The organism is Pseudomonas putida (assembly GCF_002025705.1).
Taxonomy (GTDB): Bacteria; Pseudomonadota; Gammaproteobacteria; order Pseudomonadales; family Pseudomonadaceae; genus Aquipseudomonas; species Aquipseudomonas putida_J.
On the sequence record NZ_CP018846.1, the window covers coordinates 2186502 to 2415075 of the forward strand.

Below are 228574 nucleotides of genomic sequence, written 5' to 3' on the forward strand. Positions count from 1 at the left end.
CCAGTAGCTGGCGTCGAATTCGGCGCACAAGGCGCGCACGCCTTCGCGGATGGCATTGAGTTCATCGCTGTCGTACGTATGCATGCGGGTGTTCCCTGTCTGGTATCAGTCGAAAAGCACGTCGGCGCTTTGCGCCACGCCGTCGGCATTGCCGGCCCACAGCTGGGCCTGGCCTGGCGCGCTGATGCGCCCGGCCACCTCGAATGGCGTTGGCACGGTCAGCGGGCGCACGCCGCGGTAGGCGAAATGGCGCACCTGCCTGCCTGGGTTGGCGCGGATGAACGCACGCAGGTTCAAGGTGGCGATCATCGGGCCGTGCACCACCAGGCCGGCGTAGCCTTCGGTGTCGGTGACGTAGGGGAAGTCGTAGTGGATGCGGTGGCCGTTGAAGGTCACGGCGGAGTAACGGAACAGCAGGGTCGGCGTCGGCGTTACCGCTTCGCGCCAGTCGGCCAGTGCATCGGCCGGAGCGCTGTCGAGCCTGGGCGGGTTGGGCTCGCGGTAGACGATGTCCTGCTCTTCACGCACGCACAACTCACCGTGCTGCGAGTAGTCGTGGCGCACGGTCACGAACAGCAGGGCACCGGTGCGACCGTGCTTTTCCTCGATGTGTAGGATGGTCGACAGGCGGTGTGCCTCGGCACCGACCTTGAGCGGGGCGATGAACTCGACCCGCCCGCCGGCCCACATGCGGTTGCGGTTGTCGGCTGGGGGCAGGAAGCCGCCGCGTGCCGGGTGGCCGTCAGCGCCCAGTTGCGCTTCGGCCAGCGGCTCCTGGAAGAAGCACCACATCCATAGCGGTGGCAGGGGTTGGCCGACGGCGGGGGCGGTCTCGCCGAAGGTGGCGGCGATGCGCTTGATCAGGTTGCGGCTGAGCTCATCGACGGCCTCTTCCGTGCGGCCGATCCAGGCGCTGTAGTCGATGGGCGGGTGGGGAGCAGTCATAACCATGGGCCTCTGCATTTGTTGTTATGGGCCGATCATGCGAGGCGCCCGGCATTCTGTGAATTTGCATTTGTGTAAGGCAGCGTTCATGTATGCTGAACGCCATGTTTTTGCCTGCACTGGCCACAACCGGAGCCTCACATGCATTTCGACCTGGCAGACCTGCGGCTTTTCATCCATATCGGCGAGTCGCCGAGCCTGACCCAGGGTGCGCGTCGGGCGTTCCTTTCGCCCGCTGCGGCCAGTGCGCGGGTCAAGGCGCTGGAAGCCCAGCTCGACACGCGTCTGCTTTACCGTGACAGCCGCGGCGTGGAGCTGACTCCGGCGGGGCACAAGCTGCTGATGCATGCCCGCCTGATCATGCGTCAGGTCGACTACCTGAAAGCCGAGTTCACCCAGTTCGGCACCGACCTGGCCGGGCATATCCGCATCTTCGCCAACACCACCGCGGTCACCGAGTTCCTGCCCGAAGTGCTGGCCGGCTTCATGGCCAAGCGCCCGGGGGTGACTGTCGACCTGCAGGAGCGCCTGTCGCGGGACATCGTGCGCGGTGTGCTCGATGGCAGCAGCGACATGGGCATCATCGCGGGGCCCGTGGAGGCCAGCGGTCTGCAGGTGATGCACTTCAGCACCGACCGCCTGGTGCTGATCGTGCCGACCGGCCATGAGCTGGCTGGCCGCAAGACGGTGACCTTGAAGCAGACCCTGGACTTCCAGCATATCGGCCTGCACGACGGCAGCACCTTGTTGAGCTTCCTGCGTGACCATGTGGAACGCATGGGCCTGAACCTGTCGCTGCGCATTCAGCTGTCGAGCTTCGAGGCGATCTGCCGGCTGGTGGAGGCGGGGGTGGGCATCGGCATCATCCCCGAGTCGGCGGCGCTGCGGCACAGCCAGACCATGGAGCTGGTCACCATCAGCCTGGATGAGCCATGGGCGGTGCGCGAGCGGAGCATTCTGGTACGTGAACTGGAGGCGTTACCGGGGACCGTGCGGGCGTTGATTGCGACGTTGATGCCTGGAGCTTGATACTGACAGGGCGAGTTTCGCTGAAAGCAGTACTTACATTTTCACAGATGAGCGTAGCGAATCAGGGTGCTACTGTTCGGTGCAACTATTGCACTCTATACTCTTCCTATGCCTACGATCCATCGGCTGTCTGACTGTTCGATTTGCATGTACGCGAATGATCATGCGCCACCTCATTTTCATGTAAGGTTCAATGATGGTCGCCAGGCACTGATAGCGATTGAGGATCTGTCACTGCTGACGGGCTTTGGCGGCTCGGCGGTTTCAAGGCGGGAGCTGTGTGAAGCGATTGAATGGGCCTCGCAGAACAGACCTCAACTGCTTGCCAAATGGAAGGAGTTGAATCAATGACCAACAGGCATTTCCAGCTGAAAGATATTGCGGTTTTCGCCCCCAGTTCCTTGCTGCTGACTTTCGCGGACGGTGAACAGCTTCCGGTGAAACTGGACGAGATCATCGCCAGGCATCCGACCTTGCACAGGCTCTCGAATCCCGCCGTTTTTGCAACCGCAGCCATAGGGGAGTGGAAGGACACTGTCATCTGGGCCAACGACGACAATCTGGAACTGGCTGCCGACAACCTCCGTGCGCGGGCTGTGGAACAGGCTGGCGAGTGCTCGCACGAGCATCTCTGGAACTGGATGGCAAAACACGGGATGACGTTGGACCGAGCAGCGCAAGAGCTAGGCTTGAGTCGTCGAATGCTGGCCTACTACCGAAGTGGAGAGAAGCCCATTCCAAGGACGGTAGCGCTTGCGATGAAGGGTTGGGATGCGTTGTATGCGGGAAAGGCCAAGTCCAGAAAAGGGAGCGAACGCGTGACTATCCATCGTCACGCGGAAAAAGTATCTCCCGTCAAAACTGCTTCATCATGAAAGCCCCAGGGTAGGCGCGGCGTCCTTGCACCATAGGCGTGCGCCCTGCGGGCCGGCGCAAGCGTGCAAGGGAGTGCCTGCTGGAAGGCGAATCCAGCTCAAAGGTTGCAGGCTGAACTGCGCACCGTCCAGGCTGCCTTGCAAAAGCAGGCATTCAAGGCCGCGCGGGTTGTCCAGGTGAACAGCGGCGCCGGGTTGCAGGTGCTTGATACACACCTGTTCGTAGGCGTTCGAAAACAGCACCTGGTCGCCCTGCGCCGATACCGTTGCGACCAGCTGCTGGTCATCGTCGGGGTGAAACTGCTGCAGGCGGACGAAGATCGTGCAACCCTCGCTGGACTTCGGCGTGTGGGCGCTGCCTGGCGGGTTGCGCACATAACTGCCAGCCGGGTAATGGCCGCGCTCATCCTCGAAGACGCCTTCCAGTACCACAAATTCTTCGCCGCCAGGGTGCTGGTGGGCGCTGAAATGGCTGCCGGGGGCATAACGCACCAGGCTGGTGGCGCGGGCCTTTTCGCCACCGATGCGAAACAGCGGGCGGCGCTCGACGCCAGGCAGCGGGCTGGCCAGCCAGGGCAGGTCGGCACCGTGCATGATGGCGGGCAGGGTCAGGTCGGCGTTCAGGCGGTCCGGGAGCATGGCGGTTTTCCTGGGGTTGCAGGGTTGGCTGTAGCGGCCCGCCCATGATCAGCTGTTGTTAGATAACGATAAAGGCTCTAAAACAACTGACAAACAAGAATTTCCACCTCAGAGGTGTCAACACCATGAGTGCCCGCACTACAACCATCGCCGGCCACGGTAAACAATCCTGGCTCTGGCCCGCCCTGTTCAGCCTTGTGGCCTTCGCCGCCAACTCGATCTTCTGCCGCCTGGCCCTGCGCGACGGGGCGATCGATGCCGAGTCGTTCACTGTGCTGCGCCTGGCCAGCGGGGCGGTGTTTCTGTTGCTGCTGATGCGCCTGCGCAAGCCGGGCATGGCATTGGGCGGCAGCTGGAAGGGCGGCCTGGCGTTGTACCTCTATGCGTACCTGTTCTCCGTGGCCTACCTGCAACTGGGCGCCGGTGTCGGCGCCCTGGTGCTGTTTGGTGCCGTGCAGATCACCATGTTCGCCTTCGCCTGGCTCAAGGGCGAACGCCTGAGTGCGCGCACCTTGCTGGGCATGCTGATCGCTTTCGCCGGCCTGGTCCTGCTGCTGTTGCCCGGTGCTGAGGCGCCACCGCTGCTCAGTGCCCTGGTGATGGCGGCTTCGGGTGTGGCCTGGGGTGTCTATTCACTGCTGGGCAAAGGCTCGCCCAACCCCCTGGCCGACACGGCCGGTAATTTCGTCCGCAGCCTGCCGCTGCTGCTGGTACTGGGCATTGTCATGCTGGCGTTGGCGCGTATGCATCTCAGCCTGGCGGGGGTGCTATATGCCCTGGCCTCCGGTGTGCTGGCCTCCGGTGCAGGCTATGCGGTGTGGTACGGAGTGGTGAAGCAGGTCAGTGCCCAACAGGCGGCGACGATGCAGCTCAGTGTGCCGGTCATCGCCGCGCTGGGTGGTGTGCTGCTTATCGGCGAAGCGATGTCGCTGCGCCTGCTGCTCGCCTCGCTGGTGGTGCTGGGTGGCGTGGCGCTGGCGCTGCTGCCGGCCAGGCCACGTTAGAAGAAGCTGCGCTGGGCCTTGAGGGTAACCATGCTTTCGCAATAGGTGTTGATCCCGGCATAAGCGTCGCAGCCGCTGCCGCTGAGGTCGGAGTTGCTGTAGATCAGGTTGAGGTCGATGCCCAGCCATGGCCGTGACAGCTCCAGCGACCAGTCGGAGAACCCGCTGATCTGGCTGCCGTCGCCGATGGTGAAGGGGGTGCCCAGGCGGTGGTGGGCGAGCTTGACGGTCAGGTCGACATCGAACAGCGGTAGCTGGCCGAAGTCGGCGAACAGAGTGCCGGTGCGGTTGCCCGGGTTGTCGCGCCAGGCGCCGCCAAAGCGGCTGCCGAGCACCGAAATGCCGCCGTACAGGGCGTAGCTGTCGGGGCCGGCGATGTTCGGCTGGCTGTAGTGGATCAGCCCCACTTCATAGCCCAGGGTGCTGTCGAAGTGGTGCTTGTAGCCGGTATAACTGTCCAGGCGCAGGGTGGAATCGGGCGTGACGCCCATGCTCGGTGCGTACTGGCCGAGGTACCAGCCGCTGGGGTGGCTGAGGTCGAGGCCGCCGTGGAAGGCGCCCACCGCGCTCGGCGAGATCAACCCCTGGGCCATGCTGCGCGAGGGTGTGGTGCCGAGCTTGAAGTCGAAATCGCCCAGTTGGCGCTGGATCTGTTGCGCGTGCAATGCCGGGCTCGAGAGGAGTGCCGCAGTCAGCAACAGAAGGGGCCTGATCATGGTCACCGTCCTGGAAGGCTTGCTCTTGAGCGGCCAAGCATACCGTTGCCGAGTGCACCTCGGCCAGCCGTCCGTGCCTGTGCGTGGCAGGCGCGGACGACCGGCCGGGGTGCAAACCCTCAACCCAGCTCGCGTTTGAGCTGCTCGCGATCCAGTGCGCCGTCCCAGCGGGCGACGAACAATGTGGCGACGCCGTTGCCAATCACGTTGATCAGCGCGCCGCCTTCGGAGATGAAGCGATAGATGCCCAGCACCAGGACCAGCCCGGCAGCGGGGATGACATCCAGCGAGCCGAGTGTGGCCGCCAGGGTGATGAAGGCGCCGCCGGTGACGCTGGCTGCGCCCTTGGAGGTCAGCAGCAGGATCAGTAGCAAGGTCACCTGGTGGTAGAGCGACACATCGATATCCAGTGCCTGGGCGATGAAGATCGCCAGCACGGTCATGTTGATGCAGCTGCCGTCGAGGTTGAAGCAGTAGCCGGACGGCACCACCAGGCCCACCGTGGATTTTTCGCAGCCGAGTTTTTCCAGCTTGCCCATCAGCCGCGGCAGCGCCGACTCGGAAGATGAGGTGCCAAGCACCAGTACCAACTCTTCGCGGATGTACTTGAGGAACTTCCACAGGCTGAAGCCGGCCAGTCGGGCGACCAGGTTCAGCACCACGAAGACGAACACCAGCCCGGTCAGGTAGTAGCACAGCAGCAGGTGCCCATAAGCCCCCAGCGACTGCACGCCGTACTTGCCAACGGTGAATGCCATGCCGCCGAACGCCCCCAGCGGCGCCACGTACATGACGATCTTGAGCATGCGGAAGAACGCCTTGGCAACCAGGTCGATGGTGCCGAGCAACGGTTTGCCGACATCGCCGAGCAGTTGCAGGCCGAAGGCGAACAGCACGGAGATGAACAGCACCTGAAGGATGTCGCCCTCGCTGAAGGCGCCGAACACCGTGCTCGGCACGATGTGGGTCAGGAAGCCGACCACGCTCTGGTCGTGGGCCGCCTTGCTGTAGCCGGCGATTGCGCTGGCGTCGAGGGTGGCCGGGTCGATGTGCATGCCCACGCCCGGCTTGAGCAGGTTGACACCGATCAGGCCGATGACCAGGGCGATGGTGGTCAGCACCTCGAAGTACACCAGCGCCTTGAAGCCGATGCGGCCGATGCGCTTGAGGCTCTGCATGCCGGCGATGCCGCTGACCACCGTGCAGAAGATGATCGGTGCGATGAGCATCTTGATCAGTTTGATGAAGGTATCGCCCAACGGCTTCATCTGCTCGCCCAGCCCAGGGCTGAAATGGCCGAGCAGGATACCCAGGGCGATGGCGGCCAGCACTTGCACGTACAGGTGCTGGTACAACGGTTTGCGGCGGATGGCCGGCAGGTCGTTTGTCGAGCTGATTGTTGTTGTCATGGTGCTCTGCCTTTTGTAATTGTTTGCGCGGGGCTTTTGTGGGAGCGGCCTTGCGTCGCGAAAGGGGTGCGCAGCGCCCCCAGGAATTCCAGCTTCGCAGCAGAGGTTGCCGGGGCCGCCATGCGGCCCTTTCGCGACGCAAGGCCGCTCCCACAAAGACTGCGTCAGCTAGGAAACCAGGTTGATCGGCTGCCCCTTGGCGAACGCTTCGATATTGGCCAGCAGCACCTGCTTGAGGCGCGCCACGCTGCTCTGGCTGGCCCAGGCCACATGCGGGGTGAGCAGCAGGTTGGGCAGCCCGGCCTGCAGCAGTGGGTGATCGGCACGCGGCGGCTCGCCGTCCAGCACATCCAGTGCGGCACCGCCCAGGTGGCCATCGAGCAAGGCGGCGAGCAGGGCGTGTTCATCCACCAGCGGCCCGCGGGCGGTATTGATCAGCAAGGCGCCGGGCTTCATCCGGGCCAGCTGCGCAGCGCCGATCAGCTGGCGGGTGCGCGGCGTCAGCGGGCAGTGCAGGGTGATGGCATCGGCCTGTTGCAGCAGGTGGTCGAAGGCCACATAGCCCTCGCGCACGGTGCTGGCGCCCTGGTGCTCGGCGAACAGCACGTTCATCCCCAGCGCCTTGGCCAGGCGTGCGACGCGGCTGCCGATGTCACCGCGGCCGACGATGCCCAGGGTCATGCCCTGGATATCGTTGATCGGCGCCTGGTGCACGCAGAAGTGGCTGGAGGTTGGCCAGGCGCTCACCGCCGCCTGGCGATAGGCGAACAGGTGCCGGCGCAGGGCGAACAGCGAGGCGATCACCGACTCGGCCACGCTCACGGCTGAATACGCCGGCACGTTGCACACGCTGATGCCCAGGTCACGGCAGGCCGCCAGGTCGATGCAGTCGTAGCCGGTCGCGGCCACACAGATCAGCTTCAGCGCCGGCAGGCGCTCCAGTTCGCTGCGCTGCAGGCTCACCTTGTTGGTGATCGCCACCTGGGCGTCGGCCAGGGCGTCGAGCACTTCTGCGCTCGTGGTGCTAGGGCGTACGTCATAGCGGCTGGCCTGGGCCGGGCGATTCAAGGGCGCAGGCAGGCTCGCACCGTCGAGAAAAACGATGTTCATGGGGTACCTCTGCAGGGCTGTCAGGCGGGAAGGTGTTCGGCGATCTCGATCAGGTTCAGGTCCGGGTCGCGCACATACACCGAGCGGATCGGGCCGGTAGCGCCAGTGCGCTGCACCGGGCCTTCGACGATCGGCCATTGCGCCTCGTGCAACCGGGCGATCACGGCTTGCAGGGGGATGCTGGCGATGAAGCACAGGTCTAGCGCGCCCGGCACCGGCAGATGGGCCTTGGGCTCGAACTCATGGCCGCGCACATGCACGTTGATCTTCTGCCTGCCGAAGCGAAACGCCAGGCGGCCGGCGCCGAAGGTTTCCCGTTGCATGCCCAGCACGCGGGTATAGAAGTCGCAGCAGGCGTCGACGTCGCAGGTGGTCAGTACCAGGTGGTCCAGGTGGTCGATCATTGGGTGGCCTCCGTGAGGGTCGAGACGACTTGCCTGCTCAGGGTCTGCACGTGTTGCGGGATCGGGTGCAAGTCCAGGCGCTTGCCGGCCTTGAGCACCTGGCTCGGCGTGGCGTGGCCGACCAGGCCGGGCAGGCGCGCCGACGCGGCCAGTACCTGGTCCAGGTCTACTGCGGTGTCATAGCCCATCAGGGTCAGCATGTGCAACAGGTCTTCGGTGCAGACGTTGCCGCTGGCCCCGGGCGCATACGGGCAACCGCCAAGGCCGCCGAGTGAGGCGTCGAAGCGGTCGACCCCGGCTTGCAGTGCCGCCAGGGTATTGGCCAGGGCCATGCCGCGGGTGTCGTGGAAGTGCAGGGTGACCTGCAACTGGGGAAAGCGCGCCAGCACGCGCGCACTCAACTGCTGCACCTGTGACGGGAAGGCCATGCCCGTGGTGTCGCACAGGGTCACCCCGCGCACGCCCAGTTGTGCGAAACGGTCAATCCAGCCGAGCACTTCGTCTTCCTTGACGTCACCTTGCATCGGGCAGCCGAACACCGTGGACAGCGAAACGTTCACCGCGACGCGGCTGTTGCCGATCACCTCGATCACTTCGCGCAGCTGGGCGAACGACTGCTCGCGGGTCATGCGCAGGTTGGAGCGGTTGTGCGGTTCGCTGACCGACATCACCAGGTTGGCCTCGTCGATGCCACAGCCCAAGGCGCGTTCCGCGCCACGCACATTGGGCACCAGCACGGTGTATTCCACACCGGGCTGGCGGCGGATGCCGTGCATGACCGCTTCGGCATCGCGCAGCGCCGGGATCGCCTTGGGCGAAGTGAACGAGGTGACCTCGATCTTGGCGAAGCCGCAGCGGCTCAGGGCATCGACCATGGCGATCTTGTCGGCGGTGTCGATGAACGTGGCTTCGTTCTGGAAGCCGTCGCGGGTGGCGACTTCCTGCAGGTACAGGCGTTTCATGCGCTGTGCTCCTTGTTCAGATGATGCCGCGGCTGCGCCACAGCTCGCGGGTGGTGGCGTCGATGCCATGGGCTTCGAGTACGCGATCGGTGTGTTCACCGAGTGTTGGTGCCGGGCTGCGGACCTGGCCAGGTGTGGCCTGCAACTTGGGCACGATGCCGGGCAGGGTCACCGGCGTGCCGTCGCCGAGCCGGGCCTCGAGCAGCATGCCGCGGGCCTGGTAGTGCGGGTCGTTGGCGATGTCCTGGGCGTCGTAGATCTTGCCGGCGGGGATGCGCGCATCGTTCAGCGCCGCCAGCACGTCATCGAGCGGGCGCTCGGCCGTCCAAGCCGAGATGGCTGCGTCGATGCGCGCCACGTGCAGCACGCGGCCGTCGTTGTGCGCGAGCGCCGGGTCATTGGCCAGGTCGAGGCGGTCGATCTTTTCCATCAGGCGGCGGTAGATGCTGTCGCCGTTGCCGGCGATCAGCGCGTACTTGCCGTCCTGGCAGCGGTAGGCGTTGGTCGGTGCGATGCCCGGCAGGCTGCTGCCGGCCGGCTGGCGTACAGTCTGGAACACCGAGTATTCGGGCAGCAGGCTTTCCATCATGTTGAACACCGACTCGTACAGCGCCACATCCACCTGCTGGCCCTGGCCGCCATGCTGCTCGCGGTGGCGCAGGGCCAGGAGCACGCCGATCACGCCGTGCAAGGCCGACAGCGAATCACCGAGGGACACGCCGACCCGCACCGGTGTGCGCCCAGGCTCCCCGGACAGGTGGCGCAGGCCGCCCATGGCTTCGCCGATCACACCAAAACCTGGGCGGTCGCGGTAGGGGCCGGTCTGGCCGTAGCCGGACACTCGCAACATCACCAGCTTCGGGTTGAGGGCGTGCAGTTCGTCCCAGCCCAGGCCCCAGTTTTCCAGGGTGCCGGGGCGGAAGTTTTCGATGAGCACGTCGGCCTCTGCAATCAACTGCCTGGCCACCTCGCGCGCTTCGGGCTGGCGCAGGTCGAGGGTGACCGATTGCTTGTTGCGCGACTGTGCGGCCCACCACACCGACGTGCCGCCGTGCAGCAGGCGCCATTTGCGCAGGGGGTCGCCCGTGGCGGGCGGTTCGATCTTGATCACTTCGGCGCCGAACTCGGCGAGCATCTTCGCAGCGAATGGCCCGGCGATCAGCTGGCCCATCTCGACTACCTTGATGCCTTGCAACGGCAGGGTCATGGCGTTGTCCGCTCTTGTGGTTGGTATGTGCCGATAGTCCTCGTCTGGCGGGCCGATGAAAATTGGCGAATTCTCCAGTACCCTTTCCCAAATCGAAAGGCTGGGAGTGCGCCATGAACCTGTTGCATGTGGACTTGCTGTCGTTGCGCCTGCTGTTGCTGGTGGCCGATACGCGCAACCTGACCCAGGCGGCGCGGTTGGCCAATATGTCGCTGTCGGCCGCCAGCAAGCGCCTGGCCGAGCTTGAACGGCAGACCGAATGCGCGCTGCTCGAACGCTTGCCCCGCGGCGTCGAACTCACGGCGGCGGGGCTTGGCATTGCCGAACATGCCCGGCACATCCTCGATGGGGTCAACCGCATGGCCTGCGATGCCAATGACTTTGCCGCAGGTGTGCGCGGCCATGTGCGGCTCACGGCCAATACCTCGGCCGTGATCCAGTTCCTGCCGCAGGACCTGGCCCATTACCTGGCCAGCAACCCCCATGTGCGCATCGGTATGGACGAAGCCCTCAGTGATGACATCGTGCAGGCGCTGCAGCACGGCACGGCGGATATCGGCATCTTCGCCGACAACGTGGCCGCCGAGGGCATTCACAAGCGCTGTTACCGCCGCGACCAGTTGGTGCTGCTGGTGCCGAGCGGGCATGCCCTGGCCGGCCATGGGCGGATTCGCCTGGCCCAGGCGCTGGATTACGAGTTCGTGGCGTTGAACCAGGGCAGTTCACTGCTGCGCCGGGTCAGCGAGGCGGCGCTGGCCGATGGCAAGCTGCTCAAGGTGCGGATTCAGGTCAGCAGCTTCGATGGTATCTGCCGGATGATCGAGGCGGGGCTGGGGATTGGCGTGCTGCCACTGGCGTCGGTGCGAGCGGAGCTGCTGGGGCAGCAGTTGCAGGCCATCGTGCTGGAGGACCAGTGGGCGCTGCGTACGCTGTATGTCGGGGTGGCCGAGCAGGCGAGCCTTTCGCCTGAGGCAACCCGGTTGTTCGAATACCTGGGCTCGCTCGACGGGGGCGATCAGCCTTTGATGGCGGGTTGAGCGTCGGCGGTCTCGGTGACCACCTGCTGGCGGGTGGAGCGTTCGATAACACGTTTGCGCAGTTCGTATTCGTCCAGCGACAGGCTTTGGCGCTGGATCGACTCGAGTTGCAACTGGCGGGTTTCCTCGGCGGTGTAGGGGCGCAGTTCGGGGTGGCTGGCGCAACCGGTGAGCACGGCGATGGCGGTGGCGGTGAGGGCAGCGAGCAGCAGGCGGGCCGTGGTGTTCATCGGGGGAAGCTCCAGGATTCGGGTGATGAGAATCGATGGAGCTAGGTTATTGATTGCTGGCGATGGGTAGAAATTGGTGTTGTCGATAGTGACTATCGAGGCTTCTACAAGTTATCAGTCCGTGGCTACACGGTGGGTAGGTGCGAAGTGAATTTCAGCGGCCACCTGAACAAGGAATGGTTAGTTGAGCACCTGCATAGTTGCGCTACGCTGGAAAAACATTGCCGTGGCGTATTACCTGCCCGCATGAGTGCAAGTATGCGCACCATGCTCGTCTGAAACATGGCATCCGTCAGTTCAGGCCTACCCCGAGGGGCAGTGTATGAGTGGACGTTTACTGGAACCCGTCGATCGCATTACCGAAGTGATGTTCGGCCTGTTGATGGCCACGACCTTCACCGGTTCGCTGAGCGTGGCCACGGCCGGGCGGGAAGATGCCCGCCTGATGCTGATCGCGGCCTTTGGCTGCAACCTGGCCTGGGGCCTGGCCGATGCGGTGATTTACCTGCTGCGCACCTGGACCGAGCGGACCCGCAGCCGCACCTTGCTGGCCCGGCTGCTCGCCGACGAGAACGGGCGCGAGGGGCGCCAGCTGATTGCCGACGCGCTACCGGCACGCATTGGCGAGGTGGTGGATGAACACGGCCTGGAATTGCTCAGGGTCCACCTGCTGCGCAACGGCCGGCAACCGATGCCCGCGCGCCTTGGCCTGCAGGACTTCAAGGCGGCACTGGCGACCTTCTTGCTGGTGGTGCTGGCGACCTTCCCGCTGGTCATCCCGTTCCTGTTGATCGCACACACCGGCACCGCCATTCGGGTTTCCAACCTTGTCGCCCTGGCGATGCTGTTCCTGGCCGGCTGGCTGTTGGCGCGCTACTCCGGCGGCCGCGGGGTGCTGACTGGCGTGGCCATGACGCTGGTCGGGGTCGCGCTGATTCTGGCCATCATTGCCTTGGGTGGCTGATGCAGGGTCAGTATTTGATGTCTCTGGCGCGCTCGCGCCCTTGCTGTTTGGTATGGCGTTTGTCCTGCCGGCAACCGGCATTGCTTTTCTGGTCGGCGTGGCGGCAGTCCTGTTTGGTCTGGCGTGCACCCTGACGGGTTTCCTGGCGCACTTCGCGTGCTGCCTGGCGCCGTTCGGCGCGGTCGGTAACCGCCGCCCAGCCCTGTAACGTGGTGGCGCACAACAGCACAGCCACGCAAAAACGGAAAGCGCTTGAAGTTGCCATTACCAAGCCTCCTGCTGGGTTGGTTCATAGCCGAAAAATGCTCGGGGCTATTAAGTACAGTTCCGTTTCGATTGGCGACCTAGATTTAAAGGCAGTAAGCCCCGTTGCCATTAGTGCGTTGAAATCCAATGTACGAGAGTGGTTGAAAATGGTGCCTTTGCTACCCTTATCGCACGGCAGCGACTGGCCGGTTGTGCAACTCACTCTTTCACGCGGTATGGCCAGATGGGGAACTGCGATGCGCATGCCATTGTTATGCGTCTTGTCGGTGGTGTTGTGCCTTGACGCTGCAGCCAGCATGGCGCTGGCCGAGGACCTGCCAGCACCCGACCCGGCGCCTGCCGAAGCCAGGCAGGCAGTGTTCAACCAGGAACAGCTCGACCAGATGCTCGCGCCGATCGCCTTGTATCCAGACCCGCTGCTGGCTCAGGTGCTGATGGCGTCGACCTACCCGGGTGAGGTGACCGAGGCTGTGGCCTGGTCCAAGGCCAATCCCAAGGCCCAGGGCGATGATGCGGTCAAACAGGTGGCCAAGCAGACCTGGGACCCGAGCGTGCAGTCGCTGGTGGCGTTCCCGCAGGTGCTGGTGGTGCTCGGCCAGGACCCGGTCTGGGTCCAGCGGCTGGGCGACGCCTTCCTGGCGCAACCCGATGACGTGATGGCGGGCGTCCAGCGGCTGCGCCATCAGGCACAGGCGGCCGGCAACCTGACCAGCAACCAGTACCAGAACGTCACGGTGCAGGCTGCGCCCGCAGCGGCGCCTGCCCCGGCCCCGGCCAGCTCGGGCGGGGCGCAGAGCGCGCCAGCCAGCAGTTCGTCGACCAGCACCATCATCATCCAGCCGGCCGACCCGCAGGTGGTGTACGTGCCTACCTACAACCCGACCACCACCTATGGCACCTGGGCCTATCCTGCCTCGCCGCCGGTGTACTACCCGCCGTCGCCGATGTACTACGCGGGCACCGCACTGATGGCCGGGCTGGCCTTCGGCGCTGGCGTGGCGATCATCGACTCGGTGTGGGGTGATTGCGACTGGAACAACGGCGATGTCGATATCGACGTCAACCGCTACAACAACATCAACCGCAACAACCGCATCACCAACAACCAGAACAAGTGGCAGCACAACCCCGCCCACCGTGATGGCGTGCCCTACCGCGACAACCGCAGCCGCCAGCAATTCGGCCGCCAGCTTGACGGGGCCAACCAGCGCGCGGCGTTCCGCGGCGACGATACCCAGCGTGCCCAGGCCCGTGATCGCGCCCGCAGCTCGATGGACCGCGCAGGCATCGAGCGCCCGGCTACCAGCAACCGCGAAGCCCGTGACAGTGCACGCCAGGCCCGCGCCGAGGGCGGCGTGGGCAACCGCATGCAAGGCGCCAACAACAACGCGCGCCCTGCCGACCGCCGTGCGGAGCCACGCACGACGCGTGACAACACCCGCGATCACCAGCAGGCGCGCAACCAGGTCAACCAGCGGCGCCAGGGTGAAGGCCAGGCCCGTCAGGCCGTACAGAACCGCACCGGTAACACGGCAGGCCGGGCACGCAACAACGCCTTCGACGGTGTGCGCTCGCCGTCGCGTACCACGGCGCAGGCCAACCGCGGCCGTACCAGTCAGTCGTTTGCCCAGCGGCCCGGCACCTCGCGGGCGGCCGGGCATCAGATTTCCCGCCCCAGTGCGCCGGCGCGTCGCGGTGGTGGAGGTGGCCGTCGATGAACAACAAGACAACCATTGCGGCGTTGCTGATGGGCCTGGGCATGGCCTGGAGCAACCTGGCCGCCGCGCAGGAAGCATTCCCGACGCCGGAGCAGGCGGTCGAGTCGTTCGTCCAGGCGCTGGGCGTCGAGCACGCCGACGAAGCGCGCCTGGCGCAGTTGCTCGGTGATGACTGGCGCACCTACATTCCACGCGAAGGCGTGCAGCGCAGCGACGTCGATGCTTTCCTCGAGCAGTACAAGGCCGGGCATCAGATCGACAAGCAGGGCGACAGCAAGGCCATCCTCGCCGTGGGCCCCGAACACTGGACCTTGCCCATTCCGCTGACCAAGGCCGCCAGCGGCTGGCGCTTCGACCTCAAGGCCGGCAGTGCCGAAATTCGCGCCCGGCGCATCGGCCGCAACGAACTGGCCGCCTTGCAGTCGGTGCTCGCCTATCACGACGCGCAGATGGACTACGCCTCGCAGGACCGCAACGGCAACGGCGCCCTGGAGTATGCCCAGCAGATCTTCAGCACCCCCGGCAAGCACGACGGCTTGTTCTGGGAGGACGAAGAGGGCGGTGAGATCAGCCCGTTGGGGCCGCTGTTCGGCAAGGACGTGGTGGGGGACGCCTGGTACGGCTACCACTTCCGCATCCTCGATGCCCAGGGCCCGTCAGCACCGGGCGGCGCCTACAGCTACCTGATCGGCAACCAGATGAGCCGCGGTTTCGCCCTGATTGCCTGGCCGGCGAAGTATGACGACACCGGCGTGATGAGCTTCATGATCAGCCATGATGGGCAGGTGTTCGAGAAGGACCTGGGGCCGCAGAGCGACAAGATTGCCAAAGCCATGAAGCGCTTCGACCCGGACGACAGCTGGAAGGAGGTAGACGTCAACGCCAGCGAATGAGGGCGGGGCAGCGCACCGGCAGCGCCGGACTGGGTTGAAACTACCCAGTGTTGTTCCGCTTTGGTGCGCGCCCGCCTCAAAACAGGTCTCCAAGCACAGGTTTGCGTCGCTTGATTGGTCTATTGGTGTGCAGACTGAACAGGGATGGTTGTGCCGATTGCCCGCAAATTTACCGGTTACAGCGATTGGCAAAAGCGGCCCGCATATTGCTCCCTGCTGTCGCAACGACAACCCGGAGCACCGTGCCATGAGCTCACCTACCGAATTCCCGCTATGCGAAGCCCCAGTGTCATCGCGCAAGGGGCTGCTGCCCATCGCGATGGTGCTGTTCAGCTTTACCTTCTTCACCGGCACCATGTTTGCCGGCGGCAAGCTGGGCATGGCCTTCAACTTCGTCGACATGCTGTGGGTGGCCGCCATCGGCAATACGCTGCTGGCGCTGTATGCCGCAGCCTTGGCCTTCATCGCTTCGCGCAGCGGGTTGAATACCGTGCTGATGGGGCGCTTCTGTTTCGGCGAGGCGGGTAGCCGGCTTTCCGACTTCATCCTGGGTTTCGCCGAACTGGGCTGGTACGCCTGGGGCACCGCGACCGTGGCGATCGTGCTGGTCAAGCTGCTGGGCCTGGCGGGCGGTTTCACGGTGCCGTTGATGGTGCTGTTCGGCCTGGGCTTCAGCATCACCGCGATCATCGGTTTCAAGGGCCTGGACCTGCTGTCGCGGGTGTCGGTGCCGCTGATGTTCGCGCTGCTGCTGGTATCGATGTACATCGCCACCGGCGATGCCGGCGGCTTTGCCGGCCTGGCAGCGGTGGTACCGCATGAAACCATGACCTTCTCGGCAGCGGTGACCATGGTCTTTGGCACCTTCGCCAGCGGCGCCACCCAGGCGACCAACTGGACCCGGCTGTCGCGCAGCGGGCGGGTGGCGGTAATGGCCAGCATCGTCGCTTTCTTGCTCGGCAACGGCCTGATGGTGGTGGCCGGGGCCTGGTGCGCGATGGTCTATCAGCAGGCCGACATCGTCGAAGTGATGATGCTGCAAGGGCTGTCGTTTGCGGCGGTGGTGATGCTCTGCCTGAACCTCTGGACCATCCAGGGGCCGACCATCTACAACGTGTCGGCAGCCGCCTGCCACTTGCTGCGCAGCGAGCGTCGCCGCACCGCCACGCTGGTCGCGGCAGCGGTGGGCATCGTGCTGGCGATCGGCGGCATGTATGAAATGCTGATTCCGTTCCTGGTGCTGCTGGGTTCGATCATTCCGCCGGTGGGCGGGGTGATCATGGCCGATTTCTGGTACCGCCACCGTGGCAAGTACCCGGCGCTGGCTTCGGTGCAACTGCCGCGCTACAACTTCATGGGGCTGGGGGCCTACGCGCTGGGTGCAGTGCTGGCCTACGCCTCGCCGTGGGTCGCGCCGCTGGTGGGCATTGGTGCCTCGGCCCTGTGCTACATCATCATGCTTGAACTGCGTGGCCGCGGCCGGGCGCTGGGCCAGGCGGGCACCGAGCCGTGAGCCTGGCGCTGGAAGAGATATTGCACCTGCCGGGCCTGCAGGAGATGACCGTGCGTGCCGGTGCGCGCAACCTGCAGCGGCGGGTGCGCTGGCCGTACGTAGCGGAAAACGAAGGTATCGCCGAGTGGGTGATGGGGGGCGAGCTGGTGTTCGTCACCGGGATCAACCACCCCCGTGGCGAGGCCAACTTGCTGAGCCTGGTCGAAGACGGCGAGGCGGTGGGGATTGCCGGGATGGTGATCCTTACCGGCGGCGCCTTCATCCAGGCCATTCCGCTGGCAGTGATCGCCCGCGCCGAGCAACTGGGCCTGCCGTTGATCGAGCAGCCCTATGCCCTGAAGATGGTGGTGGTCACCCACCTGATCGGCACCGCCCTGGTACAGATGAACCAGGTACGCCGGTCACGCAACGACATCCTCGGCCAGTTGCTCAGCGGCGACTATCCAAGCCTGGCCATCGCCCGCCAGCGCGCAGCGCACCTTGAGCTGGCACTGGATGAGCCGCGTCGCGTGGTGGCGCTGCGCCTGCTGCACGTCGAGCAGTTGTTCGAGCGCCATGGCCTGGCCCAGGGCGAGCGCCTCTGGCAAGCTATCCGGCAGGCCCTGGAGGACCAGCTCGAAGCCTGGTGCCGCAAACGGCCGGGGACGGTGACGGCGCAGTTGCCGGGCGACCTGCAGGTGTTGCTGCTGGCGGATGCCGCCGACCTGCCGGCAACCCTGGCCGCGCTGCATCGGCAGTTGAGCGCGGCCGTCGGGGAGCTGGCCCTGTACATGGGCCTGTCGAGCCTGGCCGGCGACTGTGCGCACTACCGCCAAGCGCTCAGCGAGGCGCGCCAGGCCCTTGAGGTGGCGCAGCACCTGCACCCGGCCAACGGCTTCTGCGATTTCAGCGAACTGGGTGTATTGCGCCTGCTGCAAGGCATCGTCGACCGCTCGCTGATCGACGACTTCGTCGCCCAGACCCTCGGCCCGCTGATCACCCCCGGGCGCAAACAGCCGCATGTGCTGGTACACACCCTCGACGCCCTGCTCAAGGAAAACGGCAACGGGCTCAAGGCAGCCCAGCGCCTGGGCCTGCATCGCAACACCATCAACCAACGTATCCAACGCATCGAACAACTGAGCGGGCAATCCCTCGACGACCCGCTGTTTCGCATGAACGCTTCCGTCGCCATGCTGGTATGGCGCATGAACGAAGACCAAGGTAAGGGGTAACGCCATGAACATCATCAACGCCCGCCTGCGTGGCAAAAGCGGCCTGTTCCGCATCGAGCTGGAAGGCGAGCGCATCGCTGCCATCACGTCACAGGCCGACGTGGCCGCCCCGGGCCATCCGGATGACCTGGATGCCCAGCAGAACCTGGTGGTGGCGCCCTTCGTCGAGCCGCACATCCACCTGGACGCCACCCTCACGGCGGGCGAGCCGAAGTGGAACATGAGCGGCACCTTGTTCGAAGGCATCGAACGCTGGGCCGAGCGCAAGGAAATCACCACCCACGACGACATCAAGACCCGCGCCACCAAGACCATCGGCATGCTGGTCGACCATGGCATCCAGCACGTGCGCACCCATGTCGACGTCACCGACCCCAAGCTCACCGCGCTCAAGGCCATGGTCGAAGTGCGCGAGGAGGTGCGCCATCTGGTCGACCTGCAGATCGTCGCCTTCCCCCAGGAAGGCATCGAGTCCTACGCCAATGGGCGGGCACTGATGACCGAAGCGGTGGCCATGGGCGCCGATGTGGTCGGCGGCATCCCGCATTTCGAAAACACCCGCGACCAGGGCGTGTCGTCGATCAAGTTCCTGATGGACCTGGCCGAGCGCACCGGCTGCCTGGTGGACGTGCATTGCGATGAAACCGACGACCCGCAGTCGCGCTTCCTCGAAGTACTGGCCGAAGAGGCGCGGGTGCGTGGCATGGGTGCGCGGGTCACGGCCAGCCACACCGTGGCCATGGGTTCCTACGATAACGCCTACTGCTACAAGCTGTTCCGCCTGCTGAAGATGTCGGGGATCAACTTCGTCTCGTGCCCCACCGAAAGCATCCACCTGCAAGGGCGCTACGATGGTTACCCCAAGCGCCGCGGCTTGACCCGTGTGGCCGAGATCGACCGTGCCGGGATGAACGTGTGCTTTGGCCAGGATTCCATCGTCGACCCGTGGTACCCGCTGGGCAACGGCAACATCCTGCGCATTCTCGAGGCCGGGCTGCACATCTGCCACATGCTCGGCTACGAAGACCTGCAGCGCAGCCTGGACCTGATCACCGACAACAGCGCCCGCACCCTCAACCTCGGCGAGCGCTATGGCATCGAAGTCGGGCGGCCGGCCAACCTGCTGCTGCTGTCGGCACCGGATGACTACGAAATGGTCCGCAGCCAGGGCCATGCGCTGGTCTCGGTGCGCAACGGCAAGGTGCTGATGCGCCGTACGCCGGCGCAGGTCGAGCGCTTTGCCTGACAACGCAGGCAAGTGGTAACGGAACCCGCGCGTCATGGCGCGCGGGTCTTGTCCAGACGCAAGCTAAGCGATTGTTAAGGTCGCCCCTCCCAAGAACAATCATCAGCGTCGGCGAAGTACTACTGCCGAGCGACCTGCCTGGATCCCCGAATATGCCTGCTAGATCTTCTGTACAGTCGCCGGCGGTGGTGACCGTGGGTATGCTGCAGGGCGGCAGCGCGCCGAACATCGTGCCGGAAAGCGTCGACATGGCCGGCACCATCCGCACCTACGACCCTGGCGTGCGCGCGCAGGTGGCCGCAGATGTGAAGCTGACCTCCGAGAAAATCGCCGAGAGCGCCGGGGCTACGGCCAAGGTGTCGATCGTGCCGGCCTACGATGTGACGATGAACGACGCGCAACTGGCCGCACGCATGGCGCCGGTGCTCGGCCGCGCGGCCCATGGCAAGGTCGCGACATCGCCGCTGGTGGGGGCGTCGGAGGACTTCTCGTTCTTTGCCGGGCAGGTGCCGGCGTTGTACTTCTACCTCGGGGTCACGCCGCAAGGGCAGGACCCGGCCAAGGCCGCGCCCAACCACAACCCGCGCTTCTTCGTGGATGAAAGCGCGCTGATCGTGGGGGCGCGGGCGTTGTCGGGCGTGATCGTGGACTTCCTGACGCAGCAGGCTGGCAAGCAGTAGCTGACGAAGGCTACGGCCAGCCTCTCTGGCTCATCAGAAGCCTTCCAGCACGATCTTGCCGCGCGCCTTGCCGCTTTCGATCATGGCGTGGGCGCGCTTGAGGTGCTCGGCGTTGATGGTGCCGTAATGCTCGCCCAGGGTCGTCTTCAGCACGCCCTCATCAACCAGCTGCGCCACGCGATCGAGCAGTTGGTGTTGCTTGACCATGTCCTCGGTCTTGTACAGCGAACGCGTGAACATGAGCTCCCAGTGCAGCGAAAGCGACTTGCGCTTGAGCGGCATGACATCCAACTGCGCCGGGTCGTCGATCAATGCCAGCTTGCCTTGTGGGCGCAGTACTTCCACCAGTTGTGCCAGGTAGCTGTCGGTGTGGGTCAGGCTGATCACGTAGTCGACCGAATCCAGCTTGAGCGCTTCCAGCTGAAGCGGGAGCGATTCGGTGTGGTCGATGACGTGGTGGGCACCCAGTTGCTGGACCCAGGCCTGGGTTTCGGGGCGCGAGGCGGTGCCGATGACTGTCAGCCGGGTGAGCTTGCTGGCGAGCTGGACCAGGATCGAGCCCACGCCGCCGGCGGCACCGACCACCAGCAGGCGCTGGCCCTGGCCGCCGTTTTCCTCGATGCCCAGGCGGTCGAACAGCAGTTCCCAGGCGGTGATGGACGTGAGGGGCAGGGCGGCGGCGCTGGCGTTGTCCAGGTTGCGGGGCTTGTGCCCGACGATGCGCTCGTCCACCACGTGGAACTCGCTGTAGCTGCCGGGGCGGTCGATGGCCCCGGCGTAGAACACTTCATCACCGGGACGGAACAACGTCACCTGGTCGCCAACCTCGCGCACGATACCGACGGCGTCCCAACCCAGCACCTGGGGTTGCTCACCCCCGCGGCTGGCGCGGATCTTGGTATCGACCGGGTTGACGGCGATGGCCCTGACTTCGACCAGCAGGTCCCGCGGGCCGGGTTTCGGCTTGGGCAGTTCTGCGTCGTACAGCGACTGTGGGTCGTGGATCGGCAAACCGGGTTGGGTGTAAACGACAGCCTTCATTGGCGCTACCTCTTGGGCATTCGAAAAGTGGGTTCAGGCTATTCCTTTCGTTTCAAACGATAAACAGCCCAAATGGCGCAACACTTTCACTGCAGCAGTGAAAAAGCCATGAACCGTCGCTTCATGGCTCTGTTCCTCGAGTGCTGATCAGCTTGCGCTGTAGCGCGGTGCGAGCTGGTTGCTGGACAACTGGCCGAACAGGGCCTGCCGGCTGGCCTGGTAGTGGTCGAAGGCTTGCAGGTCGTGCACCGACGGCAGCGAGATCAGCACACCGTTGTCGAAGTCCTGCAGTGCGCCGTCCACCAGGTCCTGGGCGGACATCACGATGCCGGGGTCGAGGTTCTCCACTGGCAAGCCGCCGATCTGCCAGAAGTCGGTGGCAGTGGCACCGGGTAATACCGCCTGGACCTGCACGCCTTGCTCTGCCAGCTCCTTGTTCAGTGACTGGGTAAACGCCGTGACATAGGCCTTGCTGGCACCGTACACGCCGTTGAGCAGTTCCGGCGCCAGGCTGACCACGGACGAAATGTTGATCACCGCCCCCTGCCGACGAGCGACGAAACCAGGCACTGCCGCGTAGGTGAGGCGGGTGAGGGCCGTGACGTTGAGGCTGATCATCTCGGCCATGCGCTCGACGTCGCTCTCCAGCAGGGTGGTGTGGGTACCGATGCCGGCGTTGTTCACCAGCAGGCTGATGCTGGCGTCCTCGCGCAGCTTGCGCTCCACCTTGGCCAGGTCCTCGGCATTACCCAGGTCGGCCGGGAACACTTCGACGTTCTGCCGGGTTTCGCTGGTGAGCCGGCCGGCGAGCGCGTTCAGGCGTTCCCGATTGCGAGCCACCAGCACCAGGTCATAGCCGCGGCGGGCCAGGCGCTCTGCGTAGATCGCTCCGATACCGGTTGAAGCGCCCGTGATGAGCGCGGTGCCTTTGAATTGCTGCGTCATGGTGATGCTCCGTTGCTTGGGTGTGGAGCCATGATGCAGAAAGTGTTTTGTGGCTTAAATGACGTATATGGTAAGTTTTCAGGACATAAGGCGCAGGAGGGTTCACGATGCATCGGGTCGGCTATCTGATTACTGAAGGCTTCCAGATCATGTCTCTGGCGACGCAGACCGTGTTCGAGTTCGCCAACATCTCGGCGGGCGAAACGGTGTACAGGGTCCAGAACTTCTCCATCGAGGGCGGGATGGTGCGCTCCTCCCTGGGCATGCATATCGAGACGCTGCCACTGGGCGCGCCCGGCCTTGCGGACACCTGGATGGTCACCGGCACGCTGACGCCACTGACACCACCAAGTGAGGCCGTGCTGGCCAGCGTGCGCGGTTTCGTCGATGGCGCACGCCGGACCGCTGGCCTGTGCACCGGCGGCTTCATGCTGGCCCAGGCCGGCGTGCTGGATGGCCGGCGCGCCACCACTCACTGGGCTTACGCCGCGAAGCTGCGCGAGCTGTTCCCTCAGGTGGCAGTGGAGGAAGACCGGATATTCATCGTCGATGGCTCGATCTGGACCTCCGCCGGCATGACCGCTGCCCTGGACATGGCCCTGGGCATGGTGGAAAAGGACCTGGGCGCCGAGCTGGCCAGGTCAGTGGCGCACAAGATGGTCATGCACCAGCGCCGCTCCGGTGGGCAATCCCAGCATTCCGAATTGCTGTCGCTGTCGCCCAAGTCGGACCGTATCCAGCACGCGCTGGATTACGCCCGCCAGCACCTCAGCCGGCCGCTGAGCGTGGAGGAGCTTGCCGACGTGGTGCACCTGAGCCCTCGGCAATTCACTCGTGTATTTACCGCAGAAACCGGCCAATCACCGGCCAAAGCTGTGGAGAGCCTGCGCCTGGAGGCTGCCCGGGTGATGATCGAGCAGAGCCGGCACAGCCTGGACACAGTGGCCCGGGAGACTGGCTTTCGCGACCGGCGGCATATGCGCGAGGTGTTCATGCGTGGGTTTGGTGTGCCACCGCAGGCGGTGCGCAGGGACGCACGACGCGTAGTGGCTGGCTGAAGCGCTGGCTGAAGACGAGATGCCGGGCTGCAAGTCAGCTGCAGGCGCCCAATCGCTGCTCCTTGCTTCGCTTCACCACCCTCAGGCTCACCTAAGTTTTCATCCGTAACCTCCGCAGCGAAATCCCCTGACGGGACTGGAGGAGGTAACAGCCGATGAATACTGCCAGTAAAGGTTGGCTCAACAAGGTACCAGAAGTGACGCTGTCCTTCTGGATCATCAAGATCATGTCCACCACGGTCGGCGAGACCTTCGCCGACTTTCTCGCCGTCGACGTCGGCTGGGGCCTTGCCATTACCAGTGCAGTGATGGCAGTGCTGCTGGCTGGCGCGTTGGCCCTGCAAATGCGCAAGCGCAACTGCGAGCCTTGGATCTACTGGCTCTGCGTGGTGCTGGTGAGCATTCTGGGCACCCAGATTACCGACATCCTGACTGACGAACTGGGCATCAGCCTGTACGCCAGCACGGCGTTTTTCTCTGCACTTCTGGTCGCCAATTTCGCGGTCTGGTACGCGGTCGAACGCAACCTGTCCATTCGCGAGATCGTCACCGCACGGCGCGAAGGCTTCTATTGGGCCACCGTCCTGTGCACCTTTGCCCTGGGTACTGCCGGGGGGGACCTGGCGACCGAGGCGCTTGGCCTTGGCTTCAGTCTCGGTTGCGTCATCTTTGCCGCGTTGATCGGTGCCTGCCTGCTCGCCTGGCGCCTGGGTGCCAGCACGGTGCTGGTGTTCTGGGTGGCCTACATCCTGACGCGCCCGCTCGGGGCTTCCCTGGGTGACCTGCTGACCCAATCCCGTGATTACGGTGGTCTCGGCATGGGGGCGACCTGGACCAGTGCGATCTTCCTGTGCGTCATTTTCATTTTGGTCTGCGCTGCCCAGTTTGCTGCCGGCCAATCCAAGCGACTTACCTCTTGATAGCGAGGCAGTACCCATGATCTCCAACGCTCTGATCAGAACCCTGGCCATCGCCTGTGTCGCCAGCGCAGTACTGGTTACCCAAGGCTGTTCCAAACAGGATGAACCGGCACAGGCCGCAGGCATCCATGCCCCGACCAAGCTTGGCGACCTCAGCGCATTCCGGGCCATTGCCGTGGATGTTGCCGCCAAGGTCGATGCCCAGGACCTGCCAGCTGCCAAGGCGCGTATCAAGGACCTGGAAAAGAGCTGGGACGACGCCGAGGCCGGGATCAAACCGCGTGCCGCCAGCGACTGGCATGTGCTGGACAAGGCCATCGACCACGCACTGGATGCGCTGCGGGCCAGCCAGCCACAGCAAGGCGAATGCAAGGCAGCAATGGCCGACCTGCTGAAGGCGTTCGACAGCCTGCAAGGGCAGGGCTGAGGCCAGGAGCGGCAATACCCTATCGGTCGCCGGCTGCTCGGGCTATTGTTGCCTCCACAGGTTCACAGCGGGGAAGCCCATGCGGGTACTACTGGTCGAAGATGACAGCATGATCGCCCAGGCGTTGCAGGACGCACTGAGCGCTGCGGGGTACGCGGTGGATTGGGTTGCTGACGGCCTGGCGGCCGAAGCGGCACTGCGTACCCAGCCCTACGACCAGGTACTGCTCGACCTCGGGCTGCCCGGGCAGGACGGCTTGCAGGTGCTGCAACGCCTGCGTGCCGCCGACAACCCGGTGCCGCTGCTGATCATCACCGCACGCTCGGGGCTCGATGACCGGGTGTGCGGGCTGGATGGCGGGGCGGATGACTTTCTGCAAAAACCCTTCGAGATGGCCGAACTGCTGGCCAGGATGCGTGCGGTCATGCGCCGCAAGGGCGGGCGCGCGGCCCCGGAACTGGGCAACGGTACGCTAAGCCTGGACCCGGTCAGCAAATGCGCGCGCGTGCTCGATCAACAACCCGTGCAGCTGTCCAACCGCGAGTTTGCCTTGCTCCAGGCGTTGCTGGTGCGCCCTGGCGCCATCCTCTCGCGCAGCGAACTGGAGGACCGGATCTACGGTTGGGGCAACGAGGTTGAAAGCAACGCCGTGGAATTCATCATCCATGCGCTGCGCCGCAAGCTGGGCAAGGACGTGATCCGCAATATCAGGGGGCTGGGATGGATGGTCTCAAAAAGCGCCTGAACCAGTCGCTGCAACTGCGCCTGTCGGTGGCGCTGTCGGTTGCGATCCTGTTGGTGGCGACCGTGAGCGGGACCTTCAGCTACATCACGGCCTACGATGAAGCGCTCGACCTGCAAGACAACAGCCTGCACCAGGTTGCCGCGCTTTACCTGCGTCAGGGCCTGGCGTTCCATTATTCGGGCAACGCGCAGCCCGCGGCCGCAGACGATGAAGAAACCCGTATCGTCATTCAGTACCTGGCCGATGGCCAGTCGGTCAGCCATGCCGACGACAGCCAGTTGCCGTTGCCCATTCCCGGCTCGGTGGCGGATGGCTTGTCGACGGTACGGGTGGGCAATGAACCCTTCCGCGTGCTGGTCAGTACCGATGCGGCCGGCAGGCGCTTTGCCGTGGCGCAGGAAATCGACAGCCGTAATCGCGATGCGCGCAAAAGTGCATGGCGTGCGTTGCTGCCCTTTGCCATCCTCTTTCCGATATTGCTGCTGGTGGTGGCCAACCTGATCCGCGAGCTGTTCAGGCCGGTCTCGACCTTGGCGGCAATGCTCGATACCCGCGACGACCAGGACCTGCGCCCGGTCGATGAGCGCCTGCTGGCAACTGAAATACGCCCGTTCGTACAGGCGATCAACCGGCTGCTCGGCCGGGTTGCGCGCACCCTTGAAGGGCAGAAGCGCTTTGTCGCCGATGCCGCCCATGAGCTGCGTACCCCGCTGACCGCGCTGTCACTGCAGGCGGAGGGCCTTGAGCACGAAGCCATGTCGGAGCGTGCAAAGCTGCAAGTGGCCAAGCTGCGCCGCGGTATCGGCAGGAGTCGCAAGCTGGTCGAGCAGCTGTTGGCATTGGCCAGCGCGCAACTGGCCGATGGGTTGCCAGGTTCGGTGTCACTGCATGAAACCTGCCGCCTGGTGTTGGAGGACTTGATGCCACTGGCAGAGCAGAAGCAGCTCGATATCGGCCTGGAAGGTGACGATGCGCAGCTGCCGATGCAGGAAGTCGAACTGCGCACCGCGATCAAGAACCTGGTCGAGAACGCCATCCGCCACGCACCAGTCGGTGGGCATGTAGACCTGCAAGCGCAGCAGGGCGCCGAATGGATTGAAGTGAGTGTGCGTGATGATGGCCCTGGCGTTGCTCCGCACGATTGGGAGCGGGTATTCGACCCTTTCTATCGGGGTGATCAGCAGGTCGGGGAAGGCTCCGGCCTGGGGCTGTCGATCGTGCGTACGATCGTCCAGCGTTCTGGCGGGGAAGTGACGGCGGGTTATGCCGATGAAGCCGCGCAGGTGGGCTGGCGCGTGTGCTTGCGTTGGCAGGTGGCGGTAGATTGAGCCCTGGGCACGGCCAGCGTGGTTCAGAAATCCACGGTTGCAGAGAACAGCAGCGAGCGTGGCGCCCCTTGCGAGAACGCCCCGTAAGATGCCACGCCTGACCAGTAAGCTGTGTCGAAAAGGTTCTGCACGGTGGCGCGGAATGTGGTGGGATGGTCGCCAATACGGGTGCTATAGCGCGCCCCGGCGTCAACTCTTACCCAGCTGTCGAGCTTTTGCGCGTTGCTCTGGTTGACGTATTGCTCGCCGGTGTAGATCAGCCCACTGGTCAGTGTCAGGCCCTCGATCCACGGCGTGTCCCATTCGCCCCAAAGGTTGGCTTGAACCTTTGGTACACCCACGGCGGTGTTGCCTTTGTTTGCGGCCACACGGGTGCGGGTCAGCCGCGCATCGAGCAGGGTCACGCCCGCCAGCAGGCGAAATTCCCGGGAGACTTCACCCAGCAGGCTGAGCTCGACGCCACGGTTGCGTTGTTCACCCTGCACGGCAAAGGACCCGCCCGCCAGCTCGCCGGAAGGCTTGGTGATCTGGAACAGCGCGAGCGTCGACATGAAGGTGCCGTAGTCCACTTTCAGCCCCACTTCGTGCTGGCGCGACACGTAGGGCGCGAAGACCTCACCGGCATTACTGGCGGCAGCGGGGGCAACATCGCCTTTGCTCAACCCTTCGAGGTAGCTGTAGTAGACCGACAGGTTTTCCAGGGGCTTGAACAGCACGCCGAACAGCGGTGTGGTCATGCTCTGATCGTAGTGGCTGGTGACGCCGTTGTAGTTGCTCGATTCGATGCGCTGTTGGCGCAGCCCCAGGGTGATCTGCAGGCGCTCTGCGAACAAGGAGACGGTATCGGCAAGCGCTGCGCCAGAGAGTTCGCTTGCGGAAACCTTGGGGGTGTCTGGTTGGGCAATGGCGGGTTGGGGGCGATCGACCGGGTGATAGATGTTCGAGAGCACGGGCGTTCCAGAGTTTATCCCGCGGCCCAGCTCGTCACGGTACCGGCTGACCTGGAGCGCGGCGCTGTGTGCGACCGGCCCGGTATCGAAGCGTAAACGGGCACCGGTATCTACCGTGTAGCGCTGCACTTCGAATTTGTAGTAGCCAGGGAGCGACGACGTATTGCCAGCGCTGTCGATGATGGTCGGGGTCTGGTCGGACAAGCGGGTTACCCGGGACTTGCCGCCGCCAGCATGGGCAAACAGCGTGAGCTGGTCGTTGATTGCGTAGTCACCACTGAGCAGCGCGGAGCGGTCATGGGTTTTCGACTGCCCCCAGTCCTGGCTCACGTTGGTGCGGCCATTTGCAGCCGAGGGTATCGGCACACCCTCGGCTATCAGAAAAGGCCGCGAAGCCGCGATGAAGGTTTCCTGCTGATCAATCAGGTCGAGGCTGGCACGCAAGCGGTCGCCTTGGTAATCGAATGAAAGTGCGCCGATGCCGAATTCACGATTTTGCTCATCGATCGCCGTGTCGCCCTGCTGAAGGGTGCCGTTAAAGCGCACTCCGAAGCGTCGTTCCTCTCCAGCGCGGCGGCTGATGTCGACGTGGCTGCCGAACTGCGAATCGAGCGCATAGCTTGTGGTAAGGCGGGTCAGGTCGTCATCGAGGGAGCGTTTGGGCACGACGTTGATCACGCCGCCCACGGTGCTATTGGGCGACATGCCGTAGAGCAGGGTGGCAGGGCCTTTGACGACTTCGATGCGTTCTGCGTAGTCGGTAAAGACCCGGTAATTCGATGCCACCCCGTAAACGCCATCGAAGGCGAGCTCGCCCAGGTTGCCCTCGCCAAGCGGAAAGCCGCGGATGAAAAACGAGTCGACAATGCCGCCCGCCTGCCCCGTGGAGCGCACGGACGAATCCCGTTCAAGCAGGTCGCCCACGGTGGTGGCTTGCTGATCCCGGATCATGGATGACGTGTAGCTGCTGATGCTCAACGGGGTGTCCATGACATCCCGGTTGCCCAGCAGTCCGAGCCGCCCGCCCACCGCTGTCTGGCCGCCGGAGTAGAGGGGCGGCAAGGTTTCAGTGCTTGCGAGCGGGGCCAGGCCTTTGATGTCGGTGTCCTCCAGGGTTACCTGGCGCAAGGCCAGGGTGTAGCTGCCGTCGTCCCGCCGCAGCATGACCAGGTTACTGTCGCCCAACAGGCGTTTCGCGGCTTCCTGCGAGGTGCACGACGCGACCAGGCCAGGGCTGAAAAGGCCTTCGGTAATTGCCGGCTGGAACGACAAGGCAATGCCGCTATCCATGGCGAAACGCGACAGCGTGGCGCCCATCGGGCCTGGTGGAATGTCGTAGGCGCGAACCACCCCATTGTCGAGCAGCGCAGGCACTTCGGCACTAGCGGGCGGGCAGCAGGACGCCAGCAGTACCAGGCTCAGCAGCGCGCTGCGAGCTACCGGCTGGAGTGGACGAGCCGGACGCAGGATACGCGCGACAAGCATGTATGACGGGCCTCGTTGACGACGATGCAAGGGGGGCTTGCCTGATAGCCAGCCGAGCGCGAAAAAAGTATCACCGGCGGGCAGCTTTATTTTCATCAGCCTGGAGAAAGCGTGATCCAGTAGCCGCCCAGATGGCCGGAAACCTTGATCCCGTACGTCTGCGTGAGCATGTTCAGGGTGCGCGAGGTTTCGCTTATGGGGTAGGCGCCGGATACGCGCAGCTCGGCGATGGCCGGGTCGCAGCGGACAAAGCCCCTGCGGTAACGCGCCAGTTCGGCGGCGAAGTCTGCCAGGCGCATCTTGTCTGCCATCAGCATGCCCTGGGTCCAGGCGCCGACATTTCGGTCGATGAGCGACACCTTGGCAAAGGTATGCGCCGAGAAGTCCGTGCGCTGGCCTGCATTGATTACCAGCGGCGGCGTCTGGTGGTTGTCGGCAAGCACGACTTTGACCGCACCTTCCAGTACGGCGAGGTGAGTGCGCGATTCATGCTCACGAACAGCGAATTTCGTCCCCAGTGCCTGCATGCTGCCTTGGGCTGTGGCGACCAGAAACGGGCGGGGCTGCGAGGACGGGTCGACGGCTGTTTGCACCATGATCTCGCCTGTGCGCAAGCGTATGAGACGCTGCCCGCCATCGAACAGCACGTCGATGGCTGTATCGGTGTTTAGGGTGACCCTGGAGCCATCGGCCAGCGTCAGCTCACGCCGTTCGCCAACCAAGCTGCGGTAGTCGGCGGTCCATTGCTGCCTTCGACTCAGTTGCCACCCGCTCCAGCCGGCTGGAACAACCGCCAGCAACAAGGCCAATTTGATCATGGCGGCGCGGCGTTCAGGGCTGTGCGGGCGATCCAGCACGGACATCGCCAGCGCCTGAGGCAAGCCACCCATGCGGCTCTGCAGCATCTGCGCACGCGCCCAGGCTTGCTGCCGTTCGGGGCTGCTGGTCTTCCACTGTTCCCATTCGGCCCGTTCGTTGTCGTCAAGCTCGCGCTCGCTCCAGCGCACCAGCCATTCAGCGGCTTCCTCGAGCGCTTGCGGGGCAGGTGCGGCGCCTTTGTCCAATACGGACACTTACTCCACCAGCAGCAGGCACTGCATGAAGGCTTGCTTCATGTAGCGCTTCACAGTGATCAACGATACACCCAGTTGTTCGGCGATATCCTCGTACTTGAGGCCGCTGATCTGCGACAGGAGGAAGGCGCGCCTGACCAATGGCGCAAGCGAGTCGAGCATCGCGTCGATCTGGTGCAGGGTTTCCAGTACCACGAAACGTAACTCAGGGGAGGGCACTTCCTGCACAGGCAAGCGCGCCAAGGCATCGAGATAGGCGCGTTCAAGTGCCTTGCGCTGATACCAGTTGATGAGAATGCCCTTCGCCACGCAACTGAGGTAGGCACGAGGCTGCTCGATCTGGGTCACTTTCGAGGCAAGCACACGGGTGAAGGTGTCCTGGGCAAGGTCCGCTGCATCCATGGCATTGCCGAGTTTCTTCTTGAGCGTTTCGTACAGCCAGCCATGGTGGCCGCTGTATAACGCTTCGATCACGCGCAGGTGAGTGTGGCTATCGGCGGGCAGGGTTTCGCTCATGGCTGCAGCTTTGTTGTAATTGAGAAGTATTAACAATGGTAGTGTGATCGTGCTTGCCAGGCAAGAGCGACGCACCAGCAGCCCGGCAAAGAAAAATGGCGAGGGGGGTGATACTTTTTCGAGGTTCGGCTGGCAATAGGAGTGATTAGCATTTTCCTCTCTCGAAAAGGATCCTCACGCCATGCCCGTTGTCAGTCGTCCCTGCGGTCGCAGCGCTCTTACGCTTGCCCTGCACAGCACCCTGCTGAACTTTGCCCTGGTCGCAGGCAGCGCCACTGCCTGGGCTGCGAGCCCTGAGCAGCCAGAAGCTGCAGCGCAGAGCGCCGGCAGCAGCCCCGATGCGCTGGTCCTCGACAACACCAATGTCGACGCCAGCTATCACGGCCCGGCGCTACCGGACGCTTTTGCCGGTGAGCAAGTAGCGCGGGGGGCACGCCTGGGGATGATGGGCAACAAAGACATCATGGATACCCCCTTCAGTGTGACCAGCTACACCGCCAAGACCCTCGCTGACCTGCAGACGGTCACCGTTGCCGATGCCCTGGAGCGTGACCCGTCGGTGCGCTCTACCGGGCAGACAGGGGGCATCGTCGATTCGTTCTTCATCCGTGGCTTCCCGGTCGGCGAGGGTAACCTGGGTGAGCTGGCCTTCGATGGCGTTTACGGTGTGGCGCCCAACTACCGGGTGTTCACCGAGTACGCCGAGCGCGTCGAAGTACTCAAGGGCCCCGGTGCTCTGGCCTATGGGATCTCACCGAACAGTGGTGTAGGGGGCGTGATCAACATCGTGCCGAAGCGCCCGCTGGAAGAAGACCTGACCCGCTTCACCGCCAGTTATGCGATGGACACACAGGTAGGCGGCCACCTCGATGTAAGCCGGCGCTTTGGTGACGAGAAACAGTTTGGCGTGCGCTTCAATGGCAACCTGCAAGGCGGCGATACCGCCGTCGACAACCAGCGTCGCGACCTGGGGATTGCCGCCATTGCCCTGGATTACCGCGGCGAGCGCCTGCGCCTGAACCTGGATTTCATCAGCCAGAAAGAAAGCTATGAAGCGGCGTCGCGGCCATTCACGATCGCACCGGGTGTCGAGGTTCCGTCTGCCCCTAACGGGCGAACCAACCTGCCGCAGGACTGGGGCTGGTCTGACACCAAGGAGCAGTCGGCGTTGCTCGGTGGTGAATATGACCTCAGTGATGCGCTCACGGTGTTTGCTCACGCAGGTGGCGGCAAGGCAGACGTCAAGCGGATGTCCGACCAGGTACCGCGAATCCTCAATGATGCAGGTGATACCAGCAACATTCCCGGTTACTACAAGTTCAACGTGGATCGTTCCACGGCGGATGTGGGCATCCGTGGTGTGTTCGCCACCGGGCCGGTCAACCACACCACGACGGTGATGGCGACCCAGTACAAGGACGAGCTGTCCCGCGGGATCAACAACGGTAGCGAGATTCGCTCCAACATTTATCACCCGGTGGATGTGCCCAAGCAGTACATCAATGCGCCGAAGGTGCTGCGTATCTCCGAGTCGGACCTGTCCGGTGTGGCGCTGAGCGACACCTTGTCCATGCTCGATGACCGCTTCCAGCTCACCCTGGGCGTGCGCCGGCAGAACATCGAATCGCGAAACTACAGCTCCACAGGCGCGGTCAGCTCCAAGTATGACGACAGCGCGACCACCCCTCTGGTCGGGGTGGTGGTCAAGCCTTGGGACAACGTATCGCTCTACTACAACTACGTCGAAGGCCTGAGCAAAGGCGACATCGCGCCCGGCACCGCAGCCAACGCGGGCCAGGCCTTTGCGCCGTACAAGTCCAAGCAGCACGAGGTCGGTGTCAAATACGAGCTGGGTACCTTCATGACCACCCTGGCACTGTTCCAGATTGAAAAACCGAGCGGGGAAGTCGGTGCGGACAACGTGTTCTCCGTACAGGCAGAGCAGCGTAACCGCGGCGTTGAGCTGAGCATGTTCGGTGAGGTCGCGCCAGGCACCCGATTGATGGGTGGTGTGACGCTGCTTGATGGTGAACTGACCGACTCTGCTACTGCGGCCAACCGTGGCAACAAGCCTGTCGGCGTGCCGGATGTGCAGGCGAACCTGTGGGCCGAGTGGGATACCCCATGGCTCGAAGGCTTCACCCTGACCGGCGGAGCCATCTATACCGACAGCCAGTACGTCAACCAGGCCAACACGCAGGAATTGAGTTCCTGGACGCGTGTCGATGCCGGCGCACGCTATGCGACGAAAATCGATGGCCGACCCACCACATTCCGCGCCACCGTGCAGAACGTGTTTGATCGCGAGTACTGGTCTGGCGTGGCTTCGTACGGCGCCTTCTCACCGGGGTACCCACGTACCTTGCAGTTGTCGGCAACTGTCGATTTTTGAACCTGTCAGGAAGTTCAGGTTGAGGCGAAGAGGCAGTGAGGTACGAGGCCGTAGTCTGGCCGGGCTGGACAAAAACGTCTCTGGACTCAACCGAAGGTACTGCACGTGAAAAAAGTAATTGAAGGCATGGTATTGGCCACGCTGTTGACCGCTTCGCTGACGGCTTTGGCCGAAGGCGGTGGCGACACGGTAGCGGCGCACATGGATGCGGCGCGCCAGCGTTCGATGGAGCACCTGCGCCAGGTGGTCAAGGCGCGCGCCGCTGACCCCATGCAGGTCGAGCAGCAGCCTCAGCTCAAGGCAGACCCTGCCCAGGCGCGGGGCTGATGCTTGCCGGGAGTCGCCAGGGGCGCACAGCCCCTGGCAGTTTCAGTGGCCCAGTTCATGCCCTTTGATGGTAATGATGCAACCGGGGTTGGCATCGCTGACCTCCAGTGCCAGTTCATGCAGCCGCGCCACTGCGGCGACCATGCTCAGTCCCAGCCCGTTGCCGACCGTGTGGCGACTGCTCTCGGAGCGGTAAAGCCGGCGGAACACTGCCTCACGCTCTGCTTCCGGAATGCCCGGCCCCTGGTCGGCCACGGTCAGTGCCACGGTTCGGTTGGCATTGCTGACCTCGACCGTAATGACAGAGTGATCCGGCGAGAACTTGATGGCGTTGTCCAGCAGGTTGCAGGTGGCATCGAACAACAACTGTGGGTCGCCTGAAATCATCGCCGGGCCCTTGCCGGCGACCAGGCGCACGCTGATGCCGCGCTCCTCCGCCAGCGGCTCGAAGAACTCCACGGCGTCTTCGCCGATGCGGTTGAGATCCACCGGTGCGAAGTGGCTGCGGCGCACGCTGTCTTCGATTTCCGAAATGCGCAACAGTGCGCGGAACGTTGACAACAAGCCTTTGGCGTCGGCCAGGGCCGAATCGATCACCTGCGCATGTTCCCGTTCATCCAGCCCGCGCCGCTGGGCCCGCTCCAGGCCGGCGATCAGGCGCGTCAGCGGGGTGCGCAGGTCGTGGGCAATGTCGTCGCACACGCCCTTGACCTCGCTCATCAGGCGCTCGAGTTCATCGAGCATGCCATTGACCACGGTGGCGATCCGGTCGATGTCGTCCAGGCTGCCCTTGATCGGCAGGCGCCGGCTCAGGTCGCCTTCGACGATGCGTTTGATGGCCGCGCTGAGCGAGTTCAGGCGCAGGCGCGTGGCGTTGCCCAGCCACACCGCGCCGAACAGCCCGACCAGCAACAGCAGGGCCCCGCCAGATGCCAGCGCCTGCACCAGCAGCTCGTCGAATTCGTGGATGTCGTAGACGTCCTGGGCGACTACCAGGACGTTGCCGTCGCTCAGCGCATGCTTGATGAAGCGGATGGGGCGATGGCCACCGGTGGGCTTGTCCCAGCGAAACTCGTCGGGCTTGTCGAAGGCCGGCGCTGCCGGCATGGCTTGCAGCGCACCAGCAAGCACCTTGCCGTCGGCGCTGAACAGCGTGTGTGGCACGCGGCCCTCACGGTCCTGTTCGGCATGCCGGGTCATCTCCTGCAGGCGCACTTCTGGCGACTGAGCGCTGCGGCTTTCGATTTGCCGATGCAGGTTGGCGTCGACTTCCTGCTTGAGGTAGATCGCGGTCTTCCAGTAGGTGTAGCCGAACAGCCCGAGAAACGAGGCGCCGAACAGCAGCAGAAACAGTAGGCCAGTGCGAAAACCACTGGTACGCGGGATTTCGCTAAGACGCACGGAGGACATAGCCCGCCCCCCGGATGGTGTGCAGCAGGGCCGATTCGCCCTCACTTTCGAGTTTTTTGCGCAGGCGGCCGATGTGCACTTCGATGACGTTGGTACGCTCATCGTAGGCGTAGTCCCAGACCGCCTCGAACAGCATGGTGCGGGTCACCACCTGGTCGGCATGCTCGGCCAGGTAATGCAGAAGCGCATACTCCCTGGGCAACAGGTTGATCTTGCGCTCGCCCCGCTGCACCGTGCGCCGCACCTGGTCGATGACCAGGTCGCCCACTTTCAGCTCATGGCTCTGCTGTACCGGCCGCGGCGCCTGCCCGCGGCGGATCAGGGCGTCGAGCCGGGCGGTCAGTTCGATGAACTCGAACGGCTTGGTCAGGTAGTCGTCGCCACCAGCCTGCAAGCCCCGCACGCGTTCGTCGAGGGTGCCGAGGGCGCTGAGCACCAGCACCGGCGTGGTGTTGCCGGCCGCGCGGATGGAGGTCAGCACGCCCAGGCCATCGACCTGCGGCAGCATGCGGTCGAGGACGATGAGGTCGAACGGGCTGCTGATGGCCTTGAGGATGCCCTCGCGGCCATCGTGGGCCAGGGTCACCTCGAAACCGTGGTCTTGCAGGGCTGCCTCGATTTCCCGGGCAGTTGCCATGTCGTCTTCGACGACCAGTACGTGCGTCATGAGTGCCTCGCTGTGGGCGGTTGCGCTGTATCACGGAGGTTTCACAACCTCGCGGGCATAGTGTGGCGCTTTGCGGTGAACAGCCAGGTCGCCGCTAGTTAAACTAAAGTTTATCGGGTTCAGGGAGCGCGCCATATGCGAATACTGCTGGTGGAGGATGATGCGGTGGCTGCCGCCTACCTGCAACGCGGGCTGGCCGAGGCCGGGCATGTCGCGGACATCGCCGAAGACGGGGCGCTGGGGCTGGACATGGCCCTGGAGGGGATCTACGACGCGGCCATCATCGACCGCAAGTTGCCCCTGCTGGACGGCCTGGCGCTGGTGCGCAGCCTGCGTAGCGAAGGCATCACCATTCCGCTGCTGATGTGCAGTGCCCTGGCCAGCACCGAACACCGCGTCGAAGGCCTGCGCGCCGGTTGCGACGACTACCTGGTGAAGCCCTATGCCTTTGTCGAGGTGCTGGCGCGCCTGAACGCGCTGCTACGCAGTGCCGGCCTTGCCAGTGCCACCGGCGAGCTGCTGAACGTACCCGGCCTGCAGCTGGACTGCCGGACCCGCCAGGCCAGCCGGGGCGGCCGGGTGATCCAGCTGCAGTACCGCGAGACCCTGCTGCTGGCCAAGCTGATGCGCCACAGCGGCGAAGTGGTGACCCGCGACATGCTCCTTGAAAGCGCCTGGGACTACCACTTCGACCCTAAAGACAACGTCATCGACAAACACATCTACCGGCTGCGGCGCAAACTCGACGAGGGCTTCGAGCAGTCCCTGATCACCACCATTCCCGGGTCGGGATATCTGCTCGAACCGCAAGGCTAGCGCTACCTAACATTTAGTTTATTTTCCGGCGAATGGGCTGCCAGGGAAGCCTGCGTATCGTCGACCCCAATTCTGGACGCCTGTCCATTCGAGGGTTTGATGGAGACGCTTTGCCATGGCTTTCCCGTTGCGGGCCAACCGCCCGTTTTTCGCATGCATGCGTGGCCTTTGCTGTTGTGCCGTGCTGTCACTGGCGGGCTGCTCGTTCGTGCCCGCCTACCACACGCCCGAGGTGCCGAACGCCTCGGCCTGGCAGGCCGCTGACGCACCCGCCGCCGCCGTGCGAGGCGGCGCGTGGTGGCGCGAGTTTCATGATGAAGCGCTGAACGCGCTGGTCGAGCGTGGCCTGCGCGGCAACTACACCTTGGCTGCCGCCATCGCAAGGGTCGATCAGGCGCGTGGCAATGCCGCCGTCGCGGGGGCAGGGCAGTACCCGCAGGTGACGCTGGATGGCAACTACCAGCGGCAGAACAACTACTCGACCACCGCCAAGCGCAGCCTGTCGCTGGGTGCGACCTACGAGATCGACTTCTGGGGCCAGCACAAGGCGACGGCGGATTCGGCGGATGAACTGGCCACTGCCAGCGCCTTCGATGCCCAGACGGTGCACATGACCCTGGCTGCGAGCATCGCCGACAGCTATTTCCAGGTGCGCTCGCTGGACCGGCGGATCGCGCTGGCCCAGCGCATCGTCAGCGATGCCCAGCAGTTGCTGGAGCTGGTGCAGGTACAGGCCAACCTGGGTTCCGCCTCGGACCTTGAAGTCGCTCAGCAACGCAATGTGTTGCAGACCTACCAGGGCAGCGTGCCGGCGTTGCAGCAACAACGTGACCAGGCCCTCTATCAGCTTGCCGTGCTGGTGGGCACGACCCCGCAAGGGTTCGCCCTGGCGCCGGCCCACGAGGCGGCTGGCGAAGTACCGGCCCCGGCCCTTGGCCTGCCGCTCGACCTGCTTGGCCAGCGGCCGGATATCCAGGCGGCCGAAGCGCGCCTGAAATCCGCCAACTTCGATATCGGCGCGGCCCGGGCAGCGTTTTTGCCCAATGTCTCGCTGAATTTGCTGGGCGGTTTCGACACCCTCGGCGGCGGCAGCATCTGGAGTGCCGTAGGTGCTATCAGCCAGCCGCTGTTCAGCGGCGGCCTGCTCACCGGCCAGTTGAACGTGACCAAGGCCCACGCGCAGGAGCTGCTGGCCAGTTACCGCGAGCTGTGGATCGAAGCCTTGCAGGACGTGCAGACCCAGATCAGCGCATCCCAGCAGTCGGCCAAGAGCTATTCGCTCAATGCCGGGGCCCTGGCGTCGGCCCGTGAGGCGTCGCGCCTGGCGCAGGTGCGCTATCGCCTGGGCGCCACCGACTTCCAGACCCTGCTGATCGCCGAGCGCACCCAGTACCAGGCCGAGGACGCCTTGCTGCAGATCGACCTGCAGCACGTCCAGGCCGCCGTTGGCCTGTTCCGGGCGCTCGGTGGCGACTTCGACCCTTCAGTGACGAAACAGATGGCCAGCCACGCCCCAGCGGCGCCGCTGCACACGGAGACAACACGATGATGTTCACCACCCAACCGCGCCGCCTGGGCCTGGCCGTCGCCGGCATCGGCCTGCTGGCCATCGGTTACCTGCGCTACGACGGCGCAGCGCCGGTCAAGGCTGTACAGGCGCCGCCCGTGCCGGTGCAGATCGCCCAGGTAACCGGGCAGGACATGCCGGTGTGGTTGGCGTCCATCGGCAATGTGCAACCGCTCAACCGGGTGAATGTGCGCGTGCGCGCCGACGGCGAGCTGACCGCTGTGCGCTTCGAGGAAGGCCAGATGGTCGAGGCCAATGCCGTGCTGGCGACCATCGATACTCGCGCCTACAAGGCGCAGCTCGCCCAGGCCCAGGCGGTGGTTGCCCGTGACCAGGCACAGATCGGCAACCTCAAGGTCAGCCTCGACCGCGCCAGCAAGCTGGCCCAGGCCAAGGCCGGCCCGACCCAGGATGTCGACACCTACAAGGCGCAACTGGCCGCGCAGCAGGCCAGCCTGCAAGCCGACCAGGCCGCCCTCGACAGTGCGCAGCTACAGCTGTCGTTCACCGAGGTGCGCGCGCCGTTCGCCGGGCGCACCGGCCAGCGCCAGCTCGATGTCGGCTCGATCATCCATGGCAGCGAGGCCACCGGCCTGGTTACCCTGACGCAGATGAACCCGATTTCAGTGTCGTTTGCGGTTTCCCAGGATGAGCTGCCCGGCATCCTCCAGCAGCAGGCGCAGGCACCGCTGCAGGTGGTGGCGATGAGTGCCGATGGCCAGCGCGAAATTGCCCGCGGCAAGCTCACCTTCATCGACAGCCAGGTGGCGGCGGCCAGCGGCCAGGTGCAGCTCAAGGCGCAGTTCGACAACGCCAGCCAACAGCTCTGGCCCGGCCAGCTGGTGAGTGCACGGGTGCTGGTCGATACCCGGCAGAATGTCACCGCGGTGCCGGCCAGTGCCGTGCAGATGGGCCGTGAAGGCAACTACGTGTACGTGGTCGACGACCAGCAGCAAGTGCAAGTACGCAAGGTCGATGCCGCGCCGCTGGTGGTGGCCGGCGAGCAGTGGATTCGTGAGGGCTTGAAAGTTGGCGAGAAGGTTATCGCCAACGGCCAGTCCCGCGTGGCCCCTGGGGTGAAGGTGATGGATGCCCGGCAGGATGTGGCTGCCACGGAGGCGCAACGATGAAGTTCCTGCTTGGGCTGGTCAGCCGCCGCGTGGGCTTGAGCGTGCTGGCGTTGGCCGTGTTGCTGCTGGGTACCGCCGCTTACTTCCGCCTGCCGGTGGCGGCCTTGCCGACGGTCGATTTCCCCACCATCCAGGTCACTGCCGTGCTTTCGGGGGCCAACGCCGAAACCATGGCCAGCTCGGTCGCGACGCCGCTGGAGCGGGCGTTTGCGACGGTGCCACAGGTGACGTCCATGTCGTCGAGCAATGCCGCCGGCAAGACCCAGATCGTCCTGCAATTCGACCTGGACCGCGACATCGACGGTGCCGCCCAGGATGTGCAGGCGGCCATCAACACAGCGTCGGCCAGCCTGCCGACGACCATGACCACGCCACCGCGGCTGAACAAGGTCAACCCGTCCGAAGCCACCGTGCTGTCGATTGCCGTAACTTCGCCAGTGCGCACGCTGCCTGAGCTCGACCGCTACGTGGACAACTACATCGCCCAGCAGCTGTCGCAGGTGCCCGGGGTCGGGATGATCGACTTCCATGGCGAGCAGAAGCCTGCCGTGCGCGTGCGCATCGACCCCGACCGGCTTGCCGCGCGGGGCCTGACCCTGGAGGACGTGCGCTCGATCATCGGCGTCAGCACCATCGACCAGCCCAAGGGCAGCCTCGACGGCCCATTGCACTCGATCAGCCTGGGCGCCACTGACCAGATGCTGGACGTGCAGCAGTACCGCGACCAGGTGGTTGCCTACCGCAGCGGCATGCCCATTCGCCTTGGCGACCTGGGCGAGGTGGTGCTGGCAGCCGAAGATACCCAGCAATCTGCGGTGCTCGATGGCCAGCCCACGGTCATCGCCGACATTCACAAGCAACCCGGCTATAACGTGATCAGCACCATCGAGCAGATCCAGGCGCGCCTGCCAGGCCTGATGGCCCAGCTGCCCGCCGACGTCCAGGTGCACATCGCCGGCGACCGCACCCAGACCATCCAGGCCTCGGTGGCAGACGTGCAATTCACGTTGCTGCTGACCATTGCCCTGGTGGTGCTGGTGATCTTCCTGTTCCTGCGCAGCGCCGTCGCCACGCTGATACCGGCCATGACCATCCCGCTGTCGCTGGCCGCGACCTTCGCGGTGATGTACCTGCTCGGCTACAGCCTGGACAACCTGTCGATCATGGGCCTGGCCATTGCGGTGGGCTTCGTGGTCGATGATGCGATCGTGATGATGGAAAACATCGTTCGCCACCTGGAAATGGGCAAGTCGCGCCTGCAGGCGGCCCTGGACGGCCTGGCGGAAGTGGCGATGACCATCGTTTCGATGACCGTGTCATTGATTGCGGTGTTCCTGCCGGTGCTGCTCATGAGCGGCATGGTCGGCCGGTTGATGCGTGAGTTTGCGGTCACCGTGAGCGTGGCCGTGGCGGTGTCCTGCGTGATTTCGCTGGCCGTGACGCCGATGCTTTGTGCCTGGCTGCTCAAGCCGCATGCCGGGCATGCCCCCCAGGGGCGTTTCGCCCGGGGCAGCGAGGCCTGCTTCGAGGCGATCCAGCGTGGCTATGAGGTTTCCCTCGACTGGGTGCTGGGCCATCAGCGGCTTGCATTGGCAGCGATGCTGGCCACGGTGCTGGCCACCGGCTTGCTGTTCACCAGCATCCCCAAGGGCTTTTTCCCCGAGCAGGACACCGGCCTGATCACCGCCATCGCCGAAGCGGCGCCGGACAGCTCGCCAGCCAGCATGCGCGAGCAGGTCGGCCAGTTGGCGGCCATCGTTGGCCAGGACCCGGCGGTGGACAAGGTCTATTACTGGGTCGGGCCCAACCCGACCATCAGCCAGGCACGCATGGTGATCGGCCTCAAACCGTTCGAGGCGCGCAGCGCTTCGGCCCGGCAGGTCATCAACCGCTTGCAGGCGCCGCTGGCGCAGGTGCCGGGCATCCGCCTGTTCATGCAGCCGAACCAGGACATCCAGTTTGGCGGCAAGGTCAGCAAGACCCAGTATCAGTACACCCTGCAGGATGCCAACTCGAACGAGCTCGACCAATGGGCCGGCAAGCTGCTGGGCGAGCTGCAGAAGCTGCCGCAATTGCAGCATGTCAGCTCGGACCAGCAGCAGGGCATCGCCCAGGCCACCCTGGTGATCGACCGCTCCGCCGCGGCGCGCCTGGGCGTCGAGGTGCAGGCCATCGACAATGTGCTGTACGACGCCTTTGGCCAGCGCCAGGTGGCGACGATGTTCACCCAGCTCGACCAGAACCACGTGATCCTCGAACTCGACCCGCGTTGGCAAGAGTCCCTGGCAACCCTGGAACACCTGTACGTGCGCGCTGCCAGCGGTGAACTGGTACCGCTGAACATGCTGGCCAAGGTCGAGCGTGAGCTGGTGCCGGTGGTGATCAACCATCAGGGCGTGTTCCCGTCCATTACCCTGTCGTTCGACCTGGCCCCCGGCATGGCGCTCAGCGATGCCGTGGCGGCGGTGGAGCAGGTGTCGGCCAGGCTCGGCATGCCCGATACCGTGCAGGGCAGCTTCCAGGGTTCGGCACAGGTCTTCCAGGATGCGATGAAGTCGCAGCCCTGGCTGATCCTGGCGGCGATCCTGACGGTGTATGTGATCCTGGCGCTGCTATACGAGAACGCCATTCACCCGCTGACCATCATCTCCACCTTGCCGTCGGCAGGCTTTGGCGCGTTGGTGGCGCTGTGGCTCAGCGGGCTGGACCTGTCGATCCTGGCGATGATCGGCATCATCCTGCTGATCGGTATCGTCAAGAAGAACGCGATCATGATCGTCGACTTCACCCTCGATGCACGCAGCCGCGGGCTGACGCCGGCCGAGGCGGTGCGGGCCGCGTGCCTGCTGCGCCTGCGGCCGATCCTGATGACCTCGCTGGCGGCGCTGCTGGGTGCGGTGCCCCTGGCCTTCGGCCACGGTGCCGGGGCGGAGCTGCGCCAGCCGCTGGGCATCGCCATTGTGGGGGGGCTGCTGGTGTCGCTGGTGCTGACCCTGTACTCGACGCCGACCATCTACCTGTGGTTCGAGCGCTGGCAGGCCCGGCGCGAAGCACGGGCGGGGCAGGGCGAACTCGCCTAACGCTCCAGCAACTGCCCCACCAGCCATTGCCCGGCGGGCCCCAGCGCCCGCTGGCGTGACCAGGCCACATCCATGGCCACCCGCCGTGGGTAGCCGGCCATGGGCAACTCCACCAGGCCACTGCCGAAGCGCGCCACCAGCGCCTTGGGCAGTTCGGCCCAGCCGAAGCCGCGCACGGCGAACTCGAGCAAGGTCAGGTAGTCCGGTGCCGACCAGGCCTGGCCGTGGCCATGGGGCAGGCTCGGGGCGTAGGTCTTGATGTACAGCTGGCGTTCGTGTTCCAGGTGTTCCGGCTGCAACGCCGGCAGCTTCGCCAACGGGTGTTCGCGGCTGGCATAGAGGCAGAATTCTGCCTGCTCGGGCAGGCGTGCCACGCTGACATCCGCCGGGTAACTGCCCTGCGCCGCGAGGATGCCGATATGCGCCAGGCCTTGCTGCACCAGGTCGATCACGTCGGCGTCCTCGGAGGGGCCGCAGCGCAGTTCGGTGTGCGGGTAATGCTCGGCGAAACGGCCCATCGCCGCGCCCTGGAAGGTCACGCTGTAACTGTCGGACATCACCACTGACACCAGCGGTTCGACCTGGTCAGCCAGGCGCACGGCCAATGCATCCAGCCTGGCGCTGGCATCGAGGATCGCCTCGACGTGGTTCAGCACCTGATGGCCGGCCGCATTGAGCGTGGGGTGACGGCCGGCGCGGTCGAACAGCGGGCAGCCGATGTCGGCCTCGAAGTTGGCAATGGCGATGCTGATGGTCGACTGGCTCTTGCGCAGCTTGCGCGCGGCGGCGGAGAACGAACCGAGGGCGGCGGCTTCGACGAAGGCGACGAGAGCTTCGGGGGAGTAGCGCATGGGTATCGATTAAAACCATGGAAGGTGTCCCAGGAGTATCGATCCCGTCAAAGTGGCAAGCAAGCATGAATCGTAGATGGCGGATTTCTGCACGGCGCAAGAGTCTGCTCTATGGGTTGCTGGTAGCGAAGGCTTGGCTGGTGGCGCACTCGATAAGCCAGTCGATCAAAACCTGTAACCTTTTGGGCATCGGGTCGTGATGGGGGTAGACCAGGAAGTAACCGTAGTTGGAGGCATCCAGAAAGTCCCCGAACGGCAGCACCAGCTCACCTTGCGCAATCCGCTCTCTGACCAGTTGTTCCCGGCCGATAGCAATGCCGGCGTGACTCAGCGCCGCGAGCGTGCAAAGGTCTGAACGGTCAAATGTGAGGAACCGGCGCGGGAGTTTGAGGCCGGCACCTGTGCTGTTGGCCCAGAGCTGCCATTCTGCATCGAATGCGGCGTTGTCCCAGGCCGCAACGTCATGCAATGCGGTGCACTGCTCCACCTGTCGCAGGTCACCTGCCAATGCATGGGTTTCTGCGTAACGGGGAGAGCACACTGGGGCGATCCGCTCGTTCATCAAGTGGATACTCTGCAACCCGGGATGATGCCCATCCGAGTAACACAGGACCAGGTCGATCTTTCGTGTCCGGTAATCGATGCTCTCGTTACCGACCCTGATATCCAGCTGGATATCAGGGTAGCGGGCGGTGAACTGTGCCAGCCGCGGCACCAGCCAGCACTGTGCTACGGACGGGCGTACATACAAGGTCAGCTGGCCAGCGATCTCAGCGTGGGCGCGCTCCTGCACGGCCTCGCTGAGTTCATCCATGGTCCGCTGCATGACCGTGAACAAGCGCTCACCGTCTTCGGTAAGGCGGACCTTGCGCGGCATGCGGTGAAACAGCTTGTATGCCAGCTCATCTTCCAGGCGGTTGATGCGATGGCTCACTGCACTGGCCGTCAGGCACAGCTCATCTGCTGCGCGAGAGAAGCTCAGGTGTCGTGCGGCCACCAGGAAAACATGCAGGCTGCCCAAGTGCGAGCCGTTGAGTTTCACCGTGGTACCGCTGCCTTGGCTGTTCATTGACCCATCCTTCTGCGCAGTTCATCTACTGCTGTTACACCGTAGCTGGAAGGCTTCGCCCTTTCGCCAGGTATGCGTTGAACTCATCGTCCGGCACCATGCTGCCACCTGTACCCCAGACGAGGTGGGTAGCCTGCTGCAGTTGGGCCGCGGAGTAGCCCAGGCGAGCCAGATAGTCGCTTGCCTGTAGCACCCGAGCCATCCCGGGTACGCCGGCCAGCGCAGAGGGCTCCAGCTTGACCTTGTCCTGTTCGAAGGCAACCACCATCAGGCGGTACAGCTCTTCGTCGGTCACGGTGTAGTAGCCGTCAATCAGCCGCTGCATGGCTTTGCCGACGAACCCGGACGGGCGTCCGACTGCCAGGCCGTCGGCGGCGGTGATGTTGTCGATACCGAAGTCTTGCACGCTGGTTTCGTCGTGCAGGCCGGTGTACACGCCCAGCAGCATGCAGGGCGAGTGGGTGGGCTCGGCGAAAACGCAGTGCACTGCATCACCGAAAACCAGCTTCAAGCCGAAGGCGACGCCGCCAGGGCCGCCGCCAACACCACAGGGCAGGTAGACAAACAGTGGGTGATCGGCGTCCACCTTGATGCCGGCCTGGTCGAATTGCCGGGCCAGGCGCTCGGCGGCCACGGCATAGCCCAGAAAGAGTTGCGGGGAGTTCTCGTCGTCAACGAAATAGCAGCTGGGGTCGGACGCTGCCTGCTGGCGGCCCTGCTCGACGGCAACGCTGTAGTCCGAGGCGTGTTCAACCACCGTTACGCCGTTGGCGCGCAGCTTGTCCTTTTTCCACTGCCTGGCGTCGGATGACATGTGCACGCTCACCTGGAAGCCCAGCTTCGCGCTCATGATGCCGATCGACAAGCCCAGGTTACCGGTCGAACCCACGGCGATCTTGTACTGGCTGAAGAACGCGCGCGCCTGCTCGCTGGCCAGTACGGCGTAATCATCGCAGGGCGTGATCAGGCCGGCTGCCAACGCCAGATCCTCGGCGTGCTTGAGCACCTCATGTATGCCGCCACGGGCCTTGATGGAGCCTGAAATGGGCAGGTCGCTGTCTGCCTTGAGCCACAGGCTACCAGCGTTCTGCAATGATCCTTCTTCGACAAGCAGCTGGCGAAGCTGCGGCAGTGGGGCGATATGGGACTCGATAACCCCGCCGCTGGCTGCCGTTTCGGGGAACACGGTGGCGAGGTAGGGCGCGAACCTCTGCAGCCGCTGGCTCGTGGCCTGCACATCTTCAGCGGTCAGGCCCACGTCGCTCAGTGCTGCTGACGCCTTGGCGATACCAGGGTTGAACCAGCTGGTTTCCTTCAGGGCGACCAGGTCGGCAATGATTGGGTGGCTTTGTTGCCAGGCTTGCAAGGTTTTTCCGTGAATCATGATTTCACCTGTAGCGCAGTCTTTGCACAGTAGATCAGACAATTTTCGAAAGCAGCAGGGTCAGGCACAAGGCGATCACCGAGGCCAGCACGGTAGCTGCGGTAAATTTCTTCAGCGCATCGCTCAGCGAAAGGCCGAGGTATTCCTTCACAACCCAGAACGCCGAATCGGTAATGTGCGTCCAGCCAATGGCCCCGGCACCGATGGCGATCACCAGGATTTCCCGGTTGTATTCGGGGTGCTGGCCAAGCATCGGCATTACCATGCCCGCTGCGCTGATCATGGCCACCGTGGCCGAACCGACCGCAAAGTGCATGATCCCGGCGATCAGCCAAGCGAGGATGATCGGGTTGAGCTGGGTCTGGTTGAGCACGTCAGCCAGTGCCTTGCCGATGCCGCTACCCACCAGCATGTCGTTGAAGGCGCCACCGGCACCGATGATCAGCAAGATGCCGGCCAGGGGCGGGAAGCAGCGCTGGGTCAGGTTGAGCAATTGCGCCATGTCCAGGCCGCGACGCAGGCCCAGCGCCCAGTAGGCGAACACGACCGACAGCGCCAGGGCGATCAGCGGGTTGCCAATAAAGGCCACCCATTCGTAGAGCGGGGTGCCTTTGGCCAGCACGGTGACTGCCAAGGTCTTCGCGACCATGAGCAGCAGCGGCAGCAGCACCGTGGCGAGCGTGATGCCGAAGGGTGGTAGCGGTTGGTCGTCGGCCTGGGCCTCGCTGCGTGCGGCAAGGAAAGCCTGTTGCGCGGGTGTCGCGTCGCGGTTGCAGGCAAAGCGTACCCAGATCGGGCCGGCGATGATGGCAGTGGGCAGACCAACGATCAGGCCGTAGAGGATGACAGTGCCGATATCGGCATTGAGCATGCCGGTAATTGCCGTGGCAGCCGGGTGCGGTGGCAGGATGCAGTGCACCACCATCAGCGAGGTAGCCAGCGGCACGCCGAGGTACAGCATGCTGATACGGGTTTGCCGGGCGACCACGTAAATCAGCGGAATCAGCAACACGAAGCCGACTTCGAAGAACACCGGGATGCCGGCAATGAAGCCCACCAGCATCATTGCCCATGACGCGTTGCGTTCGCCCAGCAGGTTCAATAGCGTGGTGGCGATGCGTTTTGCTCCGCCCGATTCTTCGAGCAGTTTGCCCAGGATGCTGCCCAGGCCGATGATGCCGGCGAGAAAGCCGAGCGTGCTGCCCATGCCCTTTTCGAAAGCAGCAACCATGGCCGTAGGCGGCATGCCGGTGCCGATGCCTACCACCAGGCTTGCAGCCAGCAGGGCGAGGAAGGGGTGGACCTTGAGCTTGCTGATCATCACCACGATCAGGAGTATCGCGGTGCCCAGGACGATTAACGAGAACGTTGGAGTCATCTTGTAGTTATCTCTGTCGCTGATCGCTTCCGTGCGAGCTTCTTGTTGGTTTCCAACCATTAGATTTCAGCGATTTGATCGACTCAAACGATCACTTTTCAAGGCATGGGTGAACTCATGTCACCCATGGCATTGGGTTGGCATTCAGAGTTGGGGGCGATTCAGTACGAGAATGCTGAAGATCGTCACTCTGGCGAAGAAGTCCGCCGGATTGTGGAACAGCACTTGCTCCACCTGAGTTTCGCAGCATCGCTTGCTGTTCCGTATCGAACCAGTCATCCCTTGTCAGCTCTCCCGCGAGCAGGCTTCGGAGTTGATGGGCGATGGCCAAGGCCTTGATGGAGGGCGCAGAGATAGGCATGGGGGCTGCGAAAGGCCAGGTCTGAGAACGCATTACGGCTACCAGGTGTTCGTCGACAGTTGTGCAGTGCCTGTGAAATCGAGCGCGGCGCATCGCGGCTAAAGCCGCTCCTACATTTGTTGCAACGTACCGAACCTGTTTATGCCATGGTTGCCTGCCCTGGTGCATGCCCTGAGCCTTGCAGGCAGGCTGGAAACCATGGCCTGTCAGGCATGGCCACGTTGCAACAAATGTAGGAGCGAATTTATTCGCGATGCGCCGCGCGGGCGGCGCTCGGTCTCACAGCCGCTGTCTATTTAACGTCGAACACCTTTAGGCCATCACGCCCTCAATCCGGCGATAACGACCCACCGCTGCACATCACTGACTCAGCGGCACGCCACTGAGCTTCTGCAGCTCGTCGAAGTCGATGTCTGCGCAGATCTCTACCACTTTCAGGCCATCGGCGGTCACTTCCAGCACGGCCAGGTCAGTGTAGATACGGCTGACGCAACCGATGCCGGTCAGCGGGTAGGTGCACTCGGGCACCAGCTTGCTTTCGCCAGACTTGGTCAGGTGGTCCATCATCACGAACACCTGGCGGGCGCCTGTGGCAAGGTCCATCGCGCCGCCTACGGCAGGGATCGAACCTTCGGCACCGGTGTGCCAGTTGGCCAGGTCGCCCTTGACCGACACCTGGAAGGCGCCCAGTACGGCGATGTCCAGGTGGCCGCCACGCATCATCGAGAACGAGTCGGCGTGGTGGAAGAAGGCTCCCCCGGTAAGCAGGGTCACGTGCTGCTTGCCAGCGTTGATCAGGTCATCGTCTTCCTCGCCCGGTGCCGGGCTTGGGCCCATGCCCAGCAGGCCGTTTTCGCTGTGCAGGAACACTTCCTTGTCACCCAGGTAGTTGGCCACCAGGGTCGGTGCGCCGATGCCCAGGTTGACGTACGCGCCTTCCTGGATGTCTGCGGCCACGCGCTGGGCCATCTCGGTGCGGGAAAGCTTTTTGGTGATGGTCATGGCAGGCCTCAGACAGCGTTGGCGATCGAAGAAGCGGCAGCGCCGGAGACGGCAACCACACGCTGGACGAAAATACCCGGGGTGATGATGTGTTCCGGGTCCAGTTCACCGAGCTCGACGATCTGGTCGACCTGGGCGATGGCGGTCTTGGCGGCCATGGCCATGATCGGGCCGAAGTTGCGGGCGGCCTTGCGGTAGGTCAGGTTGCCCCAGCGGTCGCCCTTGTGCGCCTTGATCAGCGCGAAGTCGGCGTGCAGCGGCATTTCCAGTACGTACTGGCGGCCGTCGATTTCACGGGTTTCCTTGCCTTCGGCCAGCAGCGTGCCGTAGCCGGTCGGCGAGAAGAACGCACCGATCCCTGAGCCCGCTGCGCGGATACGCTCGGCCAGGTTGCCTTGCGGCACGACTTCCAGTTCGATCTTGCCGGCCCGGTACAGTTCGTCGAACACGTATGAGTCAGACTGGCGCGGGAAGGAGCAGATTACCTTGCGCACGCTGCCCGCCATCAACAGAGCGGCCAGGCCGATCTCGCCGTTGCCGGCGTTGTTGCTGATGATGGTCAGGTCGCGGGCACCGGTGGCGATCAGGCCATCAATGAGTTCAGAAGGCATGCCGGCAGTGCCGAAACCGCCGACCATGATGGTCGAGCCGTCGGTAATCCCTTCCACCGCGCTGGCGATGGACTCAAACGTTTTATTGATCACAGCGAGCTCCTGGTTCTTCCTGGAGTATGGATTGTCGACCTGGCCGCGTGCGGACGCGGTGGGGCCATTCAGCGCTTGGAGTTGTGTGCTGATTTGCCTATAGCGTGCCGCAAGACAGGGCAACAGTAGAGAGGGCGGAGTGGAATTTGTGCGATTACCGAACTGTTGTGCGATTTATGAGCGGCTCAGGTCACCTGCGTTCACTCGGATGCAAACGACGGTCGTTCCGCGAACCATGCCACCGCCAGCGCCTTGAACGCCTCGGCCGAAGGCGTCAGCGGATAGCGCTGGTCATGCGCCAGCACGATGCTATGGGTTGGCAGTTTTTCCTCGGTCGGCCGGCAGACCAGCGCTTGGCCATCATAGCTACGGTCACCAAATGGCCGGGTATAGATCAGCGCCACGCCAAACCCGTTGGCGACGAGGCTACGCTGCAACTCGAAGGTGCGCACACGGTGCACGACGGCGGGTGAAAGGTCGTAGAAGCTGAACAGGTCCAGCACATGCTGCCAGCTGTGGGCCTGGTCGGTGACGACCAGCGTGTATTCGGCCAGGGCTTTGAGACTGACACGCGGCTCCTTGGCCAACGGGTGATCGGCCGCCAGCAATACCTGAGCGGTCAGTTGGCAAAGCTGAGTGCATTGGGTGTTCGGCGGCAAACCCAGGTCGTAGGTGATCGCCAGCTCTATCGCCCCCTCACTGAGCCGCTTGCCAACATAGTCGAAGCTGCCATCGCGCATGTCGACAGTGACCCTTGGGCAGGACTCCTGCATGCGTCGCACGATTTGTGGCAGGCAATAGGGCGCCAGGTCTTCGAAACATCCGACCACCAGTTCCCCGACGCACTCGCCTGCATTGGCATTGATCTCGGCAAAGGTCTGAGCCTCTGCCAGCACGCGACGGGCCTGGACCATGACAGTGCGGCCGAATGGCGTCAGCGAGATGCCGAGGCCACGTTGGCGGATGAAGATCGATTGACCCAGCACCTCTTCAAGTTCGGTGATGGCCGTCGAAATGGAGGGTTGTGAAACATGAAGCTCCATGGCGGCAGTCGTCAGGTTTCCGTGCTTGGCCGCTGCGAGCGCATAGCGAAGTTGACGCAGTGTGAACTTCATAGCTTTTTCCGTTGTGATGCATCAGGACTTATTATTTTCTCCTTTTTTGAGGTTGTGAAATATTTCTCCCGCGCAGTGCTCTCCATGGCAAGGCTCGTCAGCCAGTCTGGCGTTCCTCCTTGGGCCGGATGCCCTCGAATACTGCAATCAATGTTCTTGTTTGGGAGCGTCACAATGACAATTACAAAGGCTCTGCTGACCACGACACTTTCTTTCGGGCTGCTGGCGGCCGCGGGCGTCAGCCAGGCGGCCAGCTGGTGCGAGTCTGGCAAACCGGTGAAATTCGCCGGTTTGAACTGGGAAAGCGGGATGCTGCTCACTGACGTGATGCAGTTCGTGCTGAAAAATGGTTATGGCTGCGAGACCGATAGCCTGCCGGGCAACTCCATCTCCATGGAAAACGCCCTGAGCAGCAACGATATCCAGGTATTTGCCGAAGAGTGGGTGGGGCGCAGCGAGGTCTGGAACAAGGCTGAGGCTGCCGGCAAGGTGGTCGGCGTCGGCTCGCCGGTGGATGGCGCGGTCGAAGGCTGGTATGTGCCGCGTTATGTGATCGAAGGCGATGCCAGGCGCAAACTCGAAGCCAAGGCACCGAACCTCAAGAGCATCGCCGATCTGGGGCAGTACGCCCAGGTGTTCAAGGACCCGGAAGAGCCGGACAAGGGGCGCTTCTACAATTGCCCGGCCGGCTGGACCTGTGAGCTGGACAACAGCGAAATGCTCAAGCGCTACGGTCTGGAAAACACCTACACCAACTTCCGCCCGGGCACCGGCCCGGCGCTGGATGCCGCCGTACTATCGAGCTACAAGCGTGGCGAGCCGATCCTGTTCTACTACTGGTCGCCGACACCGCTGATGGGCCAGGCCGACCTGGTCAAGCTGGACGAGCCAGGCGTGGATAAATCCCTGACCATCAAAGTGGGGCTGTCGAAGGCCTTCCACGAGCAGGCGCCGGAACTCGTGGCCGTGCTGGAAAAGATCAATCTGCCGATCGATCTGCTGAACCAGAACCTGGCGCGCATGAGCAAGGAGCGTATCGAGTCGCCGGAACTGGCCAGGTTGTTCCTCAAGGAGCACCCCGAAGTCTGGCACAGCTGGGTCAGCGAAGACGCAGCCAGAAAAGTAGACGCGGCACTCTGAACGTGCGGGCGCGTTCGGCTCCTGCCGGGCACGCCGCACCACAGTCCGCTTCATGCACTTGCTCGAGAGAATTCCATGTTTCCCAAAAACTTCACGTTCTCCATTGCCGACTGGGTCAATGGCTGGGTCGATGCGCTCGTAACCAACTACGGTGACGTGTTCCGGCACATCTCCGACACCCTGTTGTGGGCCATCGTCAACCTCGAAGGCCTGCTGCGCGCTACCCCCTGGTGGCTGATGCTGGCCATCGTCGCGGCTGTTGCCTGGCATGCCACTCGCAAGGCTTTGACCACGGCCGTGATCGTCGGCTTGCTGTTCCTGGTCGGTGCGGTAGGCCTCTGGGACAAGCTGATGCAAACCCTGGCGCTGATGCTGGTGGCAACGCTGATATCGGTCCTGGTCGGCATTCCGCTGGGTATCCTGTCGGCACGCAACGATCGCCTGCGGGCGGTGTTGATGCCGCTGCTCGACATCATGCAGACCATGCCCAGCTTCGTGTACCTGATCCCGGTACTGATGCTGTTCGGCCTGGGCAAGGTGCCGGCGATCTTTGCCACTGTCATCTATGCCGCCCCGCCGCTGATTCGCCTGACCGACCTGGGCATTCGCCAGGTGGACGGTGAGGTCATGGAGGCTATCAATGCCTTTGGTGCCAACCGCCTGCAGCAACTGTTCGGCGTGCAGCTGCCACTGGCGTTGCCGAGCATCATGGCGGGTATCAACCAGACCACCATGATGGCCCTGTCGATGGTGGTGATCGCCTCGATGATTGGTGCCCGGGGCTTGGGTGAAGACGTGCTGGTCGGCATCCAGACCCTGAATGTGGGCCGTGGCCTCGAAGCGGGCCTGGCCATTGTGATTCTGGCGGTTGTGATCGACCGCATTACCCAAGCCTATGGCCGGTCACGGCATGGGGTGGGCAAATGAGCGCCAAGCAGATGATGAACAAGATCGAAGTGAAGCATGTCTTCAAGATATTCGGTGCTCGCGCCGAAGATGCCCTGAAACTGATCCAGCAGAAAAAAACCAAGGATCAGGTGCTGGCCGAAACCGGCTGTGTGGTCGGGGTCAACGACCTGTCGTTGTCCATCGGCAGCGGTGAGATCTTCGTGATCATGGGGCTGTCAGGCTCGGGCAAGTCGACCCTGGTGCGCCACTTCAACCGCCTGATCGACCCGACCAGCGGCCAGATCCTGGTCGATGGCGAGGACATCCTGCAATACGACATGCAAGCCCTGCGCGAATTTCGCCGGCGCAAGATCAGCATGGTGTTCCAGAGCTTCGGCCTGTTGCCGCACCGCACCGTGCTGGACAACGTCGCCTATGGCCTGAAGGTCCGTGGCGAGAACAAGGCCATGTGCACCGAGCGTGCCTTGCACTGGATCAACACCGTGGGCCTCAAGGGCTACGAAAAGTCGTACCCGCACCAGTTGTCGGGCGGCATGCGCCAGCGCGTCGGCCTGGCCCGTGCCTTGGCGGCCGACACCGACATCATCCTGATGGACGAAGCCTTCAGTGCACTCGACCCGCTGATTCGCGCCGAAATGCAGGACCAGTTGCTGGAACTGCAGAAGACCCTGCACAAGACCATCGTCTTCATCACCCACGACCTCGATGAAGCGGTGCGTATCGGTAACCGCATTGCCATTCTCAAGGACGGTCGCCTGATCCAGGTCGGCACACCGAAGGAAATCCTCTACCAGCCCGCGGACGAATACGTCGATCGTTTCGTGCAGCGCCGCGTAGCTTCGCTTTAAGGAACCGCGAATATGTCGTTTGCCGAAAAAATCATCATCGACGAGGCGCCCGTTCGCTGGCAGGACGTGGTGGCCGTGGCGCGGCATGGGGCGAAGCTTGAGCTGGCCCCATCGGCCTGGGCGCGGATCGAGAACGCTCAGGCGATTGTCCAGCGCATCGTGTCCAGCGGTGAACGCGCCTATGGCGTCAACACCGGGCTTGGTGCCCTGTGCAATGTCTCGTTGCAGGACGAACAGCTCAGCCAGTTGTCGCACAACACCTTGCTCAGCCATGCCTGTGGCGTGGGTACAGCGCTGTCAGACGAACAGACCCGGGCGATCATGTGCGCGGCGATCATCAACTTCTGCCAGGGCCGTTCCGGCCTTCAGCGCAAGGTGGTCGAGGCGCTGCTGACCCTGCTCAACCAGCACATTACCCCGCAGGTTCCGAAGCAGGGGTCGGTGGGCTACCTGACCCACATGGCACATATCAGCATCAGCTTGCTGGGCGTTGGCCAGGTCAGCTATCGGGGCCAGATCGTGCCGGCGCGGCAAGCCCTGGACGAGGTCGGCCTGGCACCGGTGAAACTGGGTGCCAAGGATGGCCTGTGCCTGGTCAACGGTACCCCGTGCATGACCGGCCTGAGTTGCCTGTCGCTGGACGACGCTACCCGGTTGAGCCAATGGGCGGACGTTATCGGCGCCATGAGCTTCGAGGCGCTGCGTGGCCAACTTGATGCCTTCGACCCTGAAATCATCGCGATGAAACCGCACCCCGGCATGCAGCGTGTGGGCAGCAACTTGCGTCGCCTGCTCGCTGGCAGCGAAGTGATCGCCAGCAGCCACGGCATTCGCACCCAGGACGCCCTCAGCATTCGCTCGATACCGCAGGTTCACGGCGCCGCGCGCGATCAGTTGGCGCATGCGGCGCGGCAGATCGAAACCGAACTCAACTCCACCACCGACAACCCGATGTTGCTGGGTACGCCCGAGTCGTATCGGGTGGTGTCCCAGGCGAATCCGCACGGCCAGTCCGTGGCCATGGCGGCCGACCTGCTGGCAATCGCGGTGGCCGAGATCGGGGCGATTGCCGAGCGTCGTCTCGATCGCCTGATCAACCCGTTGGTCAGCGGCTTGCCGGCCTTCCTGGTCAGCCAGCCGGGTGTGAATTCGGGGATGATGATTGTCCAGTACGTGGCCGCGTCACTGTGTGCAGAAAACCGTCAGTTGGCACAGCCGGCAGTCATCGACAACTACGTCACCTCCGGGCTGCAGGAGGATCACCTGAGCATGGGCACCAATGCCGGGTTGAAGCTGCACCGGGCCTTGGAGAACTGCACGCAGATCCTGGCCATCGAATACCTGTTGGCGGCCCAGGCATTCGAGTTCCTCAAGGAGCAGCGTTTTGGTGCAGGTACCCACGTCGCCTGGCGGTTGTTGCGCGAACGGGTTCCCGCCTATGCCCAGGACCGTTGGTTGGCCCCGGATATCGTCAGCAGTGCGTCGATCTTGAAGGACCCTGGCCTGCTTGGCGCGGTATTCCCCGACTTGCTATGAAGGCCTCAATACCTGCGCTGTACTTGTGGGAGCCGCGCTTGTTGTGGCGACGAACCGCGAAGCGGCTCCGGCAATTTTGGGGCAGACCCAAGACCCCGGGGCCGCGTTGCGCCCCTTTCGCGACACAAGGCCGCTCCTACAAAGGCTCGGCTCTGAGCGCGACGGCGCAGCCATGAGGTAGAGGGCTGTCGTGGCCTGGCGAACAACATTCGAGCGCAACTGGAAGGCAAGCATGCAAACCGGCTTTGCGCTGCGCTCGATGAAACGCCACCCGGTGCCTAGTTCGCGGGCAAGAGGATCACGAAGTTCTTTTTCATGTCTTCCAGCACAGTCCATTTGCCCTTGGCGCCCGGCTCGATAATGAACGTGTCGCCAGCGGCCAGCGTGGTGGGGGCGCAACCCTCAAGCTCGATGACGCAGGACCCACTCAGGACATGGCAGAACTCCCAGACTTTGTAGTCGATGCGCCACGCTCCGGTGCTGGCTTCCCATTCACCGGAAATACGACCTTGCTGTTCATCGTGGTAGTACTTGGACGTCAGCGTATGAGGGGTGCCTTCCAAGACCTCTTCAAAAAAGGGAAGGTCACGCACCGGTTGGATATCCAGTTCGCGGAACACGGTCAGTTTGTTGTTCATGGTTTTTTCTCGAGCACGTTTTGGGTAGGGCGATACATCAAATAGGCTTCACCGGTTACGCCCAGCATCGGGTGCGCAACGATCTGGCAGGTTTTAACAATCTGAAAACCGTGACGTTCGTAGAAGCGGCGTGCACCGTGGTTTTCTGCATAGTCGATCAGGCACAGCCCATTCAGGCCAGCGTCCTCAGCACGTTGCTGGGCGTGGCGAAGAAACTGCACGCCCAGCCCTTGGCTGCGCCAGGCCTCATCCAGGGCCAGGCTGGATATGTACAAGGTGTCGGGTATTTCCATGTCGGCATAAGGCGCAAGGACCGGGTCTGTCTCGACAGGCCTGTCAGGGACCTCGCGCAAGGCATAGCTGTGCATCATGCCGATGACGCGCCCTTCGAAAGTGGCCATCAGGCAGTTCTTGTATGAGAAGTCGCCCTGTTCCCTGGCATAGCGAGACGCACCGACGCTCAGCAATGCTTCACCAGGTGCGGCAAGCTTGCTCCATATGTAATCGGCCATGCCCTCCGAAGTCAGTTGAAAGAAGCGCGCAATATCGCGCGCGTCCGAGGCTTGAGCGGGTCTGAAGTCGATAGGCAAGTACAGTGCTCCCATGGGATCGGGTGGTTAGTTTTCAAGGATTACGCCTTTGACAGGGGGCAGGGTAGGCGGGTTCAGCGGTTGCCATCATGCTCTGGGCGAACACCGTCAGCACGGCCTGCGACGTTGCCTATGTTCAAAGGCATGTGGCTGTCTAATGGCTCGGGCATGGGGAATCGATCATGCAATTACCGGAGGTGATGAGGCGAGAAGCGGGGCGCTGTGTACTTCCATGGTGGGATGGCCGGAATCTGAGCAGGTCTTGTTGCACGAACGGCAGCAACCGACCCAAAGCGGACGTAGTCAGCCCTGACAATTTGCCGTTCGGCGAGCCACACATTCACTGATGGAAGAGCAAACTCTTTTACCCTAGTGCTGCGGCGAATGCTTCTGGCGTCGGGCTCTCCTGCCATTGCGCCATCGTCCCCGGCAGCACCAGCCATGGCTGCTTGCGCCGTGTCCAGATATGCGCAACCGGCTCGAAACTCTCAGCGCCTTCCAGGATACCGGCCCGTACCACTCGCATGCCGGGTGCTGCCGTGGTCTCGTTGAACAGCCGGGTATGACATTTACCGCAGGCATGTTGGGTAGACGTTTGACCTTGGTGTTCATGCTTAAAGGTCGCCGTTTCGCCAGACACCTGAACAGCCGAAACCGCGCTCAGCATGTGCAGACCAAACGCACTGCCGCTCCAGCGCTGGCAGTTCAAACAGTGGCAGGCATACAGCGGCGGCATTTGCTGCGCCACGATCTCGATGGTGACTTGCCCACATCGGCACTGACCGGTGATTCTCATGCGTTGGTTCCTTACAATGACGCCCGGAAAAATGTGGGCGAATGATCGCTTTTCATGGGCTCGAGCAGAAGAGCAAATTAGGAGCAACTGTTGGCTAAGAATGTATGAGCGGCATTGAATGGGAAAGCCAGCGTGTATTTCTCGCCGTGTTACGCTCTGGAAGCCTGAGTGGCGCGGCGAAGTTGCTGGGTATCGCCCAGGCCACTGCGCGCCGGCGCCTTGACCATCTTGAACACGCTCTCGGTGTGAGTCTGTTCACCCGCACACCTCAAGGACTGACGCCTACTGCCGGAGCACAGCGCCTGATCGAACATGTGGAGGCCATGGATCTGGCCGCGCAAACCTTCAACCGCATGGCCAGCTCTGAAGCGTCGATGGATCACGGTACAGTCCGGCTGACCTGTGGCGAGTTGCTTGGCGTCGAGGTATTGCCCCACCTGCTGCGCCCTTTCCATTACGAACACGTCGGACTCAGACTTGAGTTGAGCATAAGCGATGCGCTTGAAGACATCGCCAGGCTGCAATCGGACATTGCGGTGCGGCTGATTCGGCCCAATGAAGCGGATATCACGGTGCGGCGTGTCGGCAGTTTGCGGATCGGCATACATGCCAGTGTCGCGTGCCTGGAGCGCTACGGTAATCCAGCCTCCATGCCGTCGCTGCGCCAGCGGCCGCTGATCGGGCCAGACAGACGCTCGGCGGATTTGCGTCGGTTTATCGAATCTGGTCTATGCGATGCCGACCAGCATTTCGCCATCGCCTCTGATCATCACCTTGCTCAGCTGGCCGCTCTGAAAGCGGGCTTAGGCTTCGGACTTTGCCCGACGCAAATCGCAAAATCGCACGGACTGGTACATGTGCTACCACTCGATTTTGGCTTTGAGGTAGACGTGTGGATCGCAATGCACAATGACCTGCGCAAAATTAACAGGATCGCTCAGGCGTTCGAGGTTCTTGGAGAGCAGTTGCATCAGTATCTATGCTTGGCCGATAAGTGAGCAGCGTAGGCCGTGGCATCCACTGTTAGGTCTAAACGGCTGCAATGGGTCGATTGCGGTCAGTCGCGACGGTCTGCTTTCGACCCATATCAGACAGCGATCCAAAGCTCTGTAGACAGTACCGGCCTAATCGCCAGCAAGCGCAGCCCCCACAGATTCGGCGGGGGTTTGCAAGCTGGTGACATTCAGGCTATTGATAAAAGCGATAGGTCCTACGTGGCAGGTATCAGTTCCATCAAAGAAAATGTGAGCCACGACGTAACCACATGATGGAATCTGTTATGAAAAAGGTCTCTTTCACCGAACGCATGGTCCATGCCGTGGGCTATGAAATCTTCGCGGTGCTGCTCTGTGCGCCACTGCTCTCGTGGATCATGGGCAAGTCGCTGGCCACCGCTGGCGCCCTGGCGGTCACTCTGTCGGTGATCGCGATGATCTGGAACATGGCCTACAACGCGCTGGTCGACCGTTTCGTGGCGACGCCGCGCATCCAGTGGAAAGCGCTTTCGCGCTTCGTTCATGGCCTGGGCTTCGAGGCGGGGCTGGTGGTCTGGTGCCTGCCGGTGGCGGCCTGGATGCTGCAGATCTCGCTGATGCAGGCATTCATGGTCGAACTGGGTTTCTTCGTGATCATCCTGCCGTACACCGTGCTGTACAACTGGGCGTTCGACCGGGCCCGGCACTTCATCGTGCAGCGCCGGGCTGTGGCCTGAGGCTTCAGAAGTGCTTGCTGACACCGGCTACCACGGTGGCGCTGCAGACATCGTCAAAGCCATAACTGCTGGCGCATTCGGCTTGCGACAGGTTGGTATCCAGGTAACTGAGGCGCCAGGTGAGCCCGAGGAAATCGCGTGTGAACCTGGCCTCCCATTCACGGTATGAGTCGCGCGACTGGCCGCTTTGCGACCAGTAGCTCGGGTCCTTGAAGTCCACGCGGCCGTAGCGCAGTTCCAGGCCGACCTGCAACGGTAACTCTGTTTGATAGCCCACCCAGGTGTAGAGGCTGTCCTGATCTTTGCCGTACTGGGTCGAGGAGTCGGTCGAGTAGTACGCCGCCAGCTTGAAACCCTGCACCGCGAGAATGGCGTAAAGCTCGGACAGGTTGTACTGGCTCTCCTTCGGGTAGCTGTACTTGATGTAGCCCAGGTCCAGGTTGACCTGCTCAGCCATCTGCCAGGCCCAGCCGCCGTAGTAGTCGACTTCCTGGCGGGTCTTGCTGGCAAAGCCGAAGTCGACGTTCGAGGTCCAGGCGCCGAGGTACAGGCCGCTGGCGTGGCTAAGCATGATGTCGGCCTGCAGCGCCGGGTCGCCCTGGGTTTGCGAGATGCCGCGGCTGCGGTAGTCACTGACCGCCGCCAGGTCGATGTCGACCGCGAAGTCATCATTGATCGGCAGGGCGAAGGCGACGGGGGCGAGCGTGGCGCAGCCGAACGCACACACGGCTGCCAGGGTAGCGTGTTTCATGGTGATCCCTATCTTGTGTTGTGGTTGTTGTGGCAGATAGAAAGGCGGCATGCCCGGGGGCATGCCGTGCAGGCAAAAGGAGGCGCAGCGGCTTAGCGGGCGTACACCTGGCGGCCGCCGAAGTAGGTGGCCAGTACCTGGGTTTCGCCCAGCTGCTGGTCGTTCACCGCGAGCACGTCACGGTCGAGGATGACGAAGTCGGCCTGCTTGCCCGGGCTCAGCGAGCCGATCTGCTGCTCCAGGCCCAGGGCCTTGGCGGCATTGGCGGTATAGGCATAGAGCATGGTCTGGCGGTCGAGGCGCTCGTCGGCGTTGAGCACGCCTTGCTCACCCTTGCGCGTTGCCGCCTGGGCGATGGCCAGCCAGGGGCTCGGTGACGACACCGGCCAGTCGCTGGCCCCGGCGATGGTCGCCCCCTTTTTCTGCAGCGAGTGGGCCGGGTACTGGTAACGGTACGCCGTTGCGTCGACGTAGGGCTTGACCATGTCGACGGTGTAATCGTCGCCGGCGGCCCACAGCAGCTGCATCGATGCGATCACGTCGAGGGCTTTGAAGCGGGCGAAGTCCTGGGGGTTGACCAGTTGCAGGTGAGTGATCGAGTGATGGATGCCGCTGTTGCCGGCCTTGCGCGCCTGCTCGATGCCGTTCAGTGACTCACGCACCGCACGGTCACCAATGGCGTGGATGTGCACCAGCCAGCCACGCTGGTCGGCGGCGCTGACCAGCTCGCCAAAATGTTGCGGGTCGATCAGCAGTTCACCCGGTTTGTGCGTGTTGTGGTACGGCTTGAGCAGGGCAGCGGACTGCGCGGGGTATTCGAGCACGCCGTCGGCGAACACCTTGATGCCCGGCAGGGTCAGGTTCGGCACACCGGCGAACTGCTTGCGCACGTTGTCGATGGTCTGCAGGTCGGCGGGGGTGCTTTTCGGGTTGACCACCAGCAGCGCGGCGACATGCGCGTTGAGCCCACCCTGCTCGGCGAGCGCTTTGTAGGCCGGCAGCACGCCCACGGTATGGTCGGTGGGTTTGATGGCGAAAAGCGCCTCGCCGGGCATGCTGTTGGCTGCCGGGTCCATCCAGGCGGTGATGCCCATGCTGTTGTTGAACTGCACGGCGGCCTGTGCACCCTTGAGCAAGGTGGCGGCATCGGCCTTGGGCAGTACGCTGGCGACCCGGTCCCAGCCGGCGTCGACCAGGAAGCCACTGGGCTGGCCATCGTCGAAGCGGCCGAGGGTGTCTTTTTCCTGGGGGCTCAGGCTGCTCAGCAACGCCTTGTCGATACCGGCGCGCTTGAGCATGGCCTGGTTGGCCCAGGCGGTGTGGTAGTCCTCGCCAATGAACACGATGGGCGTCGTGGCCCACTCGCCCTGGCTGAAGCGCGCATTCAGTGCCTTGGCCTGGGCCCAGTAGCTCGAGCTGACGCCGAGCACCTGCAGCACATTGCCGTTGCGCGCACGCCCGTCATCGCGCCAGGCCCGCAGGCGGGCTTCGAAGTCATCCAGCGGCAGCGCCTCGCCGCCCATGTCGGCGCCACTCAGTTGCAGGCCGCCGAAGATGGCGTGGGAGTGGGTGTCGATCAGGCCCGGCGTGACCCGTTTGCCTTGCAGGTCGATCACCTGGGTGTGCGCGTCGGCGAGTGCGCGGGCCTGGGCATCGGAGCCCACCGCCAGCAGCTTGCCGCCTTCGATGGCGATGGCCTGCACCTGCGGGTTGTTGCGGTCGGCGGTAAAGATCTTGCCATTGACCAGCACCAGGTCTGCGGCGGCCAGCGCTTGCCCCGAGGAAAAAGCCACGGCCATCGCCAGCAAGCCAGGAAGACATCTCGACATGTGTAGCCTCTTGTATTTATTGGTGTAACGCGAGCCTAACCAGCGCGCGCCTGGCATAGAATCGCCAGAACGCTAAAAAGCCTTTTGCCATTCAGGAAAAACCGCATGGATACGTTGGGTGCGATTTCGATGTTCGTCGCCACTGCCGAGCACGGCAGTTTCAGCCGCGCGGCCGAGGCGCTGGGCAAGACGCCCTCGGCGCTGACCAAGGCGGTGACACACCTGGAACGTGAACTGGGCAGCCAGCTGTTCGAGCGCAGCACCCGGCGCATCGTGCTGACCGAAGCCGGCCGGCTGTACCTGGAAACCGCCCGGCAGGTGTTGAAGAGCCTGCATCAGGCCGGTGAGGAGATCAGCCAGTTGCAGGGGGTGTCCGGCACCTTGCGCCTGACCGCGCCGCTGGCGTTCGGCCGGGCGTTCCTGGCCGATGCCTGTGCCGGCTTCATGCGCGAATACCCGCAGATCCAGCTGCGGGTGGAGTTGTCCGATGCCTTTGTCGACCTGATCGAAGCCGGTTACGACCTGGCACTGCGCGAAGGGCGCAGCGACCTGCCGGGCCTGATTGCCCGAGTCATCGGCCACAACCGCATCTTTCTGTGTGCCAGCCCCGACTACATCGCGCGCAACCCGCTGCCGGTGACGGCGCACAGCATCGGCCAGCACCACTGGCTCAAGTACATTCACCCGGCGCTGGATGCGCGGTTCTGGTGGCTGCAGTGTGACGGTGTGCGCATGCGCCTGCCGTATCCGCAGAAGGCGCGGCTGGAAAGCGACAACTACGACTTGCTGCTACGCAATGCACTGGCGGGGCACGGCATCCTGCACACCCCGGAGTGGAGCGTGCGCCGATACCTTCAAGAGGGGCGGCTGGTGCGGGTCATGGAACACTGCGTGATAGAGCCGGATGCGTTCGGTGAAGACATCCTTGCGGTCTACCCCAGCCACCGGCGCGCCAGCGGCAAGGTGCTGGCGTTCATCGACTACTTGCAGGGCTACCTGCAGCGGCAGTGAGGTTCAGCCGATAGGGTCCTGGCCGAGCACCTTGCTCAACGCCACCCGGGCATCTTCCAGTTGCACCAGCGAAGCATGCCGTGCGCCCAGGGCGTCGCCGTTCTGGATGGCGGTGAGGATCGCCTTGTGCCGCGGCAACGCCAGTTCGTCGAAGTTGGGGCGCTGGTTGGAGTAGCGCACCGACTCACGCAACGCCAGCGAGAGCATGTTGCACAGGTAGGCGAGCAGGTCGTTATGGGTGGCTTCGGCGATGCGCGCGTGGAAGTCCAGGTCCGGTTGCAGGCGTTCCTCGTGAGTGCTTGCGGCTTCCATGCGCAGGTAGGCCTCGCTGATCGACGCGACATCGGCAGGGCTGGCGTTGGTCGCAGCCAGTGCTGCAGCGGCGGGTTCGATGACCCAGCGCACGCTGGACAGGGTGTTGAAGAATTCCTGCTGTGGCGTGGCCTGCATCAGCCAGTGCAGCACGTCCGGGTCGAGCATGTGCCAGTCGTGACGCGGGCGCACCAAGGTACCGACGCGTGGGCGGGCTTCGATCAGGCCCTTGGCGGTGAGGGCGCGCATCGCTTCACGGAACACCGGCCGGCTGATGGCGTAGGCTTCGCACAGGCTGGCTTCGGCGGGCAGTTTGTGCCCGGGCTGGAGCTGGCCGGATACGATCTGCAGACCGAGGTCCTGGACCAGGGTGGCGTGCATGCTCTTGCGCGTGGTGGGCTGGCGGTAGTTCATGTGCGGTGCTGGCGGTCCATCGGAGCGGGGAGGGCATCATAGCATCACAAGTCGAGCACAGGTCTTGCTCTTGTAGGAGCGGCCTCGTGTCGCGAAAGGGCTGCAAAGCAGCCCCCGGGTACCAGCAACAATGCACAGATCGCCGGGGCTGCTTTGCAGCCCTTTCGCGACACGAGGCCCTCCTACAAGAGCAGGGCCAGCGCGGGGTCAGTGGGAGTGCTTGGGCACCTCAGAGCCCCGGCAGCCGACCAGGAAGTCGAAGTCGCAACCTTCGTCGGCCTGCATCACATGGTCGAGGTACAACTTTGCATACCCCCCGCTGATCAACGGCTGCGGCGCTTGCAGGTCCGCCAGGCGGCCGGCCAGTTCCTCATCGGAAATATCCAGGTGCAGGCGGCCTGCCTGGCAGTCCAGCTCGATCCAGTCACCTTCGCGCACCGCCGCCAATGGCCCGCCTGCCGCCGCTTCTGGCGCCACGTGCAATACCACCGTGCCATACGCCGTGCCGCTCATGCGCGCATCCGAGATGCGCACCATGTCAGTCACGCCCTGGGCCAGCAGCTTGGCCGGCAGGCCCATGTTGCCGACTTCGGCCATGCCCGGGTAACCCTTCGGCCCGCAATGCTTCATCACCAGCACCGAGCTGGCGTCGACCTCCAGTTCCGGGTCGTTGATGCGTGCCTTGTAGTCTTCGAAGTTTTCGAACACCACGGCGCGGCCACGGTGGCGCATCAGCGCAGGTGTCGCCGCCGAGGGCTTGAGCACGGCGCCCTTGGGTGCAAGGTTGCCGCGCAGGATGCAGATGCCGCCATCGGCCACCAGCGGCTTGTCGATCGGGCGAATGACGTCTTCGTTGTACAGTGGTGCGCTTTGGCAGTTGTCCCACAGGCTCTTGCCATTCGCGGTCAGTGCGTCGGGGTTGGGCAGCAGGTTGTGCTCGCCGAGGCGGCGGATCACCGCCGGCAGGCCGCCTGCATAATAGAACTCTTCCATCAGGAAACGGCCCGACGGCTGCAGGTCGACCAGGGTCGGCGTACCGCGGCCGACACGGGTCCAGTCTTCCAGTTGCAGGTCCACGCCGATGCGCCCGGCGATGGCCTTGAGGTGGATCACGGCGTTGGTCGAGCCACCGATGGCGGCGTTGACGCGGATGGCATTCTCGAAGGCTTCGCGGGTGAGGATCTTCGACAGGCGCAGGTCTTCATTGGCCATCTCGACGATGCGCATGCCCGACAGGTGAGCGAGCACGTAACGGCGCGAGTCCACAGCCGGGATCGCAGCATTGTGCGGCAGCGAAGTGCCCAGGGCTTCGGCCATGCAAGCCATGGTCGAGGCGGTACCCATGGTGTTGCAGGTACCGGCCGAGCGCGACATGCCGGCCTCGGCCGAAAGGAATTCGTTCAGGTCGATCTGCCCGGCTTTGTAGGCCTCATGCATCTGCCAGACGATGGTGCCGGCGCCGATGTCGCGGCCCTTGTGCTTGCCGTTGAGCATCGGCCCGCCGGTCACCACGATCGCTGGCACGTCACAGCTGGCAGCCCCCATCAGCAGTGCCGGGGTGGTCTTGTCGCAGCCGGTGAGCAACACCACGGCATCCACTGGGTTGCCGCGGATGGCTTCTTCCACGTCCATGCTCGCCAGGTTGCGGGTGAGCATGGCGGTGGGGCGCAGGTTGGACTCGCCGCTGGAGAACACCGGGAACTCCACCGGGAAGCCGCCGGCCTCCAGCACGCCTTTCTTCACGTGTTCGGCGATCTTGCGAAAGTGCGCGTTGCATGGAGTCAGCTCAGACCAGGTGTTGCAGATGCCGATGATCGGCTTGCCCTGGAATTCGTGGTCAGGGATGCCCTGGTTCTTCATCCAGCTGCGGTACATGAAGCCGTTCTTGTCGGCCGTGCCGAACCATTGGGCGGAGCGCAGGGGGCGTTTGCTATCAGACATGACGGACACCTTATTAGTATTACTATTTGTCGTTATTTGGCGACTCTATCGCTAAAAAAGCGCCTTGTGAAGGGTTGTTGTTTTAAATAGTAATACTATATGATCCTTTCACCGCGCCGGAGGTCTGCCCACAAAACCCCGGCCATGTGCTGTCCCCATTACAAGAACAATCGGAGACCTCGCCATGATTCAGGAGCAGCGGCTCGTCCGCCTGATCACGCTGAAACTCATCCCTTTTCTGGTCCTGCTTTACCTGGTGGCCTACGTCGATCGCTCGGCGGTGGGCTTTGCCAAGCTTCATATGGGAGCCGACATTGGCATCGGTGATGCTGCCTACGGCCTGGGGGCCGGGCTGTTCTTCATCGGCTACTTCCTGTTCGAGGTCCCCAGCAATCTGTTGCTCGACCGCTTCGGCGCGCGGCGCTGGTTCGCCCGCATCCTGGTGACCTGGGGCGCGATCACCATTGGCATGGCATTCGTCACCGGGCCCCATGGCTTCTATGTGATGCGCTTCCTGCTCGGTGCTGCCGAGGCGGGCTTCTTCCCCGGCGTGCTGTACTACATCACCCAGTGGTACCCGGTACGCCATCGCGGCAAAATCCTCGGCTTCTTCATCCTCTCCCAGCCACTGGCGATGCTGGTCACGGGGCCGCTGTCGGGCGCCTTGCTGGGCCTGGACGGCAACCTCGGCCTGCACGGCTGGCAGTGGCTGTTCATCTGTATCGGTACCCCGGCGGTGCTACTGGCCTGGCCGACCCTGCGCCTGCTGCCCGATGGCCCGGACAAGGTGCGCTGGCTGGACGACACTCAGCGCAGCTGGCTCAAGGAGCAGCTGGCCGAAGACCTGCGCGAGTTCGGCCAGACCCGCCACGGCAATCCGCTGCATGCCCTGAAGGATGGCCGGGTGTTGCTGCTGGCGCTGTTCTACCTGCCGATGACCCTGAGCATCTACGGCCTGGGGCTGTGGCTGCCAACGCTGATCCACCAGTTCGGCGGCAGCGACTTGGTGACCGGCTTCGTCTCGGCGGTGCCATACCTGTTCGGCATCATCGGCCTGCTGATCATTCCGCGCAGTTCCGACCGCCTCAACGATCGCTATGGCCACCTCGGCCTGCTCTATGCCCTGGGCGCCCTGGGCCTGTTCCTCAGCGCCTGGCTGACAATGCCGGCAATGCAGCTGGCGGCGTTGTGCCTGGTGGCCTTTGCGCTGTTTTCCTGCACGGCGATCTTCTGGACCTTGCCTGGGCGTTTCTTCTCTGGTGCCAGCGCGGCGGCCGGCATCGCCCTGATCAACTCGATTGGCAACCTCGGCGGCTACCTTGGCCCCTTCGGCATCGGCGCGCTCAAGGAGCACACCGGCCAGCTGTCCTCGGGCCTGTACTTCCTGGCCGTGGTCATGCTGTTCGGGTTGGCATTGACCGGCGTCGTCTACAACCGCCTGGAGCGCCGCCAGCGCCAGGCATCCGTGAACATTGCAACCGACAAGCGAGCACAAGCATGCGACTGATCCAATTCGAAACCGCCGCCGGCCAGCGCCGGGTCGGCGTGGTGGAGGGCGAGCGTGCCCTGGAAATCTGTGGCGCCAGCAGTACCCGTGAACTGGCCCTGCAGGCTATTGCTGCTGGCCGCGACCTGGCCACCCAGGTGCGGGCTGCAGGCCTTGGCGAAGGGCATGACTATCAAGCCCTGCTTGCCGAAGGCCGAGTGCTGCCACCGCTGGACCATGAAGACCCGGCGCATTGCCTGGTGACCGGTACCGGCCTGACCCACCTGGGCAGCGCCGCCACCCGCGACAAGATGCATCAGCAGCAGGCCGAGGGTGCCGTCACCGACAGCATGCGCATGTTCCAGTGGGGCCTGGAGGGCGGCCGACCGTCAGCGGGCGAGGAGGGTGCGCAACCGGAGTGGTTCTACAAGGGCGATGGCGCCATCGTCGTGCGCCCGGGGGCCGACCTGCCCTTGCCGGCGTTCGCCGAGGATGCCGGAGAAGAACCGGAGCTGGTCGGGCTGTATGTGATCGGCGAGTGCGGCACACCGTTCCGCCTGGGTTACGCCCTGGGCAACGAGTTTTCCGACCATGTGATGGAGCGCCGCAACTACCTGTACCTGGCGCATTCCAAGCTGCGCGCCTGCAGCTTTGGCCCCGAACTGCGCCTGGGGGCGCTGCCAGCGCACCTGGAAGGCCGCAGCCGCATCCTGCGCGATGGCCAGCAACTGTGGAGCAAACCGTTCCTGTCCGGGGAGCAGAACATGTGTCACAGCTTCGAAAACCTCGAATTCCATCACTTCAAGTACGCCCAGTTCCTGCGCCCGGGCGATGTCCACGTGCATTACTTCGGCACCGCCACGCTGTCGTTCGGTGACGGCATCCAGGCACGCCCCGGCGACACCTTCGAGGTCAGCCTCGACGCCTTCGGCCAGCCATTGCGCAACGGCATCGCCGCTGCTGACCGGGCGCCGCGCCCGGGCCTGGTGAAAAGCCTCTGAGCCTTCAATCGTTGTCACAGGAGTCAATCATGTCGGGAAGCAACTTTATCGGCGGCGCCCGCAGCGCCGCTGGCAGCGTGCGTCTGCAGAGCTTCGACGCACGCAGTGGCGAGCCCTTGCCGGTCGTCTTCAGCCAGGCCACGCCTGACGAGGTGGACGCCGCCGCCCGCGCCGCCGAGCAGGCCTTTGCCGGGTACAACGGCCTGGCGCCGCAACGACGCGCGCACTTTCTGGAGGCCATAGCCGAGCAGCTGGATGGATTGGGCGAGGCGTTCATCGATACGGTTTGCCGCGAAACGGCCTTGCCCGCCGCACGCATCCAGGGCGAGCGCAGCCGTACCAGCAACCAGTTGCGCCTGTTCGCCCAGGTACTGCGCCGCGGCGACTATCTGGGGGCGCGCATCGACCGTGCGCAACCGCAGCGCCAGCCACAGCCGCGACCGGACCTGCGCCAGTACCGTACCGGCGTCGGTCCGGTGGCGGTGTTCGGGGCCAGCAACTTCCCGCTGGCGTTCTCCACCGCTGGGGGCGATACCGCCGCCGCGCTGGCTGCTGGCTGCCCGGTGGTGGTCAAGGCCCACAGCGGCCACATGGCCACGGCCGAGTATGTCGGCGAGGCGATTCACCGTGCCGCCGAGGCCACCGGCATGCCGGCGGGGGTGTTCAACCTGATCTACGGCGCCGGCGTGGGTGAAGCGCTGGTCCGCCACCCGGCGATCCAGGCGGTCGGCTTCACCGGCTCGCTCAAAGGTGGCCGCGCCCTCTGCGACCTGGCAGCGGCGCGCCCGCAGCCGATCCCGGTGTTCGCCGAGATGAGCAGCATCAACCCGGTGCTGGTGCTGCCCGCAGCGCTGCAGGCCAGGGGCGAGCAGGTGGCCGGTGAATTGGCAGCATCAGTGGTGTTGGGGTGTGGGCAGTTTTGCACCAACCCAGGGCTGGTCATCGGCATTGCCGGGCCCGCGTTTGCGGCGTTTGTTGCGGCGCTCGGTGCGCGCATGGCCGACCAGCCGGGCCAGACCATGCTCAATGCTGGCACCTTGCGCAGCTACGCGAGTGGTGTGGCGCGCCTGCACCAACACCCGGGCGTGCGTCACCTGGCAGGGCAGGAGCAGCGCGGCGACCAGGCCTATGCTCAGCTGTTCCAGGCCGATGTCAGTTTGCTGCTGGAGGGGGATGAGCTGTTGCAGGAAGAAGTCTTCGGCCCGACCACGGTGGTTGTCGAGGTGGCCGACGCAACCGAACTGCGCCGTGTACTGGAGGCTTTACACGGTCAACTGACTGCGACGCTGATCGCTGAACCTGCAGACCTGGAGCGCTTTGCCGCGCTGGTGCCGCTGCTTGAACGCAAGGCCGGCCGGTTGTTGGTCAATGGCTATCCGACGGGGGTCGAGGTGAGTGATGCGATGGTGCATGGCGGGCCGTATCCGGCTACGTCCGATGCGCGTGGGACCTCGGTGGGGACGCTGGCCATTGATCGCTTCCTGAGGCCGGTGTGCTACCAGAACTATCCGGATGCCTTGCTGCCGGAGGCGTTGAGGAACGCCAATCCGTTGGGGCTGTTGCGCCTGGTCGATGGTGAGTACAGCCGGGAAGCCTTGATTTAGGGCTGCTGGCCTCTTCGCGGGCAAGCCCGCTCCCACAGGATTTGCGCCTGCCCTGAAATTTGCGCTTTGACTGTGGCAGCGGGCTGGCCCGCGAAAGGGCACTTGCAGACAAACGAGCAAGTCGCCCCAGCCTGTGAGAGGATGTCCACCACCCCAGCCAGGACCCCGAACGCAGCCTGATGAAGACACCAAAACGAATCGAACCACTGATCGAAGACGGCCTGGTCGACGAAGTACTGCGGCCCTTGATGAGCGGCAAGGAAGCAGCCGTCTACGTGGTGCGCTGCGGTGCCCAGGTCCGCTGCGCCAAGGTCTACAAAGAGGCCAACAAGCGCAGCTTCCGCCAGGCCGCCGAGTACCAGGAGGGCCGCAAGGTCCGCAACAGCCGCCAGGCCCGGGCCATGGCCAAGGGCAGCAAGTACGGCCGCAAAGAGGCCGAAGACGCCTGGCAGAACGCCGAAGTAGCGGCACTGTTCCGCCTGGCCGGCGCCGGTGTGCGGGTGCCCAAGCCGTACGACTTCCAGGACGGCGTGTTGCTGATGGAGCTGGTGACCGACGCCGACGGCGATGCTGCACCGCGCCTGAACGATGTGCACCTGGAGGCTGAAGAAGCCCGCGAATACCATGCCTTCGTCATCCGCCAGATCGTGCTGATGCTCTGCGCCGGCCTGGTGCATGGCGACCTGTCCGAATTCAACGTGCTGCTCGGCCCCGATGGCCCGGTGATCATCGACCTGCCGCAGGCGGTGGATGCGGCGGGTAACAACCATGCGTTCAGCATGCTGCAGCGTGACGTGGCGAACATGGCGCATTACTTCGGGCGCTTTGCCCCGGAGCTCAAGAGCACCCGCTACGCCGATGAGATGTGGGCGTTGTACGAAGCCGGTGAACTGCGCACGGACAGCCCGCTGAGCGGGGAGTTCGAGGAAGACGAGCATGCCGCCGACGTGTCTGGCGTGATGCGCGAGATCGATGCCACCCTGCGCGATGAAGCCCGCCGCCGTGCAGCGCGGGAAGAGGCCGAGCACGGGCCGGCCAAGGCTGAAGAGCCGACGCCGCCGTGGATGCAGTAACGGTTTGACTGCAGCTGCTCTGCGCAGCCTGCCTCTTTCTTCAGGGCCCCACCTTTATCTGGGTAGGGTGGGGTTCTGAAGGCGTTGGCTTGTCAGTGTCAGTAATAACGGCTTTAAATCTAATATTCCCGCATATATTCCTACTTTGCGGGTAATAAATTCCTACATATAAATTCGCGCCCCTCGGAACACTCCTACAGTAATGATTGGCTGTTGGGAATATTCCTGCAGGATAAGTCGGGTCCGTGTAGGACTATTATCCTATTGCCAGGCGCTAGTATCTGCCCATGTTCTAATTGCACATGGGGTGAACAGGTGTCCGATCAAGCTGAAGTCGGTGAGCACCAAACACGTGATAGCGGCCTGGCCTGCCTGGTCATGCTGGCGCGATATCACGATGTAGCGGTTTCTTCTGAACAACTGAGCCATGAGTTTGCAACGGATGGCATGCCATTTTCCGTTGCGCAGATATTGCGGGCGTTCCAGCAATTTCGCCTGAAAGCCAAACATCGACGCACCGACCTGAAGCGCCTGGCGCACATGCCGCTGCCGGCCATCGCAGCGGACAGGCAAGGTGGCTATTTCATCATTGCCCGGATAGAGGGCGAGCGAGTGCTGGTGCAGGACCCACGGGTTTTTGCGCCGCAAACCTGGACGCTGGCCGAGCTCGAGCAGCGCTGGGCCGGGGAGCTGATTCTGGTCCGCTCGGACGCGCCCTTGCCGCGAGGGCTTGAACGGTTTGACCTGACCTGGTTTATCCCGGCAGTGGTCAAGCATCGAAAGTTGCTGGGTGAGGTATTGCTGGTTTCACTCATCATCCAGATCCTCGCACTGCTGACGCCGTTGTTCTTCCAAGTGGTAATGGACAAAGTACTGGTCCACCGGGGCCTGACCACTCTGGATGTGATTGCGCTGGGCCTGTTGACTGTATTGCTCTTCGAAAGTTTGCTCAGTGGCTTGCGTGCCTATGTGTCGGCGCATACCGCTTCGCGCATCGATGTTGAACTGGGCGCCAAGTTGTTTCAGCACTTGATAGAACTACCGCTCGCCTATTTTCAGGCGCGGCGCGTTGGGGATTCGGTTGCTCGCGTGCGTGAACTGGAAAACATCCGCAGTTTTCTGACCAGTAACAGCATCACCTTGCTGTTGGATATGTTGTTCGTTGCGGTATTCATCGTGGTCATGTTGCTGTACAGCGGTTGGCTGACGCTGCTGGTCATCGCTTCATTGCCGCTTTACCTGCTTGTCTCGGTGCTGGTCACCCCTGTGTTGCGTGCCCGGATCGACCAGAGCTTTCAACGTGGCGCGGAAAACCAGGCCTTCCTGGTAGAAGCGGTCAATGGCATCGACACGTTGAAAACCATGGCTGTAGAGCCGCAAGTCACGCGTAGATGGAACCAGCAGCTGGCGGCCTATGTTACCGCCAGTTTCAAGACCCAGAACCTCTCCAACATCGCCAATGAAAGCGTTGCCCTCATCGGCAAACTGGTCACGGTCGGCACCTTGTGGCTGGGTGCGCGGCTGGTCATCGAGGGGGAACTGACGGTCGGCGAACTGATCGCCTTCAACATGCTCGCGGGCCGTGTGGCCCAGCCGATCATGCGCCTGGCGCAGTTGTGGACGAGCTTTCAGCAGACCGGTATCTCGATCCAGAGGCTGGGCGACATCCTCAACAACCGTACCGAGGTCAGCCATGGCGCGCAGTTGCCTGCGTTGAGCGGGGGCATCGAACTCGATCAGGTGTGCTTCCGTTATCGCCCGGGTGGCAACGAGGTCCTGCGCGACGTCAGCCTGAAGATCAGCCCTGGCGAAGTGATCGGCATTGTCGGCAGGTCAGGTTCAGGCAAAAGTACGCTGACCCGCCTGATACAACGGCTGTATTCGCCGGAAAGGGGGCGGGTGCTGCTCGATGGTGCCGACCTGGCGCTGGCCGATGTCTCTTCGCTGCGACGGCAGGTCGGTGTGGTGCTGCAGGAGAACATGCTGTTCCGGCGCACCGTGCGCGAGAACATCGCGTTGGCCAACCCTGCAGCCCCCCTTGAGGAGGTCATTGCAGCGGCCACGCTGGCAGGTGCGCATGAGTTCATCCTCGAGCTGCCTGACGGCTATGAAACATTGGTTGGCGAGCACGGCGCCAGCCTGTCGGGTGGCCAGCGGCAACGGATCGCGATCGCCCGTGCTTTGATGGGCAACCCGCGCATTCTCATTCTGGATGAAGCCACCAGTGCCCTGGACTATGAGTCCGAACGGATCATCCAGCAGAACATGGCGCGTATCTGCGCCCGGCGTACCGTGATCATCATCGCCCACCGCCTTTCTGCCGTGCGCCATGCCGACCGCATCGTGGTCATGGAGCGGGGGCAGATCATCGAGCAGGGCGCTCACGATGTTCTGTTGGGCAACCCGCAAGGCGCTTATGCCTACCTGCATCGGTTGCAACAGGGGGCGGCAGCATGAGTGCGCCTGTCCTCGACCTGCTGGAACGCTACCGCGAGGCATGGCGCAACGCCTGGGGGCGCCGCCGCGTCATGCAAGGGGAACCACGGGAAGCCGATGAGCTGGCGTTCCTGCCCGCGGCGCTGGCCTTGCAGGAAACCCCGGTACATCCGCTACCGCGCCGCGTGCAATGGTGCCTGCTGGCGCTGATAGCGCTGGCCTTGCTGTGGGCCTGCCTGGGCGAAATCGATGTAGTCGCCAGCGCCGAGGGCAGGATCGTGCCCAGCGGCAGGAGCAAGGTGATCCAGGCCAGTGAGGTCGCGGTGGTGCAGGCGATTCATGTGGTGGATGGCCAGACCGTTGCCAGAGGCGACCTGCTGGTTGAACTCGAAGGGCAACTGACCGCCGCCGACATCAAGCGCCTGAATAGTGAGCTGCTGGCAGCCCGGATCGACCTGGCACGCGCTGCTACCTTGCTGGAAGCGCTCGATGGCAACACCGCGCCGGCCTCCCTGGCGCCACGCATTCCCCAGGCCACGGCGCTACAGCAAGCAGCCGCACAACGCTGGCTGCATGGGCAGTACCAGGAGCTGCGCACTTCGTTGCAACAGGCGGATGCCGAAATCGCCCAGCGCGGAGCAGAGATGCGCTCGGCGCAAGCCCGCGCCGATGCGCTGCAGCAATTGCTGGTGATTACCCGCCAGCTCACGGCGGACTACCAGCAACTGTTCAGCGAGTCGGCGGTTGCCAAGCACACCTACCTGGAGAAGGAACAGGCCCGCCTGGAACAAGAGCGCGAGCTGGCCATTCAACGTTCACGCATCGAAGAACTGGGCGCTGCCCGCCTGGCGGCCCAGCACCGCCGCGAAGGCATCATCGCCCAGCTGCGCCGGGCCATGCTCGACCTGCATGCCGAGGCCGACCGGCAGATCGCGACCCTGAGCCAGGAGTTGTACAAGGCCGAGCAACGGCATCGGCTCCGGGCGCTGACATCCCCGGTCGACGGCACGGTGCAGCAATTGGCCATTCATACCCAAGGTGGAGTTGTGACCCCTGCGCAAACACTGATGGTGATTGTGCCAAGTGATCAGCCAGTTGAAGTGGAAGTGCAGATCGAGAACAAGGATATCGGCTTTGTACAGGCGGGGCAGGCGGTAGAGGTGAAAGTCGAGACCTTTACGTTTACCAAGTATGGCGTTGTGCCGGGGGTTGTTCAGAGTGTTTCCAATGATGCCGTTGAAGATGAGCGGCGGGGGTGGGTTTACAACGCTCGGATTCAGTTGGGATTAAGTACTTTGCGGATTGGGGATAAAGATGTGCCGCTTGCGCCTGGTATGGCTGTGCGTGCAGAACTGATTATTGATAAGCGGAAGGTGATTAGTTACTTCCTTAGTCCGTTGCAGCGGCATGTTAGAGAGAGCTTGGGAGAGCGATGAGACTGCCTAAGTGTGGTGTTGAAGAGTGGGCTCAATGAAGAAGTCACTGGGGGTGTACGTGTTGATGGTGATGTGGAATTTACTAAGGGTTTTGGTGTTCTTGATGCTGTTGTTCTTGCCAGGTAGCTTATTTGGCTACCTGCTTTTGATTAGGTGGTGGTTTGGCTAGGCGGGCGATTCCGCCATAAGGGGCTGTTTGCTTGGGAGGTTTCTAATGCTGAAACTTGATGCTATTCGGCTGTATGTAATTGTTTGGCGGCTGCTGAGGGTTTGTGGTGGATTTTTTTTCATCGTTTGGATTGGGCCATATGTTTGGGCGGGTGTTTATCATTATCTATATGCGAAGCCAGTTCAGCCCTATGAGCCACCTCCGGTTGTCTGCGGAAAAATGACAGGTGAGGTGTATGAGTTCTCCCGGTTATACCTTCCTTTTTGGCCTGAGTACGAAAAGGTACCTTCAAATGGTTCGTACTATGTGGAAAAAAACGATTGCGAAAAGAATATTGAATTAATTTTCCTGGCAATGACTTGGCCAGGGTTGGGGTCTACAGAAGATCGCCGGGTTTATGAACGGCTTTTGGATAAGAAAGGTTTGTTGGTTGCAGTTGCTCCGGTGGTGGCGAGTGAAAACTATCTTGATCGATGGCGAGACTACCTGTTAGCGAAACTGTCATTTCAGGTCGCGCCCGTTGCTGTATATGACAGTTCGCTAAGTCTCTATGGCTCAGTGGATAACGGTTTTTCTTGGGGGCGGCAAAGCAGAAGAATTTTTTGGAGCGAAGAGTTAGGGGTGATTACATCAGTGACCATTTGCAACTGGCAAGCGCGGGAGCCAGATTTCTATGCTTGTGAAATGACATTTTTGATGCGCGGGTCTTTGATAGTGAGAGTCACGATGTCTCCGGAAAATCTGGGGCAATGGTACGAAGTCAGGCGTGCGCTCGAAGCATTTATCGTCGATAGAAAGAAAGTCATGTGATGTGTCGTAAATCAAGGAGGTTAGATGAAAAAATCCTTCGGCATGTTTGCGCTGATTGTCGTGTGGAACGTGCTGAGGCTTTTGGTTTTGCTGATGCTTTTTCTTTCAACTGCAAATGTTGGATTCGCTGCGGCGTAGGTGGTTTCGGTCTCGTCTTAAGAGGTGTTACTCGCTGGTCGCGGAATTAATTGTTGTTGGCGTTGTTGTTTCATCGTTCTCGCATGTGCAGCAGTGTCCGGTAAGATAAGTTAATAGGGCTGATGCATTGTGTGAAGAAATTACATGAGCTATAACTTGAGGGTTTTTTATGTCTGGCTTGCTTCAGGAAGATGTAAGGCGTGCGCGCGAGATTTTCGAATCTGAAGGGATTGGCGCAATGTATGACTATTTGGAAAGTAAAGGGGATCGCTATGCGATTCTCGCAAATGGGGTGGCAAGAGGGAACTCAATAGCAGGCATTGCTGCGATCGATTTTATGAAGCGCACGGAACAAGGCGCCGGTCGCCCCATGCAGGAGGAGGATGTCGAACAGGTACGATTTAAAATGGCCGAGGCCTATCTGGGAGTATTGGCTGAAAAAGTCAAGGCAGGAACTATTGATCTCGAAATCAATCATTTGGAGGTGTGGGGATTTCACTCGAATGTTTTCGAAGATATGGGAAGATCAAAAGACGCTTGGACGCTGAATACCGTATTTAATTTGCTTCATGAAGACGCACGGGAGACCTATTGGAAAGAGGTTTTGGGCGCGGCAGGGAGCCTACCCTCTGAGTTATGGCTGTCGCTTCGAACTGATGCGAGCGTGGCATTTTCGTCAGCGATGGCGCCTGAAGAGTTACGTGTCCAAGCAGAGTCCTGGAAAGCTAGGATTGATTCACCAGGAGGAGTGGCGTCCGTTTTACTAGGCTTAGGTACCGTGACGGCAAATGGTATCCAGGGTGTGATCTCAGATTTGATCAACACGGATGGGCCCGCACCTTCCCAACCCATCCAGATCGAAATCACCCCAACCACCGACTCCCGCCGCGACCTACAAGGCCAGGACGACATCCGTAACGACGTCTCCGCCGGCTATGTCACCCGCCGCCTGACCCACAGCATTGCCTTCACCGACAAAACCCTCGACAACACTGACTTCACCTCCGCCCAGCTGGGCAGCCTGGCCACTGGCGGCATTCGCCCCGGCGAACTGCAGGTAGACCCCAACGTGCGCCCCAACCAGCACCTGGCGCAGTTCTACCAGGATGGCACTGACACGCCGGACTTCAGCCTGCGCAACGCCGCTGTCTTGAACGGCCTGGCCGCCATGACCACGGTCAACACCTTCGTCGACCCGCTGTTGTTCGACCTCAGTGGCCAAGGCGCAGGGATGACCGGTATCGAGGACGCCGTGCTGTTCGATGTCGACAACAGCGGCCAGCTACGGCGCACAGGCTGGGCCGACCGGCAGACCGGGATGTTGGTGCACGATGACGGCAGTGGGCAGGTCGTCAGCATCCGCCAGCTGTTCTCTGAATACTACGGTGGCCAGCCAGGCAGCAACGGCGCGTCGGGCGAGGCGCCTTTCAAGGATGGCTTCGCTGCGCTGGCCAGCGTAGATGCCAATGCCGATGGCTTGATTACCCCCGAAGATGCGGCGTGGGCAGAGCTGAAGCTGTGGGTCGATGCGAACCATGATGGCCGAACCGATGCCGGTGAGCTCAAGGCACTGCCGGAACACGGCATCACGCAGATCGACCTGCGTCAGGTCCAGCCAGTGAACGAGGTGCGCCAGGGCAACGAAGTCATCTCCCGCGGCGCGTTCGTGGCCAATGGCGTGGAACGGGAAGTGCTGGCAGTGAAGTACCTCGCCGACACAGTGGGCAATCTCGTGGAGCAGCAAGACGGCGCCACCTTGCTGACCTCCGTCAGTGGGTCGATCTCGCGCCGTTCCTATATCAGCAACAGCCCGCAAGGTACCGAGCTCGATGCCGCCGCGCTAGGCGTGGATACCGTCCAGGGCGGGGCGGGTGACGATGTGCTCAAGGCCGCACCAGGCGGCAGCTGGCTGGTGGGTGGCGCTGGCAGCAACACCTATGAAGGCGGCGCCGGTGACGATGTGCTGGTGATCAGCGCCAGTGACCAGCAGGCCAACATCCGGGGTAACGGCGGGCGCGATACTGCTCTGATCGTCGGCATGCAGGGTGTCGGCCTGAACATGGCCGAGGCCGGGCTGACCATCGCCCAAGGTGGCCGTGGCAGAGACGTGATTGCCAGCGGCGGGCAGCGCGGCGTTTTCATCAAGGGTGGCTCTGGCGACAGCCTGCTGATCGGTGGTGGCGGCAACGATGTGCTGGTTGGCGGAACGGGCCGCAACACTATCATCGGCGGCACTGGCAAGGCGGTCATCTATGCCGGCCCCAATGGCGATCGGATTCAGGCCTCGGCCGCAGGCAGCATCATCCACGCCGGCGGCGGTGCAGACCAGATCATGGGCGGTGCGGCGGATGACGTCATCGAGGCCGGGCGCGGCGATGCAATCATCGACGGCGCAGGTGGAGTCAACCTTGTCACCCTGCATGGCAATCACGATGAGTACCTGATTGCGCGCACGGCGACGGGCTATCAGATCACTGATCGGCAGGCTGGGCGTGACGGTAGCCTGGCCTTGAGCAATGTTCAGAAACTCAGTTTTGCCGATATAGCGTCGGTCGACCTGCAAGCCCCCGGTGCACTGCCGGTTGGCGATACCCTTGCCCCGGAACAGATGGCGGCATTCACCACCACGCCAGACGCCCTGGTCATTCCTGCCTCGGTGCTACTGGCCAACGACCTGCCACTCAACAGTACTGGCCCACTGCGGATTGCCTCGGTCGGCGACGGGACGGGTGCGACCGTCCGGCTCAACGAGCAGGGTGATGTCGAAGTCACGCCGTTGCCTGGCCATGATGCTGATGTGACCTTCCGCTATGACCTGGTCGATGCTGCCGGCAACGCATCGATGGGCGTGACGGAGGTCTCCAGCGGCGCATCGGCACCCTTGCGCGCCACAGTGACCTTGCGTCACGAACAGTCGCCTGTCGATCCGTTGGCGCCACGCCAGTGGTACCTCGATGAGATCGATGTCCAGCCGATCTGGCGTGAGTTCACGGGCAAGGGCGTGAGGATCGGCCAGTTCGAGCCTGGGGGTGAATTCGCCGTTGCGCCGGAAATTCTCGACATCGAACACCCGGACCTGAAAGCCAATATCGACCCCATCTGGCTGCAGACCCAGCGCAGCAATGGCACGCTCCCGCCCCTGGCTTCCAACCATGCGACGCAAGTGGCAGGGGTCATGGTGGGCGCGCGCAATGATCAAGGGGGTATCGGCATTGCCTATGACGCGAAACTCGGCGGGCACTACCTGGCTAACAAAGGCGATGACCTGACCAGCCTGGGGCAGATGGTCAATTACGACATCGCCAACCACAGTTGGGGCTTCAGGAACGACTTCGCCATCGGCAACGTGCCTGAAGGCAGGGTCGACACGTCCCTGGCCCTGGCCTTCAGCGCAACGCTGGCGGCCACCAACGGGCGCGGCGGGCTGGGTACCGTCATCGTCACCTCGGGCGGCAACCAACGCGAACACGGCGGCAGCGCGCAAGGTTCGCTGATCAACAACAGCCGTCACGCTATCGAAGTGGCGGCCGTCAATGCCAAGGCAGACCTCTCGGTACTGCAGGTGGCCAGTGCGCCGTTTTCCAACCCCGGTTCAAGCCTGCTGGTGGCGGCGCCGGGTAGCCATGTGCTGTCCAGCGGCATCAACCTGGAGGCAGAGCGCGGCGCCAAGGTCGGCAGCGCCTATGGCACGACCCAGGGCACCAGTTTCGCCGCACCGATCGTCTCGGGTGTGGTGGCGTTGATGCTGCAGGCCAACCCGGCCCTTGGCTACCGGGATGTACAGCAGATTCTTGCGCTGTCCGCGCGCAAAGTCGATGACCCGGCTACTGCCTGGCGTGATAACGCCGGGCTCAACTGGAATGGCGGTGGCATGCGTGCCAGTCATGACTACGGGTTCGGCATGATCGATGCTCGCGCCGCCGTGCGCCTGGCCGAGTCGTGGGCTGGCCAGGCAAGCAAGGCCAACGAGCAGCAGCTGGCGGCCGAAAGCGAAGCGCTTGCGCAGGTGATTGCGCCCGGTCAGGTCAGCACATTCGCTTTGAGCATGCCGGCCGGGGTCCTGGTGGAGCATGTCGAAGTCGATGTTCATTCGCAGGTCGGCCGCCTCGGCGATATGACCGTTACGCTGGTGTCTCCCGGCGGAACGCGCAGCGTGCTCTTGGACCGCGCTGGCAAGGCGCCGGGCTCGGGCGATGATGACCTGGGCAACCCGCGCGCAGGCGAATTCAAGTACGGATTCATGTCGACCCATCATCGCGGTGAGCGCTCCGCAGGCGAATGGCGTCTGGAAGTCAGCAATGCCGGCAACGGGCTGCCGCTGACGCTTGATCGGTGGGCACTGCGTGTCGTGGGTAGCCCCAGCAATGCCAACGATGTCTATTACTACACCAACGACTACGCCGATGCCGTGACCCAGAACGCTGCGCGCGCGGTGCTGGACGATACGGTCAACGGCACCGCCGGTGGCCGCAATACTCTCAATGCCGCTGCTGTGAGCGGTAGTATTTCGGTCGATCTGGTCAGTGGCATCGCCAGCATCGCCGGCACCGCACTCACTATCACGCCTGGCGCGGTGCACAACCTGATCGGTGGTGACGGTGACGACACGCTCATCGCCAGTGCGGACGGTGCCTTGCTCGATGGCGGCCGCGGTTACAACTTGCTCAGGGGCGGGAGCGGAACAGATCGCTATGTCATTCACAAGCGTGCAGCGGGCCGTGATGAACTTGAACAGTTCGAGCAGTCCCGCGAGATCGTCGACCTGATAGGGTTTGGCGGCAAGACCTTCGCCGATCTGCAACTCATCCAGGAGGGCTCGGCCACTGTGGCCGACCTGGGTAATGGGCAGACCCTGCGCTTTGCACAGCGGTCTGTCGCCGAACTGCAGCCAAGCAACTTCCGTTTCCTGGACACGCTGATTGCTGCGCCTGGCTATTTTGACGGCAGCCCTGAAGGGCAGACGCAAGCGCCTGTCGACGGTGTCGTGCTGCTCAGTGGGGGCTCTGGAGGGGTGTCACTGACATCGGATACCTCGGGGCGACTTGTCGCGTCGTTGACAGGCACGATCTACGGCCCGGCGAGTGTCGCTCCCAGTGTATTCGTGGTGGAGAAACAGGACGGTGTGACCAACTACTGGAACACGGTACGTGGTTTCCGGCACGGTATCGACAAGATCGACCTGAGCCAGACGGGCATCAGCCGCTATGAAGACTTGCAGCTTACCAAGGACGAGCGTTTCCAGCTGAATGGTTTTGCCCAGATACACGGGGTAACGGTGGCGGGGCAAGGCAGCACGGTGAAGCTGCTGTATCTGGATGCGCTGGAGCTGGCCCAGGTAACAGCCGATGATTTCATCTTCGCCTCGCCTGCAGCGGCGGGCTTGCCTGCCATGGCACCCGCAGCGCTGCCCAACCTTGCCAACCTGGTGGATGCCATGGCGGCGTTCGCCCCGGAGCCAGCCAGCAGCAAGCTGCTTGCCGAGGCGCCCACCCAGCGCTGGGAATCGACCATTGCCGTAGCGGCCTGACCCAGCTCAAGAACGCCAATGCTCACTTCACGCGCAGGGCGGCACATAGTCGTTGCGCTGATAAAAGCGCTCCAGCTCATGTGCCGCCGGCTCCTCGCCGGTGAAGATGTGCAGGTACTCTGGTATGAAGCGCATCCGGTATTCCAGCGGTTCGACGGTCTTCATGCTGATGTAGCCGATCTGCGTCAGGTAGATCGAGCGGGCGCGGGTAGCGGCGGCGTCCTCGCTGAAGCCGAAGCGGTCGAACATTTCCTTCAGCGCTGCCATGCGCAGGCTGTCGGCCTGCTTGATTTCCTCCGCCACCTGCTCCGATTGCAGCGCCCAGCTGCGCATGGCGAATTCGCACTGTGAATCGAACAGCTCGGTGTTCAGCCAGCAGTCGAACACGTTGAGGATCGCCTCGGTGATCGACCCTGCGTAGGCCTGGGCGTGGCTCACCAGGTTGTGCGTGTTCTTGTTCTTCCACTGCTCGATCAGCGCCGCGAGCAAGGCTTCGCGGTCTTCGAAGTACCAGTAGAAACTGGTGCGGGCGAGGTTGAGCTTCTTGGCCAGCGGCAGCACACGCACGGCATCCACCCCCGACTCCTTGAGGGTTTCGAAGGCCGCGTTGAGCCAGCTCTCGATCGAGCCGCGGGTGGCGATTTCCGGGTGGTTCGAGGTCATGTTCATAGGCGCATTGTTCCGTATCCATGGGGGCCTGACAAGGTCAATGTACACCACTGTCGAATTTATTGACACTGGTGTACATGGGGTCTAATGTCGATTTTGCCTGATGACCTGAACGCGAGAACGACCATGTCAAATGATCCGTTGCTTCAGCCGTACCAACTCAAGCACCTCACCCTGCGCAACCGCATCATCACCACCTCCCACGAACCCGCCTACCCCGAAGACGGCATGCCCAAGCAGCTGTACCGCGCCTACCACGTCGAGCGTGCCAAGGCCGGCGTGGCCATGACCATGACTGCCGGGTCCGCCGCCATCTCCCGCGACAGCCCGCCGGTGTTCAACAACGTGCTGGCCTACAAGGACGAAGTGGTCGGCTGGATGAAGGACCTCACCGATGAATGCCACGAGCACGGCGCGGCGGTGATGATCCAGCTCACCCACCTGGGCCGCCGCACCCGCTGGGACAAGGGCGACTGGCTGCCGGTGGTGTCGCCGTCGCACAACCAGGAGCCGGCGCACCGGGCATTCCCCAAGCGCCTGGAGATCTGGGACATCGAGCGCATCGTCAAGGATTACGCCGACGCCGCCGAACGCATGCAGGCCGCCGGGCTCGACGGCATCGAGCTGCAGGCCTACGGGCACCTGATGGACCAGTTCTGGTCGCCGCTGACCAACGAGCTGCAGAACGTCTACGGCGGCACGCTGGAAAACCGCCTGCGCTTCACCTTCGAGGTGCTCACCGCGATCCGCAAGCGGGTCGGCAACCAGTTCATCGTCGGCATCCGCTACACCGGCGACGAAGTGCTGGCCGGTGGCCTGACCAAGGAAGAAGGGCTGCAGATTTCGCAGTTGCTGAAGAACAGCGGCATGATCGATTTCCTCAACGTGATCCGCGGCAACATCGCCACCGACGCGGGGCTTACCGACATCATCCCGATCCAGGGCATGCGCAACGCGCCGCACCTGGACTTCGCCGGCGAGATCCGCTCGCTGACCGGCTTCCCGACCTTCCATGCGGCAAAGATCCCGGATGTGGCCACCGCCCGCCACGCCATCGCCAGCGGCAAGGTGGACATGGTCGGCATGACCCGTGCGCACATGACCGACCCGCACATCGTGCGCAAGATCATCGAAGGTCGCGAAGATGACATCCGCCCCTGCGTCGGCGCCAACTACTGCCTCGACCGCATCTACCACGGCGGCTCCGCCTACTGCATCCACAACGCTGCCACCGGCCGCGAAACCAGCATGCCGCACGAGATTCCCAAGGCGGCGCTAAAGCGCAAGATCGTCATCGTCGGTGCCGGCCCGGCCGGCCTGGAAGCGGCACGGGTAGCGGGTGAGCGGGGCCATGAAGTGGTGGTGTACGAGGTGGCCGACAAGGCTGGCGGGCAGATCCGCCTGACTGCGCAGTCGGAGCGGCGCAAGGAGATGATCAGCATCATCGACTGGCGCCTTGCCCAGTGCGAGCGCCTGGGCGTGACCTTCCACTACAACGTCTGGGCCGACAGCCAGATCATCCTCGACGAAGCCCCCGACGTGGTCATTGTCGCCACCGGTGGCCTGCCGCATACCGAGGTGCTGGAGCAGGGCAACGACCTGGTGGTGTCGAGCTGGGACATCATCTCTGGCGACGTCAAACCCGGGCGCAACGTGCTGGTGTACGACGATGCCGGTGACCATGCCGCGCTGCAGGCCGCCGAGTTCATCGCCCAGAGCGGTGCGCGCACCGAAATCATGACCCCCGACCGCACCTTCTCGCCCGAGGTCATGGGCATGAACCTGGTGCCCTACATGCGCGCCCTGCAGCAACTGGATACCACCTTCACCGTGACCTGGCGCCTGAAGGCGGTGAGCAGAACCGCCGACGGCCTGCTGGCAACCATCGGCACCGACTACAGCGAACTGCGCCAGACCCGGCTGGTGGACCAGGTGGTGGTCAACCACGGCACCCGGCCGCTGGACGACCTGTATTTCCAACTGTGCCCGCTGTCGAGCAATGAAGGTGCAGTGGAATACATGGACTTGATCGCCGGCCGCCCGCAGGCGGTGGCGCGCCGCGACGATGGCCGCTTCCAGCTGTTCCGCATCGGCGATGCGGTGGCCTCGCGCAACACCCATGCCGCCATCTACGACGCCCTGCGCCTGGTCAAGGACCTCTGAACCACGCGCCATAAGAATCATAAAAACAGCAGCATCCGTTTTGCGCTCACTTGTTACTGCCCTGGCTCCAACAACGACAACGATATCCAGTGGAGAGTGTAACCATGCACATCGGTACCCGACCGAGCACCGCGCCATCCCTGCAGTTTCGTGACGACTTCAGCGTAACCGGCCACGCCCTGGCCCCGGTGGACAGCGAGCTGCTCGCCGCCCAGGCAGCGATCGACCGCAAGGCCCTGCGCCGCTACCGCCTGGCGCGCATCCGCGAGCAACTGCGGGCCCATGACTATGGCGGCATCCTGCTCGCCGACCCGATCAACATCCGCTACGCCACCGACACCAACAACCTCGGCCTGTGGGTCATGCATTCGCCCAGCCGCTATGTGTTCGTGCCCACCGAGGGCCCGGTGGTGCTGTTCGAGTTCACCAGCAGCCGGCACAACAGCGAGCACGTAGAGACCATCGACGAGATCCGCCCGGCGCTGCCGTGGCTGTATTTTCTTGCCGGGCCGCGCGTCGACGAGAAGGCCGCACTGTGGGCGGCTGAGGTGGCCGAGCTGATGGTCCGCCACAGCGGTGGCAACCGCCGCCTGGCGGTGGACCGCTGCGATCCGTGGGGTGCCGAGAAGCTCAAGGCCAAGGGCATCGCGCTGTTCGATGCGCAGCCATTGATGGAGCAGGCCCGGCTGATCAAGTCGGCCGAGGAAGTTGCCAGTCACCAGGTCTCGATGGCGGTCTGCGACCTGGCCATCGCCCGCATGCGTGCCAGCCTGCAACCGGGTATCACCGAAAACCAGCTTTGGAGCATTCTGCACGGCACCAACGTGGCCCAAGGTGGCGAGTGGGCCGAAAGCCGCTTGCTCAGCTCTGGCCCGCGCACCAATCCGTGGTTCCAGGACGCCACCGACAAGGTCATCGAAGCGGGCGAGATGGTCTGCTTCGACACCGACATGGTCGGCCCGGGCGGCTACCTGTCGGACATCTCGCGCAGCTTCGTCTGCCCCGGCAAACCGGTGACTGCGGCCCAGCGCGAACTGCTCGACATCGCCAGCCAGCAGATCAGCCATAACCTCGAGCTGCTGCGCCCGGGCCTGTCGTTCCGTGAGTTTGCCGAGCGCTGTTGGCCGGTGCCGCGCAAGTTCGAGCACAACCGCTACATGATGATGCTGCACGGTGTCGGCCTGGTCGACGAATACCCCAGCGTGGCCTACGCCGTGGACTTTGCCGAGTGGGGCTACGACGGCCTGTTCCAGGAGAACATGGTGGTCTCGGTGGAAAGCTACATCGGCGAGCGCGGCGGGCGCGAAGGCGTGAAGCTTGAAGAGCAGGTGCTGATCACCGCCCAGGGCGCGGTCAAGCTGTCGAACACGCCCCTGGTCGATGACCAGCGGTTTTGAGTGGAGGGCCTGCCCATGAACCCGATGAGCGTTCCCCTGCGCCAGGTGCCACCCATGCCTGCCGCCAAACCGGCGTTCCTGCGCCTGGAATCGATTTACAAGCAGTTCGGCCCCTACGAGGTGCTGCACGACGTCAATTTCGAGATGCGCAAGGGCGAGGTGGTGGCCATCATCGGCCCCAGCGGCTCGGGCAAGAGCACCTTGCTGCGCTGTATCAACCAGCTGGAGCCACCGACCCGCGGGCGCATCCGCCTTGATGAACTGGACATCGACGCCGCCACGCCGCTGGCGCGTGCCGACCTGCTGAAGCTGCGCCGGCGCATCGGCATGGTGTTCCAGTCGTTCAACCTGTTCCCGCACATGACCGTGCTGCGCAACGTCAGCCTGGCGCAGATCCGCACCCTCGGTCGCAGCCAGCGTGAAGCCGATGCGCGCTCGCTGCAACTGCTCGAACGGGTGGGCCTGGCCGACAAGGCCGGGCATTACCCGGCGCGTTGTTCCGGTGGCCAGCAGCAACGCATCGCCATCGCCCGGGCACTGGCGCTGGAGCCCGAACTGATGCTGTTCGACGAGCCGACCTCGGCACTGGACCCGGAGCTGGGCCTGGAAGTGCTGGCGGTGATGAAGGAGCTGGCCGCCGAGGGTATGTCGATGATCGTCGTCACTCACGAGATGCACTTTGCCGAGACGGTCTCCGACCGGGTGGTGGTAATGGCCGACGGGCGCATCCTCGAACAGGGGCCCAGTGCCCGGGTGATGCGCCAGCCTCAGCATGAGCGGGTGGTGAAGTTCCTCCAGGCCGTGAGGGACCGCTGATGAACGACATACTGTCGATGTTGCTCACGGGCGTGCCGTGGACCTTGGGGGTGACCCTGTGCGCGTTCGCCACCGGTGTGGTGCTGGGCTTCCCGCTGTGCGCACTGCGCATGGCCCGCTCACGCGGGCTGGCGGCGCTGGGGGCGGCCATCGTGCTGACCTTGCGTTCGATACCGCCGATCGTCTGGCTGTTCTTCATCTTCTTCGGCATTGGCGGTGGTTACCTCAGCCTGTCGCCGTTCGCTGCGGCGGTGCTGGGCCTGGGCCTGATCACCGCCGCGCAAATGGCCGAAGTCTACCGCGGCGCGTTCGCCGCCATCCCCGATGGCCAGTACGAAGCGGCCCATGTCCTCAACCTGTCGCCACCACAGCGCTTCTTCGATGTGGTATTGCCGCAACTGACGCGCATCTCCATTCCCACGGCGGCCACCTATGCCATCGGCCTGCTCAAGGATTCGGCAGTGGCGTCGACGCTGGGCGTGGCGGACATCAGCTTCCAGGCCTATCAGGTCTCGCAGCAGACCTTCCAGGGGTTGGGCGTGTACAGCGCCGCCGCGCTGGTGTACCTGGTGCTCAGCGTGCCGGTGGCACTGGCTTCGCGCTGGGTGTCGGCCAGCTTGCAACGGAGGATCAGCCAATGAACGAGGTCCTGAGCCAATGGGCCGAATGGTTCCCCGAACTGTGGAAGGGCTTCGTGCTGTCGTTGCAGGTGACGGCCATCAGCCTGGTATTCGGCGTGTTCCTCGGCCTGCTGCTGGCCTTGGGCGTCAGCGCAAAGGGCAGGGCGGTGCGCTACCCGGCGCTGGTGATCGTGGAGCTGGGGCGGGGTGCGCCGGCGTTGATCCTGCTGCAGTACTTCTACTTCGGCCTGCCGTCGGTGAACCTGACCTTGAGTTCGTTCTGGGCGGCCGTGCTGGCGCTGGCCTACTGCACTGCGGCTTATACCAGCGAGATCATCCGTGGCGGCCTGGAGGCGGTGGCCCGTGGTCAGCATGAAGCGGCCGAGGTGATCGGCCTGGACCGGGTCGATGCGCTGCGCTACGTGATCCTGCCCCAGGCCTTGCGGGTGGCACTGCCGTCGTTGCTGGGCTTCTCGATCATGATGTTCCAGGCCTCGTCGCTGTGTTTCACCATCGCCTTGCCAGAAATTGTCAGCCGCGCCTCGGCCATCGGCTCCTCGACCTTCCAGTACATGCCGGTACTGGTGCTGGCCGGGTTGATGTACGCAGCCGTCTGCGCCCCGGCAAGCCTGGGCGTTGCCGCCCTGGAAAGAAGACTGGCGCCCGGCCAGCACGCAACGCCTTGAACCCTGCCTGCCCCTTGACATTGAAAAGGTATCTGTGATGAAACCATTGAAGCGCATCACCCGTTGCCTGGCCCTTTGCGTCGCCGTTGCCGCCAGTGCCCAGGCCCTGGCCGAGTGCAAGCCGAGCCACAGCTTCACGACCTTGACCCCCGGTGTGCTGACCGTCGCGGCCTGGGTCTTCCCGCCGTACTCGATCCCCGGGCCCAACCAAGAGCTGGGCGGCGTGGACGGCGAGATCATCAGGCAGATCGCCGCCCGCGAATGCCTGACCATCAAGGCCAGCGTGCTCGACCCGGCGGCGGCGATCCAGTCGGTGGTCACTCGCCGTGCCGACGTGGTGATCGGCGACTGGTACCGCACCGTCGAGCGCGGCAAGGTGCTGGGCCTGTCGGCGCCGCTGTACCTGGATGTGATGGGCATCATCTCGAAGCCGGGCTATGCCACGGTCGGCGAGCTGGAAGGCAAGCGGGTCGGCACCGTGCAGGGCTACCTGTGGGTCAATGACCTGAAGAAGGTGCTGGGTGACAACCTGGTGCTGTACCCCAACCCGGTGGCCATGGCCCAGGACCTGGCATCCGGGCGCATCGAGGCGGGCATCGACAGCCATGCGGTGGCGGTGGCCTCGCAGCAGAAGGGGGCCTATCAAGGGGCGAGCATCAAGGTGTCGGCGCCCGATGCACGGGTGAAGGCTACCGAGCAGCCGGGGCAGACGGCGATTCCTTACATGCTGAGCAATGCCGAGCTGGGCAAGGCGCTGGATGGCAACATCCAGGCGTTGCATGACAGTGGCGAGATTGCGCGGATTCTCGAGGCCCATGGGCTGGACCGCCAGGCGGCCGAGGTGGGGGCGCCGCGGCTGGTGGATTGAGTTTCTCCCTTGCCGGCCTCTTCGCGGGCAAGCCCGCTCCCACAGGATCACCACAGGCTCAAGACGGGTGCTGTAACTGTGGGAGCGGGCTTGTCGGGGCGCCGAACCGCCGCGAAAGGGCCGGCACAGGCAAAAAACGGCTATTGCCTTTGACGCAAGACATAATCTCGTCATCTGGCCTTTTCACTGGCGCGCGACAGGCATAAGGTATACGCCGTTAAAAATGCCCTGGAGCTGTCATGTCCAACCGTTTCCCTTCCGTTCGTCCCCGCCGCCTGCGCCAGAACGAATCCCTGCGCACGATCTTCCAGGAAACCGAATTCCGCCTGGAAGACCTGATCTTGCCGATCTTCGTCGAGGAAGGCATCGATGACTTCGTACCGATCACCAGCATGCCGGGTGTCAACCGCATTCCGGAAAAACTGCTGGCCCAGGAAATCGAGCGCTACGCCCGCGCCGGCATCAAGTCGGTGATGACCTTCGGCGTGTCGCACAACCTGGACGCCACCGGCAGCGACACCTGGAACGAGAACGGCCTGGTCGCGCGCATGTCGCGCATCTGCAAGGACACCGTACCGGAATTGGTGGTGATGTCCGACACCTGCTTCTGCGAATACACCAGCCACGGCCACTGCGGCGTGCTGCATGACCACGGCGTGGACAACGACGCCACCCTGGCCAACCTGGGCAAGCAGGCGGTCATCGCCGCAGCGGCCGGTGCCGACTTCATCGCCCCGTCGGCGGCGATGGACGGCCAGGTGCAGGCCATTCGTAGCGCGCTGGACGGCGCCGGCTTCCACGACACCGCGATCATGGCGTACTCCACCAAGTTCGCCTCGTCGCTGTATGGGCCGTTCCGTGAAGCCGGTGGCACCGCGCTCAAGGGCGACCGCAAGAGCTACCAGATGAACCCGATGAACCGCCGCGAAGCGGTGCGTGAGTCGCTGCTCGACGAGCAGGAAGGGGCCGATGTGCTGATGGTCAAGCCGGCCGGTGCCTACCTTGACGTGATCGCCGACATTCGCGCCGCCTCGCGCCTGCCGCTGGCGGCGTACCAGGTGAGCGGCGAGTACGCGATGATCAAGTTCGGCGGCCTGGCCGGTGCCATCGACGAAGGCCGGGTGGTGCGTGAAAGCATTGGCGCGATCAAGCGTGCCGGTGCCGACCTGATCCTGACCTACTTCGCCATGGACCTGGCCCGCGAAGGCATCTGACAACAGCCCATACCGGCAAGCCACTGCTTGTAGGAGCGGCCTTGCCGGGGCGCCGGACCGGTCGGAAAGGGGCGCAAAGCGCCCCCGCGATTCTTGCGTCAACATCAATATCGCCGGGGCCGCTAAGCAGCCCTTTCCGACCGGTCCGGCGCCCCGGCAATGCCGCTCCTACAAAAGGCCGGCAGCAGAAAAAATCAGTAAGTGCTGAATTATTTAGTGTCCCGTTGTATCTGATGCCATAGAGCCTTCAGTGACAGGGATACAGGCATGAAATCTCGCAAGAAAAGCGTCAAGCCGATTGGCTTGAAAGACATCACCATCGTCGACGATGCCAAGATGCGCAAGGCGATCACCGCCGCCGCGCTGGGCAACGCCATGGAGTGGTTCGATTTCGGTGTATACGGCTTCGTCGCCTTCGCCCTGGGCAAGGTGTTCTTCCCCGGTGCCGACCCCGGCGTGCAGATGATCGCGGCGCTGGCCACCTTCTCGGTACCGTTCCTGATTCGCCCGCTGGGCGGGCTGTTCTTCGGCGCCCTGGGCGACCGCTTCGGGCGGCAGAAAATCCTTGCCGCCACCATCGTAATCATGTCGCTGAGCACCTTTGCCATCGGCCTGATACCGTCCTACGCCTCGATCGGCATCTGGGCGCCGATCCTGCTGTTGCTGGCAAAAATGGCCCAGGGCTTTTCGGTGGGCGGCGAGTACACCGGGGCGTCGATCTTCGTCGCCGAGTACGCCCCAGACCGCAAGCGAGGCTTCCTCGGCAGCTGGCTGGACTTCGGCTCGATTGCCGGCTTCGTGCTGGGGGCGGGTGTGGTGGTGCTGATTTCCACCATTCTCGGCGAAGAGAAGTTCCTCGAATGGGGCTGGCGCCTGCCGTTCTTCCTGGCCTTGCCGCTGGGCATCATCGGCCTCTACCTGCGCCATGCGCTGGAAGAAACCCCGGCGTTCCAGCAGCACGTGGACAAGCTCGAACAGGGTGACCGCGAGGGCCTGGCTTCGGGCCCCAAAGTGTCGTTCAAGGAGGTCGCCACCCAGCACTGGCGCAGCCTGGTGACCTGCATCGGCGTGGTGATCGCCACCAACGTCACCTACTACATGCTGCTCACCTACATGCCCAGCTACCTCTCACACAACCTGCACTACAGCGAAGACCACGGCGTGCTGATCATCATCGCGATCATGGTCGGCATGCTGTTCGTGCAACCGATCATCGGCCTGATGAGCGACAAGTATGGCCGCCGCCCGTTCATCGTGGTCGGCAGTGTCGGGCTGTTCGCCCTGGCCATTCCGGCATTCATGCTGATCAACAGTGGCGCACTCGGGCTGATCTTCTCCGGCCTGCTGATCATCGCCGTACTGCTGAACTTCTTCATCGGCGTAATGGCTTCGACCTTGCCGGCAATGTTCCCTACGCACATCCGCTACAGCGCCCTGGCCAGCGCCTTCAACATCTCGGTGCTGATCGCCGGCCTGACCCCGACCCTCGCCGCCTGGCTGGTGGAAAGCAGCGGCAACCTGTACATGCCGGCGTATTACCTGATGGTGATCGCCGTGATTGGCCTGGTTACCGGCCTGACCATGAAGGAAACCGCCAACAAGCCACTGCGTGGTGCAGCGCCTGCTGCGTCAGACATCGAAGAAGCACGCGAGCTGCTACAGGAGCACCATGACAACATCGAGCAGAAGATCGAAGACATCGATGCGCAGATCGCCGAACTGGAAGCCAAGCGCCAGTTGCTGGCGCAGCAGCACCCGCGCATCGATTGACCTCAGCGCGGCATGTAGCCGCGCTGCCACGACCGAGGAATGAACCGCGACACCAGCGCCAGCAGGCAGGCCAAGGCCGCACTGCCTGCCAGGGCCTGCAAGCCCAGGCGCTGCTGCAGCCAGGCGCCGAGGGCGGCGCCCAGCAACATGCCGGCCCAGGGCACCAGTTGCACCCGCCAGCCGTTGCGCCGCTCGCCCAGCAGCCAGCGCCCCAGGCCACGGCCGAAGCGCGACAGGGCGCCGGTGACGTAGGTCAGGCCGATGGGCAGGCCGTTTACCTGTTCCACCACCGCATTGATCATGCCCATGGCCAGGGTGGCGGCCAGCAGCGACGGGAAGGTTGCGGCGAACGGCCACGACGCGGCGCATGCCAACAGCCCGGCCACCACCAGCAGCACCGGCCAGGCCCGGCGGCGCATGCCGCGTGCCAGCAGCACACCCAGCGCGTTGCCCGCCACGAAGCCGAGCACGGCACCGCTCAGGCGCAGCACCAGGGCCAGGTCCGCCTGGCTGATGGCCACGGCCAGGCGAGTAGTGTTGCCGCTCATGAACGAGACGAAATCACCCAGCGCCAGCAGGCCGATGGCGTCGGTCATGCCGGCCAGCACCGACAACCCGGCGACCAGGCCAAGGCCGACGCGGCCACGCAAAACCTGCAGGCGCAGGCGCCTGGCGGTGCGCGCGGGGAGGGTGTTGGGCAGCATGCGCAGGCCTCAGGGCAGCAGCTTTTCGCGGGCCAGGGTGCCTTTGATGGTGAGCTCCACCACATCGACCAGGACCATGGTCTGGTGGTCGACTTCGATGTTCAGCAGCTCGCCGGCCCGGTAATGGGCGAAGGTGGTCTGGCGCAGGGTTTCCGGTATCAGGTTGATGGTGACCACGTTGTCCTCGACATCGGCGACGGTCAGGCTGCAGCCATTGACCCCGATGAAACCGCGCGGGAACACGTACTTACCCCACTCAGGTGGCATGCGGAAGGTGATGAAGGCGCCGGTTTCCTTGATCGACAGCTCGACGATCTCGGCAGTGGTGGCGATGTGGCCGGCCATCAGGTGGCCGCCAACTTCGGCGTTCATCTTCGCCGAACGTTCGATGTTCACACCCTGGCCGGCCTTGAAGCAGCGCAGGTTGGTGCGTTCGAGGGTGGCGGTCATGGCGTCGAACTTCACCTGGCTGCCGTGGATTTCGGTGACCGACAGGCAAGTGCCTTCGACACTGACGCTGGCGCCGATCTTCAGCTCTTCAAGCAGTTCGGGGGTGAGGTCGATGGTGAACTGGTTGTGGCCCGGGTAGGTGGTCACATCAAGCAGAGGGCGGACGGCCTGGACGATGCCGGTGTACATGGAGTTGCTCCTGGGCACAAAAATGGAAAACATCAGGAAGCTATGCCCGTGCAGCAGTAATTGCAAGACCGGCCTCTTCGCGGGCAAGTCGGGGCGCCGAACCGCCGCTCCCACAGGATCACCACAGCCTTCCAGACTTGTGCAATACCTGTGGGAGCGGGTTTACCCGCGAAGAGGCCAGTAAAGGCAGTGAAGATCTAGAACTTCAACTGCCATTGCCCGACAACAGCATGGTTGCGGCTGTTGCTGCCCAGCTCCCCGCTATACCCCAGGCCAATGCTCTGCTGCGCGCTCAACCCCAAATCCAGCCCGGCCTCGACCAGCAGGCTGTCGCGGTCGATCGCACTGCCTTCGACACTGAATGCATCGCCGCCAGCGATGAACGCCTGGCGCGTGCGGGTATCGATGCTGCCGTAGGTGTGGCGCCAGCCCAGGGTCGCCCGTGGCGTCAGGCTCATGCCGTTGGCCAGTTGCCCCAGGTGTGCCAGGCGCACGCCGAAGGTACTGCTGAAGTTGTCCTGGGTGTCGGCATCCACCGCCAGCGCGGCGTCACCGCCTTGTTCGCGGTAGCTGTCGCGGTGGTAGCGCTGGTAGCCAAGGTTGGCGAACGGCTCGGTGCTCAGGCGGCCGCTGCCCATGGCATAGCCCAGCTCGACGAACGCCTGCTGGCTGTCGGCATCGTAGTCGCCCTTGAGGCGTTCGTTGAAGCCGCTGAAGGCCACGTCGCGCTTGCTGTCGCCGTCATGGCTGCTGTAGGCCGCGCCCAGGCGCACGGCCAGCGGGCCGCTCTGGTGCTGGGCATACACGCCGGCGTGCCAGCTGCGCACGGTGCCGTCCAGGCCGGTGCTGTCCAGTCGCGTGCGCGAATAGCCGCCAAGCACGCCGAGGCGCCAGTCGCTGCCGAGCGCCCAGTCGACCCCCAGCACGCCACCCCCGGTACGTTGCTCCAACGCGCTGGCGCCGTGGCTGCCATCGACCTTGCCGTAGCTGCCCAGCGCTTGCGCCCAGACGCGCCCCTGGGCGTTCGGGTCATTGAGGTTGCGTGCCTCGCGGGGCACGCCAGTGGCGGCCAGGGCAGGGCCGTCCTCGTCGTTCATGCCCACCAGCAGGCCAGCGGAACTGCCCAAGCTGTGCATGGCGCCGAGCATGGTGCTGCCGACCTGGCTGGTGCCGGCCATCGTGGCTGCCGCCAGGTTGGCGGTATTGCTGGCGGACAGTTGCTCGATGGCGCTGCCGGCACCGGCGGTGGTAGTGCCGAGCACGGCGTTGTACAGGTTGCTGTTGTGCCCGAGGCTGGCCAGGCTGCGCGCGGCTCCGGCGCCATTGCCAGACTGCGCGTAGTGCTCGAAGGCCACGTCGTTGCGGGTGTAGTCCAGGCCTACTGCGGTGCTGCTGTAGCTCAGGGTCGGGGTGAGGAAGGCATAGTCGCTGGTGACCTGGGCAAAGCGGCCATTGACCGCGCCAGCCGTCAGCACGGTGTAGTGGCTCTGCCAGGGGTACTCGCCGGCGCTCGGCTGCACGCGCAAGGTGGCACCGTCGAGGCTGGCGCTGCCGCTGACCCTGAGCGGGGCGCTGCTGCCATCGGCGTTGACCCCGTAGACCAGGGTCGAGCCCTGGCCGAAGCTCAGGTCACCCGCGACCGTGGCAACGCCCAAGCCGGTGTTGGTCAACAGCGTGCCGTTGACTTGCAGCCCGCCGACCGAGCCCCCGCCAGCATAGGTGGCGCCTTGTTCGACGAGCATTTCACCCAGGATGCGGCCCTGGTTGATCAAGGTGGCGCCCGAGGTCACCACGCCGCCCTGGCTGAAATCGTTGATGCTGGTCAGCGTCCAGCTGCCGCCGCTGACCTTGAGCGTTTCGAAGTTGGCGCTGTTGCCGAAGCTGCCGGTGCCGTCGAGGGTCACGCTGTCGATGCCGTCGCCACCGTCGACCAGGCCGTTGAACACGCCGCCGGTCTGCACCACCAGGCTGTCGTTGCCCGCGCCCATGCTCAGCGCCAGGCCATTGCCGCCGCTGATGGTGCCGCTGTTGATCACGCTGTCGGCGAAGTCGCCGATCAGCTTGATGCCGAAGCCGTTTTCGCCTTCGATGCGGCCGGCGTTGGTGATGTGCGTGGCTGCCACGCCAGAGCCTTCGGCGCCGTCGTCGACCAGGATGCCGTTGTCGACACTGCGGATCACCCCCGTGCTGGTGTTGATGACGGTACCGCCGCCCATGGCGATGCCTTCGCTGCCGTTGGGCCGGCCGCCGCTGTCCACACCCTTGGCGCCCAGGCCCTGGATGGTGCCGGCGTTGTACACGTAGCCGATGTTGTCGATGTCGACCCCGTCGCCGTCACCATTGACCTTGCCATCGGCGATGGCGCCGGTGATGGTGCCCCAGTTGTACACCGTGCCGCTGCCGTCCGAGCCGAAGCCCGAACCGTTGCGCCCGGTCACGCTGGCGCCGGCGTAGTTGTACAAGGTGGCGTCGCTTTTCAGGTCGATACCGTGGCGGTCGGCGCTGATGGTGCCGTGGTTGTACACGGTGACGCCGGTCGAGGTGCCGATCTTGATGCCGTCCCACTTCTGGTCGAGGCCGTTCTTGTCCTGGGGGGCGGTGTCGGTGTAGATCAGCCCGTAGTTGGTGATGGTGGCGTTGGAACCGGTCTTGATCGCGTCATTGCCAACCGAATGGATCACGCCAGTGGCCTGGTTCACCAGGCTGGTGGTGAAGGCCGGGTTGTTCAGGGCTTCCAGGTCGATGGCCTGGCCTTCGACGGTGGACTCGATGGTGCCGGCGTTGACGATGCTCAGGCTGCCACCGGCGCTGGGGTTGGTCTGGAAGCGCAAGCCATCGTTGGTGCCCTGGATCAGCGCACCGGCCTGGTTGTTGATCACGTAGTGGCTGAGGTCTTCGCCTTCGTCCTTGGTATCGATGCCGCGGCCATCGGTGGAGCGGATGATGCCGGCGTTATCGACGGTAAGGGTGGCGCCGCTGGTGTGTTTGGGCAGGATCACGCCGTCGTCTTCGCTGGCCACGATACTGCCGTTGACCGTTACCTTGAGCGTGTCGGCCTTTTTCAGCTCCAGGGTATCAGTGCTGGGGCTGTCGATCAGGTAGTTCTTGGCAAAGGCGGCGGGGGCGAAGGCGGCACAGGCCAGTGCGACGCACAGGGCCAGGCGATTGGGCGTGAAATGCATTGGGCGACCATGAGTTATTGTTCAGGGGCGCCCAATATGGCCATCCGATATTACGATTTTATTGAATGCCGACTGTCTTTATCGCCAATCAGACATGCCCGCTGCTGTTGACGATCCGCAGGCACAGCGCCTCGTAGGGGTCGAGGTTGACAGTCAGGCGGCCATCCTCGGTCAGGTCGCCTTCGACCGTTTCGTTGATCATGTCTACCACCGTTCCCGGGGTGAAGCCGGTCAATTGCAGCTGTTCGGCAATCACCTCCTGGCCAAAATTCAAGGCACTGATCTGGATACCACGCCCTGCTGGCAGTTCGTGCACCATCACCAGCAAGCCCGGGCTGCTGACCTCGGGCACCAGCACCTGGCGGCTACTGGCGATGCCATAGGCCTGGCGCACGGCCAGCAGTTTCTTCACCTGGCTGGCGAACGACTCAGGGTCCTCCAGTTGTTGGTCAAGGCTGCCGTACAGCGAGCGCGCCCGCGGCATGCCACGCACCGACGCCTCGGCCTGCGGGTCGAGCCCGGCCAGGTCGTAGCCGCCCCGGTGGATCCAGCGGGTATCGCCGTCGACCATCCGCTCGGCCACCGCCTCGGCCGGCAGCGGCAGGGCACCGACCATGTCCCAACCGGACAGTGCGACCACGCCAGGTTGCATGGCGTTGTACATCACCAGCAGCAGGTGCACCTTGCGGATCAGCGCGATGTCCGCCGGGCTGATCTGTTCGAGGTCGCGAATGCCCAGCGCTGCGGTGATCAGGCTGGCGGTGGTGCAGGCGATGCCGTTGGTGACGAAGCGCAGGTTGTAGGGCGCATGCTCACCCGACAGGCGTTCGTAGATTTCTTCGCGGATGTGCTCGCGCAGGATGCTGCCGGGCAAGGTCTGGCCCTTGTACAGGTACATGTCGTGGGCGTGCAGGGTCCAGAAGTGCACCAGTTCGACGGTCAGTTCATCGTGGTTCTGCAGGGCGTGGATCAACGACGCGGGGTCGATGCCGAAGGCGTGCATCTCCTTGAGCATCAGGCGCAGGAATTCAGTGTCGCCGCTCAGCAGGGCATGCTGGTAGGCCGGGCGGGTGATGAAGTCGTAAGACAGGTCGGCGCCACCCTTGGACATCTGCGCGATGTCATCGAGGGTCAGGTTCAGCTCCTGGAAGCTGAAGCCGCCGGCCTTGCGGATCATGCCGCCGATCAGCTGATTGCCGACGATCGACAGCGGGTGGCTCTCGGACCAGGCGCTGCCGCTGGCGCGGGTTTCCACGCCGAGAAAACCGTTGGCATCCAGGCGCAGGCCGCGGGCGCCCAGGCAGTCCAGCGCGTGCAGGGCATCGCCGATGATCATCTGCTGGGCAGCGAAACTGGGGTCGAGCCAGTTCAGCGACGGCTGGCCTTCCTTGAAATAGTGCAGGTACACCCAGCGCCGGGTCTTGCCGTCCACCCCGGTGACCGGCGCGGTGGCGCTCCAGTCGGTTTCCTTGACCCCGGGCTCGAAGAAGATCACCCGCTGCAGCTGGCCGACGATGTAGTGGCGCAGCTTGAGTTCGTCGCACTGTGCCGGCAACAGGTTGACCGCATCACGGCCCGCAGGCACTTCGGGCAGCAGCGGCCAGTCTTCCTCGCGGATCTCGACCATGTGGTAGAGCCCGGGATAGGCGCCGTGGGCCAGCTCGGCCAGGCGGAAGTCGGCGCCCTTGCCGGTGTGCGAAGGGATCAGGTCGTCGATGGTCACGGCATTGTGCGCGGCGGCCATGCGGCTCATCTGCACCAGCTCCTGCTCGTTGCCGTAGAGCGGGTCGATGTCGAAGCTGATGCGGTCGAAGTTGCCGTCGATGCTGGGCGTGAATTCACGCCCGCGCACACCGCCGGAGTGCTTGATCGGGCCGGTGTGGATGCCTTGCACGCCGACTTCCGACAGGCGCTTCCACAGCGTTTCGTGACCGAGGGCCGACAGTACCGAGCAGCCTTCGGGGGCGATGATGGCGTCGGGGTAGACGGTCAGCCACACCGAGGCGATCTCGGTGGCGCGGCGCGGCTGGGCTTCGGCGTAAGGGTTCTGCCACAGGCGGGACTGGCCGGAGTACAGTCTGGCACGCTCCTGCGAGGCCTTGAGCATCGAGCGGTCTTCGAGCCATTTTAGGTAAGACGGGTCGGGCTGGGTCATTTCGCGTCCTCTTTGCGTGGCGGCACCGGCCCAAGTTATGACGGCTTTGCGGGCGGATCGTTCGGCTTGAGAATAGCGCTGGCCTCTTCGCGGGCAAGCCGGTGCGCCGAACCGCCGCGATCACAACGAACTGCGGGTGAACCTGGACTACACCGTCAGGCTCTGGTGATTCAGCTGGCTGCGCGCTGGCGGGTAACCTGCCAGCACAGCAGCGAGCCGGCCGTCACCAGCAACGCACCCTGCCAGAACTGCAGCCCCAGGTGAGCACCCAGCCAGGCGGCGGCGAAGGCTGACGACAACACGGGCGCCGAATAGGAAGCGGTCGCCAGCAGGGTCAGGTTGCCGCGCAGGATGCCGATGTTCCACAAGGCGTAGCCGCCAGCCATGCCCACCGCTGCCGCCAGCAGCTCCAGGCTGTGACGCAGCGAGAAGGGCGGCAGCGTTTCGCTGCTGACCCAGTACTTCATCCACAGCACCGCCGCCGTCAGCAGGAAGAACAGCACCACATGGCTCTGCCCGTTGGCATAGCGCCGGGTAATGTTGCAGTACAACGCGAAGGTGATTGCACAGGCCGCTGCCAGGCTGTAGCTCAACGGGTTGGACGCGACGTTGCTGGCAATGCTCGCCAGTGACAGGCCATCGGTGATCACCACCCAGAGAATCCCCAGCAAGGCGACCAGGGTGCCGGGCACGATGATCCAGCGTGCCGGCTGGCGGTTCATGAAGATCGCCAGCAGCACGGTCAGGCTCGGCCACAGATAGTTGACCACGACCAGCTGGATGGCCTGGGTGCGGCTGACGGCGAAACCCAGGGCCAGGCTCAGGCAGACTTCGTAGGCGACGAACAGCGCGGAGCCAGAGATCAGGTAGAAACGCGAGGCATGGCGCAGGCGTGGGCGACCGAGCAGCAGCACCAGCAGGGCGGCGCCAAAGGTGTAGATCAGCGCAGCGCCACCGATCGGGCCGAAGTATTCGCTGACACTGCGGATCAGGCCGCTGGCCGTGCTCCATAGCAGGATCGCCGCCAGACCGCAGGCGGTGGCGGCAGGGCCGCTGGTGATGCGCATTGCTTGCTCTCAGTTTGAAAAAAGGCCGGCGAGTCTAACACCTGTGGGAGCGGCCTTGCCGGGGCGCCGGACCGGTCGGCAAGGGCCGCAGCGCGGCCCCGGCAAATCATGCGGCGAGGCTGAGATTTTGGGGGCGCTGCGCACCCCTTTCGCGACACAAGGCCGCTCCTACAGGATTTGTGAACGGTCTTGGGCTCAGCGCCGGGCCGAGAGTTGCTGCGGCGCCAGGAAGGCATCATGGAAGTAGTTGCGCAGCGCCTGCATCGCCGGGCTGAACGCGCGCTCGCGGTGCCAGGCCAGGCCGACGCTCATCGGCGTCACTGGGTCCGTGATGGTCACCGTCTCGATGCGCTTGCCTTCCAGCGACCACGGGCGGTGCACCAGGTCAGAGAGGATCGCCACGCCGCTGCCATTGGCGACCATGCTGCGCACCGCCTCCACCGAGCTGGTGCGCACCCGCACATTCGGCCGTTGCCCGGCCTGTTGCCAATAGCGCATGGCGCTCTGCTCGGCCTCGTCGACGGTGAGCAGGATGTACGGCTCCCGGGCCACGTCGGCCAGGCTCACCGCCGAGCGCTCGCACAGCGGATGATGGCCGGGCAGCCACAACCGGCGCTCGGAGTTGAACAAGGTTTCCGAGACGATATCCGGGTGAGTGAGGTTGGCGGTGAGCACCACCGCCATGTCGAAACGCCCCTCCAGCAGGCCTTGCTCGATGGCGCTGCGCTCCTGCTCATGGACTTCCAGGGTCACGTCCGGGTGCCAGTGTTCCAGGCGCTGCAAGTGGTGCGGCAGGAAGTAGCCGATCACCGTGTAGCTCGCCGCCAGGCGCAACAGGCCGCTGGCGCGCACATCGGGCAGCGGGCTGTTCAGGGCATCGTCGACACTGCGCAGGATCACGTAGGCGCGGTTGAGGAAGTGCCGGCCAGCGTCGGTCAGGCTCATGCCTTGGGCCGAGCGCTGAAACAGCAACACCCCCAGCATCGCTTCCAGTTCCTTGATCGCGGTGGTGACTGCCGACTGGGAAATATTGAGGTGGATCGCCGCCTGGGAGATCTGGCCGATCTCGGCGGTGGCGACGAAATAGCGAACCTGGCGCAGGGTCAGTGACACGGTGGGCTCCTGGGTATCTGATTTTCAGAAGACACCCTATCTGTTTATAGATCTTCCCAAGGGGGTCGGGAGAATTTACCGTGGCTTGCATGCCGTCACAAGCCAGGAGAACAGCGATGCGGGCAGTGGATTTCAACTCTGACATGGGCGAAGGCTTCGGTCCCTGGACCATCGGCGATGGCGTCGACAACGAACTGATGGCCTTCATCAGCTCGGCCAACATCGCCACCGGCTTCCATGCCGGCGACCCCGGGACCATGCGCCGCACCGTCGAGCGGGCCAAGGCGCTGGGCGTGGGCGTGGGCGCGCACCCAGGCTTCCGTGACCTGGTCGGCTTCGGCCGCAGGCACATCAATGCACCGGCCCAGGAACTGGTCGACGATATCCTCTACCAGCTCGGTGCACTGCGCGAGATTGCCCGGGCGCAGGGCGTCAGGCTGCAGCACATCAAGCCGCATGGCGCGCTGTACATGCACCTGGCCCGTGACGAAGAGGCCGCGCGCCTGCTGGTGGAAAACCTGCAGGTGATCGAGCCCGAGCTGTTGCTGTACTGCATGCCCGGCTCGGTGATCTGCCGCATTGCCCAGGACCTCGGGCAGCCGGTGGTGCGCGAGTTCTACGCCGACCGCGAGTACGATTTGAGTGGTTCCATCGTGTTCACCCGCAATGTGCGTGGCTACGAGCCGCAGCGGGTCGCCGAGCGGGTGCTGCGGGCCTGCCAGGAAGGCCTGGTACGCACCGTGGAAGGCCAGGACCTGGCGATCGAATTCGATTCGATCTGCCTGCACAGCGACACCCCCGGTGCGCTCGACTTGGTCGAAGCCACGCGTACGGCACTGGACGCCGCCGGCATCGAGGTGCGTGCACCGCGTTGAGTTTCAGTGGCTGCTGGCGCGAAGACGCCACGGCCTGCAGCACAGGATTGTTTTGCCTGCCGTTCGATAAAGATTCCAAAAAAGGAGCAGACATGGCCAGTACCCCGATCCGCTACAGCTTCGGTGCCGACGAGCACCTGTTTGCCGAAGTCAGCGACAGCATGTCGCTGGAGGCCTTCTTCAAGGGCATGGCGGTGACCCGTGCGGTGGAGCGCCTGGCACTGGAGGGCGTGCTCGACATCTGCCTGGCCAACGCCTCGTTCCAGATCCGCTTCGACCCCGACCGCATCGCCCCCGAGGCACTGCTCGAAGCGGTGCGTGGCGCCGAGGCCGAAGCGGTGACCGAGCGTTCGCTGAGCACACGGATCATCGAGATCCCGGTGCTGTACAACGACCCTTGGACCCACGAAACTCTCATGCGCTTTCGTGACCGCCACCAGGACCCGAACAGCACCGACCTGGAATATGCGGCGCGTATCAACGGGCTGGCCGACGTCGAGGCGTTCATTGCCGCGCACAGTGGCGCGCCATGGTTCGTGTCGATGGTTGGCTTCGTCGCCGGCTTGCCGTTCATGTTCCAGATGGTCGAGCGCGAGCGCCAGCTGCAGGTGCCCAAGTACCTGCGCCCGCGCACCGACACGCCCAAGCTGACCCTTGGCCATGGTGGCTGTTTCGGCTGCATCTATTCGGTACGCGGGGCTGGGGGCTACCAGATGTTCGGCGTGACCCCGGCACCGATCTACGACCCGCAGCAGTCGCTGGCCTACCTGAAAGAGCACATGGTGTTCTTCCGCCCGGGCGATATCGTGCAGTTCAAGCCCATCGACCGCCAGGCGTATGACCAGGCCGTGGCGGATGTGGAGGATGGGCGCTTCGACCTGCGTATCCGCCCGGTGGAGTTCTCGCTGGATGCATTCCTTGCCGACCCGGTCGGCTACCCCAGATCGCTGCAGGAGGTGCTGGCATGATCAAGGTCATCAAACCCGGTTTGGCCACCTCGGTGCAGGACATGGGCCGCGAAGGTTATTACCACCTGGGCATCCCGCCCTCCGGTGCGCTGGACCAGTATGCGCTGCAGGCTGCCAACCACCTGGTCGGCAACCCGGCCTCTGCGGCCGGCCTGGAGTGCACCCTGGTAGGGCCGGAACTGGAGTTTCAGCATGACGCGCTGGTCGCGGTGTGCGGTGCGCAGATGCCGGTGTTGCTCGATGGCCGCGAGCAGCGCCCGGATACCGCCTTCGCGGTGCGTGCCGGGCAGGTGTTGCGCTTCGGCTTCCCCACGGCCGGCGCGCGGGCGTACCTGGCAGTGGCAGGCGGCATCGATGTGCCCGAGGTGCTTGGCAGCCGTTCGACCTATGCACTGGGTGCGCTCGGTGGCTTGCAAGGGCGCAAGCTGGTGGCCGGCGACCTGTTGCCGGTCGGCGTGCCGAGTGGCAAGAGCCGCGCCGGGGCCAGCCTGCCGATGGCCTTGCGCCAATCGCTGGGCGGCGAGGTGGTGCTGCGGGTAGTGCCCGGGCTGTATTTCCACCGTTTGACCGAGGCGGCGGCGAAGAGCTTCTTCACCGATGCCTGGACCGTCGGCTCCGAGGCCGACCGCATCGGCTATCGCTACAAGGGCGGCGGTGCGCTGAGCTTTCAGCCACGCGAGCAACCGTTCGGGGCGGGGTCGGACCCATCGAACATCGTCGACAGTTGCTACCCGATTGGCTCGATCCAGGTGCCAGCAGGGCTGGAGCCGATCATCCTGCACCGGGATGCGGTGTCGGGCGGTGGCTACGCGATGATCGGAACGGTGATCAGTGCCGACCTGGATCTGATCGGCCAGATGCAGCCGAACCAGCAGGCGCGGTTCCTGGCGGTGAGCCTTGAGGATGCACTGGCAGCCAGGCGTTCGTACAAGAAGAAGCTCGGCTGCCTGGCCAGGTTGTTTGGCTGATTGAATCAGTAGTGCCTGTGAGACCGAGCGCCGCCCGCGCGGCGCATCGCGGATGAATCCGCTCCTACATCTGTTGCAACGTGCCGAACCTGTTACGCCATGGTTGTCAGCCCTGGCGCATGTCTTGAACCGTGCAAACCGGCTGGCAACCCTGGCGTAACAGGCGTGGCACGTTGCAACAGATGTAGGAGCGGATTCATCCGCGATGCGCCGCGCGGGCGGCGCTCGGTCTCAAAAGCGCTGAAGATATAACGGCGAACAATCAGAAACTGTACTTGGCCGTCAGCATCAGGTTACGCGGTGCCCCCCAGGTATCGCCGGCATAGTCCACCGAACTGGCAATGGCCGAGTAATACTTGCGGTCGAACACGTTGTTGGCGTTGAGCTGCAGGTCGAGGTGCTGGTCAACCCGGTAGCCGGCCATCAGGTCGGTAACCGCATAGGCACCCTGGACCAACCGGTACTCGCTGCCATCGGCGACGGTGAAATCGTTGTAGATACGGCTCTGCCAGGAGATGTTGCCGCCGACGCGCAGCTTCTCCAGCGGGCCCTGGAAGTGGTACACGGTGTTCAGCTTGAACAAATGCTCCGGGGTATCGGTGTCGAAACGCTGGTTGACATTGGCGGGGTTGGCGGCGTCCTTGATGGTGTGCGCGCGCGCATAGGTGTAGCCGCCACCGATCTGCCAGTTGGGCGTCAAGGCGCCTTGCAGCTCCATGTCGATACCCTGGCTGCGTACCTCGCCCGAGGCTTCGTAGCAGGACGTCTGCGGGCAGTCCGCGACGAAGACCTGAGTGGCACGGTTTTCCTGGTCGATGCGGAACAGCGCGACGCTGGCATTGAGCGCGCCGTCGAAGTATTCACCCTTGATGCCGACCTCGTAGTTCTTGCCCACGATCGGTTTCACCGGCGTACCGGAAGTGTCCTTGTTGCTTTGCGGCGTGAAGATGTCGCTGTAGCTGACATACACCGAATGGTGGTCGTCGAGGTCGTAGATCAGGCCGGCATACTTGGTGACGTTGCGGGTGACCTTGTAGTCGCCGTCGCCATCGCGGTTGTCGTAGTCGTACCAGTCCAGGCGCCCGCCGAGTATCAGCTTGAGCGGGTCGGCCAGGTTCAGCCGGGTGGTCAGGTACACACCATCCTGGGTGGTGACTTCACGCTGGTTGCCGGTGTGCACGAAGTTCGGCTTGCCGCCGTTGAGCGGCCAGTTGGTGTCGTACGGGCTGTAGTTGCGCGTGTCCATGTCATAGATGCGCTTGCTGGCGCCGACCACCAGTTCGTGGGTACGGCCGAGCAGTTCGAACGGGCCGCTGACGAAGCCGTCCAGGCCGGTCTGGTTTTCCTGATGTTTCGATTGGTAGACCGTGCGTGACAGCGGCGCCTGCAGGCCGGCCCAGCGCGACTGGTAGGAGCCGGTGAAGGTCGCATCCTGCTGCGAATAGTTGGCGTTGAGCTGAAGCTTCCAGTCATTGGCCAGGCGGTGGTGCAACTCGGCGAACAGGGTGTTGATTTCCTGGTCCTTGTTCTCCCAGTCGGTGCCCGGATTATAGGAACGCGAGAAGCCCATGTGATGGCCGTCGAGGGCAGTGGGCATGGCGCCCCAGAAGTAGTTGGTCTTGTCCTTCTGGTGCGAGAGACCGAGCATCAGGCTGGTGTCATCGGACAGGTCCGCCTCGGTCACCGCGTAGAACAGGCCGTGGTCTTCCTCGACATCATCGACGTAGCTGTTGGCGTCGCGGTAGGACGCCACCACACGCCCGCGCAGGGTGCCGCTGTCATTGAGCGGGCTGGAGGCATCGGCTTCGCCGCGGTAGTCGTCCCAGCTGCCGGCGGCGCCAGTGAGGGTGACCTTCTGCTCGGCCAGCGGGCGCTTGCGCACAAAGTTGATGGCCGCCGACGGGTTGCCCGCACCGGTGACCAGGCCGGTGGCGCCACGCACCACTTCGACCCGGTCGAACATGGCCAGGTTCGGCTGGGCGCCGACCACCCAGCCGGTGTAGCCGCTTGGGATGCCGTCGTACATCAGGTTATCGATGTCGAAACCGCGCGACGAGTAACTCTGCCGACCTGGGCCGTTGGAATAGTCGAGGAACAGGCCGGGGGTGGCCTTGACCACGTCGTTGACGCTGGTCATGGCCTGGTCGTCCATGCGCTGGCGGGTGATCACGGTGACCGCCTGGGGCGTTTCACGCATGCTCATTGGCAGCTTTGTGGCGGTCGACATGGAACCGGTGGTGTAGGACCCCGAACCCTCGGTGGTGCTGCCCAGCGCGTCCGAGCTGATTTCGGTGGCACCCAGTTCCAGCGTGGTTGGGGCATCTTCGGCCAAGGCCGGGGTAGCGATGGCCATGCACACGGCCATGGCGAGCAGGTTGCGGGCGGGCAGGGGGCGCGTGTGCGCGAGGGACGACAGCATGACGGGTGGGCTCCTGATTACTGCTAATGCAAGTGAATATGAGAACGATTAGCAGTAAGTTTGTCAGGATGTGTCGCACCTTGGGAAGGTGGTATGCCAAATCTATTACAAAATTTTCACAAATCACCGGAGCGGGTGATTTTCTTGCCACGCTGGCTGGCCACTTCCAGTGCCTGCCCATCGCGCTGTTTGCCTTGCCGCGCCAGGCCCTCCAGCTGGGGAATCAGCATGCCTTCCGGCAGGTGCCGCCAGAACCGCCCCGGCATGTGCAGGCGCAGGGCATCGGGGTTGAGCCGGGCCGGGTTGAAGGTGTGCCGGTAGTAGGTGCGCCACAGTTCAGCACCGGGGTCTTCGGCATTTTGTGCCCATTGGCGCCAATCGTCCGGGCAACGGCGGTGATATTCGAAGGCCTGGCCGTCGAAGCGAATACCGTCCTGTGGCGTTGCGATCAGCCAACGCTGGCGCCCGAGGCGGTCGGCGAAATGCGCGCTGGCGCCTTCCAGGATGTCGTGAGCGGGTTCGTGGTAGGCCACCAGGTCCAGTTGCAATTGCTCGGCCAGTGCCTCTGGCAGTGGCACGAAGCGCACGAACGCATGCAGGTGGTGAGCTTCACGGCTGACCTGCTTGATGCGCCGCTGCAATTCGCTGCCCAGGCGGTCACCGGCCAACATGGCCGTGCGGTCACCGTGGGCCACGCGCCAGAGCACCTCGTACAGCAGGTTCCAGCGTTGCTCGCCGCGGTAGCGTGCGGCTTGCTCCAGTTGCGTCAGCAGCGTGGCGGGCACCTTGGCGCGGAACGGGCCGGGGCCTTCTGGCAGGGGCGTGGGCAGGGCCAGCAGGTCGCTGATCGGGCCTTGCGCCCAGGTCACGTCGGCGGGGTCGATACCGTGCCCGAGCAGGGTACGGGCCTGGCTGCGCCAGGTGCCGAACTGGTCATCGCAATCGAGCGCAATCACCCCCACAACCCCATCTGCTGAGGCGCCTGGGGTTCGCGCAGGCGCGCCCTGAGCAAGCCGCTGCGCAGCTCGCCATCGGCGGGGCGGTAATCGCTGGTGACGATGAACGGCCGCGCCTTGTCCAGCACGCAGCGCAGCTGGATCAGGTCGTCATAGCGCACGCGCCGCTCGCGGCGCAGTTCCACCAGCCGTTGCACGCTGCGCAGGCCGATGCCGGGAATGCGTGCCAGCAGCGCGGGCTCGGCGCGGTTTACATCCAGCGGGAACACCTCGCGGTTGGCCAGCGCCCAGGCCAGCTTCGGGTCGATGTCCAGCGCCAGGTTGCCGGCCTGGCCAAGCAGCTCACCGGCCTTGTAACCGTAGCCACGCAGCAGGAAGTCGGCCTGGTAAAGGCGGTGTTCGCGCAACAGTGGCGGGGCGGCCAGGGGCACGCTGCCAGGGCTGTCGGGGATCGGGCTGAAGGCCGAGTAGTACACACGCTTGAGCCCATAACCCTGATACAGCGACTCGGCGTTGCGCAGCAGGGTGCTGTCGTCGGTGGCGTCGGCGCCGACGATGACCTGGGTGCTCTGCCCGGCCGGGGTGAAGCGCGGTGCTTTCGGTTCACCGGCCACGGCCTGCTGGCCCTGGTGGATCACGCCCATGGCCTGGCGGATGGTGTGCGCCTGCTTTTCCGGGGCCAGGCGCTTGAGGCTGGCGTCGGTGGGCAACTCGATGTTGACGCTGAGGCGGTCGGCCAGGCGCCCGGCTTCTTCGATCAGCAGCGGGTCGGCATCGGGGATGGTCTTGAGGTGAATGTAGCCACGGAAGTTGTGCTCCTCGCGCAGCAGGCGCGCCACGCGGATCAGCTGCTCCATGGTGTAGTCGGCCGAGCGGATGATCCCGGAGCTGAGGAACAGGCCGCTGATGCAGTTGCGCCGGTAGAAGTCCAGGGTCAGGCGCACCACTTCCTCGGGGCTGAAGCGGGCCCGTGGCACGTTGCTGGAGCGGCGGTTGACGCAATACTGGCAGTCATACAGGCAGAAGTTGGTTAGCAGCACCTTGAGCAGCGACACGCAGCGGCCATCGGGGGTGTAGCTGTGGCAGATGCCCATGCCATCGGTCGCGCCCAGGCCTTCGCTGCCGCGCGAGCTACGCTTCGGCGCGCCGCTGCTGGCGCAGGAGGCATCGTACTTGGCGGCATCGGCGAGAATGCCGAGTTTCGCGATGAGTTGCATGAGGATGTCTCGAAATACTGAATATTCATACAGTATTTCGAGACTTGTGCATTTGCAAGGGCCCAGCGGCGAAAGGTCGAGGTGCCAGGCTTCAGGGCTTGCTGAAGCGGTAGAACAGGTTGGGCTCGCTGACAATATAGAGGTCGCCGGCGCTGTCCATGGTCATGCCCTCGGGCTGCGGGGCGTCATGCTGCAGCCCGCCGAGCCAGGCCCGCAGTGACCGGATGCTGACGAAGCGGCCATCGCCATCGAGTTCGGTGATGTTCTTCGACTGGTCGCTGAGCACCAGCAGGTGGCCGGTGTTCGGGTCGTAGTAGCCGTCGGACAGGTCGGTGGCGTACACGCTGCGCTTGACCCAGTCGCGGCGGTCGCTGACCGTCAACTGCAGGGGGCCGCCGCTGAGCGCCGTGAGCATGCCGGTGACGGTGAACAGCTGCCGCGGGTCGCGCTCCTTGATGGCGAACAGGCGATCGTGCTGGCGGTCGTAGGTCACCCCCTCGAAGCCCTTGTTGCGGTAGGTCGGGTTGATGTCGAGGGTGATCCACTGCGCCTCGCTGGCATGGATCGGCTGCGGGTGGTCGGGCAGGGTGATTACGTCCAGCCGTTGCATCTGCTCATCGCTGATGGCCAGGCGGCCATTGCCCAGGTAAGCCAGGCCTTCGGTGTCTTCGAAGTCCACCAGCGGGTAGCGCGCCAAAACGTCGCCGCCCTTGCTCAGCTCCAGCAACTCCATGGGCACACCATTGGTGATTGCCAGCAGCCGGTCACGGTCGTAGTCGTAGGTGATGCCGGACAGGTTGTTCAGGCCAGGCTCTACCACCTTGGCGTCGATCGTGACCTGGAAGGCCGGCAGCCAGACGTTCTTCCCGGGGGCAGTGTCACCGGTCCAGTGGTTGCTCAGGTGCGCGTAGAGCTGCTGGGGCCAGAACGAGCGCGCGGCTTCGATGCCGATCAAGGCCATGGCCACCAGCACTGCCACTGCGCCGAGCTGGCCCCAGCGGTTCAAGCGCTGCCAGAAGTGCCGACGCGGGGCGGGCAGGGTCTGGGTAGTCATTGTGCGGCCCCCTGAGCGGCGGTTTGCAGATTGCCGGGCGTGTCGGCCCAGGCGAAGTGGTAGACCTGCGCTGGTGCGGCTGGCTGGCATTGGCCGTTATCGGCATCGGCACCGACCACGTACCACTCGGCGCGCGAGGTATCGCCCAGCCGGTGAGCCTTGTCGGCGTTGAAGCAACGGCCCAGTTCCGTTGCCGGAATCAAGGCGAAGGCTGCGGGGTTATGGCGTAACCAGTACACCGCCGTTTCGGGCTTGGACTGGTTGGCGAAGCCGAAATGGACGATAGGCTGACGGGCGAACAGCCAGTGCCCTTCGCGCCAGTTGACCAGCACCAGTTCGGCGCCACCGGTGGCGCGTGCGGCGTCGCTCATCAAGGTTTCGTGAGGGTTGCGGCCTTCCTTGATGGGCTCGACAAAGCCGCGTGCGAACCACAGGCAGAACCAGGCCAGGGCGATGGCGGTGAACGCCTTGCGCCAGCCGGGGCGGCGCTGCAGCCAGCGTTTGAGCAGCCAAGGCACCAGCGGGGCGATGGCCAGCACCAGGCCGGGCAGGGCCGGGAAGATGTAGAGCTTGCGCTTGCCGCTGCTCAGGCTGAAGAACAGCAGCACCAGGGCGACCCAGCCAAGCAGCAACAGGAAACGCCCATCGCGTTTTTGCAGCTGTCGGCGCCAGGCCGGCACCAGCCACGGCAAGGCCAGGATCAGTGGCAGCCAGTACTGCGGGATGACCTTGACGAAGAAGTACCAGAAAGGCTCGCGATGGTCCCAGGCATTGGCATAACGGTTGGCAGTCTGGCGCAGGAGAATTTCCTTCAAGTAGGCCAGCTCTGCCGCACCACCGCCGTGGGCGATCGATACCAGCAGCGGCAGCAGCCACACCGCGCAGCCGGCCAGCAGCCAGACGAAACCCAGGCTCCAGCGCCAACCCTGGCCGGGATACGCCACCACGCCGCGCCAGCCTTTGCGCACGGCCCAGGCATAGGGCAGCAGCATCAGTGCCGGAACAAAGCCCACGCCCTTGCTGATGATGCCCAGGCCCATGGCTGCGCAGGCCAGGTAAAACCAGCCCCAGGCGGGCCCGAGCAACAGGTGGCGGACCATGCCGTAAAGGCCCAGCGCCACCCACAGGCACAGGAAGCTGTCGATCTGCCCGGTACGCAGGATGCTGTAGCTCTGGTAGGTCGCCAGGAACAGCAGCGCGGCAATCACGCCGATACGCCGGGTCCACAGGCGCCGACCCAGGTCATGCAGCACCAGGGTGATGGTCGCCGCCGACATCAGCCCCGGCAGGTACAGGGCGACTTTTGGCGAACCGGTCAGGTAACTGAACAGGGCCACGGTCCACATGAACAGCGGTGGTTTGTCGCCGTAGATTTCCGCAGCGCGATGGGGGATGAACCAGTTGCCGCTCTGGAGCATTTCCAGGGCCACGCCGAGGAAGCGTTCCTCATCGACGTTCATCGGCTGGCGCCAGCCGATACCGGCGCCTACAAGCAGCACGGCGAGTACAACCAGGGCCAGGCGTTCGGCCCCGAGCGTCTTGAACCTTGGCAAGGGCTATTCCTTCTGCTCTTTGTGGCGGGCAATCAGTTGCAGGTTGCGCAGGTACACCACCAGGCCGAACGACTGGCCGATGATGAATACCGGGTCTTCACGGTAGATGGCGTAGATCAGCAGCAGGGCGCTGCCGAGCATGCTCAGGTACCAGAAGCCCACCGGGATCACGCTGCGTTTCTTGAATTCGCTGTACAGCCACTGCAGGACGAAGCGGCCGGTGAACACGACCTGACCGGCGAAGCCGACGATCAGCCAGAGGGTTTCGCGGGTCATCCTTCGAGCTCCTTTGGTTGGCTGTCGAGGCGCGTGCGGCGGATCAGCCACCAGACCCCGACCAGGTCGAGAATGCCGACCAGGGCACGGTCGAGGTTGCCGTACTTGGACACCCCGGCATGGCGTGGGCGGTGGTTGACCGGGTGCACCAGCATGCGGCCCTTGTGGCGCAGGATCAGCGCCGGGATGAAGCGGTGCATGTGGTCGAAGTAGGGCAGGCGCAGGAAGGCGTCACGCTCGATCAGCTTCAGGCCGCAGCCGGTGTCTGGCGTGGCGTCCTTGAGCAGGCGGCTGCGCAGGCCGTTGGCAAAGCGCGAGGCCCAGCGTTTGCTGGCGGTATCGCGGCGGTTGACGCGGTGCCCGGCCACCAGCTTGATGCCGCCGCCCAGATCTTCGCTGCCGCGCACCAGGGCGAGCATGCCGGGGATGTCGGCCGGGTCGTTCTGCCCGTCGCCGTCCAGGGTGGCCAGCCAGCGCCCGCGAGCAGCCTGGGCGGCGTGCCAGATCGAGGTGCTCTGGCCCAGCGAGCGGTCGTGGCGCAGGATGCGCAATTGCGTGAAGCCTTGCTGTTTCAACTGCTGCAGCACGTTCAGGGTCTGGTCGCTGCTGCCATCGTCGACCACCAGCACTTCGTAATGTTCGTTGGCCAGCGCCGTGCGGATTTCCGCCAGCAATGCCGGCAGGTTGTCGACCTCATTCTTGGCGGGGATCAGTACCGAGAGGTCAAGTGGATCAGTCATTGAGGCTTCCTGTGTTCTTGTAATGATGGCGTGGTTCAAACCCGGTAGAAGTCCCGGTACCAGCCGACGAATGCGGCAACGCCGTGCTCCAGCGGGGTGCTCGGCGAAAAATCGATCCAGCGCGTCAGTGAGTCGACATCCGCCCAGGTTTCCAGCACGTCACCTGCCTGCAAGGGCAGGTACTCGCGCCGGGCCTTGATGCCCAGCGTGTTCTCCAGGCACTCGACGAACTCCAGCAGCCGCACGGGCTGGCCGCGGCCGATGTTGAACAGCTGGCAGGGTGCTTGCCCGGCGCGGGGCTGCGGGGGCTTCAGGCGCAGGCGCAGGACGCTTTCGACGATGTCGTCGACATAGGTGAAGTCACGTGCCATCTGGCCATGGTTGTAGATCTCGATCGGCTGGCCCGCGAGCATCGCCCGGGTGAACTTGAACAGCGCCATGTCGGGGCGGCCCCACGGGCCGTAGACGGTGAAGAAGCGCAGGCCGGTGACTGGCAACTGGTACAGGTGCGCGTAGCTGTGCGCCATCAGCTCGTTGGCGCGCTTGCTTGCGGCATACAGCGAAATCGGCTGCTCGACCGGGTCGTCGATGCTGAATGGCTGCTTGCTGTTGGCGCCGTACACCGAGCTGCTGGAGGCATAGACCAGGTGACGCGGCGGGTGCTGGCGGCAGGCTTCGAGCAGGTTGAGAAAACCGGTCAGGTTGGAGTGCCCGTAGACACTGGGGTTGTCCAGCGAGTAGCGCACACCGGCCTGCGCCGCCAGGTGGATCACTTCGCTGAACGGCTGCCCGGCGAACAGCTGCTGCAGGTCGGCCGCATTGGCGATGTCGACCGTCTGGAAGCGGAAGTTAGGGTAGGCGAGCAACTGTTGCAGGCGTGCCAGTTTGAGTTCGACGCTGTAGTAGGCATTGAGGTTGTCGATGCCGACCACCTCGACGCCTGCTTCGCACAAACGGCGCGCCAGGTGAAAACCGATGAATCCGGCTGCGCCGGTGATCAGTACGGGCATGGCTGTTTCACCTGGCCACGGCCGATGCCGTAGTACGTGAGGCCGGCGGCGGCCATGTGCTCGGGCTCGAACAGGTTGCGACCGTCGAACACCACGCGGTCAGCCAGCTGCTGCGGGACCTTGTCCAGGTTCAGCACCCGGTAGTCTTGCCACTCGGTGACGATCACCAGGGCATCGGCGCCTTCCAGCGCATCGTCCTTGCAGGGCACCAGCGTCAGGTCGGGGCGCTGGCCGTAGTGCCGCTGAATTTCCTCCATGGCCTGCGGGTCGTGGGCCTGGACGCTGGCGCCGGCGGCCCACAGCGCTTCGAGCAACACCAGGCTGGAGGCTTCGCGAATGTCATCGGTGTTGGGTTTGAACGATAGTCCCCACAAGGCGAAGACCTTGCCGTGCAGCCCGCCTGGGTAGTGGCGCTGGATCTTGCTGAACAGGCGGCTCTTCTGCCGCTGGTTGACCGCCTCTACTGCACTTAGCAGCTGCGGGTCGAAGCCTTCGGCCTCGGCACTTTTGCGCAGCGCCTGCAGATCCTTGGGGAAGCACGAACCACCGAAACCGCAGCCGGGGTAGATGAAATCATAGCCGATGCGCGGGTCCGAGCCGATGCCACGACGGACCATTTCAATGTCGGCACCCAGGAGCTCGGCCAGGTTGGCCATTTCGTTGATGAAGGAAATCTTGGTCGCCAGCATGCAGTTGGCGGCGTACTTGGTCAGCTCGGCGCTGCGTGCATCCATGACCATGAGCTTTTCGCGGTTGCGGCTGAATGGCTGGTACAGCTCGCGCAGCAGCTCGACCTCGGCGGGTGCGGCACCGCCAATGACGATGCGGTCCGGGCGCATGCAATCATCCACCGCAGAGCCTTCCTTGAGAAATTCGGGGTTGCTGATGACCTGGTAGCGTTCGCCATCGGCCACGGCCTGGCCGATGCGCGTCTTGATGCGGTCTACCGTGCCGACCGGCGAGGTGGATTTGTTGACGATGACCTTGGGGCCATCGGCATGTTGGAGGATGCTGTCGACCACGGCGAACACATGGCGCATGTCGGCACTGCCATCGGCCTGGGGCGGGGTGCCGACGGCGATGAATTGCAATTTTGCATGTTGCACCGCTTCACGGGCGTCGGTGGTGAAACGCAGGCGACCGCAAGCCAGGCTCTTCTCCAGCAGCGGCGCAAGGCCAGGCTCGAAGATCGGGCAATGCCCCTTGCTTAGGGTTGCAACCCGTTCGGCATTGATATCCATGCACAACACCGAATGCCCCACCTGGGCCAGGCAGACTGCCTGAGTCAGGCCGACATAGCCGGTACCAAAAACCGTAACCTTCATTCAACAGCTCCATGGTGTGAACCTGTAGGCGGTAGCCCTGCATGCAGGGGCTTGGGATTCGGCCGGACAGATCCTTGGCGAAAAAGCTGAAAAAAAATGTCACATTCTTGTTTAATTTTTGTTACCTGAGCCCGCCGGCCGAAGCTGCTCGGTCTGGCGACTTCTCGCGCACACGTTTGTTTCTGGAAATAAAGGGCGTACAGCTGTCATCAGCGCGCAAAAGCGCAACTGGCGAGGCCTGGTATTAGCGGGGGGAAATCAGCACATAAAACGTGCACGCGCCCCAATCAGGGGGAAGGCACAAATCGAGAGCTTAGACAGCCATTTATGAAGTGCCAGAAAGACGGGTGCTTTCTTAGGAATAAGTTGAAGTAAGAGGTGACAGTTGTATGACAGTAACTGTCGAGAAATTGCTTTAGATGTGGTTGATTCTATTTCCTGTTTGTCAGCCGCGCACGGCATTGTCCACCGTTTGCGTCGAGGGACTAAACTTAATTCCGATACATACCCATTCATCCCGCTGACCACCGCTCCCCTTGAACCGGATTTCCTCGTCGACGGTGGCCTTCTTGCAGAGGAGGGCAGGTCATGGACGAGGCAAGGCTTCACGAATTCATGGGTAAGCTGGTTGGAGACATGGGCGCTGCGGCGACCCTGGCCAATGTGATCCTCGGCGATGAGCTCGGGCTGTATCGGGCCATGGCAGACAGCCAGCCGACCAGCCCCGAGGCACTGGCGGCGAAGACCGGATGCCACCCACGGCTGGTGCGTGAATGGCTCAACGCCCAGGCAGCGTCTGGCTACATGGTGCATGACAAGGGCACCTTCGTCCTTCCAGAGGAACAGGCCATGGCCCTGGCGCTGGAAGACTCGCCGGCCTACATGGCCGGTGGCGCGGCGGTCATCGCGGCGCTGTTCCATGACAAGGACAAGCTGGTGGCGGCCATGCGCGGCGACGGCGGGCTGGCCTGGGGTGACCACCATCCGTGCATGTTCAGTGGCACCGAGCGCTTCTTCCGGCCCGGTTACCGCACCTTTCTGGTCGCGGAATGGCTGCCGGCGCTGGAGGGTGTGGTAGCCAAGCTGCAGGCCGGGGCCAAGGTGGCGGATGTCGGTTGTGGCCATGGCGCCTCGACCCTGGTGCTGGCGCAGGCGTTTCCAGCTTCTACCTTCACAGGCTATGACTACCACGCACCGTCCATTGCCACGGCCAACGAGCGTGCGCGCGAAGCGGGGCTTGCGGGGCGCGTGAGCTTCCAGCAGGCATCGGCCAAGGATTACCCGGGGCATGACCACGACCTGGTGTGCTTCTTCGATTGCCTGCATGACATGGGCGACCCCGTGGGCGCGGCGAAGCATGCCTACCGGGCGCTGAAGGCGGACGGCACGGTGATGCTGGTGGAACCCTATGCCGAGGATTCGCTGGAGGGCAACCTGACGCCGGTCGGGCGCTTGTTCTATGCGGCGTCGACGTTCATCTGCACGCCGAATTCGTTGTCCCAGGAAGTGGGGCTGGGGTTGGGGGCCCAGGCCGGGGAGGCGCGGTTGCGGGCGGTGTTCGAGGAGGCGGGGTTCACACAGTTCCGGCGGGCGACGCAGACGCCGTTCAACTTGATCCTGGAGGCCCGTAAATAGGTGACAACCGCCGCGAAGGGGCCGGGCCTGGAAAAACAGAAGGGGCGCCATGTTGGCGCCCCTTCTGTTTTACTGCTTAGGCTTCAGCGTCCCAGGGACGATCGCCATTTTCATCTTTCACGCGGGTCGGCAGACCCATCACGTCCAGCGCCTTGAGGAACGGCTCGGCAGGCAGCTCCTCGACGTTGACCATGCGCTTGGCATCCCACTCGCCACGGGCGACCAGCAAGGCCGCAGCCACTGGCGGTACACCGGCGGTGTAGGAAATGCCCTGGCTGTCGGTCTCGGCGTAGGCTTCTTCGTGGTCGGCCACGTTGTAGATGAACACTTCGCGCGGCTTACCGTCCTTGGTGCCCTTGACCAGGTCACCGATGCAGGTCTTGCCGGTGTAGCCCGGGGCTAGCGAGGCCGGGTCAGGCAGCACGGCCTTGACCACTTTCAGCGGCACCACTTCCAGACCTTCGGCAGTCTTCACCGGTTGCTCCGAGAGCAGGCCGAGGTTCTTCAGCACGGTGAACACATTGATGTAGTGCTCGCCGAAGCTCATCCAGAAACGCACGTTCGGCACATTGAGGTTCTTCGAGATCGAATGAACTTCGTCGTGGCCGGTCAGGTACAGGTTCTGCGAACCTACTACCGGCAGGTCGTCGGTACGCTTGACTTCGAACATGGTGTTGCTGGTCCACTGGCTGTTCTGCCAGCTCCACACTTGCCCGGTAAACTCACGGAAGTTGATTTCCGGGTCGAAGTTGGTAGCAAAGTACTTGCCATGGGAACCGGCATTGACGTCGAGAATATCGATCGAATCAATGCTGTCGAAGTACTGCTGCTGCGCAAGTTTTGCGTAGCTGTTCACCACACCCGGGTCGAAACCGACGCCGAGAATGGCGGTAATGTTCTTTTGTTGGCACTCTTCGAGGTGTTTCCACTCGTAGTTGCCGTACCACGGCGGGGTCTCGCAGATCTTGCCCGGCTCTTCGTGGATGGCGGTGTCCAGATAGGCGACACCGGTATCGATGCAGGCACGCAGCACCGACATGTTGAGGAAGGCGGAACCGACGTTGATCACGATCTGCGATTCGGTCTCGCGGATCAGTGCCTTGGTCGCCTCGACATCGAGGGCATTGAGCGAGAAGGCCTGGATGTCGGCGGGTACCTTGAGGCTACCCTTGGCCTTGACGCTGTCGATGATGGCCTGGCATTTGGAGATGTTCCGTGACGCGATAGCGATACGACCCAGTTCGTCGTTATGCTGCGCGCACTTGTGGGCCACCACCTTGGCGACACCTCCTGCACCAATGATAAGAACGTTCTTCTTCAATTTACCTTTTGCTCCTTACTTGGAAAGCCGGTCTTACGACAGGCTGGAAACGTAGTCTTCGAAACCGAAATCGCGGACCACCTCGACGCTGCCGTCGAGCTGCTTGACCACGATGGATGGCATCTTCAGACCGTTGAACCAGTTTTTCTTGACCATGGTGTAGCCGGCCGTGTCGATGAACGACAGGCGGTCGCCGATGGCCAGCGGGCGGTCGAATTGGTATTCGCCGAAGATGTCGCCTGCCAGGCACGACTTGCCGCAGACCATGTAGGTGTGCTCGCCGTCGTTGGGTGCCATCTTGGCGTTGAGGCGGTAGATCAGCAGGTCGAGCAGGTGCGCTTCGATCGAGCTGTCGACCACGGCCAGGTGCTTGCCGTTGTACAGGGTGTCGAGCACGGTCACTTCCAGCGAGGCGCTGTTGGTGATGGCGGCTTCGCCTGGCTCCAGGTAGACCTGCACGCCGTACTTCTGCGAGAAGGCTTTCAGGCGCGCGCAGAAGGCGTCCAGCGCATAGCCTTCGCCGGTGAAGTGGATGCCGCCACCGAGGCTGACCCACTCGACCTTGTGCAGCAGGTGGCCAAAGCGCTCTTCGATGTGCGACAGCATCTTGTCGAACAGACCGAAGTCACCGTTCTCGCAGTTGTTGTGGAACATGAAGCCAGAGATCTGCTCGATCACCTGTTCGATCTTTGCCGGGTCCCATTCACCGAGGCGGCTGAACGGGCGGGCCGGGTCGGCCAGCAGGTAGTCGGAGCTGCTTACCTGTGGGTTGACGCGCAGGCCGCGGACCTTGCCTTCGGACTGTTCGGCAAAGCGCTGCAGCTGGCCGATCGAGTTGAAGATGATCTTGTCGCAGTTCTCGAGCATTTCCTCGATTTCGTCATCGGCCCAGGCCACGCTGTAGGCGTGGGTCTCGCCAGCGAACTTCTGGCGGCCGAGCTTGAGCTCGAACAGCGAGGACGAGGTGGTGCCGTCCATGTACTGCTGCATCAGGTCGAACACCGACCAGGTGGCGAAGCACTTGAGGGCGAGCAGTGCCTTGGCACCGGAGTTTTCACGCACGTAGGCGATCTTCTCCATGTTGCTCAGCAGCTTGGTTTTGTCGATGAGGTAGTACGGCGTCTTGATCATTTAAAGGCCCCCGGCCAGGCCGGCCAAAAAAAAGACCCGCATTGTGCCTTCACTTGCCGCAGATCGAAAGGGTGGATGGTGTATTTCGTCTGCGCGGCTGTAGTTGCAGGTGAAATGTTTCGGCAGTGGTGGGTTCAGTAGTACAGGGGGAAATGAACAGCTTGATGACAGGCTGACCAATGGCTTGTGCTTGCCATGGCATTTTCAGCGCCTGTTAGACCGAGCGCCGCCCGCGCGGCGCATCGCGGATAAATCCGCTCCTACCTCTGTTTCGGGCCAATTGATCCTGGGAGATTTGCGCACGAACGCCTTGGCGCATGGCTCGATATCTCGTCGTACGAGCAAGGCGGTCGCGCGCGACTGTTACAGGCGTTACTGGTCCGAAACAGATGTAGGAGCGGATTTATCCGCGATGCGCCGCGCGGGCGGCGCTCGGTCTAACAGGCGCTAAAGATGCCCCGACGAACCCGGCAGCCATGCCGTCGTTCATTCCACCCTTTGATCGACCACCCTCAACCACTCTTGAATCTGCTCCAGCGTGGCAGTGGCCCCGCCACACACCACCACCAGCACGTTCTGGTAACTGGCCAGGGCATCGGCTTCATAAGCCAGCGCCAACGCCGCGCCGCACGCCGGCTCTACCAGCACCCGATGGTCCAGCAGAAACCGCTCACAAGCCTCCAGGGCTGCCCGGTCACTGACTAGGTGGCTGTGCACGGGATGCTGGCGGGTGCAAGCCAGTGCCTGTTCGGCCACGCGCTTGGCGCCCAGCGAGCTGGCCACCGAGGCGATGCGTTCGAGTTCCACCGTGTGCCCGGCCTGCATGGCTGCATGCAGCGATGCGGCGCCTGTGGTCTCCACGGCCAGCACCGGCACATCGCCCCAGCCATTGCGCTGCAGCCCTTCGACCACACCGCTGAGCAAGCCACCACCGCCCACCGACAGCACCACTGCATCGGGCTTGATCCCGGCTGCCGCGACTTCGTCGACCAGGCTGGCATGCCCGGCCCACAGCAGTGGGTCGTCGAACGGGTGAATGAAGGCATCATCTGCACCGACCAAGGTCAATGCCAGCTCGTTGGCCTCTTGCCACGAGCTGCCGTGCACCACCACCTTGGCTTCTTCCAGGCGCAGCAGTTGCCTGGCCCGTTCGGTGGTGGTCTCGGGCACCACCACGGTCACTGGCACCCCCAGCTTGCGCCCGGCATAAGCCACCGCCAGCCCGGCATTGCCGCCCGACGAAGACACGAAGTGGCGTGCGCCCCGCGCATGGTGCACCTCGCAGGCGTGGCCGACCCCGCGCAGCTTGAACGAGCCACAGGGCTGCAGGGCGTCGAGCTTCAGCCACACGGCACCGCCGGCGGCCAGCGACAGCGGACGGGATTCGATCAGAGGGGTGTGAATGTGCAGGGTCATTGGCTCGCTCCGCGCAGTTGCTCAAGGTAGTTGTAAATGGTGTAACGGGTCACGCCAAGGGCGGCGGCGGCTTTTTCCACGCCGCCTTTGACGATGAACAGGCCGCGTTCCTGCATCACCCGCACGGCTTCGACCTTGGCCTGTTTGTTCATCCGCCCCTGGCCGCTGCGTTGCAGTGCGCCTTCGATGATCTCGCCCATCAGCAGCGCCATGTCGGCGGGTTCGCTGCCATTCGCCTCGGCCGGCGTAGCGCCCAGTGGCTGCAGTTGGCGAAGGAAATCCATGGCTGCATCCAGCCCGGTGACATCGGTGTTGACGCACAGGCTGGCAAACGGGTGGCCGCTGCTGTCGCGAAAGATGGCCGTGGCACTGCGTAGGGTGCGGCCCTTGAGGGTGGTGGGGTAGTCGGGGAGTACCACGGGCTCGGCGCCTTGCTGATCGGCGCTGGCCTGCATCAGGGCCTTGAAACCCTGGTCCTGCTCCGGGGCGGCGAGGATAGGGCTGCCGACTGCGCGGCCCGAGAGGTGGCCGTTGACGATCGCCACCACGGAGTGTTCCGGGTGGTCGAGGTCGTGCAGGAGGATTTCCATGTTGCGCGCGGCAACGCTGCCCAGGGCCTGGATGGCGGCTTTGAGGACGGTGAGGGTGAGCTGGCGTTCTTCAGCTGGGGACATGGGGCGATCACTAAATTCAACTTATTGTTTATTTTTGCACATTAAGTTGAATTCTGCGATTGGCTTTTCCAGGCCCATTCGCCGGTGAACCCGCTCCCACAGGAGCTCCACCGCCTTCAGGGCCTGTGCAGTACCTGTGGGAGCGGGTTCACCCGCGAATGGGCCGCAAAGCGGCCCCTGTAACTTAGCCCAGGGCTGGCGTGCGCGGCGGAATCATGCGGCGCGAGCCAGTGGCCTCGAAGGCCGCAGCAAAGCTCAGCAGCGCATTGTCGGTATACGCCTTGCCGGCAAAGGTCAGCCCCACCGGCATGCCGATATCGGCCATCACGCCCATCGGCACGGTCACGGTCGGCACGCCCAGGTGGCGGATGGCCAGGTTGCCGTTGGCCACCCAGATACCGTTGCTCCAGGCGATGTCCGCCGAAGCCGGGTTGACGTCGGCGTCAGCCGGGCCGACATCGGCCACGGTCGGGAACAGCACGGCGTCCAGGCCCTGCGCGTCCATCCAGTCTTCGAGGTCCATCTTGCGGGTTTTTTCCAGCCCGCGCAGGCCATCGGGCAGGGTCTCGATCTGGTCCCAGGTCTTCAGGCCGCGCTTGGCCATGTTGACGTATTCGTCCATGCCAGCGGCCAGGTCGTCCTCACGGTTGGGCAGGGTGCCCGGGTCGTGCGGGAAGATCTGCGGGCCATCGACATCGGCCAGGCGGTTGAGTTTCGGGTCATCGTTGGCACGCAGGAAGTCGTCGAAGGCCCAGCCCGACAGCTCCCACAGTTCGTCATGGAGGAATTCCTTGCTGACGATGCCACGGTTGTAAACAGTCGGCGCGCCCGGGCGGTCGCCTTCGCAGTTGGACACCAGCGGGAAGTCGACTTCCAGCACTTCGGCGCCGGCTGCTTCCAGGGCCAGGCGTGCCTGCTGCCACAGGGCGATGACGCTGTCGCGGGTATTGATGCGCTGGCCGGTCGGGCCGCCGATGCCAGGCTTCTCGGAGGTGCCGGCGGCTTCGTCCTTGTTGATGTACATGCGCGGCACGCCAAAGCGCTTGCCCTTGAGGGCGCTGGCGTCGACGGCCAGGTCCAGATAGGACGCCGGGCGCACGGAGGAGGCGGCCGGGATCGCTACCCAAGGCTGCAGGCGCCACAGGTCGCCGCGCTTGTCGGCATCGTCGGCGACCACCACGTCGAGGATTTCCAACAGGTCGGTCATGGTCCGGGCGTACGGCACCACCACGTCCATGGTGGGCGTCAGCGGCCAGTTGCCGCGCACCGAGATCACGCCGCGCGATGGGGTGTAGGCGCACAGGCCGTTGTTCGAGGCCGGGCCGCGGCCACTCGACCAGGTTTCCTCGGCCAGGCCGAAGGCGCTGAAGCTGGCGGCGGTGGCGGTACCGGCGCCGTTCGAGGAGCCAGAGGCGAACGGGGCAGTGAGGTAGCTGGCGTTGTACGGGCTTTCGGCGCGGCCGTAGACGCCGCGCTGCATGCCGCCATTGGCCATCGGTGGCATGTTGGTCTTGCCCAGGCACACGGCACCGGCGGCGCGCAGGCGCTCGATGGTGAAGGCGTCACGCTGGGCGACCAGGTCCTTGAATGCCGGGCTGCCGGAAGCGGCAGTCAGGCCCTTGACCAGGTAGCTGTCCTTGGCGGTGTAGGGGATGCCGTCCAGCGGGCTCAGGGTCTGGCCCTTGGCGCGGCGGGCGTCGGAGGCCTCGGCTTCCTTGAGCGCTTCAGGGTTGCGCACTACCACGGCGTTCAGCGCGGTGGCGGTGTCGGCGCCGTCATAGGCGTCGATGCGTGCCAGGTAGGCCTTGACCAGCTCGACCGCCGTCGTGCGGCCGGTTTCGAGCGCGTCGCGCAGCTCGGCAATGGAAACCTCGGTTACCTCGATCATGCTTTCACCAAAATTTGTGCAGGTTGGGGCTAGTGCGAGGAGTGTACAAGAAGGGATCGGGGGAGGGAGGTTTGCGCCGCAGAAATGGTTTTTTGCAACGGGGCATTGTCGGGGCCGCACGGCGGCCCCGTTACCCTTGGTTCAATCCAGGTCGGCCGCCGAATGCCGCTCGGGCACCTGGCTGGCTTCATCACCCCAGGTGCGGTTGACTCGGGTGCCGCGCTGCACGGCCGGGCGTTGGGCGATGGCTTCGGCCCAACGCTGCACGTGTGGGTATTCATCCACCGCGAGGAACTCGGCCGCACCGTACAGGTTGCCGCGCACCAGTTGGCCGTACCAAGGCCACACGGCGATATCGGCGATGCTGTACTCGTCGCCACCTAGGTAGCGGCTGACCGCCAGGCGGCGTTCCAGCACATCGAGTTGGCGCTTGGCTTCCATGGTGAAACGGTTGATGGCGTACTCGAACTTCTCTGGCGCGTACACATAGAAGTGGCCAAAGCCGCCGCCAAGGTAGGGTGCGGAGCCCATCTGCCAGAACAGCCAGTTCAGGCTTTCGGTGCGTGCGGCGGGGGTTTTGGGCAGGAAGGCGCCGAACTTTTCCGCCAGGTGCAGCAGGATCGAGCCGGATTCGAACACCCGTACCGGCGGCTCGACGCTGTGGTCGAGCAGGGCGGGGATCTTCGAGTTGGGGTTGACCTCGACGAAGCCGCTGGAGAACTGGTCGCCCTCACCGATGCGGATCAGCCAGGCGTCGTACTCGGCGCCGTTGTGGCCCAGGGCGAGCAGCTCTTCGAGGAGGATGGTGACCTTGACGCCGTTGGGTGTGGCCAGGGAGTACAGCTGCAGCGGGTGCTTGCCGACCGGCAGGTCCTTGTCATGGGTCGGCCCGGCGATCGGCCGGTTGATGCTGGCGAACTGGCCGCCGGACGCGGCATCGTTGCGCCAGACCTTGGGCGGGACGTAAGGGGGCTTGCTCATGCAGAAGTTCTCCTTGGAAAGCGCGAAAGCGACCACGTAAGGCTGTGGACCTGCATCTATGCCACGGGTTCGGAGAAAAGCGCAAATGCATTGGGCGCGGGCGTCAGCTGCATGGCGCGTAGGGCCACAGCTGCGCCGCGATCAGCCGGTCATACGGCAGGCTGCAGCGGGTGCCCGTCTGGGTGCGGTAGTGCACGCGCCGGTCGGCGGCGTCGACGTGCGAGGTGGTGCCTTGTACCAGGCACAGGTTGCGCCGAGCCTGAGGCTGTTGCAGTTCGGCCTGCGGCGCCAGCAAGGTTACCTGGGCATCCCGCTGGCCCTGAAGGTTCAGCTGGCGGATTGCGCTCAGGGCGCTCCATGGGCCGGCGATGCCGGTGCCAATGATCAGGATATTGTTCATCGTTGTGCTCCTGGAAAGTCCGAAAGACACAGTAGACCGTAATTGCAGTCAACGATGTTACGGGGCCAGCTGGCAGATCTTTTCAAAATGTTGGCGGGGTGATTACCCAGATCACCACTGCGTCCACTTCGCCCGGGTTGCCATAGCGGTGTGGCTCCTGGCTGGAAAAGCTGAAGCTGTCACCTTCGCCCAGCAGGAAGTGGCGCTCGCCCACCCATACCTCGAAACTGCCCGAGAGCACATAACCCGCTTCGTCACCCTCATGGCTGTAGCTCTGCTGGCTATAGGTGCCCGGTGGAAAGCGTGAGTGCAGCATCTCCAGCTGGCGGTTGGGTTGCGGGGTGAGCAGCTGGTCGACGATGCCGTCCTCGTAATGCACGCTCAGCCGGCTGTTGCGCCGCACCACGTAACCCTGGTCTTCGGGGGCGGTAGCGGCCTCGCTGGCGAAGAACCACTGGATGGTCACGCCGAGGCTGCGGGCGATGTTGAACAGCGCCGGGATCGACGGGTACGACAGGTTGCGCTCCAGCTGGCTGATGTAGCCGGCGGTCAGCTCGCTGTGCGCCGCCAGCTCTGCCAGGGTCATGCCGCGGCGCTTGCGCAGGCCGCGGATGCGGCCGCCAAGGAACTGCGGCGCGGCGCCGCCGTCTTCGGCGGCGGGCGGGAACTGGGGCTGCTGGCTCATGCGTTTCGGTCCATCGGGAAAGCCGCAGTATGGACAGGCTCAGAGTGCCCAGGCAACTGTCAGGCCGTCGTGGATGGCCTCTTCGACAGTGCGTGGGGCCAGGCAGTCGCCGATGCGCCGTACCTCCACCAAGCCTGCCAGTTCCGCCGCCAGGGTGTCCTGCGGTTGATGGCCGAGGCACAGCACCAGGCTGTCGATGCCTTCGAAGATCATCGGTTCACCGCTGGCGGTGTGCTGCAGGTACACGGTGTTGTCGTCGCTGCCGTACAGGCGGGCATACGGCGTGATCGGGATGCCCAGGCGGTGCAGCTCGCCGGCCAGCTGGTCGCGTACATAAAGCGGCAGGCTTTCGCCGCAGTGGGTGCCGTTCACTGCCAACTGCACCTGATGGCCGTCGCGCACCAGGCGCTCGGCGATGCCTGGGCCGATCCAGTCGCTGCGCCAGTCGATCACCAGCACCGAGCGGCCGAGGCTGACTTCGTTGCGCAGCACCTGCCACGCATCCACCACCTGCAATTCGCCACTGCGTTCGAACGATGGCCAATAGGGCGTGGCGCCGGTAGCAGCAATCACCAGGTCGGGGCGTTCACGCTCGACCAGGGCGCGGTCTACACGCGTATTACGTACTACGCGTACGCCTGCCAGTTCCATCTCCCGCTGCAGGTTGGTGCTGGCGCCGCCGAACTCGCTGCGCCGCGGCAGCAACTGTGCGAGCTGTATCTGGCCGCCGAGTTGTGTACTGGCTTCGTACAGCGTGACCTCATGCCCACGGGCCGCGGCAACGGCTGCGGCCTTCATGCCGGCGGGGCCGCCCCCGGCCACCATGATGCGCTTGCGCACGGTAACGGGAACCGGGGTTTCATACTGCAGTTCGCGGCCGGTTTCCGGGTGCTGGATACAGGAGATCGGCAGCCCCCGGTGGAAGTGGCCGATGCAGGCCTGGTTGCAGGCGATGCACGCACGCACGTCCTCGACCTTGCCGCCCTCGGTTTTGGCCGGCATCTGCGGGTCGCAGATCAGCGCGCGGGTCATGCCACATACGTCGGCCTGGCCACGCGCCAGGATCAGTTCGGCTTCCTGCGGCTGGTTGATGCGCCCGGTGACGAACAAGGGAATGTTCAGGTGCTGCTTGAAGGTCCCGGCCTCGCGCGCCAGGTAGGCCGGCGCGATGGCCATGGGCGGTACGATATGCACGGCGCCGCCCAACGACGCAGAGGTGCCGGCGACGATATGCAGGTAGTCGACCTGATCTTGCAGGGCCTGGGCGGCGGCGAGCGATTCGTCTTCGCTCAGGCCCTCGCTGTCGCGCTCGTCGGCGCTGATGCGCAGGCCGACGATGAACTGCTCGTCGGTGGCCGCCCTGACTGCGGCCAGTACTTCGCGCAGAAAGCGCAGGCGCTGTTCCAGCCCGCCGTTGTAGACATCGTTGCGCTGGTTGACCCGCGGGTTGAGGAACTGCGCTGGCAGGTAGCCGTGGCTGGCCACTACCTCGACACCGTCCAGGCCGGCCTGGTGCAGGCGCCGGGCGGCGCTGGCATAGCCCTGGACGATCTCGTCGATCATCACCTGGTCCAGCGCGCGCGGCATCACCCGGAAGCGTTCGTTGGGCACCGACGAGGCCGAGTAGGCCACCGCCAGCAGGCCGTCCGCCGACTCCATGATCTCCCGCCCCGGATGGAACAACTGCGACAGCACCACCGTGCCGTGGGCATGGCAGGCCTCGGCCAGGCGCCGGTAACCGTCGATGCAGGCGTCGTCGGTAGCCATCAGCACGTGCGAGGTGTAGCGGGCACTGTCGTGCACCCCGGCCACCTGCAGCACGATCAGGCCGACGCCGCCGGCGGCGCGGGCGCGCTGATAGGCGATGAGTTTGTCGTTGACCAGGTTGTCGGTGGGCAGGCAGGTGTCGTGGCCGGTCGACATGATGCGGTTTTTCAGGCGTTTGCCGCGGATCTGCAGGGGTTCGAACAGGTGGGCAAAGGCGGTCGTCATGCGGGCGGCTCCGGTGCGGTGTTGTTCTTGTTTTTCTCATGAAAGTGTAGCGGCAGTAAAAAATCAACTTGTTTTTTTACTGGTGCCCGACTAGCTTTTTCCCAGCCACGGCAGTGGCGCGTGACCTCACTAAAACAAGAAACGGGCCTTCGAGCTATCGCTGGAAGGTACCGACAGGAGGCAACTCGATGCAGGCATTTCCCCGCAGTACCGGCCTTTGCGCAGCGCTGTTGGCCCTAGGCCTGGGCAGTGTGCAAGCGGCGCCGCAGATGGTCGTGGTCGGCTATGGCGGCGCCGGTCAGAAAGCCCAGGATGTGGCGATCTTCCAGCCTTTCAGCGCCCAGGACGGCAGCAAGTTGATCCAGAGCGAATACAACGGCGAGATGGCGCGCATCCAGGTGATGGCCGATACCGGCAATGTCGACTGGGACGTGGTGCAGATCGAGGGGCCGGACCTGATGCGCGGCTGCGACGAGGGGGTCTACGAGCACCTCGACTGGCAGCGCCTGGGGCATGCCGCCGAACTGATCCCAGCCGCCGCCCAGGACTGCGGCTCGGCAGCGCTGGTGTGGAGCGTGGCGATTGCCTACGACCGCAACAAGCTGGCCCAGGCGCCGACCTCGTGGGCTGATTTCTGGAACGTGCAGAAGTACCCGGGCAAACGCGGGCTGCGCAAGCGCGCGGTGTACAACCTGGAGTTCGCCTTGCTGGCGGACGGGGTCAAGGTCGAGGACGTGTACAAAGTCCTGTCTACCCCGGCGGGTGTCGAACGTGCCTTTGCCAAGCTGACTGAACTCAAGCCGTATATCCAGTGGTGGGATGCTGGCGCGCAGCCGGCGCAATGGCTGACGGCGGGTGATGTGGTGATGACCTCGACCTACAGCGGCCGTATCGCCGTGGCCGCGCAGCAGGGCAGCCCGCTGGCGGTGGTCTGGCCCGGTAGCCTGTATGGCATGGACTATTGGGCAATCATCAAGGGCTCCAAGCATGTCGACCAGGCCAAGCGGCTGATCAGTTATGCCAACCAGCCAGATACCCAGGTGCGATACGTCGAGCAGATCCCCTATGGGCCGACCAATACCCAGGCGGCGGCCAAGCTCGACCCGGCGCTGGCGAGCTGGGTGCCGACCTCGCCAGAAAACCTGCAGGGCGCGCTGGCGATGAACGTGGAGTTCTGGGTCGACCATGGTGAGGAGCTGGAACAGCGCTTCAATGCCTGGGCCAGTAAATGATGTAGCTTATCGGGGCTGCAAAGCAGCCCCAAAAAAACAACAGGAAGAACAACCATGACCGCCACGGAACAGACCCTGCGCCAGCAACTGGCCGCCTGCTACCGCCTGATTGCCCATTTCCGCATGTCGGACCTGATCTTCACCCATATTTCGCTGCGCCTGCCGGGCCCTGAGCACCATTTTCTGATCAACCCCTACGGCCTGCTGTTCGAGGAAATCACCGCGTCCAGCCTGGTGAAGATCGACCTGCAGGGGCGGCCGGTGGAACCCACCGAGTACCCGGTCAACCCGGCCGGGTTCGTCATCCACAGCGCCATCCATGCCGCCCGCGAAGATGCCCAGTGCGTGCTGCACACCCACACCCGCGCCGGTTGCGCGGTGGCGGCGCTGGAGTGCGGGTTGCTGCCAGTCAACCAGATGTCGATGGAGTTCCATGGCAAGGTCGCCTACCACGCTTACGAAGGCATTGCCCTGGACCTGGACGAGCAGCAACGGCTGGTGGCTGACCTGGGCGACAAACCGGTGATGATCCTGCGCAACCACGGACTGCTGACCACCGGGCGCTCGGTGGCCGAGGCGTTCTTGCGCATGTATTACCTGGAGAAGGCCTGCGACATTCAGCTGGCGGCGCAGAGTGCCGGGCAACTGGTGTTGCCGTCGGAAGCGGTGTGCGCGCATACCGAGCGGCAGTTCAATGAGCCGATGCGCGGCTTGAAGCAGGGCGAGCTGAATGACCCGGATGCGCTGCAGATGGCTTGGGGCGCCTTGCTGCGGATGCTGGAGCGGATTGCGCCTGATTATCGAAACTGACTAACCACTCTTTCGCGGATAAATCCGCTCCTACAACGCCAGTGGTCTTCTTGTAGGAGCGGATTTATCCGCGAAGGGCCGGCACTGGCGATCTTGGCACACGGCCATTCGCGCGCTCAGTTTCTGCGGCAACGCGATCAGCGCACCTGCGGCACGATCATGCTGGCCGGTGCCTCGGCGGCACGCCGACGGGCCACCCAGTAGTACAGCACGCTGGGCACCACCAGCCCGATCAGCCATGACACATCCACGCCACCCAGGTGCGCGACCATTGGGCCGGTGTACAGCTTGGTGTCGATGAACGGCATCTGCACCAGCACACCGAGTGTATAGACGCTGATGCCAGGCCAGTTCCAGCGGCCGTAGCGGCCCTCGGGGTCGGCCAGGGCCGGGATGTCGTAGCGCTCTTTGGTGATGAAGTAGTAGTCCACCAGGTTGACCGCGCTCCAGGGCACGAAGAAGGTCAGCAGGAACAGGATGAACGACTTGAATGCACTGAGGAACGAATGCTGACCGAGCAGGGCTACCAGGGTGGCCGCGCCGACGATGACCAGCACGAACACCAGGCGCTGCACGCGGCTGATCGCCAGGTGGCCACGAAAGCCGCTGATGATGGTGGCGATGCACATGAAGCTGCCGTAGGAGTTCAGCGTCGAGATGGTCACCTTGCCGAAGGCAATGCTGAAGTACAGCAGCGCAGCGGTAGTGCCGGCCCCGCCGAGACCGACGATGTAGGCCACTTCACGCCCGGAAAACTCCCCGCCGGCGATAGCCGCGGCGAACACGCCGAGGATCATCGACGCTTGTGCACCGATGACCGAACCCAGGCCGGCGGCGAGGAAGGTCTTCACCGGCGAGGTGCTGCTCGGCAGGTAGCGCGAGTAATCCGCCACGTAGGGGCCGAAGGCGATCTGCCAGGAGGCGGCCAGCGACACTGCGAGCAGGAAGGTGGCCCAGCTGAAGTGGCGGTTTTCCAGCAGTTGGCCGATGTCGGCAAGCATCAGGATACGGCTGAACAGGTACACGAAGGCAATGATGCCCAGCACGCTGGCGACCCGGCCGATCCAGTGGATCACCCGGTAGCCGGCCAGGGTGGCGAGCACGATCACCGAGGCGAAGATGAGGATTCCGGTGCTGTCGCTGACGCTCAGCAACTGGCCGATGGCTTGCCCGGACAGCACCGTGCCGGTGGCGGTGAAGCCCAGGTACATCAGGCACACCAGCACCATCGGGATGGCCGCGCCATAGACACCGAACTGCACGCGGCTGGAGATCATCTGCGGCAGGCCCAGGCGCGGGCCCTGGGCCGCATGCAGGGCCATGACCGCGCCGCCGATGAGCTGGCCCAGCAGCAGGCCGATCAACGACCAGAACACGTCGCCACCCAGCACCACGGCCAGGGCGCCCGTGACGATGGCGGTAATCTGCAGGTTGGCACCGAGCCACAGGGTGAACTGGCTGTACAGCTTGCCATGGCGCTCGGCTTCGGGAATGTAATCGATAGAGCGCCGTTCGAGCACGGATTTGCGAGACATTGTGGGCTCCACTTCATTGTTTTTGTGTCAGGGAGAGGGCCTTCGGCGGCACGCCGCGCGTAGGGCGTCTGCCTGATATGAGCATGTCTATACAAGTATGGTCAAGTGAAGCCTGCAAGGGCATAACAGCCAATCTGTTGTGCAAGGGTTGGCCGCAACTGTGCTGGTCCCTGGCGGGAAAATGGCCTTATGCTGTTACGAAATATGTCTAGAACGCCTGAAGAAGGAAGCTGCAATGCCGCTCAAGGACCTGCTGATCGCCCTGGTGGTGATTGTCGCCTGGGGAGTCAATTTCGTGGTCATCAAGGTCGGCCTCGATGGCTTGCCGCCGATGCTGCTGGGGGCATTGCGCTTTTTGCTGGTGGCGTTTCCGGCGGTTCTTCTGGTCAAGCGGCCGAAGCTGCCATGGCGCTGGCTGATTGCCTATGGCGCGACCATCTCCCTGGGCCAGTTCGCCTTCCTCTTCCAGGCCATGTACAGCGGCATGCCGCCGGGGCTGGCGTCGCTGGTGCTGCAGTCGCAGGCGTTCTTCACCCTCGGCTTTGCCGCGCTGTTCCTTGGTGAACGCCTGCGCCTGGCCAGTGTGCTGGGGTTGCTGGTGGCCGCCAGCGGCCTGGCGCTGATCGGCAGTGAAGATAGCGGCCATGTGCCGTTGGTGGCGTTGCTGCTGACTTTGTGTGGCGGGGCCATGTGGGGCATGGGCAACATCATCACCCGCCGCTTTGGCTCGGTGGACCTGGTGGCGCTGGTGATCTGGGGCGGGTTGATTCCACCGTTGCCGTTCCTGGCCTTGTCATGGTGGCTGGAAGGGCCGGAGCGGATCAGCCATTCGCTGGCCAATATCGGTTGGAGCTCGGTGCTGTCACTGGCTTACCTGGCGTTTGTTGCCACCATGCTTGGCTACAGCTTGTGGAGCAAGTTGCTGTCGCGCCACCCGGCAGGCAAAGTGGCACCGTTTTCGCTGCTGGTGCCGGTGATTGGCCTCAGCTCGTCGGCCTGGTTGCTGGGTGAGCGGCTGACGGCGGTGCAAGGGTGGGGCGCACTGCTGGTGATGCTCGGCCTGCTGGTCAATGTGTTCGGGGCGAAGCTGGGGCAGCGCCTGCGGGCGGCCAGCGCGCAATGAGCTGAAGGCCAGATGGCTGGCATTTGTTAGACTTGGCCTTTTTTGCAAGGCCAAGGAGCTCAGCATGATCATCTCTACCACCAGCCAGCTCGAAGGCCGCCCGATTGCCGAGTACCTTGGCGTGGTCAGCTCCGAATCGGTGCAGGGCATCAACTTCGTGCGCGATTTCTTTACCCGTTTTCGTGACGTCTTCGGCGGCCGTTCGCAGACCCTGGAAAGCGCCCTGCGCGAGGCCCGCGAGCAGGCCACCGAGGAACTCAAGGCGCGGGCACGGCAGTTGCAAGCCGATGCAGTGGTGGGCGTGGACTTCGAAATCAGCATGCCGTCAGTGCAAGGGGGCATGGTCGTGGTGTTCGCCACCGGTACTGCCGTGCGGCTGAAGTAGCTAAATGCCACTGGTCGGGTCTGTCGGGTTTGGCCGGGCAGTCTGCTTGTGACCGGCTAGTCTCACAGTCACAGGTCGCGTTTTTCAGGTCAGCCCGTTGTTGGCCGACGCGGTCGCCACTGACATGGAGACAGGGCATGAGCGAGTCCTTTTTCGAAGACACGAATGATGCATTCCCGATCAACAGCCAGGTGCGTTGTGGCCAGGCGGCATTTCGCCTGGGCTTTGCCCACATGACCCTGGATGAGTCAGAAGACCTCAAGCCAGCCCACCTGCAGCGCAGCAAGAAGGGCCGCTTCACGCCAAGGGTGCCGGCCAGAAAGTAAGCCTGCGAAAAAGTGAACCTGCTCACACAACCCCGCCCGCTGGCGGGGTTTTTGTTGGTGTTGCTTGATCCTGCTCATGGTAAACGCGGGTTGCCCTCGCGGCGCCTGCGCAGTTGTGGTCTTCTGGCGCGGCATTCAGGAAAGAGAGGATTGATCTTCCATGCGAGTCAGGGACGAGACCTATTGGCAGTGGGCCGATGCACAGCTGCATAGCCGCTGCCACGACGAAGTACTCAGCGACGGCACCACGCTGGACATCCAGGTGCGGCTATCGCGGCTTGGCGCCACGCAGCTGTTCCTCGGGCTGTACGGCCAGGACGGCAGGGCGCTGCTGGAGGAGTACTACCCGGCGCGGCCGGGCGAAACCATGACCCGCGCGCTGGTGTGGGGAGTGGACCGGGCTCGGGCGCTGGCCACTGGCGCGTTGCCGTTGCCCGTGGTGCAGCGGCGCCTTCAGGCCTGAGGGTGGCGCGCGCTGGCGGCCTGGACGATGCGCTGGGCCGGCACCTGTAGCTGGCGCAGCAGGTAGTCGGCGAAAGCCGGCTCCCAAGGCTGCAAGGCAATTGCATCGCGCATGCACGTCAGCCAGATTGCCGCGTGTTGCGCGTCGATCGGCCATTGCGCATGGAACGACGGGATACCGATCGAGCCATAGCGTTCGGCGTACAGCGGTGGCCCGCCCAGCCAGCCACTGAGGAAGCATGCCAGCTTGTCGCGCGAGCCAGCGAGGTCGGTTGGATGCATCTGCCGCACAGGTGCAGCTGCTGGGTCCTGGTCCATCATCCGGTAGAAGTCGTCGACCAGTCGGCGCAGGCCGGCGATGCCGCCGGCGGCCTGGTACGAGGCGTCGCCAGTGCCATATGCAGGGGTAGTCATGCGGGGCTCCACAATCACGGGCCGGCATTCTAGCAGGCATGAAAAAGCCCGGCCTATGCAGGCCGGGCTCCGTAAGGGGTGGCGAACCCTCAGTTCAGCGGTTCGATCACCTTGACTGCCTGCCGCTCACGGGCGGCGGGCCATTCTTGTTGCAGGGTCTGCAGGACGCGGCCGACGAACTCGGTATCGGCGGCGGCCTTCTTGCCGACGTAGCCCTGGCCACGGCGGTAGACCTTGAAGCGTGCGCGCATGCTCGGCAGGTGCGCTTCGAATTCATCTTCGACAGTGTTCGGCGGCAGGCGGTCGATGCGCACCTCGCCGGTCTGGCTGACCCACAGCAGGTGGTCGTCGAGGCTGTCCTTGCGTACCGCGAACAGCTGGGCCAATTGGTCGATTGTCGGATTGTTGTTCAAGTTCATCATAAAGCCCCCATCACCTATTTGTTGTTGATTGTCACAGTTGGCGCCACAGGTTGTAGCGCACTACCAAGGCTGCTACAGCAGCATCGCAACAGGGGCTTTCTCACGCTGCCTTTTGGACAGATTCCCTCTCCACGGACGGCCTGCGTTACCGCGCAAACCGTCTGGAACACCCTTGCCACCGCTCCCGATCAGGGAGACGGCTTCATCATGCACAAGGGCGAGGAATGGCGTCAATGGTTTTGTAGTGAATATTTTTTCTCACTACATCTTGTCTGACAATCCATCTGCGGTGACTTAGCGGTCAAGTTTTGACAGGATCTGGAAGGCCGCGCGCACACGCGCTTCATTAGGGTAATTGCGGTTGGCGAGCAGGGCGATAGCCTTGCCTTCGGCTGGGATGAATGCGGCGTAGACACCGAAACCGTTGGTGGAGCCGGTCTTGTTGTACCAGGCTGCCGGCAGGGCAGGCAAAGGCGGGTTCAGACGCTGCGTGGCCTGGGGTTCGCGGATCATGCGTGGGCTGTTGCCATCGACCAGGGTGGCCAGGTTGACCGGGTAAGGGTAGCGCTCCCAGCCCAGGCCCTGGGTCATGTTGCCGACGCTGAAGTAACCGGCCTGGGTGATGGCGATGGCTTTGCGCAGTGGCGCTGCAAGTTCGGCCGCTTGCATGTTCAGGCGCAGGTAACGCAGCAGGTCGCTGGCGCTGGTCTTGATGCCATAGGCTTCGTCGGCATACGGGCCCGGGCTGACCCGCACGGGGCGGTTCTGCGCGTCATAGCCCTGGGCATACAGGCCTTGCTCGCTTTGTGGTACCTGCAGGTACGTGTGTCGCAAGCCCAGCTCCGGCAACAGGTGCCTGGTCATGACATCGGCGAAGGTGCGCTGCTGCGCACGCGCCGCAAGGTCGCCGAACAGGCCCAGGCTCGGGTTGGAGTAGCAACGCTGGGTGCCATGCTCGCTGCGCGGCTGCCAATTACGGAAGAATGCCAGCGTCTGCTCTGGGGTCTGCACTGCGTCCGGGAACTGCAATGGCAGGCAATCGGCGCTGTAGGCCCCGAACTCCAGCACGCTGACGTCGGCTAGAGGCGTACCGGCAAGTGCTGGCTGGTAGCGCCGGGCAGGGGCGTTCAGGTCGAGCTTGCCTTCGGCACTGGCCAGGGCGGCGAGGGTGGCCGTGTAGGTCTTGCTCAGCGAGCCGATCTCGAACAGCGTGTCGGCAGTTACTGCCTTGCCGTCGGCTTTGCTGGCCACGCCATAGCTGAAGTAGTGGGCCTGGCCGTTGACGTAGAGCGCCACGGCCAGGCCGGCGATGTCCTGCTCTTTCATCAGGGGCCGGATAACTTCGTCCACCTGGGCCTGCATCGGCCCGGCAGCGTGCGCCGAGGCGAGGCCGAACAGAATGAGCAGTGGAGCGAGACGTACAAGTGGCATGCAAAGGTCCTATTTGTGGGAGTGTCCGTTGGGCGACACCGATGGGGGTTCCGGCGTTAGCAGGAAAAAGCCTCAGACCTTATCGTCTGCCCTTGCACAACGACAAGATGGAAACCTTTATGAAGTATTTGCGCATGTTGTTCGACAACTTCACCCTGTGCCTGCTCGGGGTGGTTCTGATCGCCACCGTGCTACCTTGCTCGGGCGACGGCGCGGTGTATTTTGGCTGGCTGACCAACCTGGCGATCGGCCTGTTGTTTTTCCTGCACGGGGCCAAGCTGTCGCGCGAGGCGATCATCGCCGGTGCAGGCCACTGGCGTCTGCATCTGCTGGTGTTCTCCTGCACGTTCGTGATGTTCCCGCTGCTGGGCCTGGCGTTCAAGCCACTGTTCGTGCCGCTGGTGGGCAACGAGCTGTACCTGGGCGTGCTGTACCTGTGCGCGCTTCCCGCCACCGTGCAGTCGGCCATCGCCTTCACCTCGCTGGCTCGCGGCAACGTGCCTGCAGCCATCTGCAGCGCTGCCGCTTCCAGCCTGATCGGTATCTTCTTGACGCCGCTGCTGGTGATGATGCTGCTGGGGGCCAGTGGCGATACCGGTTCGGGGCTGGATGCCGTGTTGAAAATTACCCTGCAGCTGCTGGTGCCGTTCGTAGCCGGGCAGATCGCACGGCGCTGGATCGGTGCCTGGGTCAAGAAGAATGCCCGCTGGCTCAAGATCGTCGACCAAGGTTCGATCCTGCTGGTGGTCTACACCGCGTTCAGCGAGGCCGTGGTCACCGGCCTGTGGCACACCGTGTCGCCACAGCACCTGGCGGGGCTGTTCGCCGTCTGCGGCATCCTGCTGGCGGTGGTGCTGTTCGGTACGCGTATGCTGGGCAAGGTACTGGGCTTCAACCTGGAAGACCGCATCACCATCCTGTTTGCCGGCTCCAAGAAGAGCCTGGCGACCGGGGTGCCGATGGCGCAGGTGTTGTTCGTGGGTAGCGGCATCGGCGCGATGATCCTGCCGCTGATGCTGTTCCACCAGATCCAGCTGATGGTGTGTGCGGTACTGGCGCAGCGCTATGCCAGCCGTGAGCAGGTGGCTGAGGGCGCTACTGCTTCTTCCTGATAGCTTCATGTTGTCTGTACTGGCCTTTTCGCGGGTAAACCCGCTCCCACAGGTACTGCACCACCTTCGAGCTTGGTGAATATCCTGTGGGAGCGGGTTCATCGGGGCGCCGAACCGCCGCGAAGGGGCCGGTGCAGGTTATCGGGCCTGCCCGGAGCTGCGCTCACGCAACGCTTTCCCCACCTCGGCCTCGATCTTGTAGGCCGGCCCCTCCAGTTCTTCGTAGTTGCGCGTATAGCGCCTGGCAAACTCATTCACCCCAAGCTGCTGATACTGCTGCACATGCTTCAGCTCATGGGCCCACAACGCCACGTTGTCCTCTGCATCACTGGCATGGCGGAAGATGATGGTGTCGATCAGTGTCACCGCATTCACGTCCGGGTTCTGCAGCATGGCGTTGGCCGCCGTGACCTGCTGCTCGTCACCCACCCGGTAGCGGGCTGCATCGAGCACGGCAAAGTCGTACCAGGGTTCCAGTTGCGCGCGGATGTGCAAGGGAATCGGTTGAGTGCCATTGGCAGTGGCCTCGTCGCGCGCTTGCTGCAAGGCGAACGCCAGGCTGCTCGACGCCGCGGTCTCGACATCCTTGAGGATCTGCCCGGCCTGGCCGGGGTCGATCGGCGTGCAGAAGCAGCCCATCAGGCAGACCTGGTACTGCCCAGGCGGGCAGGCCTGTTCGGCAAGCGCCGGCGCTGCCAGCAGCAGCGCCAACAGCAGGTTAACTCGCTTCATTCAATGCCCTGTCGACAAGCCGTTTACTGGCATCGAGCACCTGCTGTTGCACATCCTCGCTGGCCAGCATGCGCCCGACCACCACTGCGCCGACGCACTGGCTGATCAGCACCCAGGCCAACTCCGGGTCTTCGAGTGTTTCGCTCCACGCTGCATGCAGGCTCACCAGCCAGTGTTCGGCCTCTTCGCGCACAGGTTGCTCGGCGCGGGCGATTTCCACCCCCAGCGGCGGCAGCGGGCAGCCACCTTCGGCATTGTGCAGGTGCGCCAGGCTCAGGTACTGCTGCAGGCAGCGGGCCAGGCGCTCGCGGCTGGCACCTTGGTTGGCCAGGCGCGCCAGCGGGCTGTTGCACAGCTCCTGGCGGACCACCTCGGTGAACAGGGCATCTTTGGACGGGAAGTGATTGTAGAAGGCGCCGCCGGTCAGGCCAATGGCCTTCATCAGCCCGGCTACGCCGGTGCTGGAAAAGCCGCCGCGCTTGGCCAGCGCACCGCTGCTGGCCAGCAGCTTGTCGCGGGTTTGCTGCTTGTGTTCGGTGGAGTAGCGCATGCACAACCTCTTCGCGCTGGCTTGACGATGGGGGCGATCATAACATAGCGTTCGTTTACTAAACGATCATTCATCAATGGAGGCAGACATGACAGAACAACAAAAAGTGGTGCTGGTGATCGGTGCCGGGGACGCCACGGGCGGTGCGATCGCCAAACGTTTTGCCCGCGAGGGTTACGTCGCCTGCGTCACCCGCCGCCAGGCCGAAAAGCTGCAGCCGCTTATCGATGAAATCCGCGCTGAAGGGGGCCAGGCCCATGGTTTCGGCTCGGATGCGCGCAAGGAAGAAGAGGTTGCCGAGCTGGTCGAAACCATCGAGCGTGATATCGGCCCGATCGAGGCCTTTGTCTTCAATATCGGCGCCAATGTGCCGTGCAGCATCCTCGAGGAGACACCGCGCAAGTATTTCAAGATCTGGGAAATGGCCTGCTTCGCTGGCTTCCTCACGGCGCAGGCCGTGGCCCGGCGCATGGTCACCCGTGAACGCGGCACGGTCCTGTTCACCGGCGCCACCGCGGGTACCCGAGGTGCTGCCGGTTTCGCGGCGTTCGCTGGCGCCAAGCACGGGTTGCGCGCTTTGGCCCAGAGCATGGCGCGGGAGCTGGGGCCACGGAACATCCATGTTGCCCATGTGGTGGTGGATGGCGCCATCGATACTGCGTTCATCCGCGACAGTTTCCCTGAGCGCTACGCGCTGAAGGACCAGGACGGCATTCTCGACCCGGTGCACATCGCCGACAGCTATTGGTTCCTGCATGCCCAGCCCCGCGATGCCTGGACCTTCGAACTGGACCTGCGCCCTTGGATGGAGCGCTGGTAAGCCTGACTGACCAAGGAGTGTGACGTATGAGCAAGACCGTGGAGTTTTACTTCGACCTGGGCAGCCCGGCCAGTTATCTGGCCTGGACCCAGTTGCCCACCCTCTGTGCCCGAAATGGCGCAACCCTGGTGTACCGGCCAATGCTGCTGGGCGGCGTGTTTCAGGCTACCGGCAACGCTTCGCCAGCGATGGTCCCTGCCAAGGGCCGTTACATGTTCACCGATCTCGGGCGATACGCCCGCCGTTACGGCGTGCCGTTCGGGATGCCGCCTGGGTTCCCGGTGAATACGCTGACCCTGATGCGCGGCGTGATCGGCATGCAGCTTCGTTCACCCGGGCAGTTCGACGCATTGGTGGGGGCACTCTTCAGGGGGCTATGGGAGCAAAAGCGCAACCTGAGTGATGCTGCGACGCTGGATGAAACCCTCAGCCAGGCGGGTCTCGACCCAGCGGCGTTCCATGCCCTGGCGGCGGATGGCGAGGTCAAGGCTGAGCTCAAGCGGGTGACTGAAGAGGCCGTGGCGCGTGGAGTGTTTGGGGCACCGACGGTGTTCGTCGAGGGCGAGATGTTCTTCGGCCAGGATCGCCTGGATTTCGTCGAAGAAGCGCTGGCTCGCTGAGGCTGGATGGCCTCGCCAAGGGCGAGGCCAATCTGGATTCAGAAATTTGCCGGGGTGTTGGCGCTGATGATTTCCGCCTCGTCCTGGCCAATGTTCTTGAAACTGTGAGGCAGGGTGGTGGGGATGTAGTAACCATCGCCCGAGTTGAGGATGCTCACCTGGCCATCGACCCACAGCTCCACCGTACCACGGGTGACCAGGCCGCATTCTTCGCCTTCGGCATGCACGATCGGCTCGCCGGAGTCGGCACCCGGCGCGTAGAGCTCGCGCAGCATGCGCATCTGCCGGGCTTCGACGCTGGCGCCGACCAGCAGCATGCGCAGGCCATTACGGCCCAGGTCCGGCTGCTCGCTGGCGCGGAACACGAAGCGCTCTTCCCGCACCGGCTCGTCGAAGCTGAAGAACTCGGCGAGGGTCATGGGGATCCCTTCGAGGAGTTTTTTCAGGGAGCTGACCGACGGGCTGACCCGGTTCTGTTCGATCTGCGAGATCGTCGAGTTGGTCAACCCGCTGCGGCGGGCCAGTTCCCGTTGGGAGAGGTTGTTGCGTTCACGCACCAGTTTGAGTCGCGTCCCCGTGTCCATAGCCGCCTTGTAATCAGAGGTGTTTAAAATAATTAGCGACGCATTAAAACACACTCTGCGCGCTTGCGCGCTGTGCTTGTCAGGCCCGTTGCTCGCGCGGCAGCGGCCATAGCCCGACCAGCAAAAGCAACAGCGCCACCGCCAGGAACGGCAAGCGCGGGTCCACGGCATAGACCAGCGTCCCGGCCAGTGGGCCGATCACCGCGCCCATGCCCTGGGCTGCACCAATGGAACCTGCGGTGGCGCCTTGTTCCGAGGCCTGCATGGCATTGGCCGCCAACGCGGAAAACGCCGGGAACACGAAGCCCATGCCAGCTGCGGCGACAAAGTAGCAACTCCATAGCCACGGCGCCGTGGTGGCCAGTGCGCCACAGGCAAACCCCAGTGCCGAAACACTGGCGCCGACCCGGATCATCTTCAACGGCGGCCACTCCAGCTGGCGCAGCAACACCTGCGACAGGATCAGCGCCACCCCGACGGTGGTCAGGGCGATGCCGGCAGCCTGGGCGGCATCAGTCGGCGCCAGCTGCAGGCGGTCGAGGGCGAAGAAGCCGACGACGATCTGCGACACCGTGACGCTGAGCATGGCGCTGAACGCCACCAGCAATGGCCGGCGCAGGCGTGGGTCGCTGAGCCGGACGGGGCTGGGCGCATGGTTCTGCGCAAGGGGCTGTGGTTTAAGCTTGAACAGCAGCACCAGGAAGGCGCTGGCCGGCAGCAGCGACATGACATGAAACGGCAGGCTGAGGCTGTGCTGTGCCAGCACCGCCGCCAGCGCGGGCCCCACCACCAGGCCGACGGCATTCGCCGCGCCCAGCGAAGCCATGGCCCGCGCCCGGCGTTGTGGTTCGACATGGTCGGCAATGAGCGCGTTGCAACCCACCGGGATGGCGGCATAGAAGGCGCCGATGCAACCGCGGGCCAGCATCAGGCCGAAAAACGCCAGGCCCGCCCCCGGTAGCCAGCGCAACGCCCCCTCGACAAACAGGCACAGCAGCCAGTAGGCCAAGGTGAATCCAGCGCTGCCCAGCAGCAGGATACGGCGGCGGCCCAGGCGGTCAGACAACCGCCCCCATGGGCGTGCCAGCAGCACCCAGACCACGCCGGCCACGGTCACCGCCGCGCCAGCTTGCCAGGTGGCCATGCCCAGCAGGCGCGAGATCGGCCCGATCAGTGCGACAAAAGCCATCATCGACATGGTGCAGGCCATGTTGGCCAGCAGCAGCGGGCGCATGTCCAGGGTGTTTGCAGGGGTAAGCAGGGCAGGGTCCTTTGCGGCGTTCATCGGGCAGTCCAGGGCGAGTCGACAGAAAGTTGTCGAGCTTAATGAGAATTATTGCTTTTTGTCGACCCCGCCCGGGTATCAGCCTTTCATTCGCTGCGCCGCACGGGGCCTGGCCACATGCTACGCAACACGCCGTCCCGACGCACCAGTGCATGCATCAGCGCCGCCCCCAAATGTACCAGCACGGTGGCGAACAGCAGATAGCCGGCCCAGCCGTGCGCCTGGCGCAGCACGGCATATAGCTGCAGGTCGTGCGGCGCGATGGCCGGCAGTTGCAGGGGGCGTGGATAGCCACCTGCCGATAGCATCGCCCAGCCCAGCAAGGGCATGGCCAGCATGAGGCCATAGAGCAGCAAATGCGAGGCGCCTGCGGCAAAGCGCTGCAAGGCTGGCAAATCGGCTGGCAGCGGAGGGTGTGGCAAGCCCAGGCGCAGGCCTATGCGCACGATAACCAGTATCAGCAGTGCCAGGCCCGTGGCTTTGTGCAGTTCGACCAGCAGTGGGTGACGCGGTGACAGATCACCGACCATGCTCACGCCGATGAACAGCATGCTGATGATCAGGATCGCCATCAACCAGTGAACCAGGCGTGCCAACGGGTGGAAGACTTCAGGTTTCATCGCTGTGCTCCTGCGCCGAGAGACTCGCGGCTGCGGCGGTTGAAGGATTCCGAGTAAGCGGCCGAACGGGCGGCGAGGATCGGGTCGGCGGAGGGCTCGATGCCGCTGGGCAGGATCAACGGGTCGAAGTTCAGGTCACGGCAGGCGCCTTGCTCGGGAGCGTCCACCTGCTCCACCACCAGCGTGCCGGCATCGACGCTGCGCCGCTCAGCCGGCCATGGGCGGGCCGGGTCGTCCACCGCATCGCCCTGGTCGGCCAGGACCAGGCGCAGGGTCCAGCGCAGCGGCCCTTGCGCCAGGCGCTGTTGCAGGTCGTGCTGAAGGAACTGCTTGTCATCGACCTGGCCGGGCAATGCGCTGAATGGCGTTTGCGGTTCAAGCTGCCAGCGTACCGGTTGCGCCTTGCCGCTAGCATCGATCAGGCGGAAGGCGTTGATGCTGTGGTACTGGGTGCTGGCGAAGCTGTCGCTGGGTTTGTAGCTGGCCGCCCACTGGCGAAACGCTGCGCTTTCCGGGTGGGCAGCGAAAAATGCCTGCAGCTTTGCCGGGTCTGGCTTGCCGGTAGCCGGGTCGGGGGCGCCTGCCAGTACCTGGTCGTAGAAACCTTGCGGGTTGCTGACCGCCAGCACCGGTGGGTTGTTCATGCCGGTGCGCCAGATCTGGCCGTCATCGGTGCTCAGCTGGATCGCCAGGCTGCGCACCGGCACGCCGGTGTCCGGGGCAAACGGGTTGGCACCGCCGATGGCGAAGCGGCCAATCACCGGCACCCGCGCCTGGCTGAAGACCCGGGCAGTCGACAAGTTTGCGGCCCGCCCGCTGGGCTGGAAGTAGCCGCTGATGCAAAGCCCCTTGGCGTGGTTTTTGCGGTAGCCCGGATAGTGGCCGGCCTGGGCCTCGAAGGTATCGATGATGCGTTGCGGTGTCAGCTGCGGCCCGCCGATCCAGCCGGCCGCATAGGCAAAGCCGGCGCCCAGCGCCAGCATCACGGCGCCTATGCCGGCCAGGCGCAGCGCCTTGGCGGGGCCTTGCAAGGGTGAGTTCATGGTGGTCATCCGGTTCAGTGAAGGTGCCCGTACGACGCGGCAGGGAAAAACTTATTCCATCAGCGGGAATAGATTTTCTCGCCAGGCGTCTGCCCCATACACTGACAACCCCAGCGCCCGGTACCTGACCATGCACGATCTGGACGAACAGCAGTGGCGTGAGCTGCTGCAGCGCCTGCGCCGCTTTGCCTTGTGGCTGACCCGCGAACCCGGCAGCGCCGACGACCTGGTCCAGGCCACGGTCGAGCGCGCCTTGAGCCGCCGCGGCCAGCAACGCGAAGCCGAGGCACTGCGCGCCTGGCTGTTTACCATCCTGTATCGGCTGTTTCTCGATGGTAAGCGCCGCGAACGCTTGCACGCCCGCTGGCTGTCGTGGTTCGGCCGCGGCGCAGTGGCGCACGAAGCGGTGGGCGACAATACCGAGGATATCGTGCTGGCCCAGGCCGACTTGCAGGCCTTCGCCCATCTGTCCACCGAGCAGCGGGCCTTGCTGTTGCTGGTCAGCATCGAGGGGCTCAGTTACAAGGAGGCCGCAGCGGCCCTGGAAATCCCCATTGGCACGGTGATGTCGCGGCTGTCGCGAGCCCGTGCTGCCTTGCGTGAACTGACCGAGGGCAACCCCCAGCCGCCGGCCTTGCGGAGACTCAAATGACACGCCTGATTCCTGGTGAAGACGAACTGCACGCCTTTGTCGACGACCGCCTGGAGCCGGCGCGGCGTGCCGAGGTACAGGCCTGGCTGGCGGCCAATCCGCAGCAAGCGGCGCGGGTCGAGGCCTGGCGCAACGATGCCCGGCGCCTGCGCGCGGCGTTGGCCGGCTTTGGTGAGCAGCCGGGTGTGGCGACGCTCGACCTGCGCCAGGTGCAGCAGCGGGTGCGCCAGCGCCGGCAGCGGCGCCTGGCATCGGCAGCGGTGTTGTTGCTGACGCTGGGCGTCGGCGGGCTGGGGGGCTGGCAAGCACGCCAGGTCACCTTGGCCGGCAATGAGCTGCCGATGGCCGATGCAGTGCAGGCCCATCGGTTGTTCGCCGGCAGCGAAGCGCTGGATATCCAGGCCAGTGACCCGGCACAGTTGCGCGATTGGCTGGGCCGGCACTTCAGCCGCGTGGGGCAGTTGCCGGACCTGGCGGGGTATGGTTTTCAGCCGGTCGGGGCGCGGTTGCTCAGCAACGAGCAGGGGCCGGCGGCGCTGCTGGTGTTCCAGGATCGCAATGGCCAGCGTATCAGCCTGTTCCTGCGCTCGCCGGGTGATCGCTATCAGCGCATGCCCCAGGGGCAGCGGGTCGATGGGCAGCTGGAAGCGCGCTACTGGTCGCACGGGGCGTACAACTTTGCCCTGGTCAGCGCGGCGGACGATGGGCGTGGGGCGGGGGTGGGGGAGGCGTTGCGGTTGGGGTTGTAGCGGGTGGGTAGGGCTTGAGGAATGCAGAGGTTTTGAGATCGAGCGCCGCCCGCGCGGCGCATCGCGGATGAATCCGCTCCTACATCTGTTGCAACGTGGCCATGCCTGTCAGGCCATGGTTGTCAGCCTTGTTTGTAGGGCTCAAGGCATGCGGCAAGGCAGGCGACCATGGCGCTACAGGTTCGGCACGTTGCAACAGATGTAGGAGCGGATTCATCCGCGATGCGCCGCGCGGGCGGCGCTCGATCTCACCGGCGCCACATCCCTGACGGCATGCCCCACATCACTCAACTCAACTCAAGCCAGATCGGCGCATGGTCCGAAGGTTTTTCCATCCCGCGCAGCTCATAGTCCACACCGGCTGCCTTGATCCGCGGCACCAGGGCCTGGGAGGCCATGATCAGGTCGATGCGCAGCCCGCGCTTGGGTTCGTCCTCGAAGCCGCGGCTGCGGTAGTCGAACCAGCTGAAGCGGTCGGCCACTTCCGGGTGCAGGTGGCGGAAACTGTCTACCAGGCCCCAGCCCTTGAGGCGCTCCATCCACTCGCGCTCTTCTGGCAGGAAGCTGCACTTGCCGGTCTTCAACCAGCGCTTGGCGTTGTCCGGGCCGATGCCGATGTCGCAGTCCTGGGGCGAGATGTTCATGTCGCCCATCACCAGTACCGGCTGGTCGTTCTTGAACTGCCCTTCGAGCAGCGCTTGCAGGTCGCTGTAGAAGCGCTGCTTGGCCGGGAACTTGGTCGGGTGGTCGCGGCTTTCGCCCTGCGGGAAGTAGCCGTTCATGACCGTGATCGGGTTGCCGTCGGCATCGGCGAAGGTGCCCCAGATGAAGCGGCGCTGGGCATCTTCCTCATCCGTGGCAAAGCCTTTGAACAGGCTCAACGGCGCCTGGCGCGAGAGCAGGGCGACGCCATAGTGGCCCTTCTGGCCGTGGTAGTGCACGTGGTAGCCCAGGGCCTGGACATCGGCCAGGGGGAACTGATCGTCGCTGACCTTGGTTTCCTGCAGGCCGATCACGTCCGGCTGGTGCTTTTCGATCAGCGCCGCCAGCTGGTGCGGGCGGGCCCGCAGGCCGTTGATGTTGAAACAGACGATCTTCATGGAAAGACAATCCTGGTAAAAGGCCGGATGCTAGCCGACATCGGCGTTCATCACCAGCATGGCAGCCTCGTTCAGGCACTGCTAACGTGCTGGTGGAGGTGAACGATGCGCAGTGGAGCACCTCCAAGGCACTGAATATGCCCTTTCCAGGAGGACTGCCCGCCATGCTCGAAGCCACTGCCGCCCAGGCACGTATCTGCACGCTCGATGACGGCTACAGCCGTGAAGCGCGCTCGCTGCTGTACAACGCCTACCGGCACGAACCGACCTTTGCCTATATCTTCGAGGGCCAGCGGCCAGGCTACGAACGCCGGCTACGGGTGATGGTGCGCGAGTGGGTGCGCCAGCACTTCTATCTGCAGCTGCCGGCCATCGGCCTGCTGCTGGAAGATCGGCTGATCGCCCTGGCCCTGATCGTGCCGCCGCAACGCCGCCTGGGTGTGGCCGACAGCTGGGCCTGGCGCTTGCGCATGCTGCTAGGTACCGGCCAGCGTTGTACCCGGCGTTACATGGATTACCAGGCAGCGCTGGCCAGCTGCCTGCCGACCGGGCAGGTGCACATGCTGCCGCTGCTGGGCGTGCATCCACAGTTTCGTGGTCACCACTACGGTGAACAATTGTTACAAGCTGTTCATGACTGGTGCGCGGAAGACCCCAATACCCAGGGTGTGGTGCTGGACTCTGGCAACGAGCATTACCTGGCCTTTTACGCGCGCCAGGGCTACGAAGAGATTGGCGAGGTGGCTGTAGGGCCAATCCGGGAACGGGTGTTTTTTCATCCCAATCCGGTGTCATCCATGTCATCAATTGCCTGAAGTGGGCCGCCAGGCGCCTCCCTTGAGCGCCTGGCTCTGGTAGCATGCGCCGCATGACGTATTCAGGAAGACTAATCTGGGGCCTGGCTTTCTGGGCCGCCAGTTTCGCAGCATGGGGCCAGAGCGAGTTGCTGGTGAAGGTAAAACCAGCCAACAAGGAGCTCAAGGCCAATGTCGAAGGCTATATCGGTAACCTTGGTGACCGCGATGAAGAAGCGCTGCTGCGTTTCAGTCGCGGGGCTCAGGAGCAGGCGCGCAAGGCCGCGCAGGCACTTGGCTACTATCAGGCGCAGGTCGACACCGAAGTCAAACCGCCTGCCAAGGCTGATCAATCCCCCCAACTGATCATCAAGATCGACCCCGGTGAGCCTGTGCGCCTGCGCAACGTGACTGTGCGCATCGAAGGGCCGGCCAGCGAGATGAAGGCCTTTCGCGTGCCTGACAGCAGGGCATTACGGCCGGGCGAGCAGCTCAACCATGGCCTGTACGAGGATGCCAAACGGCTGATCCAGAACCAGGCTTCGCGTTATGGCTTCTTCAGTGGCCACTTCACGCGCCAGCGTCTGGCCGTCGACCCGCAGGCGGGCGTGGCCGACATCGAACTGGTTTACCAGAGTGGCCCGCGCTATCGCCTCGGGGCAGTGAAATTCAGCGGTGACACGCCGCTGGACGAAGACCTGCTGCAACGCATGGTCTCGTTCAAGCCCGGCACGCCTTACGATTCCGAACTGATCGCCGGGCTCAACAACGACCTGCAGTCGAGTGGCTATTTTGAAGGTGTGCGGGTCGATGCCGCACCCACTGCGGCGGTCGGTGAAGACATCCCCGTGGATGTACGCCTCGAAACCCGCAAACCACGCACCATGGGCCTCGGCCTGGGCTTTTCGACCGACGTCGGCCCGCGCGGCAAGGCCAACTGGACGCGGCACTGGGTCAACCCGCAAGGGCACAGTTATGGCTGGGAGACCGAGCTGTCGGCACCGCGGCAAAACGTCGGTCTGTGGTATGACGTGCCCCTCGATCCGCCCCTGACCGACAAACTGCGCTTCGCCGGCGGCTACCAGAACGAAGAAATCGCCGGCACCGACACCCTCAGCAAGCTGCTGACCGTCGGCCCGGAGTGGCACAGCAAGCTGCCCAGCGGCTGGCAGCGGGTGATCTCGCTCAAGTATCAGCGCGAAGAATATCGCCTGGGCGATGACTCGGGGCTGAGCAACCTGTTGATGCCGGGTGTGAGTTTTTCATACCTGCGCAGTGACAACCGCATCGACCCGCACAACGGCTACCGCTTGCAGTTCGACACCCAGGTGGCCAAGGAAGGGCTGATGTCCGACACCAACCTGTTGCATGGCAATGTCCTGCTCAAGGGCCTGACCACCCTCGGCCACAACCACCGCTTCCTCGGCCGGGTGCAGTTTGGTGGCAGTGCCACCAACGGCTACAAGAACAACATTCCACCGTCGCTGCGCTTCTTCGCCGGTGGTGACCAGAGCGTGCGCGGCTACGACTACCAGACCCTGTCGCCGAAGAACAGCGATGGCGACCGTATCGGTGGCCGTTACCTGGTCGCGGGCAGTGTCGAGTACCAGTACTCGCTGGCCGAAAAATGGCGGGTGGCAACCTTCATCGACCAGGGCAACGCGTTCAACACCCTGGAGCTGCCAAGCCTCAAGACCGGGGTCGGTATCGGTGTGCGCTGGGTGTCGCCGGTAGGGCCGCTGCGCCTGGACCTGGCCAAGGCGCTCGATGACGACGGCGGAATTCGCCTGCACTTCTCCATGGGGCCCGAGCTGTGATGCGTGTGTTCAAATTCATTCTGCTGGGCATGCTCGGCAGTGTGCTGCTGGTGGCCCTGGCCCTGGGCCTGTTGCTGGGGACCGAAAGCGGCAGCCGTTGGGCACTGGGCCGCGTACCTGGGCTGACCTTCGACGATTTCCAGGGGCGCCTGGCGGGCACCTGGCAGGCCAGCCGTTTGAGCTGGGTCGACGGCGGCAACCGGGTTGAAGTCGAGGCACCGTTGCTCAACTGGTCGCCCGCTTGCCTGCTGCGGGCCACGCTGTGTATCGAGCAACTGCATGCACGGCGCGTCGACATGGCGTTTGCGCCAAGTAACGAGCCGGCCGAGAGCGGCCCTGTACAACTGCCGACGCTGCGCTTGCCGCTGGCTATCGAAGTGGGCGAGGTCAAGGTTGGCCAGTTGCGCCTGGATGGCAGCGACCTGCTGGGGGACCTGCATCTGGCGGCGCACTGGAATGCAACTGGCCTGCGCGTCGACAGCCTGCAGCTGCAACGTGACGATCTGCGTGTGGATGTGCAGGGTGACCTGCAGCCTGAGGGCGACTGGCCGCTGCAACTGCAAGGGCAAGTGCAGTTGCCGGCGGTGGAGGGTAAGGCCTGGCAACTGGCGCTGAACGCCAAGGGCGAACTGCAGAAGTCCCTCATCCTCGACGCCACCAGCAGCGGCTACCTTGATGCCCGCCTGAGCGGAACGGTACAGGCCCTTGCCGAACACCTGCCGGCGAAACTGCAGATTCGCTCTGATGCCTTCAAACCAACGGCTTCGCTGCCCGACACGTTGCAGTTGAATCAGCTCGTGCTGGATGCCCAGGGTGATCTGCTCAAGGGCTATCAACTGTCCGGCACCGCCAGCTTGCCGGCCGAACAGGCACCGATCGCCCTGGCGCTGGCCGGCAAGGTGGACGCCAAGGGCGCCAAGCTGGATGCCTTGGACCTGACGGCCAGCGATAACCAGCGCGTAAAGCTGCAGGCCAGTGCTGACTGGCAGCAAGGCCTGAAGGCTGACGCGCAGCTCGACTGGCAGGATTTCCCATGGCTGCGCCTGTACCCGCTCGAAACTCCGCCGCAAGTGACACTCAAGCGGTTCAATGCCCAGGTGCAATACCGCGATGGCAACTACAACGGCACCTTCAACGGTGACCTCGACGGCCCGGCAGGTGCGTTCACCCTGGCCAGCCCGTTCGAAGGTGACCTGGGCCAGGTGCGCCTGCCACAGCTGGCGCTGACTGCCGGGCAGGGCAAGGCGGCTGGCAGTGTTGCAGTGAGTTTCGCCGATACCCTGGCGTGGGACGTCGACCTGCAACTGTCGGCCCTGGACCCTGCCTACTGGCTCGCCGAGCTGCCCGGGACCCTGGCGGGGCCGTTGCGCAGCAAGGGTGAAATGAAAGGTGAACAGCTCAGCCTGGATGCCCAGCTCGACCTCAAGGGGCGCCTGCGCGGGCAACCGGCGGTGCTCAAGGTCGAGGCGCAAGGTGCCGGGCAGAACTGGACACTTGGCGCCTTGGCCGTGCAACTGGGTGATAACCGTATCAATGGCAGCGGCAGCCTGCAGCAGCGCCTGGCCGGGCGTGTCGACCTCGACTTGCCGCGGCTGGGCCAGCTGTGGCCGAGGCTACAAGGGCAGGTCAAGGGCCGTCTGGACGTCAGCGGTACGCTGAACGCGCCGCAGGGCAACCTGACCTTGCAGGGCCAGCAACTGGCACAGGAAGAAAACCGCATCCAGCGGCTTGACCTGGAGGCGCGCCTGGACAGCGCCCAGCGCGGGGTGCTTGATCTCAAGGCCAACGGTATCCGCCTGGGCGACACGCTGTTGGGGACCTTGCAGGCCAATGGCAAGGGTGACATTCGTCAGCAGGCACTGACCTTGGCCCTGGATGGCCCACAGCTCAAGCTTGACCTGGGCCTGGATGGCCAGTTGAACAAAGGCGACTGGCGCGGCCGCCTGGCCAGCGGCAGGATCCAGGCTGGCGGCCAGGACTGGCAGTTGCAGGCGCCGGCCCGCCTGCAGCGGCTGGCAAGTGGGCAACTGGATTTCGGCGCCCATTGCTGGCGCTCTGGCCAGGCCAGCCTGTGCGGCGAGGACCAGCGCCTGGCGCCCGAGCCGCGCCTGCGCTATCACCTCAAGCAGTTCCCGCTGGACAGCCTGGCACAATGGCTGCCAAAGGACTTCGCCTGGCAGGGTATGCTCAATGCCGACGTGAACCTGGATATCCCGGCCAGTGGCCCGAAAGGCACCGTTAGTGTCGATGCCAGTGGTGGCACGTTGCGCGTTCGTGACAAGGGTCACTGGATCGACTTCCCTTATCAGAGCTTGCGTCTGGAAAGCACCCTGGCGCCACGCCGGGTCGATACACGGCTGAACTTTCGCGGCGAACGCCTGGGCGAGTTGAGCCTGAACACGCGCCTCGACCCGCTGGGCAAGGGCAAACCGCTGTCGGGTGACTTCCGCCTGGCCGGGCTGGACCTGTCTATCGCCCGTCCTTTCGTGCCGATGGTCGAACGCCTGACGGGGCAATTGAATGGTAGTGGGCGCCTGACAGGCACCTTGCTTGCGCCTCAGGTCAACGGCAACCTGATGCTCAGCGGTGGCGAGGTCAGCGGTGCCGAGTTGCCGATCAGCCTGCAGGAACTGTCGCTGCAGGCCTCTATCGCCGGCGAGCAGGTGCAGCTCAACGGAGGCTGGCGCAGCGGCGATACCGGGCGCGGCCAGCTCAACGGCCACCTGACCTGGGGCCAGGCATTGGGCATGGACCTGCGCCTGCAGGGGCAGCAGTTGCCCGTGACGGTCGAGCCCTATGCCACGCTCGAAGTCGCGCCAGACCTTAACCTGCGCCTGATCGACGACAAACTGGCGGTGACCGGCAAAGTGCTGGTGCCCAAAGGCAAGATCACCGTGCGCGAGTTGCCACCCTCGACCGTCAAGGTATCGGATGACACGGTGATCGTCGGCCACCAGACCGAAGAGGGCAAACCACCCATGGCGATGGCCATGGACATTGATGTGGTCGTGGGGCAGGACAAGCTTTCGTTCAGCGGCTTCGGCTTGACCGCCAACCTGCTCGGCCATGTGCACATTGGCGACAACATGGACACCCGTGGTGAGCTGAGCCTGGCCGATGGCCGCTACCGTGCCTACGGCCAGCGCCTGACCATTCGCCGCGCCCGGCTGCTGTTCGCCGGGCCGATCGATCAGCCTTATCTGGATATCGAGGCCATCCGCAAGGTAGACGATGTGATTGCCGGTATTCGCCTGAGTGGCAGTGCCGAGCAGCCGAATACCACAGTGTTCTCGGAACCGGCCATGAGCCAGGAGCAGGCGCTGTCCTATCTGGTGCTGGGGCGCCCGCTGGGGACCTCGGGGGAAGACAACAATATGCTTGCCGAAGCGGCATTGGGCCTGGGCCTGGCGGGCAGTGCCGGGATTACCGGCAGCCTGGCATCCGGCTTGGGGATCGATGACTTCCAGCTGGACACCGAAGGCTCCGGTAACAGCACAAGCGTGGTGGCCAGTGGCAACCTGACCGAGAAGCTCAGCTTGCGCTATGGGGTGGGGGTGTTCGAGCCTGCCAATACCATTGCGTTGCGCTATAAGTTGAGCAAGAAGGTGTATCTGGAGGCCGCCAGTGGGCTGGCAAGTTCTCTGGATATCTTCTACAAACGCGACTTCTGAGGGGCGTCAGCGTACGGTGGCGGCCTCGACGAACTCGTTGATTTCGGCAGGTGCAGGCGTGTCAGGCTTGCGTATGGGCGTGATCAGCTTGGTGTACTCCTCGATCAGGCGGTTGAGCGCCTCGGGTGGTTCGCTGGCATGAAACTGCATGCGTATCTGCACTTCGTCAGGGTCCCGGGCTTCGCCCTGGCGGCCCTGCGCGCCGATCGTCACCTTGAAGCTGGCAGCGCTGGCCTGTTCACATTCCTCACGTAGAGCGCGCAGCCCCTCAGTAGCGTTTACTCGTACCGAAAGGTCCACCTGCATGCGCTCCAGGGTCAGGCCTTTTGGCGCTACCAAGGCGAACAGTGGCACCCGCATCACGTGCCTGTCGTCCATCGCTACCTCGACCATCTTGGCCTTCATCGGGCTCCCTAGTGCCTGGGTGTCGCAGTCGAAGAACTGGTCGAACAGGTTGATGTACTGCTGCGCAATCAGGCTGTTGGTGGCAGCAGCGGCCTCTTGAAGGCCGCGGGTAATATCGCGCAGGTCGAGGGCGGTCATGGGGGCTGGTGGGTTGTCCAAGGGGCGGGCTCCTGAGGCAGCAAGAGGCCCCGCTGGCAGGTGCGGGGCGAACAATCACGTAGCGGGATGACAATCAATCGATAGTGGGACTCTTGCCAGCATTACTTTCTATGGCAGGTGGGGTCTTGAGGGTGTCAGCCTGGGAAATCGACTCCTGGCTGTCCAAGGTTGAGGACTTGACCACGGTCGGCTTGGTGGCGGCTTCGGTGAGGAAATCGATCACCCGCATCATGGCTTCTGGTGGATCCTGGCGACGCAGTGAGGTATTGAACGCATAGCGTGCCCGGGTATCGGTCTTGCGGGTTTGCGTGGACTTGCTGCTGATGCTGCCTTTCACATCCAGCTTGAAAGGGCCCCAGCCCAATGAGGCAGCCATCTCGCCACTTTTGCTGGATTCGCTGAAGTCTTCGGCCATCTGGCTGATGGTCATCTCGAATTCGACGTTGCCTTCATCGATGGAGATGTTCGGGTGGGTGATGGCTGCCAGCAGCGGCACCTTCATGGACTTGCTGACGACGCCTTTGTACTCGCCTTGTTCGTCAACGATGGTTTCGTCGTAGTCGAACTGGATGGCAACCGCTTTGCCGTCCTGTACGCACACCTGCATGAGGAAATCCGCATAGGATTTGCTGGCAGTCACCTGCGCCTGGACCATGGCCTGCAGCGGCGCAGCGATCATGCGGTCCATGGGCAAGGCATTGACGACCGAGCCGATGAGGCTGTTGTCGATGGACATGATGGTCTTCTCTTATCTCAAGGGTTGGGGGGCGGCCGCTACGGGCGGCCGAGGGTGAGTGCCGTCAGCGAGCGCATTGCTCCTGACGGCGAATGTTGCCGATCTGGCGCAGGCTCAGGCCGTATTTGTTGGCCAGCAGGCTGCGTGACAGGCCGTTGGCGCTTTCTTTCTGGATCTGCAGGTTGCGAAGCTGGCGCAGGAAATGGTCTGCCTTGGGAATTTCCAGGGCCACGCCGGCAAAGCGTTTGATCAAGGCATCGAGGGCATCGGCCGGGAGTACGTCGGCGAGCTTGGTGCGCTCTCGATATTTAGGTATGTACTTGGGCCTGCCGCCGTAGGCACAGGTCATCTGGTAGGCGTTTTCAAGGCCGATGCATTCGATCAGGGCCTGCAACGAATGCGGTAACTGGCCGATGTCGATGGAGGTGAGATCTGGCAGTTCCATATGAGACTTCCTCGCGGTTGATGGGGCGCGATGCCTGTAGTTGGCATGGGGGAATTCTCGGGGAGCGATGAAACTGTCGCTAGGCGCCAAGTGGGCTGGCAGTTGTAGCTTCGATGAGCAGGGCTTGCAGGCAACGATGTCGCGCGGTGTAGGACGATGCCTCATTGCTGCCGTGCAGGCCCGATTTCACGTTGGGTTGCTTTTCCACCGTGCAGCTAAGTGCCGGCCCCCTTATTTGCATGGATAACTGTTCAGCAGGCTTGCTCCACTCAGGTTGGCGTGCGCTTTACTTGCCTGTGCCTGCGGCAGGGAGCGCCAGTCGATGATCAGGCAAAGGCTGTACAACGGCTGCTCATCGAGCATGCCGATGACCCTGTCAGGAAAGGTGCGCCGATAGCGGGCAAGGGTACTGTTCACGGTCTCGACCTGATCCGCGCGCGCCAAGGTCTGCCGAGCCAGTTCTGGTAGCAGCGGATGGGGGATGGTGAAGTAGGCATGGCTGGACGCGGCCTTGAAGTGCCCGGCATCGCGGGTTCTTTGCCAAAGCTGTTGCCATTGGCTACTGCCTGCTTGGCCAGCCAGCTGGCTGCCTAGCTGGAGCAATTGTTCGGGCGGTGTCTGGCGGGTGTCCAGGGCATGAGTGGCAAGTGCGGGGGTGAGCAGCATGATGAACAGCGCGAAATTGCGCATGGTGCCTCCAGCATGGATTGGGGAGACCCAATGCTTTCAGGCCGGGTTCGCCCTGCTAAGCAGGAAATGCAGCGCCGCAAGCCATGGCCGTTGTATCATTGCGCCTGCTCATTGCGAGCCAAATGCCCCCGATGTTGAAGGATTTTTCGATGACACACGTGCAGCGCCTCAAATACTCGCTTCTGATCATCCTGGTGGTTCTGGGCCTCATGCTGGGCCTGTCGCATCTGCAGAAGCAAGGCACGATCAGTGAACAGACCTTCCAGATGCTGGCCATTGCCATTGCCGTGGTCGTAGTCGTGATCAACGGGATTCTGCGGCGCAAGGTCAAACCCTGACGGCTGCCGGCCGGCCACGCCAGGCCGGCCTTCAGTCAGCGCGGCAAGGGTTGCTCGAGCACGGCGCGCGCTTCTGGCTTGAGGCTGTAGCATTTGTCGCTGCCAAGGCTGATCACGCCCTCCGTGCACAGCCGTTTGAGCACCTCGCGCACGCTCAGGAACGACAGCGGTATGTCCAGTTGTTCCAGTTGCGCATGCACGCCACGCACGCCAATGCTGCGCCCGGTGCGGTCTGCGTTGTACAGCGCGTCGATCACCTTCAGGCGTATAAGGCTGGTACGCAGGCCGTAGTTACGCAGCAGCTCGCGAATCTGCGTGTTGCCGGCACGATCGTCCACGCAGGCGGCCGCTCCATTGGCCGCCTTGCCCGGAGCGCGCCCGGTCTGCAATGAGGGTTGCGGGTTGTACATGTGAATGCTCCTTTTCGTGGACTGTCCCGAAATATGGGTGCCTCACTGATTAGGACGAATGAGAACGGCAAATCTGCAGCTTCCTGCTGAAAAAAGTTTCTGCCGGTTTTTCTTAAAGACGGTTTGCGGCACCCGTGCGCGTAAAATTTTCATCCAGCCATTCGTCTGATCGGGAATGACCCCCTGAATCCGAGGAGTGCCCGTGTTGCCAATTTCGCGTCCCTTGACCTGTGCCAGCCTGGCGGCTGCCCTGGTCGCCTCCAGCGTAGCCGTGCAGGCGCGGGAAACCAGCACTGATGCCAGCGCGCAGATCCGCCGCACCAGTTTTGGCGTGCCACATATCGTCGCCAAGGACGAGCGCGGCCTGGGGTATGGCATTGGCTATGCCTATGCCCAGGACAACCTGTGCCTGCTGGCCAATGAAGTGCTGACGGTCAATGGTGAGCGCTCGCGTTATTTCGGCGCCCAGGGCGTGACCCTTGAGCAACGTGGCAACCTGGCCAGCGACCTGTTCTTCACCTGGCTCAATACACCGACGGCAGTCAGTGCCTTCATGCAGGCCCAGCCAGCACAGGTGCGTGAACTGCTGGAAGGTTATGCCAGCGGTTTCAATCGAGCCCTGGCCGAACGGCGTAGCCAAGGCCTGCCTGCGGAATGTGGCGATGGCCAGTGGGTGCGCCCGATCACCAGCCAGGACCTGGTCAAACTGACCCGCCGGCTGTTGGCCGAAGGGGGCGTGGGCCAGTTCGCCGAAGCGCTGGCGGGCGCTCAGCCGCCCAAGCTTGCAGCCCAGCAGGCAACACCGGCCTTTGACGTGGCGCTGGCCCAGCAGCAGCGTTTCGCCTCAGAGCGCGGCAGCAACGCCGTGGCAGTGGGGGCGCAGCGCTCGGCCAATGGCCGTGGCCTGCTGCTGGCCAACCCGCACTTCCCATGGATGGGCGGGATGCGTTTCTACCAGATGCAGCTGACCATCCCAGGCAAGCTGGATGTGATGGGGGCCGCCTTGCCTGGCCTGCCTGTGGTGAACATCGGCTTCAACCGCCACCTGGCCTGGACGCACACGGTGGATACTTCGAAGCACTTCACCCTGTACCGCCTGCAACTGGACCCCAAGGACCCGACCCACTACCTGCAGGATGGCAAGTCCGTACCCATGGCGCAGCAGACCGTGAGCGTCACGGTCAAGGCCGCAGATGGCACGCTCAATAAAGTTGAGCGCCAGGTCTACAGCTCCAGCTTCGGGCCAGTGGTGCAGTGGCCAGGCCGGCTGGACTGGGATACCAAGGCGGCCTATAGCCTGCGCGATGCCAACCTGGACAATACGCGTGTGCTGCAGCAGTGGTACCGCATCAACCGTGCCGACAGCCTGGATGCTCTGAAGGGCTCTATCGAGCAGCTGCAGGGCATCCCGTGGGTCAACACCCTGGCGGTTGATGCCCAAGGCAAGGCGCTGTACCTGAACCAGTCCGTGGTGCCTTATGTCGATCAGCAACTGCTGAGCGCATGCAGCAACCCGGCGGCGCAAGGCCCTTTGGTCGTACTGGACGGGTCGCGCAGCGCCTGCCAATGGAAGGTCGATGCCCAGGCCGCGCAGCCTGGCATCTTCCCGGCGCGGATGTTGCCGAGCCTGGAACGTGACGACTTTGTGCAGAACTCCAACGACCCGGCCTGGATGGCCAACCCGGCCCAGCCACTGACGGGTTTCTCGCCGTTGATCAGCCGCAACGACCAACCGCTGGGCATGCGTGGGCGTTTCGCCCTGGAGCGCTTGCAAGGCAGCGCCAAGCTGAGTGTCGATGACCTGCAGCGCATGGTGCTGGATGACGAAGTGTACCTGGCCAATCTGGTGCTGCCCGACCTGCTGCAGTGGTGCAAAGGCGCTGAGGCAGACCTGCAGGCCGTGTGCTCCAGCCTCGCCAGCTGGAATGGCAAGGCCGATTTGAACAGTGGTGTCGGCCTGGTGCATTTCCAGAACATGGTCGAGGCCATGGCCAAATATCCGCAGAGCTGGCGCGTGGCGTTCGACCCGGCAGACCCGCAGCACACTCCGCGTGGCCTGGCGGTAGAGCAGGCAGCTGTGCGCAAACTGTTGCGCGAAGCGGCCTTGGCCTCGTTGCAGCAAGTGGCCAAGGCGGATGTGGAGGAGGGCAGCCGTTGGGGGCAGATCCAGCAGGCTGCCGATGGCACGCCAGTACCGGGAGGGCCGCAGCAGTTGGGTGTCTACAACGCGATGTTCAGCGTGCCGCATGGGCCGGGCAAGCGCCTGGTGGTCAGCGGTACCAGCTACCTGCAGTTGGTGAGTTTCACGGAAAACGGGCCGCAGGCACGTGGCCTGCTGGCATTTTCGCAGTCCAGCGAAGCCGGCTCGGCGCATTTCAACGACCAGACCAAGGCGTTTGCGGCCAAGCAGTTGGCACCGATACCGTTTACCGAGGCGCAGATCAAGGCGGACCCTGAGTATCGGCAGTATGTGATCAGTGAGCGGGATAAAGGGGTCGTGGCCAGCCGGCCTTGAGCCTTTAGCCTGCAGCGGCCTCTTCGCGGGTAAATCGGGGCGCCGAACCGCCGCTCCCACAGGATCTCACTGCCTGCAGCCTTGGTGCAGTACCTGTGGGAGCGGCGGTTCGGCGCCCCGATTCACCCGCGAAGAAGTCAACTTGATCTGTCAGGAAAACTCGAACGGTTCCAGGGCAAAGCCTTGCCCATCGACCTGCAGGGTCCAGCCCCGGCGGTCCCAATCCCCCAGCACGATGCGCCGTGCCGGTTCGCCTTCCACCACCAGCTTGTGGATCGCCGGCCGATGGGTGTGGCCATGCACCAGCGTGCGAACACCGTGCGCTGCCATCACCTTTGGCACTTCTTCCGGCGTGACGTCGACGATTTCGGTGGCCTTCATGCGCGTCTGCGCACGGCTTTCGCTGCGCAGTTTGCGCGCCAGGTTCTGCCGGGAGGCCAGCGGCAGATGCCGCAGGATCCACAGGCTCACCGGGTTGCGCAGGTAACGGCGCATCTTCATGTAGGCCAGGTCGCGGGTGCACAGGGTGTCGCCATGCATCAGCAATACCTGCTCACCGCCCAGTTCGATCACGCTCGGGTCGGCCAGCAGGGTGCAGCCGGCAGCGGTGCAGAAGTCCTGGCCAATCAGGAAGTCGCGGTTGCCGTGCATCAGGTAGATCGCCGTGCCGCTGTCGCTGAGCTGGCGCAAGGCCTGGCAGATCGACTGCTGGAACGGGGTCATGGCATCGTCGCCGATCCACGCTTCGAAGAAGTCACCGAGGATGTACAACGTCTTGGCGTGACGGGCGCGGCCGTCGAGCAGATCAAGAAACGCCCGGGTGATGTCCGGGCGTTCTTCTTGCAGATGCAGATCGGAGATCAGCAGGATCACTCAATGATCTCGGCTTTCTCGATGATCACGTCTTCTTTAGGCACGTCCTGGTGGCCAGCTTTGGAGCCGGTGGCGACTTTTTCGATGGCGTCGACGACTTCACGGCCTTCGATCACTTCGCCGAATACGGCGTAGCCCCAGCCCTGGGTGTTCTTGCCGCTGTGGTTGAGGAAGTCATTGTTGGAGGCATTGATGAAGAACTGCGCGGAGGCGGAGTGCGGATCCATGGTGCGGGCCATGGCGATGGTGTACTTGTCGTTCTTCAGGCCGTTGTCGGCTTCGTTCTGGATGCTGGCACGCTTGTCACGCTTTTCGTTCATGCCTGGCTCGAAACCGCCGCCCTGGATCATGAAGCCCTTGATCACACGGTGGAAGACGACGTTGCTGTAATGGCCGGCCTTGACGTACTCAATGAAGTTGGCCACGGTCAGCGGGGCTTTCTCGGCGTTCAGTTGCAGGACGATGTCGCCGTGGTTGGTGCTCAGTTTGACTTTGGACATGCTGAAATTCGCTCTTTCAAGGCATACAGGAAATAGGCTGCGCAGGGCGCGTGTAGTCACCAGACGCAGGATCGGGCCACCGCGACACATGTTGATGGCGCGCGCAGCGGCCATTTTGCACGGTTCGCGATAAATCGCGCCAGTTTGTCGGTGCCCGGCTGTCAGCAGCTTGACTGCTTCGGCTATGATAGGCCCTTTGATTCAATCGGCCTACCCAGGCCGGACACGTGCATTCAAGGATCCTATGAGCAAGCCCACTGCCGACAACGCGCCCAACGCCGCTGCCAAAGGCGCCCCCGCTGTCCCTGCGAACTTCCTGCGGCCGATCATCCAGGCCGACCTGGACTCGGGCAAGCACAGCAGCATCGTCACTCGTTTCCCGCCGGAGCCCAACGGCTACCTGCACATCGGCCACGCCAAGTCGATCTGCGTCAACTTCGGCCTGGCCAAGGAGTTCGGCGGCGTCTGCCACCTGCGCTTCGACGACACCAACCCGGCCAAGGAAGACCAGGAATACATCGATGCCATCCAGAGCGACGTCAAGTGGCTGGGCTTCGATTGGGCCGGCGAGGTGCGCTATGCCTCCAACTATTTCGACCAGTTGCACGACTGGGCCGTTGAACTGATCAAGCGTGGCAAGGCCTATGTCTGCGACCTGACCCCTGATCAGGCCAAGGAATACCGCGGCAGCCTGACCGAGCCAGGCAAGAACAGCCCGTTCCGCGAGCGCAGCGTCGATGAAAACCTCGAGCTGTTCGCGCGCATGAAGGCCGGCGAGTTCAAGGACGGCGAGCGCGTGCTGCGTGCCAAGATCGACATGGCCTCGCCGAACATGAACCTGCGCGACCCGATCCTGTACCGCATCCGCCATGCCCACCACCACCAGACCGGTGACAAGTGGTGCATCTACCCGAACTACGACTTCACCCACGGTCAGTCGGACGCCATCGAAGGCATCACCCACTCGATCTGCACCCTCGAGTTCGAAGGCCACCGCCCACTGTATGACTGGTTCCTCGACAACCTGCCGGTACCGGCGCACCCGCGTCAGTACGAGTTCAGCCGTCTGAACCTGAACTACACCATCACGTCCAAGCGCAAGCTCAAGCAGCTGGTAGACGAAAAACACGTCAGCGCCTGGGACGATCCGCGCATGTCGACCCTGTCGGGCTTCCGCCGCCGCGGCTACACCCCGGCGTCGATCCGCAACTTTTGCGACATGATCGGCACCAACCGCTCCGACGGCGTGGTCGACATGTCGATGCTCGAGTTCAGCATCCGTGACGACCTGGACCGCACCGCGCCACGCGCCATGTGCGTGCTGCGCCCGCTGAAAGTGGTCATCACCAACTACCCGGAAGGCCAGGTCGAGCAACTTGAGCTGCCGCGCCATCCGAAGGAAGACATGGGCGTGCGCGTGCTGCCGTTCGCCCGCGAACTGTACATCGACCGCGACGACTTCATGGAAGAGCCGCCGAAGGGCTACAAGCGCCTGGAGCCGACCGGTGAAGTGCGCCTGCGCGGCAGCTACGTGATCCGCGCCGACGAGGCGATCAAGGATGCCGACGGCAACATCGTCGAGCTGCGCTGCTCGTACGATCCGGACACCCTGGGCAAGAACCCGGAAGGCCGCAAGGTCAAAGGCGTGATCCACTGGGTGCCGGCCGAAGGCAGCGTCGAATGCGAAGTGCGCCTGTACGACCGCCTGTTCCGCTCCGCCAACCCGGAGAAGACCGAAGATGGCGGCAGCTTCCTCGACAACATCAACCCGGACTCGCTGCAGGTGCTGAGCGGCTGCCGCGCCGAGCCGTCGCTGGGCCAGGCACAGCCTGAAGACCGCTTCCAGTTCGAGCGCGAAGGCTACTTCTGCGCCGACCTCAAGGACAGCCAGCCGGGTCGCCCGGTGTTCAACCGCACCGTCACCCTGCGTGACTCCTGGGGCAGCTAAGGAATCGCCGTGCTTACCATCTACAACACGCTGAGCAAGACCAAGGAAGCCTTCAAGCCGCTGGATGGCAACAAGGTGCGCATGTACGTGTGCGGCATGACCGTGTACGACTACTGCCACCTTGGCCACGGCCGCAGCATGGTGGCGTTCGACCTGGTGACCCGCTGGCTGCGTAAAAGCGGCTACGACCTGACCTACGTGCGCAACATCACCGACATCGACGACAAGATCATCAACCGCGCCAACGAAAACGGCGAGGCGTTCGACGCCCTGACCGCGCGCATGATCGACGCGATGCACGAAGACGAGCGCCGCCTGAACATTCTCAAGCCGGACCTGGAGCCGCGTGCCACCGACCATATCGCCGGCATGCACGCGATGATCCAGACCCTGATCGACAAGGGCTACGCCTACGCGCCGGGCAACGGCGACGTGTACTACCGGGTAGGCAAGTTCGTCGGCTACGGCAAACTGTCGCGCAAGAAGATCGAAGACCTGCGCATCGGTGCCCGCATCGAGGTCGACGAGGCCAAGCAGGACCCACTCGACTTCGTCCTGTGGAAAGGCGTCAAGCCGGGTGAGCCGTACTGGGATTCGCCGTGGGGCCCTGGCCGTCCGGGCTGGCACATCGAGTGCTCGGTGATGTCCACCTGCTGCCTGGGCGAGAGCTTCGACATCCATGGTGGCGGCAGCGACCTGGAGTTCCCGCACCACGAGAACGAGATCGCGCAGAGCGAGGCGGCTACCGGCAAGCAGTACGCCAATGCCTGGATGCACTGCGGCATGATCCGTATCAACGGCGAGAAGATGTCCAAGTCATTGAACAACTTCTTCACCATCCGCGATGTGCTCGACAAGTACCACCCGGAGGTGGTGCGCTACCTGCTGGTGGCCAGCCACTACCGCAGCGCCATCAACTACTCCGAAGACAGCCTGCGTGATGCCAAGGGCGCCCTGGAGCGCTTCTATCACGCCCTGCGCGGCCTGCCGCGGGTTGCCGCCAAGGGTGGCGAAGCCTTCGTCGAGCGCTTCAGCGTGGCGATGAACGATGACTTCGGTACCCCGGAAGCCTGCGCCGTGCTGTTCGACCTGGTGCGCGAAATCAACCGCCTGCGTGACAGCGATGTCGATGCGGCGGCGGGCCTGGCCGCTCGCCTGCGTGAGCTGGGTGATGTGCTGGGGGTGTTGCAGCTGGAGGCCGATGACTTCCTGCGTGCCGGTGCCGAGGGCAAGGTCGATGCGGCTGAAGTGGAAGCCTTGATCCAAGCGCGCCTGCAGGCGCGTGCAGACAAGAACTGGGCTGAGTCCGACCGTATCCGTGACCAGATCACGGCCATGGGTGTGGTGCTGGAAGACAGCAAGGGTGCCACTACCTGGCGTCTGGCTGACTGATCGGCGTAATTGGGGCCGCCTTGCGGCCCTTTCGCGACACAAGGCCGCTCCTACAGGGATATGCGTTCCCCTGTAGGAGCGGCCTCGTGTCGCGAAAGGGCTGCAAAGCAGCCCCTGATACTACTTGGCCAGCCCGGCAAGCGGGCAGTGCAACACCAGTTTCGCCCCGCCCAGCTCGCTCTCGCCAATCTCCAGTCCGAACCCGTGCAGGTCAACGATCGCCGCAACGATCGACAACCCCAGCCCGAACCCGGAGTGGCGGTGGCCTTCCTCGCTGCGATAGAAGCGCTTCAGCACCGCAGTCCGCTCCTCTTCGGGAATCCCCGGTCCGCTGTCTTCGATGGCGATGTGCACGCCTGTTTCATCCTCTGTCGCCTTGATGGCAACCCGACCGCCTTCGGGCGTGAACTTGATGCCATTGCCCACCAGGTTCGCCAGGGCTTCGAACAACAGCTCGCGGTCACCATGCAGTGCCGGCAACTGCGCAGGCTGTTCGAGGTTCAGGCGAATGCCGCCATCCTCGGCCAGCGGCAGATAGAAGTCATGCAGCTCCACCAGCAGATCATGCGGGTCTAGCTGAACGAAGCCGGCGCGACGCTGGCGATCCTCCAGCTCGCTGATTCGCAGCAAACCACGGAAGCGCGCCATCAACGTGTCAGTCTCGCCGATCGCCTGGTCCAGCGCCTCGGCCTGTGGCGAGTCATGCGCGCTTTGCTGGCGAATGCGGTACAGCTGCGCCCGCAGGCGGGTGAGGGGAGTGCGCAGGTCGTGGGCGATGTTGTCGCAGACGCCTTTGACCTCGTGCATCAACCGTTCTATGCGGTCGAGCATGGCGTTGACGATGTCGGCGAGCATGTCCAGCTCGTCGCGGCGTGTCGACAGCGGCAAACGGTGGGTGAGGTCGCCGGCGACGATCAGCTCGGCCTGGGCCTGAATGGCACGAATGCGCTTCAACGGGCGGCGGCGCAGCAGGTACCAACCGGCAAACCCCGGAATCAGGGTCAGCGAAATACCCCATAGCAGCGCATGCAGGATGATCCGGGTGACCACGAACAGCGAGCCATTGTCGCGGAACAGCACCAGCCAGCGGCCATCCTGCACCTTGATCGCCACCGCATCGCAGCTGTCACGTGGCATGTGCGGATCGTCGGCGTCCAGGCAGCGCTTGAGCTCGTGCACCTTGCCGTCCAGGCCAAGGTCCGGCGGAATGGAACGAATGCGCCCGCCCACCGGGTTGAACTGGTCATCGAACAGGCCATAGGCATCGAAGCTGCGCTCTTCGAACGCCTGGCTGGCGATCAGGGCGTCGTCCAGCTGCTTGCCGCTCATGTGCGCGAACAAGTGCTGGCGCTGCAGCATGGAGTGGCGGGTGAGCTTGTTCAGATAACTGGAAACTTCGAAGTACAGCACCCCCATGAGGATGCTGCTCCAGGCCACGAACAGAAAACTGTACAGCGCCAACAGGCGGCTGGTGGACGAGCTCCAGCCCTTAGACGGGTTCAGCAATGGCATAGCCCGAGCCCCGTACCGTACGGATCAGTGGCGACTGGCCGGGGGAGTCGATCTTCTTGCGCAGGCGACCGATGTGCACGTCGATCAGGTTGGTGCCCGGGTCGAAGTGGTAGCCCCAGACTTCCTCGAAGATCATCATGCGGGTGATCACCTGGCCGCTGTGACGCATCAGGTATTCCAGCAGCTTGTACTCGGTGGGCAGCAGGTTGAGGGTGTGCTCGCCGCGGCGCGCCTCGTGGCTGATCAGGTCCAGCTGCAAGTCGGCGACCTGCAGGCGGGTCTGGGTCATGGGCACGCTGTTGCGCCGCAGCAGCACTTCGACCCGCGCGGCCATCTCGTCGGAGGCGAACGGCTTGGTCAGGTAGTCGTCGCCACCGGCACGCAGGCCGCGCACGCGCTCGTCGACGTCGGACAGGGCGCTGATCATCAGGATCGGGGTGGCGATTTTAAGGTTGCGCAGGGTGGTGACGATCGTCAGGCCATCGACCTCGGGCAGCATGCGGTCGACAGTGATCAGGTCGTAACCGCCGGCAATGGCCTTGGACAGGCCCTCGCGGCCGTTGTCGGCCCAATCCACATCCAGACCGTGGCTGGAGAGTTCGGCGACGATTTCCTGGCCGGTGACGGCGTCGTCTTCGATGGTCAGTACGCGTGGCATGCTCGTTCCTGGGCGTCTATTTGGAGACTTGATTGTGCCAAAGAATAGCCAAACGGCGATTTAAGAAAAATTCATCTACGCAGGGTAAAACAAAACGGGGCATGCCAGTGTCTGACATGCCCCGTCCATCAGCGTAGCGCAGCGGCTCAGGCGACCTTGACGATCCAGCCAGCCGGTGCTTCGACGTCGCCGCTCTGGATACCGGTCAGCTCGTTGTAGAGCTTCTGGGTAACCGGGCCGACTTTTTCCAGGTCGTGGAACACGTGCAGCTTGCCGTTGTACTCGATGCCACCGATCGGGGTGATCACCGCGGCGGTGCCGCAAGCGCCGGCTTCGATGAAGCGGTCGAGCTTGTTGATCTCGACATCACCTTCGATCACGGTCAGGCCCAGGCGCGATTGCGCCAGTTCCATCAGCGACAGGCGGGTGATGCCCGGCAATACCGAGGCCGATTTCGGGGTGACGAACTCGTTGTTGGCCGTGATGCCGAAGAAGTTGGCCGAACCGACTTCCTCGATCTTGGTGTGGGTCAGTGGATCGAGGTAGATGGCGTCGGCGAAGTTGGCCTTCTTGGCTTCAGCGCCTGGTTGCAGGCTGGCAGCGTAGTTGCCACCGACCTTGGCTGCGCCTGTGCCCTGAGGGGCGGCACGGTCGAAGCTGGAGATCTGGAAGTTGTGCGGCTTCATGCCGCCCTTGAAGTACGAGCCAACCGGGATGGCGAAGACCGAGAAGATGAACTCGGGGGCGGTGCGCACGCCGATGTTGTCGCCGGTGCCAATGACGAACGGGCGCAGGTACAGGGCGCCTTTGCCGTGTGGCGGGACGAACTTCTCGTTGGCCTTGACCACTTGCTTGCACGCTTCGATGAAGACATCGGTCGGCACCTGCGGCATCAGCAGGCGGGCACAGCTACGGGCCATGCGCGCGGCGTTCTGGTCAGGGCGGAACAGGTTGATCGAGCCATCCTTGCAACGGTAGGCCTTGAGGCCTTCGAAGCACTGCTGGCCATAGTGCAGGGCGGTGGAGCCTTCACTGATGTGCAGCACGTTGTCTTCGGTCAGGGTGCCTTTGTCCCACTCACCATTGCGCCATACGGACAGGTAGCGCTTGTCGGTCTTGATGTAGTCGAAACCCAGCTTGTCCCAGTTAATGCTTTCGTTACTCATGACACCCTCGATTGTCTTGCAAGTGCCCGATCGCTCAGGCTGCTGTTATATGCGCACCTCGCCACGATAATACATCCGTCGCGGATCGGGAACGGCCAGTGACGAATTGGCCATTAACTGGAAGATCTCGATTGTCTGGCCCGGCCTATTCGCGGGCGAGCCCGCTCCCACAGGTACTGTGCAAGTCTTGAAGCCTGTTGATGACCTGTGGGAGCAGGCTTGACCGCGAAGAGGCCGGCCCAGGCAACACAAGGCTCATCCAGCTTCAGCGTTGCTGCAGGCGCCTGTTCCAGTCCCCGGCATGGCTGCGGCTGCAGGCCTCTTCACTGTCGAAGCGCACATGCCAAACCACGTGATCCAGTGTCACGCCCGCTTCATCGAGCGCCTTGGCTGTCAGCGCCAGCATTCGCCCCTTGGCCGCACCCGCCAGCGCGACGGTTTTATCGGCTTCGCGCTCGAACACCCAGGTAATACGAAGGCTGGCCGGAAAATCTTCCGGGTCCAGCCGATGGGTCAGCCAGCTGAACCCGACGATCTCGGCCTTTGCGGTTTCGCAGGCCTCGGTCAGGCAGGCGACCAATTCGCGCTCCAGGCGCGCCAGGTCGCGTTTGCTCATGGCTTTCACTGGGCAGCCTCGTCTTCAATTTGCTGGCAGAAGCGCAACAGGTTGCCGAACGGGTCGCGAATCTGCATCTGCAAGCCCCAGTCGACCCGTTCTGCGTGGGGGCGGGCATAGCCGTACTGCTTGTCCAGCAGTTCGCGCTCCAGCGCCAGCAGGTCTTCGGTGCGGGCGAATACGGTGGAGCCGGGGCACGCGTCGCCGTGATGTTCGCTCAGGTGCAGGATCAGGCCGTCGCGGTGAATCTGCGCATAAAGCGGCAGGTCCGGGCTGAAGCGGTGCTCCCAGTCGAGCTGAAAGCCCATGAAATCGAGGTAGAACTCCTTGGCCTTGTCGACCGAGAAGATCCGCAGGACCGGGATGGCGGGGGCGAGTGGCATGGCGATTCCTTGGCCGATGGCAAATCAAAGACTTTAGCGCAGCACCGAAACAGGGCCAAGCGCCGCCCCCGCAATGTGCGCAGCCGGCCGGCATGCCCCATGCCAGAGCCTTCGCCGTGAAGGTTTCATCTTCATTCACCTGCGTAGTTGGCCCGCAACCTGCTATATCCAGCCAGCGAAATTTGATCGAGTGGTCAGCCCGTTATCACCCAGCGGTGATGCGCATGACCCTCTAAACGGCCGCAAGGCCACGGAAATCAAGGGGCCGCAGGATGTCGCTCGCGGAGCAGATCGAACCATCGGAACAGGACGCCGGCTGGAGCGCGCACCTGCAGTTGCGCTTCGTCGAGCGCAATGGCGTGACCCGCCTTGGTGCGCGCCGCCATTTCGGCCCGCTTTTGGTGCAGCGCCCGTTCTATCCGGAAGGCGCGCCGTGCCACGTTTATGTGCTGCATCCGCCGGGTGGCATTGTCGCCGGTGACCGGCTGGAGCTGGACATCCACCTCGAACCGGGCAGCCACGCGCTGCTGACCATGCCCGGGGCCAGCAAGTTCTACCGCAGCATCGGCCCCACCGCGCGGCTGGCCCAGCGCTTTCATCTGGAGGCCGGCAGCACGCTGGAATGGCTCCCCCAGGACAGCATCTTCTTCAACGGCGCCCGCGCCAGCCTCGACAGCCGCTTCACCCTCGAACCCGGTGCCAGGCTGCTGGCCTGGGAAACCCTGTGCCTGGGCCGGCCAGTGATGAACGAGCGCTTCGAGCTGGGTGCACTGGACAGCCGCTTGTGCATCGAGTTGCCCGGCGACCCTGGCCTGCACGAGCGCCTGCGCATTGCAGGTGGGCAACTGGCCAAGGTCGGTGGCCACCCGCTGGTCGCCACCTTCTGCGCATCGCCCGCGACCCCGGCCGTGCTGGAGCAGGTGCGAGCGCTGCTCGATGAACTTGATACCCCCGCAGGCGCGACCTTGCTCGGCCCGCTGCTGGTGGTCCGCCTGCTTGATCACGACAACCAACACCTGCAACACACCCTGCAGCGCCTCTGGCATGTACTGCGCCCGGCCGTTCTCGGCCTGGCCGCGTGCCCGCCGCGCATCTGGGCCACTTGAGAGAGCGCCATGGAGCTGACCCCGAGAGAGAAAGACAAACTGCTGCTGTTCACTGCCGCGCTGCTGGCCGAACGGCGCCTGGCCCGTGGCCTGAAGCTCAACTACCCGGAGGCCGTGGCGCTGATCAGCGCCGCGGTGCTCGAAGGCGCCCGTGATGGCCGCACGGTGGCCGAGCTGATGAGCCTGGGCCGCGAAGTGATCGGCCGTGAGCAGGTCATGGAGGGCGTTGCCGAAATGCTGCATGACGTGCAGGTCGAGGCGACCTTCCCCGACGGCACCAAGCTGGTGACCGTGCACGACCCCATCGTCTGACCTGGAGCAGGAGCCCAGCATGATCCCAGGTGAAATTCAGGTCGCCGCTGGCGACATCGAACTCAACGTCGGCCGTGACACGGTCAGCGTCAGCGTGGCCAACCACGGCGACCGGCCGGTGCAGGTCGGTTCGCACTACCACTTCTACGAAGTCAACGATGCGCTGGTGTTCGAGCGCGCAACGACCCGTGGTTTTCGCCTCGATATCCCGGCCGGTACCGCCGTGCGCTTCGAGCCGGGCCAGTCGCGCACCGTGCAACTGGTGGCCTACGCCGGCAAGCGCGAAGTGTATGGCTTCCAGGGCAAGGTGAATGGCGCACTGGAGGGCATGGCATGAGCCGTATTTCCCGTCGGGCCTACGCCGACATGTTCGGCCCCACCGTCGGCGATCGTGTGCGCCTGGCCGACACTGCGCTGTGGGTGGAGGTCGAGAAAGACTTCACAATCTACGGTGAAGAGGTCAAGTTCGGTGGCGGCAAGGTCATCCGCGACGGCATGGGGCAGGGCCAGATGCTCGCCGCCGAGGCCATGGACCTGGTGCTGACCAATGCCCTGATCATCGACCACTGGGGCATCGTCAAGGCCGATATCGGCGTCAAGCATGGGCGCATCGCGGCTATCGGCAAGGCCGGCAACCCCGATGTGCAACCGGGTGTGACTGTGCCGGTCGGCCCCGGCACCGAAGTGATCGCTGCCGAAGGCAAGATCGTCACCGCAGGCGGCATTGACTCGCATATCCACTTCATCTGCCCTCAGCAGGTGGAGGAGGCGCTGACCAGCGGCGTCACCACTTTCATCGGCGGCGGCACCGGCCCGGCCACCGGCACCAACGCCACTACCTGCACACCGGGGCCATGGTACCTGGCGCGCATGCTCCAGGCTGCCGACTGCCTGCCGATCAACATCGGCCTGCTGGGCAAGGGCAACGCCTCGCGCCCTGAAGCGCTGCGCGAGCAGATCGCCGCTGGTGCGGTGGGCCTGAAGCTGCACGAAGACTGGGGCTCGACCCCGGCCGCCATCGACTGCTGCCTGGGCGTGGCCGAAGAGATGGACATCCAGGTGGCGATCCACACCGACACCTTGAACGAGTCGGGTTGCATCGAAGACACCCTGGCCGCCATCGGCGACCGCACCATCCATACCTTCCATACCGAAGGTGCCGGTGGCGGCCACGCGCCAGACATCATCCGTGCGGCGGGGCAGGCCAACGTGCTGCCGTCCTCGACCAACCCGACCCTGCCGTACACGGTCAACACCGTCGACGAGCACCTGGACATGCTCATGGTCTGCCACCACCTGGACCCGAGCATTGCCGAGGACGTGGCGTTCGCCGAGTCGCGCATCCGCCGCGAGACCATCGCCGCCGAAGACATCCTCCACGACATGGGCGCCTTCGCCATGACTTCGTCCGACTCCCAGGCCATGGGCCGGGTCGGTGAAGTGGTGTTGCGCACCTGGCAGGTCGCGCACCAGATGAAGCTGCGCCGCGGCCCGCTGGCGCCGGACACCGGCTACAGCGACAACTTCAGGGTCAAGCGCTACATCGCCAAGTACACCATCAACCCGGCGCTGACCCATGGCATCGCCCATGAAGTCGGTTCTGTGGAGGTGGGCAAGCTGGCCGACCTGGTGTTGTGGGCGCCGGCTTTCTTCGCGGTCAAGCCGGCCCTGGTGATCAAGGGCGGGATGATCGCCACTGCGCCGATGGGCGACATCAACGGCTCGATCCCGACCCCGCAGCCTGTGCACTACCGGCCGATGTTCGGCGCCATGGGCGCGGCCCGCCACGCCACGCGCATGACCTTCCTGCCCCAGGCCGCCATGGACCGTGGCCTGCACCAGGAACTGGGGCTGCAGAGCCTGATCGGCGTGGCGCACGGCTGTCGCCGGGTGCGCAAGGCCGACATGGTCCACAACACCTTGCAGCCAGTGATCGAAGTCGATTCGCAGACTTACCAGGTACGTGCCGACGGCGAGTTGCTGGTCTGCGAACCGGCTAGTGAACTGCCGCTTGCGCAGCGTTATTTCCTGTTCTGAAGGAGTGAAGATGATAGTCCTGACCCGCCGGATAGAGGCATCCGATACCGTCACCGGCAGCGTGACCCTGGACGTCGACAGCCGCATAAAAAGCCGCCTGCGCGTGACCCTCGACGACGGCCGCGAAGCCGGCCTGATGCTCGAACGTGGCCACCTGCTGCGCGGCGGCGAGTTGCTCGCCGATGCTGCAGGAAGCCAGGTGATTCGCGTGCTGGCTGCACCTGAAACGGTGTCGACGGTGCGCTGCGACGATGCGCATCTGCTGGCCCGTGCTGCCTATCACCTGGGCAACCGCCACGTTCCCCTGCAGATCGATCCGGGCCTTTTGCGCTACCAGCACGATCACGTGCTCGACGACATGTTGCGCGGCCTGGGCCTGACGGTACAAGCCGAACAGGCACCGTTCGAGCCGGAAGCCGGCGCCTACCAGAGCGCACCGCACAGCCACAGTCACAGCCATGGCAGCGACCATCCGTTCGTGCGCCTGCCTGCCTATTCCTGAACCTCTCTATCAAGGAGACCACAATGAAAAAGATCTTCGCCCTTGCCCTGCTGATGGTCGCGCTGCCGGCCTTCGCTCACCCCGGCCACGACGGCAACCCGCTGCAAGACGGCCTGCTGCACCCGCTGACTGGCCTCGACCACCTGTTGATGCTGCTCGGCACCGGCGTGCTCGCCGCGCTGACCCGGCGCAACTTGGCCCTGCCGCTGGCAACCCTGGCGTCGATGTTCGCCGGTGCTGTGTGCGGCCACCTGTTCGGCGACGTGCTGGGCATGGAGACAATGATCGCTGTGTCGGTGCTGGTCGCAGCTGCCGCCGTGCTGCTGCCCAGCCGCCAACTGCTGCTGGCCCTGGCCATGCCGGTGTTCGCCCTGTTCCATGGCTGGGCCCATGGTGTCGAAGCCACGCCGAGCGCGTTCTGGATGTTCAGTGCCGGCTTTGTCACTGTCAGCGGCCTGCTGCTGGCGTGCGGCTTTGCAGTCGGCTGCTTGCTGCGCCGCCACAGCGGCCTGCAAAAAGCCTTCGGCGGCGGCATGCTGGCCGGTGCAGCGCTGGTGCTGGCCGGTTGATGAACAGCGACCTGGCACTGCTGCGCCTGCTGCAGCTGGCCAGCCCCGGCCTGCCGGTAGGTGGCTTCACCTATTCGCAAGGGCTGGAGTGGGCCGTCGAGGCTGGCTGGGTGCGCGACACCGCCGGTTTCGGCGCCTGGCAGCGCGAGCAGATGCACGACACCCTGGCTTGCCTGGACTGGCCGGTGCTGGCGCGCCTGTACCGCGCTTGCGAGGCCAATGATGCACACGCGTTCGCCCGCTGGAGCCGCTTCTTGCTGGCCAACCGCGAAACTGCCGAGCTGCGCCTTGAAGAGCAGCAGCGCGGCTCGGCCCTGGCACGGTTGCTCGATGGCTGGCAGCTGGGCCAGGACCCGGCCTGGCGCACCAGTATTGAGCTCAGCCAGCTCGGCGGCATGGCCTGGCTCGCCGCGCACTGGCAGATCCCGCTGCGTCAACTCGCCCTCGGCCATGCTTTTGCCTGGCTCGAGGGAGCGGTAATGGCCGGGGTCAAACTGGTGCCGTTCGGCCAGCAGGCGGCGCAGACCCTGCTGCGCGACCTGGGCGCCGAACTGCCCGGCGTGCTGGAGCAGGCACTGGCATTGGCCGATGACCAGCTCGGCGGTGGCCTGCCACTGCTGGCAATCGCTTCTTCGCGTCACGAAACCCAATACACCCGTTTGTTCCGTTCCTGAGGACTGCCTACATGCAAAGCTATCAGCAACCCCTGCGCGTCGGTGTCGGCGGCCCGGTCGGCTCCGGCAAGACCGCGCTGCTCGAATGCCTGTGCAAGGCCATGCGCGATCACTACCAGATCGCCGTGGTCACCAACGACATCTATACCAAGGAAGACCAGCGCATCCTCACCGAGGCCGGTGCCCTTGAGCCTGAACGTATCGTCGGTGTCGAGACCGGTGGCTGCCCGCACACCGCCATTCGCGAAGATGCCTCGATGAACCTGGCCGCCGTCGAAGCGCTGGCACGCAAGTTCGGCAACCTCGAAGTGATCTTTGTCGAAAGCGGCGGCGACAACCTCAGCGCCACCTTCAGCCCTGAGCTGGCCGACCTGACCATCTACGTCATCGATGTGGCCGAGGGCGAGAAGATCCCGCGCAAGGGCGGCCCCGGCATCACCAAATCGGACTTCCTGGTGATCAACAAGACCGACCTGGCGCCCTACGTCGGTGCCTCGCTTGAAGTGATGGAGCGTGACACCCAGCGCATGCGCCCGCAGCGCCCCTGGACGTTCAGCAACCTGAAGAAGGGCGAAGGCCTGCAGGCGGTGATCGACTTCATCGTCGAGCGGGGCATGCTGGGCGTCAGGGGCTGACTCCGTCAGTCGTGGCAGCAGTGCGGTTTGCCGGTTTGCTCCGTGTAGCGATCATGGTGCCGCACCCAGTCCATGGTCCCGGCTTCGTTGCGGCCCAGCGGGGCGATGTCTAGGAAGTTGTAAGTGTTGACCAGGATGTCCAGGCCGCGGGCGTAGGTGGAATAGGTGTGATAAAGCGTGCCGTCCGGGTCTTTGTAGAAGGCGCTCAAGCCTGGCAGCTCGGCCTCGTTGCCGGTGTACGGCTCATAGTTGTACTGGCGTTGGCCCTCGGTGCCGACGCTGACGCCGAAGTCTTCATTGAAGCCGCTGGCGTGCGAGGAATACCAGGGGAAGCGCCAGCCCATGCGCTGGCGGAAGGCCTGGAATTCAGGGTAGGGCGCACGTGACACGGCGACCAGCGAGACGTCGTGGTGGGCCAGATGCAGGTTGGCGCCGTCAAAATGGTCGGCAAGGAACGAGCAACCTGGGCAGCCTTCGTTCCAGCCCTCGGCAAACATGAAGTGATAGACCAGCAGTTGGCTGCGCCCGGCAAACAGGTCGGCCAGGCTCAGCTCGCCATCAGGGCCCTGGAAGCGGTAGGGCTGTTCGACCTGGACCCAGGGCAGGGCACGGCGGGCGGCCGCCAGTTCGTCGCGCTGGTGGGTGAAGGCCTTTTCGTGCAGCCACAGCTGGCGGCGAGCGGCCAGCCATTGGTCGCGTGAGGCGACCGGGTGTTTCTGATCGGGGGTGCTCATGGTGCTGACTCCGCAAGGGGGTTCACACCTTGGTCGATTCGAAAGGAGGGGAATCGACAGCCGTGGCAGATGGGCGATGAGTGGTCTGGTGTGCCTGGCTGGAAATTTGTGGCGCCTGTCAGATCGAGCGCCGCCCGCGCGGCGCATCGCGGATAAATCCGCTCCTACGGTTGTTGCAACGTGGCCATGCCTGTGAGGCCATGGTTTTTAGCCTTGTTTGCAAGGCTCAAGACATGCACCAGGGCGGGCAACCATGGCTTTACAGGTTCGGCACGTTGTAACAAACGTAGGAGCGGATTTATCCGCGATGCGCCGCGCGGGCGGCGCTCGATCTCGGCCCCAGTCATTCATTCATGGCGAGCACATGGTCTCGATCAGCGCCCACAACTGTGGATCATTGAAATCCTTCACCACCAGTTTTGCTCCGGCCGCCAGCAACCGCTCCGGCGTCTGGGTAGTGGCAACCCCCACGGTGAAGATCCCGGCCCCGCTCGCAGCGGCCACGCCCGGTAACGAGTCCTCGAACGCCAGCGCTTCGCCTGCCACCGCTTCCAGGCGCTGCAGCCCGGTCAGGTAGGGCAGTGGATCAGGCTTGGGCCGCGCCAGCTCTTCGGCCACCAGTACATGCTCGAAGCGGCCCCCAAGGCCCATGGCCGTCAGCATGTGCTCGGCATTCAACCGTGGCGCATTGGTCACCACGCACATGCCGATGTCCCAGGCTCGCGCATGGTCCATCAGGCGCAGCAAGCCTGGCATGGGTTGCAGCACGGGTGACAGTTCGCGGAAAAGCGCTTCCTTGCGGTCGGCCAGTGCCTGGCACTCGCTTGCATCGGCACGTGGAAACAATTCGGCAAACAGTTCGCCATTGGCCCGGCCACTGACCTGGGCATCGAACTGTTCATGGGTAAGCTGGCGGCCGTCATAGTCGTGAAGCAGTTGGCGGAAGGCCTGCAAGTGCAGGGTGTCGGTGTCGGTCAAGGTTCCATCGAGATCGAACAGCAGGGCAGTCAGCATCAGGTATCCAGGTAATCAAAAAAACAAAAGCCCGGGGATGATAACCAAACCCGGCGACAAAGGGGGCTGTTCAGCGTACGCCGAAAAGAGTACAAATGTACTCCATGGACAATCTCACCCCAAAACGCCGGGCAATCCTGGAATACATTCGCGAGCGCATTGCCGAACACGGCCAGCCACCGAGCCTGGCCGATATCGCCAGCCGCTTTGGCTTCGCTTCGCGCAGCGTTGCGCGCAAGCACATCACCGCGTTGTGCCAGGCCGGCTACATCGATGTCACGCCAAACCAGGCGCGGGGCATTCGCCTGGCCGAGCCCCTGCGCCGGCCAGAAATCCTCGAAATTCCCGTACTGGGGCAGGTGGCGGCCGGTGCACCGATCGGCCCGGACCTGGGCATTCACGAGCAATTGCTGCTCGACCCCAGCCTGTTTCGTCGCACTCCGGATTACCTGCTCAAGGTGCGCGGTAATTCCATGGTCGACGACGGCATCTTTGACGGTGACCTGGTCGGCATTCACCAGCAGGGCGAGGCTCGTGATGGCCAGATCGTGGTCGCGCGCCTGGACGGCGAGGTCACCATCAAGCGGCTGCAGCGCCAGCCCGGTGGTTACCGGCTGTTGCCGCGCAACCCGGCCTATGCGCCGATCGACGTCGGGCCAGAGCACGAGTTCTTCATCGAAGGCGTGTTCTGTGGCCTGCTGAGGCGCGACTGATGGGCGCGGTAGTCGATCTCGATCGGCTGCTCGACCAGCGCCAGGTCTGGCGCGGCCGCCCGGGGCATGCGCGGCCGGCCGGCTTGCAACCCACTGGCCACGCGATGCTCGACCAACGCCTGCCGGATGGCGGCTGGCCGCCAGCTGCCCTCAGTGAACTGCTTTTGGCCAGCCCGGGTTGTGGCGAACTGCAACTGCTCTGGCCTTCCCTGGCACGCCTGACCGCTAATGGCGAGCGGGTGGTGCTGGTGGCGCCACCGTTCATTCCCTATGCGCCGGCCTGGCAGGCCGCCGGTGTCGACCTGCGCTGGTTGGTGCAAGTCGATGCCGAGCAGGCCGATGCCCTGTGGGCGGCCGAACAGTGCTTGCGTTCCGGCAGATGCGCGGCTGTGCTGTGCTGGCCTGAGCGTGCCGATGACCGCGCCCTGCGCCGCCTGCAGGTGGCTGCCGAGACCGGGCAGGCACTGGCCTTCGCTTGTCGGCCGCAACAGGCTGCGCACAATCCTTCGCCTGCTGCGCTGCGTATTGCCGTGGATACGCGCCCGGCGCAATGGCGCGTACTCAAGTGCCGTGGCGGCATGCCACCGGCCATGCCAATCGCCTGCCCAGGGCGGGGCTGATGCAACATGCTCTGGGCCTGCATTCTCCTGCCACAGCTGGCGCTGGACTCGGTCCTGCGCGAGCGTGACGACGCCGATACACCACTGGTGCTGATCGGCGGCCCCGCTCAGCGTCGCTTGCTGCAAGCCGTCAATCCAGCTGCAGCGGCGCTTGGCCTGCGTGCGGGGCAGACGCTGACCGCCGCACGGGCCCTGGCCGATGGCTTCCAGTGTGTCGAGGCTGACCCGGCCCGCATCGAGCAACTGCAGCAGTTGCTGGCAGCCTGGGCCTACCGGTTCAGTGCTCAGGTGAGCCTTCATTACCCACGTGCCCTGTTGCTCGAAGTTGGCTCCAGTCTGCAACTGTTCGGCCCCTGGCCGCTGTTCGAGGCCCGACTGCGCGAGGAACTGGCAGCACTGGGCTTGCGCCAGCGCATCGTGCTGGCCACCAACCCGGTAGCAGCCCGCATGCTTGCCAACGGCCATGACGGCCTGGCATTGACCTGCGCCGAGCAGACCCGGGCTGCGCTGGCGCGCATGCCGATCGAGCGGGTCGGTTTGCCAGCGGACGCTGCCGAAGCCTTTGCCCGCATGGGCCTGCGCCAGTTGGGGCAGGTGCTGGCCTTGCCGCGCGATGCGCTGGCCAGGCGTTTTTCCGCCCAGGTGCAGTTGCACCTGGACCAGTTGCTCGGCCTGCGCTCCATGGGGCTGGGCTTCTATCAGCCGCCGGACCGCTTCGAAACACGGCTGGAACTCAACTTCGACGTCGAATCGCACCAGGCCTTGCTGTTCCCGCTGCGGCGCATGCTCAATGACCTGGCTGCCTTCCTCGCCGGGCGCGACTGCGGTGTGCAGCGCTTCTGCCTGTATCTGGAGCACGTCGAAGGGCCGGACACTAAAGTGCAGGTAGGCCTGCTGGCCGCCGAGCGCGACGCTACCATGCTGTTCGAACTGGCCCGCGGGCGCCTGGAGCCGCTGCGCATCCCGGCCCCTGTGCGCAACCTGCGGCTGGTCGCCGACGACCTGCCAGCCTTCGTACCCCAGCACCAGGCGCTGTTCGACCCCCGCGCCAAGCAGGCCCAGCCTTGGGAGCAACTGCGCGAACGCTTGCGGGCGCGGCTGGGTGATGACGCCGTGAAGGGGCTGCGTGCCGAGGCCGACCATCGCCCCGAATGCGCCTGGCAGCAGGCGGAGCAGGGCGCCCAGGGCAGCCTGCCGGCTTTGCCCGGTAGCCGCCCTGGCTGGTTGCTGCCCACACCGCAGGCCTTGGACGCGACTGGCCACACACTGCTGGGCCAGGCCGAACGCATCGAGTCGGGCTGGTGGGACGGTGGTGACGTGCGCCGCGACTACTATCGCATCGAAACCCGCGACGGCTTGCGCGGCTGGGCCTATCAGGACCTGGCTCAACCTGGCCCCTTATGGCTGCAGGGCTGGTTTGCATGAATACCGCGGGTTACGCCGAGCTGCATTGCCTGTCCAACTTCAGCTTCCAGCGCGGTGCATCGAGCGCCGAAGAGCTGTTCCGCCGTGCCAGCGAGCAGGGCTACCAGGCCCTTGCGATCACCGACGAATGCACCCTGGCGGGTATCGTTCGCGCCTGGCAGGCTGCCAAGGCGCAGCAGTTGCACCTGATCGTCGGCAGCGAAATGCGCCTGCAGGGCGGCCCCAAACTGGTTTTGCTGGTGCAGAACCTGGCGGGCTACCAGAACCTGTGCGCCTTGATCACCCGTGCGCGACGGCGGGCCGAGAAAGGTGACTACCAGTTGTTCGCTGACGACCTTCAGCAACACCATGAGGGTTTGCTGGCGCTGTGGATTGCCGACGATCCCAGCGACTTGGCGACTGGCCGCTGGCTTCGCGGCGTGTTCGCCGAGCGCTTGTGGCTGGGCGTACACCTGCACCGTGGCAGCGATGATGAGCGGCGCCTGGCGCGCTTGCGCGAACTGGCGGCGCAGCTGGGCATACGCGCGGTGGCCTGCGGTGACGTGCACATGCACGTGCGCGGTCGGCGTGCGCTTCAGGACTGCATGACCGCCATCCGCCAGCACTGCAACGTGGCCGAAGCAGGGCAATACCTGTTCGCCAATGGCGAGCGCCACCTGCGTACGCTTGCGCAACTGGCCGATCTGTACCCCACAGACCTGCTTGCCGAGAGCCTGGTCATCGCCGAGCATTGCCAGTTCGACTTGAGTGAACTCCGCTACCAATACCCGCGCGAGCTGGTGCCCGAGGGCCAGACGCCCGCCAGCTGGCTGCGCGAATTGTGCGAGCGGGGCTTGCCCCTGCGCTGGCCGGCGGGGCCGAGCTGCAAGGTGCGCGCGGTGCTGGACAAGGAGCTGGCATTGATCGAGGAGCTAAGTTACGAGAGCTATTTCCTGACCGTGCATGACATTGTCGCCTTTGCCCGCAGTCAGCACATTCTCTGCCAGGGCCGTGGCTCGGCAGCCAACTCGGTGGTGTGTTTCGTGCTCGGCATCACCGAGCTCGACCCGATGGAACATCGCTTGCTGTTCGAGCGCTTCCTGTCCCGCGAGCGTAACGAACCGCCCGATATCGATGTGGATTTCGAGCATGACCGGCGTGAAGAGGTGATCCAGTATGTGTTCCGCCGTTATGGCCGGCACCGCGCTGCACTCACCGCCGTGGTCAATACCTATCACGCTGCCGGGGCTGTGCGTGATGTGGCCAGGGTGCTGGGCTTGCCGGCCGACCAGGTGGATGCCCTGGCCAAGTGCTGCGGCCGCTGGAGCGACCGCATCCCGGACCCGCAACGGCTGGCAGAGGCTGGTTTCGAACCGGATAGCCCGTCGCTGCGGCGCATTCTGGTACTGGCCGGTGAATTGATCGGTTTCCCACGTCACCTGTCCCAGCACCCGGGTGGCTTCGTCATTTCCGAACAGCCGCTGGACCATCTGGTGCCGGTGGAAAACGCCGCCATGGCCGAGCGCACGGTGATCCAGTGGGACAAGGACGACCTGGACATGGTCGGCCTGCTCAAGGTCGATGTGCTGGCCCTGGGCATGCTCAGCGCCTTGCGCCGCTGTTTCGACCTGCTGCAGCAGCACCGCGGTCGGCAGCTGACCCTGGCGACCATCCCCGGCGAAGACCCGGCCACCTACGCAATGATCAGCCGCGCCGAAACCATGGGTGTGTTCCAGATCGAATCGCGGGCTCAGATGGCCATGCTGCCGCGGCTCAGGCCCAACACCTTCTATGACCTGGTGATCGAAGTCGCCATCGTGCGGCCCGGGCCTATCCAGGGTGACATGGTTCACCCCTACCTGCGCCGGCGCCTCAAGCAGGAGCCCGTGACTTACCCTTCGGAAAAACTCAAGGAGGTCTTCGAGCGCACACTGGGCGTGCCGCTGTTCCAGGAGCAGGTGATGGAACTGGCCATGGTTGCCGCCGACTACAGCCCCGGCGAGGCTGACCAGCTGCGCCGCAGCATGGCTGCCTGGAAGCGCCACGGCGGGCTGGAGCCCCATCGCCAGCGCCTGGTCGAAGGCATGCTGCGCAACGGTTACGACCTGGCATTCGCCGAGCGCATCTTCGAGCAGATCAAAGGCTTTGGCAGCTACGGCTTCCCCGAGTCGCACGCGGCCAGCTTCGCCTTGCTGTGTTACGCCAGCAGCTGGCTCAAGTGCCATGAGCCGGCGATCTTCACCTGCGCGCTGGTCAACAGCTGGCCAATGGGCTTCTACAGCCCGGATCAGCTGCTACAGGAGGCGCGGCGGCAAGGGATTGAGGTCCGTCCCGTGGATGTGTTCCATAGCGAGTGGGACTGCACCTTGGAGGCTGACCCGCAAGGCACCCTTGCCCTGCGCCTTGGCTTGCGCCAGGTGCGTGGTTTCAGTGAGGCGGATGCCCGCCGGCTGGAGCAGGCGAGGGCGCAGCGCCCTTGGCGGGATGTCGAAGACCTGTGCCTGCGCGCCGGGCTCGACAGCCGTGCCCGCGCCCGGCTGGCTGATGCCGGGGCGCTGCGTGCCCTGGCGCGTGACCGCCACCAGGCGCGCTGGCAGGTGGCGGCGGTGCAGCCGCAGTTGCCGCTGTTCGCCGAGGTGCAGGTGCTGCCGGAAGCGGCGGTGTCATTGCCCGTGCCAACGGTTGGCGAAGACCTGGTTGCCGATTACGCTACCTTGGGGACTACCCTGGGCCCGCATCCGCTCCGGCTGTTGCGTTCACGGTTGCGGGCGCTGGGGTGCCGCAGTTCCGGCGAACTGGCGGGTGTCGAGCAGGGTGATGCGATTGCCGTGGCCGGGCTGGTGGTGGGGCGGCAGCGGCCACAGACCGCCAGTGGCGTAACCTTTGTCACACTTGAGGACGAGTTCGGCATGGTCAACGTGGTGGTCTGGCGTGACCTGGCCGAGCGCCAGCGGCGGGCGCTGGTGGGCTCGCAGCTGCTCAAGGTGAGCGGGCGGCTGGAGCTAGAGAACGGGGTGCGGCATCTGATTGCCCGACGCCTGGAGGACATCAGCCCCTTGCTGCAAGGGCTGGATGTGAAGAGCCGAGATTTTCACTGACTTGATGGTTTCTTCGCGGGCAAGCCCGCTCCCACAGGATCACCACAGGATTGCAGCCCTCCACGTTACCTGTGGGAGCGGGTTTACCCGCGAAGAAGCCAACTCGGTCTGTCAGACCATCGCCAGATGCTGCTTGCGCGTCGGCGCCGGGAATGCCCGGTCGATCGCCCGCAAGTCCTCAAGGGTGAGGGTCAACGCCCCGGCAGCCGCATTCAACCGCACATGCTCCGCAGACACCGCCTTGGGAATGGCAATCACATCATTTTCCCGTGTCACCCACGCCAGGCTGACTTGCGCCGGCGTCGCCCCATGGCGCTCGGCGATCTCGCTCAGCACCGGGTGTTGCAACAGCCGCCCGGCCTGGGCCAGTGGGCAGTAGGCCATGGTGGGCAAACCGCGCTGGCGGCTCCACGGCAACAAGTCGAACTCGATGCCGCGCTGCGCCGGGTTGTACAGCACCTGATTGGTGGCGCATTGCGGGTTATGCAGTTCGCGCAGGTCATCGACATCGAAATTGGACACCCCCCAGCGGCGGATCTTGCCCTGCTCGCGCAAGCGTTCGAACGCCTCGACGGTTTCCTCCAGCGGATACTGGCCGCGCCAGTGCAGCAGGTACAGGTCGATCACCTCGGTGCCGAGGCGTTTCAGGCTGCGTTCGCAGGCTTCAGGCACGCCACGGCGGCTGGCATTGTGCGGGTAGACCTTGCTGACCAGGAACACCTGGTCGCGGCGCCCGGCAATGGCCTGGCCGACCACTTCCTCGGCGCCGCCCTCGGCATACATTTCTGCGCTGTCGATCAGGGTCATGCCCTGTTCGATGCCTTGTTGCAGGGCGGCCACTTCGGCGGCCTTGCGGGCCGGGTCCTCGCCCATGTACCAGGTGCCCTGGCCAATGGCCGGCACGTTGCAACCTGCCAGTTTCACGTAACGCATGTCACCTCCGGAGTCTGAGTGTGGGAAAGCACTACTTCGAGCAGCGCCTGGGCTGCGGTGGAAAGCTTGTGGTCGGCCAGGGCTATCACGCCGATGCGCCGTTCGACGGCAGGTTCGACCAGTGTCACGCAACGTGCGCCGAGCTCCTGCATCTGGTTGATACACAGCGCCGGTACCGCGCTGACGCCCAGGCCACTGGCGACCATGCGGCCGATGGTCGACAGCTGGTGGCTTTCGAACGCCACTGCCAGCTTGCCGTGGCGCGCCGCGACGTACTGCTCAAGCAGCAGGCGCACCGCCGACGGGCGTTGCAAGGCGATGAAATCCTCAGCCAGCAACTGCGCCCAGGTTGCCTGGGGCTGCAAGGCCAGCGGTGAATCGGCCGGCACCACGGCGACGAATCGGTCCATGTACAGCGGGTGGAAATTCAGGCCTTCGGTGTTTTCCGGCTCGAAGCCGATGCCCAGTTCGACGCGGCGATGGCGCACCAGTTCCAGCACCTGTTCGTTGATCACGTCATGCACCGTGACATTGACCTTGGGGTAACGCTGACGGAACACCTTGAGCGAATGTGGCAACAGGTTGCCGGCAAAGGCGGGCATGGCCGCCACCGAGACGCGACCCAGCTGCAGGGTGAAGCGCTGGCGCAGCATTTCTTCGGTGTCGTCCCAGTCGGCCAGCAGGCGCCGGGCCAGGGGCAGCAGCACCTCGCCCTCGGCGGTCAGGCTGACGCTGCGGGTGGTGCGGGTGAGCAGGGCGCCGCCGAGGTTCTCCTCCAGCGCCTTGATGGTCAGGCTCAAGGCCGGTTGCGATACATGCAGATGTTCACCGGCCTGGGCGAAGCTTTGGTACTTGGCGACGGCGACGAAGGCGCGCAGTTGCTTGACGTTCATGACAGCCTCGCTCGCTGTTTTGGAAAAGTTATCAATCGATGATGAAAACAAAATTAACAAATCAGTCGCAAGCGGTGAAGATGGCTGCACACGCTCACCGACAGCCTCGTCGGTTCAACAACTACAAAAGGCGGATCAGCATGGCCGGACTGGACAAGCGCGTAGCAACCTATGAAGAGGCCCTGGCAGGCCTGACCGACAACATGACGGTGCTGGCCGGCGGCTTCGGCCTGTGCGGCATCCCTGAAAACCTCATCGCTGAAATCAAGCGCCTTGGCGTCAAGGGCCTGACCGTGGTTTCCAATAACTGCGGTGTCGACGGCTTCGGCCTGGGCGTGCTGCTGGAAGACCGGCAGATCCGCAAGATGATCGCTTCCTATGTGGGCGAAAACGCCGAATTCGAGCGCCAGCTGCTCAGTGGCGAACTGGAGGTCGAGCTGACTCCGCAAGGCACCCTGGCCGAGAAGATGCGTGCCGGCGGTGCCGGTATCCCGGCCTTCTACACCGCCACCGGTTACGGCACCCCGGTTGCCGACGGCAAGGAAGTGCGCGAGTTCAAGGGCCGCAAATACATCCTCGAAGAGTCCATCACCGGCGACTTCGCCATCGTCAAGGGCTGGAAGGCCGACCACTACGGCAACGTGGTTTACCGCAACACTGCGCAGAACTTCAACCCGCTGGCGGCCACTGCCGGCAAGATCACCGTGGTCGAAGTGGAAGAAATCGTCGAGCCAGGCGTGCTGCTGCCCAGCGAGATCCACACCCCGGGCATCTTCGTCGACCGGGTGATCGTCGGCACCTTCGAAAAACGCATCGAAAAGCGCACCGTCAAGGCCTGAGCGCCGTCCATCAGAACAACAAAGAGATCCTGACCATGGCACTGACCCGCGAACAGATGGCGCAACGCGTCGCCCGTGAACTGAAGGACGGCTACTACGTCAACCTCGGCATCGGTATCCCGACCCTGGTGGCCAACTATGTACCGGCTGACATGGATGTGATGCTGCAGTCCGAAAACGGCCTGCTCGGCATGGGTGAATTCCCCACCGAAAGCACCATCGATGCCGACATGATCAACGCTGGCAAACAGACCGTCACCGCCCGCCGTGGTGCGTCGATCTTCGACTCGGCACAATCGTTCGCCATGATCCGTGGCGGCCACGTCGACCTCACCGTGCTGGGCGCGTTCGAAGTGGACGTGGAAGGTAACATCGCTTCGTGGATGATCCCCGGCAAGCTGGTCAAGGGCATGGGCGGCGCCATGGACCTGGTGGCCGGTGCCGAGAACATCATCGTCACCATGACCCATGCCTCCAAGGATGGCGAGTCCAAGCTGCTGCCGCGTTGCAGCCTGCCGCTGACCGGTGCCGGCTGCATCCGCAAGGTGCTGACCGACCTGGCCTACCTGGAGATCGAAGACGGCGCCTTCATCCTGCGCGAGACCGCGCCAGGGGTGAGCGTCGAAGAGATCATCGAGAAGACTGCCGGCAAGCTGATCGTGCCGGACGATGTAAAGGAAATGACCTTCTAAAGCATCACACTGTCTCCCCCTGTGGGAGCGGCCTTGTGTCGCGAATGGGCTGCAGAGCAGCCCCGCGGTTTCAGCACTTAAGTTGAGATCGGGGGGCCGCTGCGCGGCCCTTTCGCGACACAAGGCCGCTCCTACAGGGGTTTTGCGTTTTTGCTGAAATATCCGATAAAACCAATAAAAGGAAGTAACCGTGGCCGCTGAAATCCAAGACAGCCGCTCCGCCCGCTTTGCCCTGCGCTGCTCCAACTGGGCGGAGCGCTGGTTCCCCGACTCCTGGGTATTCGCCGCCCTGGCCGTGCTGCTGGTGTGCATCGGCGCCCTGGCCATGGGCGCCAAGCCAACCGACACTGCCAAGGCCTTCGGCGATGGCTTCTGGAGCCTGATCCCGTTCACCATGCAGATGGCCTTCGTGGTCATCGGCGGCTATGTGGTGGCCAGTTCGCCGCCAGCCGCCCGGCTGATCGATCGCCTGGCGCGCATCCCCAAGAACGGCCGCTCGGCGGTGTGCTGGGTGGCGCTGATCTCGATGCTGGCTTCGCTGCTCAACTGGGGCCTCTCGCTGGTGTTCGGCGGTTTGCTGGTCCGTGCCCTGGCCCGTCGCACCGAACTGAAGATGGACTATCGCGCTGCAGGAGCTGCCGCTTATCTGGGCCTGGGTGCTGTCTGGGCGCTGGGCCTGTCGTCTTCGGCCGCCCAGTTGCAAGCCAACCCGGCCAGCCTGCCGCCTTCGATCCTGTCGATCACCGGCGTGATCCCGTTTACCGAGACCATATTCCTTTGGCAATCCGGGGTGATGTTGGCGGCCCTGGTGATCGTCTCGCTGGTGATCGCCTATGCCACGGCGCCCGGCCCAAGCAGTGCGCGCAGCGCCGAAGACTGTGGTGTCGACCCCAGCTTCACCGCCCCACCAGCGCCCAAGCGTACCCGCCCGGGCGAATGGCTGGAGCACAGCCCGATCCTGATCCTGATGCTGGTGGCCCTGGCCGGTGGCTGGCTGTACCAGGAGTTCGCCACTAAACCGGCGATCACCGCAATTTCCGGGCTGAACACCTACAACCTGCTGTTCATCATGCTCGGTGCGTTGCTTCATTGGCGCCCGCGCAGCTTCCTCGATGCCGTGGCACGAGCCGTGCCGACCACCACCGGGGTTCTGATCCAGTTCCCGCTGTACGGCTCGATCGCCGCAATCCTCACCCAGGTCAAAGGTGTGGATGAGCAGACACTGGCCCACCACATCTCGTTGTTCTTCACCCAGATCGCCACCCATGACACCTATGCGCTGCTGATGGGTGTGTACTCGGCAGTGCTGGGCTTCTTCATCCCTTCGGGCGGTGGCAAGTGGATCATCGAAGCACCGTACGTGATGCTGGTGGCCAATGACCTGCAGTACCACCTGGGCTGGGCCGTGCAGATCTACAACGCCGCCGAGGCGTTGCCGAACCTGATCAACCCGTTCTACATGCTGCCGCTGCTGGGTGTGCTGGGGTTGAAGGCGCGTGACCTGATCGGCTTCTCGTTCGTGCAGTTGCTGGTGCATGTGCCGCTGGTGCTGGTGCTGCTGTGGGCATTGGGTACCACGTTGCAGTATGTGCCGCCGGTGATGCCTTGAAATAGCTGTGTTGCCTGCACCGGCATGTTCGCGGGTAAACCCGCGAAGAGGCCAGTGCAGGTTTTCAATCAGTCAGCGTTGCCAACAATGCCGCCAAGGTCGCGCGCCCTGGCTCATCCAGCCCGAACACCGGCCGCCGCGGCTCGCCCACGGGCAACCCGGTCAGCCCCAAGCCCGCCTTGATGGTCGCGGGCAACCCGCCCTTGAGAATGAAGTCGAGCAGCGGCAGCTGCCGGTAGAACAGCGCCCTGGCCAGCGCCAGGTCTTCCTCCAGTACCGCCTGGTACAGCGCCTGGTTCAACGCCGGAATCAGGTTCGGCGCCGCCGTGCACCAGCCCTTGGCCCCGGCCACGAACGCTTCCAGCGCCAGCGGGTTGCAACCGTTGTAGAACGGCACCCGACCTTCGCCAAGCAGCTGCAGCTTGTGCATGCGCTGGATGTCGCCGGTGCTCTCCTTGACCATGGTCACATTGGCCACTTCCCGGACGATGCGCAGGATCAGCTCTACCGACATGTCGGTGCCACTGGTGGCCGGGTTGTTGTAGAGCATGATCGGGATATCGATGGCGTCACCGATGGCGCGGTAGTGCTGAAGGATCTCGGCTTCGCTGAGCTTCCAGTAGGCGGCCGGCAGTACCATCACCGCGTCGGCGCCATGGGCCTGGGCAAAGCGGGCGCGGCGCACGGCACTGGCGGTGGTCAGGTCGGACACGCTGACAATGCTGGGCACGCGTTTGCCGATCTGGGCAAGGCTGTACTCGGCCACCTGTTGCCATTCGCTGTCGCTGAGGTAGGCACCTTCGCCGGTGCTGCCCAACGGGGCGATGGCCTGCACGCCGCCGCCGATCAGGCGTTCGATGGACTGACCCAGCGCGGGCAGGTCGAGCTGTTCGCCGCCAGCGCTGAAGGGGGTGATGGTGTAGCCGATGATGCCGTGGAATTGTGTGGTCATGGTTATAGGCTCCGCAAGCAAGGCATTCAGGGGTCAGTTCAGGCAATCGGCGTGGGCACGCAGGCTCTGCCGGGCAAAATAGTTGAAGGCAGCGGCATGGCGCTTGGGCCGGTCGATCCAGTCATGGGCTTCGCGGCCCAGTGCCGGTGCGATGGGTTTGATGGTGCCGGCCGACATCGCCAGCAGTTGCAGGCGTGCGGCGCGCTCGATCAGTTGGGCATACACGCAGGCCTGCTCGATGCTGGTGCCGGTGGACAGCTGGCCATGGTGCGAGAGCAGGATGGCGCGCTTGTCACCCAACGCGGCACTGATGATTTCGCCTTCTTCGTTGCCCACCGGTACGCCTGGCCAGGCTTCGAGGAATGCGCAATCTTCGTACAGCGGGCACAGGTCCATGTGGGAAACCTGCAGCGGGACTTCCAGCATCGACAGGGCGGCGACGTGGGTAGGGTGGGTGTGGATGATGCAGTTCACGTCCGCACGGGCGCGGTACACCCAGCTGTGGAAGCGGTTGGCCGGGTTGGGCATGCCCTGGCCTTCGAGCACTTCGAGGTCTTCATTGACCAGCAGTAGATTGCTGGCGCTGATTTCGTCGAAACCCAGCCCCAGTTGCTGGGTGTAGAAAGTGCCAGGTTGCGGGCCGCGGGCGCTGATCTGCCCGGCCAGACCGGAGTCATGGCCGTGTTCGAAAAGAATTCGGCAGGTCAGGGCCAGCTTTTCCCGCACAGTCCACGTATTATCGGTAAGCGAGCCTTGCATCTGCGTCAGCGCCTGCTGGACCAGTTGGTCCTTGCTGTGTGTCAGGGTCTTGGCCATGGGGGATTCCTCTGTGGCGTGATGAGCGATGTCAGCGCTGGCCCGTTCCGAAGCTTTGGTCGGTTGAGGAACGAGTCAGTGCGTGACACAAATAATCCTATATGACACAAAGTGTCATAAGCAAGTCTGTGGATCCGGGAAAATCGCGTCGCATGCCTAACCGATTGAAAGTGTTGAGAAAAAAACTGGGTGTCACGCTGGAGGCGCTGGCCGAAAAATCCGGCATGACCAAGAGCTATCTGTCCAAGGTGGAGCGTGGCCTGAACACGCCGTCGATCGCTGCTGCCCTCAAGCTGGCGCGGGCGCTGAACGTCAATGTCGAGGAATTGTTCGCCGAGGAGCAGGCTGGGCAAGGCCGTTACAGCCTGGTGCGCCAGGGCGAGCGCCAGGCGCTGGTGGGCGATGGCCACGGGCCGGGCTATGCGGCGCTGACCAGCCAGATCGGGCAGCGCAGCCTGTTGCCGTTTCTGATCCAGCCGCCAACCGAATTCAGCGACCCGACGTTCAAGGAGCATGAGGGTGAGGAGTTTCTGTTCGTCCACGCCGGCAAGGTGGAGGTCGATTTCATGAACGAAAGGGTGTTGCTGGAGCAGGGCGATGCGCTGCACTTCAACGCCCAGACACCGCACCGCTTGCGCTCTGTCGGCGAGCAGCCGGCGCAGTTGCTGGTGGTGGTGCACCACAGCGGCGAATGAGGGCAGGGCGATGATCGAGGTGTCGCGGTTCTGGCGGGATCCGGCATTGCCCTTCGTCGAAGCGCGGTGCGTGGGGGATGGGCGCAAGGTCTGCTATGCCGCCCATTCCCATGAGAGCTTTTCCATCGGGGTGATCACCGGCGGGCGCAGCACCTACCTGAGCGGTGCCAGCCAGGTCGAGGTGATGGCCGGTACCACGGTGCTGATGAACCCAGGTGTGGTACATACCTGCAACCCGATCGCTGGGCAGCCCTGGTCGTATCTGATGCTGTTCGTCGACATGCCGTGGTTGCAGGATCGCGGCTTCGTCCCACCAACGCAGACCTTCAGCGCCTCTGCGGGGTTGTACAGCCGGCTGCTGCAACTGTTCGCCGACCTGTTCGATGCTGAGCTGAAAGATCGTGAAGCACGGTTGGCCATTTTTTTCACAGATCTGCCCGGCTACCTGCACGCCAGTGCGCACAACGTGCGAAGCGAGCATCCACAATTGGACGCGGCGGCGGCATTCATACGTGCGCACCGAGGCGACCCGCTGAGCCTGGCTGATATCTGTGCGGCTTGCGGCTTGTCCCGTTCCTACCTGATTCGCGCTTTCCGCCAGCGTTTCGGCCTGACGCCCCATGGCTACCTGCTCGACCAGCGGGTGCAGCTGGCGCGGTCGCAACTGCGACGTGGCCGGGCGATTGCCGAGGTAGCACTGGAGGCAGGGTTTGCCGACCAGGCGCATCTGCAGCGGGCTTTCAAGCAGCATTTGGCAGCGACACCTGGGCATTACCGCGCTGGCGACATCATGCGACCAGATACGCCGCGCTTCCCGCCAGCAATACTGCCAGCCCTCGATTCAGCCACTTGAGATACCGCAGCTCCCGTAAATATTGCCGAATCACACTCCCGGCCCAGGCCCAGCAGGCTACCGAAACGAAGCAGATAGGCCCGTAGATCCAGGTGAACAACCACAACAGTTGCTGTTCGCCACCTGTGTAGGCGCCAACGCCTGCCACTGCCGCCAGCCAGGCCTTGGGGTTCAGCCATTGCATCGCCGCGCCATGCCAGGCCGAAGGTGCACGCTGCTGTTCTGACCCGCTCAGTTGGCCATCATCGCGCGCCAGCTTCCACGCCATGTACAGCAGAAACGCCACGCCGCCCCAGTGCAGCGCCACGCTCAGCAGCGGCCAGCGCGACAGCAGTTCGTGTACTCCCAGCCCAACCAGTACCAGCAACAGGCAGAAGCCCAGCGTCGCGCCCGTCACATGCCACAGGCTAGCCCGCAGGCCATGGCGGGTACCGCTGCCGAGGGCGACGACATTGACCGGCCCGGGAGAGATCGAGGCGGCGAGGGCGAAAGCGGCCATGGAAAGGTACAGGCTCATTTACCGAAACTCCGTATGTTGGGCGATGCCGCCATCCTGCGGGGTCAAGCGGAGCGGGTATTGAAGAAAAGTCCCCCAAGATGGTGTTACAGGTTTTGTAATAGTTTCGCGCTATCAGAAAAACCTGCTGTGCTTGTAGGATTTCTTTCCCTATTTTTGATCAAGGTCTATATGAGCACCTTCGCGGAGCCCCCCAGTCCACGGCCTTCCCGGCCATCCCCCCGCCGTCTTCGTGACGCGTCCTTCGTGAGTACCCGCTAATGGAATGGCTAGCCGACCCCACGGCCTGGCTGGGCCTGCTGACGCTTATCGTCCTCGAGCTGGTGCTTGGTATCGACAACCTGGTGTTCATCGCCATCCTCGCCGACAAGCTGCCACCCCATCAGCGCGACCGCGCACGGGTCATTGGCCTGAGCCTGGCGCTGATCATGCGCCTGGGCCTGTTGGCCAGTATCTCGTGGATGGTCACGCTCACCGCACCGTTGTTCGAGGTGTTCGGCAAGAGCTTCTCCGGCCGTGACCTGATCATGCTGTTCGGTGGTGTGTTCCTGCTGTTCAAGGCCACCATGGAACTGCACGAACGCCTGGAAGGGCACGTCACGCAAGCCAGTGGTGCGGTGCGCCATGCCGCGTTCTGGCCGATCGTGGCGCAGATCGTCGTGCTTGACGCGGTGTTCTCCCTGGACGCTGTGATCACGGCCGTAGGCATGGTCGAAGAGTTGTCGGTGATGATGATCGCGGTGGTTTTCTCGATCGGTATCATGATCGTCGCCAGCAAGCCGCTGACCCGCTTCGTCAATGCCCACCCGACGGTGATCATGTTGTGCCTGGGCTTCTTGATGATGATCGGTTTCAGCCTGACCGCCGAAGGCCTGGGCTTCCATATCCCGAAAGGCTACCTGTACGCGGCCATCGGCTTCTCGATCCTCATCGAGCTGTTCAACCAGCTGGCCCGTGCCCGCCGCAAGCGCAGCCTGCAGCAGCATCGGCCACTACGTGAACGTACCGCGCATGCCGTGCTGCGCCTGCTGGGTGGCCGTCGGGTCGAGGCTGACGAAGTGGGTGAGGAAATTGTCGACCTGGTCGAAGGGGGCGAGGAGCAGGTGTTGTTCGACCGCCGCGAGCGGGTGATGATCAGTGGCGTACTGAACCTGGCCGAGCGGCCGATCCGCACGGTGATGACCGCGCGGGCCGAGGTCGACGTGATCGACCTGGCGCAACCGGCGCAAGCCATCACCGAGGCGCTGGCCAACTCGCCGTATTCGCGCCTGCCGCTGATTCGCGATGGCCATATCGAGGAACCCCTGGGCTTCGTGCACAAGAAGGAGCTGCTCAAGGAACTGTTGTCCGGTAGCCAGCCGGACCTTGAGCGCATGGCCCGGGCGCCGTTGAACCTGCTGGAGAGCTTCAGCATCCTCAACGCGCTGGAGCAGATGCGCGGCCAATCGACGCACATTGCTTTCGTGATCAACGAGTTCGGTGATTTCACCGGCCTGCTGACCATGACCGACATCCTCGAATCGATTGCCGGCGAATTACCGGATGCCAGCGAGGTAGAAGGCCCGGCGATCATTGAGGAGGGTGGCGGTTTTGTCGTCAGTGGCGCCTTGAACCTGAGCCAGGTCCAGGCCCGTACAGGCTTCAGCGCCCGTGCCACCGAGGACTACCAGACCCTGGCGGGCCTGGTGATGAGCTTGCTGGACCGCCTGCCGGTAGTCGGTGACCAGCTGGCCTGGAACGGCTGGAGTATGACCGTGGTGGCGGTGGAGGAGCGCCGGGTGCGCCAGGTGCGCCTTACACCGAACGCCGACGCTGACGCAGCAGGTGCTTGAAGCCTTCGAGCACCAGCACCAGCACCGCGGCCCAGATCGGCAGGTAGGTCAGCCACTGATCCGGGCCGATGGTTTCGCCCAGCAGCAGGGCGACGCCCACCAGCAAGACTGGCTCGACGTAGCTGAGCAGGCCGAACAGGCTGAACGGCAACAGGCGGCTGGCCAGCACGTAGGCGATCAGTGCACACGCGCTGATCGCCCCCAGCAGCGGGATCAACCCGTAGAGGCCAGGGTGCTGGTGCAGATCGGCCGTCGACAATGGCCCCTGGGTAACGAAGTACACAGCCCAGGGCAGCAACAGGCACATGTCGCACCACAGGCCACCGAGGTGGTCGGTGCGGCAGCGTCGCCGTAAAACGAAATAGATCGGGTAGCCGATCGTTACCAGCAAGGTTTCCCAGGCGAAGCTGCCATGTTGGTACAGCTCGTGCCCTACGCCCAGTGCGGCGCAGCTGACTGCCACTTTCTGCAGGCGCGACAGGCGCTCGCCGTAGACCAGCCGCCCGGTGAGTACCATCGCCAGCGGCAGCAGGAAGTAGCCCATCGACACTTCCAGGCTGCGCCCGTGCAGTGGCGCCCAGAGGAACAGCCACAGCTGCACGCCCATCAACCACGAAGTACCCACCATGCCCAGCAACAGAACCGGCGTCTGGCGCACGCGGGCCAGCAATTCGCCGACGCGCTTCCAGTCTTTGCTGACCAGCATGAACAGGGTGAGGCAAGGCAGCGTCAACAACGTGCGCCAGCCAAAGATCTCTTCGCCATCGAGCGGCGAAAGCAGGGAGGTATAGAAATACATCACGGCGAACAGACAGGACGCCATGACCGACGAAATAATGCCTTTTGACACGAATGCCTCGGATAGGGGAGTGAGCGGGTGGATCAGCCGCGCATGATCTCAGGGGGCGCGCCCTGCGGCAACTGCGCAGCACCCGGGCGGGCAGCGAGTGCGCTGAGGAACTCGTCCGCTGGCATCGGCCGGGCAAACAGGTAGCCCTGCTGGAAGTCCACCCCGAAACGCGCCAGGTAGTCACGCTGGACATCGGTTTCCACGCCTTCGGCAACAATGCCCAGGCCCAGTTTGCCGGACAGCTCGATGATGCTGTCGAGAATGTGCTGTGACAACGCGTCGCCACCGATCATGGCCACGAAGCTCTGGTCGATCTTCAGGTAATCAACCTTGAACTGGCGCAGGTAGTTGAGGCTCGACTGGCCGGTGCCGAAGTCATCCAGGGCGATCATCACCCCCATCTCATGCAGTTTGGCGAACAGGTCTAGGGCTACTGGCGTGGCTTCGATGAGCTTGCGTTCGGTCAGCTCCAGGGTCAGCCGCACCCGCCCAGGGGGAAAGTGCTGAAGGAAAGTACGGCAGTCGTCGAGCAGGCTCAGATCGCGGCAGTGGTCGGCGGTAATGTTGATGCCGACATGGAAGCCGTCTTCCAGTAGCGCAGTGTAGGGCGCCAGGCTTTGCGCAGTGTGCAGCATCAGGGCTCGGGTCATGGCGACGATCTGGCCGCTGTGTTCGGCGTAGGGGATGAACAGGTCCGGGCGCACCAGGCCTTCTCGTGGATGGTTCCAGCGCATCAGCACTTCAGCCCCGGCCCAGCGGTAGTCCCCTTTTCGCACCACGGGTTGGAAGTACGGCAGAAACTCGTCTGCCTCCAAGGCCCGCCGCAGCTCGGCCCGGGGCGAGCTGGCCCGACGGATCTGCCAGCGGCAGACACTGCCGGCCACCACGCCGAGCACCAACAGCAGGCTGAGCAAGGCAGGGTAATGGCTGCGCAGCAGCTCACCTTGCTTGCTGGCCTCGAAGCCACCATGCACGCTGAACGGATAGCGCGTCGAGCCCAGGGTCACATCGGCGGTGGCGGCAACCGGAGGCGCACCGCCATGCACCACGCCGTCCTTGCCCATCCAGGCGTTGCCGACGCGTATCTGCAACGCTTCCTCCGGGCCGATAAGGCGCAAGGCGGTGAGCAGGTGGTCGCCATCCACGGTACTGATCACACCGCGGTCGCCATCGCTGGCCCGGTACACCAACAAGGCGTGGCCGGGCGTGACCGAGTTGCCATTCATCAGCCATAGCCGGCCATCGGTGTAATCATTGGCCTCGACGGGCTCGTCGAAGTCACCGAACAGCGAACTGCAATATAGGTTGTGGCGCTGGAACAGGTTGGTTGAACGTACGAAGGCATTGCGCGTGACCTGGCTGCGCAAGGCCAGCTGGGCGTCTGCGCAGGGGGTCCCTGCCAGCGGCAGCAGCGCCTGCGAGGCAGTGGCGAGGTTGTCTAGAATGTGATCGACATGCTCGACCACCTGGCGCGTGGTCGCCTGGCTGGTAGCGCGCAGTTCGCGCTCGATCTGCCAGTTCATCACCGCCAGGCCACAGGCAAGCGGCACCACGCCGACGATCCAGGGCAGGAGTGTGCGCCAGCTCCAGCGAGCGGGGCGTTTGACGGTGAGGGGCATGCTGGGGGAGTCTTCCTGATGACTGACGTGCTGAGGATAGCCGTTTGTCGGCGGCGGTGGCGAACTAATGCGCGACAAAGCAATTTACGCAATGTAGAATCCGGTTACGAATACAACAATAAGGTCCTTCGCCATTGAAGGATCAACCCCGCCGAGAATGGGTCCATATGACATACCATGGGTTCAAGCTGATCATTGGTGACTTCCTCGCCCGCAGCGTGCGCGGTATCCCGTGCTCTCCACCATTGCCGTTCCACATCCAACGCATTCATTAATTTTCGCTGCAGATGAGGGTACGAACATGGCTGATATCTTTGACAATCCAATGGGCCTGATGGGCTTCGAATTCATCGAACTGGCTTCGCCGACGCCTGGCGTCCTTGAGCCGGTGTTCCAGATCCTCGGCTTCACCAAGGTGGCCACTCACCGCTCCAAGGACGTGCACCTGTATCGCCAGGGCGGCATCAACCTGATTCTCAACAACGAACCCAAGAGCATCGCCTCCTACTTTGCTGCCGAGCATGGGCCGTCGGTGTGCGGCATGGCGTTCCGCGTGCGCAACGCCCATGAAGCTTATGCCCGGGCCTTGGAACTGGGTGCTCAACCGGTCGAGATCGAAACCGGCCCGATGGAGTTGCGCCTGCCGGCCATCAAAGGTATCGGTGGGGCACCGCTCTACCTGATCGACCGTTTCGAAGAAGGCAGCTCGATCTACGATATCGACTTCAATTTCATCGAAGGCGTCGATCGCAACCCGCAGGGGGCAGGCCTGAAGATCATCGATCACCTGACCCACAACGTCTATCGCGGGCGCATGGCTTACTGGGCCGGTTTCTACGAGAAGCTGTTCAACTTCCGCGAGATTCGCTACTTCGACATCAAAGGTGAGTACACCGGCCTGACCTCCAAGGCCATGACCGCGCCTGACGGCATGATCCGCATTCCGCTCAATGAGGAGTCATCCAAAGGCGCCGGGCAGATCGAAGAGTTCCTGATGCAGTTCAATGGCGAGGGCATCCAGCATGTGGCCTTCCTCACCGATGACCTGCTCAAGACCTGGGATGCTCTCAAGGGCTTCGGCATGCGCTTCATGACCGCGCCGCCGCAAACGTATTACGAAATGCTCGAAGAGCGCCTGCCAGGGCATGGCGAGCCGGTCGACCAACTGCAGGCTCGCGGCATCCTGCTGGACGGCGCTTCCGAGCCCGGCGACAAACGCCTGCTGCTGCAGATCTTCTCGGAAACATTGCTCGGCCCGGTGTTCTTCGAGTTCATCCAGCGCAAAGGGGATGACGGTTTTGGTGAAGGCAACTTCAAGGCGCTGTTCGAGTCCATCGAGCGTGATCAGGTGCGCCGTGGTGTGCTCAATGCTGAGTAAGTAAGCGCAGAGTGGCGCCGTCAGTCTGTGCTGGCGGCGCTACGAACACGGTTACGCTGCCTGTACAAGCCCCAGTAAGTGATCGAGCCTGTAATGATCCCGATCAGCGCCAGGGAAGGGAAGAGGTGTATCAGCGTCTTGCGCGCCTCACGTGCCGAGTACCCCTCTGCATAGCCTGCCTTGACGGTATAACCGTACTTGTTCGAAATACCCTCTTTGAAAAATTCGGCTTGTGAAGGGCGCGTCGAGTCGCGACTGTCGCCGTCGGTCCAGATGTATAAGTCACCGAATTCAAGCAATAAAGTCAGCCCGGTTTGAAACGCACGCAGCTCATTGCGTAGCAAGATCCCATAGGATGTGGCAATAACCCCCAGGCTATTCTCGCCGAGCTGATAAGTGAGCAGAACTGCATTGGGTGTTGCAGGTGGGTCCAGTACCAAATGAAACGGCGATTGCGCATCTGAGATCATGAGATCCGGCGGGTATGGCGTTTCCAGGGTGTTGCAATAGGTGCGGCCCTCGGCGGTCAACGCCAGCGAGCGCAGGTGCGGTGCTTTTACGAGCTGACCGATTAATTGCGCTTTGGCGCTTTCGCAGGCGGTCCCTGCCAATGCCATCGCAGCAGACGCCGAATTGTGTATTCGATCCAGTGCCAGATCTACTGAATAGATTGCCTCGCTGACAGAGATTCGCGAGTTTTCTTCAAGCTTCTTGTCCTGTTGGTAAAACATGATCATCAGCCCGGTGCCGACCGGCACCAAACTGATTGCCAATGTCAGCAACAGTTCGACCAAGCCCTGCCCTGCAGTTTTGAATCTTGACATGACTGACCAGTCCCCCATTTCCGAGTTGTCCGAGATGGACAGCCCAGTGGAGAGCCTAAGAATCAATTACTGCGCCTGCTGTAAGCCAAAGCCATGGATGTTTTGCGAACTACGCCGCTAAGGCGTAGGACTCATTGCACCCTGAGCGCAGCAATGACCTTTTCTGCAAGTAGGCTTGTGGAGGCGGGATTTTGCCCGGTGATCAGCCGACCGTCCGAGGTCACGAAGGGTTTCCATGGGTCGTCGTCTTTGCTGTAGTTGCCGCCTCGCGCAACCAGTTCGTTTTCGGTGAGAAACGGCACCACCTTGTCCAGCTCTGCGAGCTTTTCTTCGGTATTGGAAAAGCCAGTTACCTGCCGGCCCTTGAGCAACAGGGTGTTGTCGCTGAGCTTGATGTTCAACAGGCCCACCACACCATGACAGACGGCAGCTACGATGCCGTTGCTTTCGTAGATTTTGCGCGCCAGTTCCTGCAGCGGCTGGTTGTCCGGGAAGTCGAACATCACCCCGTGGCCACCTGTGTAGTAAATGGCGCAGTAGTCACTTGCCTTGACCTTGCCAGGGCTGAACGATGTGCCCAGACGGTTCATGAACGATTTGTCGTCGTACCATTGCCAGTCCAGATCCGGGGCCAATTGCAGGCTATGCGGGTCGATGGGCACATAGCCGCCCACAGGGCTCACGTAATCGACTTCATATCCGGCTTTTTGCACGACGTCGACAAAATGTACCGCTTCACCCAGCCACAAACCGGTGGCCCGCTTCAGGGTCGGGTATTTGGCCGTATTGGTCAGCACTACCAGTATTTTCTTGCTCATCGCCACGCTCCCTGGTCTGTCGTTGAAGGGCAATGCGTTCCTTGGCGCGGGAAAACCTATTGAGCATAGCTGCCGTTTGACAAGGCGCCATCTAGGCAATGGCTCTATGCTATTACCCTGTGCCTGCGGTGCGTCCAGTGAGAGGCTGTTAACAGTGCAGCTATTGCGGTGGCAAATCTTCGGGCAGATGATGCGCAAACGGATTTCTACTCTCGAGCAATGGTGGAATCACGACAGTGATCGTAAACGACGTACCGCGTAAACCTTCGGCGCAAGTCGGCATGGCTGAGCAGATCGCGCAGTTCGATTGGCGATACAGTTCGCTTGGGCCGCTGCCCTATTGGCAGGCACCCTTGCGCATAGCCGTCGACATGATGTTGCTGTCGCCATTCCCCTGCGCGGTGGTCTGGGGTGCCCAGATGACCGTGATACACAACGATCCTTACGCGGTATTGCTCGAAAGCGACGGCCATGCATTGGGGCAGGGTTTCGACAAACTCTGGGCAAAAGTCTGGGAGAGCATCGGGCCCTGGGTATTCAAGGCACTCGAAGGTGGCTCGAACTTTGTCGAAAATCAGCCGCTGTGGCTACCGTGCAGGCGAACGGGCAGCCAAACCTGCTACGCCTTCAGCTATACACCGTTACGCGATGAGCAGCATGAGGTAGTGGGGTTTCTGCACACGGTGATTGATACCAGTGCCAGCATTGACTCCCATGACAGATGGCGTGAGCAGGCGTTGGCGTTCGAGCGCCAGATCGAGCGCATCATGGCTGATCGCGATCAGATCTGGCAGCTTTCTCGCGATGCCATGATCGTGGTTACCCGCGACATGCGGCTGCAAGCGGTCAACCCCTGCTGGCAGCGCGCGCTGGGCTGGGCTGAAAATGAGGTGCACGGTAAGCCGATCTTGGAGTTGGTCCATCCTGCCGACAGGGCAGAGGTGGAGGTTGCGGTGATGGAGTTCTTTCTCGATCGCGGGTGCGAGCAACTCGAGACACGCTTGCGTCACAAGGACGGGCACTACCGCTTGTTCCGCTGGACGGCGAGCTTCGACGGCACGTTACTGACGGCCGTGGGGCGCGACATTTCTCAGGAGCATGAAGATGCCTTGCGCCAATCCGATACCTTGTTACGGGCAACACAGCGCCTGGACGCGGTCAGCCACATGGCGGGCGGCATGGCACACGAGATGAACAACCTGCTGTCGGGTATCGGCGGTAGCCTGGAGCTGTTGCAGCGACGCATGGACCAAGGGCGCCTGGAGCATATCGACCGCTATGTGGCGCTGGCCAGCGATTCGGTGCAGCGCGCCATGACGCTCACTCACCGTCTGCTGGCATTCTCCCGCCATCAGCCGCTGTCACCCAAACCATTTAACATCAATCGCCAGCTGACGGCCATGGAGCCACTGTTGCGCCAGGTGCTGGGGGCTGAAATGCGGTTGAGCTGGGAACTGGATGTAACGCCCTGGACAATCTGCCTGGATATTGCGCAGCTGGAAATTGCCCTGGTGAACCTGTTCGCCAACGCACGTGAGGCATGCCTTGGGCGTGGCGTGGTGACATTGCGCACGATCAACACGCGCTTGGAGGCGCAGGTCCCCGATGAGCGCGGCATATCCCCGGGGGATTATGTCGCCGTGTATGTCACGGACGATGGGCCTGGCATACCCGAGGTGGATCTGGCCCGGGCGTTCGAGCCGTTCTTCACCACCAAACCCATGGGCCATGGCGCCGGGTTGGGGCTGCCGATGGTCTATGGCTTTGTCGGCCAGTCGGGTGGCCACATCTGGCTCGAGTCAGCGCCTGATCATGGCCTGAAGGTTTGTATGTTGTTCCCGCGTTGCTTTGAACACATACCGCAAGAACTCCCGCAACCAATACCCGCTGTAACGCGCGCCAGTGGCCAACGCGTGCTGTTGGTCGATGACGAGGACAACCTGCGTTTGGTGATGAAGGAGTACCTTCAGGAGCGTGGCTTCGATGTGTGCGATGTGCGGGATGCGAATTCGGCGCTCGATCGCTTCCGCCACTACGGGCCGTTCGACCTGGTGATCACCGATATCGGCTTGCCGGGCGGTTTCAGCGGGCGGCAGGTCGCCAGGGCGATGCGCATGGTCGAGCCGGATCAGAAGATTCTGCTCATTACCGGGTTCAACGATCAACCACTGGACCCGCAGCTGTCCGGGACTCCAGGTACGGCGCTGATGCTCAAGCCATTCACGTTGGCCAGCTTGATGAACCAGGCCCTGCAGATGTTGAGCGAATGAACGGGCTCAGGAATTAGCCAGCATGTTGGCTACCTGTGCCTGCAACTGCTTGAGTTCGAATGGCTTGCAGATCAGCTGCATGCCCGGCGCGAGAAACCCCTCGCGCGCCATTGCCGTCTCGGCGTAACCGGTAATGAACAGTACCGGAAGGTAGGGGCGCAGCGTCCGGGCGATCTCGGCCAGTTGTCGGCCATTCATGCCCGGTAGCCCGACGTCGCTGAGCAGCAGGTCGATTACCTGCGCTGAACGCAGCAACTGCAAGGCTTCGCTGGCGTTGCTAGCGCTGCGGCAGGGATAACCCTCGTCCTGCAACGACTGGCAAAGCAGTTCGCGGACATGGGGATCATCCTCGACCACCAATACATTACGGCTTTTACCGGCAGGCGATGGGCGCGGTGCGGCTGCCAGAGGTTGTTGCGGGCCAAGGTGGCGTGGCAGGTAAAGGTCCACCTGTGTGCCGTGGCCGATCTCGCTGAACAGCGCCACATGGCCGTGGGACTGCTTGCTGAAGCCATATACCATCGACAGCCCAAGGCCGATACCTTGGCCCACCGGTTTGGTGCTGAAGAAAGGCTCGAATGCATGCTCCAAAGTGCTCTGTGACATGCCCTGGCCGTTATCGATGATGCTCAGGCGGGCATATTCACCCTTGTCTGGACCACCGCTGGCGACTCGTTGCGCGTCAATTTGCTGATTGCTCGCCTCTATACGCAACATGCCCCCGTTGGGCATGGCCTCGCAGGCATTCACCAGCAGGTTGTTGACCGCCTCTTGCAATTGCTTGTCGTCCGCCTGCACTGCCCAGAGGTCTGCGGGCAGATCAAGGTGCAGGCTCACGCCTTGGTCAAGGATGGCTTCGAGGCGCTGCGGTTGCAGCAGTGCGAGCAGGTCTATGCGCTGGCTGTGCAACGACTGTCTGGAGGAAAACGCCAGCAGGCGATGGGTCAGGACCGCGGCACGTGACACGGCTTCCTGGCCCATGCGCAGAATCCCTTCAACGCCGTCACTGCGCCCATGTTTCAGGCGCCGATCAATCAGCTCGAAACTGCCACCTATGCTGGTCAGCAAGTTGTTGAAATCATGCGCGACACCGCCGGCCAGTTGGCCGATTGCCTCCATCTTGCGAGTCTGCTGCAAGGCCTGGTCGGTGACACGGTGCTGCTCGCTACGCGCATCCAGGCGCTGTTGCAGGTCGAGTATGTGGTCGCGCGCCAGGTATTGACGGCGGCGGTTGCGTAACGCTGTCTGGGCCAGATCCAGCAAGTGCCCATCGTCGAAAGGTACGGCAAGCAGGGTCAGGTTGCCCAGCGCACGGTTGGCCGCAGAGGGGGTAGCCGCTGGCGTGCATGTCAATAACACGATTGGCAGGTCCGACCAGGCCGGCTGTTGGTCGATGTAGCCCTGCAAGAGGGTGGCTGCGTCGACGTTCAGTGCTTGTTCTGCGATGATCGCCAGGCCTGCGCCTTCTATCAGGCAGGCTTGCAGCCTGGCGATATCAGGCGCGCACAAACAATCGACACCGGCAGCCGCCAACAATTTCGAAGTATTGCTGGCTAGCAGATCCGGTGCCAGGATCAGTGCACGTTCGTCCATCGTCAACGGACTGGTCAATGCGATTCTCCTGAAACGGTCGGCAAGGTCGGTCTGTGTCCTTGCTACCTTCAATGGTCCGATACCCACTGGACCACGGGCATTCGCCCAGGGTTCAACGCAATCTACAGCCCCTGTTGCAGGAAGGGATCATCCGGGTTCTGCCGCTCCAGCTCGGCCAGCAAAACCTGGACATTCTGCAGCTGGCCGGTTTCCTTCCAGTACTGGATCAGCAGTACCCGCGCCCGGCGATTGGCCGGTTGGCGGCTGAGCAGGGTTTCCAGCTGCTTCTGTGCGGCATCGGCCTGATCCAGATCGTGCAGGGTCACCGCCAGGGTATAGCGGTAATCGGCATTTTCCGGCTCCAGTTCAACCGCGCGCGACAAGGCGAGCAGGGCGTATTCACGCTGGTCGTGGCGGATCAGCCACAGCCCCAGTTCGTACTGCAGGAACGCCGAGTCCGGGCGCAGCGCCAGGGCTTTGGCGAGCACCTGACGGGATTGATCATGGTGGCCCTGGCGTTCCAGCAAGCGCACCTGGGTGGCCAAGGCGTCGAGGCCATCCGGGGCCACGGCGAGGCTGCGCTGCAGGGCTGCAGCCGCTTGGTCGTAGTCATTCTCGTGCAAGTACAGGCGGGCCAGATGCACCTGGGCCTCGGCGTCATCGGGTTGTTTTTCCAGGGCCTGCTGATACTGCTCCAGCGCGGCCTGCAACGGGCCGAAATACAGGCCAATCGCATCGGGATCAAGGCCAAGCAAGGCATCCACTGCCGCAAAGCGCACGCTCTGCTCGTCATCGTCCAGCAATGGCCCCAGCACCAGGCTGCGCTGGGAGGGCGGCAGCAGCTTGCGAATACCGGCAATGGCTGCACGGCGCACCAGCGGTTCCTCGTTTTCCAGGTCCAGGCGGGCCAGCTTAAGCGCTTGCGGCGATGGATAGTTGGGCAACTCGGCATAGAGTGCGGCGCGGCGGATGGGTGTCAGGTCATCACGCTGCAGTTGCTGGTACAGCACCCGGGCGGCACCTGGCAGGCCGTCATGGGCCTGGCGCAGCGCCTTGCCGTAGCTGTGTGGCGGCAGCACCGGTGCAGCGGGCTTGTCGTCGCGGCGCAGGAAAACGATGGCGATCGACACCAGAATCAGCAGCAGTACGGCGATCAGGTAGCTGTGGCGTCTGGGCATCGGGCGCAGCGATCCATGGCGGTGGGAAGGCAGAGCTTGGGGCAGAAAGCCCTGGGCTGCAAGCCGCATGGGCACCCAGGGGCAATAAAAAAGCCCCGCAGACCAAGGCCAGCGGGGCAAACGGTTGGGGGAGGAACCAACCAAAGGAGTCGTTGAAACGGGGCGGGTCAGCGTGCGCTGGCGACGGTCTCCGGCTGCCAACCGCCACCGAGGGCCTTGTAGATCGAGACGATGCCGCGATACAGCTCCACCTCGCCCTGGGCCTGGGCGTCTTCAGCGCTCAGGCGTTCGCGTTCGGCATCGAGCAGCACCAGGTAATCCACCGTGCCCTCGCGGTAACGCACCGAGGCCAAGTCGGCGGCCTTGCGGCTGGCGTCACTCTGGCGCATCAGCGACAACAGCCGCTGCTGGGTCTTGTCGTAATCGCTGAAGGCGTTGGCCGATTCTTCCAAGGCCAGCAGCACCTGCTGTTCATAGTTGGCCAGGGCGCCTTCGGCGTCAGCCTTGGCGCCGCGCAGGCGGGCCCGCACGCTGCCCAGGTCGAAGGCGGCCCAGGTGATGCTTGGGCCCAGTGCCCAGGCATTGGCTGCGGAGGATCCGATCTGCGAGCCACGGGCGGCGGTAAAGCCGAGGAAGCCGCTGAGGCTCACCCGTGGGAACAGGTCGGCAGTGGCCACACCGACATTGGCGGTGGCTGCGGCCAGCTGGCGCTCGGCGCTGCGGATATCCGGGCGGCGGCGTAGCAGCTCGCCCGGGTCACCCACCGGCAAGGCCTTGGCGATGGCCGGCAAGGCCTTGGGCGACAGGTCTACGCTCAGCGCATCCGGGCGCTGGCCAAGCAGGGTGGCGATGCGGTGGCGCGCCCTGGCCTGTTCGGCCTGCAGTTGCGGCACGGTGGCTTCGACACCCGCCAGGCGGGCATCGGCGCGCACCACGTCGAGTTCGTTGCCGACCCCGGCGTCGCGCAGGGTCACGGTGATGTTGCGTGATTCCTGCTGGGTCTTGAGGTTGGCCACGGCGATGTTTTCGCGCAGCTGCGCACCACGTAGCTGGCCATAGGCGTCGACCAGTTCGGCGATCAGGCTGACCTGCAGCTGTTGCAGGTCGGCCTGGGCCGCCGCTTCCTGGGCTTCGCTGGCCTCGATCTGGCGCTGGATGCGGCCGAACAGGTCAAGCTCCCAGGCCATGTCCAGGCCCAGGTCGTAACGTTCCTGGTTGACCCGCTGGGTGGTCTGGCCGGGTACCTGGCCCTTGCCGATCTCGCTGCTGGCGCGGCTGGTGACCACCGGGAACTGGTCGTTGGCGGCGTCATCGCGGATCGCCCGAGCCGACTTGAGCCGGGCGAACGCCACGCGCAGGTCGCGGTTGCCGTCCAGCGATGCCTGCACCAGCTGGTTCAGCACCGGGTCGTCGAACTGCTTCCACCACACGCTTTCGAAGCGGCTGCGGTCGAAGGCTTTGGCCTGTACATAAGTGCTGTCGAAATGCGCGGGTTCGGTGTCTGGGGTCTTGTAGTCCGGGCCTACCGCGCAGGCCGCCAGGGCCAGCGCCAGCAGGCTCGGGGTCAGTGGTTTGAGCAGGTTCATGCGTGGTTCTCCAGCACGTGCGCGTGCTCGGCCTTGCGGGCCTGGCGACGCTCGACGAAGCGGCGGATCAGGAAGAAGAACACCGGGGTCAGGAACAGGCCGAACACAGTCACGCCAATCATCCCCGAGAACACCGCCACACCCATGGCATGGCGCATTTCCGAGCCGGCACCGGAGCTGAACACCAGCGGTACCACACCCATGATGAAGGCGATCGAGGTCATCAGGATCGGCCGCAGACGCAGGCGGCAGGCTTCCAGCACCGCAGCCAGCGGGTCCAGGCCCTTGGCCTGTTCATCCTTGGCAAACTCGACGATCAGGATCGCGTTCTTGCACGCCAGGCCCACCAGCACGATCAGGCCGATCTGGGTGAAGATGTTGTTGTCGCCACCGGACACGATCACCCCGGTGATGGCCGACAGCAGGGTCATCGGCACGATCAGGATCACCGCCAGCGGCAGGCTCCAGCTTTCGTACTGGGCGGCCAGCACCAGGAACGCCAGCAGCACGCACAGCGGGAACACGAACAGCGCGGTATTGCCCGAGAGGATCTGCTGATAGGTGAGGTCGGTCCACTCGAAGGTCATGCCGTTGGGCAGCTCTTCCTTGAGCAGTTTCTCGATTGCCGCCTCGGCCTGGCCGGAGCTGTAACCTGGGGCTGCAGCGCCGTTGATCTCGGCGGTGATAAAGCCGTTGTAGTGCATTACCCGGTCAGGGCCAGAGGTGTCGCTGACCTTGAGGAAGGTCGCCAGCGGGATCATCTCGCCGAGGTTGTTGCGCACCTTCAGCTGGCCGATCTGTTCGGCATCGAGGCGGAACTGCTGCTCGGCCTGGACGTTGACCTGGTAGGTGCGGCCAAAGCGGTTGAAGTCGTTGGTGTACAGCGAGCCCAGGTAGACCTGCAGGGTGTCGAAGATGTCGGTGATCGCCACGCCGTGGGTCTTGGCCTTTTCCCGGTCGATGGCGGCATCGACCTGCGGCACGTTGACCTGGTAGCTGGTGAACAAGCCCGCTAGCTCTGGCACGTTGTGGCTCTTGGCGATGATGTTCTGGGTCTCTTTGTACAGCGCTTCGTAGCCCAGGTTGCCGCGGTCTTCGATCTGCAGGCGGAAGCCGCCGATGGTGCCAAGGCCTTGCACGGGCGGTGGCGGGAAGATCGCGATGTACGCGTCCTGGATGTCAGCGAACTTGGCGTTCAGTGCGGCGGCGATGGCCGCGGCCGACTGGCTCGGGTCCTTGCGCTCGTCGAACGGTTTGAGCGGGGTGAACACGATGCCGCTGTTCGGGCTGTTGGTGAACCCGTTGATCGACAGGCCCGGGAAGGCCACCGAATCGGCAACGCCCGGTTGCTCCAGGGCGATTTCACTCATGCGCTTGATCACCGCCTCGGTGCGGTCGAGGCTGGCGGCGTCAGGCAGTTGGGCGAAGGCCACCAGGTACTGTTTGTCCTGCGCCGGGACGAAACCGGTCGGGGTGCTGGAGAAGCCCAGGTAGGTCAGGCCCATCAGCCCGGCATAGATGAACAGGGCGATGCCGCTGGAGCGGATAACCCGGCGCACGCCGCCCACGTAGCTGTGGCTGGCCCGGTCGAAGAAGCGGTTGAACGGGGCAAACAGCCAGCTGCCCAGCAGGCGCTCCAGGAACCGCGAGAAACGGTCTTTGGGCGCATGGTGGTCTTTGAGCAGCACGGCAGCCAGTGCTGGCGACAGGGTCAGCGAGTTGAATGCCGAGATCACGGTGGAAATGGCGATGGTCAGCGCAAACTGCTTGTAGAACTGCCCGGTAAGGCCGGAAATGAACGCGGCAGGCACGAACACCGCGCACAGCACCAGCGCCGTGGCGATGATCGGCCCGGTCACTTCACTCATGGCCTTCTGCGTGGCTTCCAGCGGTTTCAGGCCCAGCCCGATGTTGCGCTCGACGTTCTCCACCACGACGATGGCGTCGTCCACCACGATACCAATGGCCAACACCAGGCCGAACAGTGACAAGGCGTTGAGCGAGAAGCCGAACAAGTGCATCACCGCGAAGGTACCGATCAGCGAAACGGGTACGGCCAGCAGCGGGATGATCGAGGCGCGCCAGGTCTGCAGGAACAGAATGACCACCAGCACGACCAGCACCAGGGCTTCGAACAGCGTATGCACCACGGCTTCGATGGAGCCACGGACGAACACGGTCGGGTCATAGACGATGCTGTAGTCCATGCCTTCCGGGAAGTCCTTCTTCAGCTCGGCCATCTTCGCCCGCACTTCGTCGGAGATCTCGATGGCGTTGGAGCCCGGGCGCTGGAAGATCGGGATGGCCACCGCCGGCTGGTTGTTCAGCAGCGAGCGCAGGGCGTACTGGCTGGAACCGAGCTCGACCCGGGCGATGTCCTTCAGGCGGGTGATTTCACCATCGGCACCTGCGCGGATGATGATGTTCTCGAACTCTTCCTCGTTGACCAGGCGGCCCTGGGTGTTGATCGACAGCTGGAAGCTGGTCGAACCGGGGGCGGGCGGGGCGCCCAGCTGGCCGGCGGCGACCTGGCGGTTCTGCTCGCGGATGGCGGCCACCACGTCGCTGGCGGTCAGGTTGCGCGAAGCTGTCTTGTTCGGGTCGAGCCACACGCGCAGCGAGTAGTCGCCCATGCCGAACAGCTGCACGTCGCCGACGCCGCCCAGGCGCGCCAGTTCATCCTTGATGTTGAGGATGGCGTAGTTGGACAGGTAGAGCATGTCGTAGCGGTTGTCCGGCGAGGTCAGGTGCACGACCATGGTCAGGTCGGGCGACGCCTTGTCGACGGTGATACCGATCCGCGTCACTTCTTCCGGCAGCTTGGGCTGGGTACGGGTGACGCGGTTCTGCACCTGCACCTGGGCATTGTCAAGGTCCGTGCCCAGGGCGAAGGTGATGGTCAGGGTCAGCTTGCCATCGGCAGTGGACTGCGAGGACATGTACAGCATGTTCTCGACACCGGTGATGGCCTGTTCCAGTGGCGCGGCGACGGTCTCACCGATCACCTTGGGGTTGGCACCGGGGAAGTTGGCGCGCACCACCACGGTCGGTGGTACCACTTCGGGGTATTCGCTGATCGGCAGCTGGAACAGCGAGATCGAGCCCGCAATCAGCAGCACCAGCGACAGCACCGCGGCGAAGATGGGCCGGGTAATGAAGAATTTCGAAAAGTTCATCGGTGTGGTCCCTTAACCGCGTGGCGCCTGGGCGCTGGCGACTTTTTCGGTGGAGCCCGCTACCTTCTGCGCCTGGTTGCTGGCCTCGAGGGCCTGGCGCTGCTGGGCGAGGGCGGCAAGAGTCTGCTCGCTGGCCATTGGTGTTTCTTCCGGGGTCACTGGCGAGCCAGGGCGCACGCGCTGCAGGCCCTTGACCACGATGCGATCGTCCTTGGCAAGGCCGCTACGGACGATGCGCAGGCCTTCGAGCTTCGGCCCCAGTTCCACGGCGCGGTAGGCGGCCTTGTTGTCCTTGTCCATGACCAGCACGAACTTCTTGCCAAGGTCGGTACCGACCGCTTCGTCGTTGATCAGCACAGCGTCGTACTGGGCGCTGCCGACCAGCTTCAGGCGGGCATACAGGCCTGGGGTGAACTGGCCGTCACGGTTGTCGAACACGGCGCGGCCACGGATGGTGCCGGTGCGGGGGTTGACCTGGTTGTCGACAAAGTTCATCTGGCCCAGGTGCGGGTTACCGGTTTCGCTGGTCAGGCCCAGGTACACCGGGGTGCTCTGACCACGCTGGCCATCGCGTGCCAACTGGTTGTACTTGAGGTACACACGCTCGTCGGCGTCGAAGTAGGCGTACACCTTGTCGGTGGAAACCACGCTGGTCAGCGGCGTCACATCGGCAGTGACGATGTTGCCGGCGGTGAATTCGGCGCGGCTGACGCGGCCGCTGATCGGCGCGGTGACGCGGGTGAAGCTGAGGTTCAGGCGGGCCAGGTCGAGCTGGGCCTGGATCGCATCGACCCCGGCGCGGGCTTCGGCGGCGGCGCTGCTGCGCGATTCGGCAAGCTCGGCGGAGATGGCATTGCTGTCGCGCAGGCGCTCGCCACGGCGGGCTTCGTTGGCACTGCGGATGGCGGTGGCCTTGGCCTGTTGCAGCTGTGCTTCGAGGCGGCGGACTTCAGCCTGGAACGGGCGCGGGTCGATCTGGAACAGCAGGTCGCCTTTCTTGACTTGGGCACCTTCGGTGAAGCCGACCAGGTCGATCTGGCCCGAGACCCGTGGGCGCACTTCGACGGTTTCCGGCGCTTCAAGGCGGCCGGTGAACTCGTCCCATTCGTTGATCGGCTGCTCGATGACCTTGGCGACGCTGACCTTGGGCGCGGCGGGAGCCTGCACGGCGTCGGGGGTGCGGCCACAAGCGCTGAGCACCACCACTGCCAGGGCAGCGAGTGGGAAGCGCAAGGGTTTGAGTGAGTGATCCATGGAGAACTCCGCCAATGTATTAGTAGTGGGCGGAGTGTGAGTGTCTTGCGCGTGGCGCACGAATCGAACGGAGCGAAGGTTATTATCACGCGCAATGATATGTCGGGATCAATCATCGATGGCGGGCATGTGACGGGGCTTGCGGGTAAGCTCTCTAACTGCAGTGCCGGCCTCTTGGTAGGCAAGCCCGTTCTCAAGGCCTGTGCAGTACCTGTGGGAGCGGGCTTGCCCGCGAAGGGGCCAGTGCAGACACCTCCGCACAGCAACTGAAATAGGCCCCGCCTTGCACACCTACCACCGCCTCCCTGGCCCCCTCGGTATCGTCCTCCTCGGCGTGCTGCAAATCCTGGTCTGGGGCGGCTCGTTCTTCCTCATGGCGGTGATGGCCGACCCGATCAGCCGCGATACCGGCTGGCCCAGCCAGTGGGTCTACGGCGCGCTGTCCCTGAGCCTGATGGTCTCGGCGCTGTTCGCCCCCTGGTCCAGCCGACTGGTGGCACGCTATGGCGGCCGTCCGCAAATGGCCGCCAGCGGCGCGGTGGTGGCGGTGGGGTTGCTGATCATGGCCGCCAGCCACAACCTCGGGCTGTTCCTGCTGGCCTGGGCAGTGATCGGCATTGGCATGGCCATGGGCTTGTATGAAGCGCTGTTCGCCACCCTCGGCGGGTTGTATGGCGAAGGTGCGGGCAAGGCCATCACCGGCATTACCCTGATTGCCGGCTTCGCCTCGACCCTGTCCTGGCCAACCGTGGCCCTGGCCATCGAACACATTGGCTGGCGGGCAACGTGCGTGTGCTATGCACTGGTGCTGTTCGTGGTGGTCGCGCCGTTGTATTGGCGGGTGCTGCCTGCGGGCGGCCGGGTCGAGCTGCCGGCCAAGGCGCAGGCACAAGGCGAGGCAGTCGGTGTGGACCGCCCGCTTTACCTGCTGCTGACCAGCATGTTCGCCATCGGTGCAATCATCATGACCGCCATCGCCGTGCAGCTGGTGGCTGTGCTGCAGGGGTTGGGGCATTCGCTGCCGGTGGCCATCGGCCTGGCAGCGATGCTCGGCCCCAGCCAGGTGGCATCGCGGGTGCTGCAGATTCTGGCGGGCAAGCGCCACCCGATCTGGACCGCGCTGGCCTGGGTCAGCCTGGTGCTGGTGGGGTTGCTGATGGTAACGCTGGTGCCAGCGGCCACGGCGGTGGGCTTGCTGGTGTTTGGCTGCGGCAATGGCCTGCGGGCGATCGTGCGCGGCTTGCTGCCACTGGCAATGATGCCGCCAGCGCAGTATGTGTTGCTGATGGGGCGCATGTCGCGGCCATCGCTGATCGGGCAGGCGCTGACGCCGGTGGTGGGTGGCTTTCTGTTCGAGCACTTTGGCTCGATGGGAGTGTTGCTGACCCTGTGCCTGCTGGCGCTGACCAATGTACTGCTGGTGGTGGCGGTGATGCACCGGGTGCGGGCCAGCGCCGGTGCGGTTTGAGGGTCAGCCCTGGGCAAACGCCAACAGCTTGTCGCCATCGAGCCGGTAGCGCACCCACTCATCCTGTGGCTCGGCCCCCAGCGATTTGTAGAAGCTGATCGCAGGCTCGTTCCAGTCCAGTACGCTCCACTCGAAGCGCCCGCAGCCTTTGGCCACTGCCTCGCGAGCGATGTGCCGCAACACATCCCGGCCCGCACCCCCACCGCGCTGCTCGGGGGTGATGTACAGGTCTTCCAGATAGATGCCATTGCGGCCCTGCCAGGTCGAGTAGCTGTAGAAATACACGGCGAAGCCGATGGCCTTGCCGTCGCGTTCGCAGATCAGGCTGTGCACGGTGCTACCTTCATCGAACAGGCTATGCTCGATGTCGGCAACGGTGGCAACCACCTCATGACGGGCGCGCTCGTACTCGGCCAGCTCGGTGATATAGGCAAGAATCTGCGCAGCATCACTGCGAACGGCGGGGCGGATGGTCAGGCTCATGCAGGGGCTTCCATGTTCTTGGTTGGAGGGTTCTCTGGTGAGCGGTACAGTGATGTGTATCTGCATAATTTAAGGTAACTGTACCGGTCGCAGGGCAGGGCGACTCCGTTAGTGTGACAGCACCTGCAACGATTCTGGAATGCCTGCCATGCTTGCCTCTGCCGACCTGCTCACCGCCTTCATGCTGTTTGCCTTCGTTTCCTCGATCACACCGGGGCCTAACAACACCATGCTGCTGGCCTCAGGCGTGAACTTCGGTGTGCGCCGTTCGATCCCGCATGCCATGGGTATCAGCGTCGGTTTCATGGTCATGGTGCTGGCGGTGGGCCTGGGCCTTGGTGAGGTGTTCAAGGCATGGCCGGTGCTGTACAGCGTGCTGCGCTATACCGGTGCGGCCTACTTGCTGTACCTGGCCTGGAAGATCGCCACCTCAGGGCCGCTTGGCGCTGACTCGCCAGGCGCACGCAAGCCGCTGGGGTTCTGGGGCGCTGCGGCATTCCAGTGGGTCAACCCCAAGGCCTGGGTGATGGCGGTGGGGGCGATCACCACCTACACCCCGGCCCAGGGCTATGTAACCAACGTGGTGGTCATTGCCGCGCTGTTCGCTTTGGTCAACTTGCCCAGCGTCGGGGTATGGGTGATGTTCGGCAGCGCGCTGCGCAACCTGCTGCAGAACCCGCGCTGGTTGATGCTGTTCAATGTCCTGATGGCCGTGTTGCTGGTGATTTCACTTTACCCGTTGCTGTTTGTAGAATCGGCGTTTTCATGAACCGTCGAGTCCAGTAAACCGATGCAGCTGATCCCCTGGTCCTTCGAGACCTCCGAAGGCTTTACCTTGCGTGGCTGGCGCTCGCCAGCCAGCGGCAAGCCGCTGCTGCACTTTCTGCACGGCAACGGCTTCTGCTGCCTGGTCTACCAGCCGTTGCTGATGAGCCTCAGTGAACATTTCGATGTGTGGCTCAGCGATGTGCAGGGCCATGGCGACAGCGACCATGGCGGTGATTTCCGCGGCTGGAACCGTACCGCTGCGCTCGCGGTGGAAGCCTTCGATGCCGGCCGTGGGGAATATGGCGAGGTTCCCCGGTACGCAGTGGGGCACAGTTTCGGCGGCGTGCTGACCGGTTTGATGCTGGCCAGCCAGCCGGGCTTGTTTGCCCGGGCCGTTTTGCTCGACCCTGTGCTGTTCAGCCGGCGCATGATCGGCGTGATGGGCGCCGCTGCGCTGGTTGGCTTGCACCGCCGGCATGCTTTGGCGCGCAAGGCCGCCAGCCGGCGCAGCCATTGGCCGGACCGCGAGTCGGCGCGGGCATCGCTGCAGGGGCGAGGTATATTCAAAGGCTGGAGCGACGCGGCGCTGCAGGCCTATGTCGAGCACGCGATCGGCGATTGCGGTGAGGGTGTGGTGCTCAAGTGCCGGCCCAGCCGCGAAGTCGAGATTTTCAGCTCATTCCCGTCGCGCATGTGGGCGCAGCTGGCTTCCATCCAGGTGCCCACGCTGGTGCTTTATGGCGAACAGACCTACCCCTTCGTGCCGCACTCGGTGCAGCGCCTGGCCAGGCTCAACCCTGAGGTGAGCGCCCTTCAGGTTCCCGGCGGGCACTGCTTCATGCAAGAAGATCCAGTGCGTTGTGCCCACGAGGTAAAGGCGTACTTGATGGAGCGGTTGGCTGGATAGCTTTTCCAGCAAGCACTGCGGCGGCCCTGGCACTTAAGCTGAATCTTTTGCGGGCAGCCCACCATGGACTTCGATGGCTTTGACGGTCACCCCTATTTGAAAGAGCGCTTCAATTACTCCAGCCAGGCGGTTGCGCTTCTGCGCCAATCGTTTGATCGCAAAATTGCCCCCCTGGTGCAGCCGAGCGAGTTATCGATCGTAGCGGTGGGTTCCTATGGACGATATGAAGTTTCATGTGCTTCGGATATGGACTTCTTTATCCTGCATGAGCACGGCCTGAGCAAGTCGGTGCTCGCTCAGGTACTGCAGCTTGCCACTGAGAAGATGCGGGCACTGAGCCTGCCTGGAGAGAGTGATAAAGAAAAGTTCAGCGATGCCGCTCTGGTAGATCGCTCGCGTCTGAGCGAGAACATAGGTGGCAAGCGTGAATGCAGCGAAACGCTTACGCGGCGCATGCTATTGCTGCTGGAAAGCTGCTCGTTGTTTGGTGATGCCTGTTACGGGCAGACCCAGCAAACCATATTGAGCGAGTATGTACCTGACAAACAGGGACGGGGCCTTGCACGCTTCATGCTCAACGATCTGGTGCGTTACCACCGTACATTGATGAGCAACTTTGAAGAGAAAATCGTCGAGGGCAAGGCCTGGGGCGTGCGCAACATCAAACTGCGCTTCTCGCGAAAACTGTTGTTCATGGGAGGGATCGTGCTGATTGCGCAGTCGTGCGGGTTGCCGGGCGAAGACAAACGACACACTATTCGACAACTGACAAGGTACACGCCGTTGCAACGGTTGGCGCTGCTCGGTCAGTCAAACCCGCATACCTCGCTCGTACTTGAACAATATTCGTATTTTCTCAGGATGATTTCTTCGCCCGATAACCGACAGCGGCTGGATCGTCTTCAGCCGGCACATGCCTATCGCGAACCGCTGTACCGAGAGCTCAAAGAACTCGGCAAAGCCTTTTCCGCCAGCTTGCAACAATGGCTACAGGCTCAGTATCCCGAACATCCTATCCACAATGCCTTGCTTTTCTAGTGGTGAGCATTCCGTTCTATTGGTGGGACGATCAGTGCTGATTTTGCCATCTTGTCTCGAATTGGGGTCATCGGTAAGTTGATGGCCATCGAGAGAGGAGACTTCTCATGAAAAAGATCCTGGGTATCCACCGTAGCCCTCACGCCCATTGGGTTGGCGATGGCTTCCCTGTGCGCAGCCTGTTCACTTACGACAATCTGGCGAGCAAAATCAGCCCGTTCCTGTTGCTGGACTATGCCGGCCCCTACGACTTCACTTCGACCAGTGACCGTCGCGGCGTCGGCCAGCACCCGCATCGCGGGTTCGAGACCGTGACCATCGTCTACCAAGGCGAGCTGGAGCACCGCGACTCTACGGGCGCCGGCGGCCTGATCGGCCCGGGTGACGTGCAGTGGATGACGGCCGCCAACGGCATCATCCACGAAGAGTTCCATTCCCCGGCGTTTGCCCGTAGCGGCGGCACGCTGGAGATGGTGCAGCTGTGGGTCAACCTGCCGGCGCGTGACAAGCGTGCGGCGGCGGGTTACCAGACGCTGTTGTCGGCGGACATCCCCGTGGTGCAACTGGAAGGCGGCGCCGGCAGTTTGCGGGTGATCGCCGGTGGCTATCAGGGCCATTCGGGCCCGGCGCGGACCTTCACGCCGATGGACGTGTGGGACATGCACCTGAATGCCGGTACCAGCCTGAAATTGCCAGTCGCAGAAGGCCGCAATGCTGCGCTGGTGGTGCTGCGCGGCAGCGTGCGGGTCAATGGCGAGCGTGAAGCGGGCCCGGCCAGCCTGGTGCTGCTGGAGCGCGGTGGCGAAGATGTGGCCATCGAGGCGCTCGAGGGCTCCAGCCTGCTGCTGCTCAGCGGTGAACCGATCGATGAGCCGATCGTTGGCTATGGCCCGTTCGTGATGAACAGCCAGGCAGAGATTGCCGAGTCGTTCGATGACTTCCACGCCGGGCGCTTTGGACAGATGGCGGGCGAGGGGGCTGGCCTCGATCATTGATTGCCTGTACCGGCCTATTCGCGGGTAAACCCGCTCCCACAGGATGACCACAGGGTCGAGCAATGTGGGTTCCCTGTGGGAGCGGGTTTACCCGCGAATACGTCGGTACAAGCGACACAAAACTTGGCATGATGCAGCGATGCCTCTGTCCCACTTGCACGCCGTGCACCGTTCTCTCAGCGCTTCTGGCCAGCACACCTTGTGGCTGCGCTATCCCACACCCTACCACTGGCCTTCCACGCTGGCCTTCCTGGCCGCCCGTTGTATCCCTGGTATCGAAACCTTCCGCGATGGCACCTATCGCCGCAGTTTCAGCGTGGCTGGCAAGCACGCGATGCTCGAAGCCAGGCCGGCCAATGGCGGCCGCCTGTTCATCCGCTTCAGCGGCGTGCCTGCCCAGTTCGTCCCCGCGCTGATTTCCCGCATCCGCCGCTTCTTCGACCTTGACGCCGAACCCGCACGCATTGATGCCGAGCTGTCCCGCGACCCGTTGATGGCCAGGCTGCTCGCCGCCCGCCCAGGCCTGCGCGTGCCACAAGGCTGGGACGCCTGCGAACAAGCCATGCGCACGGTGCTCGGTCAGCAGATCAGCGTGGCCGGTGCCATGACCCTGGCCGGACGCCTGGTGGCCCGCCACGGCCAGCCGTTGCGTCTGCCGGCCGCTGGCCTGACACATGTCTTCCCGACGCCGAATGCACTTGCCAACGCCGATCTGGAAAACCTGGGCATGCCCCGCGCTCGCGCTGCCACCCTTGGTACTTTGGCGCGAGCGTTACTGGCGCAGCCAACTTTGCTACGAACGGGCCAGGCGCTGGAACCGCTGCTGGCCAACCTCTGCCGCCTGAAAGGGATCGGCCCCTGGAGTGCCCACTATCTGGCACTGCGCCAAGCGGGTGCCGTTGATGCATTGCCGCTGGGCGATGTGGCATTGGTCAAGGCGTTACGCCTGCTGGAAGGGCCTGACGCCCAACTGGCCGAGCGCGCCTTGGCCTGGCGCCCTTGGCGCGCATATGCCGCGCAGCATCTATGGGCGTCATTGGCTGATAAATAAGGCCGACCGCCTGTCGCGAAGTGCACGCATTCGATCGAACAGGCGAGGCCTCTTATCGTTCTTCCACTAAGGTGCTAAAGGATTCTCTTGCACGATCATTGCCCCGGCGCATGGACGGCCGCTTGGGCATGCGCAATATCAATTGGCACCCTGCCTGCCAAAGGCGTACTCACACATAACAGGCCATCCAGTACAGAGAGGGTCGTACCATGTCGTTGATTGGAGTTTCGATGCTGGAAATGCGGCAGATCATCGAGCAGGCCTGTCTGCCCGATCGCTGCGAAGTCAGCTGCCCGGACGGCACCACCCTGACCATTCGCCTGGGTCAGGGGCAAAACCTGGAGCAGGGCGTCACCCTCTCCGGGGTTTCGCTGCAGAGCTTGAACAGTTGTCGCGACCTGGTGCACCTGGTCGGCCAACTGCACACCCTGCGAGACAGCCACCCGGCGGCACTCAGGGCCATCGCCTGAGCACCGAAGTGCACCGGTCAGCCGAGGCTGGCCGGGCGCACGTATTCCGGCGTCAGACCGGACCAGAACAGGATCATCGCCACCAGGATGGTCACCAGCAACAGCAGCCCCACGCCCCAGACGCAGCTGGCAAACAGCATGGCCTGCTCCTTGCGCAGGCGCAGGAAGGTCTGCAAGCCGCCGTACAAAAGGATTGTGGCGTAGGCTGAAGCGCCAACCAGTACCAGCAGCGCCAACCAGCGCATCGGCAGCAGGCCGACGATCCCGGCGAAGAACCACGGCGTGGCGCAATAGGCGGCGAAGCCGATGCATTGATTGAGCGTCGGTTGCGCGTCGAAACCGCGTGACATCCAGCGGATCATCACCCCCATCAGCATCACCCCGACCACGGTGGTGGCATACAGCAACCCGGACAGTTGTGCGGCGCTGGCCATGCTTAATTGCACCCGCTCTTGCGCAGCCAGGCTCCAACCGAAGGTAGTGGTGCCGACGAACAGGCACAGGGCAGGGATCAGGGCCAGCGCCAACAGGCGCGGCAGGTATTGCTGCGGATGGTCTTCCTCGGCGCGGCGGATTTCGATCCAGGCGTCGGAGGGGTGGGTGAAGAGCTTGAGCAACGGGCTGTTCATGGGGTTCTCCAGAAGGCAGTGCCTTTGTAGTTATGGAGATCCACCGTTTGCGTCAGGTTCAGCCCGCTGCGCCGCCGTTGATCGGCTTATTGCAGCTCCAGCAGCAGGTTCAGGCCGCCATCGCCGCATTTGCCCTGGTCGCGAACCACCCCACGATAACTTTGCCCGTCCCAGACGAATGCCACGCTGTGCGCGCGCTCGACCTTGTCTGGCAGTGGCGGGCAGATGTGCAGGCGCAGGGCAGGGCGGCCCTGCAGGCTGAGGGCCGCCATCTGGCATTGGCATTCCACGCTCAGGGCCACCGGGCCAAACAGGGTGTCGCGGACGTAGTCCAGCTGCAGGCTAGCGTTGGGCGCGCGGCCTGGCATCTTCATGGCCGCTGGTCCCCTGGGCGATGGCACAGCAGGTAAGGCTGGATGGGCATAGGTGGCAGGCTCCTGGCAAAAGGATGGCACGTATCATCTTTTGGAAGCTTACCGGAGCTGGATGTTCAACTTGTTTCAGTGGTTTTCATGGTTTTTTTGACGTGTGCCGACGAAGGGCTACGGGCGGCCTTATGTACCGTGAACCAGCTTGTATATAGCCATCAGCTGCTTGGGTCATTTGCGTTTGCGCCTGGTTGATTGAACAGGCACCTGTTCAAACGCCTCAGGTGGTGCAGGTGCTGCCCGCACGTTGAAAAGGAGGCAGATGATGTACCAGCAGATGGCGACGGTCAGGTTGTACGGGAACAACACGGCCCAGAAAGGTAGTTGCCAGTTTTTCTTGCCTTGCATCTCCCCGGGTTCGCCGGTTCGCCAGGGCGCGTAGTGGCGCCAGGCTTCTGCTGGGGTGAGGCAGATGGCGTGCAGGGGTTTGTGCCACCAGTTGGGTTCACCGGGTGGAGGAAGTTTGTCTGGGCCGTGGTCCATGAAGTGACGGAGGTATTCCCAGACTTCGGCGACATATTTCATCTCGGGCTCGGTGGGTTCGTTGCTGTCGATCCAGAGGCCGTCTTTCTGATGCAGAGTGCCGTCAGCTCGGCGTGGAGCGAAGGCTAGGGCGTAGCTGGTGCTGAAGGATGAACCGCCGAATTCAGTGCGTTGCATGATGCCGCCGCCGACGTTGTTCCAGTCAAATGTGATTAGTCTTCCTATGCGTTTGTAGTAGATTTTCTTGGTTGAACGGTTGAAATAGACGGCGGATAATTTTTTGATATAAAAGATTCGATAAATTAAAAAGGGCGAAGTGATGAGAGGGCATAACCAAAATATTATTATTGAGTGTGTATCAGTCAGCACTGTCCTGCGAAACTCTTCATCTAGAATGTCCGGATAGAGCAAGATAGCAAGCATCAGTGTCATGGCTGTATAGAGTTTGGCCATAAATACAGAGTCGGTCACCCAAGGGTTTTTCAATGTCAGTACCGTCTGGTTGACTTGCGTGATCTGACCTCCGATGCGAGGTGGATGTTTCGAGTCACTGGCAGGGGTGAATATCCATAGCGTGGCCATCTTATGAATACCTTAGTAAAAATTTCGTCTTGGATTCGGCTTCTCCATCCAGACCAGTTCCGGGTCGATAGCTTATTTCCAGCGTTACTTCAGTAAGAGTGTTGCACATGTGCTTGTAGTTCAAGACAAGTCCCGCTGCAGTGAAGTGGCAAGTTGGAGTCATGGCGACATTGATCGTGGTGTTATTTTTGCCGAGCATTCTCACAGTTGATTTCCAGTTGCTATGGCCAAGAGCGAAGCCGGGTAGAAGTACAGTTAACTCCCAGCGGGCTGTGTGGCTAGGCATGTCGCCGTTAATTGTCGCCCTCCAATCAGGCAAGGACCATGTTTTATGAATGCCACTATCCATTTCAACTAGATCGAGCTTTTTTGTATCATCCTTTGAGAGAAGCAGAGGCAGATAAAACGCTGCATGCCATGCTTTTATCTCTTCATTTGCGTTCAAGAATGTGGGTAGTTTATTCTCATGGTCTAAAGGCACTTCGGCTCTTGACTCTCCATCATTTTGCTGTGTGCCGAAAATGCTTCTGACTGCCCAAAATTCTATCGGCCCATGCAGTTCTTCATGAGCTTTGTGGTGAAAATACATTCCACCTACAATCAAGGCGGCGCCAACCAGCACAACGGCTGCAGCCCCCCAGCCTGCAAAGGGAATGAACATTGTCGGGCCGGCAATGGCAAGGGCGCCCTCTAATGTCAATATCGAACCTAGTGCAATAGAGGTGCCCCCCTTTAAAGTGTAAATTCCGGCATCTTCGTTACCATTGGATTTTTGTCTTCGGTATTTTTGCACGTCTGAGGCGAAACCCAATAATATGGCTGGGTAACCCGATATTCGAGCAAATGAATTACTGCTCAGGAACTTAATGAATCCATTTGCGAATGCCATTCCGGGAGGCGTAGGGCTCAGTTTGAGCATCATCGCTTTTTGTGTCGCGCGTGTCCCTACCAGGGTCGCTGCCGCAGCGCCGATCACTCCAAAAATCGAGGCTGCAAATCCTGTCGCATATTCTGATGCATTATTATTTTGCAGGTTGTTATAGGCAACTTTCAGCGCGAAAACGTTGAACCAAAGCATTCCCGTGTTCAAGCCTGTCCCTGCGGTAGAAGTCAACAGCCCGAGTAACGTCGGCTTTACCCGTGATGTCGTGGTCATCTCCAACATCACCGTCCTGCTGCCCGTGATGTGCAATTGCTTCATTTCTTCAACTTGCGCCATCCCGCTCTTTAAATAACGTTCCACTTCCTGGCTGAAGGGGTTTTCCAGGACCAGCTTGTCGGTGATGTTGTACCGCGCGGCCAGCAACCCCAGCGCCTTCTCGGCGTTGGCCTCCCTCCCAGCGGCCTGAACCAGTTGGCGCAGGCTCTTGCTGGCATCCCAACGGGTCTGTCCGCGCATGCGCTTGAGCACCACGGTACTCACCGTTTGGGCCGTGAGGTCGGTGATGCCGGCATAAGCCGGAAAACGACCAACCAGCCCTTGGATGACATTGTCGCTGCCACCGAGCAAGCTACCGACCGAGTCGGCCTTGTCGCGGAACGGATTGAACGGTGCCAGGGCCTCGTACAGCAGGCTGTCGTGCTGATCCAGCCAGCGCTCCAGGCGTTTGAAGCGCAGGTCCTGGTCTTCGGTCCCGGGCACGGGTTGGCCCATGGGATGGATCAGCAGGGCCAGGGAGGTTTCCAGCCCACGAGCGGAGGCAAGCTCGTCACGGTCATAGCAGGCCAGCGCGGCCGCCAGGCTGTAGGGATCATCGATGTGGCCAGCTTCGGCCGTGGCCAGCCAGGCGTCGTGATCGTTGCTGGCTTGCAAGGCCCGTTCACGCAGTTGTGTGATGCGGTATTCCAGCTCGTCACGCTCCTGCAGAAAACTCAGGTACCTGGCGGTATCGATCCGCTGTGCCAGCCGATAACCCTGCTCGGAATAATCCGGGTGGGTAAGCACGCGAAAACGTTCTTCGTACGGCGGCTTTGGCCGGCTATCCGGGCGTATCCGCAGTGCAGCCGTGCCGATGGAAGGGTTGTCAGCCGGGTACATGCTCTCCAGGGTCTTGTCCAGCAGCATGGCGACCAGGTTGCGATGGTGAAAATCGCGGCTCTGCGGGCTGAGGCGCTCGGCATCCAGCTGGTAGCACAGCGGCACGTCGGCTTGCTCGCTGCCCTGCGCAGGTTGTGTATGTGGCAACTGCTCGGCGGGCATCAGGTCACGTATCTGGTGCTGGTAGGCCGACACCGACAGGCTCAGGTCCAGGGCCATGCCTTCGGCATCGCTGAGCACCACCACGGCAGGGATCTTCGGTTGGGTGTAGGGATAGTGACGTGCCACGGCATGAAGGCTGCCCGCGAGCAACGCCGAGGCGCGTGGCTGGCTGCTCCAGCTCAGCGACATGCGTTGAGCGTCCGGCTTGAAGTCTTCGACCCAGGTCTGCAGGGCGCTGGCCGGCAACACATGCGCTTGCGTGGACGGCACCCGATTGCCATTGATCAGCTCGGCCATGTTCAACGGGCGCATGTGCCGCTTGCGCATGGCCAGCGAACCGGTGATGCGTGCTGTCATGGCGTTGGTCCACAGGTGCGGGCTGTAGGCGATCCAGACTTCCTTGGCGCGGGTTTCACAGGTGTCGGCCCAGACCCAGCCCATCGACCGACTGGACAGGAAGCGGTCGCGCCGGTGGTAGTGCTCCAGGCTCTGGTAGCGCAGTTCCTTGTACTGACCCTCGCCGTCGTACTCGTGGATGACCAGCTTTTCGCCCTGGGTGCCTTTCATGAACACGTAGACATAACCAGGGCGCAAGGCGCGCAGGGTGTAGGCGGAGTGCTGCAGCGCGGGGAAACCCTGTTCGAGGGCGAAGCCTGAATCGGTATAGCGACAGGGTGGGGCATCGCCTGCTCGTGGGACGATGGCATAACGCACCGGCAGGATCGGCACCCGCGCGCTGCAGGCAGGCCTGGAGGCGGCGCGGCTCACAGGGGCGTCACTCATCGGCTGATTCCTCGTAGTGGTCTGATGCTCGGCGATCAGGCGTAATCACGCTGACCCCGAACACTATCGAGGAATCAATTCTCGGAGCAGTTGGACGCTTCTCAACGCTTTGTAGGATTCTTCGACGCGGAAACGACAATGCATATCATCCCCCGATTCGGGGAATTGCCATGGGGAATCCTCCCCAATCTGTTGCGCTTACGCACCTAACTCACTGAAACAAAGCGCCATTCGCAAATGGCACACACCTTGCTGAACCCTCCACAGTGTCCCTGTGTCCCGGAGGTGCAGCATGTCGACCCCGAACAAAGGCCCCGTCCTGACATCACTCGTCCTGGCCTTGTTTGGCTGGGAAGCGACCAGCGAAGCTGCTGTGCAGTGTCAGCGCACCCTGGTGGCCAATGTGGTGGCCCTGGACCAGCCACTGATATTCAACCGCCTTGGCGCGCAGAACGCCAACGGCATGATCTACGCCCTGCGCGAGGATGTGGTGGATGAGCGCCAGGTCCCGCTGAGCAAGGGCGGGGCCGCCGTGCCGGGCAAGGTCACCCTGCGCCCCGACAAGCGCCCACGGCCGATCGTGCTGCGCGTGGCCGCCGGGGACTGCCTCACGGTCAACCTCACCAACCTGCTCGACTACAGGGCCAACCCCAACAAACATGGCATTGAAGCTGAAGCGCCTGAGGGCGAAGAGGGGCCAGAGATCGAGGTCGAGAACCAAGCCGGCGAAGGCTTCGTTGCCGACGAGCAGGTCACCGATCGCCATGTGGGCTTTCAGGTCAACGGCATGCAGGCGGTCAACAGCATCGCTGATATTGCCGCCAATACCGGGCGCAACGGCAACTTCCTTGCCAGCCCGGGCAATACCCGTAGCTACACCCTCTACGCCGAGCGTGAGGGGGCTTTCGCCGTCACCAGCCAAGGGGCCACATTCGGCGGCCAAGGCGGGGCTGGCAACGTCGCCAACGGCTTGTTTGGCCAGGTCGTGGTAGTCCCCAAAGGTGGGCGAACCTACCGCAACACCCTCACCGAAGAAGAAATGCGCCTGGCCACCACTGGCCGGGCCGCCACCGGCCAGCCGGTGATCGACTACGAGGCCCGCTACCCACAAGCCGAGCCTTGGGTAAGTGAAGGCAAGGCCGGCAAGCCGATCATTGCCATGATCAATGGCAACGAAATACTCAACAGCGAGACCGACGCCATCGTCATGGGGCCCAACCCCGACGGCAGCTTCCCGAAATCCACCTATCCACTGGAGAGTATTGGCAAGCGCAACCCGGCGCTGCCGAACCGGCTGGAGGCGTTCCGCGACTTCGCCTCGCAATTCGCCGATGAGGTGGCGGCTACCCAGGCATTCCCCGGTTACTGGGCGGACCCGGTGATGGGCCATGTGCTGGAGCCGACGCGCGACTCGTTCATGATCAACTATGGCTCCGGCGGCATGGGCGCCGAGGTGGTCGCCAATCGCTTGGGCGTGGGGCCGATGCACGACTGCCTGTCCTGCGCGTATGAGGAGTTTTTCCTCAGCGCACACACCGTCGGCGACATCGGCACGCTGGTCGATGTGCCGGCCAACGTCGGGCTGGAACACATTCGCCCCGGCGAGGTGCCACCGGCCAGTGCCACCGGCGTGAAGGCGAACATGGCGCTGTATCCTGCCGAGCCCGCCAACGTTCACCACAGCTACATTGGTGACTTCACCAAGTTCCGCAACACGCACAACGGCCACGAGCAGCACATCTTCCACCTGCATGGCCACCAATGGCTGTTCAACCCCAACGACGACAACTCCGATTACATCGACGCCCAAGGTATCGGCCCAGGTGTCGGCTACACCTACGAAATTGCCAACGGCGGCTCGGGCAACCGCAACCGCGTGGCCGGCGACGCCATCTACCATTGCCACTTCTACCCGCACTTCGCCCAGGGCATGTGGGCCATGTGGCGGGTGCATGACGTGTTCGAGGAGGGCACCCGGCTGGAAGTCAGCGGGCAGGGCGCGAACGGCTTCCACAGCACCCCGTTCGCACTGCGCAGTGGCAAGCCTGCTGTGGGGGCACGGGCACTGCCGGACGGCGAGATCGTTGCCGGCACACCGATCCCGGCCATCGTGCCTTTGCCTGGCAAGGCCATGGCGCCGATGCCTGGCAAGGTCGTGGTTGTGCCCAAGCTCGCTGCCGAACAGGTCGCCGCCAACGACGACCAACCTGAAATGGACGGTGATGACGACCACGCCAACACGCCTGGCGCAGCCAAGGCAATTGGTTCGCTGGCCCTGGTCGACCGCAGCGAAGCCAACCGCAATCCTGACGGCACCCTGAAGAACCCCGGCTACCCGTTCTGGATCGGCGGCATGGAAAGCAGCGTCGGCAACCGCCCGCCAACCCCGCCCCTGGACATGCTCGACCCGGCCCTTGCCCGGCAGCTCAAGGACAGCGGCAAGGCCCTGTGGGCCAACCTCGACCCTAACCAGGTCGATGGCTGGGACGGTGGCCTTGGGCGCCACGCGCTGGACGGTGTCTCCGCAGGCGGCGAAGCCATCACCACCACCACCAAGCTGGACTTCTCCAAGGTGGTGCACCGGGCCAAGCCGATCTACCTGCCGGAAGAGGGCACTGATGTCGAGCAGGCGGCCATGCAGTTCCACGCCATGGCCGAGCACCCCAGCTACGCACTGATCCCCGGCAGCCAGCCGGTGCCCAAGGCCTTCCGCACCAACGGCGCGCTGCCGACTGCAGGCGCGCCGTTCTACGAGCCGTGCATGGATGACCGTGGCAAACGCCTGACCCAATCTTCAGGCGTGGGTGAGTTCTTCAGTGGCGAAAGCCTGAGCGGCATCAATTTCCGCGGCGCGTCCAGCTTCACCGCCGACCGCCCGCGCATCTACAAGGGCGCCAACATCCAGTTCGACGCGGTGTACAACAAGGTCGGCTACCACTTCCCGCAGGCGCGCATCATTGCCTTGTGGGAAGACGCCTGGCCGGTGATCACCAAGCAGCGCCCGCCAGAGCCGCTGGTGATGCGCATGAACACCTTCGACTGCACCATGTACCAGCACACCAACCTGATCCCGTCGTTCTATGAAATGGACGACTACCAGGTGCGCACCCCGACTGACGTAATCGGCCAGCACATCCACCTGCCCAAGTGGGACCTGACCGCCGCCGATGGCTCGGCCAACGGCTGGAACTACGAAGACGGCATCCTCTCGCCCGGCAGCGTGGTCGAGCGCGTGCATGCCATCCGTGCCTTCAACAACTGCAGCGAGGGCGACACCCGCAACGGCACCGCCGCCTGCCCGAAAGCCAAACAGCACCCGTACTTCGGCCGCTTCGGCCGGGCCGACTGGCTCGGTGCACGCACGGCCATGCAACGCTGGTTCGCCGACCCGCTGGTCAATGTGTTCAACGTCGACCGCGGCCTGGGCACCATCTTCACCCATGACCACCTCGGCCCATCGACTCACCAGCAGCTCGGGCTGTATGCCACCGTGCTGGCTGAACCGGCCGGCTCCACCTGGTACCACGCCGAGACCGGCGAGAAGCTGTACAACCCGGCCACCCGCCAGGATGGCGGCCCGACCTCGTGGCAGGCAGTGATCCAGACGGGCGACCACGATGGCGATGGCAAGAACGACAGCTACCGTGAGTTCTTTCTTGAGTACAGCGACTTCCAGCATGCCTACGAGGCAGGTGTCTACGTGGGCGCAGGCCCTGACGGCGTGCCTAGCGGGCAAAGCTACCCGGCCACCGCCGACAGCTTCCGCTACGCCATCAACCCGCCCGTGCGGCAAAAAGCCTCGAACCTGCTGGAGTCGGTGGTCGAATCACGGGGAGGCCTGAGCCCAGGCTGCCCGACCCGGCCGTGCCCGCAGGCGATCTCGGTGGACGACCCTGGCATGTTCGTCGTCAATTACCGCAACGAGCCGCTGGCATTGCGGGTGTTCGACCCCAACAAGGTCGGCCCTGACGGCAAGCGTGGGATGCAGGCCGACGGCCTCGGTGGTGACCTGGGCTATGCCCTGCAAACCCGCACCGACCGTGCAATACCTGCGATGAACCTGGCGCCTTCGGCCATCACCTCGGCCGTTGGCCCCACCGGCGGCACCACGCGCTTCCCGCCACACATCAATGCGGCCGGTACTGAACCTGGCGACCCGTTCACCCCGCTGTTGCGCACCTACTCCGGTGACAACGTGCGCCTGCGCATGCACGCCGGTGGCCATGAAGAGGAGCACAACGTCACCTTGCACGGCGTCAAGTGGTTGCAGAACGGCACCGGCTTCGGCAACAGCTCCAACTCGGGCTGGAAGTCGTCGCAGATGATCGGCATCTCCGAGCAGCTGGGCTTCATGGCGCCGGTATCGATGATCTCCAGCTCAGCCGCCACCAACGGTGACTACCTGTACTCGCTGGACGCGGCGCTGGAAGGCTACTGGAACGGCATCTGGGGCATCATGCGCAACTACACGGCCCAGCGCAGCGACCTGTTCCCGCTGCCTAACAACCCGCAGCCGGTGGCCATGCGCAATACCGTGAACTTCGATGGCATCTGCCCGAAAACCACGGCCAACCCCAACGGCATCGGCACCCGTGTCACGGTCAAGCGCAACTACGAGATCGTCGCCGCGTTGGCCAACGACATCCTGGAAAACCGCAACGGCGTGAGCATCAACGACCCGGCTGGGGTCGGCCAGCATGTTGGCGGCCCGCTCAAGGCCAATGGCGGCACCTTGGTGTTCAACAGCCGCAAAACCAGCATCCCGCAGGTGACGGTGACCGACGAGGAAGATGGCACCACCTTCACCGTAGGTGGCCACAGTGCGCCGCTGCACGACCCGACCGCTGTGCTCTACGTGCGCAAGGCCGACCTGGATGCCAACACTGGCAAGCTCAAGGCCGGCGTTCCGGTAGAACCCCTGGTGCTGCGCGCCAATGCCGGCGACTGCATCAGCATTACCCTGGAGAACCGCCTGCCGCTGGTGATGCCTGACCTGCCCAGCACGGCAGTGATGCAGAACGTGGTCAAGCGCGACCGCAATGACAGCGAAGGCGCCACCGCCTTCAACAACAACCTCATGCGGCCCTCCAGCCACGTGGGCCTGCATGCCCAGCTGCTGGCCTACGACATCACCAAGTCCGACGGTGCCAACGTCGGCCTCAACCCCGTGCAGACGGTGCCACCACGGGCCGGCAACAGCGGCGCCTACCCGAGCAAGGTGTACCAGTACTACGCCGGCCACCTGGAGCGTGAAGGCAAGCCGGTGCTGCAACTGGGGCGCACGGTAGACAACATCAATACCACGGCGATCGAGTTCGGCGGCCTCAACCTGACCCCGGCAGATGTCATCAAGCAGCCACAGAAGGGGCTGGTAGGCGCCATGAGCATCCTGCCGCAGACCGCCACCTTTACCGAGGACACGGCCAGCCGCGCCCAGGCCACGGTCAAGGTCAGCGGGCAGCCCGACTACCGCGATTTCGTCACGGTGTGGCAGCGCTCGCTGAACATGCGCTGGGCCGATGGGCGCCCGGTGGAAGGTATCGCCACCGAGGGCAATGGCGTGCCGGGCGATCCCAAGGACAACGGCAACATGGCCATGAACTACAAGACCGAGCCGCTGTGGCTGCGCTTCGGCCTGGCACCGGACGCACCGTTCGGCCATGCCGATGGTGCTGGCTTCGCCGATGTACCCAATGCGCACATGGCCTACAGCAACGCCCTGGTCGGCGGCGACCCCCAAACCCCGGTGCTGTGGGCCAAGCCCGGGCAGCCGGTACGCAACCATGTGGTCATGCCCAGCGGAGGCAGCCGCGGCATCACTTACCAACTGGATGGGCACCTGTGGCCGCTGCATGCCTACCAGGCCGAGAAGAACGATGCCGATGGCTACCCGCTGAGCCTGCCTGGAATCGGCTCGGTACGTTTCGGTTACAACCCGATGTCGATCTACATCGGTGCCCAGGAGAGTGTACTGCCCGCCGCCCATTTCAGCTTCATGCTGCCCAGTGCCGGGGGCGCGAACGCTGTTCCGGGCGATTACCTGTTCCGCGACTACGCCGCTTACGGCAATGCGTCCGGGCTGTGGGGCATCCTGCGGGTGACCAACGATTTGCCGCCGGCAACCGCCGCGGGCCAGTAAGGGAAGGGGAGCGCGAGCATGTACAACTACAAGAAGACTCGGCCCGCGGTACTGGGCGTGGTGCTGGGCGCAGCGCTGATCGGCCTGGGCGTGGTCTACGAGAACCTCTGGTGCGATGCGCGTGAACTGCTGCAGGAACCTGCCGACCCGCATGCCCTGCACCGGCTCAGCCGCGATGGCGTGACCGTGGAGTTCGAGGCGCGGCCACTGGCTGGCGGCGAGCTGCGCGAAGGCGCTTTCGCCAACGTGCGCTTCAAGGTCACCGACCAGGCCAGCGGCCAGCCGTTGTCGGGCCTGGCGCCCGGGGCGTGGATCGATCCGGCGCAGTCGGCACCGCTCGAAGGCGGCAATCGCGATCAGAGCTGCAAGGCCCGCGTTGCACTGTTCCTCAAGAGCAGCATCGGTGCACGCCCGTTGCTGGACCTGAACAGCTACTTCCTGCTGGTGCTGAACAAGGACGCCAGCCTGACCGTGATCGACCCGACCGTTTCGGTGGGCGGCATCACCAGTACCCTGGCGCGCATCGACCTGCCGGGCCGGCCCGTGGACTGGGAGGCAACCGGGGATGACAAGCAGGTATTCGTGTCGATCCCGGAGCGTGGCCAGGTGGCGGTGATCGATACCGAGACCTTCACCCGTGTGGCCAACCTGGACGCTGGCCAATCGCCGGTTCGCGTGGTTTTGCAGCCGGACCAGCATCGGCTGTGGGTTGGCAACAACAGCAGCGACCCGTCCAAAGGCGGGGTGACGGTGATCGACGTCCCCTCACGCAGCACCCTGAAGTCGTTCGCCACTGGCTCCGGGCACCACGAAATCGCCTTCAGCGCCGACTCGCGCTACGCCTTTGTCAGCAACCGCGATGGTGGCACCCTGAGCATCATCGACATCGCCGAGATGCGCCTGCTGAAAACCCTGGAGGTCGGCCCGCACCCGCTGTCGGTGGCCTACTCGGCACTGTCCCAGGCGGTTTACGTGGCCGACGGTGAAGAAGGCACGGTGCGGGTGATCGATGCCCGCAGCCACCAGTTGCGCCACATCGTCAAGGCCGAGCAGGGCCTGGGGCCGATGCGCTTCAGCAGCGATGGCCGCTACGGCATCGTGCTCAACACCGTGGACAATCAGGCCCTGGTGATCGATGCCAGTACCGACAAGCTGATCCACCGCGTTCCGGTGGCGGCCGAGCCTTACCAGCTGACCTTCACCAAAGGCTACGCCTACATACGCGGCCTGGCCTCACCCAAGGTCAGCATGATCAACCTGAGCAGCCTGGGCGAAGGGCGCCAGCCGATCGTGCAGGGCTTCGAGGCCGGCCCCGCGGCGCCGCGCCAGGCCGGTGACCTGCCATTGGCCCAGGGCTTGTCGGTGTCGCGTGACGACAACTCGGTGTTCGTGGTCAACCCGGTGGACAACACCACCTACTTCTACGCCGAAGGCATGAATGCCCCGATGTCCGGCTACAACAACCGTGGCCACCAGGCCCGCGCGACCCTGGTCATCGACCGCAGCCTGCGCGAGCTTGCACCGGGGGTGTATGGCTCGACGGTGAAAATGCCGGCGGCGGGCACGTTCGACGTGGCCTTCCTGCTCAACCAGCCGCAGATCATCCACTGCTTCAGCACCGATGTGGCCGCAGCGCCAGATGCCAGCAAGCGCCGGGGGGCGCATGCCGAGTTCATCGGCCTCGATCAGCCAATGCCCCAGCAGACGGTGTTCACCGCCAGGGTGCGCATTGTTGGCGACGACGGCCGGCCGCGGGTCGGCCTCGCCGACCTGACCCTGCGCTATTTCCTCGCGCCCTCGTCGCTGCCGCGCAACCTGCCGCTCGAAGAGGTGGGCGAGGGCGTGTACCAGGCGGCGCTGACCTTGCCCGAAGCGGGTGCCTGGTACCTGCATGTGCAGTCGCCGTCGCTCGGGCGCAAGTTCACCGAAGAAAACTACACCAGCCTGCGCGTGCTGCCAGCCGCCGAAGCTGCCGCTTCCCAGACCCAAGTGAGGAATGTGCGATGAACGCCAAGCATTCTTTTCAGTTGCTTGCCCTGAGCCTGGCACTGTCCAGCAACCTGGCGCTGGCCCATGCCGGTCATGACCACGACGGCCACGCCGGGCAGCCACCTGCGGCCCACCAGGAAAAAACCAGCGTGCGTTTTGCCGATGTTCCGCTGCTCAACCAGGACGGCATGCCGGTGCGCCTGGAGAAAGACCTGGTGGGCGAGCGGCTGGTGGTCATGGGGTTCATCTACACCAGCTGCACCACGGTGTGCCCGGTGGTGTCGTCGATCATGGGCAAGGTCCAGCAACAGCTGGGTGGGCGTGTGGGCGAGGAGATCCAGCTGGTGTCGATCAGCGTCGACCCGCAGCGTGACGACGCCAAACGCCTGCAGACCTACGCCAGGTCCTTCCAGCACGGCCCGGGCTGGAGCTGGCTGACCGGCTCGCAGTACGCCATTACCGAAACCCTCAAGGGCCTGGGCAGCTTCAGCGCCGACCTTAGCCAGCACCCACCGCTGATCCTGGTCGGCGACGGCCGCACTGGCCACTGGACCCGCTACTACGGCTTCACCGACCCGGCCGTGCTGGTCGAGGAAATCAACCGCCTTAGCGCCCGCCGCGTGCACGCCAAGAGCACCGCCATCGCCGAACACCATGAGGTGCAGCCATGAGCAGCGCAGCCCGTCACACCACGATGCGCAGCACCGACTGGCTGGCCCTGGTGGCCGTGCTGTGGATCCTCAGCTCGGTCGCTTTCGCCCACGACGGCCATGCACCGCAAGGGCCCAGCCCGCAGCCGGCGCCGCCGGCCATGACCAGCGGCGGCGGCACCCGCGATGCGCAGGCCTGGTTCACCGACACCGTGCTCAAGGACCAGAACGGCCGCGCACTGCGCTTCTACAGCGATGTGCTCAAGGACAAGGTGGTGATGCTCAACGTGATCTTCACCCATTGCACCGACGCCTGCCCGCTGATCACCCGCAAGCTGCGTGACGTGCGCGATGCCATGGGGCCGGAACTGGCCAGCCAGGTGACCTTCGTGTCGATCAGCAGTGACCCGCTCAACGACACCCCGGCGGCGCTCAAGGCGTTTGCCGAGAAGCAAGGCGTGGACAGCGCCAACTGGCTGTTCCTGACTGGTGACAAGGCTGATGTCGACCTGGTGCTGGGGCGCATTGGCCAGTTCCTGCCCAGCCCAGAGCAGCACTCGACCCAGCTGATTGCCGGCGACGTGGCTGGCAAGCGCTGGAGCAAGATCCGCCCGGATGCACCGCCCGCCGCCATCGCCCAGCGCATGCAGTTGCTGGCTCAGCCATTGGCCGGGCGCTAGCAGCCATGGCCCGGCCCCTGTTGGAGCAGTTGCGTGATGCCTGTAGGAGCGGCCTTGCGTCGCGAAAGGGGCGCGTAGCGGCCCCTGGATTTCAGCTTCGCCGCAAAGATCGCCGGGGCTGCTGCGCAACCCTTTCGCGACGCAAGGCCGCTCCTACTGGGGTTTGCTTTCTCCTGGTGGTTTATCTGCTGGAGATGTTCAGTAGTTCGGCATGGGCCTTGGAACTCACCGCCAACGAGCAAGCCGGCAAGCGCCTGTACCGGCTCGGGGTATCGGCCAGCGACGCACAGCTGGTGGCGCGCGTCGGCGCCAGCGGCATGAGCGTCCCCGCCAGCGTGCTGCCCTGTGCCAGTTGCCACGGCACTGACGGGCGCGGGCGCGCCGAAGGCGGGGTTCGCCCGCCCAGCCTCGACTGGCAGCGCCTGGCGCTGGGGCAGGGTGAGCGGCAAAGCAACGGTCGCAGCTACCCGGCCTACAGCGACGGCACGTTGGCCCGCGCCATCCAGCACGGCGTCGATCCGGCCGGTAATCGCCTGGACGTGGCCATGCCACGTTTTGAGCTGACCTTGGCCGACCAGCGCAACCTCACGGCTTATCTCAAGCGCCTGGGCGAAGAGCGCGACCCTGGCGTGGAAGAGGGCGTGCTGCGCCTGGGGACCCTGCTGCCAGCCAGTGGTCCGCTGGCTGGCGCCGGGCATGTCGTGCGCGCGGTGCTGGAAGATGGCGTGCAGCAGATCAACCAGCAGGGCGGTATTCATGGCCGGCGCCTGGAACTGGTGGTGGCTGATACCGGCAGCGACCAGGCCAGTGCCGAGCTCGCCTTGCAGCGCATGCTCGACCAGGACCAGGTGTTCACCTTGATCGCGCCAATGGCGCCCATGCTCGATCAGCAGCTGCCAACGCTGCTCGAACAACGGCGCGTGCCGTTGATCGGCAGCACCCCGCGCAGCGGAGGCAGTTCACAGATTTTCGACCCCTTGCCGGGTATTGCTAGCCAATTGCTGAGCCTGGCTGCCCATGCCAAGGGCACCCTGGGCCTGGCGCCCGATGGCTTGCGGGTGGTGTACGCCGGCAACGAACAAGCGGCATTGGCCGAGCAGGTGCGCGAACGTTTGCTCCAGCAAGGCTGGGCAGCGCCAGCGATCCAGGCCTTTGACGGCCAGGCCGTCGCAGGGCCGGGCATCGTCTTCATCGGCCGCGCCCAGGCCTTTGCCGCGTTGGCCCAGGCGCTGCAGGCCGAAGGGCGCGAACCGTACCTGTTCGCTGCCTCAAGCCAGGTAGCGGCAGCGGTGGCCAGCTTGCCGGCGCGGTGGTCGCAACGGGTGTTCCTGGCCTATCCGTTCGTGCCGGGCGACTGGACCGAGCAGGGCATGGCGGCACTGGCCGGCCTGCAACAGCGCCAGGGCCTCGACCCACGCCAGGCGTCGCTGCAGGTCAACACCTTGTGCGCACTGAAGCTGCTGACCGAAGCCCTGAAACAGATTGGCCGCGATGCCAGCCGCGAACAGCTGGTGGCCGCCCTGGAGAGCCTGCACGGTGTCGAAACAGGCCTGACCCCGGCGCTGGGCTTCGGCCCCGGCAAGCGCCAGGGCATGGCCGGCGCCCATGTCGTCGCGGTTGCGCTGCCCGGGCCCCGGTTTACCGCCGTTGCCCCCTATCGGCCGGTAGCGGATAGCCCTTGAGCGGAGGTGAGCATGCGCATTCTTTTGCTGTGCCTGTTACTGGTGATCGCCAAGGCGAGCTGGGCCGATGTGCCCGTCGCACGGGTCAACGGCGTGAACATCGACCTGATGCGCCTGGAGCGCTATTTCAGCGAATACCTGCAGGCCCAGGGCAGGGCGGTGGCCAGCATTCGCAACCCGACGCTGTACAAGCGCCTGCGGGGCCAGGCGCTGGACGAACTGATCGACAAGGAATTGCTCTGGCAAGAGTCGCAGCGCCAAGGCATTCACATCAGTGATGAGCAGGTATCAGAGCAGGTAGGCGAGATCGAGGCCGCCATCGGTAGCCCGGCCCTGTTCGAAAGGCGCCTGGCAGATGCAGGTTTCAACCGGGCGGAGTACGCTGATTACATGCGCCACGAAATGGCCGCGCAGCAGGTGTACGCCCAGCTCAGCGCGGTAGACGAGCCCAGCCGAGGCGAAATCGAGGCGTTCTACCAGGCCAATCGGCAGACACTGCAAGGAGCGCAGAACCAAAGTGCTAACACCTCGGTCATACCCGAACCAGGCCTGGAGCTGGCCAAGGCTGCGCTCATCGGCCAGTTGCAGGCGCAGGCGCGCCAATCCGTGCGCCAACGTTTGCGCGAATCCGCTACAGTGGAGGTCGCTGACTGAGGCCCTCGAATGGATTTCCCCAAAGCTGGGGAATAACGGTTTGGCAAAGTGCCATCATCTTCCCCGGATGTGGGGAACAGGGCCTGTGCCTGTGTTGTCGGGTTTGGCAAAGCCCAGCAAGATCAATGACTTACAGTGGTGCGAAATGACTATTCACGCCTGGCACGAAGCCTGCTCAAGCCTTATCGAGGCCGCACTTCGCAAACCGGGTAACCGGGCAGTACTTGGGAGTCGACCTTGGTGAACAGAGTATTGGTAGTCGATGACGAACAGACCCTTGCGCAGAACCTGCAAGCATACCTGCAGGCACAAGGCCTGGAAGCTCACGTCGCCCACGACGGTGCCAGTGGTATCGAGCAGGCTCAAAGCCTGGCACCGAAAGTAATTGTGCTGGATTACCGCTTGCCCG

The 228574-nt window shown here is 63.6% G+C and carries 203 protein-coding genes (2 of these 203 only partly in view); 102 read left to right on the forward strand and 101 right to left on the reverse strand.

The genetic code is table 11. The features are described 5' to 3' along the window. Together BUQ73_RS09925 and BUQ73_RS09930 are read right to left on the reverse strand one after the other, a co-directional pair. Positions 1 to 84: the 5' portion of an acyl-CoA dehydrogenase family protein gene (locus BUQ73_RS09925; RefSeq protein ID WP_079227681.1), read on the reverse strand. The gene continues 1080 nt to the left of window position 1, outside the view; the window shows 84 of its 1164 coding nt (coding positions 1-84); the start codon lies at positions 82 to 84; its stop codon lies beyond the left edge, outside the window. 21 nt (positions 85 to 105) lie between these two features. Further along, on the reverse strand, positions 106 to 945 hold the full coding sequence (locus BUQ73_RS09930; RefSeq protein ID WP_079227682.1) for an FAS1-like dehydratase domain-containing protein: 840 nt from the start codon (positions 943 to 945) through the stop codon (positions 106 to 108). Between the two features lie 141 nt (positions 946 to 1086). Between BUQ73_RS09930 and BUQ73_RS09935 the strand changes: the two genes are divergently transcribed. The 3 genes from BUQ73_RS09935 (at position 1087) to BUQ73_RS09945 (ending at position 2849) form a co-directional block, all read left to right on the forward strand. Further along, positions 1087 to 1974, forward strand: a complete 888-nt coding sequence (locus tag BUQ73_RS09935) for a LysR family transcriptional regulator (protein ID WP_079227683.1) — start codon at positions 1087 to 1089, stop codon at positions 1972 to 1974. A gap of 147 nt (positions 1975 to 2121) precedes the next feature. After that, on the forward strand, positions 2122 to 2325 hold the full coding sequence (locus BUQ73_RS09940; RefSeq protein WP_237772762.1) for a DUF4160 domain-containing protein: 204 nt from the start codon (positions 2122 to 2124) through the stop codon (positions 2323 to 2325). After that, positions 2322 to 2849, forward strand: coding sequence for a helix-turn-helix domain-containing protein (locus tag BUQ73_RS09945; RefSeq protein WP_027920350.1), 528 nt, complete (start codon positions 2322 to 2324; stop codon positions 2847 to 2849). The genes BUQ73_RS09940 and BUQ73_RS09945 overlap by 4 nt, the downstream gene beginning before the upstream one ends. Here BUQ73_RS09945 and BUQ73_RS09950 read toward each other — a convergent pair. Continuing rightward, positions 2844 to 3488: a cupin domain-containing protein gene (locus tag BUQ73_RS09950; RefSeq protein WP_079227684.1), complete on the reverse strand. Its 645-nt coding sequence runs from the start codon at positions 3486 to 3488 to the stop codon at positions 2844 to 2846. The genes BUQ73_RS09945 and BUQ73_RS09950 overlap by 6 nt on opposite strands. A 125-nt stretch (positions 3489 to 3613) precedes the next feature. On the opposite strand from BUQ73_RS09950, the gene BUQ73_RS09955 reads away from it, so the two are divergent. Beyond that, a complete protein-coding gene (locus tag BUQ73_RS09955; RefSeq protein WP_079227685.1) occupies positions 3614 to 4492 on the forward strand; it encodes a DMT family transporter in 879 nt (292 codons plus the stop codon). Here the strand turns inward: BUQ73_RS09955 and BUQ73_RS09960 are convergent. The 6 genes from BUQ73_RS09960 to BUQ73_RS09985 form a co-directional block, all read right to left on the reverse strand. Beyond that, positions 4489 to 5208: a TorF family putative porin gene (locus BUQ73_RS09960; RefSeq protein ID WP_079227686.1), complete on the reverse strand. Its 720-nt coding sequence runs from the start codon at positions 5206 to 5208 to the stop codon at positions 4489 to 4491. The two genes, BUQ73_RS09955 and BUQ73_RS09960, sit on opposite strands and share 4 nt — an antisense overlap. A gap of 119 nt (positions 5209 to 5327) precedes the next feature. Next, positions 5328 to 6617 carry a C4-dicarboxylate transporter DctA gene (gene dctA / locus BUQ73_RS09965; protein ID WP_079227687.1) on the reverse strand — a complete coding sequence of 430 codons (1290 nt, stop codon included), beginning with the start codon at positions 6615 to 6617 and terminating at the stop codon, positions 5328 to 5330. 168 nt (positions 6618 to 6785) lie between these two features. Then, positions 6786 to 7727, reverse strand: a complete 942-nt coding sequence (locus BUQ73_RS09970) for a D-2-hydroxyacid dehydrogenase (protein ID WP_079227688.1) — start codon at positions 7725 to 7727, stop codon at positions 6786 to 6788. Between the two features lie 20 nt (positions 7728 to 7747). Beyond that, positions 7748 to 8131 (reverse strand): VOC family protein, encoded by a 384-nt coding sequence (locus tag BUQ73_RS09975; protein WP_079227689.1) that lies wholly within the window; start codon positions 8129 to 8131, stop codon positions 7748 to 7750. Next, entirely contained in the window at positions 8128 to 9093 is a 966-nt protein-coding gene (locus tag BUQ73_RS09980) for a hydroxymethylglutaryl-CoA lyase (RefSeq protein ID WP_079227690.1), read from the reverse strand. Before BUQ73_RS09980 ends, BUQ73_RS09975 begins: the two co-directional genes overlap by 4 nt. Positions 9094 to 9109: 16 nt before the next feature. Further along, positions 9110 to 10300 (reverse strand): CaiB/BaiF CoA transferase family protein, encoded by a 1191-nt coding sequence (locus BUQ73_RS09985; protein WP_079227691.1) that lies wholly within the window; start codon positions 10298 to 10300, stop codon positions 9110 to 9112. Positions 10301 to 10413: 113 nt separating this feature from the next. Between BUQ73_RS09985 and BUQ73_RS09990 the strand changes: the two genes are divergently transcribed. After that, positions 10414 to 11337: a LysR family transcriptional regulator gene (locus BUQ73_RS09990; RefSeq protein ID WP_079227692.1), complete on the forward strand. Its 924-nt coding sequence runs from the start codon at positions 10414 to 10416 to the stop codon at positions 11335 to 11337. On the opposite strand, the gene BUQ73_RS09995 is transcribed toward BUQ73_RS09990, so the two are convergent. Beyond that, positions 11316 to 11567: a hypothetical protein gene (locus BUQ73_RS09995; RefSeq protein WP_079227693.1), complete on the reverse strand. Its 252-nt coding sequence runs from the start codon at positions 11565 to 11567 to the stop codon at positions 11316 to 11318. The two genes, BUQ73_RS09990 and BUQ73_RS09995, sit on opposite strands and share 22 nt — an antisense overlap. Positions 11568 to 11889: 322 nt before the next feature. Between BUQ73_RS09995 and BUQ73_RS10000 the strand changes: the two genes are divergently transcribed. Next, complete coding sequence (locus tag BUQ73_RS10000) at positions 11890 to 12531, forward strand: VIT1/CCC1 transporter family protein (RefSeq protein ID WP_079227694.1); 642 nt, start codon at positions 11890 to 11892, stop codon at positions 12529 to 12531. A gap of 7 nt (positions 12532 to 12538) precedes the next feature. Here the strand turns inward: BUQ73_RS10000 and BUQ73_RS10005 are convergent, their stop codons facing one another. Continuing rightward, a complete protein-coding gene (locus BUQ73_RS10005) occupies positions 12539 to 12796 on the reverse strand; it encodes a hypothetical protein (RefSeq protein WP_152031534.1) in 258 nt (85 codons plus the stop codon). Positions 12797 to 13034: 238 nt separating this feature from the next. Here BUQ73_RS10005 and BUQ73_RS10010 point away from each other — a divergent pair, with 238 nt between their 5' ends. The 6 genes from BUQ73_RS10010 to BUQ73_RS10035 all read left to right on the forward strand — a co-directional run bounded on the left by BUQ73_RS10010 (position 13035) and on the right by BUQ73_RS10035 (position 20062). Continuing rightward, on the forward strand, positions 13035 to 14516 hold the full coding sequence (locus BUQ73_RS10010) for a DUF3300 domain-containing protein (RefSeq protein ID WP_079227695.1): 1482 nt from the start codon (positions 13035 to 13037) through the stop codon (positions 14514 to 14516). Continuing rightward, positions 14513 to 15409: a DUF2950 domain-containing protein gene (locus tag BUQ73_RS10015; RefSeq protein WP_079227697.1), complete on the forward strand. Its 897-nt coding sequence runs from the start codon at positions 14513 to 14515 to the stop codon at positions 15407 to 15409. The genes BUQ73_RS10010 and BUQ73_RS10015 overlap by 4 nt, the downstream gene beginning before the upstream one ends. A 247-nt stretch (positions 15410 to 15656) precedes the next feature. After that, positions 15657 to 16922: a cytosine permease gene (gene codB, locus BUQ73_RS10020; RefSeq protein ID WP_079227699.1), complete on the forward strand. Its 1266-nt coding sequence runs from the start codon at positions 15657 to 15659 to the stop codon at positions 16920 to 16922. After that, positions 16919 to 18136, forward strand: coding sequence for a PucR family transcriptional regulator (locus BUQ73_RS10025; protein WP_079227700.1), 1218 nt, complete (start codon positions 16919 to 16921; stop codon positions 18134 to 18136). The genes codB and BUQ73_RS10025 overlap by 4 nt, the downstream gene beginning before the upstream one ends. Before the next feature lie 4 nt (positions 18137 to 18140). Further along, positions 18141 to 19382: a cytosine deaminase gene (codA, locus tag BUQ73_RS10030; protein WP_079227702.1), complete on the forward strand. Its 1242-nt coding sequence runs from the start codon at positions 18141 to 18143 to the stop codon at positions 19380 to 19382. A 152-nt stretch (positions 19383 to 19534) separates the two neighbouring features. Beyond that, on the forward strand, positions 19535 to 20062 hold the full coding sequence (locus BUQ73_RS10035) for a M20/M25/M40 family metallo-hydrolase (RefSeq protein ID WP_237772763.1): 528 nt from the start codon (positions 19535 to 19537) through the stop codon (positions 20060 to 20062). Between the two features lie 33 nt (positions 20063 to 20095). Here the strand turns inward: BUQ73_RS10035 and BUQ73_RS10040 are convergent, their stop codons facing one another. Beyond that, a complete protein-coding gene (locus tag BUQ73_RS10040) occupies positions 20096 to 21103 on the reverse strand; it encodes a zinc-binding alcohol dehydrogenase family protein (RefSeq protein WP_079227703.1) in 1008 nt (335 codons plus the stop codon). Between the two features lie 147 nt (positions 21104 to 21250). Continuing rightward, a complete protein-coding gene (locus BUQ73_RS10045; RefSeq protein WP_079227704.1) occupies positions 21251 to 22048 on the reverse strand; it encodes an SDR family NAD(P)-dependent oxidoreductase in 798 nt (265 codons plus the stop codon). Positions 22049 to 22155: 107 nt separating this feature from the next. On the opposite strand from BUQ73_RS10045, the gene BUQ73_RS10050 reads away from it, so the two are divergent. From BUQ73_RS10050 to BUQ73_RS10070, 5 genes are all read left to right on the forward strand, one after another. Next, a complete protein-coding gene (locus tag BUQ73_RS10050) occupies positions 22156 to 23106 on the forward strand; it encodes a GlxA family transcriptional regulator (RefSeq protein ID WP_079227705.1) in 951 nt (316 codons plus the stop codon). 155 nt (positions 23107 to 23261) lie between these two features. Then, positions 23262 to 24026 (forward strand): hypothetical protein, encoded by a 765-nt coding sequence (locus tag BUQ73_RS10055; protein WP_079227706.1) that lies wholly within the window; start codon positions 23262 to 23264, stop codon positions 24024 to 24026. Between the two features lie 16 nt (positions 24027 to 24042). Next, complete coding sequence (locus BUQ73_RS10060) at positions 24043 to 24453, forward strand: hypothetical protein (RefSeq protein WP_079227707.1); 411 nt, start codon at positions 24043 to 24045, stop codon at positions 24451 to 24453. Positions 24454 to 24532: 79 nt separating this feature from the next. Beyond that, positions 24533 to 25198, forward strand: coding sequence for a response regulator transcription factor (locus BUQ73_RS10065; RefSeq protein ID WP_079227708.1), 666 nt, complete (start codon positions 24533 to 24535; stop codon positions 25196 to 25198). After that, a complete protein-coding gene (locus tag BUQ73_RS10070; RefSeq protein WP_079227709.1) occupies positions 25174 to 26526 on the forward strand; it encodes a sensor histidine kinase in 1353 nt (450 codons plus the stop codon). Before BUQ73_RS10065 ends, BUQ73_RS10070 begins: the two co-directional genes overlap by 25 nt. A 23-nt stretch (positions 26527 to 26549) precedes the next feature. On the opposite strand, the gene BUQ73_RS10075 is transcribed toward BUQ73_RS10070, so the two are convergent. From BUQ73_RS10075 to BUQ73_RS10085, 3 genes are all read right to left on the reverse strand, one after another. Then, entirely contained in the window at positions 26550 to 28961 is a 2412-nt protein-coding gene (locus BUQ73_RS10075; protein ID WP_079227710.1) for a TonB-dependent receptor, read from the reverse strand. Between the two features lie 95 nt (positions 28962 to 29056). Continuing rightward, complete coding sequence (locus tag BUQ73_RS10080; protein WP_079227711.1) at positions 29057 to 30034, reverse strand: FecR domain-containing protein; 978 nt, start codon at positions 30032 to 30034, stop codon at positions 29057 to 29059. After that, positions 30035 to 30550 (reverse strand): sigma-70 family RNA polymerase sigma factor, encoded by a 516-nt coding sequence (locus tag BUQ73_RS10085; RefSeq protein WP_079227712.1) that lies wholly within the window; start codon positions 30548 to 30550, stop codon positions 30035 to 30037. Between the two features lie 181 nt (positions 30551 to 30731). Between BUQ73_RS10085 and BUQ73_RS10090 the strand changes: the two genes are divergently transcribed. Beyond that, a complete protein-coding gene (locus BUQ73_RS10090; RefSeq protein WP_079227713.1) occupies positions 30732 to 32942 on the forward strand; it encodes a TonB-dependent receptor in 2211 nt (736 codons plus the stop codon). A gap of 105 nt (positions 32943 to 33047) precedes the next feature. After that, positions 33048 to 33269 (forward strand): co-regulatory protein PtrA N-terminal domain-containing protein, encoded by a 222-nt coding sequence (locus BUQ73_RS10095; RefSeq protein ID WP_079227715.1) that lies wholly within the window; start codon positions 33048 to 33050, stop codon positions 33267 to 33269. Between the two features lie 42 nt (positions 33270 to 33311). On the opposite strand, the gene BUQ73_RS10100 is transcribed toward BUQ73_RS10095, so the two are convergent. Both BUQ73_RS10100 and BUQ73_RS10105 read right to left on the reverse strand, forming a co-directional pair. Next, a complete protein-coding gene (locus tag BUQ73_RS10100; RefSeq protein ID WP_079227716.1) occupies positions 33312 to 34679 on the reverse strand; it encodes a sensor histidine kinase in 1368 nt (455 codons plus the stop codon). Further along, positions 34660 to 35346 (reverse strand): response regulator transcription factor, encoded by a 687-nt coding sequence (locus tag BUQ73_RS10105; RefSeq protein ID WP_079227718.1) that lies wholly within the window; start codon positions 35344 to 35346, stop codon positions 34660 to 34662. Before BUQ73_RS10105 ends, BUQ73_RS10100 begins: the two co-directional genes overlap by 20 nt. A gap of 135 nt (positions 35347 to 35481) precedes the next feature. On the opposite strand from BUQ73_RS10105, the gene BUQ73_RS10110 reads away from it, so the two are divergent. From BUQ73_RS10110 to BUQ73_RS10125, 4 genes are all read left to right on the forward strand, one after another. Next, positions 35482 to 36162, forward strand: a complete 681-nt coding sequence (locus BUQ73_RS10110; RefSeq protein ID WP_079227720.1) for a response regulator transcription factor — start codon at positions 35482 to 35484, stop codon at positions 36160 to 36162. A 115-nt stretch (positions 36163 to 36277) separates the two neighbouring features. Continuing rightward, complete coding sequence (locus BUQ73_RS10115; RefSeq protein WP_237772764.1) at positions 36278 to 37711, forward strand: efflux transporter outer membrane subunit; 1434 nt, start codon at positions 36278 to 36280, stop codon at positions 37709 to 37711. Then, positions 37708 to 38859: an efflux RND transporter periplasmic adaptor subunit gene (locus tag BUQ73_RS10120; RefSeq protein WP_079227721.1), complete on the forward strand. Its 1152-nt coding sequence runs from the start codon at positions 37708 to 37710 to the stop codon at positions 38857 to 38859. Before BUQ73_RS10115 ends, BUQ73_RS10120 begins: the two co-directional genes overlap by 4 nt. Next, the gene (locus BUQ73_RS10125) at positions 38856 to 41939 is read left to right on the forward strand and encodes an efflux RND transporter permease subunit (RefSeq protein ID WP_079227723.1); all 3084 of its coding nucleotides are present in this window, start codon (positions 38856 to 38858) and stop codon (positions 41937 to 41939) included. Before BUQ73_RS10120 ends, BUQ73_RS10125 begins: the two co-directional genes overlap by 4 nt. On the opposite strand, the gene BUQ73_RS10130 is transcribed toward BUQ73_RS10125, so the two are convergent. The 7 genes from BUQ73_RS10130 to BUQ73_RS10160 form a co-directional block, all read right to left on the reverse strand. Further along, entirely contained in the window at positions 41936 to 42790 is an 855-nt protein-coding gene (locus BUQ73_RS10130; protein ID WP_027916920.1) for a LysR family transcriptional regulator, read from the reverse strand. The genes BUQ73_RS10125 and BUQ73_RS10130 overlap by 4 nt on opposite strands. A gap of 109 nt (positions 42791 to 42899) precedes the next feature. Then, positions 42900 to 43859, reverse strand: coding sequence for a DNA-binding transcriptional regulator DsdC (dsdC, locus tag BUQ73_RS10135; RefSeq protein WP_079227725.1), 960 nt, complete (start codon positions 43857 to 43859; stop codon positions 42900 to 42902). Positions 43860 to 43893: 34 nt separating this feature from the next. Next, positions 43894 to 45243: a D-serine ammonia-lyase gene (locus BUQ73_RS10140; protein WP_079227726.1), complete on the reverse strand. Its 1350-nt coding sequence runs from the start codon at positions 45241 to 45243 to the stop codon at positions 43894 to 43896. Between the two features lie 34 nt (positions 45244 to 45277). After that, positions 45278 to 46621, reverse strand: a complete 1344-nt coding sequence (locus BUQ73_RS10145; RefSeq protein WP_079227728.1) for a gluconate:H+ symporter — start codon at positions 46619 to 46621, stop codon at positions 45278 to 45280. Between the two features lie 721 nt (positions 46622 to 47342). Beyond that, positions 47343 to 47984 carry a 3-oxoacid CoA-transferase subunit B gene (locus BUQ73_RS10150; RefSeq protein WP_079227730.1) on the reverse strand — a complete coding sequence of 214 codons (642 nt, stop codon included), beginning with the start codon at positions 47982 to 47984 and terminating at the stop codon, positions 47343 to 47345. Between the two features lie 8 nt (positions 47985 to 47992). After that, entirely contained in the window at positions 47993 to 48688 is a 696-nt protein-coding gene (locus BUQ73_RS10155; RefSeq protein WP_027916915.1) for a 3-oxoacid CoA-transferase subunit A, read from the reverse strand. Between the two features lie 200 nt (positions 48689 to 48888). Continuing rightward, positions 48889 to 49803 carry a LysR family transcriptional regulator gene (locus BUQ73_RS10160; RefSeq protein ID WP_079227731.1) on the reverse strand — a complete coding sequence of 305 codons (915 nt, stop codon included), beginning with the start codon at positions 49801 to 49803 and terminating at the stop codon, positions 48889 to 48891. A 174-nt stretch (positions 49804 to 49977) separates the two neighbouring features. Here BUQ73_RS10160 and BUQ73_RS10165 point away from each other — a divergent pair, with 174 nt between their 5' ends. The 4 genes from BUQ73_RS10165 (at position 49978) to hutH (ending at position 54236) form a co-directional block, all read left to right on the forward strand. Continuing rightward, a complete protein-coding gene (locus tag BUQ73_RS10165) occupies positions 49978 to 50943 on the forward strand; it encodes an ABC transporter substrate-binding protein (protein ID WP_079227733.1) in 966 nt (321 codons plus the stop codon). 75 nt (positions 50944 to 51018) lie between these two features. Further along, positions 51019 to 51870 carry an ABC transporter permease gene (locus BUQ73_RS10170; RefSeq protein WP_079227735.1) on the forward strand — a complete coding sequence of 284 codons (852 nt, stop codon included), beginning with the start codon at positions 51019 to 51021 and terminating at the stop codon, positions 51868 to 51870. Then, the gene (locus tag BUQ73_RS10175; protein WP_079227737.1) at positions 51867 to 52700 is read left to right on the forward strand and encodes a quaternary amine ABC transporter ATP-binding protein; all 834 of its coding nucleotides are present in this window, start codon (positions 51867 to 51869) and stop codon (positions 52698 to 52700) included. The genes BUQ73_RS10170 and BUQ73_RS10175 overlap by 4 nt, the downstream gene beginning before the upstream one ends. Before the next feature lie 12 nt (positions 52701 to 52712). Then, the gene (hutH, locus tag BUQ73_RS10180) at positions 52713 to 54236 is read left to right on the forward strand and encodes a histidine ammonia-lyase (RefSeq protein WP_079227739.1); all 1524 of its coding nucleotides are present in this window, start codon (positions 52713 to 52715) and stop codon (positions 54234 to 54236) included. 278 nt (positions 54237 to 54514) lie between these two features. Here the strand turns inward: hutH and BUQ73_RS10185 are convergent, their stop codons facing one another. The 3 genes from BUQ73_RS10185 to BUQ73_RS10195 form a co-directional block, all read right to left on the reverse strand. Further along, positions 54515 to 54874 carry a cupin domain-containing protein gene (locus BUQ73_RS10185; protein ID WP_079227740.1) on the reverse strand — a complete coding sequence of 120 codons (360 nt, stop codon included), beginning with the start codon at positions 54872 to 54874 and terminating at the stop codon, positions 54515 to 54517. Further along, positions 54871 to 55479, reverse strand: a complete 609-nt coding sequence (locus BUQ73_RS10190; protein ID WP_079227742.1) for a GNAT family N-acetyltransferase — start codon at positions 55477 to 55479, stop codon at positions 54871 to 54873. Before BUQ73_RS10190 ends, BUQ73_RS10185 begins: the two co-directional genes overlap by 4 nt. A gap of 349 nt (positions 55480 to 55828) precedes the next feature. Next, positions 55829 to 56260 carry a GFA family protein gene (locus BUQ73_RS10195; protein WP_079227743.1) on the reverse strand — a complete coding sequence of 144 codons (432 nt, stop codon included), beginning with the start codon at positions 56258 to 56260 and terminating at the stop codon, positions 55829 to 55831. 104 nt (positions 56261 to 56364) lie between these two features. Between BUQ73_RS10195 and BUQ73_RS10200 the strand changes: the two genes are divergently transcribed. Continuing rightward, the gene (locus BUQ73_RS10200; RefSeq protein ID WP_079227745.1) at positions 56365 to 57258 is read left to right on the forward strand and encodes a LysR family transcriptional regulator; all 894 of its coding nucleotides are present in this window, start codon (positions 56365 to 56367) and stop codon (positions 57256 to 57258) included. Between the two features lie 281 nt (positions 57259 to 57539). Then, complete coding sequence (locus BUQ73_RS10205) at positions 57540 to 57971, forward strand: multidrug/biocide efflux PACE transporter (protein ID WP_079227747.1); 432 nt, start codon at positions 57540 to 57542, stop codon at positions 57969 to 57971. A 4-nt stretch (positions 57972 to 57975) separates the two neighbouring features. Here BUQ73_RS10205 and BUQ73_RS10210 read toward each other — a convergent pair whose 3' ends face one another. Both BUQ73_RS10210 and BUQ73_RS10215 read right to left on the reverse strand, forming a co-directional pair. Further along, entirely contained in the window at positions 57976 to 58722 is a 747-nt protein-coding gene (locus BUQ73_RS10210; RefSeq protein ID WP_079227748.1) for a TorF family putative porin, read from the reverse strand. Between the two features lie 92 nt (positions 58723 to 58814). Further along, on the reverse strand, positions 58815 to 60551 hold the full coding sequence (locus tag BUQ73_RS10215) for an amidohydrolase (protein ID WP_079227750.1): 1737 nt from the start codon (positions 60549 to 60551) through the stop codon (positions 58815 to 58817). Between the two features lie 105 nt (positions 60552 to 60656). On the opposite strand from BUQ73_RS10215, the gene BUQ73_RS10220 reads away from it, so the two are divergent. Beyond that, on the forward strand, positions 60657 to 61562 hold the full coding sequence (locus BUQ73_RS10220; RefSeq protein ID WP_079227752.1) for a LysR family transcriptional regulator: 906 nt from the start codon (positions 60657 to 60659) through the stop codon (positions 61560 to 61562). Between the two features lie 3 nt (positions 61563 to 61565). Here BUQ73_RS10220 and BUQ73_RS10225 read toward each other — a convergent pair whose 3' ends face one another. Beyond that, positions 61566 to 62288 carry a FadR/GntR family transcriptional regulator gene (locus BUQ73_RS10225; RefSeq protein ID WP_079227753.1) on the reverse strand — a complete coding sequence of 241 codons (723 nt, stop codon included), beginning with the start codon at positions 62286 to 62288 and terminating at the stop codon, positions 61566 to 61568. Positions 62289 to 62495: 207 nt separating this feature from the next. Next, positions 62496 to 64229 carry an IlvD/Edd family dehydratase gene (locus BUQ73_RS10230; protein ID WP_027916855.1) on the reverse strand — a complete coding sequence of 578 codons (1734 nt, stop codon included), beginning with the start codon at positions 64227 to 64229 and terminating at the stop codon, positions 62496 to 62498. Positions 64230 to 64413: 184 nt separating this feature from the next. Here BUQ73_RS10230 and BUQ73_RS10235 point away from each other — a divergent pair, with 184 nt between their 5' ends. The 8 genes from BUQ73_RS10235 to BUQ73_RS10265 all read left to right on the forward strand — a co-directional run bounded on the left by BUQ73_RS10235 (position 64414) and on the right by BUQ73_RS10265 (position 79909). Continuing rightward, positions 64414 to 65736: an MFS transporter gene (locus BUQ73_RS10235; protein ID WP_079227755.1), complete on the forward strand. Its 1323-nt coding sequence runs from the start codon at positions 64414 to 64416 to the stop codon at positions 65734 to 65736. Then, a complete protein-coding gene (araD1, locus tag BUQ73_RS10240; RefSeq protein WP_079227757.1) occupies positions 65727 to 66716 on the forward strand; it encodes an AraD1 family protein in 990 nt (329 codons plus the stop codon). Before BUQ73_RS10235 ends, araD1 begins: the two co-directional genes overlap by 10 nt. A gap of 29 nt (positions 66717 to 66745) precedes the next feature. After that, a complete protein-coding gene (locus BUQ73_RS10245) occupies positions 66746 to 68320 on the forward strand; it encodes an aldehyde dehydrogenase (NADP(+)) (protein ID WP_079227766.1) in 1575 nt (524 codons plus the stop codon). 179 nt (positions 68321 to 68499) lie between these two features. Further along, positions 68500 to 69393 (forward strand): PA4780 family RIO1-like protein kinase, encoded by an 894-nt coding sequence (locus BUQ73_RS10250; protein ID WP_079227768.1) that lies wholly within the window; start codon positions 68500 to 68502, stop codon positions 69391 to 69393. A 378-nt stretch (positions 69394 to 69771) separates the two neighbouring features. Continuing rightward, positions 69772 to 71850 carry a type I secretion system permease/ATPase gene (locus BUQ73_RS10255; protein ID WP_237772784.1) on the forward strand — a complete coding sequence of 693 codons (2079 nt, stop codon included), beginning with the start codon at positions 69772 to 69774 and terminating at the stop codon, positions 71848 to 71850. Continuing rightward, the gene (locus BUQ73_RS10260; protein WP_079227771.1) at positions 71847 to 73265 is read left to right on the forward strand and encodes an HlyD family type I secretion periplasmic adaptor subunit; all 1419 of its coding nucleotides are present in this window, start codon (positions 71847 to 71849) and stop codon (positions 73263 to 73265) included. The genes BUQ73_RS10255 and BUQ73_RS10260 overlap by 4 nt, the downstream gene beginning before the upstream one ends. A gap of 214 nt (positions 73266 to 73479) precedes the next feature. Then, positions 73480 to 74244, forward strand: a complete 765-nt coding sequence (locus BUQ73_RS27950) for a hypothetical protein (RefSeq protein WP_152031535.1) — start codon at positions 73480 to 73482, stop codon at positions 74242 to 74244. A gap of 820 nt (positions 74245 to 75064) precedes the next feature. After that, a complete protein-coding gene (locus BUQ73_RS10265; RefSeq protein WP_237772785.1) occupies positions 75065 to 79909 on the forward strand; it encodes a S8 family serine peptidase in 4845 nt (1614 codons plus the stop codon). 27 nt (positions 79910 to 79936) lie between these two features. Here the strand turns inward: BUQ73_RS10265 and BUQ73_RS10270 are convergent, their stop codons facing one another. Continuing rightward, complete coding sequence (locus BUQ73_RS10270; protein WP_079227774.1) at positions 79937 to 80578, reverse strand: TetR/AcrR family transcriptional regulator; 642 nt, start codon at positions 80576 to 80578, stop codon at positions 79937 to 79939. Positions 80579 to 80704: 126 nt separating this feature from the next. Here BUQ73_RS10270 and BUQ73_RS10275 point away from each other — a divergent pair, with 126 nt between their 5' ends. The 8 genes from BUQ73_RS10275 (at position 80705) to proP (ending at position 90112) form a co-directional block, all read left to right on the forward strand. Continuing rightward, the gene (locus BUQ73_RS10275) at positions 80705 to 82741 is read left to right on the forward strand and encodes an NADH:flavin oxidoreductase (RefSeq protein ID WP_079227776.1); all 2037 of its coding nucleotides are present in this window, start codon (positions 80705 to 80707) and stop codon (positions 82739 to 82741) included. Between the two features lie 104 nt (positions 82742 to 82845). Then, complete coding sequence (locus tag BUQ73_RS10280) at positions 82846 to 84138, forward strand: M24 family metallopeptidase (protein ID WP_079227778.1); 1293 nt, start codon at positions 82846 to 82848, stop codon at positions 84136 to 84138. Positions 84139 to 84192: 54 nt separating this feature from the next. Further along, positions 84193 to 84954 (forward strand): amino acid ABC transporter ATP-binding protein, encoded by a 762-nt coding sequence (locus BUQ73_RS10285; protein ID WP_237772765.1) that lies wholly within the window; start codon positions 84193 to 84195, stop codon positions 84952 to 84954. Next, positions 84954 to 85595: an amino acid ABC transporter permease gene (locus BUQ73_RS10290; protein ID WP_079227781.1), complete on the forward strand. Its 642-nt coding sequence runs from the start codon at positions 84954 to 84956 to the stop codon at positions 85593 to 85595. Before BUQ73_RS10285 ends, BUQ73_RS10290 begins: the two co-directional genes overlap by 1 nt. Next, the gene (locus tag BUQ73_RS10295; RefSeq protein WP_079227782.1) at positions 85592 to 86260 is read left to right on the forward strand and encodes an amino acid ABC transporter permease; all 669 of its coding nucleotides are present in this window, start codon (positions 85592 to 85594) and stop codon (positions 86258 to 86260) included. The genes BUQ73_RS10290 and BUQ73_RS10295 overlap by 4 nt, the downstream gene beginning before the upstream one ends. Before the next feature lie 34 nt (positions 86261 to 86294). Next, positions 86295 to 87128, forward strand: a complete 834-nt coding sequence (locus BUQ73_RS10300) for a substrate-binding periplasmic protein (RefSeq protein ID WP_079227784.1) — start codon at positions 86295 to 86297, stop codon at positions 87126 to 87128. 239 nt (positions 87129 to 87367) lie between these two features. Next, a complete protein-coding gene (gene hemB, locus BUQ73_RS10305) occupies positions 87368 to 88342 on the forward strand; it encodes a porphobilinogen synthase (protein WP_079227786.1) in 975 nt (324 codons plus the stop codon). A gap of 267 nt (positions 88343 to 88609) precedes the next feature. Beyond that, the gene (gene proP / locus BUQ73_RS10310; protein ID WP_079227787.1) at positions 88610 to 90112 is read left to right on the forward strand and encodes a glycine betaine/L-proline transporter ProP; all 1503 of its coding nucleotides are present in this window, start codon (positions 88610 to 88612) and stop codon (positions 90110 to 90112) included. Between the two features lie 2 nt (positions 90113 to 90114). Here proP and BUQ73_RS10315 read toward each other — a convergent pair whose 3' ends face one another. From BUQ73_RS10315 to BUQ73_RS10340, 6 genes are all read right to left on the reverse strand, one after another. Further along, entirely contained in the window at positions 90115 to 90816 is a 702-nt protein-coding gene (locus tag BUQ73_RS10315) for a YoaK family protein (RefSeq protein WP_079227789.1), read from the reverse strand. 9 nt (positions 90817 to 90825) lie between these two features. After that, the gene (locus tag BUQ73_RS10320) at positions 90826 to 91455 is read right to left on the reverse strand and encodes a riboflavin synthase subunit alpha (protein WP_079227791.1); all 630 of its coding nucleotides are present in this window, start codon (positions 91453 to 91455) and stop codon (positions 90826 to 90828) included. 197 nt (positions 91456 to 91652) lie between these two features. Continuing rightward, entirely contained in the window at positions 91653 to 94637 is a 2985-nt protein-coding gene (locus BUQ73_RS10325) for an autotransporter outer membrane beta-barrel domain-containing protein (RefSeq protein ID WP_079227793.1), read from the reverse strand. Between the two features lie 88 nt (positions 94638 to 94725). Then, on the reverse strand, positions 94726 to 96792 hold the full coding sequence (gene treS, locus BUQ73_RS10330; RefSeq protein WP_079227795.1) for a maltose alpha-D-glucosyltransferase: 2067 nt from the start codon (positions 96790 to 96792) through the stop codon (positions 94726 to 94728). 170 nt (positions 96793 to 96962) lie between these two features. Beyond that, a complete protein-coding gene (yddG, locus tag BUQ73_RS10335; RefSeq protein WP_079227796.1) occupies positions 96963 to 97859 on the reverse strand; it encodes an aromatic amino acid DMT transporter YddG in 897 nt (298 codons plus the stop codon). A 195-nt stretch (positions 97860 to 98054) separates the two neighbouring features. After that, positions 98055 to 98972, reverse strand: a complete 918-nt coding sequence (locus BUQ73_RS10340; protein WP_027916830.1) for a LysR family transcriptional regulator — start codon at positions 98970 to 98972, stop codon at positions 98055 to 98057. A 116-nt stretch (positions 98973 to 99088) separates the two neighbouring features. On the opposite strand from BUQ73_RS10340, the gene BUQ73_RS10345 reads away from it, so the two are divergent. The 3 genes from BUQ73_RS10345 (at position 99089) to BUQ73_RS10355 (ending at position 101783) form a co-directional block, all read left to right on the forward strand. Continuing rightward, positions 99089 to 99847 carry a 5-oxoprolinase subunit PxpA gene (locus BUQ73_RS10345; protein ID WP_079227798.1) on the forward strand — a complete coding sequence of 253 codons (759 nt, stop codon included), beginning with the start codon at positions 99089 to 99091 and terminating at the stop codon, positions 99845 to 99847. A 92-nt stretch (positions 99848 to 99939) separates the two neighbouring features. Beyond that, on the forward strand, positions 99940 to 100815 hold the full coding sequence (locus BUQ73_RS10350; protein ID WP_079227800.1) for a 5-oxoprolinase subunit B family protein: 876 nt from the start codon (positions 99940 to 99942) through the stop codon (positions 100813 to 100815). Next, positions 100812 to 101783 carry a biotin-dependent carboxyltransferase family protein gene (locus BUQ73_RS10355; RefSeq protein ID WP_079227801.1) on the forward strand — a complete coding sequence of 324 codons (972 nt, stop codon included), beginning with the start codon at positions 100812 to 100814 and terminating at the stop codon, positions 101781 to 101783. The genes BUQ73_RS10350 and BUQ73_RS10355 overlap by 4 nt, the downstream gene beginning before the upstream one ends. Before the next feature lie 262 nt (positions 101784 to 102045). Here the strand turns inward: BUQ73_RS10355 and BUQ73_RS10360 are convergent, their stop codons facing one another. From BUQ73_RS10360 to BUQ73_RS10400, 9 genes are all read right to left on the reverse strand, one after another. Then, positions 102046 to 104148, reverse strand: coding sequence for a TonB-dependent siderophore receptor (locus BUQ73_RS10360; protein WP_416171822.1), 2103 nt, complete (start codon positions 104146 to 104148; stop codon positions 102046 to 102048). Positions 104149 to 104318: 170 nt separating this feature from the next. Then, complete coding sequence (locus BUQ73_RS10365; protein ID WP_079227805.1) at positions 104319 to 105164, reverse strand: TIGR03915 family putative DNA repair protein; 846 nt, start codon at positions 105162 to 105164, stop codon at positions 104319 to 104321. Beyond that, positions 105155 to 106375 (reverse strand): putative DNA modification/repair radical SAM protein, encoded by a 1221-nt coding sequence (locus BUQ73_RS10370; RefSeq protein WP_079227806.1) that lies wholly within the window; start codon positions 106373 to 106375, stop codon positions 105155 to 105157. The genes BUQ73_RS10365 and BUQ73_RS10370 overlap by 10 nt, the downstream gene beginning before the upstream one ends. 91 nt (positions 106376 to 106466) lie before the next feature. Then, the gene (locus BUQ73_RS10375; protein ID WP_416171823.1) at positions 106467 to 107336 is read right to left on the reverse strand and encodes an SdiA-regulated domain-containing protein; all 870 of its coding nucleotides are present in this window, start codon (positions 107334 to 107336) and stop codon (positions 106467 to 106469) included. Positions 107337 to 107425: 89 nt separating this feature from the next. Beyond that, positions 107426 to 108982 (reverse strand): ArnT family glycosyltransferase, encoded by a 1557-nt coding sequence (locus BUQ73_RS10380; protein WP_079227809.1) that lies wholly within the window; start codon positions 108980 to 108982, stop codon positions 107426 to 107428. A gap of 3 nt (positions 108983 to 108985) precedes the next feature. Continuing rightward, positions 108986 to 109258 (reverse strand): lipid-A-disaccharide synthase N-terminal domain-containing protein, encoded by a 273-nt coding sequence (locus BUQ73_RS10385; RefSeq protein WP_079227811.1) that lies wholly within the window; start codon positions 109256 to 109258, stop codon positions 108986 to 108988. Further along, a complete protein-coding gene (locus BUQ73_RS10390) occupies positions 109255 to 109998 on the reverse strand; it encodes a glycosyltransferase family 2 protein (protein ID WP_079227813.1) in 744 nt (247 codons plus the stop codon). Before BUQ73_RS10390 ends, BUQ73_RS10385 begins: the two co-directional genes overlap by 4 nt. A gap of 35 nt (positions 109999 to 110033) precedes the next feature. Next, positions 110034 to 111008: an NAD-dependent epimerase gene (locus BUQ73_RS10395; RefSeq protein WP_079227815.1), complete on the reverse strand. Its 975-nt coding sequence runs from the start codon at positions 111006 to 111008 to the stop codon at positions 110034 to 110036. Then, entirely contained in the window at positions 110996 to 112333 is a 1338-nt protein-coding gene (locus tag BUQ73_RS10400) for a UDP-glucose dehydrogenase family protein (RefSeq protein WP_079227817.1), read from the reverse strand. The genes BUQ73_RS10395 and BUQ73_RS10400 overlap by 13 nt, the downstream gene beginning before the upstream one ends. 588 nt (positions 112334 to 112921) lie before the next feature. Between BUQ73_RS10400 and BUQ73_RS10405 the strand changes: the two genes are divergently transcribed. Next, positions 112922 to 113968, forward strand: a complete 1047-nt coding sequence (locus BUQ73_RS10405) for a class I SAM-dependent methyltransferase (protein WP_079227818.1) — start codon at positions 112922 to 112924, stop codon at positions 113966 to 113968. 76 nt (positions 113969 to 114044) lie between these two features. Here BUQ73_RS10405 and BUQ73_RS10410 read toward each other — a convergent pair whose 3' ends face one another. The 9 genes from BUQ73_RS10410 to BUQ73_RS10450 all read right to left on the reverse strand — a co-directional run bounded on the left by BUQ73_RS10410 (position 114045) and on the right by BUQ73_RS10450 (position 124456). Continuing rightward, positions 114045 to 115289 (reverse strand): saccharopine dehydrogenase family protein, encoded by a 1245-nt coding sequence (locus BUQ73_RS10410; RefSeq protein WP_054887353.1) that lies wholly within the window; start codon positions 115287 to 115289, stop codon positions 114045 to 114047. Between the two features lie 33 nt (positions 115290 to 115322). After that, positions 115323 to 116420 (reverse strand): carboxynorspermidine decarboxylase, encoded by a 1098-nt coding sequence (locus BUQ73_RS10415; protein WP_079227820.1) that lies wholly within the window; start codon positions 116418 to 116420, stop codon positions 115323 to 115325. Positions 116421 to 116906: 486 nt separating this feature from the next. Beyond that, entirely contained in the window at positions 116907 to 117836 is a 930-nt protein-coding gene (locus BUQ73_RS10420) for a pyridoxal-phosphate dependent enzyme (protein WP_079227821.1), read from the reverse strand. Next, on the reverse strand, positions 117833 to 118510 hold the full coding sequence (locus tag BUQ73_RS10425) for a helix-turn-helix transcriptional regulator (RefSeq protein ID WP_060484089.1): 678 nt from the start codon (positions 118508 to 118510) through the stop codon (positions 117833 to 117835). Before BUQ73_RS10425 ends, BUQ73_RS10420 begins: the two co-directional genes overlap by 4 nt. Before the next feature lie 184 nt (positions 118511 to 118694). After that, positions 118695 to 120398 carry an amidase gene (locus BUQ73_RS10430; protein WP_079227823.1) on the reverse strand — a complete coding sequence of 568 codons (1704 nt, stop codon included), beginning with the start codon at positions 120396 to 120398 and terminating at the stop codon, positions 118695 to 118697. A gap of 141 nt (positions 120399 to 120539) precedes the next feature. Next, positions 120540 to 121379, reverse strand: a complete 840-nt coding sequence (gene yghU / locus BUQ73_RS10435) for a glutathione-dependent disulfide-bond oxidoreductase (RefSeq protein WP_079227824.1) — start codon at positions 121377 to 121379, stop codon at positions 120540 to 120542. 103 nt (positions 121380 to 121482) lie between these two features. After that, complete coding sequence (locus BUQ73_RS10440) at positions 121483 to 121779, reverse strand: hypothetical protein (protein WP_079227826.1); 297 nt, start codon at positions 121777 to 121779, stop codon at positions 121483 to 121485. 82 nt (positions 121780 to 121861) lie between these two features. Then, positions 121862 to 122464, reverse strand: coding sequence for a helix-turn-helix domain-containing protein (locus tag BUQ73_RS10445; RefSeq protein WP_079227828.1), 603 nt, complete (start codon positions 122462 to 122464; stop codon positions 121862 to 121864). Positions 122465 to 122503: 39 nt separating this feature from the next. Then, the gene (locus tag BUQ73_RS10450; protein WP_079227830.1) at positions 122504 to 124456 is read right to left on the reverse strand and encodes an FAD-dependent oxidoreductase; all 1953 of its coding nucleotides are present in this window, start codon (positions 124454 to 124456) and stop codon (positions 122504 to 122506) included. A gap of 188 nt (positions 124457 to 124644) precedes the next feature. Between BUQ73_RS10450 and BUQ73_RS10455 the strand changes: the two genes are divergently transcribed. Together BUQ73_RS10455 and BUQ73_RS10460 are read left to right on the forward strand one after the other, a co-directional pair. Continuing rightward, positions 124645 to 125688: an ABC transporter substrate-binding protein gene (locus tag BUQ73_RS10455; protein WP_079227831.1), complete on the forward strand. Its 1044-nt coding sequence runs from the start codon at positions 124645 to 124647 to the stop codon at positions 125686 to 125688. Positions 125689 to 125742: 54 nt separating this feature from the next. Further along, a complete protein-coding gene (locus BUQ73_RS10460; protein ID WP_079227833.1) occupies positions 125743 to 126498 on the forward strand; it encodes a class II aldolase/adducin family protein in 756 nt (251 codons plus the stop codon). A 137-nt stretch (positions 126499 to 126635) separates the two neighbouring features. Here the strand turns inward: BUQ73_RS10460 and BUQ73_RS10465 are convergent, their stop codons facing one another. Further along, positions 126636 to 128033, reverse strand: coding sequence for a purine-cytosine permease family protein (locus tag BUQ73_RS10465; protein ID WP_079227834.1), 1398 nt, complete (start codon positions 128031 to 128033; stop codon positions 126636 to 126638). A gap of 235 nt (positions 128034 to 128268) precedes the next feature. On the opposite strand from BUQ73_RS10465, the gene BUQ73_RS10470 reads away from it, so the two are divergent. From BUQ73_RS10470 to BUQ73_RS10485, 4 genes are all read left to right on the forward strand, one after another. After that, positions 128269 to 129156 carry an EamA family transporter gene (locus BUQ73_RS10470; RefSeq protein WP_079227836.1) on the forward strand — a complete coding sequence of 296 codons (888 nt, stop codon included), beginning with the start codon at positions 128269 to 128271 and terminating at the stop codon, positions 129154 to 129156. Between the two features lie 64 nt (positions 129157 to 129220). Further along, a complete protein-coding gene (locus tag BUQ73_RS10475) occupies positions 129221 to 129541 on the forward strand; it encodes a YbjQ family protein (protein WP_027916804.1) in 321 nt (106 codons plus the stop codon). Positions 129542 to 129678: 137 nt separating this feature from the next. Continuing rightward, on the forward strand, positions 129679 to 129867 hold the full coding sequence (locus BUQ73_RS10480) for a hypothetical protein (protein WP_027916803.1): 189 nt from the start codon (positions 129679 to 129681) through the stop codon (positions 129865 to 129867). A 160-nt stretch (positions 129868 to 130027) separates the two neighbouring features. Then, positions 130028 to 130330: a hypothetical protein gene (locus BUQ73_RS10485; protein ID WP_079227837.1), complete on the forward strand. Its 303-nt coding sequence runs from the start codon at positions 130028 to 130030 to the stop codon at positions 130328 to 130330. Here the strand turns inward: BUQ73_RS10485 and BUQ73_RS10490 are convergent. The 3 genes from BUQ73_RS10490 to ampC form a co-directional block, all read right to left on the reverse strand. Next, positions 130321 to 130743 carry a group II truncated hemoglobin gene (locus BUQ73_RS10490; protein ID WP_079227839.1) on the reverse strand — a complete coding sequence of 141 codons (423 nt, stop codon included), beginning with the start codon at positions 130741 to 130743 and terminating at the stop codon, positions 130321 to 130323. The two genes, BUQ73_RS10485 and BUQ73_RS10490, sit on opposite strands and share 10 nt — an antisense overlap. 89 nt (positions 130744 to 130832) lie before the next feature. Next, positions 130833 to 131165 carry a hypothetical protein gene (locus BUQ73_RS10495; RefSeq protein ID WP_027916800.1) on the reverse strand — a complete coding sequence of 111 codons (333 nt, stop codon included), beginning with the start codon at positions 131163 to 131165 and terminating at the stop codon, positions 130833 to 130835. 294 nt (positions 131166 to 131459) lie between these two features. Then, on the reverse strand, positions 131460 to 132596 hold the full coding sequence (gene ampC, locus BUQ73_RS10500; protein ID WP_079227840.1) for a class C beta-lactamase: 1137 nt from the start codon (positions 132594 to 132596) through the stop codon (positions 131460 to 131462). Positions 132597 to 132715: 119 nt separating this feature from the next. Between ampC and BUQ73_RS10505 the strand changes: the two genes are divergently transcribed. Next, positions 132716 to 133708 carry a bile acid:sodium symporter family protein gene (locus BUQ73_RS10505; RefSeq protein WP_416171810.1) on the forward strand — a complete coding sequence of 331 codons (993 nt, stop codon included), beginning with the start codon at positions 132716 to 132718 and terminating at the stop codon, positions 133706 to 133708. 138 nt (positions 133709 to 133846) lie between these two features. On the opposite strand, the gene BUQ73_RS10510 is transcribed toward BUQ73_RS10505, so the two are convergent. Both BUQ73_RS10510 and BUQ73_RS10515 read right to left on the reverse strand, forming a co-directional pair. After that, positions 133847 to 134440 (reverse strand): DUF4157 domain-containing protein, encoded by a 594-nt coding sequence (locus BUQ73_RS10510; protein WP_079227842.1) that lies wholly within the window; start codon positions 134438 to 134440, stop codon positions 133847 to 133849. Beyond that, positions 134427 to 134990 carry a TetR/AcrR family transcriptional regulator gene (locus BUQ73_RS10515; RefSeq protein WP_079227844.1) on the reverse strand — a complete coding sequence of 188 codons (564 nt, stop codon included), beginning with the start codon at positions 134988 to 134990 and terminating at the stop codon, positions 134427 to 134429. The genes BUQ73_RS10510 and BUQ73_RS10515 overlap by 14 nt, the downstream gene beginning before the upstream one ends. An 88-nt stretch (positions 134991 to 135078) precedes the next feature. Between BUQ73_RS10515 and BUQ73_RS10520 the strand changes: the two genes are divergently transcribed. Both BUQ73_RS10520 and BUQ73_RS10525 read left to right on the forward strand, forming a co-directional pair. Next, a complete protein-coding gene (locus tag BUQ73_RS10520) occupies positions 135079 to 135810 on the forward strand; it encodes an SDR family oxidoreductase (protein WP_079227845.1) in 732 nt (243 codons plus the stop codon). Positions 135811 to 135836: 26 nt separating this feature from the next. Then, positions 135837 to 136430 (forward strand): 2-hydroxychromene-2-carboxylate isomerase, encoded by a 594-nt coding sequence (locus BUQ73_RS10525; RefSeq protein WP_079227847.1) that lies wholly within the window; start codon positions 135837 to 135839, stop codon positions 136428 to 136430. Positions 136431 to 136468: 38 nt separating this feature from the next. On the opposite strand, the gene BUQ73_RS10530 is transcribed toward BUQ73_RS10525, so the two are convergent. From BUQ73_RS10530 to BUQ73_RS10545, 4 genes are all read right to left on the reverse strand, one after another. Continuing rightward, a complete protein-coding gene (locus BUQ73_RS10530; RefSeq protein WP_027916793.1) occupies positions 136469 to 137014 on the reverse strand; it encodes a cupin domain-containing protein in 546 nt (181 codons plus the stop codon). 79 nt (positions 137015 to 137093) lie between these two features. Beyond that, on the reverse strand, positions 137094 to 138299 hold the full coding sequence (locus BUQ73_RS10535; protein WP_079227849.1) for an MFS transporter: 1206 nt from the start codon (positions 138297 to 138299) through the stop codon (positions 137094 to 137096). A gap of 86 nt (positions 138300 to 138385) precedes the next feature. Beyond that, on the reverse strand, positions 138386 to 138919 hold the full coding sequence (locus BUQ73_RS10540) for a cytochrome b (RefSeq protein ID WP_079227851.1): 534 nt from the start codon (positions 138917 to 138919) through the stop codon (positions 138386 to 138388). Further along, entirely contained in the window at positions 138916 to 139962 is a 1047-nt protein-coding gene (locus BUQ73_RS10545; protein ID WP_079230524.1) for a catalase family peroxidase, read from the reverse strand. The genes BUQ73_RS10540 and BUQ73_RS10545 overlap by 4 nt, the downstream gene beginning before the upstream one ends. Positions 139963 to 140092: 130 nt before the next feature. Between BUQ73_RS10545 and BUQ73_RS10550 the strand changes: the two genes are divergently transcribed. Continuing rightward, the gene (locus tag BUQ73_RS10550) at positions 140093 to 140614 is read left to right on the forward strand and encodes a sigma-70 family RNA polymerase sigma factor (RefSeq protein ID WP_079227853.1); all 522 of its coding nucleotides are present in this window, start codon (positions 140093 to 140095) and stop codon (positions 140612 to 140614) included. Beyond that, positions 140611 to 141363, forward strand: coding sequence for an anti-sigma factor family protein (locus BUQ73_RS10555; protein WP_079227854.1), 753 nt, complete (start codon positions 140611 to 140613; stop codon positions 141361 to 141363). The genes BUQ73_RS10550 and BUQ73_RS10555 overlap by 4 nt, the downstream gene beginning before the upstream one ends. 287 nt (positions 141364 to 141650) lie before the next feature. Here BUQ73_RS10555 and xthA read toward each other — a convergent pair whose 3' ends face one another. Further along, positions 141651 to 142463: an exodeoxyribonuclease III gene (gene xthA, locus BUQ73_RS10560; protein ID WP_079227856.1), complete on the reverse strand. Its 813-nt coding sequence runs from the start codon at positions 142461 to 142463 to the stop codon at positions 141651 to 141653. Between the two features lie 164 nt (positions 142464 to 142627). On the opposite strand from xthA, the gene BUQ73_RS10565 reads away from it, so the two are divergent. From BUQ73_RS10565 to BUQ73_RS10575, 3 genes are read left to right on the forward strand one after another with little or no spacing between them, the layout of a single operon-like run. Beyond that, the gene (locus BUQ73_RS10565) at positions 142628 to 143278 is read left to right on the forward strand and encodes a GNAT family N-acetyltransferase (protein WP_079227858.1); all 651 of its coding nucleotides are present in this window, start codon (positions 142628 to 142630) and stop codon (positions 143276 to 143278) included. Positions 143279 to 143331: 53 nt separating this feature from the next. Then, positions 143332 to 145074: an autotransporter assembly complex protein TamA gene (locus tag BUQ73_RS10570; RefSeq protein WP_079230525.1), complete on the forward strand. Its 1743-nt coding sequence runs from the start codon at positions 143332 to 143334 to the stop codon at positions 145072 to 145074. Next, complete coding sequence (locus BUQ73_RS10575) at positions 145071 to 148745, forward strand: translocation/assembly module TamB domain-containing protein (RefSeq protein ID WP_079227859.1); 3675 nt, start codon at positions 145071 to 145073, stop codon at positions 148743 to 148745. The genes BUQ73_RS10570 and BUQ73_RS10575 overlap by 4 nt, the downstream gene beginning before the upstream one ends. Positions 148746 to 148751: 6 nt before the next feature. On the opposite strand, the gene BUQ73_RS10580 is transcribed toward BUQ73_RS10575, so the two are convergent. From BUQ73_RS10580 to BUQ73_RS10595, 4 genes are all read right to left on the reverse strand, one after another. Beyond that, positions 148752 to 149309 carry a DUF2589 domain-containing protein gene (locus tag BUQ73_RS10580; protein ID WP_237772766.1) on the reverse strand — a complete coding sequence of 186 codons (558 nt, stop codon included), beginning with the start codon at positions 149307 to 149309 and terminating at the stop codon, positions 148752 to 148754. A 73-nt stretch (positions 149310 to 149382) separates the two neighbouring features. Continuing rightward, the gene (locus tag BUQ73_RS10585) at positions 149383 to 150045 is read right to left on the reverse strand and encodes a DUF2589 domain-containing protein (RefSeq protein WP_079227862.1); all 663 of its coding nucleotides are present in this window, start codon (positions 150043 to 150045) and stop codon (positions 149383 to 149385) included. Between the two features lie 64 nt (positions 150046 to 150109). Then, positions 150110 to 150490 (reverse strand): Mor transcription activator family protein, encoded by a 381-nt coding sequence (locus BUQ73_RS10590; protein ID WP_079227864.1) that lies wholly within the window; start codon positions 150488 to 150490, stop codon positions 150110 to 150112. A 231-nt stretch (positions 150491 to 150721) separates the two neighbouring features. Next, complete coding sequence (locus BUQ73_RS10595) at positions 150722 to 151180, reverse strand: hypothetical protein (RefSeq protein ID WP_079227865.1); 459 nt, start codon at positions 151178 to 151180, stop codon at positions 150722 to 150724. Positions 151181 to 151329: 149 nt separating this feature from the next. On the opposite strand from BUQ73_RS10595, the gene BUQ73_RS10600 reads away from it, so the two are divergent. Continuing rightward, entirely contained in the window at positions 151330 to 151518 is a 189-nt protein-coding gene (locus BUQ73_RS10600; protein WP_003248064.1) for a hypothetical protein, read from the forward strand. 35 nt (positions 151519 to 151553) lie between these two features. Here BUQ73_RS10600 and BUQ73_RS10605 read toward each other — a convergent pair whose 3' ends face one another. Next, positions 151554 to 151928 carry a fe2+ zn2+ uptake regulation protein gene (locus BUQ73_RS10605; RefSeq protein ID WP_079227867.1) on the reverse strand — a complete coding sequence of 125 codons (375 nt, stop codon included), beginning with the start codon at positions 151926 to 151928 and terminating at the stop codon, positions 151554 to 151556. Between the two features lie 202 nt (positions 151929 to 152130). Between BUQ73_RS10605 and BUQ73_RS10610 the strand changes: the two genes are divergently transcribed. After that, the gene (locus BUQ73_RS10610; protein WP_079227868.1) at positions 152131 to 154443 is read left to right on the forward strand and encodes an acylase; all 2313 of its coding nucleotides are present in this window, start codon (positions 152131 to 152133) and stop codon (positions 154441 to 154443) included. A gap of 150 nt (positions 154444 to 154593) precedes the next feature. Here the strand turns inward: BUQ73_RS10610 and BUQ73_RS10615 are convergent, their stop codons facing one another. Further along, positions 154594 to 155316, reverse strand: a complete 723-nt coding sequence (locus tag BUQ73_RS10615) for a UDP-2,3-diacylglucosamine diphosphatase (protein ID WP_079227870.1) — start codon at positions 155314 to 155316, stop codon at positions 154594 to 154596. Beyond that, complete coding sequence (locus tag BUQ73_RS10620; RefSeq protein ID WP_079227872.1) at positions 155313 to 155816, reverse strand: peptidylprolyl isomerase; 504 nt, start codon at positions 155814 to 155816, stop codon at positions 155313 to 155315. Before BUQ73_RS10620 ends, BUQ73_RS10615 begins: the two co-directional genes overlap by 4 nt. A 244-nt stretch (positions 155817 to 156060) precedes the next feature. Between BUQ73_RS10620 and BUQ73_RS10625 the strand changes: the two genes are divergently transcribed. Beyond that, complete coding sequence (locus BUQ73_RS10625; RefSeq protein ID WP_079227874.1) at positions 156061 to 157764, forward strand: glutamine--tRNA ligase/YqeY domain fusion protein; 1704 nt, start codon at positions 156061 to 156063, stop codon at positions 157762 to 157764. Positions 157765 to 157773: 9 nt separating this feature from the next. Beyond that, complete coding sequence (gene cysS, locus BUQ73_RS10630) at positions 157774 to 159156, forward strand: cysteine--tRNA ligase (RefSeq protein WP_079227875.1); 1383 nt, start codon at positions 157774 to 157776, stop codon at positions 159154 to 159156. A gap of 120 nt (positions 159157 to 159276) precedes the next feature. Here the strand turns inward: cysS and BUQ73_RS10635 are convergent, their stop codons facing one another. The 5 genes from BUQ73_RS10635 to BUQ73_RS10655 all read right to left on the reverse strand — a co-directional run bounded on the left by BUQ73_RS10635 (position 159277) and on the right by BUQ73_RS10655 (position 163491). Next, positions 159277 to 160668: a sensor histidine kinase gene (locus tag BUQ73_RS10635; RefSeq protein WP_079227877.1), complete on the reverse strand. Its 1392-nt coding sequence runs from the start codon at positions 160666 to 160668 to the stop codon at positions 159277 to 159279. Continuing rightward, positions 160646 to 161326: a response regulator transcription factor gene (locus BUQ73_RS10640; RefSeq protein WP_079227879.1), complete on the reverse strand. Its 681-nt coding sequence runs from the start codon at positions 161324 to 161326 to the stop codon at positions 160646 to 160648. The genes BUQ73_RS10635 and BUQ73_RS10640 overlap by 23 nt, the downstream gene beginning before the upstream one ends. A 146-nt stretch (positions 161327 to 161472) precedes the next feature. Then, complete coding sequence (locus BUQ73_RS10645; RefSeq protein ID WP_027916771.1) at positions 161473 to 162492, reverse strand: branched-chain amino acid aminotransferase; 1020 nt, start codon at positions 162490 to 162492, stop codon at positions 161473 to 161475. A gap of 265 nt (positions 162493 to 162757) precedes the next feature. Then, positions 162758 to 163117, reverse strand: a complete 360-nt coding sequence (locus BUQ73_RS10650; RefSeq protein WP_079227880.1) for a hypothetical protein — start codon at positions 163115 to 163117, stop codon at positions 162758 to 162760. Continuing rightward, positions 163114 to 163491, reverse strand: coding sequence for a glyoxalase superfamily protein (locus BUQ73_RS10655; RefSeq protein WP_079227882.1), 378 nt, complete (start codon positions 163489 to 163491; stop codon positions 163114 to 163116). The genes BUQ73_RS10650 and BUQ73_RS10655 overlap by 4 nt, the downstream gene beginning before the upstream one ends. Before the next feature lie 272 nt (positions 163492 to 163763). Between BUQ73_RS10655 and BUQ73_RS10660 the strand changes: the two genes are divergently transcribed. From BUQ73_RS10660 to ureG, 8 genes are read left to right on the forward strand one after another with little or no spacing between them, the layout of a single operon-like run. Next, positions 163764 to 164597: an urease accessory protein UreD gene (locus tag BUQ73_RS10660; protein ID WP_079227884.1), complete on the forward strand. Its 834-nt coding sequence runs from the start codon at positions 163764 to 163766 to the stop codon at positions 164595 to 164597. Positions 164598 to 164606: 9 nt separating this feature from the next. Beyond that, the gene (locus tag BUQ73_RS10665) at positions 164607 to 164909 is read left to right on the forward strand and encodes an urease subunit gamma (protein WP_027916767.1); all 303 of its coding nucleotides are present in this window, start codon (positions 164607 to 164609) and stop codon (positions 164907 to 164909) included. 19 nt (positions 164910 to 164928) lie between these two features. Next, on the forward strand, positions 164929 to 165246 hold the full coding sequence (locus tag BUQ73_RS10670; protein ID WP_079227885.1) for an urease subunit beta: 318 nt from the start codon (positions 164929 to 164931) through the stop codon (positions 165244 to 165246). After that, positions 165243 to 166946, forward strand: a complete 1704-nt coding sequence (ureC, locus tag BUQ73_RS10675; RefSeq protein ID WP_027916765.1) for an urease subunit alpha — start codon at positions 165243 to 165245, stop codon at positions 166944 to 166946. The genes BUQ73_RS10670 and ureC overlap by 4 nt, the downstream gene beginning before the upstream one ends. Before the next feature lie 10 nt (positions 166947 to 166956). Then, positions 166957 to 167448, forward strand: a complete 492-nt coding sequence (ureE, locus tag BUQ73_RS10680) for an urease accessory protein UreE (protein WP_079227887.1) — start codon at positions 166957 to 166959, stop codon at positions 167446 to 167448. A 23-nt stretch (positions 167449 to 167471) separates the two neighbouring features. After that, a complete protein-coding gene (locus tag BUQ73_RS10685; RefSeq protein WP_079227889.1) occupies positions 167472 to 168017 on the forward strand; it encodes a HupE/UreJ family protein in 546 nt (181 codons plus the stop codon). Beyond that, on the forward strand, positions 168017 to 168691 hold the full coding sequence (locus BUQ73_RS10690) for an urease accessory protein UreF (RefSeq protein WP_079227891.1): 675 nt from the start codon (positions 168017 to 168019) through the stop codon (positions 168689 to 168691). Before BUQ73_RS10685 ends, BUQ73_RS10690 begins: the two co-directional genes overlap by 1 nt. 11 nt (positions 168692 to 168702) lie before the next feature. Continuing rightward, positions 168703 to 169326: an urease accessory protein UreG gene (ureG, locus tag BUQ73_RS10695; protein WP_027916761.1), complete on the forward strand. Its 624-nt coding sequence runs from the start codon at positions 168703 to 168705 to the stop codon at positions 169324 to 169326. A 5-nt stretch (positions 169327 to 169331) separates the two neighbouring features. On the opposite strand, the gene BUQ73_RS10700 is transcribed toward ureG, so the two are convergent. Both BUQ73_RS10700 and BUQ73_RS10705 read right to left on the reverse strand, forming a co-directional pair. After that, positions 169332 to 170060 carry a DUF899 domain-containing protein gene (locus tag BUQ73_RS10700; RefSeq protein WP_079227893.1) on the reverse strand — a complete coding sequence of 243 codons (729 nt, stop codon included), beginning with the start codon at positions 170058 to 170060 and terminating at the stop codon, positions 169332 to 169334. Between the two features lie 351 nt (positions 170061 to 170411). Continuing rightward, on the reverse strand, positions 170412 to 171074 hold the full coding sequence (locus tag BUQ73_RS10705) for an HAD family hydrolase (RefSeq protein ID WP_079227894.1): 663 nt from the start codon (positions 171072 to 171074) through the stop codon (positions 170412 to 170414). A gap of 95 nt (positions 171075 to 171169) precedes the next feature. Between BUQ73_RS10705 and lexA the strand changes: the two genes are divergently transcribed. The 4 genes from lexA to BUQ73_RS10725 are packed head-to-tail and all read left to right on the forward strand — an operon-like array spanning position 171170 to position 176909. Beyond that, positions 171170 to 171787, forward strand: a complete 618-nt coding sequence (gene lexA / locus BUQ73_RS10710) for a transcriptional repressor LexA (protein ID WP_192858694.1) — start codon at positions 171170 to 171172, stop codon at positions 171785 to 171787. Beyond that, complete coding sequence (gene imuA / locus BUQ73_RS10715) at positions 171787 to 172407, forward strand: translesion DNA synthesis-associated protein ImuA (protein WP_079227896.1); 621 nt, start codon at positions 171787 to 171789, stop codon at positions 172405 to 172407. The genes lexA and imuA overlap by 1 nt, the downstream gene beginning before the upstream one ends. 6 nt (positions 172408 to 172413) lie before the next feature. Then, positions 172414 to 173832 carry a Y-family DNA polymerase gene (locus BUQ73_RS10720; RefSeq protein ID WP_079227897.1) on the forward strand — a complete coding sequence of 473 codons (1419 nt, stop codon included), beginning with the start codon at positions 172414 to 172416 and terminating at the stop codon, positions 173830 to 173832. Further along, positions 173808 to 176909 carry an error-prone DNA polymerase gene (locus tag BUQ73_RS10725; protein WP_202818633.1) on the forward strand — a complete coding sequence of 1034 codons (3102 nt, stop codon included), beginning with the start codon at positions 173808 to 173810 and terminating at the stop codon, positions 176907 to 176909. Before BUQ73_RS10720 ends, BUQ73_RS10725 begins: the two co-directional genes overlap by 25 nt. A gap of 111 nt (positions 176910 to 177020) precedes the next feature. On the opposite strand, the gene BUQ73_RS10730 is transcribed toward BUQ73_RS10725, so the two are convergent. Both BUQ73_RS10730 and BUQ73_RS10735 read right to left on the reverse strand, forming a co-directional pair. After that, positions 177021 to 177842 carry an aldo/keto reductase gene (locus BUQ73_RS10730; RefSeq protein WP_079227899.1) on the reverse strand — a complete coding sequence of 274 codons (822 nt, stop codon included), beginning with the start codon at positions 177840 to 177842 and terminating at the stop codon, positions 177021 to 177023. After that, positions 177830 to 178735, reverse strand: a complete 906-nt coding sequence (locus BUQ73_RS10735) for a LysR family transcriptional regulator (protein WP_079227900.1) — start codon at positions 178733 to 178735, stop codon at positions 177830 to 177832. The genes BUQ73_RS10730 and BUQ73_RS10735 overlap by 13 nt, the downstream gene beginning before the upstream one ends. Positions 178736 to 178875: 140 nt before the next feature. Here BUQ73_RS10735 and BUQ73_RS10740 point away from each other — a divergent pair, with 140 nt between their 5' ends. The 3 genes from BUQ73_RS10740 to BUQ73_RS10750 all read left to right on the forward strand — a co-directional run bounded on the left by BUQ73_RS10740 (position 178876) and on the right by BUQ73_RS10750 (position 181875). Continuing rightward, positions 178876 to 179574, forward strand: a complete 699-nt coding sequence (locus BUQ73_RS10740; protein ID WP_027916752.1) for a CoA transferase subunit A — start codon at positions 178876 to 178878, stop codon at positions 179572 to 179574. Between the two features lie 35 nt (positions 179575 to 179609). Then, the gene (locus BUQ73_RS10745) at positions 179610 to 180266 is read left to right on the forward strand and encodes a CoA transferase subunit B (RefSeq protein WP_079227902.1); all 657 of its coding nucleotides are present in this window, start codon (positions 179610 to 179612) and stop codon (positions 180264 to 180266) included. Between the two features lie 190 nt (positions 180267 to 180456). Further along, a complete protein-coding gene (locus BUQ73_RS10750; protein ID WP_079227904.1) occupies positions 180457 to 181875 on the forward strand; it encodes a short-chain fatty acid transporter in 1419 nt (472 codons plus the stop codon). A 64-nt stretch (positions 181876 to 181939) separates the two neighbouring features. Here BUQ73_RS10750 and BUQ73_RS10755 read toward each other — a convergent pair whose 3' ends face one another. Continuing rightward, complete coding sequence (locus BUQ73_RS10755) at positions 181940 to 182827, reverse strand: dihydrodipicolinate synthase family protein (protein ID WP_079227906.1); 888 nt, start codon at positions 182825 to 182827, stop codon at positions 181940 to 181942. A gap of 33 nt (positions 182828 to 182860) precedes the next feature. Next, on the reverse strand, positions 182861 to 183643 hold the full coding sequence (locus BUQ73_RS10760; protein WP_079227907.1) for an aldolase: 783 nt from the start codon (positions 183641 to 183643) through the stop codon (positions 182861 to 182863). 152 nt (positions 183644 to 183795) lie between these two features. Here BUQ73_RS10760 and BUQ73_RS10765 point away from each other — a divergent pair, with 152 nt between their 5' ends. Together BUQ73_RS10765 and BUQ73_RS10770 are read left to right on the forward strand one after the other, a co-directional pair. After that, a complete protein-coding gene (locus BUQ73_RS10765; RefSeq protein WP_079227909.1) occupies positions 183796 to 184338 on the forward strand; it encodes a helix-turn-helix domain-containing protein in 543 nt (180 codons plus the stop codon). Between the two features lie 10 nt (positions 184339 to 184348). Beyond that, entirely contained in the window at positions 184349 to 185191 is an 843-nt protein-coding gene (locus BUQ73_RS10770; RefSeq protein ID WP_079227911.1) for an AraC family transcriptional regulator, read from the forward strand. Here the strand turns inward: BUQ73_RS10770 and BUQ73_RS10775 are convergent. Continuing rightward, entirely contained in the window at positions 185127 to 185708 is a 582-nt protein-coding gene (locus BUQ73_RS10775; protein ID WP_079227912.1) for a LysE family translocator, read from the reverse strand. The two genes, BUQ73_RS10770 and BUQ73_RS10775, sit on opposite strands and share 65 nt — an antisense overlap. A 260-nt stretch (positions 185709 to 185968) precedes the next feature. Here BUQ73_RS10775 and BUQ73_RS10780 point away from each other — a divergent pair, with 260 nt between their 5' ends. Beyond that, positions 185969 to 187540, forward strand: coding sequence for a TerC family protein (locus BUQ73_RS10780; RefSeq protein WP_079227914.1), 1572 nt, complete (start codon positions 185969 to 185971; stop codon positions 187538 to 187540). On the opposite strand, the gene rarD is transcribed toward BUQ73_RS10780, so the two are convergent. Both rarD and BUQ73_RS10790 read right to left on the reverse strand, forming a co-directional pair. Continuing rightward, a complete protein-coding gene (gene rarD / locus BUQ73_RS10785) occupies positions 187503 to 188390 on the reverse strand; it encodes an EamA family transporter RarD (protein ID WP_079227916.1) in 888 nt (295 codons plus the stop codon). The two genes, BUQ73_RS10780 and rarD, sit on opposite strands and share 38 nt — an antisense overlap. A gap of 32 nt (positions 188391 to 188422) precedes the next feature. Continuing rightward, positions 188423 to 190009: a cyclic diguanylate phosphodiesterase gene (locus BUQ73_RS10790; protein ID WP_079227917.1), complete on the reverse strand. Its 1587-nt coding sequence runs from the start codon at positions 190007 to 190009 to the stop codon at positions 188423 to 188425. 301 nt (positions 190010 to 190310) lie between these two features. Between BUQ73_RS10790 and hppD the strand changes: the two genes are divergently transcribed. Beyond that, a complete protein-coding gene (hppD, locus tag BUQ73_RS10795) occupies positions 190311 to 191387 on the forward strand; it encodes a 4-hydroxyphenylpyruvate dioxygenase (RefSeq protein ID WP_079227918.1) in 1077 nt (358 codons plus the stop codon). Between the two features lie 20 nt (positions 191388 to 191407). Here hppD and BUQ73_RS10800 read toward each other — a convergent pair whose 3' ends face one another. Both BUQ73_RS10800 and BUQ73_RS10805 read right to left on the reverse strand, forming a co-directional pair. Then, positions 191408 to 192211: a CSS-motif domain-containing protein gene (locus BUQ73_RS10800; protein WP_079230528.1), complete on the reverse strand. Its 804-nt coding sequence runs from the start codon at positions 192209 to 192211 to the stop codon at positions 191408 to 191410. 131 nt (positions 192212 to 192342) lie between these two features. Beyond that, positions 192343 to 193029 carry a type 1 glutamine amidotransferase domain-containing protein gene (locus tag BUQ73_RS10805; protein WP_079227919.1) on the reverse strand — a complete coding sequence of 229 codons (687 nt, stop codon included), beginning with the start codon at positions 193027 to 193029 and terminating at the stop codon, positions 192343 to 192345. 281 nt (positions 193030 to 193310) lie between these two features. Between BUQ73_RS10805 and BUQ73_RS10810 the strand changes: the two genes are divergently transcribed. Beyond that, positions 193311 to 195299 carry a hybrid sensor histidine kinase/response regulator gene (locus tag BUQ73_RS10810; protein ID WP_079230529.1) on the forward strand — a complete coding sequence of 663 codons (1989 nt, stop codon included), beginning with the start codon at positions 193311 to 193313 and terminating at the stop codon, positions 195297 to 195299. A gap of 6 nt (positions 195300 to 195305) precedes the next feature. Here the strand turns inward: BUQ73_RS10810 and BUQ73_RS10815 are convergent, their stop codons facing one another. The 5 genes from BUQ73_RS10815 to mexE form a co-directional block, all read right to left on the reverse strand. Then, positions 195306 to 196910: a response regulator gene (locus BUQ73_RS10815; RefSeq protein ID WP_079227920.1), complete on the reverse strand. Its 1605-nt coding sequence runs from the start codon at positions 196908 to 196910 to the stop codon at positions 195306 to 195308. Between the two features lie 104 nt (positions 196911 to 197014). Next, positions 197015 to 198070: a tetratricopeptide repeat protein gene (locus BUQ73_RS10820; RefSeq protein ID WP_079227921.1), complete on the reverse strand. Its 1056-nt coding sequence runs from the start codon at positions 198068 to 198070 to the stop codon at positions 197015 to 197017. 167 nt (positions 198071 to 198237) lie between these two features. After that, a complete protein-coding gene (locus tag BUQ73_RS10825; RefSeq protein WP_079227922.1) occupies positions 198238 to 199656 on the reverse strand; it encodes an efflux transporter outer membrane subunit in 1419 nt (472 codons plus the stop codon). Beyond that, positions 199653 to 202832 (reverse strand): efflux RND transporter permease subunit, encoded by a 3180-nt coding sequence (locus tag BUQ73_RS10830; protein ID WP_079227923.1) that lies wholly within the window; start codon positions 202830 to 202832, stop codon positions 199653 to 199655. The genes BUQ73_RS10825 and BUQ73_RS10830 overlap by 4 nt, the downstream gene beginning before the upstream one ends. A gap of 12 nt (positions 202833 to 202844) precedes the next feature. Then, positions 202845 to 204086, reverse strand: coding sequence for a multidrug efflux RND transporter periplasmic adaptor subunit MexE (mexE, locus tag BUQ73_RS10835; RefSeq protein WP_079227924.1), 1242 nt, complete (start codon positions 204084 to 204086; stop codon positions 202845 to 202847). A gap of 334 nt (positions 204087 to 204420) precedes the next feature. On the opposite strand from mexE, the gene BUQ73_RS10840 reads away from it, so the two are divergent. Further along, complete coding sequence (locus tag BUQ73_RS10840) at positions 204421 to 205554, forward strand: MFS transporter (RefSeq protein ID WP_079230530.1); 1134 nt, start codon at positions 204421 to 204423, stop codon at positions 205552 to 205554. A 3-nt stretch (positions 205555 to 205557) separates the two neighbouring features. On the opposite strand, the gene BUQ73_RS10845 is transcribed toward BUQ73_RS10840, so the two are convergent. After that, entirely contained in the window at positions 205558 to 206037 is a 480-nt protein-coding gene (locus BUQ73_RS10845) for a GNAT family N-acetyltransferase (RefSeq protein ID WP_079227925.1), read from the reverse strand. Positions 206038 to 206176: 139 nt separating this feature from the next. On the opposite strand from BUQ73_RS10845, the gene BUQ73_RS10850 reads away from it, so the two are divergent. The 6 genes from BUQ73_RS10850 (at position 206177) to BUQ73_RS10875 (ending at position 211266) form a co-directional block, all read left to right on the forward strand. Continuing rightward, on the forward strand, positions 206177 to 206806 hold the full coding sequence (locus BUQ73_RS10850; protein WP_152031538.1) for a LysE family translocator: 630 nt from the start codon (positions 206177 to 206179) through the stop codon (positions 206804 to 206806). A 21-nt stretch (positions 206807 to 206827) separates the two neighbouring features. Then, positions 206828 to 207712, forward strand: a complete 885-nt coding sequence (locus BUQ73_RS10855) for an alpha/beta fold hydrolase (protein WP_079227927.1) — start codon at positions 206828 to 206830, stop codon at positions 207710 to 207712. Between the two features lie 63 nt (positions 207713 to 207775). After that, a complete protein-coding gene (locus BUQ73_RS10860) occupies positions 207776 to 208750 on the forward strand; it encodes a hypothetical protein (protein ID WP_079227928.1) in 975 nt (324 codons plus the stop codon). Between the two features lie 107 nt (positions 208751 to 208857). Next, the gene (locus BUQ73_RS10865) at positions 208858 to 209745 is read left to right on the forward strand and encodes a pirin family protein (protein ID WP_079227929.1); all 888 of its coding nucleotides are present in this window, start codon (positions 208858 to 208860) and stop codon (positions 209743 to 209745) included. 139 nt (positions 209746 to 209884) lie between these two features. Further along, positions 209885 to 210796 (forward strand): DNA-3-methyladenine glycosylase family protein, encoded by a 912-nt coding sequence (locus BUQ73_RS10870; RefSeq protein ID WP_079227930.1) that lies wholly within the window; start codon positions 209885 to 209887, stop codon positions 210794 to 210796. A 209-nt stretch (positions 210797 to 211005) separates the two neighbouring features. Beyond that, positions 211006 to 211266, forward strand: coding sequence for a DUF1652 domain-containing protein (locus BUQ73_RS10875; protein ID WP_079227931.1), 261 nt, complete (start codon positions 211006 to 211008; stop codon positions 211264 to 211266). Between the two features lie 17 nt (positions 211267 to 211283). On the opposite strand, the gene BUQ73_RS10880 is transcribed toward BUQ73_RS10875, so the two are convergent. The 4 genes from BUQ73_RS10880 to BUQ73_RS10895 form a co-directional block, all read right to left on the reverse strand. Then, positions 211284 to 211895: a Yip1 family protein gene (locus tag BUQ73_RS10880; RefSeq protein WP_079227932.1), complete on the reverse strand. Its 612-nt coding sequence runs from the start codon at positions 211893 to 211895 to the stop codon at positions 211284 to 211286. Positions 211896 to 211981: 86 nt separating this feature from the next. Further along, complete coding sequence (locus tag BUQ73_RS10885) at positions 211982 to 212269, reverse strand: hypothetical protein (RefSeq protein WP_079227933.1); 288 nt, start codon at positions 212267 to 212269, stop codon at positions 211982 to 211984. A gap of 225 nt (positions 212270 to 212494) precedes the next feature. Continuing rightward, positions 212495 to 213388, reverse strand: coding sequence for a DUF6708 domain-containing protein (locus BUQ73_RS10890; RefSeq protein WP_079227934.1), 894 nt, complete (start codon positions 213386 to 213388; stop codon positions 212495 to 212497). 1 nt (position 213389) lies between these two features. Further along, entirely contained in the window at positions 213390 to 216371 is a 2982-nt protein-coding gene (locus BUQ73_RS10895; protein ID WP_079227935.1) for a T6SS effector BTH_I2691 family protein, read from the reverse strand. Between the two features lie 292 nt (positions 216372 to 216663). On the opposite strand from BUQ73_RS10895, the gene mnxG reads away from it, so the two are divergent. The 7 genes from mnxG to BUQ73_RS10930 all read left to right on the forward strand — a co-directional run. Continuing rightward, positions 216664 to 222510 (forward strand): manganese-oxidizing multicopper oxidase MnxG, encoded by a 5847-nt coding sequence (gene mnxG / locus BUQ73_RS10900; RefSeq protein ID WP_079227936.1) that lies wholly within the window; start codon positions 216664 to 216666, stop codon positions 222508 to 222510. 18 nt (positions 222511 to 222528) lie between these two features. Then, complete coding sequence (locus BUQ73_RS10905; RefSeq protein ID WP_079227937.1) at positions 222529 to 224517, forward strand: cytochrome D1 domain-containing protein; 1989 nt, start codon at positions 222529 to 222531, stop codon at positions 224515 to 224517. Continuing rightward, complete coding sequence (locus tag BUQ73_RS10910) at positions 224514 to 225170, forward strand: SCO family protein (protein ID WP_079227938.1); 657 nt, start codon at positions 224514 to 224516, stop codon at positions 225168 to 225170. Before BUQ73_RS10905 ends, BUQ73_RS10910 begins: the two co-directional genes overlap by 4 nt. A 23-nt stretch (positions 225171 to 225193) precedes the next feature. Continuing rightward, positions 225194 to 225829 carry an SCO family protein gene (locus BUQ73_RS10915; RefSeq protein WP_416171824.1) on the forward strand — a complete coding sequence of 212 codons (636 nt, stop codon included), beginning with the start codon at positions 225194 to 225196 and terminating at the stop codon, positions 225827 to 225829. A gap of 194 nt (positions 225830 to 226023) precedes the next feature. Beyond that, a complete protein-coding gene (locus BUQ73_RS10920) occupies positions 226024 to 227511 on the forward strand; it encodes an ABC transporter substrate-binding protein (protein ID WP_079227940.1) in 1488 nt (495 codons plus the stop codon). Between the two features lie 12 nt (positions 227512 to 227523). Continuing rightward, positions 227524 to 228165, forward strand: a complete 642-nt coding sequence (locus BUQ73_RS10925; RefSeq protein ID WP_079227941.1) for a SurA N-terminal domain-containing protein — start codon at positions 227524 to 227526, stop codon at positions 228163 to 228165. A 237-nt stretch (positions 228166 to 228402) separates the two neighbouring features. Continuing rightward, positions 228403 to 228574 carry the 5' portion of a response regulator gene (locus BUQ73_RS10930; RefSeq protein ID WP_192858695.1) on the forward strand. Its footprint extends 362 nt past the window's final position, so only the first 172 of its 534 coding nucleotides appear in the window; it begins with the start codon at positions 228403 to 228405; the stop codon falls past the right edge of the window.

Bases quoted from the DNA above. Each gene is read 5' to 3' on its own strand.
- BUQ73_RS10090 (WP_079227713.1), top strand. From the start codon at position 30,732: ATGCCCGTTGTCAGTCGTCCCTGCGGTCGCAGCGCTCTTACGCTTGCC.
- BUQ73_RS10075 (WP_079227710.1), bottom strand. From the start codon at position 28,961: ATGCTTGTCGCGCGTATCCTGCGTCCGGCTCGTCCACTCCAGCCGGTA.
- BUQ73_RS10450 (WP_079227830.1), bottom strand. From the start codon at position 124,456: ATGACGACCGCCTTTGCCCACCTGTTCGAACCCCTGCAGATCCGCGGC.
- yddG (WP_079227796.1), bottom strand. From the start codon at position 97,859: ATGCGCATCACCAGCGGCCCTGCCGCCACCGCCTGCGGTCTGGCGGCG.
- BUQ73_RS10620 (WP_079227872.1), bottom strand. From the start codon at position 155,816: ATGTCCAAAGTCAAACTGAGCACCAACCACGGCGACATCGTCCTGCAA.
- BUQ73_RS10645 (WP_027916771.1), bottom strand. From the start codon at position 162,492: ATGAGTAACGAAAGCATTAACTGGGACAAGCTGGGTTTCGACTACATC.
- BUQ73_RS10670 (WP_079227885.1), top strand. From the start codon at position 164,929: ATGATCCCAGGTGAAATTCAGGTCGCCGCTGGCGACATCGAACTCAAC.
- BUQ73_RS10655 (WP_079227882.1), bottom strand. From the start codon at position 163,491: ATGCCACTCGCCCCCGCCATCCCGGTCCTGCGGATCTTCTCGGTCGAC.
- BUQ73_RS10760 (WP_079227907.1), bottom strand. From the start codon at position 183,643: ATGGCCAAGACCCTGACACACAGCAAGGACCAACTGGTCCAGCAGGCG.
- BUQ73_RS10210 (WP_079227748.1), bottom strand. From the start codon at position 58,722: ATGAAACACGCTACCCTGGCAGCCGTGTGTGCGTTCGGCTGCGCCACG.
- BUQ73_RS10735 (WP_079227900.1), bottom strand. From the start codon at position 178,735: ATGAACGTCAAGCAACTGCGCGCCTTCGTCGCCGTCGCCAAGTACCAA.
- BUQ73_RS10550 (WP_079227853.1), top strand. From the start codon at position 140,093: ATGCACGATCTGGACGAACAGCAGTGGCGTGAGCTGCTGCAGCGCCTG.
- BUQ73_RS10660 (WP_079227884.1), top strand. From the start codon at position 163,764: ATGTCGCTCGCGGAGCAGATCGAACCATCGGAACAGGACGCCGGCTGG.
- dsdC (WP_079227725.1), bottom strand. From the start codon at position 43,859: ATGAACAGCCAAGGCAGCGGTACCACGGTGAAACTCAACGGCTCGCAC.
- BUQ73_RS10705 (WP_079227894.1), bottom strand. From the start codon at position 171,074: ATGCTGACTGCCCTGCTGTTCGATCTCGATGGAACCTTGACCGACACC.
- BUQ73_RS10415 (WP_079227820.1), bottom strand. From the start codon at position 116,420: ATGATCAAGACGCCGTACTACCTCATCGACAAAACCAAGCTGCTGAGC.
- BUQ73_RS10440 (WP_079227826.1), bottom strand. From the start codon at position 121,779: ATGAACAATATCCTGATCATTGGCACCGGCATCGCCGGCCCATGGAGC.
- BUQ73_RS10065 (WP_079227708.1), top strand. From the start codon at position 24,533: ATGCGGGTACTACTGGTCGAAGATGACAGCATGATCGCCCAGGCGTTG.
- BUQ73_RS10085 (WP_079227712.1), bottom strand. From the start codon at position 30,550: ATGAGCGAAACCCTGCCCGCCGATAGCCACACTCACCTGCGCGTGATC.
- BUQ73_RS10170 (WP_079227735.1), top strand. From the start codon at position 51,019: ATGTTTCCCAAAAACTTCACGTTCTCCATTGCCGACTGGGTCAATGGC.
- BUQ73_RS09995 (WP_079227693.1), bottom strand. From the start codon at position 11,567: ATGAACACCACGGCCCGCCTGCTGCTCGCTGCCCTCACCGCCACCGCC.
- BUQ73_RS09940 (WP_237772762.1), top strand. From the start codon at position 2,122: ATGTACGCGAATGATCATGCGCCACCTCATTTTCATGTAAGGTTCAAT.
- BUQ73_RS09990 (WP_079227692.1), top strand. From the start codon at position 10,414: ATGAACCTGTTGCATGTGGACTTGCTGTCGTTGCGCCTGCTGTTGCTG.
- araD1 (WP_079227757.1), top strand. From the start codon at position 65,727: ATGCGACTGATCCAATTCGAAACCGCCGCCGGCCAGCGCCGGGTCGGC.
- BUQ73_RS10880 (WP_079227932.1), bottom strand. From the start codon at position 211,895: ATGAACAGCCCGTTGCTCAAGCTCTTCACCCACCCCTCCGACGCCTGG.
- ureG (WP_027916761.1), top strand. From the start codon at position 168,703: ATGCAAAGCTATCAGCAACCCCTGCGCGTCGGTGTCGGCGGCCCGGTC.
- BUQ73_RS10910 (WP_079227938.1), top strand. From the start codon at position 224,514: ATGAACGCCAAGCATTCTTTTCAGTTGCTTGCCCTGAGCCTGGCACTG.
- BUQ73_RS10295 (WP_079227782.1), top strand. From the start codon at position 85,592: ATGAACGAGGTCCTGAGCCAATGGGCCGAATGGTTCCCCGAACTGTGG.
- BUQ73_RS10545 (WP_079230524.1), bottom strand. From the start codon at position 139,962: ATGAACTCACCCTTGCAAGGCCCCGCCAAGGCGCTGCGCCTGGCCGGC.
- BUQ73_RS10590 (WP_079227864.1), bottom strand. From the start codon at position 150,490: ATGGAACTGCCAGATCTCACCTCCATCGACATCGGCCAGTTACCGCAT.
- BUQ73_RS10145 (WP_079227728.1), bottom strand. From the start codon at position 46,621: ATGACTCCAACGTTCTCGTTAATCGTCCTGGGCACCGCGATACTCCTG.
- imuA (WP_079227896.1), top strand. From the start codon at position 171,787: ATGGGCGCGGTAGTCGATCTCGATCGGCTGCTCGACCAGCGCCAGGTC.
- BUQ73_RS10775 (WP_079227912.1), bottom strand. From the start codon at position 185,708: ATGAGCCTGTACCTTTCCATGGCCGCTTTCGCCCTCGCCGCCTCGATC.
- BUQ73_RS10245 (WP_079227766.1), top strand. From the start codon at position 66,746: ATGTCGGGAAGCAACTTTATCGGCGGCGCCCGCAGCGCCGCTGGCAGC.
- BUQ73_RS10850 (WP_152031538.1), top strand. From the start codon at position 206,177: ATGCCTGCCATGCTTGCCTCTGCCGACCTGCTCACCGCCTTCATGCTG.
- BUQ73_RS10495 (WP_027916800.1), bottom strand. From the start codon at position 131,165: ATGATGAACTTGAACAACAATCCGACAATCGACCAATTGGCCCAGCTG.
- BUQ73_RS10765 (WP_079227909.1), top strand. From the start codon at position 183,796: ATGCCTAACCGATTGAAAGTGTTGAGAAAAAAACTGGGTGTCACGCTG.
- BUQ73_RS10445 (WP_079227828.1), bottom strand. From the start codon at position 122,464: ATGAGCCAGCAGCCCCAGTTCCCGCCCGCCGCCGAAGACGGCGGCGCC.
- yghU (WP_079227824.1), bottom strand. From the start codon at position 121,379: ATGAGCAAGCCCCCTTACGTCCCGCCCAAGGTCTGGCGCAACGATGCC.
- BUQ73_RS10320 (WP_079227791.1), bottom strand. From the start codon at position 91,455: ATGTACACCGGCATCGTCCAGGCCGTCCGCCCTCTGCTTGATGTGACC.
- BUQ73_RS10555 (WP_079227854.1), top strand. From the start codon at position 140,611: ATGACACGCCTGATTCCTGGTGAAGACGAACTGCACGCCTTTGTCGAC.
- BUQ73_RS10115 (WP_237772764.1), top strand. From the start codon at position 36,278: ATGGCTTTCCCGTTGCGGGCCAACCGCCCGTTTTTCGCATGCATGCGT.
- BUQ73_RS10595 (WP_079227865.1), bottom strand. From the start codon at position 151,180: ATGCGCAATTTCGCGCTGTTCATCATGCTGCTCACCCCCGCACTTGCC.
- BUQ73_RS10015 (WP_079227697.1), top strand. From the start codon at position 14,513: ATGAACAACAAGACAACCATTGCGGCGTTGCTGATGGGCCTGGGCATG.
- BUQ73_RS10605 (WP_079227867.1), bottom strand. From the start codon at position 151,928: ATGTACAACCCGCAACCCTCATTGCAGACCGGGCGCGCTCCGGGCAAG.
- BUQ73_RS09980 (WP_079227690.1), bottom strand. From the start codon at position 9,093: ATGAAACGCCTGTACCTGCAGGAAGTCGCCACCCGCGACGGCTTCCAG.
- BUQ73_RS10490 (WP_079227839.1), bottom strand. From the start codon at position 130,743: ATGACTACCCCTGCATATGGCACTGGCGACGCCTCGTACCAGGCCGCC.
- BUQ73_RS10405 (WP_079227818.1), top strand. From the start codon at position 112,922: ATGGACGAGGCAAGGCTTCACGAATTCATGGGTAAGCTGGTTGGAGAC.
- BUQ73_RS09985 (WP_079227691.1), bottom strand. From the start codon at position 10,300: ATGACCCTGCCGTTGCAAGGCATCAAGGTAGTCGAGATGGGCCAGCTG.
- BUQ73_RS10430 (WP_079227823.1), bottom strand. From the start codon at position 120,398: ATGATCGAGGTAACCGAGGTTTCCATTGCCGAGCTGCGCGACGCGCTC.
- BUQ73_RS10665 (WP_027916767.1), top strand. From the start codon at position 164,607: ATGGAGCTGACCCCGAGAGAGAAAGACAAACTGCTGCTGTTCACTGCC.
- BUQ73_RS10315 (WP_079227789.1), bottom strand. From the start codon at position 90,816: ATGCTGCCCAACACCCTCCCCGCGCGCACCGCCAGGCGCCTGCGCCTG.
- BUQ73_RS10485 (WP_079227837.1), top strand. From the start codon at position 130,028: ATGCGAGTCAGGGACGAGACCTATTGGCAGTGGGCCGATGCACAGCTG.
- BUQ73_RS10505 (WP_416171810.1), top strand. From the start codon at position 132,716: ATGAAGTATTTGCGCATGTTGTTCGACAACTTCACCCTGTGCCTGCTC.
- BUQ73_RS10890 (WP_079227934.1), bottom strand. From the start codon at position 213,388: ATGGCCACGCTATGGATATTCACCCCTGCCAGTGACTCGAAACATCCA.
- BUQ73_RS10260 (WP_079227771.1), top strand. From the start codon at position 71,847: ATGAGTGCGCCTGTCCTCGACCTGCTGGAACGCTACCGCGAGGCATGG.
- dctA (WP_079227687.1), bottom strand. From the start codon at position 6,617: ATGACAACAACAATCAGCTCGACAAACGACCTGCCGGCCATCCGCCGC.
- BUQ73_RS10280 (WP_079227778.1), top strand. From the start codon at position 82,846: ATGCACATCGGTACCCGACCGAGCACCGCGCCATCCCTGCAGTTTCGT.
- BUQ73_RS10640 (WP_079227879.1), bottom strand. From the start codon at position 161,326: ATGCCACGCGTACTGACCATCGAAGACGACGCCGTCACCGGCCAGGAA.
- BUQ73_RS10160 (WP_079227731.1), bottom strand. From the start codon at position 49,803: ATGAAGTTCACACTGCGTCAACTTCGCTATGCGCTCGCAGCGGCCAAG.
- BUQ73_RS10520 (WP_079227845.1), top strand. From the start codon at position 135,079: ATGACAGAACAACAAAAAGTGGTGCTGGTGATCGGTGCCGGGGACGCC.
- BUQ73_RS10140 (WP_079227726.1), bottom strand. From the start codon at position 45,243: ATGATTCACGGAAAAACCTTGCAAGCCTGGCAACAAAGCCACCCAATC.
- BUQ73_RS10005 (WP_152031534.1), bottom strand. From the start codon at position 12,796: ATGGCAACTTCAAGCGCTTTCCGTTTTTGCGTGGCTGTGCTGTTGTGC.
- BUQ73_RS10055 (WP_079227706.1), top strand. From the start codon at position 23,262: ATGAATACTGCCAGTAAAGGTTGGCTCAACAAGGTACCAGAAGTGACG.
- BUQ73_RS10125 (WP_079227723.1), top strand. From the start codon at position 38,856: ATGAAGTTCCTGCTTGGGCTGGTCAGCCGCCGCGTGGGCTTGAGCGTG.
- BUQ73_RS10060 (WP_079227707.1), top strand. From the start codon at position 24,043: ATGATCTCCAACGCTCTGATCAGAACCCTGGCCATCGCCTGTGTCGCC.
- BUQ73_RS10175 (WP_079227737.1), top strand. From the start codon at position 51,867: ATGAGCGCCAAGCAGATGATGAACAAGATCGAAGTGAAGCATGTCTTC.
- hemB (WP_079227786.1), top strand. From the start codon at position 87,368: ATGTCCAACCGTTTCCCTTCCGTTCGTCCCCGCCGCCTGCGCCAGAAC.
- BUQ73_RS10370 (WP_079227806.1), bottom strand. From the start codon at position 106,375: ATGCAACTCATCGCGAAACTCGGCATTCTCGCCGATGCCGCCAAGTAC.
- BUQ73_RS10915 (WP_416171824.1), top strand. From the start codon at position 225,194: ATGCGCAGCACCGACTGGCTGGCCCTGGTGGCCGTGCTGTGGATCCTC.
- BUQ73_RS10255 (WP_237772784.1), top strand. From the start codon at position 69,772: ATGCTGGCGCGATATCACGATGTAGCGGTTTCTTCTGAACAACTGAGC.
- BUQ73_RS10200 (WP_079227745.1), top strand. From the start codon at position 56,365: ATGAGCGGCATTGAATGGGAAAGCCAGCGTGTATTTCTCGCCGTGTTA.
- BUQ73_RS10755 (WP_079227906.1), bottom strand. From the start codon at position 182,827: ATGACCACACAATTCCACGGCATCATCGGCTACACCATCACCCCCTTC.
- BUQ73_RS10185 (WP_079227740.1), bottom strand. From the start codon at position 54,874: ATGAACAACAAACTGACCGTGTTCCGCGAACTGGATATCCAACCGGTG.
- BUQ73_RS10525 (WP_079227847.1), top strand. From the start codon at position 135,837: ATGAGCAAGACCGTGGAGTTTTACTTCGACCTGGGCAGCCCGGCCAGT.
- mnxG (WP_079227936.1), top strand. From the start codon at position 216,664: ATGTCGACCCCGAACAAAGGCCCCGTCCTGACATCACTCGTCCTGGCC.
- BUQ73_RS10920 (WP_079227940.1), top strand. From the start codon at position 226,024: ATGTTCAGTAGTTCGGCATGGGCCTTGGAACTCACCGCCAACGAGCAA.
- BUQ73_RS10275 (WP_079227776.1), top strand. From the start codon at position 80,705: ATGTCAAATGATCCGTTGCTTCAGCCGTACCAACTCAAGCACCTCACC.
- BUQ73_RS10360 (WP_416171822.1), bottom strand. From the start codon at position 104,148: ATGGCCGTGTGCATGGCCATCGCTACCCCGGCCTTGGCCGAAGATGCC.
- codB (WP_079227699.1), top strand. From the start codon at position 15,657: ATGAGCTCACCTACCGAATTCCCGCTATGCGAAGCCCCAGTGTCATCG.
- BUQ73_RS10515 (WP_079227844.1), bottom strand. From the start codon at position 134,990: ATGCGCTACTCCACCGAACACAAGCAGCAAACCCGCGACAAGCTGCTG.
- BUQ73_RS10570 (WP_079230525.1), top strand. From the start codon at position 143,332: ATGACGTATTCAGGAAGACTAATCTGGGGCCTGGCTTTCTGGGCCGCC.
- BUQ73_RS10395 (WP_079227815.1), bottom strand. From the start codon at position 111,008: ATGCCCGTACTGATCACCGGCGCAGCCGGATTCATCGGTTTTCACCTG.
- BUQ73_RS10700 (WP_079227893.1), bottom strand. From the start codon at position 170,060: ATGAGCACCCCCGATCAGAAACACCCGGTCGCCTCACGCGACCAATGG.
- ureE (WP_079227887.1), top strand. From the start codon at position 166,957: ATGATAGTCCTGACCCGCCGGATAGAGGCATCCGATACCGTCACCGGC.
- BUQ73_RS10165 (WP_079227733.1), top strand. From the start codon at position 49,978: ATGACAATTACAAAGGCTCTGCTGACCACGACACTTTCTTTCGGGCTG.
- BUQ73_RS10845 (WP_079227925.1), bottom strand. From the start codon at position 206,037: ATGAGCCTGACCATCCGCCCCGCCGTTCGCAGTGATGCTGCGCAGATT.
- BUQ73_RS10470 (WP_079227836.1), top strand. From the start codon at position 128,269: ATGCCGCTCAAGGACCTGCTGATCGCCCTGGTGGTGATTGTCGCCTGG.
- BUQ73_RS10730 (WP_079227899.1), bottom strand. From the start codon at position 177,842: ATGCGTTACGTGAAACTGGCAGGTTGCAACGTGCCGGCCATTGGCCAG.
- BUQ73_RS10600 (WP_003248064.1), top strand. From the start codon at position 151,330: ATGACACACGTGCAGCGCCTCAAATACTCGCTTCTGATCATCCTGGTG.
- BUQ73_RS10870 (WP_079227930.1), top strand. From the start codon at position 209,885: ATGCCTCTGTCCCACTTGCACGCCGTGCACCGTTCTCTCAGCGCTTCT.
- BUQ73_RS10820 (WP_079227921.1), bottom strand. From the start codon at position 198,070: ATGCCCAGACGCCACAGCTACCTGATCGCCGTACTGCTGCTGATTCTG.
- BUQ73_RS10635 (WP_079227877.1), bottom strand. From the start codon at position 160,668: ATGCCATTGCTGAACCCGTCTAAGGGCTGGAGCTCGTCCACCAGCCGC.
- BUQ73_RS10510 (WP_079227842.1), bottom strand. From the start codon at position 134,440: ATGAAGCGAGTTAACCTGCTGTTGGCGCTGCTGCTGGCAGCGCCGGCG.
- treS (WP_079227795.1), bottom strand. From the start codon at position 96,792: ATGACCCAGCCCGACCCGTCTTACCTAAAATGGCTCGAAGACCGCTCG.
- BUQ73_RS10810 (WP_079230529.1), top strand. From the start codon at position 193,311: ATGGCTGAGCAGATCGCGCAGTTCGATTGGCGATACAGTTCGCTTGGG.
- BUQ73_RS10400 (WP_079227817.1), bottom strand. From the start codon at position 112,333: ATGAAGGTTACGGTTTTTGGTACCGGCTATGTCGGCCTGACTCAGGCA.
- BUQ73_RS10885 (WP_079227933.1), bottom strand. From the start codon at position 212,269: ATGAAGATGCCAGGCCGCGCGCCCAACGCTAGCCTGCAGCTGGACTAC.
- hutH (WP_079227739.1), top strand. From the start codon at position 52,713: ATGTCGTTTGCCGAAAAAATCATCATCGACGAGGCGCCCGTTCGCTGG.
- BUQ73_RS10540 (WP_079227851.1), bottom strand. From the start codon at position 138,919: ATGAAACCTGAAGTCTTCCACCCGTTGGCACGCCTGGTTCACTGGTTG.
- BUQ73_RS10265 (WP_237772785.1), top strand. From the start codon at position 75,065: ATGGCGCCTGAAGAGTTACGTGTCCAAGCAGAGTCCTGGAAAGCTAGG.
- BUQ73_RS10460 (WP_079227833.1), top strand. From the start codon at position 125,743: ATGACCGCCACGGAACAGACCCTGCGCCAGCAACTGGCCGCCTGCTAC.
- BUQ73_RS10790 (WP_079227917.1), bottom strand. From the start codon at position 190,009: ATGCCCCTCACCGTCAAACGCCCCGCTCGCTGGAGCTGGCGCACACTC.
- BUQ73_RS10100 (WP_079227716.1), bottom strand. From the start codon at position 34,679: ATGTCCTCCGTGCGTCTTAGCGAAATCCCGCGTACCAGTGGTTTTCGC.
- BUQ73_RS09955 (WP_079227685.1), top strand. From the start codon at position 3,614: ATGAGTGCCCGCACTACAACCATCGCCGGCCACGGTAAACAATCCTGG.
- BUQ73_RS10865 (WP_079227929.1), top strand. From the start codon at position 208,858: ATGAAAAAGATCCTGGGTATCCACCGTAGCCCTCACGCCCATTGGGTT.
- BUQ73_RS10805 (WP_079227919.1), bottom strand. From the start codon at position 193,029: ATGAGCAAGAAAATACTGGTAGTGCTGACCAATACGGCCAAATACCCG.
- BUQ73_RS10475 (WP_027916804.1), top strand. From the start codon at position 129,221: ATGATCATCTCTACCACCAGCCAGCTCGAAGGCCGCCCGATTGCCGAG.
- BUQ73_RS10480 (WP_027916803.1), top strand. From the start codon at position 129,679: ATGAGCGAGTCCTTTTTCGAAGACACGAATGATGCATTCCCGATCAAC.
- BUQ73_RS10420 (WP_079227821.1), bottom strand. From the start codon at position 117,836: ATGACCCTGCACATTCACACCCCTCTGATCGAATCCCGTCCGCTGTCG.
- BUQ73_RS10690 (WP_079227891.1), top strand. From the start codon at position 168,017: ATGAACAGCGACCTGGCACTGCTGCGCCTGCTGCAGCTGGCCAGCCCC.
- proP (WP_079227787.1), top strand. From the start codon at position 88,610: ATGAAATCTCGCAAGAAAAGCGTCAAGCCGATTGGCTTGAAAGACATC.
- BUQ73_RS10285 (WP_237772765.1), top strand. From the start codon at position 84,193: ATGCCTGCCGCCAAACCGGCGTTCCTGCGCCTGGAATCGATTTACAAG.
- BUQ73_RS10270 (WP_079227774.1), bottom strand. From the start codon at position 80,578: ATGAACATGACCTCGAACCACCCGGAAATCGCCACCCGCGGCTCGATC.
- BUQ73_RS10130 (WP_027916920.1), bottom strand. From the start codon at position 42,790: ATGCGCTACTCCCCCGAAGCTCTCGTCGCCTTCGTCGAAGCCGCCGCC.
- BUQ73_RS10830 (WP_079227923.1), bottom strand. From the start codon at position 202,832: ATGAACTTTTCGAAATTCTTCATTACCCGGCCCATCTTCGCCGCGGTG.
- BUQ73_RS09935 (WP_079227683.1), top strand. From the start codon at position 1,087: ATGCATTTCGACCTGGCAGACCTGCGGCTTTTCATCCATATCGGCGAG.
- BUQ73_RS10355 (WP_079227801.1), top strand. From the start codon at position 100,812: ATGATCAAGGTCATCAAACCCGGTTTGGCCACCTCGGTGCAGGACATG.
- BUQ73_RS09975 (WP_079227689.1), bottom strand. From the start codon at position 8,131: ATGATCGACCACCTGGACCACCTGGTACTGACCACCTGCGACGTCGAC.
- BUQ73_RS10855 (WP_079227927.1), top strand. From the start codon at position 206,828: ATGCAGCTGATCCCCTGGTCCTTCGAGACCTCCGAAGGCTTTACCTTG.
- BUQ73_RS10375 (WP_416171823.1), bottom strand. From the start codon at position 107,336: ATGGCCTTGATCGGCATCGAAGCCGCGCGCTCGTTCTGGCCCCAGCAG.
- BUQ73_RS10530 (WP_027916793.1), bottom strand. From the start codon at position 137,014: ATGGACACGGGGACGCGACTCAAACTGGTGCGTGAACGCAACAACCTC.
- xthA (WP_079227856.1), bottom strand. From the start codon at position 142,463: ATGAAGATCGTCTGTTTCAACATCAACGGCCTGCGGGCCCGCCCGCAC.
- BUQ73_RS10225 (WP_079227753.1), bottom strand. From the start codon at position 62,288: ATGAACTACCGCCAGCCCACCACGCGCAAGAGCATGCACGCCACCCTG.
- BUQ73_RS10895 (WP_079227935.1), bottom strand. From the start codon at position 216,371: ATGAGTGACGCCCCTGTGAGCCGCGCCGCCTCCAGGCCTGCCTGCAGC.
- BUQ73_RS10250 (WP_079227768.1), top strand. From the start codon at position 68,500: ATGAAGACACCAAAACGAATCGAACCACTGATCGAAGACGGCCTGGTC.
- BUQ73_RS10625 (WP_079227874.1), top strand. From the start codon at position 156,061: ATGAGCAAGCCCACTGCCGACAACGCGCCCAACGCCGCTGCCAAAGGC.
- BUQ73_RS10050 (WP_079227705.1), top strand. From the start codon at position 22,156: ATGCATCGGGTCGGCTATCTGATTACTGAAGGCTTCCAGATCATGTCT.
- BUQ73_RS10190 (WP_079227742.1), bottom strand. From the start codon at position 55,479: ATGGGAGCACTGTACTTGCCTATCGACTTCAGACCCGCTCAAGCCTCG.
- BUQ73_RS10925 (WP_079227941.1), top strand. From the start codon at position 227,524: ATGCGCATTCTTTTGCTGTGCCTGTTACTGGTGATCGCCAAGGCGAGC.
- hppD (WP_079227918.1), top strand. From the start codon at position 190,311: ATGGCTGATATCTTTGACAATCCAATGGGCCTGATGGGCTTCGAATTC.
- ureC (WP_027916765.1), top strand. From the start codon at position 165,243: ATGAGCCGTATTTCCCGTCGGGCCTACGCCGACATGTTCGGCCCCACC.
- BUQ73_RS10385 (WP_079227811.1), bottom strand. From the start codon at position 109,258: ATGACCCGCGAAACCCTCTGGCTGATCGTCGGCTTCGCCGGTCAGGTC.
- BUQ73_RS10010 (WP_079227695.1), top strand. From the start codon at position 13,035: ATGCGCATGCCATTGTTATGCGTCTTGTCGGTGGTGTTGTGCCTTGAC.
- BUQ73_RS10825 (WP_079227922.1), bottom strand. From the start codon at position 199,656: ATGAACCTGCTCAAACCACTGACCCCGAGCCTGCTGGCGCTGGCCCTG.
- BUQ73_RS10325 (WP_079227793.1), bottom strand. From the start codon at position 94,637: ATGCATTTCACGCCCAATCGCCTGGCCCTGTGCGTCGCACTGGCCTGT.
- BUQ73_RS09930 (WP_079227682.1), bottom strand. From the start codon at position 945: ATGACTGCTCCCCACCCGCCCATCGACTACAGCGCCTGGATCGGCCGC.
- BUQ73_RS10150 (WP_079227730.1), bottom strand. From the start codon at position 47,984: ATGACCATCACCAAAAAGCTTTCCCGCACCGAGATGGCCCAGCGCGTG.
- BUQ73_RS10465 (WP_079227834.1), bottom strand. From the start codon at position 128,033: ATGTCTCGCAAATCCGTGCTCGAACGGCGCTCTATCGATTACATTCCC.
- BUQ73_RS10720 (WP_079227897.1), top strand. From the start codon at position 172,414: ATGCTCTGGGCCTGCATTCTCCTGCCACAGCTGGCGCTGGACTCGGTC.
- BUQ73_RS10040 (WP_079227703.1), bottom strand. From the start codon at position 21,103: ATGAAGGCTGTCGTTTACACCCAACCCGGTTTGCCGATCCACGACCCA.
- BUQ73_RS10230 (WP_027916855.1), bottom strand. From the start codon at position 64,229: ATGTCTGATAGCAAACGCCCCCTGCGCTCCGCCCAATGGTTCGGCACG.
- BUQ73_RS10875 (WP_079227931.1), top strand. From the start codon at position 211,006: ATGTCGTTGATTGGAGTTTCGATGCTGGAAATGCGGCAGATCATCGAG.
- BUQ73_RS10215 (WP_079227750.1), bottom strand. From the start codon at position 60,551: ATGTCGAGATGTCTTCCTGGCTTGCTGGCGATGGCCGTGGCTTTTTCC.
- BUQ73_RS10425 (WP_060484089.1), bottom strand. From the start codon at position 118,510: ATGTCCCCAGCTGAAGAACGCCAGCTCACCCTCACCGTCCTCAAAGCC.
- BUQ73_RS10105 (WP_079227718.1), bottom strand. From the start codon at position 35,346: ATGACGCACGTACTGGTCGTCGAAGACGACATGGCAACTGCCCGGGAA.
- BUQ73_RS10740 (WP_027916752.1), top strand. From the start codon at position 178,876: ATGGCCGGACTGGACAAGCGCGTAGCAACCTATGAAGAGGCCCTGGCA.
- codA (WP_079227702.1), top strand. From the start codon at position 18,141: ATGAACATCATCAACGCCCGCCTGCGTGGCAAAAGCGGCCTGTTCCGC.
- BUQ73_RS09960 (WP_079227686.1), bottom strand. From the start codon at position 5,208: ATGATCAGGCCCCTTCTGTTGCTGACTGCGGCACTCCTCTCGAGCCCG.
- BUQ73_RS10350 (WP_079227800.1), top strand. From the start codon at position 99,940: ATGGCCAGTACCCCGATCCGCTACAGCTTCGGTGCCGACGAGCACCTG.
- BUQ73_RS10205 (WP_079227747.1), top strand. From the start codon at position 57,540: ATGAAAAAGGTCTCTTTCACCGAACGCATGGTCCATGCCGTGGGCTAT.
- BUQ73_RS09950 (WP_079227684.1), bottom strand. From the start codon at position 3,488: ATGCTCCCGGACCGCCTGAACGCCGACCTGACCCTGCCCGCCATCATG.
- BUQ73_RS10195 (WP_079227743.1), bottom strand. From the start codon at position 56,260: ATGAGAATCACCGGTCAGTGCCGATGTGGGCAAGTCACCATCGAGATC.
- BUQ73_RS10905 (WP_079227937.1), top strand. From the start codon at position 222,529: ATGTACAACTACAAGAAGACTCGGCCCGCGGTACTGGGCGTGGTGCTG.
- BUQ73_RS09945 (WP_027920350.1), top strand. From the start codon at position 2,322: ATGACCAACAGGCATTTCCAGCTGAAAGATATTGCGGTTTTCGCCCCC.
- BUQ73_RS10745 (WP_079227902.1), top strand. From the start codon at position 179,610: ATGGCACTGACCCGCGAACAGATGGCGCAACGCGTCGCCCGTGAACTG.
- BUQ73_RS09970 (WP_079227688.1), bottom strand. From the start codon at position 7,727: ATGAACATCGTTTTTCTCGACGGTGCGAGCCTGCCTGCGCCCTTGAAT.
- BUQ73_RS10045 (WP_079227704.1), bottom strand. From the start codon at position 22,048: ATGACGCAGCAATTCAAAGGCACCGCGCTCATCACGGGCGCTTCAACC.
- BUQ73_RS10565 (WP_079227858.1), top strand. From the start codon at position 142,628: ATGCTCGAAGCCACTGCCGCCCAGGCACGTATCTGCACGCTCGATGAC.
- BUQ73_RS10770 (WP_079227911.1), top strand. From the start codon at position 184,349: ATGATCGAGGTGTCGCGGTTCTGGCGGGATCCGGCATTGCCCTTCGTC.
- BUQ73_RS10235 (WP_079227755.1), top strand. From the start codon at position 64,414: ATGATTCAGGAGCAGCGGCTCGTCCGCCTGATCACGCTGAAACTCATC.
- BUQ73_RS10685 (WP_079227889.1), top strand. From the start codon at position 167,472: ATGAAAAAGATCTTCGCCCTTGCCCTGCTGATGGTCGCGCTGCCGGCC.
- BUQ73_RS10800 (WP_079230528.1), bottom strand. From the start codon at position 192,211: ATGTCAAGATTCAAAACTGCAGGGCAGGGCTTGGTCGAACTGTTGCTG.
- BUQ73_RS10220 (WP_079227752.1), top strand. From the start codon at position 60,657: ATGGATACGTTGGGTGCGATTTCGATGTTCGTCGCCACTGCCGAGCAC.
- BUQ73_RS10070 (WP_079227709.1), top strand. From the start codon at position 25,174: ATGGATGGTCTCAAAAAGCGCCTGAACCAGTCGCTGCAACTGCGCCTG.
- BUQ73_RS27950 (WP_152031535.1), top strand. From the start codon at position 73,480: ATGCTGAAACTTGATGCTATTCGGCTGTATGTAATTGTTTGGCGGCTG.
- BUQ73_RS10390 (WP_079227813.1), bottom strand. From the start codon at position 109,998: ATGACTGATCCACTTGACCTCTCGGTACTGATCCCCGCCAAGAATGAG.
- BUQ73_RS10860 (WP_079227928.1), top strand. From the start codon at position 207,776: ATGGACTTCGATGGCTTTGACGGTCACCCCTATTTGAAAGAGCGCTTC.
- BUQ73_RS10535 (WP_079227849.1), bottom strand. From the start codon at position 138,299: ATGAACGCCGCAAAGGACCCTGCCCTGCTTACCCCTGCAAACACCCTG.
- BUQ73_RS10035 (WP_237772763.1), top strand. From the start codon at position 19,535: ATGCCTGCTAGATCTTCTGTACAGTCGCCGGCGGTGGTGACCGTGGGT.
- BUQ73_RS10110 (WP_079227720.1), top strand. From the start codon at position 35,482: ATGCGAATACTGCTGGTGGAGGATGATGCGGTGGCTGCCGCCTACCTG.
- BUQ73_RS10290 (WP_079227781.1), top strand. From the start codon at position 84,954: ATGAACGACATACTGTCGATGTTGCTCACGGGCGTGCCGTGGACCTTG.
- BUQ73_RS10000 (WP_079227694.1), top strand. From the start codon at position 11,890: ATGAGTGGACGTTTACTGGAACCCGTCGATCGCATTACCGAAGTGATG.
- BUQ73_RS10455 (WP_079227831.1), top strand. From the start codon at position 124,645: ATGCAGGCATTTCCCCGCAGTACCGGCCTTTGCGCAGCGCTGTTGGCC.
- BUQ73_RS10780 (WP_079227914.1), top strand. From the start codon at position 185,969: ATGGAATGGCTAGCCGACCCCACGGCCTGGCTGGGCCTGCTGACGCTT.
- BUQ73_RS10725 (WP_202818633.1), top strand. From the start codon at position 173,808: ATGGCTGCAGGGCTGGTTTGCATGAATACCGCGGGTTACGCCGAGCTG.
- BUQ73_RS10345 (WP_079227798.1), top strand. From the start codon at position 99,089: ATGCGGGCAGTGGATTTCAACTCTGACATGGGCGAAGGCTTCGGTCCC.
- BUQ73_RS10585 (WP_079227862.1), bottom strand. From the start codon at position 150,045: ATGTCCATCGACAACAGCCTCATCGGCTCGGTCGTCAATGCCTTGCCC.
- mexE (WP_079227924.1), bottom strand. From the start codon at position 204,086: ATGGATCACTCACTCAAACCCTTGCGCTTCCCACTCGCTGCCCTGGCA.
- lexA (WP_192858694.1), top strand. From the start codon at position 171,170: ATGTACTCCATGGACAATCTCACCCCAAAACGCCGGGCAATCCTGGAA.
- ampC (WP_079227840.1), bottom strand. From the start codon at position 132,596: ATGCCACTTGTACGTCTCGCTCCACTGCTCATTCTGTTCGGCCTCGCC.
- BUQ73_RS10120 (WP_079227721.1), top strand. From the start codon at position 37,708: ATGATGTTCACCACCCAACCGCGCCGCCTGGGCCTGGCCGTCGCCGGC.